The 230,686-nt window shown below is 71.1% G+C and carries 168 protein-coding genes, 4 pseudogenes and 2 riboswitches (1 of these 174 cut by a window edge); of the genes and pseudogenes, 75 read left to right on the plus strand and 97 right to left on the minus strand.

All coding sequences use genetic code 11. The features are described from left to right. The 10 genes from AC07FT_RS16665 to AC07FT_RS16710 form a co-directional block, all read left to right on the plus strand. On the plus strand, nt 1–8,169 hold an 8,169-nt coding region (locus tag AC07FT_RS16665; RefSeq protein ID WP_479176807.1), incomplete at its 5' end, for a type I polyketide synthase. Next, nucleotides 8,166–26,552 (plus strand): type I polyketide synthase, encoded by an 18,387-nt coding sequence (locus AC07FT_RS16670; protein WP_479176808.1) that lies wholly within the window; start codon nt 8,166–8,168, stop codon nt 26,550–26,552. The genes AC07FT_RS16665 and AC07FT_RS16670, both read left to right, overlap by 4 nt. A gap of 65 nt (nt 26,553–26,617) precedes the next feature. Further along, the gene (locus AC07FT_RS16675; RefSeq protein WP_479176809.1) at nt 26,618–27,868 is read left to right on the plus strand and encodes a cytochrome P450 family protein; all 1,251 of its coding nucleotides are present in this window, start codon (nt 26,618–26,620) and stop codon (nt 27,866–27,868) included. A gap of 38 nt (nt 27,869–27,906) precedes the next feature. Then, nucleotides 27,907–28,266, plus strand: a complete 360-nt coding sequence (locus tag AC07FT_RS16680) for a nuclear transport factor 2 family protein (RefSeq protein WP_479176810.1) — start codon at nt 27,907–27,909, stop codon at nt 28,264–28,266. A 28-nt stretch (nt 28,267–28,294) separates the two neighbouring features. Then, on the plus strand, nt 28,295–28,717 hold the full coding sequence (locus tag AC07FT_RS16685; RefSeq protein WP_471198297.1) for an allene oxide cyclase barrel-like domain-containing protein: 423 nt from the start codon (nt 28,295–28,297) through the stop codon (nt 28,715–28,717). A gap of 104 nt (nt 28,718–28,821) precedes the next feature. Continuing rightward, on the plus strand, nt 28,822–29,664 hold the full coding sequence (locus AC07FT_RS16690) for a mycofactocin-coupled SDR family oxidoreductase (protein ID WP_479176811.1): 843 nt from the start codon (nt 28,822–28,824) through the stop codon (nt 29,662–29,664). Nucleotides 29,665–29,760: 96 nt separating this feature from the next. Next, nucleotides 29,761–30,237, plus strand: coding sequence for a nuclear transport factor 2 family protein (locus AC07FT_RS16695; protein WP_471198291.1), 477 nt, complete (start codon nt 29,761–29,763; stop codon nt 30,235–30,237). A gap of 53 nt (nt 30,238–30,290) precedes the next feature. Further along, nucleotides 30,291–31,112, plus strand: coding sequence for a thioesterase II family protein (locus AC07FT_RS16700; protein WP_479176812.1), 822 nt, complete (start codon nt 30,291–30,293; stop codon nt 31,110–31,112). A gap of 57 nt (nt 31,113–31,169) precedes the next feature. Further along, nucleotides 31,170–31,361 (plus strand): hypothetical protein, encoded by a 192-nt coding sequence (locus AC07FT_RS16705; protein WP_479176813.1) that lies wholly within the window; start codon nt 31,170–31,172, stop codon nt 31,359–31,361. Further along, entirely contained in the window at nt 31,358–32,584 is a 1,227-nt protein-coding gene (locus tag AC07FT_RS16710; RefSeq protein WP_479176814.1) for a cytochrome P450, read from the plus strand. Before AC07FT_RS16705 ends, AC07FT_RS16710 begins: the two co-directional genes overlap by 4 nt. Nucleotides 32,585–32,762: 178 nt before the next feature. Here AC07FT_RS16710 and AC07FT_RS16715 read toward each other — a convergent pair. Beyond that, nucleotides 32,763–32,948: pseudogene (locus tag AC07FT_RS16715) on the minus strand (IS1380 family transposase); the annotation flags it as partial. Between the two features lie 601 nt (nt 32,949–33,549). On the opposite strand from AC07FT_RS16715, the gene AC07FT_RS16720 reads away from it, so the two are divergent. The 9 genes from AC07FT_RS16720 to AC07FT_RS16760 all read left to right on the plus strand — a co-directional run bounded on the left by AC07FT_RS16720 (nt 33,550) and on the right by AC07FT_RS16760 (nt 42,961). Then, the gene (locus AC07FT_RS16720; RefSeq protein ID WP_479176815.1) at nt 33,550–33,855 is read left to right on the plus strand and encodes a hypothetical protein; all 306 of its coding nucleotides are present in this window, start codon (nt 33,550–33,552) and stop codon (nt 33,853–33,855) included. Further along, complete coding sequence (locus AC07FT_RS16725; protein WP_479176816.1) at nt 33,852–35,033, plus strand: LLM class flavin-dependent oxidoreductase; 1,182 nt, start codon at nt 33,852–33,854, stop codon at nt 35,031–35,033. Before AC07FT_RS16720 ends, AC07FT_RS16725 begins: the two co-directional genes overlap by 4 nt. 192 nt (nt 35,034–35,225) lie before the next feature. Then, nucleotides 35,226–36,059 (plus strand): SDR family NAD(P)-dependent oxidoreductase, encoded by an 834-nt coding sequence (locus AC07FT_RS16730; RefSeq protein ID WP_479176817.1) that lies wholly within the window; start codon nt 35,226–35,228, stop codon nt 36,057–36,059. A gap of 251 nt (nt 36,060–36,310) precedes the next feature. Continuing rightward, nucleotides 36,311–36,859: a hypothetical protein gene (locus AC07FT_RS16735; RefSeq protein ID WP_479176818.1), complete on the plus strand. Its 549-nt coding sequence runs from the start codon at nt 36,311–36,313 to the stop codon at nt 36,857–36,859. 25 nt (nt 36,860–36,884) lie between these two features. Then, the gene (gene ccrA / locus AC07FT_RS16740; RefSeq protein WP_479176819.1) at nt 36,885–38,249 is read left to right on the plus strand and encodes a crotonyl-CoA carboxylase/reductase; all 1,365 of its coding nucleotides are present in this window, start codon (nt 36,885–36,887) and stop codon (nt 38,247–38,249) included. Between the two features lie 100 nt (nt 38,250–38,349). Beyond that, entirely contained in the window at nt 38,350–38,655 is a 306-nt protein-coding gene (locus AC07FT_RS16745) for a transposase (protein ID WP_479176820.1), read from the plus strand. A gap of 636 nt (nt 38,656–39,291) precedes the next feature. After that, nucleotides 39,292–42,021: an AAA family ATPase gene (locus AC07FT_RS16750; protein WP_479176821.1), complete on the plus strand. Its 2,730-nt coding sequence runs from the start codon at nt 39,292–39,294 to the stop codon at nt 42,019–42,021. 227 nt (nt 42,022–42,248) lie between these two features. Next, nucleotides 42,249–42,740 (plus strand): DUF2975 domain-containing protein, encoded by a 492-nt coding sequence (locus AC07FT_RS16755; RefSeq protein WP_479176822.1) that lies wholly within the window; start codon nt 42,249–42,251, stop codon nt 42,738–42,740. Continuing rightward, entirely contained in the window at nt 42,740–42,961 is a 222-nt protein-coding gene (locus AC07FT_RS16760; protein ID WP_413799107.1) for a helix-turn-helix domain-containing protein, read from the plus strand. The genes AC07FT_RS16755 and AC07FT_RS16760 overlap by 1 nt, the downstream gene beginning before the upstream one ends. A 142-nt stretch (nt 42,962–43,103) precedes the next feature. On the opposite strand, the gene AC07FT_RS16765 is transcribed toward AC07FT_RS16760, so the two are convergent. Both AC07FT_RS16765 and AC07FT_RS16770 read right to left on the minus strand, forming a co-directional pair. Next, the gene (locus tag AC07FT_RS16765) at nt 43,104–44,147 is read right to left on the minus strand and encodes a TerC family protein (protein ID WP_479176823.1); all 1,044 of its coding nucleotides are present in this window, start codon (nt 44,145–44,147) and stop codon (nt 43,104–43,106) included. Nucleotides 44,148–44,559: 412 nt separating this feature from the next. Continuing rightward, nucleotides 44,560–45,894 carry a GH1 family beta-glucosidase gene (locus AC07FT_RS16770; RefSeq protein WP_479176990.1) on the minus strand — a complete coding sequence of 445 codons (1,335 nt, stop codon included), beginning with the start codon at nt 45,892–45,894 and terminating at the stop codon, nt 44,560–44,562. A gap of 59 nt (nt 45,895–45,953) precedes the next feature. Between AC07FT_RS16770 and AC07FT_RS16775 the strand changes: the two genes are divergently transcribed. Further along, the gene (locus AC07FT_RS16775) at nt 45,954–46,601 is read left to right on the plus strand and encodes a TetR/AcrR family transcriptional regulator (protein ID WP_479176824.1); all 648 of its coding nucleotides are present in this window, start codon (nt 45,954–45,956) and stop codon (nt 46,599–46,601) included. Nucleotides 46,602–46,783: 182 nt separating this feature from the next. Here the strand turns inward: AC07FT_RS16775 and AC07FT_RS16780 are convergent, their stop codons facing one another. Then, entirely contained in the window at nt 46,784–48,850 is a 2,067-nt protein-coding gene (locus tag AC07FT_RS16780; protein ID WP_479176825.1) for a discoidin domain-containing protein, read from the minus strand. Between the two features lie 289 nt (nt 48,851–49,139). Here AC07FT_RS16780 and AC07FT_RS16785 point away from each other — a divergent pair, with 289 nt between their 5' ends. After that, complete coding sequence (locus tag AC07FT_RS16785) at nt 49,140–49,682, plus strand: class I SAM-dependent methyltransferase (protein WP_479176826.1); 543 nt, start codon at nt 49,140–49,142, stop codon at nt 49,680–49,682. A 26-nt stretch (nt 49,683–49,708) separates the two neighbouring features. On the opposite strand, the gene AC07FT_RS16790 is transcribed toward AC07FT_RS16785, so the two are convergent. After that, nucleotides 49,709–50,731 (minus strand): helix-turn-helix transcriptional regulator, encoded by a 1,023-nt coding sequence (locus AC07FT_RS16790; RefSeq protein ID WP_479176827.1) that lies wholly within the window; start codon nt 50,729–50,731, stop codon nt 49,709–49,711. Nucleotides 50,732–50,824: 93 nt separating this feature from the next. On the opposite strand from AC07FT_RS16790, the gene AC07FT_RS16795 reads away from it, so the two are divergent. After that, nucleotides 50,825–51,220, plus strand: a complete 396-nt coding sequence (locus AC07FT_RS16795; RefSeq protein WP_479176828.1) for a VOC family protein — start codon at nt 50,825–50,827, stop codon at nt 51,218–51,220. 23 nt (nt 51,221–51,243) lie between these two features. Here the strand turns inward: AC07FT_RS16795 and AC07FT_RS16800 are convergent, their stop codons facing one another. Next, complete coding sequence (locus AC07FT_RS16800) at nt 51,244–52,287, minus strand: saccharopine dehydrogenase family protein (RefSeq protein WP_479176829.1); 1,044 nt, start codon at nt 52,285–52,287, stop codon at nt 51,244–51,246. 127 nt (nt 52,288–52,414) lie between these two features. On the opposite strand from AC07FT_RS16800, the gene AC07FT_RS16805 reads away from it, so the two are divergent. From AC07FT_RS16805 to AC07FT_RS16830, 6 genes are all read left to right on the plus strand, one after another. Further along, on the plus strand, nt 52,415–53,350 hold the full coding sequence (locus AC07FT_RS16805) for a helix-turn-helix domain-containing protein (protein ID WP_479176830.1): 936 nt from the start codon (nt 52,415–52,417) through the stop codon (nt 53,348–53,350). A 425-nt stretch (nt 53,351–53,775) separates the two neighbouring features. After that, nucleotides 53,776–54,147: a hypothetical protein gene (locus tag AC07FT_RS16810; RefSeq protein ID WP_479176831.1), complete on the plus strand. Its 372-nt coding sequence runs from the start codon at nt 53,776–53,778 to the stop codon at nt 54,145–54,147. Between the two features lie 124 nt (nt 54,148–54,271). Next, a complete protein-coding gene (locus AC07FT_RS16815; RefSeq protein WP_478774040.1) occupies nt 54,272–54,748 on the plus strand; it encodes a 6-pyruvoyl trahydropterin synthase family protein in 477 nt (158 codons plus the stop codon). Between the two features lie 40 nt (nt 54,749–54,788). Beyond that, on the plus strand, nt 54,789–55,436 hold the full coding sequence (gene folE / locus AC07FT_RS16820; protein ID WP_479176832.1) for a GTP cyclohydrolase I FolE: 648 nt from the start codon (nt 54,789–54,791) through the stop codon (nt 55,434–55,436). Between the two features lies 1 nt (nt 55,437). Next, a complete protein-coding gene (locus tag AC07FT_RS16825) occupies nt 55,438–55,911 on the plus strand; it encodes a nucleoside deaminase (protein WP_479176833.1) in 474 nt (157 codons plus the stop codon). Between the two features lie 89 nt (nt 55,912–56,000). After that, the gene (locus tag AC07FT_RS16830; RefSeq protein ID WP_479176834.1) at nt 56,001–57,401 is read left to right on the plus strand and encodes an FAD-binding oxidoreductase; all 1,401 of its coding nucleotides are present in this window, start codon (nt 56,001–56,003) and stop codon (nt 57,399–57,401) included. A 36-nt stretch (nt 57,402–57,437) separates the two neighbouring features. Here AC07FT_RS16830 and AC07FT_RS16835 read toward each other — a convergent pair whose 3' ends face one another. The 3 genes and pseudogenes from AC07FT_RS16835 to AC07FT_RS16845 all read right to left on the minus strand — a co-directional run bounded on the left by AC07FT_RS16835 (nt 57,438) and on the right by AC07FT_RS16845 (nt 61,312). Next, a complete protein-coding gene (locus AC07FT_RS16835; protein WP_479176835.1) occupies nt 57,438–59,690 on the minus strand; it encodes a DUF6571 family protein in 2,253 nt (750 codons plus the stop codon). A 3-nt stretch (nt 59,691–59,693) separates the two neighbouring features. After that, nucleotides 59,694–60,167 carry a hypothetical protein gene (locus AC07FT_RS16840; protein WP_479176836.1) on the minus strand — a complete coding sequence of 158 codons (474 nt, stop codon included), beginning with the start codon at nt 60,165–60,167 and terminating at the stop codon, nt 59,694–59,696. Nucleotides 60,168–60,453: 286 nt separating this feature from the next. Beyond that, nucleotides 60,454–61,312, minus strand: a pseudogene (locus AC07FT_RS16845) (DUF6183 family protein). A 228-nt stretch (nt 61,313–61,540) separates the two neighbouring features. On the opposite strand from AC07FT_RS16845, the gene AC07FT_RS16850 reads away from it, so the two are divergent. Beyond that, a complete protein-coding gene (locus tag AC07FT_RS16850) occupies nt 61,541–62,167 on the plus strand; it encodes a phosphatase PAP2 family protein (protein WP_479176837.1) in 627 nt (208 codons plus the stop codon). 19 nt (nt 62,168–62,186) lie between these two features. On the opposite strand, the gene AC07FT_RS16855 is transcribed toward AC07FT_RS16850, so the two are convergent. The 21 genes from AC07FT_RS16855 to AC07FT_RS16955 form a co-directional block, all read right to left on the minus strand. Then, nucleotides 62,187–63,551, minus strand: a complete 1,365-nt coding sequence (locus AC07FT_RS16855; protein ID WP_479176991.1) for a glutamate-1-semialdehyde 2,1-aminomutase — start codon at nt 63,549–63,551, stop codon at nt 62,187–62,189. A gap of 7 nt (nt 63,552–63,558) precedes the next feature. After that, nucleotides 63,559–64,110 carry a dTDP-4-dehydrorhamnose 3,5-epimerase gene (rfbC, locus tag AC07FT_RS16860; RefSeq protein WP_471198215.1) on the minus strand — a complete coding sequence of 184 codons (552 nt, stop codon included), beginning with the start codon at nt 64,108–64,110 and terminating at the stop codon, nt 63,559–63,561. Then, nucleotides 64,107–65,333: a polysaccharide pyruvyl transferase family protein gene (locus tag AC07FT_RS16865; RefSeq protein WP_479176838.1), complete on the minus strand. Its 1,227-nt coding sequence runs from the start codon at nt 65,331–65,333 to the stop codon at nt 64,107–64,109. Before AC07FT_RS16865 ends, rfbC begins: the two co-directional genes overlap by 4 nt. Further along, complete coding sequence (locus tag AC07FT_RS16870; RefSeq protein ID WP_479176839.1) at nt 65,330–66,277, minus strand: glycosyltransferase family 2 protein; 948 nt, start codon at nt 66,275–66,277, stop codon at nt 65,330–65,332. Before AC07FT_RS16870 ends, AC07FT_RS16865 begins: the two co-directional genes overlap by 4 nt. After that, complete coding sequence (locus tag AC07FT_RS16875; protein WP_479176840.1) at nt 66,274–67,572, minus strand: hypothetical protein; 1,299 nt, start codon at nt 67,570–67,572, stop codon at nt 66,274–66,276. The genes AC07FT_RS16870 and AC07FT_RS16875 overlap by 4 nt, the downstream gene beginning before the upstream one ends. Beyond that, nucleotides 67,569–68,852: a DUF4910 domain-containing protein gene (locus AC07FT_RS16880; protein ID WP_479176841.1), complete on the minus strand. Its 1,284-nt coding sequence runs from the start codon at nt 68,850–68,852 to the stop codon at nt 67,569–67,571. Before AC07FT_RS16880 ends, AC07FT_RS16875 begins: the two co-directional genes overlap by 4 nt. Further along, nucleotides 68,840–69,865 (minus strand): NAD-dependent epimerase/dehydratase family protein, encoded by a 1,026-nt coding sequence (locus AC07FT_RS16885; protein ID WP_479176842.1) that lies wholly within the window; start codon nt 69,863–69,865, stop codon nt 68,840–68,842. The genes AC07FT_RS16880 and AC07FT_RS16885 overlap by 13 nt, the downstream gene beginning before the upstream one ends. Before the next feature lie 3 nt (nt 69,866–69,868). After that, on the minus strand, nt 69,869–70,516 hold the full coding sequence (locus tag AC07FT_RS16890) for a PIG-L deacetylase family protein (protein WP_479176843.1): 648 nt from the start codon (nt 70,514–70,516) through the stop codon (nt 69,869–69,871). Beyond that, nucleotides 70,513–71,307 carry a glycosyltransferase family protein gene (locus AC07FT_RS16895; protein ID WP_432589153.1) on the minus strand — a complete coding sequence of 265 codons (795 nt, stop codon included), beginning with the start codon at nt 71,305–71,307 and terminating at the stop codon, nt 70,513–70,515. Before AC07FT_RS16895 ends, AC07FT_RS16890 begins: the two co-directional genes overlap by 4 nt. Beyond that, nucleotides 71,304–72,539, minus strand: a complete 1,236-nt coding sequence (locus AC07FT_RS16900; RefSeq protein ID WP_479176844.1) for a class I SAM-dependent methyltransferase — start codon at nt 72,537–72,539, stop codon at nt 71,304–71,306. Before AC07FT_RS16900 ends, AC07FT_RS16895 begins: the two co-directional genes overlap by 4 nt. A 62-nt stretch (nt 72,540–72,601) precedes the next feature. After that, on the minus strand, nt 72,602–73,816 hold the full coding sequence (locus AC07FT_RS16905; RefSeq protein WP_479176845.1) for a glycosyltransferase: 1,215 nt from the start codon (nt 73,814–73,816) through the stop codon (nt 72,602–72,604). 2 nt (nt 73,817–73,818) lie between these two features. Then, on the minus strand, nt 73,819–75,060 hold the full coding sequence (locus AC07FT_RS16910) for an O-antigen ligase domain-containing protein (protein WP_479176846.1): 1,242 nt from the start codon (nt 75,058–75,060) through the stop codon (nt 73,819–73,821). A gap of 1 nt (nt 75,061) precedes the next feature. Continuing rightward, nucleotides 75,062–76,582 carry a right-handed parallel beta-helix repeat-containing protein gene (locus AC07FT_RS16915; RefSeq protein WP_479176847.1) on the minus strand — a complete coding sequence of 507 codons (1,521 nt, stop codon included), beginning with the start codon at nt 76,580–76,582 and terminating at the stop codon, nt 75,062–75,064. 8 nt (nt 76,583–76,590) lie between these two features. Beyond that, nucleotides 76,591–78,567, minus strand: coding sequence for an alginate lyase family protein (locus tag AC07FT_RS16920; protein ID WP_479176848.1), 1,977 nt, complete (start codon nt 78,565–78,567; stop codon nt 76,591–76,593). Beyond that, nucleotides 78,564–80,759, minus strand: a complete 2,196-nt coding sequence (locus AC07FT_RS16925) for a bi-domain-containing oxidoreductase (protein ID WP_479176849.1) — start codon at nt 80,757–80,759, stop codon at nt 78,564–78,566. Before AC07FT_RS16925 ends, AC07FT_RS16920 begins: the two co-directional genes overlap by 4 nt. Before the next feature lie 16 nt (nt 80,760–80,775). Then, a complete protein-coding gene (gene asnB / locus AC07FT_RS16930) occupies nt 80,776–82,710 on the minus strand; it encodes an asparagine synthase (glutamine-hydrolyzing) (RefSeq protein ID WP_479176850.1) in 1,935 nt (644 codons plus the stop codon). 3 nt (nt 82,711–82,713) lie between these two features. Further along, on the minus strand, nt 82,714–84,240 hold the full coding sequence (locus tag AC07FT_RS16935) for a Wzz/FepE/Etk N-terminal domain-containing protein (protein WP_479176851.1): 1,527 nt from the start codon (nt 84,238–84,240) through the stop codon (nt 82,714–82,716). Then, complete coding sequence (locus tag AC07FT_RS16940) at nt 84,237–85,634, minus strand: Wzz/FepE/Etk N-terminal domain-containing protein (protein WP_479176852.1); 1,398 nt, start codon at nt 85,632–85,634, stop codon at nt 84,237–84,239. Before AC07FT_RS16940 ends, AC07FT_RS16935 begins: the two co-directional genes overlap by 4 nt. After that, nucleotides 85,631–86,869 carry a glycosyltransferase family 4 protein gene (locus AC07FT_RS16945; protein WP_479176853.1) on the minus strand — a complete coding sequence of 413 codons (1,239 nt, stop codon included), beginning with the start codon at nt 86,867–86,869 and terminating at the stop codon, nt 85,631–85,633. Before AC07FT_RS16945 ends, AC07FT_RS16940 begins: the two co-directional genes overlap by 4 nt. Beyond that, complete coding sequence (locus tag AC07FT_RS16950; RefSeq protein WP_479176854.1) at nt 86,859–88,184, minus strand: nucleotide sugar dehydrogenase; 1,326 nt, start codon at nt 88,182–88,184, stop codon at nt 86,859–86,861. The genes AC07FT_RS16945 and AC07FT_RS16950 overlap by 11 nt, the downstream gene beginning before the upstream one ends. Before the next feature lie 73 nt (nt 88,185–88,257). Then, a complete protein-coding gene (locus AC07FT_RS16955) occupies nt 88,258–89,736 on the minus strand; it encodes a sugar transferase (RefSeq protein ID WP_471198170.1) in 1,479 nt (492 codons plus the stop codon). Nucleotides 89,737–90,816: 1,080 nt separating this feature from the next. Here AC07FT_RS16955 and AC07FT_RS16960 point away from each other — a divergent pair. Then, nucleotides 90,817–91,665, plus strand: a complete 849-nt coding sequence (locus tag AC07FT_RS16960; RefSeq protein ID WP_479176855.1) for a putative RNA methyltransferase — start codon at nt 90,817–90,819, stop codon at nt 91,663–91,665. A 65-nt stretch (nt 91,666–91,730) separates the two neighbouring features. Here AC07FT_RS16960 and AC07FT_RS16965 read toward each other — a convergent pair whose 3' ends face one another. Beyond that, nucleotides 91,731–92,921, minus strand: a complete 1,191-nt coding sequence (locus AC07FT_RS16965) for a hypothetical protein (protein WP_479176856.1) — start codon at nt 92,919–92,921, stop codon at nt 91,731–91,733. A 227-nt stretch (nt 92,922–93,148) separates the two neighbouring features. Here AC07FT_RS16965 and AC07FT_RS16970 point away from each other — a divergent pair, with 227 nt between their 5' ends. Then, nucleotides 93,149–96,949, plus strand: coding sequence for an nSTAND1 domain-containing NTPase (locus tag AC07FT_RS16970; protein WP_479176857.1), 3,801 nt, complete (start codon nt 93,149–93,151; stop codon nt 96,947–96,949). A gap of 43 nt (nt 96,950–96,992) precedes the next feature. On the opposite strand, the gene AC07FT_RS16975 is transcribed toward AC07FT_RS16970, so the two are convergent. Then, entirely contained in the window at nt 96,993–98,885 is a 1,893-nt protein-coding gene (locus tag AC07FT_RS16975; protein ID WP_479176858.1) for an SMI1/KNR4 family protein, read from the minus strand. A gap of 170 nt (nt 98,886–99,055) precedes the next feature. Between AC07FT_RS16975 and AC07FT_RS16980 the strand changes: the two genes are divergently transcribed. Further along, the gene (locus AC07FT_RS16980; protein WP_479176859.1) at nt 99,056–100,507 is read left to right on the plus strand and encodes an amidase; all 1,452 of its coding nucleotides are present in this window, start codon (nt 99,056–99,058) and stop codon (nt 100,505–100,507) included. A gap of 55 nt (nt 100,508–100,562) precedes the next feature. Here the strand turns inward: AC07FT_RS16980 and AC07FT_RS16985 are convergent, their stop codons facing one another. After that, nucleotides 100,563–101,105: an RNA 2'-phosphotransferase gene (locus AC07FT_RS16985; protein WP_479176860.1), complete on the minus strand. Its 543-nt coding sequence runs from the start codon at nt 101,103–101,105 to the stop codon at nt 100,563–100,565. A 226-nt stretch (nt 101,106–101,331) separates the two neighbouring features. On the opposite strand from AC07FT_RS16985, the gene AC07FT_RS16990 reads away from it, so the two are divergent. The 10 genes from AC07FT_RS16990 to AC07FT_RS17035 all read left to right on the plus strand — a co-directional run bounded on the left by AC07FT_RS16990 (nt 101,332) and on the right by AC07FT_RS17035 (nt 112,245). After that, nucleotides 101,332–101,889 (plus strand): WXG100 family type VII secretion target, encoded by a 558-nt coding sequence (locus AC07FT_RS16990; RefSeq protein WP_479176861.1) that lies wholly within the window; start codon nt 101,332–101,334, stop codon nt 101,887–101,889. Between the two features lie 11 nt (nt 101,890–101,900). Further along, nucleotides 101,901–104,249, plus strand: coding sequence for a PPE domain-containing protein (locus AC07FT_RS16995; protein WP_479176862.1), 2,349 nt, complete (start codon nt 101,901–101,903; stop codon nt 104,247–104,249). A 14-nt stretch (nt 104,250–104,263) separates the two neighbouring features. Next, complete coding sequence (locus AC07FT_RS17000) at nt 104,264–104,857, plus strand: hypothetical protein (RefSeq protein WP_479176863.1); 594 nt, start codon at nt 104,264–104,266, stop codon at nt 104,855–104,857. Between the two features lie 155 nt (nt 104,858–105,012). Continuing rightward, nucleotides 105,013–106,026: an ATP-binding cassette domain-containing protein gene (locus AC07FT_RS17005; protein ID WP_479176864.1), complete on the plus strand. Its 1,014-nt coding sequence runs from the start codon at nt 105,013–105,015 to the stop codon at nt 106,024–106,026. Next, the gene (locus AC07FT_RS17010; protein ID WP_479176865.1) at nt 106,023–106,841 is read left to right on the plus strand and encodes an ABC transporter permease; all 819 of its coding nucleotides are present in this window, start codon (nt 106,023–106,025) and stop codon (nt 106,839–106,841) included. Before AC07FT_RS17005 ends, AC07FT_RS17010 begins: the two co-directional genes overlap by 4 nt. Nucleotides 106,842–106,951: 110 nt before the next feature. Then, nucleotides 106,952–107,551, plus strand: coding sequence for an isochorismatase family protein (locus AC07FT_RS17015; protein WP_479176866.1), 600 nt, complete (start codon nt 106,952–106,954; stop codon nt 107,549–107,551). A 10-nt stretch (nt 107,552–107,561) separates the two neighbouring features. Beyond that, entirely contained in the window at nt 107,562–108,476 is a 915-nt protein-coding gene (locus AC07FT_RS17020) for a GlxA family transcriptional regulator (RefSeq protein ID WP_471198123.1), read from the plus strand. Between the two features lie 194 nt (nt 108,477–108,670). Then, nucleotides 108,671–110,455, plus strand: a complete 1,785-nt coding sequence (locus tag AC07FT_RS17025) for an FAD-binding dehydrogenase (protein WP_479176867.1) — start codon at nt 108,671–108,673, stop codon at nt 110,453–110,455. Nucleotides 110,456–110,698: 243 nt separating this feature from the next. Continuing rightward, nucleotides 110,699–111,517, plus strand: coding sequence for a S1 family peptidase (locus tag AC07FT_RS17030; RefSeq protein ID WP_479176868.1), 819 nt, complete (start codon nt 110,699–110,701; stop codon nt 111,515–111,517). Continuing rightward, on the plus strand, nt 111,517–112,245 hold the full coding sequence (locus tag AC07FT_RS17035) for a rhomboid-like protein (protein ID WP_479176869.1): 729 nt from the start codon (nt 111,517–111,519) through the stop codon (nt 112,243–112,245). Before AC07FT_RS17030 ends, AC07FT_RS17035 begins: the two co-directional genes overlap by 1 nt. A 92-nt stretch (nt 112,246–112,337) precedes the next feature. On the opposite strand, the gene AC07FT_RS17040 is transcribed toward AC07FT_RS17035, so the two are convergent. Next, complete coding sequence (locus AC07FT_RS17040; protein WP_479176870.1) at nt 112,338–112,763, minus strand: RNHCP domain-containing protein; 426 nt, start codon at nt 112,761–112,763, stop codon at nt 112,338–112,340. Nucleotides 112,764–113,317: 554 nt separating this feature from the next. Between AC07FT_RS17040 and AC07FT_RS17045 the strand changes: the two genes are divergently transcribed. Together AC07FT_RS17045 and AC07FT_RS17050 are read left to right on the plus strand one after the other, a co-directional pair. After that, nucleotides 113,318–115,420, plus strand: coding sequence for a PEP/pyruvate-binding domain-containing protein (locus AC07FT_RS17045; protein ID WP_479176871.1), 2,103 nt, complete (start codon nt 113,318–113,320; stop codon nt 115,418–115,420). Beyond that, a complete protein-coding gene (locus AC07FT_RS17050) occupies nt 115,417–116,325 on the plus strand; it encodes a hypothetical protein (protein ID WP_479176872.1) in 909 nt (302 codons plus the stop codon). Before AC07FT_RS17045 ends, AC07FT_RS17050 begins: the two co-directional genes overlap by 4 nt. Nucleotides 116,326–116,356: 31 nt before the next feature. Here AC07FT_RS17050 and AC07FT_RS17055 read toward each other — a convergent pair whose 3' ends face one another. From AC07FT_RS17055 to aceA, 5 genes are all read right to left on the minus strand, one after another. Continuing rightward, a complete protein-coding gene (locus AC07FT_RS17055) occupies nt 116,357–116,923 on the minus strand; it encodes a GNAT family N-acetyltransferase (protein ID WP_479176873.1) in 567 nt (188 codons plus the stop codon). Nucleotides 116,924–117,016: 93 nt separating this feature from the next. After that, nucleotides 117,017–119,335 (minus strand): 5-methyltetrahydropteroyltriglutamate--homocysteine S-methyltransferase, encoded by a 2,319-nt coding sequence (gene metE, locus AC07FT_RS17060; RefSeq protein ID WP_479176874.1) that lies wholly within the window; start codon nt 119,333–119,335, stop codon nt 117,017–117,019. Nucleotides 119,336–119,499: 164 nt separating this feature from the next. Further along, a riboswitch (cobalamin riboswitch) is annotated at nt 119,500–119,718 on the minus strand. Between the two features lie 117 nt (nt 119,719–119,835). Further along, nucleotides 119,836–120,705, minus strand: coding sequence for a 3-hydroxybutyryl-CoA dehydrogenase (locus tag AC07FT_RS17065; protein WP_479176875.1), 870 nt, complete (start codon nt 120,703–120,705; stop codon nt 119,836–119,838). Beyond that, nucleotides 120,702–122,300, minus strand: coding sequence for a malate synthase A (gene aceB / locus AC07FT_RS17070; protein WP_479176876.1), 1,599 nt, complete (start codon nt 122,298–122,300; stop codon nt 120,702–120,704). The genes AC07FT_RS17065 and aceB overlap by 4 nt, the downstream gene beginning before the upstream one ends. A 98-nt stretch (nt 122,301–122,398) precedes the next feature. Beyond that, nucleotides 122,399–123,682, minus strand: coding sequence for an isocitrate lyase (gene aceA / locus AC07FT_RS17075; RefSeq protein WP_479176877.1), 1,284 nt, complete (start codon nt 123,680–123,682; stop codon nt 122,399–122,401). A gap of 309 nt (nt 123,683–123,991) precedes the next feature. On the opposite strand from aceA, the gene AC07FT_RS17080 reads away from it, so the two are divergent. Together AC07FT_RS17080 and cobF are read left to right on the plus strand one after the other, a co-directional pair. Then, nucleotides 123,992–125,398: a short-chain fatty acyl-CoA regulator family protein gene (locus AC07FT_RS17080; RefSeq protein ID WP_479176878.1), complete on the plus strand. Its 1,407-nt coding sequence runs from the start codon at nt 123,992–123,994 to the stop codon at nt 125,396–125,398. Nucleotides 125,399–125,440: 42 nt separating this feature from the next. Then, entirely contained in the window at nt 125,441–126,253 is an 813-nt protein-coding gene (cobF, locus tag AC07FT_RS17085) for a precorrin-6A synthase (deacetylating) (protein WP_479176879.1), read from the plus strand. A gap of 45 nt (nt 126,254–126,298) precedes the next feature. Here cobF and AC07FT_RS17090 read toward each other — a convergent pair whose 3' ends face one another. The 3 genes from AC07FT_RS17090 to AC07FT_RS17100 form a co-directional block, all read right to left on the minus strand. Next, nucleotides 126,299–127,195, minus strand: coding sequence for a geranyl diphosphate 2-C-methyltransferase (locus AC07FT_RS17090; protein ID WP_479176880.1), 897 nt, complete (start codon nt 127,193–127,195; stop codon nt 126,299–126,301). A 17-nt stretch (nt 127,196–127,212) separates the two neighbouring features. Beyond that, nucleotides 127,213–128,472, minus strand: coding sequence for a family 2 encapsulin nanocompartment cargo protein terpene cyclase (locus tag AC07FT_RS17095; RefSeq protein ID WP_479176881.1), 1,260 nt, complete (start codon nt 128,470–128,472; stop codon nt 127,213–127,215). Between the two features lie 63 nt (nt 128,473–128,535). Then, a complete protein-coding gene (locus AC07FT_RS17100; RefSeq protein WP_479176882.1) occupies nt 128,536–129,948 on the minus strand; it encodes a family 2B encapsulin nanocompartment shell protein in 1,413 nt (470 codons plus the stop codon). Between the two features lie 221 nt (nt 129,949–130,169). Between AC07FT_RS17100 and AC07FT_RS17105 the strand changes: the two genes are divergently transcribed. The 4 genes from AC07FT_RS17105 (at nt 130,170) to AC07FT_RS17120 (ending at nt 133,266) form a co-directional block, all read left to right on the plus strand. Next, nucleotides 130,170–131,261 (plus strand): serine hydrolase domain-containing protein, encoded by a 1,092-nt coding sequence (locus AC07FT_RS17105; protein ID WP_479176883.1) that lies wholly within the window; start codon nt 130,170–130,172, stop codon nt 131,259–131,261. Continuing rightward, entirely contained in the window at nt 131,255–132,106 is an 852-nt protein-coding gene (locus AC07FT_RS17110) for an arylamine N-acetyltransferase family protein (RefSeq protein ID WP_479176884.1), read from the plus strand. The genes AC07FT_RS17105 and AC07FT_RS17110 overlap by 7 nt, the downstream gene beginning before the upstream one ends. A 203-nt stretch (nt 132,107–132,309) precedes the next feature. Further along, nucleotides 132,310–132,387, plus strand: a complete 78-nt coding sequence (locus tag AC07FT_RS17115; RefSeq protein ID WP_370443954.1) for a 50S ribosomal protein bL37 — start codon at nt 132,310–132,312, stop codon at nt 132,385–132,387. Between the two features lie 87 nt (nt 132,388–132,474). Next, complete coding sequence (locus tag AC07FT_RS17120) at nt 132,475–133,266, plus strand: inositol monophosphatase family protein (RefSeq protein WP_479176885.1); 792 nt, start codon at nt 132,475–132,477, stop codon at nt 133,264–133,266. A 107-nt stretch (nt 133,267–133,373) separates the two neighbouring features. On the opposite strand, the gene AC07FT_RS17125 is transcribed toward AC07FT_RS17120, so the two are convergent. From AC07FT_RS17125 to AC07FT_RS17135, 3 genes are read right to left on the minus strand one after another with little or no spacing between them, the layout of a single operon-like run. Continuing rightward, nucleotides 133,374–134,165, minus strand: coding sequence for an ABC transporter permease (locus AC07FT_RS17125; RefSeq protein WP_479176886.1), 792 nt, complete (start codon nt 134,163–134,165; stop codon nt 133,374–133,376). Next, complete coding sequence (locus tag AC07FT_RS17130) at nt 134,162–135,124, minus strand: ATP-binding cassette domain-containing protein (RefSeq protein ID WP_479176887.1); 963 nt, start codon at nt 135,122–135,124, stop codon at nt 134,162–134,164. Before AC07FT_RS17130 ends, AC07FT_RS17125 begins: the two co-directional genes overlap by 4 nt. Nucleotides 135,125–135,143: 19 nt before the next feature. Further along, complete coding sequence (locus AC07FT_RS17135; RefSeq protein ID WP_471198332.1) at nt 135,144–135,812, minus strand: DUF4097 family beta strand repeat-containing protein; 669 nt, start codon at nt 135,810–135,812, stop codon at nt 135,144–135,146. A gap of 243 nt (nt 135,813–136,055) precedes the next feature. Between AC07FT_RS17135 and AC07FT_RS17140 the strand changes: the two genes are divergently transcribed. Beyond that, nucleotides 136,056–136,808 (plus strand): helix-turn-helix domain-containing protein, encoded by a 753-nt coding sequence (locus AC07FT_RS17140; RefSeq protein WP_479176992.1) that lies wholly within the window; start codon nt 136,056–136,058, stop codon nt 136,806–136,808. Nucleotides 136,809–136,832: 24 nt separating this feature from the next. Here the strand turns inward: AC07FT_RS17140 and AC07FT_RS17145 are convergent, their stop codons facing one another. The 4 genes from AC07FT_RS17145 to AC07FT_RS17160 all read right to left on the minus strand — a co-directional run bounded on the left by AC07FT_RS17145 (nt 136,833) and on the right by AC07FT_RS17160 (nt 142,201). After that, nucleotides 136,833–138,068, minus strand: a complete 1,236-nt coding sequence (locus tag AC07FT_RS17145; protein ID WP_479176888.1) for a DUF1266 domain-containing protein — start codon at nt 138,066–138,068, stop codon at nt 136,833–136,835. Between the two features lie 68 nt (nt 138,069–138,136). Then, on the minus strand, nt 138,137–138,709 hold the full coding sequence (locus AC07FT_RS17150; protein ID WP_479176889.1) for a hypothetical protein: 573 nt from the start codon (nt 138,707–138,709) through the stop codon (nt 138,137–138,139). Nucleotides 138,710–138,857: 148 nt separating this feature from the next. After that, nucleotides 138,858–141,377, minus strand: a complete 2,520-nt coding sequence (locus AC07FT_RS17155; protein WP_479176890.1) for an ABC transporter permease — start codon at nt 141,375–141,377, stop codon at nt 138,858–138,860. A 38-nt stretch (nt 141,378–141,415) separates the two neighbouring features. Beyond that, nucleotides 141,416–142,201: an ABC transporter ATP-binding protein gene (locus AC07FT_RS17160; RefSeq protein WP_479176891.1), complete on the minus strand. Its 786-nt coding sequence runs from the start codon at nt 142,199–142,201 to the stop codon at nt 141,416–141,418. A gap of 194 nt (nt 142,202–142,395) precedes the next feature. On the opposite strand from AC07FT_RS17160, the gene AC07FT_RS17165 reads away from it, so the two are divergent. Further along, nucleotides 142,396–143,622 (plus strand): sensor histidine kinase, encoded by a 1,227-nt coding sequence (locus AC07FT_RS17165; protein WP_479176892.1) that lies wholly within the window; start codon nt 142,396–142,398, stop codon nt 143,620–143,622. 75 nt (nt 143,623–143,697) lie between these two features. Next, complete coding sequence (locus tag AC07FT_RS17170; protein WP_479176893.1) at nt 143,698–144,420, plus strand: response regulator; 723 nt, start codon at nt 143,698–143,700, stop codon at nt 144,418–144,420. On the opposite strand, the gene AC07FT_RS17175 is transcribed toward AC07FT_RS17170, so the two are convergent. Both AC07FT_RS17175 and AC07FT_RS17180 read right to left on the minus strand, forming a co-directional pair. Next, a complete protein-coding gene (locus AC07FT_RS17175) occupies nt 144,417–145,421 on the minus strand; it encodes an IS481 family transposase (RefSeq protein WP_479176894.1) in 1,005 nt (334 codons plus the stop codon). The two genes, AC07FT_RS17170 and AC07FT_RS17175, sit on opposite strands and share 4 nt — an antisense overlap. Beyond that, nucleotides 145,418–146,854, minus strand: coding sequence for an MFS transporter (locus AC07FT_RS17180; protein WP_479176895.1), 1,437 nt, complete (start codon nt 146,852–146,854; stop codon nt 145,418–145,420). The genes AC07FT_RS17175 and AC07FT_RS17180 overlap by 4 nt, the downstream gene beginning before the upstream one ends. A gap of 105 nt (nt 146,855–146,959) precedes the next feature. Here AC07FT_RS17180 and AC07FT_RS17185 point away from each other — a divergent pair, with 105 nt between their 5' ends. Continuing rightward, complete coding sequence (locus AC07FT_RS17185) at nt 146,960–147,967, plus strand: Lrp/AsnC family transcriptional regulator (RefSeq protein ID WP_479176896.1); 1,008 nt, start codon at nt 146,960–146,962, stop codon at nt 147,965–147,967. Here the strand turns inward: AC07FT_RS17185 and AC07FT_RS17190 are convergent. From AC07FT_RS17190 to AC07FT_RS17200, 3 genes are all read right to left on the minus strand, one after another. Further along, the gene (locus tag AC07FT_RS17190) at nt 147,964–148,878 is read right to left on the minus strand and encodes an MBL fold metallo-hydrolase (RefSeq protein ID WP_479176897.1); all 915 of its coding nucleotides are present in this window, start codon (nt 148,876–148,878) and stop codon (nt 147,964–147,966) included. The genes AC07FT_RS17185 and AC07FT_RS17190 overlap by 4 nt on opposite strands. 95 nt (nt 148,879–148,973) lie before the next feature. Continuing rightward, nucleotides 148,974–150,107, minus strand: a complete 1,134-nt coding sequence (locus AC07FT_RS17195) for an MFS transporter (RefSeq protein WP_479176898.1) — start codon at nt 150,105–150,107, stop codon at nt 148,974–148,976. 224 nt (nt 150,108–150,331) lie between these two features. Continuing rightward, nucleotides 150,332–150,892, minus strand: coding sequence for a TetR/AcrR family transcriptional regulator (locus AC07FT_RS17200; RefSeq protein ID WP_479176899.1), 561 nt, complete (start codon nt 150,890–150,892; stop codon nt 150,332–150,334). A gap of 297 nt (nt 150,893–151,189) precedes the next feature. On the opposite strand from AC07FT_RS17200, the gene AC07FT_RS17205 reads away from it, so the two are divergent. Both AC07FT_RS17205 and AC07FT_RS17210 read left to right on the plus strand, forming a co-directional pair. Beyond that, nucleotides 151,190–151,630 carry a PPOX class F420-dependent oxidoreductase gene (locus AC07FT_RS17205; RefSeq protein WP_254739147.1) on the plus strand — a complete coding sequence of 147 codons (441 nt, stop codon included), beginning with the start codon at nt 151,190–151,192 and terminating at the stop codon, nt 151,628–151,630. A gap of 305 nt (nt 151,631–151,935) precedes the next feature. After that, complete coding sequence (locus tag AC07FT_RS17210) at nt 151,936–153,282, plus strand: cytochrome P450 (RefSeq protein WP_479176993.1); 1,347 nt, start codon at nt 151,936–151,938, stop codon at nt 153,280–153,282. Here the strand turns inward: AC07FT_RS17210 and AC07FT_RS17215 are convergent. Next, nucleotides 153,220–156,753 carry a cytochrome b5 domain-containing protein gene (locus AC07FT_RS17215; protein ID WP_479176900.1) on the minus strand — a complete coding sequence of 1,178 codons (3,534 nt, stop codon included), beginning with the start codon at nt 156,751–156,753 and terminating at the stop codon, nt 153,220–153,222. The genes AC07FT_RS17210 and AC07FT_RS17215 overlap by 63 nt on opposite strands. 347 nt (nt 156,754–157,100) lie before the next feature. Here AC07FT_RS17215 and AC07FT_RS17220 point away from each other — a divergent pair, with 347 nt between their 5' ends. Further along, nucleotides 157,101–157,976: a GNAT family N-acetyltransferase gene (locus AC07FT_RS17220; protein ID WP_479176901.1), complete on the plus strand. Its 876-nt coding sequence runs from the start codon at nt 157,101–157,103 to the stop codon at nt 157,974–157,976. On the opposite strand, the gene AC07FT_RS17225 is transcribed toward AC07FT_RS17220, so the two are convergent. Continuing rightward, nucleotides 157,973–160,708 carry an FHA domain-containing protein gene (locus tag AC07FT_RS17225; protein WP_479176902.1) on the minus strand — a complete coding sequence of 912 codons (2,736 nt, stop codon included), beginning with the start codon at nt 160,706–160,708 and terminating at the stop codon, nt 157,973–157,975. The two genes, AC07FT_RS17220 and AC07FT_RS17225, sit on opposite strands and share 4 nt — an antisense overlap. Before the next feature lie 545 nt (nt 160,709–161,253). Here AC07FT_RS17225 and AC07FT_RS17230 point away from each other — a divergent pair. From AC07FT_RS17230 to AC07FT_RS17240, 3 genes are all read left to right on the plus strand, one after another. Continuing rightward, a complete protein-coding gene (locus AC07FT_RS17230) occupies nt 161,254–161,913 on the plus strand; it encodes a DUF4232 domain-containing protein (RefSeq protein WP_479176903.1) in 660 nt (219 codons plus the stop codon). Between the two features lie 467 nt (nt 161,914–162,380). Continuing rightward, complete coding sequence (locus tag AC07FT_RS17235) at nt 162,381–162,917, plus strand: hypothetical protein (protein WP_479176904.1); 537 nt, start codon at nt 162,381–162,383, stop codon at nt 162,915–162,917. A gap of 713 nt (nt 162,918–163,630) precedes the next feature. Continuing rightward, nucleotides 163,631–164,788 (plus strand): amidase domain-containing protein, encoded by a 1,158-nt coding sequence (locus tag AC07FT_RS17240; protein ID WP_479176905.1) that lies wholly within the window; start codon nt 163,631–163,633, stop codon nt 164,786–164,788. A gap of 65 nt (nt 164,789–164,853) precedes the next feature. Here AC07FT_RS17240 and AC07FT_RS17245 read toward each other — a convergent pair whose 3' ends face one another. Next, on the minus strand, nt 164,854–166,314 hold the full coding sequence (locus tag AC07FT_RS17245) for an FG-GAP-like repeat-containing protein (protein WP_479176906.1): 1,461 nt from the start codon (nt 166,312–166,314) through the stop codon (nt 164,854–164,856). A gap of 255 nt (nt 166,315–166,569) precedes the next feature. Beyond that, on the minus strand, nt 166,570–167,562 hold the full coding sequence (locus tag AC07FT_RS17250) for a trypsin-like serine peptidase (protein ID WP_479176907.1): 993 nt from the start codon (nt 167,560–167,562) through the stop codon (nt 166,570–166,572). Nucleotides 167,563–168,323: 761 nt separating this feature from the next. Between AC07FT_RS17250 and AC07FT_RS17255 the strand changes: the two genes are divergently transcribed. Then, nucleotides 168,324–168,692, plus strand: coding sequence for a hypothetical protein (locus AC07FT_RS17255; RefSeq protein WP_479176908.1), 369 nt, complete (start codon nt 168,324–168,326; stop codon nt 168,690–168,692). Continuing rightward, on the plus strand, nt 168,656–169,276 hold the full coding sequence (locus AC07FT_RS17260; protein WP_479176909.1) for a lanthionine synthetase LanC family protein: 621 nt from the start codon (nt 168,656–168,658) through the stop codon (nt 169,274–169,276). Before AC07FT_RS17255 ends, AC07FT_RS17260 begins: the two co-directional genes overlap by 37 nt. Nucleotides 169,277–169,302: 26 nt before the next feature. On the opposite strand, the gene tsaD is transcribed toward AC07FT_RS17260, so the two are convergent. Next, a complete protein-coding gene (tsaD, locus tag AC07FT_RS17265) occupies nt 169,303–170,394 on the minus strand; it encodes a tRNA (adenosine(37)-N6)-threonylcarbamoyltransferase complex transferase subunit TsaD (protein WP_479176910.1) in 1,092 nt (363 codons plus the stop codon). A 53-nt stretch (nt 170,395–170,447) separates the two neighbouring features. Between tsaD and AC07FT_RS17270 the strand changes: the two are divergent. Then, nucleotides 170,448–170,666, plus strand: a pseudogene (locus tag AC07FT_RS17270) (protein-arginine deiminase family protein); the annotation flags it as partial. A gap of 53 nt (nt 170,667–170,719) precedes the next feature. Here AC07FT_RS17270 and AC07FT_RS17275 read toward each other — a convergent pair. The 12 genes from AC07FT_RS17275 to AC07FT_RS17330 all read right to left on the minus strand — a co-directional run bounded on the left by AC07FT_RS17275 (nt 170,720) and on the right by AC07FT_RS17330 (nt 184,342). Continuing rightward, nucleotides 170,720–171,679 carry an L-tyrosine/L-tryptophan isonitrile synthase family protein gene (locus AC07FT_RS17275; protein ID WP_479176911.1) on the minus strand — a complete coding sequence of 320 codons (960 nt, stop codon included), beginning with the start codon at nt 171,677–171,679 and terminating at the stop codon, nt 170,720–170,722. A gap of 130 nt (nt 171,680–171,809) precedes the next feature. Further along, nucleotides 171,810–173,069 carry a cytochrome P450 family protein gene (locus AC07FT_RS17280; protein ID WP_479176912.1) on the minus strand — a complete coding sequence of 420 codons (1,260 nt, stop codon included), beginning with the start codon at nt 173,067–173,069 and terminating at the stop codon, nt 171,810–171,812. Between the two features lie 12 nt (nt 173,070–173,081). Continuing rightward, on the minus strand, nt 173,082–174,920 hold the full coding sequence (gene asnB / locus AC07FT_RS17285; protein ID WP_479176913.1) for an asparagine synthase (glutamine-hydrolyzing): 1,839 nt from the start codon (nt 174,918–174,920) through the stop codon (nt 173,082–173,084). A gap of 16 nt (nt 174,921–174,936) precedes the next feature. Then, on the minus strand, nt 174,937–176,241 hold the full coding sequence (locus tag AC07FT_RS17290) for an MFS transporter (RefSeq protein ID WP_479176914.1): 1,305 nt from the start codon (nt 176,239–176,241) through the stop codon (nt 174,937–174,939). A 250-nt stretch (nt 176,242–176,491) separates the two neighbouring features. Then, complete coding sequence (locus tag AC07FT_RS17295) at nt 176,492–177,304, minus strand: ABC transporter ATP-binding protein (protein ID WP_479176915.1); 813 nt, start codon at nt 177,302–177,304, stop codon at nt 176,492–176,494. Next, the gene (locus AC07FT_RS17300) at nt 177,301–178,380 is read right to left on the minus strand and encodes a FecCD family ABC transporter permease (protein ID WP_479176916.1); all 1,080 of its coding nucleotides are present in this window, start codon (nt 178,378–178,380) and stop codon (nt 177,301–177,303) included. Before AC07FT_RS17300 ends, AC07FT_RS17295 begins: the two co-directional genes overlap by 4 nt. Further along, nucleotides 178,377–179,438: an ABC transporter substrate-binding protein gene (locus AC07FT_RS17305; protein ID WP_479176917.1), complete on the minus strand. Its 1,062-nt coding sequence runs from the start codon at nt 179,436–179,438 to the stop codon at nt 178,377–178,379. Before AC07FT_RS17305 ends, AC07FT_RS17300 begins: the two co-directional genes overlap by 4 nt. 115 nt (nt 179,439–179,553) lie before the next feature. Next, nucleotides 179,554–180,054: a copper chaperone PCu(A)C gene (locus AC07FT_RS17310; protein WP_479176918.1), complete on the minus strand. Its 501-nt coding sequence runs from the start codon at nt 180,052–180,054 to the stop codon at nt 179,554–179,556. Further along, on the minus strand, nt 180,051–182,318 hold the full coding sequence (locus tag AC07FT_RS17315; protein ID WP_479176919.1) for a heavy metal translocating P-type ATPase: 2,268 nt from the start codon (nt 182,316–182,318) through the stop codon (nt 180,051–180,053). Before AC07FT_RS17315 ends, AC07FT_RS17310 begins: the two co-directional genes overlap by 4 nt. Beyond that, on the minus strand, nt 182,315–182,584 hold the full coding sequence (locus AC07FT_RS17320) for a hypothetical protein (RefSeq protein WP_479176920.1): 270 nt from the start codon (nt 182,582–182,584) through the stop codon (nt 182,315–182,317). The genes AC07FT_RS17315 and AC07FT_RS17320 overlap by 4 nt, the downstream gene beginning before the upstream one ends. Nucleotides 182,585–182,819: 235 nt before the next feature. Next, complete coding sequence (locus AC07FT_RS17325; RefSeq protein ID WP_479176921.1) at nt 182,820–183,461, minus strand: maleylpyruvate isomerase N-terminal domain-containing protein; 642 nt, start codon at nt 183,459–183,461, stop codon at nt 182,820–182,822. Then, the gene (locus AC07FT_RS17330; protein WP_471197966.1) at nt 183,458–184,342 is read right to left on the minus strand and encodes an NAD(P)-dependent oxidoreductase; all 885 of its coding nucleotides are present in this window, start codon (nt 184,340–184,342) and stop codon (nt 183,458–183,460) included. Before AC07FT_RS17330 ends, AC07FT_RS17325 begins: the two co-directional genes overlap by 4 nt. A 136-nt stretch (nt 184,343–184,478) precedes the next feature. Here AC07FT_RS17330 and AC07FT_RS17335 point away from each other — a divergent pair, with 136 nt between their 5' ends. Further along, complete coding sequence (locus AC07FT_RS17335; RefSeq protein ID WP_479176922.1) at nt 184,479–185,486, plus strand: GlxA family transcriptional regulator; 1,008 nt, start codon at nt 184,479–184,481, stop codon at nt 185,484–185,486. A gap of 44 nt (nt 185,487–185,530) precedes the next feature. On the opposite strand, the gene dacB is transcribed toward AC07FT_RS17335, so the two are convergent. Beyond that, on the minus strand, nt 185,531–186,871 hold the full coding sequence (gene dacB / locus AC07FT_RS17340) for a D-alanyl-D-alanine carboxypeptidase/D-alanyl-D-alanine endopeptidase (RefSeq protein WP_479176923.1): 1,341 nt from the start codon (nt 186,869–186,871) through the stop codon (nt 185,531–185,533). 372 nt (nt 186,872–187,243) lie between these two features. Here dacB and AC07FT_RS17345 point away from each other — a divergent pair, with 372 nt between their 5' ends. Next, the gene (locus AC07FT_RS17345) at nt 187,244–189,484 is read left to right on the plus strand and encodes an SMI1/KNR4 family protein (RefSeq protein ID WP_479176924.1); all 2,241 of its coding nucleotides are present in this window, start codon (nt 187,244–187,246) and stop codon (nt 189,482–189,484) included. A gap of 13 nt (nt 189,485–189,497) precedes the next feature. On the opposite strand, the gene AC07FT_RS17350 is transcribed toward AC07FT_RS17345, so the two are convergent. The 5 genes from AC07FT_RS17350 to AC07FT_RS17370 are packed head-to-tail and all read right to left on the minus strand — an operon-like array spanning nt 189,498 to nt 197,014. Continuing rightward, the gene (locus AC07FT_RS17350) at nt 189,498–192,086 is read right to left on the minus strand and encodes an acyl-CoA reductase (RefSeq protein ID WP_479176925.1); all 2,589 of its coding nucleotides are present in this window, start codon (nt 192,084–192,086) and stop codon (nt 189,498–189,500) included. Further along, nucleotides 192,083–193,249, minus strand: coding sequence for a LuxE/PaaK family acyltransferase (locus AC07FT_RS17355; RefSeq protein ID WP_479176926.1), 1,167 nt, complete (start codon nt 193,247–193,249; stop codon nt 192,083–192,085). Before AC07FT_RS17355 ends, AC07FT_RS17350 begins: the two co-directional genes overlap by 4 nt. Beyond that, nucleotides 193,246–194,412, minus strand: a complete 1,167-nt coding sequence (locus tag AC07FT_RS17360) for a GNAT family N-acetyltransferase (protein WP_479176927.1) — start codon at nt 194,410–194,412, stop codon at nt 193,246–193,248. The genes AC07FT_RS17355 and AC07FT_RS17360 overlap by 4 nt, the downstream gene beginning before the upstream one ends. Continuing rightward, entirely contained in the window at nt 194,409–195,755 is a 1,347-nt protein-coding gene (locus tag AC07FT_RS17365; RefSeq protein ID WP_479176928.1) for an MFS transporter, read from the minus strand. The genes AC07FT_RS17360 and AC07FT_RS17365 overlap by 4 nt, the downstream gene beginning before the upstream one ends. Beyond that, nucleotides 195,752–197,014 carry a phenylacetate--CoA ligase family protein gene (locus AC07FT_RS17370; RefSeq protein ID WP_479176929.1) on the minus strand — a complete coding sequence of 421 codons (1,263 nt, stop codon included), beginning with the start codon at nt 197,012–197,014 and terminating at the stop codon, nt 195,752–195,754. The genes AC07FT_RS17365 and AC07FT_RS17370 overlap by 4 nt, the downstream gene beginning before the upstream one ends. Before the next feature lie 648 nt (nt 197,015–197,662). Here AC07FT_RS17370 and AC07FT_RS17375 point away from each other — a divergent pair. After that, on the plus strand, nt 197,663–199,063 hold the full coding sequence (locus AC07FT_RS17375; protein ID WP_479176930.1) for a TerD family protein: 1,401 nt from the start codon (nt 197,663–197,665) through the stop codon (nt 199,061–199,063). A gap of 84 nt (nt 199,064–199,147) precedes the next feature. On the opposite strand, the gene AC07FT_RS17380 is transcribed toward AC07FT_RS17375, so the two are convergent. The 3 genes from AC07FT_RS17380 to AC07FT_RS17390 all read right to left on the minus strand — a co-directional run bounded on the left by AC07FT_RS17380 (nt 199,148) and on the right by AC07FT_RS17390 (nt 202,474). Beyond that, on the minus strand, nt 199,148–199,492 hold the full coding sequence (locus AC07FT_RS17380) for a hypothetical protein (RefSeq protein WP_471197938.1): 345 nt from the start codon (nt 199,490–199,492) through the stop codon (nt 199,148–199,150). A gap of 229 nt (nt 199,493–199,721) precedes the next feature. Then, complete coding sequence (locus AC07FT_RS17385) at nt 199,722–200,486, minus strand: YqjF family protein (RefSeq protein WP_479176931.1); 765 nt, start codon at nt 200,484–200,486, stop codon at nt 199,722–199,724. Nucleotides 200,487–200,593: 107 nt separating this feature from the next. After that, the gene (locus AC07FT_RS17390; RefSeq protein WP_479176932.1) at nt 200,594–202,474 is read right to left on the minus strand and encodes a propionyl-CoA synthetase; all 1,881 of its coding nucleotides are present in this window, start codon (nt 202,472–202,474) and stop codon (nt 200,594–200,596) included. A gap of 330 nt (nt 202,475–202,804) precedes the next feature. Here AC07FT_RS17390 and groEL point away from each other — a divergent pair, with 330 nt between their 5' ends. Then, a complete protein-coding gene (gene groEL / locus AC07FT_RS17395; RefSeq protein ID WP_479176933.1) occupies nt 202,805–204,427 on the plus strand; it encodes a chaperonin GroEL in 1,623 nt (540 codons plus the stop codon). A 115-nt stretch (nt 204,428–204,542) separates the two neighbouring features. Here groEL and AC07FT_RS17400 read toward each other — a convergent pair whose 3' ends face one another. The 7 genes from AC07FT_RS17400 to AC07FT_RS17430 all read right to left on the minus strand — a co-directional run bounded on the left by AC07FT_RS17400 (nt 204,543) and on the right by AC07FT_RS17430 (nt 213,283). Continuing rightward, nucleotides 204,543–205,640, minus strand: coding sequence for a hypothetical protein (locus AC07FT_RS17400; RefSeq protein ID WP_479176934.1), 1,098 nt, complete (start codon nt 205,638–205,640; stop codon nt 204,543–204,545). 377 nt (nt 205,641–206,017) lie between these two features. After that, nucleotides 206,018–206,956: a trypsin-like serine peptidase gene (locus tag AC07FT_RS17405; RefSeq protein ID WP_479176935.1), complete on the minus strand. Its 939-nt coding sequence runs from the start codon at nt 206,954–206,956 to the stop codon at nt 206,018–206,020. 419 nt (nt 206,957–207,375) lie between these two features. Then, nucleotides 207,376–208,068: a carbon-nitrogen hydrolase family protein gene (locus AC07FT_RS17410; protein ID WP_479176936.1), complete on the minus strand. Its 693-nt coding sequence runs from the start codon at nt 208,066–208,068 to the stop codon at nt 207,376–207,378. Nucleotides 208,069–208,157: 89 nt separating this feature from the next. Continuing rightward, nucleotides 208,158–209,390: a cytochrome P450 family protein gene (locus AC07FT_RS17415; protein ID WP_471197918.1), complete on the minus strand. Its 1,233-nt coding sequence runs from the start codon at nt 209,388–209,390 to the stop codon at nt 208,158–208,160. Nucleotides 209,391–209,691: 301 nt separating this feature from the next. Next, entirely contained in the window at nt 209,692–210,285 is a 594-nt protein-coding gene (locus AC07FT_RS17420; protein WP_479176994.1) for an O-methyltransferase, read from the minus strand. A gap of 90 nt (nt 210,286–210,375) precedes the next feature. Then, a complete protein-coding gene (locus AC07FT_RS17425; protein WP_479176937.1) occupies nt 210,376–212,460 on the minus strand; it encodes an FUSC family protein in 2,085 nt (694 codons plus the stop codon). A gap of 415 nt (nt 212,461–212,875) precedes the next feature. Next, on the minus strand, nt 212,876–213,283 hold the full coding sequence (locus AC07FT_RS17430; RefSeq protein WP_479176938.1) for a VOC family protein: 408 nt from the start codon (nt 213,281–213,283) through the stop codon (nt 212,876–212,878). Between the two features lie 288 nt (nt 213,284–213,571). On the opposite strand from AC07FT_RS17430, the gene AC07FT_RS17435 reads away from it, so the two are divergent. Next, the gene (locus AC07FT_RS17435) at nt 213,572–214,546 is read left to right on the plus strand and encodes a cation diffusion facilitator family transporter (RefSeq protein WP_479176939.1); all 975 of its coding nucleotides are present in this window, start codon (nt 213,572–213,574) and stop codon (nt 214,544–214,546) included. A 185-nt stretch (nt 214,547–214,731) separates the two neighbouring features. Here AC07FT_RS17435 and AC07FT_RS17440 read toward each other — a convergent pair whose 3' ends face one another. After that, nucleotides 214,732–214,866 carry a hypothetical protein gene (locus AC07FT_RS17440; protein ID WP_479176940.1) on the minus strand — a complete coding sequence of 45 codons (135 nt, stop codon included), beginning with the start codon at nt 214,864–214,866 and terminating at the stop codon, nt 214,732–214,734. After that, nucleotides 214,836–215,258 carry a hypothetical protein gene (locus tag AC07FT_RS17445; RefSeq protein ID WP_479176941.1) on the minus strand — a complete coding sequence of 141 codons (423 nt, stop codon included), beginning with the start codon at nt 215,256–215,258 and terminating at the stop codon, nt 214,836–214,838. Before AC07FT_RS17445 ends, AC07FT_RS17440 begins: the two co-directional genes overlap by 31 nt. Before the next feature lie 101 nt (nt 215,259–215,359). Between AC07FT_RS17445 and AC07FT_RS17450 the strand changes: the two genes are divergently transcribed. Next, the gene (locus AC07FT_RS17450; protein ID WP_479176942.1) at nt 215,360–216,037 is read left to right on the plus strand and encodes a KR domain-containing protein; all 678 of its coding nucleotides are present in this window, start codon (nt 215,360–215,362) and stop codon (nt 216,035–216,037) included. A 48-nt stretch (nt 216,038–216,085) separates the two neighbouring features. Continuing rightward, nucleotides 216,086–216,739, plus strand: coding sequence for a phosphopantetheine-binding protein (locus AC07FT_RS17455; RefSeq protein WP_479176943.1), 654 nt, complete (start codon nt 216,086–216,088; stop codon nt 216,737–216,739). On the opposite strand, the gene AC07FT_RS17460 is transcribed toward AC07FT_RS17455, so the two are convergent. Further along, entirely contained in the window at nt 216,654–217,139 is a 486-nt protein-coding gene (locus AC07FT_RS17460) for a carboxymuconolactone decarboxylase family protein (RefSeq protein ID WP_479176944.1), read from the minus strand. The genes AC07FT_RS17455 and AC07FT_RS17460 overlap by 86 nt on opposite strands. 173 nt (nt 217,140–217,312) lie before the next feature. Between AC07FT_RS17460 and AC07FT_RS17465 the strand changes: the two genes are divergently transcribed. Continuing rightward, the gene (locus AC07FT_RS17465) at nt 217,313–218,263 is read left to right on the plus strand and encodes an RNA polymerase sigma-70 factor (RefSeq protein WP_479176945.1); all 951 of its coding nucleotides are present in this window, start codon (nt 217,313–217,315) and stop codon (nt 218,261–218,263) included. 282 nt (nt 218,264–218,545) lie between these two features. On the opposite strand, the gene AC07FT_RS17470 is transcribed toward AC07FT_RS17465, so the two are convergent. From AC07FT_RS17470 to AC07FT_RS17495, 6 genes are all read right to left on the minus strand, one after another. Then, nucleotides 218,546–219,397, minus strand: coding sequence for an energy-coupling factor ABC transporter ATP-binding protein (locus tag AC07FT_RS17470; protein WP_479176946.1), 852 nt, complete (start codon nt 219,395–219,397; stop codon nt 218,546–218,548). Then, on the minus strand, nt 219,394–220,140 hold the full coding sequence (gene cbiQ / locus AC07FT_RS17475; RefSeq protein WP_471197851.1) for a cobalt ECF transporter T component CbiQ: 747 nt from the start codon (nt 220,138–220,140) through the stop codon (nt 219,394–219,396). The genes AC07FT_RS17470 and cbiQ overlap by 4 nt, the downstream gene beginning before the upstream one ends. Nucleotides 220,141–220,146: 6 nt before the next feature. Continuing rightward, entirely contained in the window at nt 220,147–220,515 is a 369-nt protein-coding gene (locus AC07FT_RS17480; RefSeq protein WP_479176947.1) for an energy-coupling factor ABC transporter substrate-binding protein, read from the minus strand. Further along, nucleotides 220,512–221,216 (minus strand): energy-coupling factor ABC transporter permease, encoded by a 705-nt coding sequence (locus AC07FT_RS17485; protein ID WP_432589346.1) that lies wholly within the window; start codon nt 221,214–221,216, stop codon nt 220,512–220,514. The genes AC07FT_RS17480 and AC07FT_RS17485 overlap by 4 nt, the downstream gene beginning before the upstream one ends. Before the next feature lie 30 nt (nt 221,217–221,246). After that, a riboswitch (cobalamin riboswitch) is annotated at nt 221,247–221,428 on the minus strand. A 132-nt stretch (nt 221,429–221,560) separates the two neighbouring features. Next, the gene (locus tag AC07FT_RS17490) at nt 221,561–222,193 is read right to left on the minus strand and encodes a response regulator (protein ID WP_479176948.1); all 633 of its coding nucleotides are present in this window, start codon (nt 222,191–222,193) and stop codon (nt 221,561–221,563) included. Beyond that, entirely contained in the window at nt 222,151–223,473 is a 1,323-nt protein-coding gene (locus tag AC07FT_RS17495; protein WP_479176995.1) for a sensor histidine kinase, read from the minus strand. Before AC07FT_RS17495 ends, AC07FT_RS17490 begins: the two co-directional genes overlap by 43 nt. Nucleotides 223,474–223,686: 213 nt before the next feature. Here AC07FT_RS17495 and AC07FT_RS17500 point away from each other — a divergent pair, with 213 nt between their 5' ends. Together AC07FT_RS17500 and AC07FT_RS17505 are read left to right on the plus strand one after the other, a co-directional pair. Then, complete coding sequence (locus AC07FT_RS17500) at nt 223,687–224,490, plus strand: ABC transporter ATP-binding protein (protein WP_479176949.1); 804 nt, start codon at nt 223,687–223,689, stop codon at nt 224,488–224,490. Then, nucleotides 224,484–226,943, plus strand: coding sequence for an ABC transporter permease (locus AC07FT_RS17505; RefSeq protein WP_479176950.1), 2,460 nt, complete (start codon nt 224,484–224,486; stop codon nt 226,941–226,943). The genes AC07FT_RS17500 and AC07FT_RS17505 overlap by 7 nt, the downstream gene beginning before the upstream one ends. Nucleotides 226,944–226,950: 7 nt before the next feature. Here AC07FT_RS17505 and AC07FT_RS17510 read toward each other — a convergent pair. Next, nucleotides 226,951–228,375: pseudogene (locus AC07FT_RS17510) on the minus strand (carotenoid oxygenase family protein). Between the two features lie 229 nt (nt 228,376–228,604). Between AC07FT_RS17510 and AC07FT_RS17515 the strand changes: the two are divergent. Next, on the plus strand, nt 228,605–229,828 hold the full coding sequence (locus AC07FT_RS17515) for a PP2C family protein-serine/threonine phosphatase (RefSeq protein WP_479176996.1): 1,224 nt from the start codon (nt 228,605–228,607) through the stop codon (nt 229,826–229,828). A 74-nt stretch (nt 229,829–229,902) separates the two neighbouring features. Beyond that, nucleotides 229,903–230,686, plus strand: partial view of a sensor histidine kinase gene (locus AC07FT_RS17520; protein ID WP_479176997.1) — the 5' portion only. Its footprint extends 764 nt past the window's final position; only the first 784 of its 1,548 coding nucleotides appear in the window; its start codon is at nt 229,903–229,905; the stop codon falls past the right edge of the window.

The raw sequence follows: 230,686 nt of genomic DNA on the forward strand, positions 1-230,686 counted from the left end.
TCGGGGGTGTTGTCGCTGGCGGATGCCTGTGTGTTGGTGACCGCGCGGGGTCGGTTGATGCAGGGGCTGGCGCCGGGTGGGGTGATGGTGGCGGTCGCCGCGGGTGAGGATGTGGTGGCGCCGGTGGTGGCTGAGTGGGGCGGCCGGGTGTCGATCGCCGCGGTGAACAGTCCGGCGTCGGTGGTGGTGTCGGGGGCCGGGTCCGCGGTCGAGCGGGTGGTGCAGCGGCTGTCGGAGCAGGGTTGCCGGACGAAACGGCTGGTGGTGAGTCATGCGTTTCATTCGCCGTTGATGGAGCCGATGCTGGACGATTTCCGTGCGGTGGTGGCTGGGTTGGCTTTTCAGCCGCCGCGTATCGCGACCGTGAATGGGGCGATGGCGGATCCGGAGTATTGGGTGCGGCATGTGCGGGAGACGGTGCGGTTCGCCGATACGGTCACGCAGTTGTATGAGCGGGGTGTGACGCGGTTTGTCGAGCTGGGTCCGGATGCGGTGCTGACCGGGTCGGTGCGGGAGTGCCTGGACGGCCAGGACGTCACGGCGGTGCCCAGTCTGCGCCGCGGTCATGGCGAGGTCGAGTCGGTGCTGGCGGGGCTGGGTGCGTTGTTCACCGCCGGGGTGGCGGTGAACTGGTCGGAGGTGTTCACCGGGACCGGCGCTCACCACACCGAACTGCCCACCTACGCCTTCCAACGCCAACACTACTGGCTGGAACCCTCCTCCCTCCCGGACACCGACCTCGCCGCCGTCGGCCTGGAGCCGGTCGATCACCCCTTCCTGCGCGCCGAGATGCCGCTGGGCGATGACGGCGCGCTCGTACTGACCGGCCGACTGTCCGTGAACCAGCAACCGTGGTTGGCCGACCACGTGGTGCTGGGCACTCCGATCCTTCCCGGAACCGGATTTCTGGCCCTGGCCCTGCACGCCGCACAGCGGACCGGCGCCGGCCCGGTGGAAGAGCTCGTCGTGCGCGCCCCCCTGGTCGTGCCGGAACACGGCGACACCCAGCTCCAGGTGGTGATCGATGCGCCGGACGGCACCGGTCGCCGTGCGCTGCGCGTGCTGTCCCGAGGGGGAGACACCGCCGGGAACGGCACCTGGACCCGGCACGCCGAAGGCACCGTTGCCCCACCTGCCGCGCTCTCGCCGGTCGGACCGGCGTCCGGAACCGGCTGGAACGGTGAGGCCGGTCCCGACGCACAGCCGATCGCCATCGCCACCGCATACGCGGAACTCACCCGCCGGGGGTACGACTACGGGCCGGCGTTCCGAGGGCTGCAAGCCGTCCGGCGCGGCGTCGGCGAGGTGTTCGCCGACATCGTCCTGGGCGAGGCGGAGGGACACAGCGGCCCGGTGTTCGACCTGCATCCCGCCCTTCTGGACGCCGCCATCCAGGCCGCGCTGGTAGGCCTGTTCGGGACCGCGGGCGAGACATTGGTGCCGTTCGCGTGGAGTGGTGTCACCGTGCACACCGCGGCCCCGCCGGCCTTGCGGGCCCGCATCGTGAGGACCGGCGCCGACTCGGTGGCCATGATGCTCACCGATCCCGAAGGCAACCCGGTCGCGTCGATCGACTCGCTGGTGCTGCGGCCCGCGCCCGACGCTCCACGCACTCCGCCGACGGATCAGAGCGAGGCGGCGCTGCTCCGGTTGTCGTGGCTGCCGAAGGAGGTCGGCGCCCACCCCGGCACCGGTCACTGGGCGATGGTGGGGGAGGACCCGCACGACCTCGGTGCCGAGCCGGCCGGTGACAGCTCACCGCTCGACCGGTACGCGGATCTCTCCGCGCTGCGGGCCGCGATGGCGGCGGGGGCCCCGACGCCGTCCACAGTGATCACCGTGGTTCCCCCGGCCGACGTCACGGACGCCGGCGGCGCGCACCGCATCCTGCGACTGGTACAGGACTGGCTGGCCGACGGGACGATGGCCGACGCGCCACTGGTCGTCGTCACCACCGGTGCCGTCGACACGGGGGGCAACGGGTGCATTGATCTCGGCAACGCGCCGGTCTGGGGTCTGCTGCGTGCCGCGCAGTCCGAACACCCCGGCCGCATCGTGCTCGTCGACGTGGCGCCGGGCAGTGAGGGGGCCCGACGGCTCGCCGCCGCGGTAGCCACGGGGGAGCCGCAGCTGGCTCTGTCCGCCGAGGGCGTTCGTGTCCCGCGTCTCACTCGCCTGCCCGTGGATCCCGGCTCGCACCCCGCCGCCGAGAAGCCGATACCCGAGCGCGGAACCGTGCTGCTGACCGGGGCGTTCGGCCGACTCGGCCGGCTGCTCGCGCGGCACCTGGCCACCGAGCACGGAGTGACGAGCATGCTGCTGGTCAGCAGGAGCGGCCCCGTCACGCCCGAGGCGCGCGCCTTGGTGGCCGAGCTGACCGCGCTGGGTCTGGACGTGCGAGCCGAAGCCTGCGATGTCGCCGACCGTGCCGAGCTCGCCGCGGTGCTCCGCGGGCTTCCTGCCGATCGACCCCTCACCGCTGTGGTCCACACGGCCGGCGTGCTCGACGACGGTGTGTTCACCGAGCTGAGTCCGCAGCGCCTCGACGCGGTCATGGGTCCGAAGGCGGTGGCGGCGAAGAACCTGCACGAGCTCACCGCAGACATGCCGCTGTCGGCGTTCGTGCTGTACTCCTCCATCTCGGGCCTGATCGGCGCAGCGGGCCAGGCCAACTACGCCGCCGCCAACACCTACCTCGACGCGCTCGCCCACCATCGCGCCCAGCTCGGACTCCCGGCGACGTCGCTGGCGTGGGGACTGTGGGATCAGCGGGGCGGTATGGCCGCGGCGCTCAGCGCCGGCGACCTCAACCGGATGGCGCGCTCCGGAATAGCGACGTTGTCCGAAACCGAGGGGCTCGCCCTCTTCGACACCGCACTTCGGCGGAGCGAGCCGCTGCTCGTGCCACTGCGGCTGGACACCGCCTCCGCCACGGACGCCGTGAACGTGCACCCGCTGCTCCGCGAACTGATCACGAGCGCGCCGCGCCCGGCTCGCCCAGCGGCCGTACCGGGCCGTCCGGACGGACCGCGCCGTGCCGGCGAGGACGTGACATCCCAGCCTGGGCGACTGATGGAGTTGGTGCGCGCGGAGGCGGGGCGAGTACTCGGCTACGACGGGCGGGACTCGATCGGTGTCGACCGCACCTTCAAGGAATTCGGACTCGACTCGCTCACCGCCGTCGAGCTGCGCAACCGGCTCAACGCGATCACGGGATCGCGCTTGGGGACCACGGCCGTGTTCGACTACCCGACCCCACGGGCCCTTGCCGACCACTTGTCCGGCGAGCTCGCCCCGAGCGGTGAGACAGCGGACACGACCAGTTCGCCGGCCGGCGATCCCGATGATCCTGTGGTGATTGTCGGGATGGCCTGCCGTTATCCGGGTGGGGTGGCTTCTCCGGAGGATCTGTGGTCGCTGGTGGTCGAGGGCAGGGAGGGGATCACTGGTTTTCCTCAGGCGCGTGGCTGGGATGTGGAGGGTCTGTATCACGCGGATCCGGATCATCCGGGGACGACGTATGCGCGTGGTGGCGGGTTCCTGCACGACGCGGGTGAGTTCGATGCCGGGTTCTTCGGGATCTCGCCCCGTGAGGCGACGGCGATGGATCCGCAGCAGCGGTTGTTGCTGGAGGTCGCCTGGGAGGCTTTCGAGCGCGCGGGTATCGACGCGGACTCACTGCGCGGCACCCAGACCGGGGTGTTCTCCGGTGTCATGTACCACGACTACGCGCCGGCAGTGGACCTGGTTCCGGACCACCTCAGCGGAGCGGTTCTGACCGGTAGCGCGGGCAGCGTGCTCTCGGGGCGGGTGGCGTACCAGTTCGGCCTGGAGGGGCCCGCCGTTTCGGTCGACACCGCGTGCTCGTCGTCACTGGTGGCACTCCATCTGGCCGCACAAGCACTGCGGTCGGGCGAGTGCTCGCTCGCGCTGGCCGGCGGGGTCACGGTGATGTCCACCCCGATGACATTCGTCGACCTGGGTCACCAGCGAGCCCTGTCCCCGGACGGCCGGTGCCGCGCGTTCGGCGCGGGCGCGGACGGCACCGGCTGGGCCGAGGGTGTCGGCCTCGTGGTGCTCGAGCGGTTGTCGGACGCACGCCGACAAGGCCACCAGGTACTCGCGGTGCTCAAGGGCTCTTCGGTGAACTCCGACGGCGCGTCGAACGGCCTGACCGCCCCGAACGGTCCCTCGCAGCAGCGGGTGATCCGCCAGGCGCTGGCCTCGGCCGGTCTGTCCACATCGAACGTCGATGTGGTCGAAGGGCACGGCACCGGCACGAAGCTCGGCGACCCGATCGAAGCCCAGGCGCTGCTGGCCACCTACGGCCAGGACCGCGAAACCCCGCTGTGGCTGGGTTCGCTGAAGTCGAACATCGGGCACACCCAGGCTGCCGCCGGGGTCGGCGGCGTCATCAAGATGGTCATGGCGATGCGTCACGGCGTCCTGCCGCAGACGTTGCACGCCGAGCAGCCCTCGCCGTTCATCGACTGGTCGCAGGGAGCCGTCGCTCTGCTCGACCGGAACCACGACTGGCCGAGGACCGGTCGGCCCCGCCGGGCCGGCGTTTCCTCGTTCGGTATCAGTGGCACGAACGCGCACGTCATCCTCGAGCAGGCGCCGGAGCAGCCGGCGGCCGGACGGTCGGACGCCGTGACGCGGCTCGGAGTCTCCGCCTTCCCGGTGTCAGGCCGCGGATCGGCGGCGTTGGCCGGCCAGGCAACCCGGTTGCGGGCCGCGCTGGCCGACTCACCGGACACCGACGTGGCCGGGTTCGGCGCGGCACTGACCAACGGCGGGGCCCCGCATTCCCACCGGGCTGTGGTGATCGCGGAGAACCGCCATGAGCTGCTGGCCGGCCTTGACGCGATCGCGGCGGGCCAGTCGGAGAACTCGGCCCTGGTGGTGGCGGGAGCCGGTGAAGCCGACCACGACGGCCCGGTCTTCGTGTTCCCCGGGCAGGGGGGCCAGTGGCTCGGGATGGGCATAGAGCTGTGGAAGAGCAGTCCGACGTTCGCGGAGCTGATGCGGACCTGCGACGAGGCGTTGGCGCCATGGGTCGACTGGGATGGATTCTCGTTGTGGGACGTGCTCGCCGGGGTGCCAGGTGCGCCGAGCCTCGACCGGGACGATGTCGTCCAGCCGGCGCTGTTCGCGGTCGGGGTCTCGCTGTCCCGGCTGTGGGCATCACTCGGCGTTCGCCCCTCGGCTGTCGTCGGGCACTCCCAGGGTGAGTTCGCCGCTGCCGTGGCGGCGGAGGCGTTGTCGCTGGCCGAAGGCGCGCGCGTGGTGTCTCTGCGATCCCGGGTGCTTCGGCGTCTGGCAACGCAAGGCGGCATGGGCTGGGTGAACCGATCGGCGGACGAGGTGCGCGAACGCCTGGCCGGTTGTCCCGCGCTCGGCGTCGCCGCGGTGAACGGACCGATGTCCACGGTTGTCTCCGGGGCCACCGCCGAGCTCGATCAACTCTTGTCGGTCTGGGAGTCGGAGGGAGCGCGGGTCCGGCGCGTACCGATCAACTACGGGTCGCATTCGGCGGAAGTAGAGGTCATCCGGGCTGAGCTGGCCGACACGCTGGGTGTGGTCGAGTGCTCGCCCGGCACGGTTCCGTTCCACTCGACGGTGACCGGCTCGTTGCTCGACGGCCGGAAGCTCGACGCCGACTACTGGTACCGGAACCTGCGCGAGATGGTGCGTTTCGCGGAGGTGGTCGACCAGCTGCTCAGCGACGGGCATCGATCGTTCCACGAAGTGGGCGCGCATCCGGTACTCGTCCATTCGGTACAGGAGCTCGCCGAGGCCAGGGGGACGACGGTCACGACGGTCGGAACGCTCCGTCGCGGCCACGGCGGCGCGCGGGAGTTCCTGCGCAACGCCGCCGAGGCGTTCGTGGGCGGCGTCGACGTGCGGTGGTCCGGCCTGTTCCCCTCGGGTCAGCAGCCGGTCCAGCTGCCCACCTATGCCTTCCAGCGCACCCATTACTGGATCGAGACGCCGCCCGGCCGCTCGTCTCGTGGCACCGAAGTCGACAGCCGGTTCTGGAAGATGGTCGACCAGGGCGACCTCGACGGACTGACCACGGCACTCGCCATCTCCGACGACGCCGGCCGATCCTCGCTGGGCACCGTGCTCCCGGCCCTGTCGTCATGGCGTGAGCGCAGCCGGCAGCAGGCGACGCTGGCCGGCTGGCAGTACCGCGTCACCTGGCGCCCCACCGAAGGATCGGACCGACCGCTCACCGGCCGTTGGCTGGTCATGGTGCCGGCGGACATCGCAGAGCCGACGTGGCTCGAGCAGGTCATCGCAGTGCTGAGCGCCCGAGGGGCTCAGATCAGCCGGGTCGATGTTCCCCGGGCGGTGGATGTCGAGGCGGTCCGTCACGAGCTCGTCAGGGCACTGGACGGCGAACCGGCCGGGAGCATCTTGTCGTTGTTGGCGATGGACACGGCCGAGGACACCGACGCCGTATCCGTGCCGGTCGGCCTGAGTGGCACGCTCGCGTTGGTGCGGGCGGTGAGTGCGCTCGGCTTGTCGACCCCGATCTGGTGCGTGACCCAGGACGCGGTCGCCGTCCGGCCGGGAGACACCGTCACCCAGCCACGGCAGGCCGCGCTGTGGGGGTTCGCCCGGCATGCGGGGTTGGAGCAACCCGTGTCGTGGGGTGGCGTCGTCGACCTGCCACGCGAGGTCGGCCAAGCGGACCTGGTGGCGCTGGCCGGGGCGCTCGGAGACGGCGAGAGTGAGCTGGCGGTGCGAGGCGGCGCGGTGTTCTGCCGCCGGCTGACCCGGGTCACCGCATCCGCGCTCCGGACGGATCAGCCGCTCGAGCGCAGCGCTCTGATCACCGGCGGCACGGGCGCTCTCGGGGCGGAGGCGGCGCGCTGGCTCGTCCGGCGCGGCGCGCGACACCTCGTGCTGGCCAGCCGTCGTGGCCCGGCCGCACCCGGCGCAGCCGAGCTGGTGGCCGAGCTGACCGAGCGGGGTGCCTCGGTGTCGGTGGTCGCCTGCGACGTGGCCGATCGGGCGCAGCTCGCCGACCTGCTGGCCAACTGGCCGGTCGAACATCCGCTGACCACCGTCGTGCACACCGCGGGTGTGCTCGACGACGGCGTCATCGACCGGCTCACCCCGGAACGCTTCGAGCGGGTGTTCCGCCCGAAGGTGGCCGCCGCATGGCACTTGCACGAGCTGACGAGAGACCGCGACCTCGTCGACTTCGTCCTGTTCTCGTCGTTCGTCGGCACCGTCGGCCCGGCCGGCCAGGCCAACTACGCCGCCGCGAACAGCTCGTTGGACGCACTGGCCGCGCACCGCAGGGCTCTCGGTCTGACCGGGACCTCCATCGCCTGGGGACTCTGGCAAGGCCCGGGGATCGCCGACCGCGACGGAGTGGAGCGCCGGCTGGCGGCCCGCGGCCTGCGCGCGATGAACCCCCGCGGCGCCGTCCAGGCCATGGGCCAGGTGATCGACCGCGATGAGACGGCCGTGGTCGTGGTGGACGTCGAGTGGTCCTCGTTCGCCACCGAACTCGTCGGCACTGGATCGATGTCGCTCCTCGCCGAGCTGCTCGAGGCGAGGGAGGACGACCCCGAAGGGCCGGCGGACGGAGCGGCCGACACCGGTGTGCGTGAGCGGCTCGCCGGCCTGCCCGCCACCGAGCGGACGTATGCGATCACCGACCTCGTCCGGGCCACGGTGGCGGCCGTGCTCGGCCACACCGACGTCAGCTCGGTCGAGTCAGGGCGCAGTTTCCAGGAAACCGGTTTCGACTCGCTCACCGCCTTGCGGCTCAGGAATCGGCTCGGCGTGGCGACCGGCTTGCAGCTGCCCGCCACGCTGATCTTCGATTACCCGACGCCCGCCTCGGTCGCGGAGCTGGTGTACGCCGAGCTGTTCGGCGAGGACACCGGGACCCACGGGAGCGAGACCGGTGAGGGCGTCGACGACGCCGGATTGAAGAAGATCATCGACCGCATTCCGATCGCCTCGCTGAGGCAGGCCGGGCTGGTGGACGCCTTGCTCCGGTTGGCTGAGACCGCTCCCGGGGGCGAGCCGGCCGACAGCGCCGGGTCCACGACCGCGATCGACTCGATGGACATGGCTGATCTCATACGCGCCGCATACGGCCGAGCCGACGCGAGCGACCGAGCGGAGGGGCCGACCTCATGACCACCCCGTCCATGAACGAGCTCGTTGACGCGCTGCGCAACGCACTCAAGGAGAACGAGCGAATCCGGCAGCGGCTCGGCGACGTCGAGGCGCAGAACCGGGAGCCGATCGCCATCGTCGGCATGGCCTGCCGCTACCCGGGCGACGCCGACAGTCCCGAAGCCCTGTGGCAGCTCGTGGCCGACGGTACCGACGCGGTGTCCGGCCTCCCGACGGACCGCGGCTGGAACCTGGACGAGCTCTACGACCCCGACCCCCGGAAGGTGGGCCGGACGTACTCCCGGGGCGGCGGTTTCCTGCGGTCGCCGGACCTGTTCGACCACGAGTTCTTCGCCATCCCCCCTCGGGAGGCGACCGTGATGGACCCGCATCAACGGCTGCTCCTGGAGACCTCGTGGGAGGCTTTGGAACGAGCCGGGATCAGCGCCGACGCGGTGCGAGGAAGCCAGACCGGCGTGTACGTCGGCGTCAGCTACCAGGACCACATCTCGCTGCGCACCGTGCCGTCGACCTACGAGGGCTACGTGCTGACCGGCAATATCGCCAGCGTCGTCTCCGGGCGGCTGTCCTATGCGTTCGGTCTGCAGGGGCCCGCGGTCACCGTGGACACGGCGTGCTCCTCCTCGCTGGTCGCGCTGCACCTGGCCGCCCAGGCGCTGCGCTCGCAGGAGTGCTCGCTCGCCCTGGTCGGCGGGGCGACGATCATGTCGGGCCCGGCTTCGCTGATCGAGTTCGCCCGGCAGCGCGGGATCGCCCCGGACGGCCGGTGCAAGGCCTTCGGCGACGAGGCCGATGGCATGGGCTGGGCGGAAGGCGTGGGCGTGCTCGTGGTCGAGCGGCTGTCCGACGCCCAGCGCAACGGCCACCAGGTGCTGGCCCTCGTGACAGGCTCCGCCCTCAACCAGGACGGCGCCTCCAACGGCCTCACCGCGCCGAACGGCGCGGCCCAGCGCCAGGTGATCCGGGCCGCGCTGGCCAACGCCGGTGTGTCCTCGACCGACATCGACGCGGTCGAGGCGCACGGCACCGGCACCAGGCTGGGCGACCCGATCGAGGCCCGGGCCCTGCTGGACACCTACGGCCGGGAGCGAACGGCGGACACGCCGTTGTGGATCGGATCGCTGAAGTCGAACATCGGACACCCGCAGGCGGCGGCCGGTGTCGGCGGCGTGATCAAGATGGTCATGGCCATGCGTCACGGGGAGTTGCCCAGGACGCTGCACGCCCAGCGGCCGACCTCCCACGTGGACTGGTCGGCGGGGGCCGTCCGGCTGCTCACCGACCAGCGGCAGTGGCCCGACCGGGGCCGTCCCCGGCGTGTCGGGGTGTCGTCGTTCGGGATCAGCGGGACCAACGCGCACGTCATCCTGGAGCAGGCTCCCGATGACCCGGCCGAGGCCACGTCGGTGCCGCCGACGGGGCGGGCCCGCACCGGTCCGTGGCCGTTCGTGGTGACCGGCCGGGGCGCCGCCGGGCTGCGCGGTCAGGCCGAGGAGCTGCGCTCCTTCGTCGAGCGCCACCCGGAGCTGGAACCGGCCGACGTCGGACGAAGCCTGGTCACCACCCGCGCCGTGCTGGCCGACCGTGCCGTGGTGGTCGCCGAGGACAGGGCGGCCCTGCTGGCCGGTCTGTCCGCACTGGCCGCCGGCACGGACAGTTCCGCGGTGCACGTCGACCGGGCGAGGGAAGGCCGCCTGGCGATGGTCTTCACCGGTCAGGGTGCCCAGCGCGCCGGAATGGGGCGAGAGCTGGCGGCGCGGTACCCGGTGTTCGACGCGGCGCTGGACGAGGTCTGCGCAGTGGTCGACGAGCTGCTGGGCCGATCGCTGCGTGAGCTGATGTGGGAGGGTGGTCCACCGCTGGACCGCACCGAATTCGCCCAGCCGGCGCTGTTCTGCTTCGAGGTCGCACTGTTCCGGCTCGTCCAGTCGTGGGGTATCCGGCCCGAGTTCGTCGCCGGTCACTCGATCGGCGAGATCAGTGCCGCGCACGTGGCCGGCGTGCTGTCCCTCGCCGACGCCGGTCGCATGGTCGTGGCGCGCGGCCGGTTGATGCAGGCGCTGCCCGACGGCGGTGCCATGGTCGCGGTGAACGCCGCCCCGGATGTGGTGGCCCCGCTGGTCGCGGCCGCGGACGGGGTGTCCGTGGCCGCGGTGAACAGTCCTGACTCGGTCGTGGTGTCCGGTGCGGAGGAACCGGTGGCCCAGGTCGTGGCCCAGTTGGCCGCGGCCGGGTACCGGACCCGTCGGCTCACGACCAGCCACGCGTTCCACTCGCCCCTGATGGACCCGGTGCTCGAGGACTTCCGGACCGTCGTCGCCGGACTCACCTTCGGCGCGCCCGACATCCCGGTGGTGTCCACGCTCACCGGTGCCCTGGCCGATGCGGCCACGCTCGGCGAGCCCGAGTACTGGGTCCGGCAGGCACGCGAGCAGGTGCGTTTCGCCGACGGGGTGGCCACCCTGCACGAGCGAGGCGTCACCCGCTTCCTGGAGCTGGGACCGGACGCGGTGCTCTCGGCCATGGTCCGGGAATGCCTGTCCACCGACCGGCGGGTGACGGCGGTGGCCGCGTCCCGCCGTGACCGGTCCGAGGCCGTTGCCCTGCTCGACGCGGTCGCCCGCCTCTTCACCGGCGGCGGCGAGGTGAGCTGGGCGGCGCTGTTCCCCGACGAGAGCCGGCGGGTCGACCTGCCGACCTACGCCTTCCAGAGGCATCGGCACTGGCTGCCGCGCGACGGCTCCGTCGCCCCGGCTCCCTCGGACCCGCCTTCGGCCGCCACGCCCGAGCCGAGCACCGACGCCCGGGTCACGGACGTGCTTGCCGTCGTGGACCAGCGTCGTGTCGTGAACGATCTGTTGCGGACCTCGGTCGCCTTGGTGCTGGGCCTCGACTCGCCGGCCGATGTCGACCTCGAGAGCACCTTCCAGGACCTGGGCTTCAGCTCGCTCGCGGCGGTGGAGCTGCGGGACCGGCTGAACGCGGCGCTCGATCTCGGGCTGGCCGGCACCGTGGCCTTCGACTACCCCACCCCCGCGGCCCTTGCGTCGTACCTGGTCGGACTGGTGACCAACACGGCCGACGAGGAACCCGGCACGGCCGTCCCCCGTGCCGCGTTCGCCGACGACCCGATCGTCGTGGTCGGCATGGCGTGCCGCTACCCGGGTGGCGTCGGCTCGCCGGAGCAGCTGTGGGAGCTGGTGGACGGCGGGCGGGACGCGGTGTCGGGTCTGCCGACCGACCGAGGCTGGGACCTCGACACCTTGCTGCACCCGGATTCGATGCGTCAGGGCGCCACCCACGTGCGCGGCGGTGGCTTCCTCGACGACGTGGCGCAGTTCGACGCCCGGTTCTTCGGGATCTCGCCGCGCGAGGCGGCGTCCATGGACCCGCAGCAGCGGCTGTTGCTGGAACTGACCTGGGAAGCGCTGGAGCGGGCCGGGATCGACCCGAAGTCGGTGCGGGGCAGCCAGACCGGTGTGTTCGCCGGCACCAGTGACCAGGACTACGCGGACCTGCTCCGCGGCAGCGCCGAGCTGGCCGACGGTTACCTGCTCACCGGGACGTCCGCCGCGGTGCTCGCCGGGCGGGTCTCCTATCAGTTCGGCCTGGAGGGGCTGGCGTTGACGGTCGACACGGCCTGCTCGTCCTCGCTGGTGGCGCTGCACCTGGCCGCGCAGGCGCTGCGTTCCGGGGAGTGCGCGCTGGCACTGGCCGGCGGGGCCACCGTCATGGCGACCCCGGTCGACCTGCAGGAGTTCGACAAGCAAGGGCTGTCCGCCGACGGTCGTTGCAAGGCGTTCGGCGCGGGCGCCGATGGGACCGGTTTCGCCGAGGGCGCCGGCCTGTTGGTGCTGGAGCGGCTCTCCGATGCCCGCCGGAACGGCCACTCCGTGCTGGCCGTGCTCCGCGGCTCGGCGATCAACCAGGACGGTGCCTCCAACGGCCTCACCGCGCCCAACGGCCTTGCCCAGCAGCGGGTCGTTCGACAGGCACTGGCCAACGCCGGCGTGCGCCCCGACGAGGTGGACACGGTGGACGGGCACGGCACCGGCACGGTGCTCGGCGACCCGATCGAGATCAAGGCGCTGCAGGTCGTGTACGGCCGGCACCGAGGGGAGGGTGAGCCCCTCTGGCTGGGCTCGCTCAAGTCCAACATCGGCCACTCCCAGGCAGCGGCCGGGGTCGGCAGCGTCATCAAGATGATCATGGCGATCCGGCACGGTGTGCTGCCGAAGACCCTGCACGTGGACCGGCCCTCGGAGCACGTCGACTGGGAGAGCGGAACGGTCCGGCTGCTCGGCGACGCCCGGCCGTGGCCGACGACCGGGCGTCCCCGACGGGCAGCGGTGTCGTCGTTCGGGGCGAGCGGGACCAACGCGCACGTCATCGTGGAACAGGCTCCGGACACTGAACCCGAGGCCGGACCGCGGGAGCGGTCCCACGCGCCGCAGGTGCTGCCGCTGCTGCTCAGCGGCCGCGGGGAAGCCGCGCTGCGCGGTCAGGCGGTGCGGCTGCGCGAGCACCTCCTGACACTCGGGGCCACCGGCCCGGCGGAGCTGGCCGACGTGGCGTTCTCACTGGCCGGCACCCGCTCCTCGCTGGATCACCGGGCCGTGGTGCTCGGCGCCGACCTCACCGAACTCCTGTCCGGGCTGGACGACCTGGTGGCAGCCACCACCCCGGTCACCGGACCCGTCGGCTCCGGCAACACCGATCCGGTGTTCGTGTTCCCGGGGCAGGGCGGGCAGTACGCCGGGATGGCCCTGCGGCTGTGGGACTCCTCGCCGGTCTTCGCCGCGTCCATGGCGGAGTGCGAGGCGGCGCTCGCGCCGTACGTGGATTGGCACGGCCACACCCTGCGCGATCTTCTGGCCGGCGCGGACGGCGTGGACGGCGTGGACCTCGAGCACGCCGAGCAGGTCCAGCCGATGCTGTTCGCGGTCATGGTCTCGCTCGCCCGGTTGTGGATCTCCCGAGGGGTGGTGCCCTCCGCGATCATCGCGCACTCCGTGGGAGAGGTCGCGGCCGCGCACATCGCCGGCATCCTCACCCTCGCCGACGCGGCCCGGGTCCTGACCGCGCGGGCGCGCGTGTCCGGCCAGGTGACCGGGTACGCCACGCTCTGGGTCGGGCTGCCGGTCGAGCAGGTGCGCGACCAGGTCGCACGGCTGACCGATGTGCACGTCAGCGCGATCAACGGTCCGCGATCGGTCGTCGTGACCGGTCCGCTCGACCGAGTCGCCGCGCTGCGGGCCGAGTACGAGGCCGCCGGTGTCCGCGCGCGTACCATCCCGATGGACTACCCGACGCACTCCCCGGACATGGCGGTGGTCGAGGACGAGCTCCTCGCGCTCCTGAGCGACATCCGCCCGGCCACCGCCTCGGTGCCGTACTACTCCACGACGTTCGCCCGCCGGGTGGAGGGCGACGAGCTCGACGGCCGGTACTGGTTCACCAACCTCGTGCAGCCGGTACGGTTCCACGACACCGCCGCCGTGCTGCTGGCCGACGGGTACCGCGTGCTGCTGGAGGTGGGCCCGCACCCGCTGCTGGCTCCCGCGATCGAGGAGACCGCCGAGGAGCGCGGCGTCGAGGCGACCGTGCTGACGACCCTCCGCCGCGGCGAGAGCGACCCGGAGATGTTCCTGCGATCGGTGGCTGCCGCGTGGCGGGCCGGGCTCACCGTGGACTGGTCCGCGGCCTTCGCCGGCACCGGGGCGCGGCGGGTCGACCTGCCGACCTACGCCTTCCAGCGGCAGCGTTACTGGCCGACCGCGTCGGCGTCCGCGCCCGGCGACCTGGCCGCCAGCGGTCTCGAACAGGTCGATCACCCTCTGCTCGGGGCGAAGATGACGCTGGCGGGTGACGCCGGCTTCCTGTTCACCAGCCGGCTCTCGCTGCACGCTCACCCGTGGCTCGTCGACCACGCGCTCTTCGATCGACCGCTGCTGCCCGGTACGGCGTTCCTCGAGCTGGCGATCCGCGCAGCCGATGAGGCGGGCCTCGGCCGGCTGGAGGAGCTGACCATCGAGGTGCCGCTGATCCTGCCGAGCCGGCACGACGTGCTGGTCCAGGTGCTCGTCGGGGCTCTCGACGGCGACGGCCGCCGCACCGTCGAGGTCTACTCCCAGCCGGCGGAACCCGGCGAGGCCGTGGGTGCCTCGTGGACGCGGCACGCGTGGGGGAGCGCGGTGCCCGGCGACAGTCCGGAGCCTGCGCCGTGGCCGGCAGACGTCACGTGGCCGCCGACCGGGGCAACCGAACTGGACGTCGCCGGATCGTATGAGCGGCTCAGCGCGCTCGGTTACCACTACGGCTCCGCCTTCACCGGGCTGCGCCGGGCCTGGCGGATGGGTGACCAGGTCTTCGCCGAGGCGGAGCTCCCCGAGGGACTCGCGGCCGACGCGGTGCGTTTCGGCCTGCACCCGGCCCTGATGGACACCGGTCAGCACAGCCTGGCGATGGACCAGCTCGACTCGCGGGGGGCTGACCCGGACAACCCCGGTGTGCGAGCGCCGTTCTTGTGGTCCGGGGTGCGGCTGCTCGCTTCGGGCGCCGCGGCACTGCGGCTCGTGTTCTCCCCGGCGGGGCCGTCCTCGTGGTCGGTGGACGGGTTCGACAGCACCGGTCGCCCGGTACTGAGGGTGGACTCACTGGTCGCCCGGGAGGTTTCCGCCGAGCAACTGCGCGATGTCGACACCGCACACCGCGACGCGCTGTTCGAGCTCGGCTGGGTGCAGTGCGGACCGGCCGAGGCCGGTCCGGGGGCGAGCGCCGAAGGACCGATCGGCTGGGTGGTGCCGTCCGATCCGGCGCGGACCGCGCCGTCGGAGGACGAGCACACGGTCGATGCGTGGTTCCACCCCGACCTGGCCGCGCTCGGCTCGGCGGTGGACGGTGGCGCGCCGCTGCCCGAGCTGGTGGTGCTGCGCGTTCCCGGCCGCCGGGCACCCGAGTCGACGGTCGACTCGGTGCACACCGCGGTGAACGGCACGTTGCGGGTGCTGCAGGACTGGCTCACCGATGCCCGGTGGGAGCGGTCGCGGCTGGTCGTGGTGACCGACGGCGGACTCGTGGGTGCGGCGGTCGGTGGTCTGGTGCGCTCCGCACAGTCGGAGAACCCGGAGCGGGTGGTTCTCGTCGAGCAGGCGTTCGACGATCCGGAGCCGGCCGGGGAGCGGTCGGTGGAGGCGCTCGCCCGCGCCGCGGTCGAATCGGGTGAGCCGGAGGTGTCGGTTCGCGACGGACGGCTGTGGTCGCCCCGCCTGAACAGGGTCGCCGCCGAGGCGCTCCCGGAGCCCGCCGGGCCGGCGCCGGACGAGCGGTCTTCGGCGTGGGGCACGGGGACCGTGCTGCTGACCGGGGCGTCCGGCGTGTTGGCCGGGTTGGTGGCCGAGCACCTCGTGGCCGAGTGCGGGGTGCGACGGCTGGTGCTGGTGTCGCGGCGGGGTCCGGCCGCTCCCGGTGCCGATGAACTGGTCGAGCGGCTGACCGAGGCGGGTGCCTCGGTGCGGATGGTCGCGTGTGACCTCGCCGTTCGTCACGAGGTGATGGACCTCGTCGGCTCGGTGCCGCCGGAGTTCCCGCTCAGCGCCGTGGTGCACTGCGCGGGTGTGCTCGACGACGCGACCGTGGGTTCACTGACCCCCGACCGGGTCGATGCGGTGCTGCGGCCCAAGGTGGACGGTGCCTGGCACCTGCACGAGGCCACCCAGGACGCCGGGCTGTCGGCGTTCGTGCTGTTCTCCTCGGCCGCGTCGGCGTTCGGCACCGCCGGCCAGGCGAACTACGCGGCGGCCAACGCGTTCTGCGACGAGCTGGCCGAGCACCGGCGGACACTCGGCCTGCCCGCGGTGTCGATCGCCTGGGGGTGGTGGGCCGAGGCCAGTGGGATGGGCAGCCACCTCGGAACCCAGGACCGGGCCCGGATGGCCCGCACCGGCATCCGCCCGGTGGACAACGACTTCGGTCTCACCCTGTTCGACGCGGCCGCCCGCCGACAGGGCCGGGTCATCGCCGCCCCGTTCGACCTCGCCGGCCTGTCCACCGCGGCCACGGTCCCGGGACTGCTGCGCGGGCTGGTGCGCCGTTCGGCGCGGCGGGTCGTCGAACCCCACCTGGCCGGTGGGGCCGGACCGCGCGAGCGCCTGGCGGCACTGGAGCCGGCCGAGCGCGACCAGGCCGTCGCCGAGCTGGTGCGCACCCATGCCGCGGCCGTGCTCGGGCACTCCGCGAGCAACGCCATCGACGACCGGCAGCCCTTCACCGCTCTGGGGTTCGACTCACTGACCGCGGTGGAGCTGCGCAACCGGCTCAACACGGCCACCGGGCTGCGGTTGCCGGCCACACTGATCTTCGACTACCCCTCCCCGGCCGCCCTGATCGAGTTCGTGCGGGGCGAGATCGGCGGCGAGGCGGTCGCCCCGGCCCGGCCGGCCGTCAGCGCGACCGCGGCCGGCACCGGAGACGACCCGATCGCGATCGTGGGCATGGCCTGCCGCTTCCCGGGTGGGGTGAGTTCGCCCGACGAGCTCTGGGACGTCGTCGCCGAGGGCCGGGACGTGATCGGCGCCTTCCCCACCGACCGGGGCTGGAACCTGGCCGAGCTCTACCACCCGGACCCCGATCACCCCGGGACCACCTACACCCGTGAGGGTGGCTTCCTGCACGACGCCGACCAGTTCGACCCCGAGTTCTTCGGGATCTCGCCGCGCGAGGCGATCACGATCGACCCGCAGCAGCGGCTGTTGCTGGAAACGGCCTGGGAGTCCCTCGAGAACGCGGGCATCGATCCCACCTCGCTGCGTGGCGGCCCGACCGGTGTGTTCGTCGGGCTGATGTACCACGACTACGGCTCGCGGCTGCACACCAAGCCCGAGGAGCTCGAGGGCTACCTGGGCAACGGCAGCGCCGGAAGCATCGCGTCGGGCCGGGTCGCCTACGAGCTCGGCTTCGAGGGCCCCGCTGTGACGGTGGACACGGCGTGCTCGTCATCGCTGGTCAGCATGCACTTGGCGGCACAGACGCTGCGGTCGGGGGAGTGCTCGCTCGCGCTGGCCGGCGGCGTGACGGTGATGGCGACGCCCGACCTGTACGTGGAGTACAGCCGGCTGCGCGCGAACGCCGCGGACGGCCGGTGCCGGGCGTACGGCGCGGACGCGGACGGCACCGGCTGGTCCGAAGGCGCGGGCCTGGTGGTGCTGGAGCGGCTGTCCGACGCGCGGCGCAACGGACACCAGGTGCTGGCACTGCTGGCCGGCTCGGCGCTGAACCAGGACGGCGCGTCGAACGGGCTGACCGCCCCCAACGGTCCGTCCCAGCAACGGGTGATCCGCCAGGCCCTGGCCAGCGCCGGGTTGTCCGCCTCCGACGTGGACGTCGTCGAGGGACACGGCACGGGGACCCGGCTGGGCGATCCGATCGAGGCCCAGGCGCTGCTGGCCACCTACGGCAGCGAGCACACCGAGGACGCGCCGCTCTGGCTGGGGTCGGTCAAGTCGAACATCGGTCACACGCAGGCGGCCGCGGGCATCGCCGGCACGATCAAGATGATCATGGCGATGCGGCACGGGATCATGCCCAAGACCCTGTTCGCGGAGACCCCGTCGACGCAGGTCGACTGGTCGTCGGGCGCGATCGCGCTGCTCGACCGGGCTCGGGAGTGGCCGGATCGTGGCCGACCCCGCCGGGTGGGGGTGTCCTCCTTCGGCGTCAGCGGGACCAACGCACACGTCATCCTGGAACAGCCCCCGGCCGAGTTCACCGCCCCGGCCCCGCCTCCCGCGGCGACCCTGCCGGTGTGGCCGCTCGTGCTGACGGCTCGCGGGCCTGCGGCCCTGCGGGGCCAGGCGGATCGACTGTGCTCCTCCCTGCGCGACCGCTCCGACGTGGCGTTGGCGGACGTCGCCTACTCCCTGGTGGCCGACCGGGCCGGCCACGACCACCGGGCGGTACTGCTCGCCTCCGACCGCGCGCAGGCCCTGGAGCGGTTGGCGGAGTACGCGCACGGGGGTGACGGAGCCGGGGTCGTCGCCGATGTGGCCCGGCGGGGCCCGCTGGCGATGGTGTTCACCGGTCAGGGCGCGCAGCACCCCGGCATGGGCTCGGAACTGCACCGGCAGTTCCCGGTCTTCGCGGCCGCGTTGGACCAGGCGTGCGATCAGCTGGATCCTGCCGTCCGGGCGGCCATCCTCGGCGACGGGGAGAACCGGCTCGACGCCACGGAGATCGCCCAACCGGCGCTCTTCGCGGTCGAGGTCGCGCTGTTCCGGCTGTTCGAGTCCTGGGGTGTCCGGCCGGACTTCCTCACCGGTCATTCGGTGGGCGAGATCGCGGCCGCGCACGTCGCCGGCGTGCTGTCGCTGCCGGATGCGTGCCGGCTGGTGTCGGAGCGTGGCCGGCTGATGGCGCGGCTCGACCCGGGCGGTGTGATGGTCTCGGTGACCGCCGGCGAGCAGGTGGTCGCCCCGCTGGTCGCGCAGTACGCCGAAGCGGTGTCGATCGCGGCGGTCAACACCCCCGGTTCGGTGGTGCTCTCGGGGCTCGAGCCGGCCGTCACCGAGATCGTGCGGCGCCTGACCGAGGACGGATACCGCACGAAACAGCTCGCCGTCAGTCATGCGTTCCATTCGCCGCTCATGGACCCGATGCTCGACGAGTTCCGCGCCCTGGTCCATGGCCTGGCATTCCAGCCGCCCCGCATTCCGATGGTGGGCGGCGAGGAGGTGACGGACCCGGAGTACTGGGTGCGGCACGTGCGGGACACGGTGCGGTTCGCCGACACGGTGTCCGCACTGCACGGCGCCGGCGTCGCCCGGTTCCTCGAGATCGGCCCCGACGCGCCGTTGACCGGCGCGATCCGCGAGTGTCTCGTCGAGGCGGACGTCGTCGCAGTCCCCAGCCTGCGTCGGCACCGCGACGAAGCCGCCACGGTGCTCACCGCACTCGGCACGTTGTTCGCCGCCGGAGTGGAGGTCGACTGGCCGGCCCTGTTCGACGGCACCGGAGCTCGGCACACCCCGCTTCCCACGTACGCGTTCCAGCACCAGCGGTACTGGCTCGACATCCCCGAGCCGCCGGCCGATCTCGCCGCGGTGGGCCTCGACCCGCTCGACCATCCACTGCTGTTGGCCGGAGTGGAGTTCGCCGGCGGCGAGGCCGTGCTGCTGACCGGCCGGCTGGCGCCGCAGGCCCAGCCGTGGCTGGGGGAGCATGTGCTGTTCGAGCAGGCCCTGCTACCCGGCACCGCCTTCGTGGACGTGGCGCTGCGGGCGGCCGAGCAGGTCGGCTGCACCGTGCTCGACGAGCTGACGATCGAGGCGCCCCTGCTGATCGCCGCGGCGGGTTCGGTCGCGCTGCAGATTCTGGTGGAAGCGGCGGACGAGGGGGGCCATCGGAAGATCACGATCTCCGCCCGCCCCGACGGCGACGCCGACACCCCCTGGGCACGGCACGCCACCGGAACGGTGTCCGGCACGGGGAGCCTGCCGGAACCCGATCCGCTCACCGAATGGCCGCCGCGGGGAGCCGAAGTCGTCGACGTCGACGGCGCGTACGACCTGTTCGCCGAGGCGGGCCACGACTACGGGCCGACGTTCCAGGGGCTGGTGGCCTGCTGGCGGCGCGGTGCGGAGCTCTACACCGAGGTGGCGTTGCCGCCGAGCGGGACCGACGCCGAGCGCTTCGGCGTTCACCCGGCGTTGCTGGATGCCGGTCTGCACGGCGGCGTGCTCCGGGCCCTCACCTCCGACACCCCCCAGGGTCTGGTGCCGTTCTCCTGGGCCGGAGCGCGGCTGTTCGCCTCGGGCGCCACCGCGCTGCGCATCCGGGTCCGACCGGTGGCCACCGGCACGGTCGCCCTGGACGCCTTCGACGACACCGGCGCTCCCGTTTTCAGTGTGGCGGCGCTGTCCTCACGCTCGGTGTCCGCCGACCAGCTCCGCGCCGCCGCGTCCCGCGACGACTCGCTGTTCGAGATGAGCTGGGTCGAGTGTGGCCGGGTCGACGACATCACGCCCCGCTCCGAGGCCACCGTGCTGGATGGCCCGCTCAAGCTCGCGGAGCTGATGTCCGGGCGGGACGAGGCAGCCGAGGTTCCGGCCCTCGTGGCGGTGTCGGTACCGGAAGAGGGGCTCGCCGTCACCGCCGACGTCCACGCGGCGGTGAACAGCGTGCTGCGCTCGGTGCAGACGTGGCTGGCCGATCCCGCCTGGGACTCCTCGCGGCTGGTGGTGGTGACGACCGACAGCCTGACCGGCGCGGCCGTGCGGGGCCTGCTGCGCTCGGCACAGTCGGAGAACCCCGACCGCATCGTCCTCGTCGAGGGTGGCGCCGACGCGACCACCACCGCGGCGCTGCACGCGGCCGTGGAATCGGGTGAGCCGGAGGTCTCGGTGCGCGGCGGCGTCCTCCGGGCCCCGCGGCTGGCCCGCCTGGGAACCACCGACCCCGTGCAGGCCACCTCGTGGTCGGCCGGAACCGTACTGATCACCGGTGCTTCGGGTGCGCTCGCGGGGCACGTGGCTCGATACCTCGTCACCGACCACCACGTACGACATGTGTTGCTGACCTCCCGACAGGGCGACAACTCGCCCCGGACCGTCCGGCTTGCTGCCGAGCTGGCGGAGCTCGGCGCCGCGGTGCGCGTCGTCGCCTGCGATGTCGCCGACGGCGAGCAGGTCGCGGCCCTGGTGCGCTCGGTGGAGTCCGAGTTCCCGCTCACCGCGGTGCTGCACTGCGCCGGAGTGCTGGACGACGGCGTGTTCGACTCCCTGACCACCGAACGGGTCGACGCGGTGCTGGCCCCCAAGGTCGACGGTGCCTGGCATCTGCACGAACTGACCCGGGAGCTGGACCTCTCCGCGTTCGTGCTGTTCTCCTCCTCCGCCACGGCCTTCGGAGGACCGGGCCAGGCCAACTACGCCGCCGCCAACGCCTTCCTCGACGCGCTGGCCGTCGAGCGACACCGGCAGGGCCTCCCCGCGGTCGCGATCAGCTGGGGCTGGTGGGGCGAGAGCAGCGGTATGACCGAGAACCTCAACGAGACCGACGTGGCTCGCCTGGGGCGGGGCGGGATGCTGCCGATGCCGACCGCCCAGGGCCTCGAGCTGCTGGGCAAAGCGGCCGATCTGGCTCGCCCGAACGTGATGGCCGCTCGCCTCGACCTGGCCGCTGTGCGGTCGGCCGGCACGGTGCCCGCCCTGCTGCGCGGCCTGGTGCGGCGTCCGGCCCGGCGCGCGGCGATATCGTCGGTGGCGGGACGGGAGGCGGTACGACTGGCCGGTTCCTCCGTGGCCGACCAGGTGAAGGCCATCGGCGCACTGGTGCGCGAGCAGGTCGCCGCCGTGCTCGGCCACCCGAGCGGCGCCTCGGTCGACATGACCCGCGCCTTCCACGACGTCGGGTTCGACTCGCTCACCGCGGTCGAACTGCGCAACCGGCTCAACACGGCCACCGGGCTGCGGCTGCCGGCGACGCTGGTGTTCGACCACCCCACCCCTGAGGCGCTGGCCGCATTCGTCAGGTCCGAGCTGGTGGGCGACGCGGTCGACACCGTCGACGTCACTCCGGCCGGGCCTGTCACCGCGATCGGTGACGACCCGATCGTGATCGTCGGCATGGCCTGCCGGTACCCGGGCGAGGCGAACTCGCCGGACGAACTGTGGAGGCTGGTGGCCGAGGGCCGCGACGGGATCACCGGCTTCCCGGTCGACCGCGGCTGGGACCTGGCCGGCCTCTACGACCCGGATCCCGACCAGGCCGGCACGACGTACTCCCAGGGGGGCGGGTTCCTCAACCACCTGGCCGAGTTCGACTCCGACTTCTTCGGCATCTCGCCGCGCGAGGCCATCGCCATCGACCCACAGCAGCGGTTGTTGCTGGAGACGGCCTGGGAGTCGTTCGAGAACGCCGGCATCGTCCCCTCCGTCCTGCGCGGCGGCCCGGTCGGGGTGTTCGTGGGTGCGAACGGGAGCGACTACCCGGCACTGCTGACCCGCGACTCCGGTGACTTCGGCGGCCGGGTGCTGACCGGCAACGCGGCCAGCATCATCTCCGGGCGGTTGTCCTACGAGTTCGGATTCGAGGGGCCGTCCGTCTCCATCGACACGGCGTGTTCGTCCTCGCTCGTGGCCATGCACCTGGCGGCCCAGGCGCTGCGCTCCGGCGAGTGCTCGCTGGCGCTGGCCGGCGGGGTCGCCACGATGGCCACCCCCGCCATGTTCGTGGAGATGGCGCGGCAGCGGGGCTTGTCCCCGGACGGTCGGTGCCGGGCCTTCGGTGCCGGAGCGGACGGCACCGGTTGGGCCGAGGGCGTGGGCCTGCTCGTGCTGGAGCGACTCTCCGAGGCCCGCCGCAACCACCATCGCGTGCTGGCTGTCCTGGCCGGCTCGGCGGTCAACCAGGACGGCGCCTCGAACGGCCTCACCGCGCCCAGCGGTCCGTCGCAGCAACGGGTCATCCGCGCCGCGCTGGCCAATGCCGGCCTGTCGGCGAGCGAGGTCGACGTGGTGGAGGGACACGGCACCGGGACCCGGCTCGGCGATCCCATCGAGGCGCAGGCCCTGTTGGCCACCTACGGACGCGACCGCGAGTCCGACACCCCGCTGTGGCTGGGTTCGATCAAGTCGAACATCGGGCATTCGCAGGCCGCCGCCGGCGCCGCCGGCACCATCAAGATGATCATGGCGATGCGGCACGGTCTGTTGCCCCGGACGCTCCACGCCGAGACCCCGTCCCCTGAGGTCGATTGGTCCTCCGGTGGGGTGGCACTGCTGGACCGGGCCCGTGACTGGCCCGAACAGGGCCATCCGCGGCGGGCGGGCGTGTCCGCGTTCAGCCTCAGTGGAACCAACGCACACATCATCCTGGAACAACCGCCGGAGGACCTCCCCACGCCGCCGACGGCGCCGGCCCCGGACGAGGGCTCCGCGAGCAGGCGGGTGCAGCCGGTGGTGTTGTCGGCCCGGGGGCCGGCAGCCCTGCGCGCCCAGGCGGCGCGCCTCCACGCCCACCTGACCGACCGGCCCGAACTGACACCGGCCGACATCGCGCGGTCGCTGGTGACCGACCGCGCGATACACGATCACAGGGCGGTGGCGCTCGCCGCCGACCGCGAGCAACTGCGCGAGCGACTCGCGGCGTTCGCCGACGACACCGCCGCACCTGGCGCGGAGGCCACCGGTGTGGCCGGCAGCGGTGGCCTGGCCGTTGTCTTCACCGGCCAGGGGTCACAACGAGGTGGGATGGGCCGGGAACTCCACCGCGATTTCCCGGCTTTCGCGGCCGCGTTCGACGAGGTGTGCGCGGCTTTGGACCCGTCGCTGCGGGACATGATCTTCGATGAGGACGACGCCCGGCTGAACAGCACCGAGTTCGCCCAGCCCGCGCTGTTCGCGATCGAAGTGGCCCTCTTCCGGCTGTTCGAGTCCTGGGGCATCCGGCCCGACTTCGTCACCGGCCATTCCGTCGGCGAGATCACCGCCGCCCATGTGTCGGGCGTGCTGTCGCTGACCGATGCCTGCGCGCTGGTCACCGCGCGGGCCCGGCTCATGCAGGGGCTCGCATCGGGCGGGATCATGATGTCCGTCGACGCCGGTGAGGACGTGGTGGCGCCGCTGGTGGCGGAGCAGGGCGCCGGGGTATCGATCGCCGCGGTCAACACTCCGGAGTCGGTGGTCGTCTCCGGCGCCGAGCTCGCCGTCAGCGAGGTCGGACAACGCCTCCGCGACGCCGGATACCGCACGAAGCAGCTGGCCGTCAGCCACGCGTTCCACTCCCCGCTCATGGACCCCATGCTCGCGAAATTCCGGGCCGCGCTCGACGGTCTGGAGTTCCAGCCACCGCGGATACCGATGACCGGCAGCGAAGTGGCCACCCCCGAGTACTGGGTCCAGCACGTCCGGAACGCGGTGCGGTTCGCCGACACGGTCTGCGAACTCCGGGCCGGCGGGGTGACCCGCTTCCTGGAGCTGGGGCCGGACGCGACCCTGACCGGACTGGTCCGCGCATGCGTGACCGGTGGGGATGTCGTCGCCGTGCCCGGCCTCCGGCGAGGCCGTCCCGAGACCGAATCCGTGCTCGCCGGACTGAGCACCCTGTTCGCCGCCGGGGTCGAGGTCGACTGGCCGGCCCTGTTCCCCGCGGCCGGCGCGGGACGGACCCCGCTGCCGACGTACGCGTTCCAACCCACGCGCTACTGGCCGGACACGCCGGAGACACCGGCCACGACAACAGCCGACCCGGACGCCGTGGACAGCCGGTTCTGGGGATGGGTGGAAAAGGGCGACCTCGACGCGCTGAGCGCCGAGCTGGACACCGAGGAACGGGACGGCCTCGGCGCCGTGCTGCCCGCACTGACCCGGTGGCGCCTCGGCCGGCGTGAGAAGTCGGTGGTGGACAGCTGGCGGTACCGGTTGAGCTGGCGGCCTGTGCCGACCCGGCCCGAGGCCACGCTCACCGGCACCTGGTTGCTGGTGGTGCCCGCCGGCCACCGCGACGATGCCTGGGTCCCGCCGATCGAAGCGGCGATGACCGCCGCCGGGGCCGAGGTCCGTGGCCTGGAGGTCGGCGAGCACCAGCTGGATCGGGCCGCGCTGGCGACCCGGCTCGACGAGCCGCCGCTCGCCGGGGTGGTCTCGTTGCTGGCGGTGGAGCAGTCCCGCGTCCCGGGACACCCGGGCGTGCCGGTCGGTCTGGCCGCCACGGTGAGCCTGGTCCAGGCGTTGGAGGACCGCGAGATCGACGTGCCCCTGTGGTGTCTCACCCAGGGCGCGGTGAACGTGGTCCCCGGCGACGGCCTCGACCATCCCGACCAAGCCCTGCTGTGGGGTTTCGGACGGACCCTCGCACTGGAACGCCCCGACCGCTGGGGCGGTCTGGTCGACCTGCCGGACACCCCCGACGATGCCTCGGCGGCCGGGCTGATCCGCCTGCTGGCTGACGGCGGCACCGGGGAGCAGGCAGCGCTGCGGGACGGTGCCGTTCTGGGCGGCCGGCTGGTCCGCGCCGACCCGGATGAGCCGCCGCGCCGGAACTGGCGACCGTCGGGCAGCGTTCTGGTCACCGGTGGCCTTACCGGCCTGGGCGCCCGCACCGCGCGCTGGCTGGCCGAGCAGGGCGCGCCTCACCTCGTGCTCACTTCCCGCCGGGGCCGTGAAGCGCCGGGCGCCATCGAGCTCGAAGCCGACCTCACCGCCCTGGGGTCCTCGGTGACCATCGCCGCCTGCGATGTCGCCGACCGGGGCGAGGTGAAGGCCCTGCTCGCGAACCTTCCCCACGACCTTCCGCTGACCGCCGTGTTCCACAGCGCGGGGGTGGCCAACGACGGCGTCATCACCGAGCTGACTCTCGACAGGCTGAACAACGTGCTACGGCCCAAGGTGGACGGAGCGTGGCACCTCCACGAGCTGACCCAGGACCTGGATCTCTCGGCCTTCGTGCTGTTCTCCTCGGCCGCCGGCCTCATCGGCTCACCCGGCCAGTCGCACTACGCGGCAGGGAACGCCTTCCTCAACGCCCTGGCCCACCACCGGCGGGCGCGCGGTCTGCCGGCCACGACGATCGGCTGGGGCCTGCTGGCCGGCGGAGGCATGGCCGACGACACCGGCGCGACCGACCGGGCGAGCCGTCGGGGCCTGCACCCGATGGATCCCGGTCAGTCGCTGGCCGGACTGCGGCGAGCACTGGACCACGACGAGACCTACATCGCCATGACGCACGTCGACTGGAACCGATTCATCAAGGCGACCGCAGGCACCGTCAAGTGCACGGTCATCAGCGACCTGCCCGAGTACCGGGCGGCGTTCCCGGTGGCCGCCGCGGGGGGCCGGCTCGCCGAGCCGAACGGCGGGTCCCGGTCCTGGGCGCGGCTGGACGCTCTGGACGGCGACGAACGTGACGCCGTGCTGCTGGAGTTGGTGCAGGCGCAGGTGGCCGAGGCGCTCGGTCACAGCTCGACCGAGGCCCTGTCGCCGACCAAGGCGTTCGTCGAACTCGGTTTCGACTCCCTCGCCGCGGTCGAGCTGCGCAACCGGCTCGTCGCGGCGACCGGGCTGACGCTGCCGGCGACGCTCACCTATGACCACCCGACCTTGCTGGCGCTCCGTGACCACCTGCGGACGGCGATGTTCGGCGCGGACGCCGACCGGGCCGAGTCCGCGCTGGCCGAGCTCGACCGGCTGGAGGAGATGCTCTCGGCAGTGACGGCAGACGACGGCATCGACGAGGCGGCCAGGAACCAGGTGCTGCGGCGAGTCCAGAAGATGGCCGCCGCGCTCGCCGATCAAGGCGGCCATTCCGAGCAGAGCCAGCTCATCGCGGACGCCGACGACAACGAACTGTTCGACTTCATCAATCGAGAACTGGGCGGTCCCAGCCAGTGAACCGAGACCAGTCCGGACCAGTTGATTCCCTCGTTTCGCCACTTGAGCACAAGGGACGCCCCCTCATGACTGACTCCACGAAGCCCTGCACCTCCGGCACCGAGACAGCCGAGGCCGACCTGTTGAGCTGGGACTTCATCCAGGACCCGTACCTGACCTACCGCGCGATGCGCGCCGGGAGGGGTCCTCAGCGGCTCGTCATCAAGACATTGAGCACAGGCCTGCGTTCGTGGCTGGTCACCGAATACAGCGATGTGCGTCGGCTGCTGGCCGATCCCCGACTCTCGAAGGCGGCCGGGGGTGCCGCACCGATCATCGCCAAGCACAGCACGGAGGATGTCTCGGGCGCGTCCATCACGTCGGAGAGCATGCTGTTCAGCGATCCGCCGCAACACTCCCGGCTGCGCCGGATGTTCAGCAGGGCGTTCACGATGCGCCGGACACTGAATCTGCGGCCGCGCATCGAGGAACTCACCGACGAGCTGCTTGATTCGATCCCGGCGGGAGCCGAGATCGACCTGGTGGAGTCGGTGGCGATGGCCATCCCCATCGCGGTGATCGGCGAGTTGCTCGGCGTACCTCGCACCGCCCACCACGATCTTCGTCGGTGGAACCGCGCGCTGACCAGTGTCGACTCGGAGCCGGCGGAGAAGTATCAGGCCTACATGGCGTCGCTCGACTACTTCCGGACTCTGGTTGCCCAGAAGGCGAGCAGTCATGACGGCGCAGACGACCTGATCAACGCGATGATCGATCCGGACAACGAGGAGCGGTTCGAGGAGTCCGAGCTGCTTTCCACCATCTTCCTGATGATGAACGCGGGGTACGAGACCACCGCGAACTTGATCAGCAGCTCGGTGTACGCCCTGCTGAAGCATCCCGAACAGCTGGCGCTGTTGCGCGGGGATGCCACCCTCATACCGAACGCAGTGGAAGAATTCCTGCGTTACGAAAGCCCGTTGAATCTTTCTACATTGCGATACACCACCGAACCGGTGGAGGTCGGCGGTACTGTCATCCCCGCCGGCGAGGTGGTGTTCCTGGCGCTGTCCTCGGGGAATCGGGACCCGGATCGGTTCGCGGAGCCGGACCGGCTGGACATTCGCCGTAATGCTGCTACGCATCTGGCCTTCGGCCACGGTATCCATCACTGTGTCGGCGCGCCGCTGGCACGACTCGAGGGCGAAATCGTGCTGGCCCGGCTGTTGGACAGGTTCCCGCGCTGGGAGGCGGCCGAGCCACTGGAACAACTCACCTGGCGTTACACCCTGCAGTTCCGTGGTCTGGAGCGGCTACCGGTCAGGTTGCACGCATGACCCATGAACACCGTCAACGACGAGAACGGAGCGGACCCATGTCAGCAGAAGTGATCGACCGATTCTTCACGAGCTCGGGTGCCGGCGACATCGAGACCGCCGTCGAATGTTTCGCCGATGACGGGCAGTGGATCACGCCCGACGGAGACGGACTCGGGACGGTCCACACCAAGGATCAGATCGGCGATCTGATCACCAGTCTGAACGCGATGCGCGAAAAGATGGTCGCCTCTGGGGTCGACGGGAAGTTCGAGTCGCCGATCATGTTCGGCGAGAACATGGGGCTGGTTCGGTGGACCGTGGAGACCGAGGACGGAAAGGTGGTCAATCGTGGTGTTGACCTCTTCATCCTGAGCGACGGAAAGATCGCGCTCAAAGACGTCTACCGCAAGGCCTGAAAAACTCAACAAAGAAGGAGTCGAAGCCGTGATCAACAGCTACGAGGAACTGGTCGAGACAACGATCAGCGCCACCACTGACATCGAGGACTTCCAGAACATCCAGGTCGGCCAGGGTGGTAGCTACGAGCACGCCCTGTTCACCAAGTCCGGTGAAAAAGTGGCCACCACCTCAGGTGGCTACAAGATTCACTATCAGCGAGAATCCGACCAGCAGTTCATGGCCTATCTGACCAATGAAGTCGTCTTCGAGGACGGATCCGGAACGATCCGGGTCGCCGGTTGGATCGATCTCGGGTCGCTCCTGTCAGGGGACTGGGCCTACTACCCGAGTGTGGGTACCAGTGGCCGGTACCTCGGCCAAACAGGTTTCATGGCTTGGCGCCCTTACGATCTCGGCAAGGTAGAAGGGGCCGACGTGAAACTGATCATGTTTGCCTCTGCTGAGTGAACGATCCCGCGGTGCCGTGATGAAGGGCACTCAAGTTTCAACATTCAGGGCATCTCTTTCGCCGTGAATTGGACACCCCTGTTTTCTGACGTGGAGGTTGAGGAATGGGCCGGGTCGCCGGGAAAGTCGCATTGGTTACTGGAGCTGCGCGTGGAATGGGACGTTCGCATGCGGTGCGACTTGCCCAAGAAGGGGCAGACATCGTAGCTGTTGACCTGTGCGCAGACCTCGAAACCGCGCCGTATCCAGGAGCGAACAGTCAGGATCTTGCCTCGACGACGCAACTGGTCGAACAGCTGGGCCGGCGGATCCTTGCACGCCGGGCGGATACGCGCAACTTCAACGAATTGCAGGGTGTCGTCGATGAGGCGATAGCCGAGTTCGGTCATATCGACGTCGTGTGTGCAAATGCTGGAATATCCAGCTTCGGGTTCTCATGGGAACTTACCGATGAAGCCTGGCAAGAAATTATCGACGTCAATCTCACAGGATCGTGGAAAACCGTCAAAGCGGTGATTCCCCATATGATCGAACGGAATGAAGGCGGATCACTGGTCTTCATCAGCTCGACAGCGGGGTTGATCGGCGTGCCGACCATGGCGCACTACACCGCATCCAAGCACGGCGTGGTCGGGTTGATGCGTGCCTTGGCAGCAGAGCTGGCACCACACAACATACGCGTGAATTCGGTCAATCCCGGAAATGTCGACACGCCGATGGTCAACAATGCTCCGATGCGAAAAATCTTCCTGCCCGAAGTCTCCGATCCGACACCGGAGGACGCAAACGAAGTGATGAAAGACATGAACGCGTTGCCCACCGGCTGGCTGGACTCGCAAGGGGTCAGCGACGCCGTGGTCTATCTGGCGTCGGAAGAGGCACGTCACACTACTGGAATCACTCTCCCCGTGGATGCTGGAATGATGCTTCCCAATAAAATCCGATAGGAGCCGGTGCCGATCCACGAATAAGACGTCGCTCATTGGCCAACCGAAATGCTGCCAGCGCCTCAGGCGCACGAACAAGTTACCGGAGGCTTTCTCATGATGACGGAGAACGCATTCTCTCTCGTGGTCGACCGACTCGATATCATTGAGTTGACGGCCAAATATGCCTATCGACTCGACACTCGCCAGTTCGATTCTTTGATGGAGCTGTGGAGCGACGACAGCCCGGTTTTCGACGAAGAAAGCTTCGGGCTGGGAAAGTTCACGGGGAAGGACGAGATCCGGCGTCACTTCGAAGTCGATATCTACGGACAGATGGAGAATCTTTGCCACATGACGGTCAACCATGTCATCAACGAGATTCTCGAATCCCGGGCGTCTGGTAACTGCCATGTCTTCGCCCAGGGTGATGTGCGGGCCGGCGGGACTTCTCGGGCTACCGCGTACTACCAGGACGAATACGTTCGCGAGGATGGGGTCTGGAAGTTCTCCAGTCGCAAAGTGATCCCGTTGACCAGGCCGGAGGTCGGTACCTTCGAATTTCCGGCAGGGCAGAGCCCATTCGATCAGTAGACCGGACGGCCACGGTCTGAGGCTGCCGTCGCGTGGCCTGAGAAAGAAGGAACGTGCACGCATCAACCACGAGTGGCGGATCCTGGATCAGGCCGCTGCGAAGCGCACCTCAGAGCGGTCAAGTACACCTCATCTGCTTTCCGTTCGCGGGCGGTTCCGCCGGGTATTTCCGCTCGCTGGCAAACTCGCTCGAACCGGATATATCGGTGCTCGGAGTCCAGTATCCAGGGCGACAGGACCGCCGTCACGAGCCTTTGATCGAGGACATCGGTCAGCTCGCCGATGAGATTTGTGAGGCGTTGATCCCGTGGGAAACGCAGCCACTCGCATTCTTCGGTCACAGCATGGGTTCGGTAGTAGCGTTCGAGGTAGCGCGTCGCTTCCAGCGAGATAATCGCCGCGCGCCGCTCGCATTGTTCGCGTCTGGGCGCCGCGCCCCATCGTGTCATCGTGATGAGGATTCTCATGCGGCCGATGATGACCGTATTATTGCCGACCTTCGATCGCTGGGTGGAACCGACCCGGCTCTTCTCGACGATGACGAGATGAGACGCGTGATCCTTCCCGTTATCCGTGGCGATTATCGGGCCGTCGAGTCTTATCGTGCGCCAACAACGGAGACGATGTTGAACGTGCCGATCATGGCAATAACCGGCGATCGCGATCCGAGCGTATCGCTCGAGGAAGCGAGTGCTTGGCGAGGACATGCAGCGAGATCCTTCGAGATAAAGGTCCTGGCCGGAGGGCATTTCTTCATCAGCGAGCACGTCGCCGAGATTGCCGACTGTGTGAGGCGTGTGCTCTTCGGCGTCCGTTCCGAACACACTCGACCGCTGCGCGTCGATGTGGCCTCCCAGAGTCGAGGTCATTCATGAGGCGTCACGGCGGAACGCCAGGGTCTGCTCGGCGACGGACCGGAAGGGGGTGCGGTCATGGACGTCGGACTTGAAGTGAGCTGCCCGATGTGCGGAGGCCTCATCGAGGCGACTGACAAAGATGAGCTCATCCGCTTGTCCCAGCTGCACACGATTGATGCCCACCGCTATAACGTTCCCGCTGAACACGTGTTGGCCGCAATGACGCCCGGTGATATCGATCCCGATCAGGGAGAGGACGCGCAATGAACTCTGCAGCGGCGGAATGTCCCACCGTGGACTTGAACATGCTTGACCCTGACTTCGTGCAGGACCCCTATGAGACCATGGCTGCATGGCGAGCCTTGGGGCCGGTTGTCTATAACTCTCATCACGATCAGTACATGATCACGTCGCATCACAACTGCGCGCGAGTGCTGGGTGACATCCGCCATTTCAACTCTGCAAACGTGCTCCCGGAGATGGAGAAGGCGTTCGGCGGACCGACTTTTCTCGGCACTGATGGTGCACGGCATCAGACGGTCCGGAGGATTTGGGAGCCAGGATTCGAGCGCAAGGCTGTCGAAGCTGACTGGGCGGCGCGGATACAGCGAGTTGTGGACGTATACGTGGATCAATTCGTTGAACGCCTTCGCTCCGGCGAATCTCTCGACGCTCTCGCGGAGATGACGCGGATCATCCCCACGGTTGTCACTGCCCAATTGCTGGGCGCCGAAGAAGATGTGTACGACGACCTCATCAAATGGAGTGACGCAACGGCGGCGGCTCTCGGCGCACGGCTGGACCCGACTCCAAGGGGTCAGGAGATCGTCGCCGACGGCGCTGCGGCAGCAGTTGCTCTGAACTCGTACATCGCCGGCCTCATCAAAAAGCACCGAACGCTGGGGGTGAGTGATGGATCGCTTATGGCCCAGATGGTGTTCGACGATTTCGCGCCGTCCATGCCTGATCGGGAGATATTGGCAAACGGGACGATGCTGACGGTTGCGGCGAATGAGAGTACGGCGCAGGTGATGGCGATGATGTTGTATGCGCTGGGACGCCATCCTGACCAGCGTCGCGCGCTGGTCGCCGACAGGTCGCTTGTTCCGGCCGCGCTCGAAGAGGTCCACCGCTGGTCGACTCTCACGCAGTCGGTGTTGCGCTTTGCCTGCAGCGACGAGTCGCAGGTCGAGGGTTTTACGATCCCCGAGGGTTCCGCAGTCGTGGCTCTTCTGGGCTGCGCGAATCGCGATCCCGCTCGCTGGGACAACCCACACTCCTTCGACATCTTCCGTCTCCGTAAAGCACATATGGGCTTTGGTTTCGGGCCTCATATTTGCCTTGGAATCCATATGGCTCGGATGGAGATGCGCGTCTGGTTGAATCGGCTGCTGGACAAGTTGCCGGAGTTCGAGATCGCGGGCGAAATCGAATTCGGCCCCGACTTCACGCTGCGGGGCCTTCGGGGGATCCCGATCAAAGCGGCATGATTGGCCTTCAGGGAGCGGCAATCTGTCTCATTGGTCGGTGAGGTGCACCTACTCCCAGTACTTCAGCCGTAGGTTTCCGCTTCACTTGCCCGCTGACCAGCTTTTCAGACGCCCTCCAGCCTCGATCTTGTATGGGAGTCCGTCAGCTTGCTGACGGACTCTCTCCGCTTGTCCAGAGCGGAGAGTTCCGCTCGCGGGCAGCCCGTGCGACGCGTATGCGGTCCTCGGCTCCGGCCCGCTGGCGGTGCCGCAGCTCCAGAGCCGCGGTGGCAACGGTGTTGGTGTGGGTGGCGAAGCAGGTCATCCGCATGCCGTCGGCATCGGTGAAGCGGAGTCGGGCGCCGGGGTGCGGCCGTTCCTTACGGGCGGTGCGCAGCGCGGCCAGGAACCGCTGTCCGCCGACGCCAGCTTGCTGATCAGCCGGGAGACCGGGGTCGGAGGCCACCGGCCCGAACACGGTCGGCTCGGCCCGCAACATGCCCACATCGGCCAGGCAGTCCCCACCCAGCGCCACCGCCAGACGCCAGGGCGGCATCCAGCAGGATCTTGTACTGCACGTGGCTTGCGCCACGGCGCCAACGCCGCCGATATCGCCACGTCCAGGCCGCTCTTGCGAGATGTCTCCACCAGCAGCACAGATCCGGCCTGCCCCACCATGCCACGGCCACCGCGCTCAACATGCAGGCAAGCCCCATCGTCCCAGGTCGGACGGTGCCATCTGGTCGAAGGACGAGCGCTTGCCCGATGCGGAGCCCGTGGACGCTGCAGACCAGCTCCGTCCACGTCGGGCCTGCCGGCCCCTGCCTGTCGAGTCCCGCTGCCAGGTCGGGCATGGGGAGGGTGACCCAGAGACCCCAGAGATGCCTAGTGACAACTAGGGGATGGTTCACCGGGAAAACTAGGGGATGGCTTGCCGAGTCGCAGAGCCTACCGTGGGGCGCACGCAGCTTTCCGGAGGCTAATTCATGGTTTTCGCCGACAAAGCGCCAGTCCTGACCGCTTTTCCGCCCGCGCCGTCACTCTTCCATCCCCCGCCGGAGCTGAACGAGCTGCAACGGGACCGTCCGGTCACCCGGTTCCGGCTCGCTGACGGCACGACCGGTTGGCTGGTCACGCGCTACGAGGACGTGCGCCAAGTGCCGACCGACCTGCCCGAGTACACCCGTCCGCTCCGGCTCATCGCCGGCGCATTCACCGCCCGTCGTGTGGAACCGCTGCGGCCGCGAGTGCGAGTGACTGATGTGAACGCCGACCTGGTGGAGAACTTGTGACTAGTCTGCGCTTCGGTGCGTTCCTGCCCCCGATCCACCCGCTGGGGGAGAGCCCCACGTGGTGGCTGCGCCACGACCTGGACTTCATGGCGCACCTCGACCGGCTGGGCTTCGACGAGGCGTGGATAGGGGAGCACCACTCGACCGGTCGGGACCTCATCGCCTCGCCCGAGATCTTCATCGCGGCGGCAGCGGAGCGCACCACCCGGATCCGCCTCGGGACCGGCATGACCTCGCTTCCGTACCACCATCCGCTGTGGGTGGCCGACCGGATGGTGATGCTCGACCACCTCACGCAGGGCCGGGTGATGCTCGGGGTCGGTCCCGGCTCCCTGCCCTCCGACGTCGCCATGATCGGCATGACCCCCACCGAGAGCCGCGAGCTCCTCGAGACCCATCTCGACGTCATCCAGCGGCTGCTGGCCGGTGAGTCGGTCACCACGACGGTCGGGAGCCACACGCTGGTCGACGCGACGCTGCAGCTGCGCCCGTTCACCGAGCCGTGCTTCGAGATCGCGGTGGCCGCGACGGCGTCGCCGACCGGCGCGCGGCTGGCCGGCAGCCGCGGTGCGAGCCTGATCTCGCTCGGGGCGACCATGAGCCAGGACGGATTCGACGCGCTGGCGTACCACTGGGGGATCGCCACCGAGCGCGCCGCCCACGCGGGACGTCCGGCGCCCGACCGCGCGACCTGGCGGCTGGTCACGAACGTGCACGTCGCCGAGACCCGGGAGCAGGCATACCGCGACGTCGAGTTCGGGCTGCAGGACTGGTTGAGGCACCTGAACGACAACGCGGCCACGCCTGGGCTCACGCTGCCCGACGGCAGCACGCGGGAGCTGATCGAGTTCGTCAACGAATCGGGCCTGGGCGCGATCGGCACGGCCGATGACGTCCGCCGCCAGATCCAGCGCATGGTCGACCAGTCCGGCGGGTTCGGCACCGTGCTGCTGCTGGCACACGATTGGGCCGGCCCGACGGCGAAGTGGCGCTCGTGGGAGCTCGTCGCCCGTCAGGTCGCCCCGCACTTCCAGGGATCGGGGAAGACCCACGCCCAGGCGTCCCACGACGCCCGGGCCCGGATTCTCGCGCGGCGCGAGGAGGCGAGCATCGCAGCCGGCGCGGCGCTCGAGCACATGAACCGCAAGTACGCCGACGAGGTGGCCGGAGCGTCCTGACCGTGCCGTCGTGACACGCCTGTCCGTGCTGTGGCATCGGCGCATCGCCACACGGTCTTGCGGGCCGCGGCGCCGGCCGGATAGTCACCGCCCACCGCGAGCGACACCGCCAGATCAAGAAGGAACTTCGCCGGGCCGTGGACCGCGGTCCGGCAGCGAGCACCGATGCCTGCAGAAGGAGACGTTTCCGTCATGGCGACATGGTTCATCACCGGAGCCGCCCGAGGGCTGGGCGTTGAGATAGTCCGGCACGCCCTGGAGGCGGGACACGACGTCGCCGTCGGCGCCCGGCGTGTCGACGCGTTGCCCGACGACCTGCGCAGCGCCGAGCGATGCCTTCCGGTCACCCTCGATGTCACCGACCAGGCCCAGATCGACCGTGCCGTCGCGCAGGTCGTCGATCGGTTCGCCACGATCGACGTGCTGGTCAACAATGCGGGCCGGGTGCTGGTGGGTGCACTGGAGGAGGTCACCGACGCCGAGGCCAGGTCGCTGTTCGACGTCAACGTCTTCGGCTTGATCAACGTGACGCGAGCGGTCCTGCCGACGATGCGTGCTGCCGGCAAGGGCAAGATCGTGCACATCGGCTCCCGGGCCGGGTTCGAGGGCGAGCCCGGGGTGAGCCTGTACAGCGCCTCGAAGTTCGCGGTCGCCGGCATCAGCGAAGCCCTCGCCGCCGAGCTGGGGCCGTTGGGGATCCAGAGCATGGTCGTCGAGCCCGGGGCGTTCCGCACCGACCTCCTCGACGCCAGCTCCATGTCGGTCTCCGGGGCGCGGCTGGCGGCCTACGACGGCACCCCCGCCCACCTCGTGCGCGACGGGGTCGACGCGGCCAACCACGCCCAGCCCGGGGATCCGGTCAAGGGGGCGGCGCTGATCGTCGAGGTGACCGACGGCGAGACCCTGCCCTCGCACCTGCTGGTGGGCAGCGACGCTTACGAGCGTCTCGAGGTCAAGAACGCGATGGTTGCGGAGCACATCGCCCCGTGGCGCAGCAAGGCGCTGGCCACCGCGTACCGCGACTGAGCCCGACCGTTTCGCATCGCGCCGCGGGGCCGGGCTCTGCTCGCCCCCACGGCGCGAACGTCCCCGGCCGTGCCGCCCGGGCCGGCGGGGTGGACGTGGTCGAGTCCGTGATCCAGAAGTCGGGCCTGTCAGCCCGTGAGCAGTGGCAATGGAGAGCGTGTGCACACTTTGGTTCTCAGCGCGCGAGATGTGGTCTCGGTGATGGAACGGCTGCCGGTCGGCACGATCCGGACCGGGGACCGGTGAAAGCCGTGGCCGACGCCCGCGCGGACGCTGAACTCGACGGGCTTCCCGTTGCGCTGCATGCGAAAGTCGCCGCCGCGCAGGCGGCGTGGGCGGTTGCTCGCTGCGCGCGGCACACGGTCGTCCCGGAACACCACTGGCCGCACGACACCGATCTCGCCGCGCTGCGCGCCGGACGGGCACTGACCGAGCTGGTCTCCCGCTACGTGGCGAGGGCCGTCGTGGCCGCGCGGGCCGAGGGGATCGGCTGGCGGGTCATCGGCGAGGCGCTCGGGGTCGCCGACCCGGAGGCCGTTTTCGGAACCGCCGTCGCCGGCTGGACCGAAGAGCTGGCGCGCGTCCGCGCGGGACAGGTGCACCTGGCGGACCAGCCGGCGCTCGACTGGGTCGTCGACACGCCTTGGTGGGCCGAAGCGCTGCGGGAGTGGCTCAGCAGGCCCGGTGACAACCACCTTGACTCCGCGGCCGGACGGCCGCCGGCGAACGGGAACGGCTGGTGGCACCCGGGTGGGCGTGCCGGCGAGGACGACGAGGCCGACGCGGGCCTCCTGGCGTGAACCGGACCAGCGAAGGAAGGAAGCCATGCCGAACACAGAGCTCACGGAGATCCAGCAGGCCGTCGTGACCGGGGACCCGGGCGCGCTGGCCGGGCTGCGGGTGCCGGAGAGCTACCGCGGCGTGACCGTGCACGCCGAGGAGACCTCGATGTTCGAGGGCATCCCCAGCGCGGACAAGGACCCGCGCAAGTCGCTGCACGTGGAGGAGATCCCGACACCGGAGCTCGGTCCCGGTGAGGCGCTGATCGCGGTGATGGCGAGCGCGATCAACTACAACACGGTCTGGACCTCGCTCTTCGAGCCCTTGCCGACCTTCAAGTTCCTCCGGCGCTACGGGAAGCTGTCCCCGCTGTCGAAGCGGCACGACCTGCCCCAGCACGTGGTCGGCTCGGACGCCGCGGGTGTCGTGCTGCGGACCGGCCCCGGGGTGCACCGCTGGAAGCCCGGCGACGAGGTCGTGGCGCACTGCCTCAGCGTCGAGCTGGAAGGGCCCGAGGGCCACGACGACACGATGCTCGACCCCGAGCAGCGGATCTGGGGTTTCGAGACCAACTTCGGTGGCCTCGCCGAGATCTCCCTGGTGAAGGCGAACCAGCTGATGCCCAAACCCGCGCACCTGACGTGGGAGGAGGCGGCAAGCCCCGGGCTGGTCAACTCGACCGCGTACCGGCAGCTGGTGTCGCGCAACGGCGCGAACATGAAGCAGGGCGACGTGGTCCTGATCTGGGGTGCCTCCGGCGGACTCGGCTCGTATGCCACGCAATACGTGCTCAACGGCGGCGGCATCCCGGTGTGCGTCGTGTCCAGTCCGGAGAAGGCGGAGATCTGCCACCGCCTCGGTGCGGAGCTGGTCATCGACCGCAGCGCCGAGGGGTACCGATTCTGGCGGGACGAGCACACCCAGGACCCGAAGGAGTGGCAGCGGTTCGGCGCCCGCATCAGGGAGCTGACCGGCGGCGACGACGCGGACATCGTGTTCGAGCACCCGGGCCGGGAGACGTTCGGGGCTTCGGTCTACGCGGCCCGCAAGGGCGGCACGATCGTGACCTGCGCGTCCACCTCGGGGTACATGCACCAGTTCGACAACCGGTACCTGTGGATGAACCTCAAGCGGATCATCGGATCGCACTTCGCGAACTACCGGGAGTCGTGGGAAGCCAACCGGCTGATCGACAAGGGGCTCATCCACCCGACGCTGTCGAAGTCCTACGCGCTGGAGGACACCGGCCAGGCCACGCTCGACGTGCACCGCAACGCGCACCACGGCAAGGTCGGCGTGCTGTGCCTCGCGCCGGAAGAGGGCCTCGGCGTACGGGACAAGGACAAGCGCGCCCGGCACCTCGGCAGCATCAACGCATTCCGCCAGGGCCACCGGAATTCCGGCCGGTGACGCGCGAGACTGTGGCGCGTTTCCTGATCGACGTGCCGGCCGCCGCAGGGTCGCGGAGGTCCGCGACGACCATCCGACTGAGACTGCCGCGCTGAACGCGGTGATGGAGAAACCCGGCATCGGTTCGCGCGAGACGCTGCGCAAGTGGATCCGCCAGGATCAGATCGACACCGGGCAGCGGCCGGGAATGACGACCGAGGAGGTCGCGCAGGTCAAGGCCCTGAAGAAGGAGATCGCCGAGCCGAAGCGGGCGAATGGGATCCACAAGGCGGCCTCGTCCTTTTCCGCGGCCGAGCTCGACCGGCCACACACGCGCTCGTCGTGTTCATGGCCGAGATTGCGGGACTGCTTCGGCTGCACCGTGCAGGCAGCACACGGCATCAGCATCGCCAGGAACTGTGCGTGACGAAGAACTCCAGGAACAGATCAAGGAAAACAGGTCAAGGAGGTCTAGCAGTCCAACTAGTTGCAGAACGTTCGTCATTGACGTAGCGACCCTCCTTGGACATTCTATTTGGTAATGAATGTTCTACTCTGTCGGTCTCGCGGGCCCGGCCAGAGTCTTGAAAGGTATGACCACATTGCGCAAGAACCTGCTGCGACTCGGAGTGACGGCGGCTGCCGCCCTCGGTCTGTCCCTCGACGCCGGCACCGCGTTCGCATGTCGAGCTCACCACCGCCGAGTGGGTCGACTGGTACAACCACCGTCGGCTCCACGGTGAGATAGGGCACATGCCGTCTGTGGCATACGAAGCCAACTACTACCGAGCAACCACGAACTCCCAGCTCACAGCCGCCAAGTGACATCGGATCAGGGGCAGTTCACCATTCTGCCCACAGGTTCAACGGCGTGATCGACTGGGGTGGACATGGGTGTGCCCATCCGTGTGGCCAATGTCGACCCTGCAGACGGTCGAACCAGTTTCGTGGCATTGATGTCTGGTCTTAATCAGTCGATTTCTGTATTTCCGATTCTTCTTCCGCGCGGTCTGTCGGTGCGTGCGATGTAGGAACCGCTCCATGAGGGAACAGGATATCGTGCATGATCGAGCGAGAGTCTGAGCTCGCTGAGCTGGCTGCAGCTTTTGCCGAGTCCGAGGCTGGGGGTGCGCGGGTTGTTGTGCTTCAGGGGGTTGTCGGGACCGGTAAGACAGCGTTAATCGAGGAGTTCGGCAGCCGGGCTCGAGGGGCGGGGGCGCGATTTCTCCGGGCGAGTGGGGCGCCGACCGAGTGCGCGCTTTCCTTGGGCATCGTGCGTCAGTTGCTTGCTGGTGAGGTTTTCGACCACGACAGGGCGGCGACCGTGCGTGGTTTGCTCGACCACCAGCTGATCGCCGATGCGGAGTGCGACGGGGTGAGTCGCTCTCGGGTGTTGGACGGGTTGGCGACGGCGGTTCTTGAGTTGGCCGAGCAGAGCTCGGTGGTGATCGCCATTGACGACACCCAGCATCTCGACGCGTTCTCCCAGGATTGGCTGATCTATCTGATCCGCCGTGCCGGGCTCGCCCGCATCTTAATCGTCCTTGGCTGGCGCGACAACGATGTCGAGATGCCCCCGAGCAATTCCCGGCTATTGTGCGCCGAACTCTACCAACAGGCCTACCTGCGGCGGCTGCTGCTGGCTCCACTGTCGTCGAGCGGCGTCGCGGAGCTCATGACCGAGCGACTCCTCGAGTCCGCTTCAACGGAACTGGCCGCGGGGGCATACCAGTTCACCGGTGGCAATCTGCTGCTGCTGCATGCGCTACTGGAGGACAGTCGGGCTGCCGTCCGCGGCGATGGCCCGCCGGCCGAGCTGAACACCGGGCCCGAGTTCGAGCGGGCGGTCCAGCGCGTCCTGCGCCGGTGCGATCCGGTGACGTTGCGGGTCGCGGGTGCGATCTCGGTGATCGGTGAGCCGTCGCGGTTCGCGTATCTCGACCGGCTGGTCGGCGTCGCGTCGGACCGGGTCGCCGTCGCCATGGAGGTACTGACCCGGACCGGTTTGGTGGAGGCCGGCCGGATGCGGCACCCGATCATGGCCAGCGCCGTGCTCAACGCCTTCTCGGCCGCGGATCGATCCGAGCTGAGCCGGCGTGCTGTGGATCTGCTCAAGGCGTGCGGTGCGGACTCCTTGACGATCGCGGAGCACTTCGTCGCCTCCGGCCGTCTCGACGACCCCTCGGCCGTGCTGAACCTGGTGGAGGGGGCGCAGCAGGCGCTGGAGGAGGGTCACTCGCGGCGGGCCACAGAGCTGCTGCGGCTGGCGTACCAGGTCGAAACCGACGATCGGCGTCGGGTGGAGATTCTGGCCTTGCTGCTGCGGGCGGAGTGGCGGGACGATCTGCGAGCCTCGGTCGGGCATCTGCCCGAGCTGACCGAGGCGATGCGCAGCGGTCGACTTCGGGGTCGGCACGCGACGATGCCGATCATCATGCTGCTGCTCCAGGGGCGGGTGGAGGATGCCTGCTCCGTGCTCTCCCGGCTGGCGGCCGATGTGCCGCCGGGCTCCCGGCCCTCATGGGAGTTCGAGATGGTACGGATGTGGCTGGCCGATATGTATCCGGGCATCTTTCGGCGCGTGGCCGGCGAGAGCAGGACGAACGGCACGCCGATCATGCCTCCGGGCGCTATCGGTTTTCGATTGCTCGAACACTTCCAGAGCTCCCACCACCAGGGGGCAACCGCGGAACGCTTGGTCCAAGCCGACGAGGCGCTGTGGCAACAGCCGCTGACCGAGGTCAATCTGTTGCCGCTCATTCTCGCGTTGCACACGATGGTCTGTGCCGAGCGATTGGAGGAAGCCGAGCAGCGGTGCCGGGAACTGATGCAGACCTGTCTCGACCTCCAGGCACCCACCTGGCGTGCGCTGTTCTGCACGATCGCGGCGGACATCGCCTTGCGCCGGGGCTCGCTCGGCGTCGCGGTCTCCCGGGCGACCGCCGCGCTCGAACTCATCCCGGTCGCCGAATGGGGCGTGCTGGCCGCTGAACCGTTGAGTACCCTGCTGACGGCGCAGACGCTGCAGGGCAAACACGACGAAGCGGCACGCACGCTCGCCCTGCGAGTGCCGGACGAGATGTTCGAGACGCCGTTCGGCCTGTCCTACCTGCTGGCGCGCGGCCGTCACTACGTCGAGCGCGGTCTCGCCCAGGTCGCCCTCGACGATTTCCAGGCCGTCGCTGACCTGCTCGACCAGTGGGGGATGGCCCAGACCGAGACACTGCCGTGGCGCACGGAGATGGCCGCCGCTCACCTGCAACTCGGGGACCACGAAATAGCCGCGCGCTACGCTCGCGAGCAGCTGCGCCGGATCGGCACGGACGGCCACATGCGGGTGCGCGGGCGCACCATGCGGCTGCTGGCGGCGACCCGCGAACTGCACCTCCGACCAGCTATGTTGTGCGAGGCTGTGGACGTGCTGCACCGAAGCGGGGATAAGTTCGAGTTGGCGAGTGCGCTCGCCGCCCTGCACGATGCATACACCCAACTCGGTGACGCTGGCCGGGCGCGGTCAGTGGCACGCAAGACCAACAGCATCAGGCAGGCGTGCTTCGCAGAACAACCCGCTCGGCGGGTCGGCGCGCCGGACGTGCTGGAGGAGTCGGAAGTCGACATGCTTGCCCTCAGCGATGCGGAGCGGAGGGTCGCCAAGGCCGCGGCAAAGGGCCTGACCAACCGGGAGATCGCCAGCAAGCTCTACCTCACGACCAGCACGGTGGAGCAGCACCTGACCCGGACCTACCGCAAACTGGGGGTCAGCTCACGAGTGCAGCTGCAGTCCCGCCTCTGACTCCACCCCCGGCTCTTCGGGACGCCTCCGCCCAGCTGATGGAGCGGGAACGGCCTTTGCCGTTCCGGAGTGGGGTGCTGGGAGCCATCTGGGAGCGCTCGTGCTCCCAACTCGGTCAATCTCGTCCGGGTTGTCGCCCACCCGATCCGCCCGCCCTTCGCCTCAACTCTTGATGCATCTATCGATACTCGATAGATTCCCATCGTGGGTCGATGGAAGGAGAGGGCATGGGACAGCTGGCAGTGCGTGCGCTTCGCGCCGTGCTCGTGGTGGTGCTCGTCGGCACCGTGTTCGTGCAGGCATTGATGGTGTGGGTGTTGGTCAGCGGGAGCGACCCGGAGGACGGGTCGCTCCCACTGACCCCACTGCGCGTGATCACGATCCTGGGCATGGGCTCGGCCCAGGTCGCCCTGGTCAGCGTGTGGCGACTGGTGACGATGGTGCGACGCGGAACCGTGTTCTCCCATGCCGCGTTCCGGTACGTGGACGCCGTGATCGGCGCGATCGTGGCGGCTGCCCTCCTGTGGTTCGCGGTCACGGCCCTCAATGCGCCGGGCCAGCGGGCCGACCCGGGCGTCACCGTCATCATGGGCGGGGTTGGCGTGGCCATCCTGGGGGTCGCACTCATCGTGCTCGTGCTGCGGATGCTGCTCGCCCAGGCCGTTGCGCGCGACGTCGAAGCGGCACAGATGCAGGCCGAGTTGGACGAGGTGATCTGATGCCGATCGTCGTCGACATCGACGTGATGCTGGCCAGGCGAAAGATGTCCGTGGGAGACCTCGCGGACCGCGTAGGGATCACGCCCGCCAACCTGGCGGTACTCAAGAACGGCCGCGCCAAGGCGGTGCGCTTCGCGACGCTCGCCGCCCTCTGTGAGGTGCTCAAGTGCCAGCCGGGCGACCTGCTGCGCTGGGAGGCCGAGGGCGCCGCGGGTGAATGACGTCCCCCGGCGGGCGTGTCAGCTCTGGAGGTGCGGGTGCCGAATCATGCGTCCCTCCTGGTCAGCCATTGTGTGTCCCTTGCCGGAGGGGGGAGAATCTTGTTTCTCGGGGCCAGGGTCAGGTGGTGTGCCGTCACGCGGTTCAGGGCGGGTCGTCGCGAGGATCCCGCTCCGCGCTCAGGGGGCTGTCCGGGCCGGAGCGCTTGGGGGCCGGATCTTCCTGTTCTTCTTCACCCCCGGGGGTCGGGTGGGCCGGGGCGGGGCGTAGCAGGCTGAGGGCGACGGATGCGGCCAGGACGACGACGATGACCGCGAGGCTGATCGGCGAGGGGATCTCCGGGATGCTGCTGCTGATCATCTTGTGGGACGCCTGGAGGATGAGCTTGACGCCGATGAAGCTGAGGATGATCGCGAGGCCCCTATTCAGGTAGTGGAAGCGGTCCAGCAGGCCCGCGAGCATGAAGTACAGGGCACGCAGGCCCAGGATCGCGAAAGCGTTGCTGGTGTAGACGATGAAGGCGTCGTCGCTGACGGCCAGGACGGCGGGCACACTGTCGACCGCGAAGATCAGGTCGGCGCCCTCGATCGCGGCGACCACCGCGAGGAGCGGGGTCGCCACGCGCTTACCGGCCTCCCTGACGAAGAACTTCATGCCCGCGTACTCGTCCCGCACGGGGACGATCTTGCGCAGCAGCCGCAGGACGAAGCTCTTGCCCGGGTCGAAGGTCTCCTCGTCGTCTTTGAGGAGCTTGTAGGTGCTGTAGAAGAGCACCGCGGCGAAGGCGAAGAGCACCGCGGTGAAGCGGCTGACGACGGCGACGCCGAGCGAGAGAAAGATCCCGCGGAAGATCAGGGCGCCCATCACGCCGAAGAACAGGACTCGGTGCTGGTAGGCACGGGGGACCTTGAAGTAGGCGAAGATCACTGCGAAGACGAAGAGGTTGTCCACCGACAGGCTCTTCTCCAGCAGCCACGCGGTGGTGTATTCGGTACCCGCCGTCGTGCCGAGGACGAGGAAGACGACACCGGCGAAGGCCAGGGCCAGGCCCACCCACAGACAGCTCCAGGCAGCAGCCTCCTTGAAGCCGATGACGTGGGCGGTGCGGTGGGCCAGCAGGTCTACCGCCAGCGACACCACCACTGTCGCGGCGAACGCTCCCCAGAGCCAGAGTGGGACCTCGAGCACGCCAGCCACCTTCTCCGTGGCCTGCCCTCTCGATCGCGCAGACCCTCATACAGGAGTTTGCGGCAATTCGCCGCACCAAGCGAGCGCAGCAATTCCCTCGGAATGAGAAGTTGAACAGGGAACCACTTTTTCACCCGGGGCGGCTATTATTAAAGAATGAGCAAAGTCAAGCAAAGGAGCGGCCCGCGGGAGACGCTTTCCTGTCCGGCCTGCAAGTGCGCCCTGGACACGGTCATCACGAAGCGGCACAAGACTCTCGGGATCTTCGTGCCCGTGTGGAGCCCCGGCCCGTGCCGCAACCCTGACTGTTCCGAGTATCGAGAAGAACCGGAGCACAAGGGTCTCTCCGGACACTGACCCCGCCCGCTGCGGCGGTTCGGCGAGGAAGCGCGGTACGGCCTGTTCTCGGAACTCAGCCGCGCTGCGCGCGGATGAGGTCGCGGTACCACGCGAAGGACGCCTTCGGGGTGCGCACCTGGGTGTCGTGGTCGACGTGGACGAGTCCGAAACGCTGATGGAAACCCTCGGCCCATTCGAAGTTGTCCAGCAGGGTCCAGGTGAAGTAGCCGCGCACATCCACACCCTGGGCCACGGCGGCGTCGATGGCCCGGAGGTGGGTGTCGAGGTAATCGATGCGGTCGAGGTCCACGACGGTGCCGTCCGCAGCGACGACGTCCTCGGCCGAGCAGCCGTTCTCCGTGATGTAGACCGGCGGGAGTGCCGGGTAGCGCTCCTTGAGGCCGACGAGCAGTTCCCGTAGGCCGTCGGGGACGACGGGCCAGTCGAAAGCGGTGCGGCGGTAGCCCTCGATGGGGGCCTCTTCGAACGGCAGCCCCTCGGCCGTCGGCGTCTGGATCCGGGTCGGGTTGTAGTAGTTGATACCGAGCGCGTCCAGGGGTGCCGAGATCAGTTCGAGATCGCCGTCCCGGACGGAGCCGCCGAGAGTGGCGTCCGAGCCGAATGCCGACAGGTCGGGGTAGGTGCCCGTGAGGATCGGATCGTTGAACAGGCGGTTGTGCAGGCTGTCATAGGCCCGCGCGGCGGCGCGGTCGGCGGGGGTGTCCGAGGCGGGCCGGACCGGGGTGCAGTTGTTGGAGATCATCACCTGGAGGCCGCGCGCCCGCAGTTCCCTCAGCGCCAGGCCATGGCCGAGCAGCTGGTGGTGGGCGACCGGCAGGCAGTCCAGGAACAGGGTGCGGCCCGGTGCGTGGGTGCCGAGGCCGTAGCCCCAGACCATGTGGATGAAGGGCTCGTTGAGCGTGATCCACTTCTGGACGCGGTCTCCCAGCTTGTCGGCCATGACGGCGGCGTACTCGGAGAAACGGTGCGCGGTGTCGCGGTTCAGCCAGCCGCCATCGTCCTCGAGGCCTTGTGGGAGGTCCCAGTGGAACAGGGTCGGGACGGGTTCGATGCCGTGTGCCAGCAGGCCGTCGACCAGCCGGTCATAGAAGTCCAGGCCCCGGAGGTTGACCTCGCCCTTGCCGGTCGGCTGGATCCGGGGCCACGCGATGGAGAAGCGGTAGCCGGTGAGGCCCGCCTCGGCCATCAGCGCGAGGTCCTCCTCGTACCGGTGGTAGTGGTCGCAGGCCACGTCACCGGTGTGCCCGTCGCGGATCGTACCGGGGCGGGCGGTGAAGGTGTCCCATACCGACGGTCCGCGACCGTCCTCCTCGGTGGCGCCCTCGATCTGATACGACGCCGTCGAGGCACCCCAGATGAAGTCCACGGGCAGATGGTCCAGTGTCACGTACACCCCCGAAACATGAGTGGCCCTCACGTTAATCGTACCGGTGGGATGATGGAAGCATGATTCAAGACCGCGCTGCGGGGACGCTGCGCCGGCTGCCGGTCCAGAAGCGCAGCGTCGAACGCTTCGAACGGCTGCTGGATGCCTGCGCCGAACTCCTGGACGAGGTCGGCTATGCCGCGCTGACCACCAAGGAGGTGGCGCGCAGAGCCGAGGTGCCCATCGGCACCCTCTACCAGTTCTTCTCCGACAGGGAGGGGCTGATCGGCGCGCTCGCCGCCCGCAATCTGGAATCCTTCCTGGCGCGGGTCGCGGACCGGCTGGAGCGCGAGGCGCCCGCCGGCATCTCGGGCATCGTGGAGGTGACCGTCGACGAGTACGTCGCCATGCGCCGGACGATCACCGGGTTCGGTGTGGCCGACTTCGGCGTGGTGGGACAGGACCACATCCTGGAGCCGAACCGGGACAACAACACCGCGGTCGCCGGATCGCTGCGCGCACTGACCGCCTCCCTGACGGGTGTCCAGGACAACGCCGAACTCGAGATCGCCGTGCGAGTGGCCCTTGAGTGCGCGGACGGCGTGCTGCAACTGGCTTTCCGTACCGATCCGCAGGGCGACCCCCAGCTGATCGCCGAGTGCAAACGGGTCCTCAACAGCTATCTGAACGATCGCATCCGGCTCCTGGCGACCGGTCGGCACGCCTAGGTCGTGTCTTGTGGATCACCTCGGGCCCGCGACGCCTGGCACGGCACCTCCCGGCTGCCGCTGGGAGGTGCCCCCTGCACCAGACGCAAGCGGGCTGATCCGGCAGCCGTCCGGGAAACGCGCAGCGGGAATCGTGGAACGCTCCACCGGGGCCGGGCCCTGGACACCGCCTCGTCAATGCCTCAGCCGGCGTAGACGCCGACCTCGCGAAGCGAGTAGCCCCACTGGGTGCCGCGCTCCAGTCCCTTGACGCGTACGTAGCGGGCCTGAGCTCCGGCGAAGCGGGCCGTGTCCAGGCCGCCGTCGCCGGAAGCCGTGGACCACACCGACTTCCAGTTCGTGCCGTCCTCCGACACCTCGACGCGGTACGACTTCGCGTACGCCCGCTCCCAGTCGAGGGTGACGCGCTCGACCCGCTGCGCGGATCCGAGATCGATCCGCAGCCACTGGTCGTCGCTCCACTCGCTGGCCCAGCGGGTGCCCGTGTCGCCGTCCACCGCCTTCCGGGGCTTGAAGCTGACAACCGGGTTCCACCACTCCGACGAGGACGCCGTCGCGGCCGCGCCCGCGGCGAGGTTCTTCCCCGCCTGGTACTTCTCGGAGCTCCCCCAGGTGCGGAGGTAGGACTCGGCTCCCGAGAAGAGGTCGTCGACGACCCCCTGGCCGCCGACGATCCGGATGTCCTCGATCCAGTCCGGGACCAAGCCGTAGTGCGCGCCGCCGGCGGTGTTGAAGTCCCATGTGCGTTCGCCGGTGGTCTGCTTGTCGATCACCGAACCGCCGTCCGTGCTGCGGAAGGGGTACTTCACCGGGTTCGGGGTGTCCCCGCCCCGTGGAGCCGGCCAGCCTCCGACACCGTTCATGTCGGTGCCGTAGCCGTAGCCGACGTTGTACTTCTCGCGCAGCGCGTCCGTGCGCTTGGCCTCCGCGCTGAAGGCCTCGGAGCCGCTCATGTACTGGGCGGCGAACCCGCCGAGCTTGTAGAGGCGTTCGGTCCAGCCCAGGTCCATCCAGCTGTGCGAGGAGATGGCGCCGGGGTACGACTCGGATTCGAGGATGTCGAAGGCCTGGTCGGCGGCCTTGACGCTCATATGATCAAGCTCCAGCATCATGTTGCGCTTCATCATGCCGCGCACCGCGTACGCGCCCAGGTCGGTCAGCCCGCGGGTGTTGCACTGCGCGCCCGAGGCGTACGAGGGGACGGCCACGCCCTTCGGGAGCCGCTTCTCCGCCTCCGGCGCCGCCGCGTTGCCGATGGGGTTGTCGTGCTGCGGGCCGCGGCAGGTCTCCGTCTTCCAGAACGTGCCGGTCGACAGGAACTGGCCCACGTTGATGGCCGTCCCGAGCGTGCCGGAGTCGAAGCGCACCCCGCACAGTGCGTTGTCGAACTTGTGGCACAGGAACATGCTGCTGACGCCCAGTTCCTTCAGCTCGTCCAGGCCCCGGTCGATGTCCCCCTCGCTGCACTGCGCGACGTCCAGGATCTGCTTGCAGCCGAACGGCTCCGAGGTCTCGACGCCCAGGACGACGGCCAGCTTGCCCTGCTCGATGACCTTTCGGGCCTGCGCGCTGTTCGTGACGATCCGGAACCAGCCCTTGCCCGGGCCGCCGTACATCGTGTCGACGAAGGCCTGCATGTCGTACGTCTTCTTGGCCTCAAGACGGATGGCGGTCATCTCATCACAGCCGCGGTCCTTGAAGAAGTAGACCGAGCAGATCACGCCGTTGGTCACCAGGTCATTGACCAGCACCCGCTGGCCGCCGCGCCATGCCCGCTCGATCCAGGCGTAGTAGTTCTGCTGGTGGGTCAGCGAGTCGTGGGCGGGCCAGTCCTTGAAGGTGGGCCACCCGTTGGGGTCGTGCTTGCCGTCGCCGCCCTTGGTGATCATGTCGAAGATGGCGAGCGAGCCGTCGGGGTAGTGCTCGGGGCAGTCCTTGAGCGCGTCGGCGACGCCCTGTTCCGAGAACGCCTCGCCGCAGATCAGCCGGCCGCCGAAGCCCTCGTTGGACATGATGTGGTCGTGGGCGTCGACGAAACCCCTGACGCGGCCCTGGGCGTCGGTGCCCTTGAAGGGCTCGCCCGTGACGTTGATCTGTGAGTCGGGTGCGGGCCTCGCGGACGGATCCCACCAGTTGGACTCCGCCGCGGAGCTGGGCACCGGACCGAGCACCAGGGCGGTCACAGCGAGAAGCAGCGACACGACCGCGAGCGACCTGAGTCCGCGGCGCAGAGGTTGAACGATGACCATCGCGTCAGTCCTTAAATGTGAGCGGTGCTCATATTCCGCTCTACGTTAGGGACGCGAGCCCGCAACGCCAACCCCCTGGAGGGGTTCACGTTCGGCGGTTCACGCGTCCTTGACCGCGGTTTGGCGGGAGTTCGTCCGCGCCGAGCCGGTCGGACACCCGTGACGGGTTCACTCGGTCACCGCATCATGTCGGCGACGCACGCGCTGCTTCCTCGGGCGGGACGGGAGCGGCCAGTGGCGTACGACGCCGGGGCGTCGTGCGCACCCCTGCGTATGACACGCTGGCCGCATGACGTGGAACGGTGACGAGTACCAGTCGCGGTTCGACCGCATCGCCGCCGAGGGTGGGGACATCCACGGTGAAGCCGCGCTGGTCCGCTCCTTCGGGCCCAGCACGGTCCTCGACGCGGGGTGCGGCACCGGGCGGGTGGCCATTGAGCTGGCCCGTCACGGGATCGAGGTGGTGGGCGTGGACACCGACGGGTCGATGCTCGCCACCGCCCGGCGGCTGGCGCCGGAGATCCGCTGGTACCAGCGGGATCTGATCGACCTCGATCTGGGGTTGTCGTTCGATGTCGTCGTGCTGGCCGGCAATGTCCCCCTGTTCACCCCGCCGGGAACGGAGCCGGCCCTGGTGGCCGGGGCGGCGGCCCATGTGCGTCCGGGCGGCCGTCTCGTCGCGGGTTTCGCCCTGGACCGCGGTTACACACTGGACGACCACGACGCGCACTGCCGTGCGGCGGGACTCACCCTGGAGGCCCGGTACGCGACGTGGTCCCGCGATCCTTACACCGACGGGAAGTACGCCGTTTCCGTGCACCGGAAGCCCTGAGTGCCCGATGCCACGGCTGTGGCATCTCAGAGGACGGGGCCTCCCTCCTGGTTGCCGCGCGCGCGGGCGCTGGCCGCGAGGCGGTCGGCGAGTGCGATGACGAGGTCGCGCAGTTCGTCGGGGCGCTCGATGACGAACGGCCGGTCGAGGGAAGCGAGGAGCGGGGGCAGCCAGTCGAGTCGCTCCGCCCGTAGTTCGACGCACCGCCAGCGCTCGGCCGCGGGGTCCTCGTCCGCCACGGACCCGGGCTCCGCCATGTTCGCGACGCCGGCGGGAAGCCGGGCGCGGATCTGCTCGACCGTTCCGTGGATCCGCAAGGTCACCTCGTGCCGGTAGGCCGCGGTGGCGAATCCGGACAGGACACGGTGCGCCGGGTCCACTCCGGCGGGCGCCTCGAACGACCCGGGAAGGGCCCTGGCGTCCGTGACGCGGTCGAGCCGGAAGGTGCGGTCCTCGTCCTCCCCGATCCCGGGATCCGCACCGGTGACGTACCACCGGCCCGCGTGGGCCACGAGCCCGTACGGGTGCAGGGTGCGGTCGCTGCGCCGGCCATCGCGGTCGGTGTACCTGATCGAGACCGGTCGGCGGTGACGCACCGCATCGGCGACGGTGAGCAGGACCCCGGCGTCAGGGGTGGCGAACTCGCCGGACGGTGCGGTGAAGGCGAGGGATTCCAGGACCGTGGCGAGCCGGCGGGCCAGGCGCTCGGGCAGCACCCGCCGGATCTTGGCCGCCGCCGTCTCGCTCGCGGTCGCTGTCGTCGTCATCAACCCCGTTCGGCGGCCGGCGACCAGCCCGAGCAGTACGGCGAGCGCCTCGTCGTCGCTGAGCATGAGCGGAGGTACGCGGTAGCCGGGGGCGAGGCGGTAGCCGCCGTAGCGGCCGCGCACCGCCTCGACGGGTACGTCGAGGTCGATCAGCTGGTCCACGTACCGCCGCACGGTGCGTCCGTCCACGCCGAGCCGGTCGGCGAGTTCGGCCATCGTCCGGGTGCCGCCCGACTGCAGCAGTTCCAGGAGCGTGAGCACGCGGCCGGTGGGTCGGGACATGTACCGAGGCTAGCGTGAATACTGGACGGACTCTGTCCAGTATGTGTTCTAGCGTCCGAGGTGCAAGGGCTCCACGACTCCAGGGAGAACACCATGGACTTCGTCTCGATCCGGGTCATCACCGGTGACGTCGCACGCCTCGTCGCGTTCTACGAGAAGGCCACCGGGGTACCGGCGACCTGGGCCACCGAGGACTTCGCCGAACTCAGCACGCCCGGTGCCACCCTCGCCATCGCGAGCACACGTACCGTCCCTCTGTTCGCGCCGGGCTCCTCCCGCCCGGCCGACAACCACAGCGTGATCATCGAGTTCCTGGTCGATGACGTGGACCGTGTGTACGAGAACCTGACCGGCGTCGTGTCCGACTTCGTCAACGAGCCGACCACGATGCCCTGGGGCAACCGGTCGCTGCTCTTCCGCGACCCTGACGGCAACCTCGTCAACTTCTTCACCCCGGTCACTCCGGCGGCCGCCGAGAAGTTCGCATAGGCACGCTGCCGCAGCGGGTGGGGTCAGGCGTTCTGCTGCTGCGGGTGCAGATCGAGGGCGATGTGCGGAGCGAGCGCGTGAAGGAAGTCGGGGGCATCGAAGATCTCGCCCGCGGAGACGACTCCGACGGCCTTGGTGCGGCCGGTCAGGACGCGCTCGAGGGCCTCGGTGACGAGGGGTGCGGTGACGGCGTAGATGTCCTGGCCGGCGGCCGTGGCCCGGCGTTCGGCTCCACCGGAGCGCACGACCACGTCGACGAGGAAGGTCTGGTCGGAGCGTCCGCTCTCATCGGCGGCGGTCGGGGCCGGTGTGTGGGGAGCGGCGATGTCGCGGACCGCCTCGACGCTCATGTAGGTGGTCACCTCAGGGATGGACAGGTGCTGGGGAACGGTGACGACGTCCGCCATCGTGAACTCCCCGATCACCTGCCGGGGTCCCATCGGTTCCGGGAAGGTCCACTCCAGGGTGGGCGCGGCGTCGGTGCGGTGCTCCCACCGTCCGCCGGTGTAGCGCAGGCGGTGGTCTCCGCGCCGCTCGCGGGAGACCGCGCCCGAGAGCCGGGTGCCGGCGGTGGGGTGCCAGCTGCTGAGCCCGTAGGCGATATGGGCCTCATCGGCCTCGGTCCACTCGCCCATCGCCGCGGTGGCCAGCAGGTCGCCGAGGCCGCCGAAGAAGGCCATGGCCGGGACGATCAACGCTCCGGCCTCCCGGGCCCGCTCGCGGTAGTGGGCGAAGGTGTCGAGGTTGGCCTCGAGCTCGGCTGCCACGTCCAGGTAGGGGATCCCCGCGCGGAGCGCGGCCTCGATGACGGGGCCGGTGGTCGAGGCGAAGGGGCCGGCGCAGTTGATGACCGCCGCCGTGCCCGCCAGGGCCCGGTCCAGCGAAGCCGGGTCCTCGGCCGACGCCACCCGGGCCTTCAGCCGGTGCTCGCGGGCCAGTTCCTCCAAGGGCCGCGCGTTGCGCCCGGACAGCACCGGGACGAACCCACGTGCGACAAGCTCCGCCACCACGAACCGTCCGGTGTGACCGTACGCGCCGAACACCGCCACCAGCTGACCTGACCCCATGAGACTCTCCTGTGCACTCGAACGCCCGCCGCGCTGTCGAATCGCCGCGGTCTGACACTCACATCCTGTCCGCGCGGCGGCACCCCGCACGAGTGTCGGAAACGACATGGCACGTACAGTTTCGGACATGGCTGCTGTCGCCCTGGCCGTCACCGACGGCATGCTCCACTACGAACTGTCCGTGGCCGTCGAGATCTTCGGATCCGACCTGACCCACATCGTGGATCCCTGGTACGACTTCACCCTCTGCGGAAGCGGTCCGGTGCACGCCGGCCGTTTCCGTCTCGAACCCGACCACGGACTCGACCACCTCGCGCACGCGGACACGGTGATCGTCCCCGGCTGGGCCGACACCGACCGCGAACCGCCCGCCGAGCTGGTCGAGGCGGTACGTGCCGCCCACGAGGCCGGCGCCCGCGTGGCCTCCCTGTGCACAGGTGCCTTCGTGCTGGGGGCGGCGGGACTGCTGGACGGCAGGCGGGCCACCACACACTGGGCGCACACCCAGGAGCTGGCCCGGCGCCATCCGGCGGCCACCGTCGATCCGGACGTCCTCTACGTCGACAACGGCGACGTCCTCACCTCCGCGGGCAAGGCCGCCGCCATGGACCTGTGCCTGCATCTGGTCCGCCTCGACCACGGCTCGGCCGACGCCAACAAGATCGCCCGCCGTCTGGTCATCCCACCCCACCGCGACGGCGGCCAGGCCCAGTTCATCGCGACCCCGCTCCCCGCCCCCGGCAACCACCCGCTGGACGAGCTCTTCCCCTGGGCACTGGAGCGGCTGGACCAACCGCTCACCGTGGAGGATCTGGCCCGCCGGGCCCGTATGAGCTCCCGCCACCTCGGCCGCCACTTCAAGCACCTCACCGGCACCACACCACTGCAATGGCTCCACGCCCAGCGCATCCGCCGCGCCCAGGAACTCCTGGAGACCACCAACGCCACCGTGGACACCGTCGCCGCCGCCACCGGCATGGGCACCGCCACCACCCTGCGCCGCCACTTCCACCGCAGCGTCGGCGTCCCGCCCGACGCCTACCGCCGCACCTTCCGCCCCTGAGGAGTGCCCTCAGGAGTGGTCCGCAAGGCTCCCCAAGGCCCCACCGGAGAGGGGGCCTTCTGCTTCCGGTGGCGGTAAATCCTAGAAAGAACCCCACTGTTCAAGCACCCGTCACGCGTGCCACCGACGCCCCGTAAGACGCTGTCCGGAGTGTCCGTGGTGGCGGGCCGGCCATGTGGCATGACGATGCGGAATCCCGCGACTCCGCAGGTCACGGCGGCGACGCAGGTTCGGATCGCGGTGGATATGGGGCGTCATCACGCTGCGGGACGCCGTCGTGTGTACCTGATGAGCCGCGCCGGGTCACTGGGGCGAAAGGTGAACCGATGGGAATCAGTCACCATCATCCAGTTCGGCTCGCAGCTCGATGGCGAGGAATCGACCCTTCCGCGACACACGTCGCACGGCTGATTGGGGAATTGGCGATGACCGATGCACTGCCGGATCGCGCCGTGAGGTCGTCGGTGTGGGTGGAGGAACGTCTGCCCGGCTACCACCGCTACCCGGCCGCACCGCCCGCGCGCTCCCATCTCGCCAGCCGGCATCGGCATGTCTTCCGTGTGCGCGCGGACGTCCTGGTCCGTCATGACGACCGTGACATCGAGTTCATGGATCTGGCGGAGCAGTTGCGGCAGTGGTGGGGCCCCGGGGAGCGGGAGTTGGACTCGGCGTCATGCGAGGCCGTGGCGCGGGAGCTCGGCAACCACCTGATCGGCAAGGGACTCCCCGTGCTGGAGACCGCTGTGGCGGTGGTCGACGAGGGCGGAGCCAGGGTCACCTGGAGCGTCGCCGACTGAGTCGCGGTGCCCGCGCGACGGGTCGAGTACCGGTGGGCTCCCGTCGGCGTCGGTCCCGGCGCACCGTGCGCACCCCCACCACATCGCGGCCTCGCCGGCCGACTGACACCGTACGGAGGTGCGTATGACGCACTCGGTAACCGTTCGCCACAACTTCGAGACAGCTCACCGACTGCCCCATCTCGGCGGGAAGTGCACGAACCTCCACGGTCATTCCTGGTGGTGCGAGGTCACGGTATCCGCACCGCGGACCGACCGCGGCACCGTGGCCGAGTTCGGCGACTTCAAAGCCGGGATCAGGACGTGGATCGACACATGGCTCGATCACGGCACCATGCTGGGTGCCACCGACCCCCTCGTCGGCGCACTCGGCGAGGAGAAGTGCAAGATCTTCCGGTTCGGAGCGCAGGACGATCCCACCGATGCCGAGAAGCTGGCGGCGGATCTGACGGCTCCCACCGTGGAGAACGTCGCCGAGCTGGTGTTCCGCGTGGCTCGGGCAACCCTGGAATCGATCTCCCATGCCAGCGGTGCGTCGATCACCCAGGTCAAGGTGTCCGAAACACACGTCAACGCCGCGTCCTACCGACCCGTTCCGTAGCACGCGGCATGGACTTCGCATTCCATCCGAGGAGGGCACGATGACATCAGTCGCCAACGACCCAGTGGTGCAGCTGGGTGCGGAGAGCGGGCTGTCGAACGGTTTCGACCACGGGAACCGGCAGATCGAGACACTCGTACATCAGCTGATCGGCTTGATCGGCGAGGATGTGGAAAGGGAGGGTCTGCGAAAGACTCCTGAACGGGTGCGCAAGGCGATGCGGTTCCTCACGGAGGGGTACGGCATCAAGGTTTCCGACGTCATCGGGGACGCGATATTCGAGGAGGACACCCACAACCTGGTGGTCGTCCGCGACATCGAGTTCTACTCGCAGTGCGAGCACCACATGCTGCCGTTCTTCGGCCGCGCCCACATCGCCTACCTCCCGACCGGAAGGGTCGTCGGGCTCTCCAAGCTCCCGCGGCTGGTCGACATGTTCGCCCATCGCCTCCAGGTCCAGGAGCGCCTCACCGAACAGATCGCGGACGCGCTCGACGTGGCCCTCGCCCCGGCCGGTGTCGGAGTCGTCGTGGTCGCATCCCATATGTGCATGATGATGCGGGGCGTGGAGAAGCAGTGCGCGTCGACCTACACCTCCTCCTTCCGCGGGCTGCTGGAGACCGGCCCCGCACGCTCGGAATTCCTGCAACTGGTCGCTCCGGCCGGCGCACGATATGAGCGGAGTTGAGATGTCGTATTCCGATGAGGACACCAGGCTCATGCGCGTCGCACTCGAGCAGGCACGCGGCGCCATCCGGGCCGGCCAGCTGCCGTTCGGGGCCTGCGTCGTCGTGGCGGGTCAGGTCATCTCCGCCGCGCACAACACGGTGTTCGCCGATCAGGACGTCACACGGCACGCCGAAGTCAACGCGCTGCGGGAAGCCTGTCGAGCGCTCGACCGGATCGACCTGACCGGCGCGACGGTCTTCACCTCCTGTGAACCGTGCCCGATGTGCCTGGCGGCGTGTTTCTGGGCCGGTGTGTCCCGGATCGTGTACGCGGCACGGGTGGCCGACGCCCACGCCTGCGGCATCCGCCAATTGGCCAACGCTCCCGACCATCTGACCGCACTCGCCGAAGCCGGGATCGACATCATCGGCGACGTGCTGCGGGACGAGGGACGGGCTGTCTTCGCCGAACTGGAGACGGTTCCCATCTGCTGAGGTCCGGACCGGGCAGGAACGGTGACAGACACAAGAACATCACGCGCATGCTGACATGCTGAGGAGATCCCGTGCGCTATGAGCAGCATATGAGCAGCACACTCCTTCCCACAGGCAGCCGCGGCCGGGAACTGCGGTGCGGCGAGGCGGACTACGAGACCGCACGGCGTGACGCGGTGTGGAATGCCCGGAAGCCCGACCGCGGCCCGGACCTCATCGTGCAGGCCGCATCGGAGCAGGACGTCATCGCCGCGATGGACTACGCCCGCGGCCGGGGGATGAAGGTCGCGGTCCGGGCAGGTGGCCACAGCTTGTGGGGCTCGGCCTTGCGGGAGGGCGGGTTGCTCATCGACCTCTCACGGATGCGTGAGGTCTCGATCGACCCGCGACAGCGCACGGCCACCCTGGAGCCCGGCGTCACCGCGCTGGACCTTGCCACGGCGCTGGCCGAGCACGGGCTGGCCTTTCCCGTGGGGCACTGCGCCACCGTGGCCCTCAGTGGGTATCTGCTCGCCGGCGGGCTGGGATGGAATCTCGGCACCTGGGGCCCCGCCTGTGCCAGTCTGGAGTCACTGGAACTCATCACCGCCCAGGGTGAGTCGGTCACTGCCGACGCCCGCCGCCACACCGATCTGTTCTGGGCGGCCCGGGGGTCGGGAACCGGCTTCTTCGGTGTCGCGACGCGGTTCACGGTGCGGCTGTATCCCGCACCACCGGCCATCCGGACCAGCTCCATGGTCCATCCGCTGACAGCGGCCCCGGCTGTGGGTACCTGGCTCGACCGGGTCGCACCGGCCCTCCCGGACTCGGTGGAGCTGCGGGTGCTGATACGCGCGAACGCCCCTGCCACCGGCTCCCTCGGCGGCACCGGCGGCCTGGAGGTCGGCGCCATCGCGTTCGGCGACTCGGCCGGCGAGGCCGACCACTCACTCCACCAGGTCTTCCATCAGCTGATGTCCGAGACCGGGGCGGCCAGGGCCCCCGACACGACGACCACACTGCCCGGACTGCTCGAGGCGAGTCCGCCACTCCTGCCGGAAGGCCGACGCTACAGCGGAGACGCGCTGTGGTCCGACGCACCCGTACGGGATCTCCTCCACCACCTCGCCCGGGCGGCAGCCGACGCACCATCCGATGAGTCGGTCATCCTCGTCTGCCCCTCGCCACCGCCCCTCCGTGGCGGTCGCCTGCCCGACGCCGCCTTCTCGATGACCGGGAAGACACTCGTCCTGCCGTATGCGATCTGGGCCGACGAGACCGCCGACCAGCGGAACCGGGAGTGGCTGAGCGCCCTCACCACCAGCCTCGGACCACTCGTCCACGGCCACTACGTGGGTGAGGCGGATCTCGCTCACGACCCGTCGCGCAGCGTCCGCTCCTTCGCGCCGGCGAACTGGGAGAGGCTCCGGGCCCTCCGCGCCGTACACGACCCGCGGGGCATCTTCCACTCGTTCCCCGGATCGGACGGGCAGCCCCGGCCACAGGGGTGAAACAGCCCTGTGGCCGGAGGCCGGCCGAGTGTGCCGTCACCCGCCGGGGCGACCCAGGTTGATCAATGCCTGCTCCCGTCCGTCACCGTACGTGCCCTGCCCCTGGTGCTGGATCACTCCGATCTCGGGGGCGGGTCTGCCCGATTCGATGCCGGGGTCGCCTCCTTGGGCTTCCACCCACTTCACGACGAGCGCGTCCATCTGTTTGTGGCCGGTGTTGAAGGTCTTGGCCGCCTCTTCTCCTCCGACCCTGCTCGCGTCCGCGATGGCTTCCTTGGTCCAGTCGTACATACCGAAGTCCAGGATGCGGCCGGTGATGTCGATGCCCGGGGCGACGAACGCGGCGGCCTTCGGGTGCACGAAGTCCACCGCCGCGTTCGCGGTGGTGACGTGGTGGTTGACGTCTCGTGCCCATTGGATCGCGGCATCCTTCCTGTCCAGGGCCAGGTCCGTCATCACACCGTCGTAATGGCCCCAGACGTTGCCGACCGCCATGATGGCGTTGTTCCGCCGGTCGATGTCCTCGGTGCCGCCGTTGATGGGGTTCTCGACCAGTCTGTCGGCCGAGTACTGCCGCTCGGCGTTGTACATGTCCGCGAACGCCGCCGGATCGTCGGCCACGCCGCGCATCAACGTGTCGAGGACCTGCGAGTCCAGGGCGACCCGGACGTTCCCCCGCTCGTCCTTGAAGACCCCCGAAGCGAGGTGCTTCTCGTTCTCGTAGGCGGGATTCGCCTGGGTGAGGATCTCGTGCGTGTCCGGGGTGTAGTCGGTCAGGATGTGGCCCATCGGCGACCTGAGGTTCGGGGACATCCTGGTATCGAGATGCGTGGCGGCGTATTGCATCACGCGCGCCTCGGCCTCCGAATGGCCGCCCAGCGGATGCTTCGTCCCGGGCACCTCACCGGTGGCCGCCGCCTCCAGCGCCTGGCCGAAACCGATCTTGTTGGTCACCTCGGCGAGGTCCTTGTTGTCGACGGGCGGTCCGTAACCGCCGTTGAGAAGGTAACCGGGCCAGTCCCGGTCCTCGAGCAGGTACTGGAGGCGGTCGCCGCCCTTCGGATCGAGATAGGTGGTGGAGGCCTCGGGGTCCTTGCTCATCATTCCCAGTACGCCGTCCAGGGGGTCGTACTCGACGCCCTTCTGCCCGGGCTTGCCGTTCCACTGATCCCACAGCCCACGGCCCTTCTCGGCCTTCTCGGTTTCCATGATGTCGTCGCCGAGGGTCTGGAGGAAGGAGCTGTCGTACGTCCCTCCTTTCTTCATCAGGGTGACGAACTCCTGATAGCCGTGGACACGCTCGGTGTTGCTGCCGAAGTTCGCCGTGCCGACCTTTTTGAGACCGGCGAGGAACTCCTTGTTGAATCTGCCGTCGGGGCTGTTGAGCCAGTCCTGATAACGCCTGGAGGTCACCGGGAGCTTTTCGATGTCCTCGGGGACATCGGTGGCGGTGGCGATGGTGGTGCTGACCGTCTTCTCCAGCCAGTCACCGTCCTTGCCCATCCCACGCAGCTCATGGCCGAGCTTGAGGATGTTCTCGGCGCTCAGGCCCTGGACGAACGTCCGGCTGAAGACCTTGTCGTCCTTGTTGCCGTCGAGGAGCGTACGCAGTTCCCTCTTCTCCTCGTCGCCGAGGTCGTGGCCGTGGGCGACCTTCTCGGCCAGTTCCTCGGCGCGCCGGGCCTCGTACTTCTCCGGGTCGCCCGAGGCGTGGGAATTGAACCCGCCGGCGACACCCTTGCCGTCGATGTCCTTGGTGACGCGCTCCAGGGCGGTGCGGTAGCCGAAGTCGGCCTTGTCGATCTCCTTGACCTGGTCCATGAGCAGATCGGTCCGGTACTGCTCGCTCGCGGCGATGCCTTCTGGATCGTTCTTGTACGCACGCAGTTCCTGCGGCGTCATGTCCTGGAAGTGCTTGGTGTCGTAGTCGGTGGTGACCTGGCCCGTCACGGAGTCGACCTGGTAGCCGTCCGTACGCGCCTGCTCGACCAGATCCTTCAGCGCGGACTTGAGCCGGGTCAGCTCGGTATGGGCCTCGGAGAGCTGCTCGGCGACGGCATGGGCCTCCTTCATGGCCCCCCACAGCTCGTGCGCCGTGATACCACCGCTCCTGGCCGCGGCGTTGTAGCCCTGGCCGACCCAGCTCCCGTTGTCGAGGGCACCTCGCACATGGGTGTCGTAGTTCGTCTTGAGGGTCTTGAACTTGTCTCCCATCGCCTTCCACTCCTCGGAGGCGGTCTGGAGTGTGGACAAGTCCGTGGTCATCACGTCCTGAAAGGTCAGGGCCATGGGTCACTCCGAGGTGGGCGAGGGATTGGGCAGCAGCAGAGGGCCGTTGGGGTCGGTGGAGGGATCGGACGGCGGCTTGGGAGCAGCGATCAAGGACGGTGTGTCCCTGGTGACACCGTTGCCCGGCTCTCCCAGCGGAATGAGGCCGTTGAACTGCGAGCCATGGAACTGATCGATGTCGATGTAGAACGTGTTCGCGGCACGCAGCGCTCCCATCTCCCCGTTGAGGCGGGCCAGCAGGTTGTTCACCTGCTGTCCCCAGTGCCCCATCGCAGCGTTGAGACCGCCCTTGATCTCCCACCGGGCGAGCTCGCCCGGTCCACCCCACACGACGGTGTCCACCCGACCGGCCGGTGACAGACCGGTGACGGATTGCGTAGCGCCCCCGGCGTGCTGCCCCGCCTTGACCGCGTCCGGAAGCAGGTCCGTTTCCAGGTACGCGGCGGCCTTCTTCTTACCGGTGGCGGAGGTGGCCATGTATTCACCCCCTGTGAAAGGGGCGCCCCCGCTGCTATGGCTGTTCAGCTGCGTCTTTGTCCGCGCTGCCGCTGCGGATTTGTGTTGAGCCCACTCTTCGTCGAACGACATGGCGCACTCCCCCTGAGTGAATCAAGTCATGTGCTGTGCACTTACGTTCATCCCCGGAGGGGGACCATACAGCGAAGCCGAGCCGAATTCGATCAGGCTCATTGGCCTTTCGAGCGGCGACCTCACGGAGACGCAGCGGTTGGCGCGGGCGGCCTTCCCCCAGGGACGGGACGGTTCAGCCGGTGTCCGTCGCGGCGAGTACGGCGATACGGCGGCCGTCGGGGGAGAGGGCCACGATGCCGTAGTCGCTCAGATCGTTGTGGAACCATTCGGTGCCGGCCTCGAAGCGGTACCAGCTACAGGCCCGGGCCAGCTCTTCGACTTCGGCAGCGCTTGCCTCGGGGAACTCGGCCCCGCAGAGCCCCGAGAGGGAGAGCCACGCGTGGAAACGCCCCCAGGCGCCGTGGACGCCCGGGCGACCGAGTGCGCCGGTGGAGGCGCTCATGAACAACATCAGCCAGATGGACTCGAGTGCTCCGGGGTGACGGGCTCGTCCAGAACGAAGACCCGTGCTTCATGGTCGACCCAGAAGACCCGTGCTTCATGGTCGACCCATTGGCCCTCTTTGGCCGGCCGGGCGATCAGGCCGCCCAGATGCGCGGGCGTGGCCTCCCGGACGCGGTGCGCCACGCCGGCCCGACGTACCGCTGCCACATCGACAGACTTTGGCGATGTCATCGACGGGGGGAACCCGGAGGCGCCTCCTTGATAGCTACGGCTCGGGAACCACCTCGGGTCCAGCCTCTCCATCTCCGAGAGCCGGGCAGGCAACCAGGTGAGGCCGCTCCTGTAGAGCGTGTGGTGGTCGGGGCGCCGGATGGGTCCGGGGACCAGTGCGTCGGGGTATGCCCCGCGCAGGAGCACTCGTGCAAGAGGCAGGCCTGTAGCTGGTGGTGCTTGTCGCCGTCCGGGTGGTGGAGGACGTACAGCGCGTCATCGAGGGACTGCGCCTCCGCGATCAGTGACGCGAGCAGGCGGTCGTCGCTCGCACGCGAATACCGGACCTGATGGCTCAGGGTCAGAAGTCGTTCCATGAACGGTCGCCCCGGAGTGAGCGCCAGGGCTCGCTGTATGAAAGTGAGGTCGCGATTCCCACCGAACGGCGGCCTGCCGCGACCGCTCGTTGGCTAGGGTGGCGGGCAGCCTGGAGCAGGGGAACAGGAAGGCGCTGATGCATGGCTGCCCACCGGTCGGCTGAGAAGCCGCACCCTCATCCGGAACACCAACGGCCGACCGGAGGCGGCGGGCGGTCGGCGTCCGCTGTGCTGCCCCCCGCGCCGCGCGCGTGGCTCGGGCTGATCGCGGCCCTCGCCGCGCTGGTGGTCGTCGTGCTCGGGGTGCTGTTCGCCGGGCGCAGCGAGCCCGGCACGGTGGACCGGTGGATCGTCGAGCCGACGGCGGACAGTGTGCGCGGGCCGTGGCGGAACGTCGCGCTGGCCATGGACTTCTGGGGGGAGCCCGCCGGAGCGGCGATGTTGGTCGTGACCGCCGTGGCGGGCTGTCTGCTGCTGCGGCGCCCTCGCGCGGCGGTGCTCACCGCCGGCGGCGCCGGGATGGCCGTGGGGGCGGCCACACTGCTCAAACACCTGGTGGGGCGCACCATCCACGGCGATGACAACCTGTCCTACCCGAGCGGGCACACCGCCTTCCTCACGGCGCTCGCCCTCGTGGTGGCGCTGCTCGCGGCCGGCCGGTTCGGCCTCGGCAGGGCGACCGGCACATCACTGGTGCTCGCCGCCGCGCTGGTGGCCGGTGCCGCGATGGGATGGGCGCAGGTCGCCCTGGGGGCGCACTACCCGACCGACGTCCTCGGCGGCTGGTGCACCGCGCTGGCGGTGGTACCGGCGACCGCGTGGCTGGTCGACCGGATCGCCGACGACGGCCGGTGAGAAGGCCGCTGACGTCACCTCAGGCCCGGCGCCGGAACACCGGCTTAACGGGGCGTCCGCCCACCCAGGGAGTGGGATCGGCGGCGTCCAGCGCCTTCCGGTACACCGCACACGCCTGGGCCACCACATCGACGGTGTGATCGATGTCGGCGTCGTCGAGCGCGCTGCTCACCACGAACGACGGGGCCAGCACCCCGCCCGCGAGGAGTTGTCGCAGGAACAGGGTGCGGTACTGCTGTGACGGCCGCCGGTTCTCGTCGAGGGTCGCGAAGACCAGGTTGCTGGCCCGGCCCCGGACGACGATGTGGTCGCCGACGCCCATACTGGCCGCGGCGTCGCGGACACCGGTGGCCAGCCGTTCGCCGAGAGTGTGCAGCCGCGCGGTGACACCCTCCTCGACATAGGCGGTCTGCACGGCCATCGCGGCGGCCAGCGAGTGCGTCTCCGCGCCGTGTGTGGTGGACAGCAGGAACACCCGGTCGCCGGAGTGGCGCAGTCCGCCCCGCTCCATCAGGGCGCGGCGCCCGGCCAGCGCGGAGACGGCGAATCCGTTGCCCAGCGCCTTGCCGAACGTGGAGAGGTCGGGGACGACGCCGTACAGGCCCTGGGCGCCCGCCTCGGACCAGCGGAAGCCGGTGATCATCTCATCGAAGATCAGTACGCAGCCGTGCCGGTCGGCCAGCTCGCGCAGGCCCGTGAGGTACCCGGGAGTGGGGTCTCCCCTGCTCGAACGGAGTTGAGAGCTTGGGGCAGGCTCGGTGTGGGTGGCGGGTTCGAGGATCAGGCAGGCGATCTCCCCGGCGTACCGGGTGAGCAGTTCCTCCGTTGCGGTCAGGTCCCCGTAGGGGAACGTCACGGTGAGTTCGCCGGTCGCCGCCGGAATGCCCGCGGACATCGGTGTGGTGCCGATGAACCAGTCGTCTACGGAGAAGAACGGATGGTCGGCGCAGAGGGCCACCCGCGGGCGCCCGGTGGCGGCGCGGGCGAGACGCACCGCGGCGGTGGTGGCGTCGGAGCCGTTCTTCGCGAACTTCACCATCTCGGCGGTCGGCACCGTGGCCAGGAAGCGCTCCGCGGCTTCGACCTCCATGACGGACGGCCGGACGAAGTTGCTGCCGCGGTCGAGTTCCCGCCGCACCGCCTCGGTCACGCGTGGGTGGGCGTGGCCGAGACTGACCGACCGCAGGCCGGAGCCGTACTCGATGTAGCGGTTGCCGTCGATGTCCCACACATGGGCACCGCGGCCGTGGCTGATGACGGGGGCGAGGTTCTCCGGGTACTGGTCGTCGCCCTTGGCGTAGGTGTGCGCGCCCCCGGGGATCAGGGCGTGCAGCCGCTCGTTGGCCGCCCTCGACCGGGGCAGCCCGAACTCTTCGGTTTCCACGCTCACTTCAGCTCTCTTTCTGCTTCAGGGCCTCGGCGAGGCGAGGGGCCTCCCGGTCCCGCTGTGACATCGAGACGGCCGGCAACGGCCACGCGATGGCGAGTTCCGGGTCGTCGAAGGCGATCGTCACGTCCTCGGCCGGATCGTGCGGACGGTCGATCCGGTACGAGGTGTCGGCGGTGTCGGTCAGCGCCTGGAAGCCGTGTGCGCAGCCCGCCGGGATGTACAGGGTCTGCTGTGTCTCACCGGACAGTTCGAAGGTCGCGACATTGCGGTACGTCGCTGAGTCCGGCCGCAGATCGACGACGACGTCGAAGATCTGTCCGTACGAGCAGCGCACCAGCTTGGCCTCACCCGCGCCGGAGCGCAGATGCAGACCGCGCAGCACGCCCCGGACCGAGCGCGACACGCTGTCCTGGACGAAGGCGTCCGGGTCCAGGCCCACCGAGCGGATCACGTCGGCGTCGAAGGTGCGGCAGAAGAAGCCGCGTTCGTCGGCGTACGGCGTCGGTTCGAACAGGTACGCGCCGGAGATCTCGGGGACCGCGGTCGCTTTCATGATGTCTCCTGCCGGGCGGGTGCCTGTGCGTGGGTGGCCTTCGGGAACAGTGCCTCGGTCAAGGCGGTGAAGTGGTGCTCGAGTTGGCGCGCGACGGCCTGGTTCCGCTCGGTGAGGGTCCGCCGCAGCTCGGCCGATCGCTGCTCCAGCGCCCTGAATTGCTCCAGCAGCCGGTCGGCGTCGACCTCGCGAGCCGGGTGGCAGTAGGTGTCCAGCCCCATCCGGGCCATGACCGCGTCGCTCTTCGCCGCGTAGGTGAGGGCGAGCGTCGGTGTGCCCGTCTTCAGGGCACAGATCAGGTTGTGGTACCGGGTCGCCACCACGGTGTCCGCTGCCGCCATCTCCTTCATCAGCTCGGCCAGCGAGGCCGCCTCGGCGGCGGTGACCAGCGGCGAGTCCACCGCGTCGAGGATCGCGGCGACGACCGGCGCATCGCACGCGTCACCGGTGAGCAGCCGGACCGGCCGTCCCTCCTCGGTCAGCGCGCGGACGAACCGGATCGTGCCGTCGAGATAGCGGCGGTGGATCTCCTCGGCACGGGCGCGGTCGTCGTTGCCGCCGTGGAAGTCCATGACACCGACGCACACCAGGCCCGGCGGGCCCGAGCGCGCCCCCGCCGGTGGCGTCGGCAGGGCGAACGCGAGGTCCGGGTGGACCTCGTCGCGCGTGGTGTCCACGCCCATCTCCCGCATCGCGTCACGGGACAGGGTGTCCCGGTACGACCGGTACGCGGCCAGCCGTGCGGACCGGCGCACCAGGGCCCGGGTCGCCCGGTCGCGGATCGCGGCGGCACCGACACCGACCAGGGCGACCTTCGTGCCGAACAGCCGGCCGGACGCGCAGAGCAGGAACAGCGCGTACGGAAAGCCCCACGGCCGCAGCGGCAGCGTGGCCTCCAGGACACCCATGCCCGGCACGATCACCACATCGTGCTTGCGCACCCAGGCGGCGGTGCGGACCGCGTCGACCAGCTTGCCCAGTCCCTTCCCCGCGATGGAGCCCGCACGGAACGCGGTCCGGTACTCCCCGCGGTACCAGTGCAGCCGTGTCGCGGGGATCCCGTACCGGGCCGCCACCACCTCGGGTCCGCCGCAGAGCGCGTCCACGACCGCGTCCGGGTGCTCGGCGCGCAGATACCCGAGCACGGCTTCCAGCGATCCGTCGTTGCCGAGGTTGCCGGAGCCGAGCAGGCCGAACACCCCGACGCGTACGGGGGGTCTCATGTCCGCCGCCCCTCGCGTCCCGCGACGAGGTCGTCGACGGAGACGGTGAGCTTGGCCGGGTCGACCGGGGCGCGGTCCTCGACCCGCTCGCCGGCGCCCGGCCGGACCCGGCTCGTCATCCACTCGCCCAGGTGGCGGAAGCACGCGCGCCGGTCGGCCGGGGACAACGGCGCTCGCCGGATCGCCGAGACGAAGCCCAGGACGTACTCGGCGAGCAGCCGGGGCGTCGGATGCAGCGCGCCCGCCCGGCGCGGGTCCAGATTGACGCACCGGGAACGCTTGCCCGGGTTCGCCCGCTCGGCGCGGGTGGGGTGGTCGCGGCGGAAGTACAGCAGCTCCGGCACCTGATGGAAGGGCCCCTGGAGGACGAGCTGGGCGACGAACGTGCGGTCCGCGTGGTGGTAGCTGTCGTGCGGCCGCACCCGGCGCAGCATGTCGGCACGCATCACCCCGTAGAAGTCGTCGCCACCGGGCTCGAACAGGAAACTGCGGAAGCGCTCCGCGGCGTCGGGCGAGGCGGTGGCGAGCCCGTACGCGTAGGGGACCTTCACCTGTCCTTCGCCGTCGATGACCGCCTGGTCGGAGTGGGCGAGAACGACGTCCGGCCGTTCGTCCAGCGCCTCCACACAGCGGCGCAGCAGGTCCCGGGCGTACAGGTCGTCGTGCGAGGCCCACTTGAACAACTCGCCGCGGCACCGGGTGAACACGTGGTTGTGGTTCGGCGCGGCGCCGATGTTCCGGGGCAGCCGGAGATACCGGACGCGCGAGTCCTGCGCGAGGTACATGCGGCAGATCTCCTCGGTCCCGTCGGTCGAGGCGTTGTCGGAGATGACCAGCTCGAAGTCCTCGTAGGTCTGCCCGAGGAGGGCGTCGAGCGACTCGGCGAGGTACTCCTCGCCGTTGTACACGGGCAGGCCGATGCTCAGCCTGGGTCGGGCGGTCATGGCGTCCTCACTTCGGGAATGGAGTCCTGGTGGTGCTCGCGCAGGGCGGAGCGCAGCTGGAGCCACCACACGGCGGAGGCGGCGAGGGTCGCGGTGGCGACGCCCCAGGCCGAGCCGACCGTGCCGGCCAGGGCCGCACCGCCGAGCCCGCCCGCCACGTAGCAGGTGGACGCGAACAGCTGGCAGCGCAGGCTGCGCCGGGCCGCGGCGAGCGCGCGCAGCCCGGCCGCCGCGCCGGTGCCGAGGCCGGCGCCCGCGACACCGAGGGTGACCGGCATGATGAGCTGTGCGGCGGAGTGCCAGACGTCGCCGAGCACGAGCTCGCCGAGCCGGTCCGGCATCAGCAGCAGCGCCCCGCCCCAGCACAGCGCGGCGACGGCCTGCCCGCCTCCCAGCAGGAGGCAGAACCTGCCCAGGCGGTCCGGGGCCTGCCGCAGCACCCGTGCCGCCTCCGCGACGGTGACCAGCGACAGGCCCATCAGCACGGCGAGGAACGGGCCGAGCAGCAGCTCGGCGCCCCGGACCGCACCCACCGCGCCGACCCCGGCGATCGCGCCGAGCCCGTACGCACGCAGCTGGCTCGCGCCGCTGAGGCTGACGTTCTCGACGAGGTACCGGTAGCCGAGGTCGCGCTGCTCGCGGAGCCATGCGCGGGCCTGGGCCGTGCGGGGCGGGATGCCGGACTGGACGTAGCCGCACCCCGCGGCCACCGTGGCGGACGCGCCCCAGGCGAGCACGAAGGCGGCCACGCTGCCCACCCGGGCCGCCACCACCATGGCCGGGACGAGCGCGACGCCCCACACGAGGTCGTTGACGAACGCCTTCTTCCCGGTGCCCGCGGCGAAGAACGCGTACCGCCAGGCGTCCTGGAGCAGCAGCCCCGGCAGCATGACGCCGAGACAGGCGAACGCGGGCCCCACCTGGCCGCCGAGAGCGAGGCCGGCCACCAGACACCCCGCACCGATCGCGGCACCGACACCGAGCGCGGTGCCCGAGGACCGGGCCACCGCCCCGCGCCAGGCCGTGTCCGACACGCCGCTGAACCGCACCACGAGCGGGTCGGTGGCCAGGCCCCGGGAGACGTTGAGCACGACGCCGTAGGTCACCCAGGCGAGGCTGAACACGCCGAACGCGGTCACCCCCAGCGAGCGGGCCACGTAGATCCCCACCGCGAAGTTGCTGATGCTGGAGGCCGCCTGGTCGGCCAGGCCCCAGGACAGCCGGCCGGCGAAGGCCCGCCGGGTGGACCCCGCCGGTGCCGTCGCCTTCTCCTCCTCGGTGGTCATCCGCGTCATGCCTTGATCAGACCGGCGCCGCGCAGGGCGTCGGCCGCGGCGGCGACGGTGTCGAACGGCAGCCCGGACCGCTCGGCGACGTCCAGCAGACCGTGCTCGCCGTCGGAGAGGCTGAGCACCCAGAGCATGGCCATCTGGGCCTGCTTCGCGTCACTGCGGCCGCCGAGCGAGTCGTACAACCCGCGCCGCCCCAGCTGTGGTTCGCCGTAGGGGCTGAGATTGATGTACCGCCGGTTGCGGTCGAGCACCGCGAACGCCTCGCGGCAGACGGCGAGCGTGTCCGCCATCGCCTCCGGGGAGACGAAGTCCGGGTTGTCCGCCGAGGTGTGGTACTCGGGGTACCCGGCGTACGGGGTCCGGCTGAGCGAGCCCACTCCGAGGTCGAACCCGGGGGAGCAGTACTGCCGCTCGTCGTAGCCGTACGGGGTGAACTCGTCGACCCGGTACGGGCGTTCGGACGCGGCGAGCACATACCGCATCACCCGGTCGATCTCCGCGTCGCCGCGCCTGCTCTGCTTGTACGTCAGCGAGCCCGAGTCGCCGGCGCAGGCCAGCACCAGCCCGTGCTTGACCCGGTCCACCCGCTCGGCGTTGCGGGCCAGCCAGGTGATCGCCCCGATGGTGCCGGGCGCGTAGATGAACCGGTAGGTGTGGTACGGCGTCTCCCGCGCCAGCTCCCGGGCCAGGAACGTCGCCACCGCGATACCGGCCAGGTTGTCGTTGGCCAGCGACGGGTGGCAGACATGGCAGGAGACGATCACCTCGTCGGGGACCCGGCCGGGTATCACATGCTCGGCGTAGGTGAGGTGGCCATCGGCGAGCGTGGAGTCGATCCGCACCTCGTACTCGCCGTCCGGCAGCGCGTCCAGGGTCTCCTGGGCCAGGCAGAACCCCCACTCCGGTGTGTAGTAGCTGGTGCGGTACGGCACCAGCGACGGCTGGTCCGGAAGGGTGTGCAGATGTGCGCGCAGCTCGGTCAGCGGCATGGTCCGCGCCACCGGCACGCTGTAGCCGAGCACATGCAGGCTGGACGCGGCGAAGTCGACGACCCGGTGGCCGGTGGAGTCGGCGATGTACGCGTCCCGGATGTTCCACTCCTGCGGGACCGTCCAGTCGAGCACCTGGGTCCCGGTCGGCACCTCGTGCATCCGCAGCGGGACATACTCGCCGACGATCTCCAGGGTGGCGCGCACCCCGTCGCCGGTGATGCTCCGGCAGAGCGGGTACAGCCGCTCCACCAGTGCGTGCATCTCCTCGCCGACCGCCGTCACCGGCGCCACCGCAGGGTGTCGTCGACGGCGCCGGTCCCGGACGCCGCGCGCAGCACGGCCAGCCGGGTGAAGCGTTGCTCGAAGTCCTCCCGCGTCAGCCCGAACTTCCGGTAGGCGTCGGCGAGTTCGAGCGCGCCCCGCTTCACCGTCCACTCGCAGTCGAACCCGGGTATCGCGGCGCGGAACCGGGAGAAGTCCACCCGGTACGAGCGCGGATCGGCACCGGTCTCCCCGGTGATCACCACCTTCGCGCCGGACACCGCCGCGGCGACCTGCCCGGCGATCTCGGCGACCGTGACGTTGTTGGTCTCGCTGCCGATGTTGAACGCCCGGTCGTGGACGGCTTCCCGCGGAGCGGTCAGCGCGGCCGTGAAGGCCCGGGCGATATCGGCGGCGTGCACCAGCGGACGCCAGGGGGTGCCGTCGGAGAGCACCAGCACCTCGCCCGACAGCAGCGCGTGGCCCACCAGGTTGTTCAGCACGATGTCCGCGCGCAGCCTGGGGGAGTGGCCGAAGGCGGTGGCGTTGCGCATGTACACCGGGGTGAAGTCACCGTCGGCCAGTGCGTGCAGATCGTCCTCCACCCGCACCTTGGACTCCGCGTACGGCGTCACCGGGCGCAGCGGGGCGTCCTCGGCCACCAGGTCGTCGCCGCCGGCGGCGCCGTACACCGAGCAGGTCGACGCGTACAGGAAGCGCCGCACCCCGGTGTCGCGGGCGAGCCGGGCCAGCCGTACGGACGCCCGGTGGTTGATGTCGTAGGTGAGCTCCGGGGCCAGCGATCCCAGCGGGTCGTTGGAGAGCGCGGCCAGGTGGATCACGGCGTCCACCCCGGCCACGTGGTCGGCCGTGACATCACGCAGGTCAACCCGGTGCCCGGAGGGGTCCGCGGGTGCGGGGCCGAGCACGCAGTCGGCGAACAGACCGGCGTCGAGACCGACGACCTCGTGTCCGGCGGCGCTGAGGACCGGGGCCATCACGGTGCCCAGATAGCCCTGGTGTCCGGTGAGCAGTACGCGCAAGGTTCAATCCCCCAGGTCGAGAGTGAGTTTGGTGACGGCGAACGCCTCGGCGTAGCGCTCATGGCATTCGATACCGCGGATACGTGCGAGACCGAGGAAGGCTTCCCGGTCGTACCAGGGCCGGTGCCGCTGCGAGGGGTAGTGCTCCTGCAGCAACCGCACCTTCTCCTCCGCGGTCTCCGGTGAGAGCGGCTGGTAGGCGACCGGACGGCCGAGATCGCCGTCCCACTTGACGATCTCGTAGCCGAGCACCAGGTGGTCGCGGAACGCGGTGGGCAGCAGCCGCGCCAGGCCGCGGTGGTCCTGGTGGGCGTCATCGGTGCGCGGGGCGAGGATCAGATCCGGTTCGGTCCGCCCGCGCAGCTCCTCGACCGCGGCCTTGGCCTCCTCCCAGTGCGCGGGGATCCGGCCGTCCGGCAGCTTGAGGACGGTCAGCCGCAGGTCGGCACCCGGGCAGAAGGCGGTGAGCGCGGCCCGCTCCTCCTGCTCCCGCTCGCCGCCGCCGCCGGAGAGCACCAGCGCGTCGATGCGGATCCCCGGCCGTGCGCGGCACAGCGTCAGCAGGGTGCCCCCGGAGCCGATGGCGATGTCGTCGCAGTGCGCGCCCACGGCGACGATCCGGTCCGGGCGCCCGGCGCCGAGCCGGATCACGCCCGCGCTCCGGCGGTGTCCCGCTCCCACACGGCCCACGGGCGGTCGCCCCGGGCGTAGGCGTGGTCGAGCGCGGCCCGTTCCTTCACGGTGTCGGTCGGCTTCCAGAAGCCGCGGTGCTGATGCGCCACCAGCCGCCCCTGCTTGGCCAGTCCACCGCATCCGTCGGCGACCAGGTCCCCGTTCTCCGGTATGTGGTCGAAGACCTCCTGGCGGAGCACGAAGTAGCCGCCGTTCTCCCACAGCGGCAGTTCGCTCACCGCGGTGATGCCCCCCACCAGGCCGTCCTCGCCCAGCTCCACGCAGTGGAACGAGGACTGCGGCGGCACCACCATCATCGACGCCCCGGCGTCGCGCCGGGCGAACCGGTCGATCATCTCCGGCAGCGGGGCGTCGGTGAGCACATCGGCGTAGTTGGCGAGGAACATCTCGTCACCGTCCAGGTGGTGCCGCACCCGGCGCAGCCGCTCCCCGATCGGTGACTCGATGCCGGTCTGCGCGAACGTGATCGTCCAGTCCGAGATGTCGGTGGACAGCAGCTCGGTCCGCCCGCCGCGCAGCACGAAGTCGTTGGAGGTCGTCTCCTCGTAGTGGAGGAAGAAGTCCTTGATGTGATGGGCCCCGTACCCGAGGCACAGGATGAACTCGGTGTGCCCGAAGTGCGCGTAGTAGCGCATGACGTGCCAGATCAGCGGCCGCGGACCGACCATCGCCATCGGCTTGGGCACATCGTCCGCGGCACCGCTGCGCATCCGCATCCCGTAACCGCCGCAGAACAGTACGACCTTCATCGCTCGACCTCGACAATGCTCAGTTCCGGGATGGGGAAGACCAGCCGGCCGCCCCACTCGTGGACGAAGGACAGCTGCTCGACCAGCTCGTCCCGCAGGTTCCAGGGGAGGACGAGGACGTAGTCCGGCCGGTCGGCGGCTATCCGCTCGGGCGGCAGGATCGGGACGCGGGTGCCCGGGGTGAACCTGCCGTGCTTGTAGGGGTTGCGGTCGACCGTGTACCGGAGCAGATCGGGCCGGATACCGCAGTGGTTGAGCAGGGTGTTGCCCTTGCCCGGGGCGCCGTAGCCGACGACCGTCTCGCCGCGCTCGGCCGCCGTGATGAGGAACTTCAGCAGGTTCCGGCGCACCGTGGCCACCCGGGCGGAGAACTCGGTGTACCCGGACAGCTCCTGGAGCCCGGCGGCCTTCTCCCGGGCCAGCACATCGGCCACCGCTCGCGTCGGCTCACCGGCCACCTCGGCCGGCCGGGCCCACAGCCGGAGGGAACCGCCGTGCGTGGGCAGCAGCTCGACGTCCACGAGCGTGAGCCCGCCGCTCGCCAGCGCCCGGATCGCGGACGCGACCGTGTAGTACTGGAAGTGCTCGTGGTAGATCGTGTCGTACTGGTTCTCCTCGATCAGGGTCAGCAGGTGCTGCACCTCGATGGAGACCCAGCCGTCGTCGGCGACCAGGGCGCGCAGCCCCCGGGTGAACCCGACCACATCGGGGATGTGCGCGTACACGTTGTTGGCCACGACCAGGTCCGCCGGGCCGTGCTCGGCGCGTACGGCCGAGCCGGTGGCCGGGTCCAGGAACTCCGTGAGCGTGGGCACACCCGCGTCCCGCGCCGCGGCGCCGACGTTCACCGACGGCTCGATGCCGAGACAGCGGATCCCCCGGTCCACCACATGCCTCAGCAGATACCCGTCGTTGCTCGCGACCTCGACCACGAAGGCGTCGGGGCCCAGACCCACCCGCGTTACGGCGCCGGCGACGAACGTGCGCGCGTGCTCCACCCAGGAGGTCGAGTACGAGGAGAAGTACGCGTACTCCTTGAACGTCTCCTCCGGCGTGATCAGCGGCGGGATCTGCGCCAGCCAGCAGTCGGTGCACACCCGCAGGTGCAGCGGGTACGCGGGCTCCGGCTGGTCGAGCTGGTCCGCGGCGAGAAAGCTCTCACACGGCGGCGTCGCCCCCAGATCGACGACGCTGGTCATCGCTTCCGAGCCGCAGAGTCGGCATCGTGTCATCTACTGTCCCCATCCCCCCGCCCGCGCGGGTGTCCCCGCCGCGGGCCAGTGTGTGTCGTCCCCTACCGGCGGCGGGCTGTCCCCGCCTCGCCGGACCGCCCCGCGATCGCGGTGCGGTACCCCTCCACCAGGTGCTCCAGCCCGACGGCCGGGCTGAAGCCCTGCTCGTACCGGCGCCGGGCCGCCCGGCCCATCTCCCGGTTGCGGTCCTCTTCGACCGCGATCCGGCGTATGCAGGACGCGAGCGAGGCGGCCTCGCCCGGCCGGTGCAGCAGCCCGGTCCTCCCGTCCTCGACGAGTTCGGTGAAGGCACCGTGACCGGCGGCGACGGACGGGACCCCGGCCGCCATCGCCTCCACGACCACCAGGCCGAACGCCTCCAGCCACGTCGAGGGAGCCACCACGGCCACCGACCTGGCGATGGCCTTCCGGGTCTCCGCCGTGTCGTACAGGCCGGCGTAGCGCACATCGTCCCGGCCCGCCGCCCAGGCGGTCACCTCCCGCTCCAGCGGCCCCGCCCCGGCGATCACGAGCGGCACCCCCACACCGCCGTTCGCCGCGATCTCGTCCCACGCGGCCATGAGCAGCCGCACCCCTTTGGCCTCCGCGAGCCGGCCCAGATAGAGCAGATGCTCACCGGCGCCCGTGCGGCGGTCATCCGGGTCCGGCACGAAGTTGTGCTTCACCGTCAGCCGCTCGGGTGGCATACCGGACCGCACCAGGACATCGCGCTGCGCCGCGGAGATGCAGAAGAACCGGTCCACACCGGACCACCACCGCCGCCGGTTGACCGACAGGCTGACCGCGAGCGGCACGGTCGCGAGGCGGGAGCTCCGGTAGCAGCCGTGCCGGACGGCGGGCAGCGGCGCCCGTCCGACGCACTCGGTGCACGGCCGGCCGTCGCGCTGCAGTGTGCCGGGCGGGCAGACCTGGGTGTAGTTGTGCAGGGTGGCGACGGCGGGCACACCGGCGTCGGCGCAGGCGGCCAGCACCGCGGGCGACAGCAGCGGGAAGACGTTGTGCACATGGACCACGTCCGGCCGCTCGGTGCGCAGCCGGGCGGTGAGCTCCGCGCGGACCGCCGGGTTCCATGGCACCAGCAGTGGTACCGCGACCTTGCCCGGCAGGGACCGGGCGCCGATGTCGTCGCTGCGCCGCTCGAACACCTCGACCCGGTGGCCGGCGCGGCGCAGCAGCGCCACCTCCTGGTCGACGACCTTGTTCTCACCGCTCGGCTGCGCCGAGGCGTACCGGTTGTGCACCACGAGGACATGCATGCTCAGATCACCTCCGGTCTGCGGGCCCACTTGGGGACGCGTGGTCGGGGAACGCCGGGCGTCGAGGGGGGAGTTGCCGGGGCGGGCGCCGCGAGCAGCGAGGCGGCCACGGCCAGATGCAGCAGATACGGCGAGGCGTCGCCCAGGCCGGCCTCGGTGTACGACGCGATCGCGCAGTAGCTGATCAGGAAGATCGCGCAGGCCCTCGACAGTGACGGGGGCCGTAGCAGCGCGACCCCGCCGAGCACGATGATGATTCCCGCCACCAGGACGACGCCGGTCATGCCCTGCTCGTTGTAGACGGCCAGCCAGCTGTTGTCGATCGGCAGCCCGCCGAACGACTTGTCGCCCAGGCCCATGCCGAACAGGTACTCCGTGGTCGTCCGGGGGGCTGCCAGCAGGGCGTCCCAGACCTTGGCCCGGCCGGTGAGGCTGGTGAAGTTCTCCTGGCTCTGTCCGCGCAGGAACCACGCCCGCAGCGCGGAGGCGAATCCCACCGCGGCCACGGCGGCGCACACCACCGCCCAGACGAAGAACCGGCGGGCGGCCGCGCTGGTCAGGACGAGCGAGCCGATCGCCAGCGTCAGCCCGATGAACAGTCCGAGCGTGGCCGTCCGGGTGTGGGTCAGCGCGAGCAGGACGAGTGACGGCACGATGACCACCACCGCGCTGTTCCGGTCGGTCCGGCGGCCCAGGACGAGCAGTACGGTGAGCCCGATGATCACCGCGGCGTACTGTCCGATCTGCGGCGGGGTGAGTGGCCACAACGCGCCGACCAGCCGCCCGCCGTAGAGCTCCGGCATGGCGGCGCCCGGTGAGATGACCGCGCCCGCGGCCACCGAGCCGAGGACCACGAAGTACATCCGGATGTGGTGCCGGACGAATGTCAGGCTCCCGTCCCACCAGCGGCTGAGCAGCCACAGTGTGGCGATGAAGAGAGCCAGCCGGCCGCAGCGGAACAGCGCCCCGAAGCCGGACTCCAGGTTCGCGCTGGAGATCAGGCTCGGCACCAGCAGCAGGGTGAGCAGGAGCACGTAGGCGCTGGCCCGGATGCGCAGCCGGAGATTGACCGCGAGCGCCAGCGCGAACGCGGCGACCAGCGCGCCCATGGTGGCCATCTGGATGAGGGAGCGGGGGAGGGGGATGATGGTCTCCGCCCCGGCGGAGCCGAGCGTGTTGAGGATCAGCAGCCCCCAGGCCGTTCCGACGATCTTCGACGGGTGGTCGGCGGTGCCCGGGCCCATCTCAACCACCGCCCTGTGCGCGGAAGGTGCTGCCGGTGTCCTGCTGGTACGGGGTGCCCTGCCACTGCCCGGAGTCGAGGATCCGGCTCGGGTCATGGGCCACGAAGTTCCACGGTCCGAGGTAGACGTTGTCGTGCCACTGGTTGTGCTGCTTGCGGGTGATCGCCTCGGCCACCCGCTCGCCCTGGTACGGCGACCAGTCCGGATAGGTGCCGTAGTTGGCCAGCAGCGCCATGCGGTCGCACTTCACCGTGCAGTCGACGACGGACTTGTCCAGGACGAAGCGGTTGCCGTGGATGTCCACCCGCTGGGTCTTCCACCGGCAGTCGGCGTAGAGCGGTGCGGTGGCGATCGCCCGCCCCGCGCAGCGGTCGGTGTCCTTCACCAGCAGTGTGCAGTCACCGGAGGAGGTGTTGGCCGGGCTGTTGCAGAACCGGTCGGCGTTTTCCCACAGGGTGATCCCGGACCAGTTGTTCTCCAGTACGTTCCGGTAGATCTCGATCTTGTCCGTGCGGGCCCGGATCCGTGGTTCGCCACCGGACTCGGACAGGTAGATGGTCCCGAACGGGAAGCTGTCGCCGCGGTCGGCCGCCTTACGGCCCTCGACCCAGTTGTTCCGCCGGATCGTGTTCTTCCGGATGACCGCGTTGTAGCTGGTCTCGTAGATCAGCGCGGCACCGTCGTTGGCCTCGAGTGCATTGCCCTCGATGCGGAAGTCGTTGTTGTTGGTGTCCGCCCACAACCCGGCTCCACGGTTGTCGTGCACCCAGTTGCCGCGTACGTCGGCGCCGTCGACGGCCCAGAACTTGATGCCTCCGGTGCAGCCGCAGCCCTTCCGCCGCCGCTCCCAGTCGCCGGTGTTGTTGCCCACGATCTCGTTGCCCTCGACCACCAGACCGCTGATCCGGCCGGTGGCCTTGTACGCGTTCATGCCGTACTGGCCGTTGTCGCGGAGGCAGTTGGCGCGGACCCGCTGGCGGGCACCGGCCATCAGCCCGGCACCGGAGTTGTTCCGGATCGTCGTGTGCTCGATCACCCATCCGTCGGCCGAGTCATGGTTGACCACGCCCTCGTCATGCGGCGCCACGAAACCCCGCACGGTGAGGTACCGGATGGTGACGTCGCGGGCGGTGCCGCCGAACGCGTACTGGTTGGTCTTCCGGCCGTCGAGCACCGCGCCCGGCGCGCCGAGGTAGCGGTTCCCCTTCTTGGGGATGACCTGGGCATAGCGGTCGGGGTCCAGCCGGTGCCTGCCCGGCCGGAGCCAGAACGTGGTGTCCGGGGGGCTGCTCTTGGTCTTCGCGGCCAGGTCACCGGTGACCGCGGGGTCGACGGTCACCGCGCCCGCCGGGGCCCTGGCCGGTCCGGCCGCGGGCTTGGCGCACACCCGGGCCACGGATGTGGAGGGCGTGGCGGCCGGCTTCGGCCGCGCGTCCGGCGTGCTCTCACAGCCGGTCGCCGCCAGCAGGGCCAGCGCCAGCGGTGCGGCCGGCAACGCCCAGTGCCGCCACTTGATCCCCACACGTCCTCCTAACCGTGGAACCTGAGTACGGTGGTGAATTCCGCCGACGGCGCGGCGCCGTCGGCGAAGCCGGTGCCGACCAGCGTGGTGGCGGGTTCCTTGCGCCCGAAGCCCGCGGAGTACCAGCCCAGCGGCGGGTCGGTCTCACCGCGGTGCGCCCGCCAGGACAGTTCCCCGGGCAGGTCGAGCACCGCGGAGCGGTCCTCGCCGTCCCGGGTCCAGGTGAGCGCCGCCCGGCTCCCCACCAGGTCCGCGGTGATGGCCGGGCCGAGGTGGAACGCCAGCCGCACCTCCCGGCGATCGCCGCGCACCTCGTCGATCACCCGCAACTCCTGGTCCGCGGAGCTCAGTTCCACCCGGCGGCGGTGCACGGAGCCCTGGTAGCCGTCGTGTTCGGCGCACCAGCGGGACGTCCCACCGGCCGAGGCTCCGGGCGTGTCCACGGCCAGGACGCGGCTGCGGGCATGCCGGGTCCACAGGAACGGGCCGCCGGAGACGGACTGGTCGGCGCCGTCGATCTGGAGGGTGTTGTGGCCGAGGGTCGACCGGAAGTACTGCCGCCACGCGGGCTGCCCGTGGTAGCAGTACGTCCCCGGGTCGGCGAGCACATCGACCCCGTCGTGCCGGACCTCCACGGACAGCGCGTCCGCGTGGGCATGTGCGGCGATGGACAGGAACCCGTGCGGACCGCCGTCGCAGCGGCACCAGATCTCGCCCGGACCCCGCAGGATGGTGAGCCCCGCGTCGGCGAAGTGGGCCGGGCGGTCTGCCGGACGGGTCACGGCCGGTGCGGTTCCCGGTGTCGGGTAGGGCCGGATGAGGGCGGCGAGCAGCGGGGTGCGGACGTCGCTGCCGGTCACCGCGGGCCACCAGGCGAGCCGGCCGAACACGGCGTCCCCGGTGGCCAGCAGCGAGCCCCAGCGGTCCGTGCCCGCGCCGTCCACGACCAGACCGTGCCCGTCGTCCGCGTCCCCCTGGCGCGGCGGCCGCAGCCGGCTGTCCACGACGGCCGCGAGCGCGTCGGTCATCCGCAGCAGCACCTGCCGGATCGACGCGGGGACCGGTACGCCCGCGGTATCCGCCTCGGCCACCGCGGCCAGGCCCAGCTCCAGCACCAGTCCGTGGTACTCGGTGGCCAGCTCGCGGTTGAGGCCGGAGCCGAAGGTGTTGTTCCGTAACTGCCGCTCCAGCGACCGCAGCGCGCCGGTCCGCCAGTGCGCCGAAGCGGGGAACCAGTCGAACGCGCAGGCCGCGGCGAACTGCCCGGCGGCCTCGGCGATGATGTGGTTGTTCGCCGAGGACCCCCGGCTGGGGAAGGCGGCCAGCCAGCGCTGGTGGTGCCAGATCTGGTTCAGCGCCACCGGGTTGTCCTCGAACAGCCCGGCCGCGCCCGGCCAGCCGTCGAGCAGCCGGCGGATCCACACCCAGGACAGCAGCCGGATCCCCAGCTCGATCCCGCTGGTCCAGTGCACCCCGCGCAGTGGCGCGTTGGCCGCCCACCACCGCCGCAGGTGTCCGGCCACGCGCTCGGCGTACCGCTCGTCCCCGGTGACCGCGTAGGCGGCGGCCAGCACGGTGAGGTACTGGTGCCGGGACAGCTCCCAGATCTGCTTGATGTCCCCGACCGCGTCCTCGTCCCGGTACGGCACGTCGAAGGCATAGCCCCCCGGAGCCCGGCGTCCGGTCTTCGGGTCGTACCACCAGTCCGGGTCGGCCAGGTCGTCGCGGACCACCCCGAAGTACTCGGCGTGTCCGGCCATGAGCCGGTCCGCCTCGGCGATGAGGCGCTTCGCGGCGTCCGGTGGCACCGCGGCGGCCGTCCCGGCGGGCAGGACCGCGGTGAACCGGGCGCCGGTCACGTCCGGGCAGTCCGGCGGCGACGACCTCCACCGGCGCCTGCGCACCGTGTCGCCCATCCGGCCGCCGACCTCCCGCGGTCCCATCCGGGACAACCGCCGCAGGTACCAGCCCGCGCTCATGCTCACAGCGCCCTCGCCAACGTCACCGGCACGCCGCCCGCCAGGCCGGTCCGTACGGCGAGGGTGGCCGATGTGGTGGCGACCAGCGACTCCAGCGGCACCGGCATCGGCCCACCGGTCCGCACGGCCTTGACGAACGCGGCCAGTTCGGCCGACTGGCCCTTGTCCCGGGCCTTGGGCAGCCGTGAACTGACCCATCGCCTGCGGCGGCCGTCGTACACCGAGGCACGGACGAAGTCGTCGAGCTGGAGCACCTTGCCGTCCGCCACCAGGTCCAGCGTCTCCTTGGGGAAGGCGGCCGCGCCGGTGGTGACGTAGGCGATGGTCGCGGTGGAGTCGTCCGGGTAGCGCAGCACGATCTGCAGGTCCTCGTTGCCGGACGCGGCGACCGCGTACACCGAGACCGGGTCGGCACCGAGCAGCCAGCTCGCCGTGTCGATGAAGTGCCCGCCCTCGCCGGTGAACCGTGAGCCCTCACTGCCCTGCTGGAGGTACCAGCTGCCGTGTTCCAGGCGGCCCGCGTTGACCAGATAGCGCAGGTTCGCCGGACCGGTCCGGGCGCCGAACCGCTTCCCGGCCTCCTGCAGCAGTGGCGAGAACCGGCGGTTGAAGCCCACCTGCAGCCGGTCGTTGCCGGACTCCTCCACCGCCGCGAGCACATCGGCGAGTTCGCCCTCGGTGAGGGCCAGGGGCTTCTCGACGAACACCGCCTTGCCGGCGAGCAGCGCCTTGCGGGTCAGTGCGGCGTGCGAGCTGTGCCGGGTGACCACGAACACCGCGTCGATGGACGGGTCGCCGAGCACCGCGTCGAGGTCGGTGGTCGCCCCGGCGAAGCCGAAGGTGCGCTGGGCGTTGGCCGCGGACAGCGCCGTCGTGGTGACGACCGCCGACAGCCGCACCCCGTCGCGCTGGGCCAGATGCGGCAGCAGCATCGACGACGCGTAGTTGCCCGCGCCGACGAACGCCAGCCGCACCGGGCCCGTGGGCTTACGGGCCGGGGTGGCCACCGCACCACTCCGCCGCACCGGGGGCACGGCCACCTCGGGGGCCGGTACCTCCTCCACGTGGCCGGAGCCGTCGGGGTAACGGAACAGTACGGCCACGGCCTTGAGATCGCCGTCCTTCAGGCTCCGGTAGGTCCCGACGGCATCGTCGAAGTCCGCGACATGGGAGATCAAGGGCTCCACATCGACACGGCCACGGGCCATGAGATCGAGGAAGCACGCCAGGTTGCGGCGCTCGGTCCAGCGCACATAGCCGATCGGGTAGTCCCGCCCCTGGAGTTCGTACTCCGGGTCGTAGCGCCCGGGGCCGTAGCTGCGGGAGAACCGGACGTCGAGCTCCTTCTCGTAGTACGCGTTCCACGGCAGGTCCAGACGGCACTTGCCGATGTCGACGACCCGGCCGCGGTCCCGGCTCAGCCGGGCGGCCAGCTCGACGGGCTGGTTGTCGGCGCCTCCGGCGGCCAGGTACACCTGGTCCACGCCGTGGCCGCCGGTGAGCTCGGCCACGGACGCCTCCACGGCCGCGGACCCGGGATCACCGCAGGCCACGGCGCCCAGCCGCTCGGCGAGTTCACAGCGCACCGGATCGGGGTCGACGCCGACGACACGGACTCCCGAGGCGGTGAGGAGCTGCACCACCAGCTGACCGATCAGCCCGAGGCCGATGACCAGGGCCACCTCGCCGAGCTGCGGCTCGCCCTGGCGGACACCCTGCAACGCGATCGACCCGACGGTGCCGAAGGCCGCGTGGCGCGGCGCGAGGCCGTCCGGCACCGGGGTGTAGAGGTTCTTCGGCACCCAGTTCAGCTCGGCGTGCAGCGCGTGCTCATTGCCGGCGCAGGCCACGAGGTCGCCGGCCTTCACATCGTCGATCCCGGCGCCGACCTGCTCGACCACCCCGCACAGCGAGTAGCCCAGCGGTGTGTAGGAGTCCAGCTTGCCCATCACCTTGCGGTAGGTGGCGGGCACCCCGTTGGTGGCCACGCTCTGCATGACCTTGGCCACCTGGTCCGGCCGGGAGCGGGCCTTGCCCAGCATCGACATGCCGGCCTCGGAGACCTTCATCAGCTCGGTCCCGGTGGATATCAGTGAGAAGGCGGTCCTGACCAGCACACCGCCCGGCTTGCACCCCGGTACCGGGACGTCGAGCAGCGCCAGTTCGCCGCTCTTGTAGTTCTGTACAACCTGTTTCACCCGAACTCCTGTTGTTCTACGCCGTCAACTGAGTGCTCCGGCCGGAGCCGGAGGTCGCGCCGCGGTACCAGTACTCGAGGGTCAGCACATGCCACAGATGCTTGGAGAAGTCCCGCTGCCCGGCGGCGTCCTCGGCGACCATGCGCGCCAGCGCGTCGCGGCGCAGGAAGCCGGAGTTGACGAGCACACCGTCGTGCACCACCTCGCGCACCAGCGGTGCCAGGTCCCGGCTCATCCAGGCGCGCAGCGGGGCGCTGAACAGGCCCTTGGGCCGGTACACGATCTCCCGGGGCAGGATCGAGGTGGCCGCCTCCTTGAGGACGGCCTTGCCCTGCCGTCCGGTGATCTTGCGGTCGCCGGGGACGGCGAACGCGGCCCTGACCACCTCGACGTCCACGTACGGCACCCGCACCTCGGTCGACGCCGCCATGCTCGACCGGTCCGTGTACGCGAGGTTCAGGCCCGGCAGGAACATCCGGGCGTCGCCCAGGCACATGCGGTTGACGAAGTCGTCCAGGTCGTTGTCCTGGTACACATCCGCGTGCTCGGTCAGCACATCGTCGACCGTCCCCGCCAGGTCCGGATCGACCAGGGCGAGCAGCTCGTCCCGGTCGTACATGGTGTAGCTGCGCCGGAACGCGGTCTCCTCCGGCAGATCGGCGAAGGAGAGGAACCGCTTCGCGAACCGCACCGACCGGTACCCCCGGCGGGCCGTCGCGACCGGCAGCCGGTCCACGGCCCGGGACAGGCCGCGCCGCAGGGGCCGCGGGACGCGCTGGTAGCGCAGCGCGAGCAGGTTGGCCAGGTGCTTGCGGTAACCGGCGAACAGCTCATCGGCGCCCATCCCCGAGAGCATCACCTTGACCCCCGCCTCCCGGGCGGCCGAGCAGATCAGGAAGGTGTTGATCGCGGCGGGGTCGCCGATCGGCTCGTCCAGGTGGTACGTCATCCGCGGCAGCAGGTCGAGCACGTCCGGAGCGATCTCGATCTCCCGCAGATCGACACCGAACCGTCCGGCCACCTGCCGGGCGTAGCGCAGGTCGTCCGGCATCGCCTCGAACCTGGCGTCCTCGGCGCGGAATCCGATCGTGTAGGCGGCGATCCCGGGCTGGTGGCGGGCCGCGAGCGCGGTCAGCCAGCTGGAGTCGAGACCGCCGGAGAGGAAGGTCGCCACGGGCACGTCGGAGAGCAGGTGCCGGCGGGTCGACTCCTCGACGATGGCGGCCAGATCGGGCCGCTCGCCGCCACGGGCCCGCTCCCGGCCCTCGGCGGCGACGTCCTTGAGGTTCCAGTACCGGCCACGCCGCACGCTGCCGTCCGGCCGGATCCGCAGCCAGCTCCCCGGCGGCAGCTTCTCCGCCTCGCGGAAGGCGCAGCGCGAGTCCGGCACCCAGTAGTACAGCAGCGAGGCGACCAGCGTCGCATGGTCCACCTCCAGCGATCCGCCGGTGGCGGCGGCGAGCGCCTTGAGCTCGGAGGCGAACACCAGCCCTCCGCCGCGCCGGAGCAGGAACAGCGGCTTGATGCCGAGCTGGTCGCGGGCGAGCACCAGCTCACCGGTGCGCTCGTCGAAGATCCCGAACGCGAACATGCCGCGCAGCCGGGGCAGGCAGTCCGTGCCCCAGCGCCGCCAGGCCTCCAGCAGCACCTCGGTGTCGGAGGTACCGCGGAAGCGCACCCCGGCGGCCGTCAGCTCGGCACGCAGCTCGGGCGCGTTGTACAGCTCGCCGTTGTAGGTCAGGGCGAGGCCGCCCGAGACCATCGGCTGGGCGCCGGCCTCGGACAGGTCGATGATGGCCAGCCGACGGTGCCCGAGCTGCACTTCGCCGTCACCGGCGGGGTGGCCGTACCGGCCCGCCCCGTCCGGACCGCGGTGGGCGAGGGTATCGGTGAGCCGGTCGGTCACGGCCTTCCCGTCCGGCCATCGGTATGTCCCTGCGATGCCACACATGTCCTACCGCGCCTCCTGGTCGTTGGCCGGGACCCGGGCGGCCCACATCGGCCGCTCGGTCCGCAGCTGGCCCATCTCGTTCTGCCGGGCCAGCCGCTCGCTCTGGCCCCGCAGCGCGATATGCAGCCCGTCCCACAGCGTGCCGTCGGTCCGGTCCCGCGGATCGGGATCGATCAGCACCACACCGAGCACCGGAATGCGCTGGTCGGCGAGTTGCCGCGCCACGGTGTGCAGCCAAGCGGCGCTGCCGTGCCCGGCACGCACGACCAGCACGGTCTGGCCGCCGAGGTACCGCAGATCGGTCCACGCCGTACCGGGCGCCACCGAGCCGACGCCGAGCTTGCGCGCCTGACGCGGTACGGTCGCGGCACCCTCGCCGCTGACCACGGCCGGGTCTCCCGGCTTCCGGCGGCAGTCGGCGAGCTGCGGACCCGGCAGACCGTCGACGATGACCACCGGACCGTCCGCCGCCAGTGCCCCGGCGAGGTCCACGGCGATCAGACTCGTACGGCGCGCACAGCCCAGTTCCAGCAGCGACACCGTTTCCGCGGAGCCGCGCACGGTCCGGGCCAGGGTCGTGATGAGTCGCTCGTGTGTCGCCCGGGTCCGCCGGCGCTGCCACGGTCTGCCCGGCCGGCGGGGCACCCGGCGCAGCTCCGCGATGACCGAGGCGCCCAGGTTCGCCGCGATCTCCCGGCGTAGCACGGGGCGGTCCGCCACCACCGCGCCGACCGCGGCCACCGCGAGTCCGAGGACCAGTCCGAGGACCAGCCCGATCACGGCGTCGGTGACCGCGGCCTTGGGCAGGGAGTGCCGCACCGCGTGCGGGGCGTCCACGATCTGGGTGCCGGCGACCAGCTTGGGCGTACCGATGCGCGCCTCCTCGGCGCGCTGGTCGAAGTCGGCTATCCGCGAGTTGAGCTCGGCCCGGCGGGCGTAGAGCGACTCGATGCTCGCCGACGCCTTCGGGCCGCTCTCCGGCGATCGGTCCCCGATCGCCTTGTTGATCTTGGCGAGCTCGTTCCGCATCCGGTCACGCTGGTCGAGCAGGGCCTTGGCCTCGGCCTTCGCGGTTTCCCGCATCCGCTTCACATGGTCGGCGACGAATGTGTCGGCCAGCGCCTCGGCGCGGGCCACCGCTTCCGCGTCGCTGTCACCCGTCACATCGATCTGCAGCAGGTTGTTGGTCAGGCCGGTACCCCGGTAGTCCTGCATGAAGTCTTCGGGGTTCTCGGGGGAACCGAGGGCCTGAAGGGCCTTGCCGGCGATCCGTGTGGTCCCCAGCAGCTCGACATCGGTGCGGATCAGCGTTCCGGTGTCGTTCGGCTGGTCCTCCTGGTGCGAGACCAGCACCTTGGTCACCGCGGTCGGCGCCGGCGGCATCAGGACCGCCATCGCCGCGCCGACGAGCAGCCCCAGCAGCGCCATGGAGCACCACAGACGGCGGCGCCTGCGCACCGCCACCACCAGTGCCTGCAGATCCAGCAGCGGAGCGGCGGCCGGCGACTCCGAAGTCGTACGTGTGGTCACCCTGAACCTCCCGTCGCGCCGTCGCCCACCGCGAGTGCCGGAGCGGCGGCCCCCCGGCGGTGTCCGCCGGACCGCAGGGGGCGGGCCCGGACCGTACCGGCGAGGACGATGCCGACGACCTCGTGCTTGGCGTCCGCACACGCCTCGGCGACACCGGCGAGCTCCCCCGCGGTCCAGCTGCCGGCGCTGAGCACGACCAGGGCACCGGACTCCTCGTCACGGTCCGGCACCATCGGCTGGGACACCGAGACCCCCACCATCCGCAGTACGGGGAATCCCCCGCCCGAAGCGGCCGGGGAAGCGTCGGTCCCGGCTTCGGCGACGAGCTGCCCGGCGGCCCGGCGGGCGATCTCGTCGCCGTCCGGGACGACGACCAGCAGCCGCCGGGGGGTGGGCAGTCGGTCCCGGAGCCGGGCGCACACCCGCCGGTAGCGGATCTGCCGGTCGGCCTCGTCGCCGGAGGTCTGCGGGGTCGGCAGGTCCCACCGGACATCGGTGCCCAGCAGCCGGCGGATCCGGGCCCGTGCGCCACGGCCTTCCGGCCGGTACGCGCGCCGTTCACCGGGTACGTCGACGGTACCCAGCAGCGTCGAGCCCAGGGCCGCGGCGATCTCCGGTTCGGTGCGCAGCCGGCGGCTGGCCCGTGCGGCGGCGAGGTGGCCGATGACCGCGAACACGAAGAACAACAGCGCCCCGCCGATGATGAGTTGTGTCCTGGTCGGCGGTGCTTCGCCGTCCGGCGGGGCCGCCGGTCCCATGACGACCAGGCTCGCCCTGTCGGCCGCCGGGTCGGCGTCGTCCAGTTTCTTCATGGCTTCCTGGAGCGCGGTGCGCAGCTTCTCGAGCTCGGTGCGGGCCTGCACCCCCTCCACGGTCCGCCCCGGATCGGCGGCGTCGGCCAGCTCGGTGATGCGGCGGCTGGTCTTCACCACCATCTGCCGCAGTGCCTCGGGCCCGGTCGCCGCGTCGGCGTCGGTGTCGTCCCCCACGATCCGCGCGGCGAAGCCGACGAACTGCTGGACCACCTGGTCGGAGAGGCGCTGTGCGCGTTCCGGGGTCTCGGCCGTGCCCGAGATCTTGATGATGTTCCCCTCGGCGGCCCGGGCGCTCACCCGGTCCCGCAGATCGCCGCCGCCGACCCCGCTCCAGCCGAGCGAGGCGGCAGCGCGGTCGAGCACCACCGAACTGGTCGCGATCTCCGCCTGGGTCAGCAGCTCGCGCTCTTCCCACGCCCCCGGCAGCAGTACCGACGCCGACGTGGTGTAGCGCGGCGGAAACAGCAAGGAGGTGCCGTAGCCGACGAGCGCGCCCAGCAGGGCGAGGATGGTCAGCAGCCGCCACCGCCGACGGATGATCCGCCCGATCGTGACCAGGCGTATTGCGTCCTCACTCAACTGCGCTGCCTCTTCCCTGAACGGTAGGGGCCGCAGGCGGCGGCGTAGGCGGCGAGCAGCGACGCCTGCGAGTTACGCCAGGAGAGCTGACCGCCGATCCGCTCCTGGCCGATCTTGCCCATCCGGGCCCGCTTCTCCGGATCGTCGAGCAGCCCGGCGATGAGCCCGGCGAACTCGGCCTCGTCGTCGGCGGCCGCGTAGACGGCGGCCTCACCCGCCGAGACACGCGCTTCCCGGAGGTCGAACGAGACGATCGGCCGGCCCATCGCCATGTACTCCAGGACCTTGTTCATGGTCGACACGTCGTTGAGCGGATTGCGCGGGTCGGGGGAGAGGCAGACGTCCGCGGTCGACAGGTAGCGCACCAGGTCGGCGTCCGGAACGCGCCCGGTGAACTGCACCTGCTCCGAGAGCCCGAGCCGCCGCGACAGCGCCACCATCGCGTCGAAGGCGTCGCCGGAGCCGACGAACACCGCGTGCCAGTCGGTCCGCCCGAGCTCGTCGCGCAGCTTCGCGAGGGCCCGCAAGGCGTAGTCGACACCATCCTGAGGGCCCATGACGCCGAGGTAGCACAGCAGATGGGGCTTCCCGTGCTTCAACTCCTCCTCGGGCGGCACCGGTTGGAACCGTTCGATCGCGGGTGCGCTGCGCACCACGAACACGTCCTCCGGCCGCTTTCCGCCACGGCGCACCGCGACGTCCCGGTAGCTCTCGTTCGTGGCCAGCACGATGTCCGCGGCCCGGTAGGTCCGCCGCTCCAGCGCGCACACGGCGCGGTAGAGCAGGTCCTTGCCGCGGTCGAACCGGGAGAGGTACAGCTCGGGTACCAGGTCGTGCTGGTCGAAGATGAACCGCGCGCCGCGCTGCCTGAGCCACCGGGCCGCCAGGAACAGCAGGTCGGGCGGGTTGCAGGCATGGACCACATGGACCGGGCCGACCCTGCGGGCCAGCCGGGCCGTGTGCCACAGCGCCGATCCGTACTCCCGCAGGTAGCCGGCCGGTCCTCCGGTGGCCGCGCGCAACGGGTAGCGGTGGATCCGCACCCCGTCGATCAGCGCCTCCGGTTCCGTGTCCCGCTTCTCGCCCCGGGGACAGATGACGTGGACCTCCCAGCCCGCGTCGCGCAGTGTCGTGCACTCCTGCCACACCCGCCGGTCGAACGGCACCGACAGGTTCTCCACCAGGATCAGCGCGCGTCGGCCCGACCCGTCACCGCTGACTGCGTTACCAAGCAAGGCCCATGTACCCCGGTTCGGCCCGGCGCGCCTCGGCGTCGGGAAGGCGGATGAGATCGACGACCACCGGGTTCCCGCCATGGGGCAGCGCCGACAGCACGGCCTGATCCCTGGTCCCGACCAGGCACACCTCGGCGTGCTCGAGCACCTCGTCGACGGAGTCCGCGAGCAGGTGCCCGAGGTGCGGCAGCCGGGTCTCGATGTACTCGCGGTTCGCGCCGAGCAGCCGGGAGAGGCTCACATTGGCGTCGTAGATCCGCAGGTCGTACCCCTTGCCGAAGAGTCTCTCGGCCAGTTCGACGAGCGGGCTCTCACGGAGGTCATCGGTCCCGGGTTTGAACGACAGCCCGAACAGCCCCACCCGGCGCTTCCCGGTGCGCTCGACCAGCTCCACCGCGCGCTGCAGATGGTCGGCGTTGGAGGGCAGCACATGGGCGAGGATGGGCACCGAGACATCGGCCCGCCGCGCCGCGTGGACCAGGCTGCGTAAGTCCTTGGGCAGGCAGGAGCCGCCGAAGGCGAAACCGGGCCGCAGATAGGCGGGGCTGATGTTCAGCTTGCGGTCGGCCAGGAACACATCCATGACCTGGTGCGAGTCCACCCCGAGCGCCTGACACACCGCGCCCAGCTCATTCGCGAAGCCGATCTTGAGGCCGTGGAACGCGTTGTCCGCGTACTTGATCGCCTCGGCCGTCGGGATCGGCACCCGGAACACCTCGCCGGGCAAGCCGTCGTACAGCGCCGCCACCACGTCGCCGCTGGCCGGGTCGAGCTCGCCGATGACGGTCTTGGGCGGGTCGAAGAAGTCCAGCACGCTCGTGCCCTCGCGCAGGAACTCCGGGTTGACCGCGACCCCGATGTCCACCCCGGCCGTACCGCCGATGTACTTCTCCAGGATCGGTACCAGCAGGTTCAGACAGGTGCCCGGGAGCATGGTGCTGCGGAAGACGAGGGTGTGCCGGCCTCCTTGCCCGGCCCTCTCGGCCAGTGCGGCGCCGATCTCCTCGGTGACCCGCTCCAAGTACGTGGTGCACAGGCTGCCGTTGGGCTCCGAGGGTGTGCCCACGCACACCAGCGACACCTCGCTGCCCATGATGGCCTCGCGGACGTCGACGGTGGCGCGCAACGCCCCGGCCCGTACGACCTCGGCGGTGAGCTCGCCGATCCGGTCCTCGACCACCGGGGCCTTGCCGTCGTTGACCAGGTCGACCTTCACCTGGTTGACGTCCACCCCGATGACCTCGTGCCCCATACTGGCCAGACACGCGGCCGATACGCAGCCCACGTAGCCGAGCCCGAAAACGCTGATCCTCATGACGCGTTCCTCCCCCACGGCAGACCCTTGTGGCCTGCGGTCCCCGCGTCGGCCGGACGACGGCCTCCGCGCATCAGTACGCCCCCTGTCCGTGGAGCACCGCACGCAGCGTCTTCCACAAGATCACTGTGTCCAGGGCGAGCGACCAGTCCTCCACGTACCGCAGGTCGAGGCGGACCGCCTCCTCCCACGGCAGGTCGCTGCGTCCGCTGATCTGCCACAGGCCGGTGAGCCCGGGTTTGACCAGCAGCCGCCGCCGGATGTCCGGGCCGTAGGCGGCGGACTCCTCCGGCAGCGGAGGCCGTGGGCCGACGAGCGACATCGATCCGGTGAGCACGTTGAAGAGCTGCGGGAGCTCGTCGAGCGAGTACCGGCGCAGCACCGCTCCCACCCGGGTCACCCGTGGATCCCGCCGGACCTTGAACAGCAGCCCCGCGCCCTCGTTGAGGCCGGCCAGTTCGCCACGTGCGTCGTGGGCCCCGGTGACCATGGTGCGGAACTTGAGAATGGTGAACTCGCGGCCGTCCTTGCCGACCCTGCGCTGCCGGTAGAACGCCCCGCCCCGGCTGTCCATCAGCACGAGCAGCCCGACGAGCACCATCAGCGGCGCGAACAGCATCAGCAGGATCGCCGCGCCGACCCGGTCGACGACCCCCTTGACCGCCCGGCGGCCCCCGGTGAAGGTGGGCATGCTGACCCGCAGCAGCGGGATCCCGAGCACCGCGTCGATGTGCAGCCGCGGGCCGGCCACTTCCATCAGCACGGGGGCCACGACCATCTCGGCCTCGCTGCCCTCGAGGTTCCAGGCGAGCCGTTGCAGCCGGTCCGGTGACCAGTGCGGATCCGGGGTGACCGCGACGACCCGGTAGCCGTTGCGGCGGACGTGGCCCGCGACGTCCGCCAGTCGGCCGACGACCGGCACACCGTCCAGACGGTCACCGTCGGGCCCGAGACCGTCCGTCGTGCATACCGCGTCCACGCGCCAGCCGAGATGCGGGAACTTACGGGTCCGGGTGATCAGATCGCGCACGGTGGCCACGCTCCCGGCGGCGAGCACCGGTCGCAGACACTGGCCTTCCTTCCGCTGTTTGTGCAGCCACAGGCGCAGCAGATACCGCGCGGTCATGGTGACGAGTGCGATCGCGGGGATCGCGACGAAGATCCAGAGCTTGATGTTGCGCGAGGTCAGGGCGATACCGCCGAGTGCCAGTACGACGGTCGCCGTGAACAGTGAGCGTCCGAGCCGGCGGAACTCCTCCGCGCCCTGGCCGAGTACGGCCGGAGCCCAGGACCGGCTCACCGCAAGCGCCCCCAGCACCAGCAGTTCGGTGCCGAACGCGAGGATTCCCCACTTCTCATGCCAGTTGGCCGCGTCCCGGGCCCCGAAGAAGTTGCCGATCGCCGCCACCACGATGGCGGTGGCCACGGTGTCGCTGGTGATCACGGTACGGCGGTACCGATGCTCCCAGTCGATCGCGGGCTGGCTGATTGCCCCGTCCGCCGGACGCCCGCGCGCCGGCGGAAACGGGCTGACTAATCCCCCTCGCCGCACAGAACCCCCCAGGTCCCCAGTGGTTCGACGTGTTCGCCTAACACTGTTCCTCCCCCCGGGAGGCCCCCGCCTCCCGACTGTTCCTCCCCTCGGGAGGCCCCCGCCCCCCGCGCACTGTTCCTCTCGCCGGGAGGCCCCCGCCTCCCGCGCATGACGTACCGGCTATCGCAGTGCTGATGTGAACAACCCACCCTGGCGGCAGCCGTGCGCATGCCCTGCCAGGCTCTCGAGGTACGCGGGAACCCGTCTCTGCCCCAGGTGCTCCCCACACCCGGGGCCCCCTCTCGGGCCCCAAGAACTGATCACCCCCACGCCGGGCGCGGAGGGTGCGATTGCTGTCTTGCCGTGGTGCCGGACGTACAGATCATTACTGGTCGCCTCGTGCCCGAACAGCTGAAGCACGGTCAATCTAGACCATCGGGGCCAGTATGAAGAGAGGATGTGTGTAATTTGTGGTCAAACATTGAAACTGCATTTTTTGATCGACGACCGCATCGCTTGAGTCCGGCTCGAGCTCCCGCCTCGCCCGGCCCTCCCGGGCGCGACCAGGCCAGGCTTCCTGGCCGGTGGCGGCGAGGACGATCTCGCGGATGGTGACGTTCCGCGGCTGCCGGCAGGCGTAGCCGGTCGCCTCCGCCACGGCCCGCGGGTCCAGGGCGCCGCCCGCGGACTCCTTCCACGCCTCGTAATCCGTCCGGATCTGCTCGTTGCCCGGTGTGGGAGAGCGGCTCGGTCACCACGGCGCCGGGGGTGGTGGTCACCAACCACGCGCACCGGTGGGCGAGTTGTCCTCACAGGACGAGGACTTCCGCCAGTGGTGGGCCGGCCAGGACGTGTTCGCGTCGCCTTGTAAAGTCGTGGCGTGGACTTCATGAGCACTCCGCACTGCTGCTTCCACTGATCGGGAGGCTGTGAGGGCGATGCCGGACGGCATCGCCCTCCTCGGTGTGCCTGCCGCACGATCCACGTTCCGGCGCTGCCCCTATCGAGGGCCGACGCCGATCCGTTCCTCCGGGAACGGCCACCTTCTGAGCGCGCGCAGGCACGGTCCCTTCCTTTCACCGTCGCCAGGAGTGTCTTGTGCCCGTCTCGCTTCCCCCTGCCCTCGCATCGTTCCTCGATCTCCTGCGCTGTCCCCTGTGCGGGGCCCCTCTCCACCCCGACCGCGGCGCCCTGCGCTGCCCGGCGGGCCACACCTTCGACATCTCCCGGTACGGCTATGTCAGCCTCCTGACGGGCACCCGCGCCACCAGCGGCGACGACGCGGCCATGGCCCGGGCCCGGGACCGGTTCCTGGCCACCGGCAGCTACGCGCCGATCCGCCGGACCGTGGCGGAACTGGCGGCCGACGCCGCGCCGGAGCGGAACACCGTGGTGGACGTGGGATGCGGTACGGGCTACTACCTGGCCGGTGTCCTCGACCGGCTGCCCGACGCCCGCGGTCTGGGCCTGGACACCTCGGTGCGCGCCCTGCGCGCCACGGCCCGCGCCCATGCGCGGGCGGCTGCCGCGACCTGGGACGTCTTCCGTCGCCTCCCGCTGGCCGACGGGATGGCCGATGTCGTGCTGGACGTGTTCGCCCCGCGCAACCCGTCCGGGTTCCACCGGGTGCTGCGCCCGGGCGGCCGGCTGGTCGTCGTCCGTCCGACCGCGCGGCACCTGCGCGAACTGCGCGGCCGGGTGCCCGGGTTGGTGGCGATCGACCCGGCCAAGGAACACCGTCTGCACACGGCGCTGGCCCCCTTCTTCGAGGCCGTGGATACCGAACCGGTCGAGTACGTCACGCCCCTGACCCGGCCCGAGGCCCTCGATCTGGTGGGGATGACACCGAGCGCACGCCATCTGAACGGTGCGGACCTGGCCGATCGCGGTCTCCTGCCCGACCAGGTCACCGTCTCCGTACTGGCCACCGCCTACCGGCCCCGCTGACACGAGCGGGCCCGGACCAACGGAAGGGGATGGACCGGCACCGGCCCATCCCCTCCCGCCCACCGCTACTGGCGCGTGGTCAGCAGCGAGCCGGGACCCACCTCCTGGGTGGCCGTGCCCGGGCGGTCGCCGACGACGTCGATGGTCCGGCCCGAGACGGAGATGTCCATTGCCGAGTACGGCTGGGCGCCGCCGGCGGGCAGTTTCATCGACACCCACTTTCCGCCGGAGTAGCGGAGCACGGCGCTGGTGTCCTCCGCCGTCTCCTCCAGGACGACGGGGTCCCCCTGGCTGATCGCGACCGAGGTCAGCGCCCCGGTTCCCTTCGGCACCGGGACGTTGGTCCACTTCTTGCCGTCGTAGTGCAGTGCCAGCCCCTGCCAGGACTTGTCAGGCGCTTGGGTTTGCCCCACGACCCACACGTGCCCGTCCGGTCCGGCGACGGCCTCCCTCAGCTCTGTGCGCGTGGTACCGACCTCGGGAACGGCGACCTTGTTCCAGCGTGTGCCGTCGTAGTGCAGCAGCACCGGCTCCGAGGCCTTTCTGCTCGACGTGTTGCCGACCGCCCACACATCGTCGGCGGCGAGGGCGGTGACGTCCGACAGCTGCCACCAGACGTCCGTGTCCCCTTCGGCGATGTCCGGCAGCTTCTCCTCCTTCCACCGAGTGCCGTCCCAGTGCTGGAGCAATCCGACCATGCTGGAGCCGCCTTCGGTGCGCAGGTACGCATAGCCCGCTCCCCAGGCATCACGGGAGGCGCGGGTGTCGACGGAGACCAACCCGGCGTCCCTCACTCCGTGGGGCACCGGAGCGACAGCGGGCTTCCACACATTGCCGTTCCAGCGCTGCGTCGCCATGCCACCGAGTCGTCTGACGTAGTCACCGACCACCAGGCCGTTGCGCGGCGAAGAGGCATCGACGTCATTGAACCGGACGTCGTCACCCCGGGGCACAGGCGCCGTCTTCACCCGCTTCCAGCCCGAGCCCTTGCGTTCGTCGCGCTCCCACAGGGTGGGCACGAGCTCGTAGCTGTCGTCTCCCGTGGGAACGAACCGAGTGCCGGCCACCCAGGTGGTCCCCGCTTCGGGTCGTGTGGAGGCGAAGAGGGCGGCGTCGCTCCGGGTCACTCTCGACTCGCTCCACCCGGTGGAGTGCGGTGAGGCCGCGAACACCGGCACCGTGCTCGCCGCCAGGGTCAGCGCGGCACACGCCACCATCGCCCCGCGGATTCCGCGGGTACTGATCAACTCTTTCACGTTGCTGTCTCTCCTCATCGACGTCAGCGGACGGCCGGTGCGGCGCTCCCTGCGAGGGGCCCGGGGCCGACCGCTCCGCCATTCCAGCGGCTGTACGGTTGTTCGGCAGCCCCCGTCCGAAGGACCGAACAATCGCGAATGTGCCGGTAGTTGGGTCGACCGAGCGAGCGGGACAGCACAGCGGGGGACCGGGGGAGGGGGAACGGGTGGGGCGTCGTGAGAGGCCGGTGGACCCGAGCGCGGGTCCGGTCGAGCGCTTCGCCTACGAGCTGCGCAAGCTCCGTCAGGAGGCCGGTGGGCCGACCTACCGGGCGATGGCGCAGCGGGCGCGGTACTCGGTCACGACCCTGTCGCAGGCGGCGGCGGGCGAGCAGTTGCCCTCGCTGCCGGTGGCGCTGGCCTACGCCGAGGTCTGTGGCGGGGACCGGGCGGAGTGGGAGGAGCGCTGGCGGGAAGCGGCCGCGGAGGCGGCGGAGGCGGCGGCCGTGGAGCGGGCCGAGGAGGACGGCGCCGACCCGCCCTATCGCGGCCTGGCCCGCTTCGAACCGGGGGACCACGAGCGCTTCTTCGGCCGGGACCGGCTGGCCGCCGATGTCGTGGAGCTGGCGCGGAGCAATCGGTTCACCGCCGTCTTCGGCCCCTCCGGAAGCGGCAAGTCCTCGCTCCTGCGCGCGGGCCTGATCCCCGCCCTCCGGGACCCCGGGACCGGCGGTGGCGCCCGGCCGGCGGCACAGCCGCCGGCCGTGATCCGGCTTCTGACCCCGGGTGAGCACCCGGCCCGTACCCACCGCGCGGCGCCGGCCGCGAAGGCGGGGGGCGGTGACACCTGGCTGATCGTCGACCAGTTCGAGGAGGTGTTCACGCTCTGTCAGGAATCTTCGGAGCGCCAGGAGTTCATCGACGCGCTGCTCGCCGCCTGCGATCCGGAGAGCCGGCTGCGCGTCGTCATCGCCGTACGGGCCGACTTCTTCGGCCACTGCGCCGCACACCACCGGCTGACGGCCGCACTGCGCGATGCCACGCTGCTCGTCGGCCCGATGGCACCGGCCGAGCTGCGCGAGGCGATCGTGAAACCGGCCGCCGCGGCGGGCCTGATCGTGGAGCGGTCGCTGACCGCCCGGATCGTGGCCGAGGCCGCCGATGAACCGGGCGGTCTGCCGCTGATGTCCCACGCCCTGCTGGAGACCTGGCGGCGGCGGCGCGGACGGACGCTGACGGAGGAGGCGTACGAGTCCGTGGGCGGGGTCCACGGCGCGATCGCCGCTACGGCGGAGCGGGTCCACGGTGAACTGTCCACGCGCCAGGCGGAGCTGGCCCGCCGGATCCTGCTGCGGCTGATCACCCCGGGCGAGGGCGCGCAGGACACCAGACGCCCGGTGGACCGGGCCGAGCTGGAGGGGGACGGCACACCGGAGGACGCGTCGGACGACACCGCGGTGGTGCTGGAACGTCTGGTCCGGGCCCGCCTGGTGACCGTCGACGACGGGGTGGTGGACCTTGCCCATGAGGCGCTGATCACCGCCTGGCCGCGGCTGCGGGGCTGGATCGAGGAGGACCGCGGACGGCTGCGCGTCCACCGGAAGCTGACGGAGGCGGCGCGGGCGTGGCAGGGGCTGCACCGGGATCCCGGCGCGCTGTACCGCGGGACACGGCTGGCGGAGGCGGAGGAGGCGTTCGCCCCGGACCGGGAGCGGGCCGCCCTCACCTCCCTGGAGCGGGCGTTCCTCACGGCGAGCAGCGCCGGGCGGCGGCGCGAGCGCCGCAGGGTCCGTGCGGTGGTCGGCACGCTGTCCCTGCTGCTCGTCCTGGCGATGGTGGCGGGAGTGGTGGCCTGGCAGCAGAACCGCGAGGGCGACCGGCGCCGTGCGGAGGCCACCTCCCGCCGTGTCGCGTCGATCGCGGAGACCATGCGCTCCGCCGACCCGGTGACGGCACTGCGGCTGAGCGCCGCCGCGTGGCGGATCAGCCATACCGACGAGGCCCGGGCGGCGCTGCTGGGGGCCGTGACGCAGCAGGAGCAGGACTCCTTCACCGTTCCCGGCGCGGTGGCCGACGGGGACGAGTACGTCAGCGCGGACGGGCGGACGCTGGTGCACGTCGTGGCCGGCCGGGCACAGCGCTGGGATGTGGCCGGACACCGCCGGACCGGCGAACTCCGCCTGGCCGGCGGTGAGCAGGTGAAGGATCTGTCCCCGGACGGACGGCGGCTGCTGGTGGCGGCGGGCGGCCGGTTGACCGCGCGTGACCTCACCACCGGGAAGCGGGTCGGCCCGCGCCCCGCTCCCCTCACCGAGGAGATGGACGCCCAGTACGCCCCGAGCGGGCGCACGGTGCTCCTGTCCGACGGACACTCGGCCGGACTGTGGGAGGTACGGCGCGGACGCCGGGTGTTCCAGCGCGAGGGCAAGGGCGTCTACCCGGTCGACGTGAGTCCGGACGACCGGCTCATGGCGCTGTGCGCGGGGCATTCCCTGGAGCTCTGGGACATCACCGCGCGGCGTCGGGTGCGCGCGCCCCGCGCGGCGGCGCTGTCGAGCGCCGTCTGCGGCACCGCCAAGAGCCCCAGCAGCGGTAGGGGCTGGGAGTTCGATGCGCAGGGCCGCAGGCTGGCGGTCGGTCGTGAAAAGCCGGTCATCTGGGACCTGAGGTCCGGGAAGACGGTGCGGATCCCGTACGAGGGCGACAAGCCGGAGGGCGTCCGCTTCAGCCGCGACGGGCGGTTCGTCTCCACGGTGGGCGACCGGAAGATCACACTGTGGCGGATCTCCGCGGACTCCGCCGAGGCGGTCTACTCGCACCGGCTGGTCGACGAGTACGTCTTGGATCACTGGCTCGATCCCGACCGGGGCGTGATCCGGTACCAGGAGGGGACCGGCGACAGCACCGGTGCCGTGCGCACCTTGTTCCTGGGCGATGCCATCGCCTCCCCCCGGCGGGGGGAACCGGCCCAGAAGGCCGCGTTCGGTCCCGACGGGCGGATGGTCGTCACCGCCCGCCGCCACCGGGAGCGGATGCGGTTCCAGATACGGCCCACCGACCGCGGCGGCCGGGCGACCCCGCTGCCGCCGGTCGACTGCGGCACGGTCGACCGTACGCGGGCGAAGAGCGAACAGTGCTGGGCCCACCTGGCGTTCAGCGGCGACGGGCGGACGCTGGCCTACGGGGTCGGTGCCCCAGAGGTACGCGACGCATCGGAGACGACCGGAGGGCGCCCGGAGCGGATCACGGTCTGGGATCTGCGGAACCACCGCCGGCGGGCGGAGCTGGTGCTCGCGACGGGCGGCAAGAGGAGGGAGAGCGCCGATGCCATCGCGCTGAGCCCGGACGGCTCCTCCCTCTTCGCCCTCCGGCCGGATCCCGTACTGGAGAAGTGGGACGCACGGCGCCGCACAGAAGTCCCGGAGCACACCGAGAAGGCCCGTGGCGGACCAAGCACCTGGTCGGCTCCTCCGGCCGGCGCCATGGCGGTGCGCCCCGACGGGCGACACCTCGCCACCACGCACGGGATCGGCTTCACCCTGCCCTCGGCCCGTCAGGCATCGGGCGTGGCCGAGCAGCTGTACGCCCTGGCGCTCGCCTACAGTCCCGACGGCGAACGGCTTGCCCTGGGCGGCCCCTCCGGCCGGGTGAACGTGTACGACGACGACGGGATGCGCGCCCTGGGCTCCCTCTCCGGAACGTACTCGGACCAGGCCCGGAAGGGGGAGCCGGTGACCGCCCTCGCCTACGCCCACGACGGCGCGACCCTGGCCGTGGCGGGCGCGAACGGCACGGTACGGCTGTGGGACACCGCCTCGGGGCGACCGCTGGGGACCACGTTCACCAGCGGCGCCGACCCCGTTCTGGCGGTCGCGTTCGGCCCCGGCGACCGGACCCTGTTCGTGACCGGGGCCCGTACCCCCCTCCGGGCCTATCCCGTCGACCCCGTCCACGCCACCGCGGCCGTCTGCGACCGCGCGGGCGGCGGTCTGTCCCGCGCCGACTGGTCCACGTACATCCCGGACGTCCCGTACCGCGACAGCTGCTGAACCCGGCCGCGGGGCGGCGCTGACATCCCAGGGACGCGTGCTGTCACATCACCTGGATCACCGCGTACGTCTCGCCGTCCTCCGGCGGCCGTGTCCAGGAGCGGGTGGTGAACGTGTGCAGCCGTCCGTTCTCGATGGCGTGACGGGGCAGACACACGCCGAACTCCCCGGACACCGCTTCCAGCAGCGACCGTTCCACCGCGGTGATGTCCTCCGGATCGCCGAAGAACCGGGCCGGGTCGAGCGCCCGCGGTATCTCCCCGTGGGAGCGGACCTCTCCGTCCGCGTAGGTGAACGCGTACTGCTCGGCACCGTCTCGCGCCACCGAGAGGTGGAAGAACGGTTCCCCGCGCCATTCCCGCAGACCGCTCCACACCACCACCGTGCGGGCGCCCCCGCCGGCCGCCGCGGCCGGGGAGACGAACCGCCGCCGGTCGAACGGGGCAGGGTCATCGTCGAAGGCGAAGCTCCAGCCGGTGCCGGCCCGGCCGACCGCCATGAGCGCCCTGTCGTCATAGGAGGAGAACTCCCTCCGGCCGTCCCGCGACCGCCGGCGTGCCTCCCAGAGGGACAGGGGCTCGTCCAGCACGGCGCCGTCCCCGTCCGCGAGACGTCCGGGCAACTCCTCCGGCTCCGCACCCTCCACCAGGACGAACCGGTAGGACGCGCGGCTGTTGGTGGGGTCCGGCTCCGCGAGCCACGCCAGGCCACCCGGGTCGAGCCCCGCCGCGGGCCCCCGCGCCTCACCCGCCTGCCCGCCCCGGGGAGCGGACAGCAGCTCACGGCCCCGCTCCGGGGTCAGCAGCGGACCGAGCAGAGGGTCGGCCACCCACCCCAGCGGTACGAGGTGGTCCGGTCCCAGCGGCTCCCACCGGGGCAGAGCGCCGATGAGCGTCCGCCACGCCTCGTCGGTGTCCCCCCATCGCGCCAGCTCGCGCGCCCGCTCGACCGCTTCCCCGAACGGTCCGGCCGCCATGTACCGGTACGTGCCGTTCCGCACCTGGTCCAGTGTCGCGTAGGCCAGCGCCATCACGTCCTCGCCGGCACCCGGCAGCGAGAACGTCAGCGTGGAGTCGTCGCGGTACGAGTGGTCCGCGTGTTCGGCGACCAGCGGGGGCAACAGCTCGGGTGCGTAGCGCGGATCGGTCACCAGGGACTCGAAGTGGACCGCGGTGGTCTGCCCGAGCAGACGGCGTATCTGGTCGCCCAGTCCGGCGGCCCGCGGCCTGCCGTACTCCCTGGCCTCGTCCAGCGTCTTCACGGCCCCTTCCCAGCCGCCGCGCAGTGCCTCCAGCCGGGCCTCCTCCATCAGGGCGTCCAGATCCCGTGTCGTGTCGTTGACGAACTCCGGCTCCCCGTCACGCCCGTTCGCCCGCAGGCTGTGGAACTCCCGGTACATCTCCCTCATGAACTCGATGAAGTTCGCGTGCCGTTCGGGTGGCGCGGCCCGCCAGCTCGCCCAGGTGTACACGGCCCACTCGCCGGCCTCGTCCACGTCCTCGGGATCCATCAGGACGTGGGTGATGTCGGACTCGACGTCGAGTTGCAGTCCGCGGCGCCAGATGTCCGCCTCCAGCCGCTCCTCCGGCCCGGCGTCCTCGTCCAGGTACTCCTCGAACAGCTCCGCGAGCCCCGACTCGTTGTCGTGCCAGCGCGCGCCCTCGGTCCCCGCCAGCAGCCACACGAACCCGCCAGCGTGCCGCCACCCGTCACTGACCTTGAGGAACTCCCGGTACGACGGGGGCATCCGCCGGCCGATCCGCTTCTCCATGGCCGCGATCCGCTCCTCCGACGCGGGCGGGAACCCGAGCCACCGCGCGCGTCGCGCGGCCTCGTCGCCCTCGTCCCGGGTCTCGTCGTCCGGCTGCGCATCCGCCCACTCCCCGGACCACTTGAGGAGGAAGGGCCGCCAGTCGAATGCCATGGTCTTCGTCATGCGCCGATGCTGCCACCCGCCACCGACAACGCAGGTGGCCCGATGGTCATGTGCCGCGTCCGGCCGGCCGGTCACCGGTCATCAGGCCGTGGTGGTCGGGCAAGGCCACGGCGACGCTTGCGTGACACAGCGTTATATGCCCTGGCCCAGGGGCCGTTACGGTCATTTTCATGGAGTGGAGTTTTGAAACGGCCGAAGGCCTCACCGCTGCCCTGCGCACCGGTGAAGTGACATCGGCGGAACTGACCGACGAGGCCATCGCCCGTATCGAGCGGGACGACGAGGCGATCAACGCGATCTGTGTGCCGGACTACGACCGTGCCCGAGCCGCCGCGCGCGCCGCCGACCAGGCGCGCGCCCGCGGTGAGGACCGGCCGCTGCTCGGCGTCCCGGTGACGGTCAAGGAGTCCTACGACATCGCCGGGCTGCCCACGACCTGGGGCATACCGCAGCACCGGGACCATATGCCCGCCGAGGACGCGGTACAGGTGTCACGGCTCAAGGCCGCGGGTGCGGTGGTACTCGGCAAGACCAATGTGCCGTTGGGGCTGCACGACATCCAGAGCTTCAACGAGATCCACGGCACCACCAACAACCCCTGGGATCACGGTCGTACGGCCGGTGGATCCTCCGGCGGATCGGCCGCGGCCCTGGCGTCCGGCTTCGGCGCGCTGTCCATCGGATCCGACATCGGCGGCTCGCTGCGCACCCCCGCACACTTCTGTGGTGTCTACGCGCACAAACCGACACTCGGGCTTGCGGCGCCCCGCGGTATGGCTCCTCCGGCAACACCGGTACTGCCGACCGACCATGACCTCGCCGTCGTGGGGCCGATGGCGCGCACGGCCCGCGACCTCACGCTTCTGCTCGATGTCATGGCCGGACCTGACCCGCTGACGCACGGTGTGGCGTATGGCCTGTCACTGCCGCCCGCGCGCCATGAGCGACTGCGCGACTTCCGGGTCCTGGTGCTCGACGAGCATCCGCTCATCCCGACCGGGTCCGCTGTGCGGGCGGGTGTGAACCGGGTGGCGGAGGCGCTTGCCGACAGCGGAGCCCGCGTCGAACGGCACAGCCCGCTGCTGCCCGATCTGACCGAGGCGGCAGTGGTCTATATGCAGTTGTTCTTCTCCGGGGCCGTCGCCCGCTTTCCCGTCGAGGCGTACGAGGAGCTTCGTACCCACGCCGCCGGACTGAGCGCGGACGACCGGAGTCTCGGCGCGATGCGGCTGCGCGGCATGGTGTTCAGCCACCGTGAATGGATCGAGGCGAACGGTCGCCGCGAACTCCACCGCCACGGCTGGCGACGGCTCTTCACCGAGTTCGACGCCGTGGTGTGTCCCATCACGCCCACTCCGGCGTTCCCGCACGACCACATCCCCGACCCCAGGGAGCGCCGGATCGATATCGACGGCGTCGACTACCCGTACCTCGACCAGCTCGTCTGGGCCGGCTTGGCCACCATGCCCGGTCTGCCCGCCACCGCCGTGCCCGCGGGCCGGTCACCCGAGGGGTTGCCGGTGGGAGTGCAGCTCATCGGCCCGATGTCCGAGGACCGTACCCCGCTGCGGCTGGCCGAGCTGCTGGAGCGGAGGATCGGCGGCTTCCAGGTGCCGCGGTAGCGCGTGGCCCGGGCGGAACCGGCCCGCACCCCGGATGCCTCGCCGCCCCGGTCGTTCAGCCCGGGAAGCGCAGGAACGGGGCCGGGACGGCAGCGGTGAGCCAGACGCCGTTGGCGCTGACCTGGAAGACATGACCGGCCTGGTGCATCGCCCCCGCGTCCACGCTCAGGACCACCGGCGTGCCGCGGCGGGCGCCCACCCGGGTGGCGGTGGCGCGGTCCGCCGAGAGGTGGACGGCGTGCCGTGTCATGGGACGCAGCCCTTCGCTCCGGATGGCGGCGAGGCTGCGGGCCACCGTTCCGTGGAAGAGAAACGCGGGCGGCACGGCCGGTGGCAGCGCGAGGTCCACCGGGACCGAGTGGCCCTGGTTGGCGCGGATCCGGTCGCCCTCGATGGTGTAGCGCTGTTTGTCATTGGCGGCCACCACGGCACCCAACTCCGCACGGGAGAAGGGGAATCCGTGGTGCGCCGCCGCGGCCATCAGCTCGGCCACGGGGACCCAGCCCTGGGCGTCCAGGGTGATCCCGATGCGTTCCGGAGCGTGCCGCAGATGCCTGGCGAGGTACTTCGAGAGGCGTACGGATCGCTGGTGGTTCATGGCTCCAGGGTGCCGCAGGGGTGTGAGGGGCGACACCTGAATTTCCGGCCGGGCGGACGGTGCGGCGATTCCGGAGCGGGCGCATACGGAGGTATGAGGAGGTGCCGGGCGCGGCCCTCGCGTCGGTCACATGATCTTGACTCCTGGGACAGGACACCTCCTCCCGTCCTCTTGTAGATTCGTGGGCCATGGATTGATGTGGACTGGCAACACGGGGGAGGAACTTGTGTCTTTCGAGCATGAATGGGCGGGCCTGATCAGCGAGGCGCGCTCCCAGCAGAGCACTTCCATGCAGCTCAACGGAGCGGGTGACGGCGGGTCAAAGGGCGACGGAGCGGGCGACGGGAAGGTCCTCAAGGTGTCTCCGCAGGGCCTGCGCGCCTACGCGGGTCGGGCCGACAAGGTGAGCGACGACTTCGCGAAGACGGACAACGAGACGATGCGGGAGACCGAACAGGTGCCCGGCTCGATGAAGGGCTTCGCGAGCGACGAGGCGTTCGCGGACTTCCAGAAGACCTGGCGTGCGCAGATGAAGTACCTGGACGGCCTCTACACCGGGGTCGCCCATGCGCTCCGCTCCGCCGCCACGAGCTTCAAGGAGACGGACGTCCGGCGCAAGGTGGACATGGGCAAGGTGTACGGGCCGTACCTGCCCCAGGACGGCGGCTCACAGGGCACGTACGGGCCGTACCTGCCCCAGGGCGGCACCTCTCAGAGCACTGACAAGCCTCTGTACGGCCCCTATGTGCCGACGCTCCCGTCCACCAACGACCCGAAGTCCTAGGGAGGGCACCGATGACCACCCCTGAACTCACCTACACGGCGGTGCGCGAGGTCGACCTCGAACCACTCCGGGAGGCGGTGAAGACGTGGAAGGCGCTCCCGGGCAAGATCGACACTGTCACCAAGACCTTCACCAGCACCGTTTCGTCCCAGCTGGAGACGTCCGGCTGGTACGGCGAGACGGCGGAGTCCGCGTTCACCAAGTTCCGCGGCATCCGGCACCAGATGTCGGAGGCATCCGGCCAGGCCGAGAAGATCGGCGCCGTGATGTCCGAGGCGCTCAAGGCGTTCGAGGCCGCGAAGAAGATCCTCGTGGCCGTCGAGACCGCGGTGAGCACCCCGCCGGAGGGCGGGGACGGAAAGACCTATCTGAAGGTCAACAAGAAGGACGGCGTCGTCTATCTGGACCCGCCGCCCGACGTGGAGAACACCGCGGCGCTTCAGAAGGCGTACCACGAGTCGATCGTCCACTACAACAACAAGATCAGTGAGGCCATCCGCAGCGCGAGCGACGCGGACCACGACCTGACGACGGCTCTTCAGATCGACCCGCCGGGCCAGGGCTTCAACGACGACATCGCGGCACATCTCAAGGACGTCGACGCCGAGTCCAAGAAGGATGTCGACCGCCTGATGGAACTGGCGGGCAAGGACGACTTCAAGAAGGACCCCAAGGCCCTGGCCGAGTTCAACGGCCTCCTCGCGAAGAACGCCCGGAACGACGACTTCGCCGAGCAGTTCGCCACCCGCAAGGGAGCGAAGGGGATCATGGAGCTCTGGTACGACGCGGCCAAGCCGGAGTACGAGGACGGCCCGCTGGGCAAGGCCAAGGACCGCCCGGACGCGGTGACGAAGCAGCTCGCGGCGCTCCAGGACAACCTGGGCATCACCCTGGGCCTCGCCAGCCACTCCGACTCGCCGGAGATGACGAAGTGGAAGAAGGACGTCATCGACCTCGGCTACCAGCGCATGCCCGGTGCGCACCAGACCTACTACGCCGATCCCCCGTACGGCTTCCAGGTGATGAGCAATCTGATGCGCACCGGGAAGTGGGACCGGGAGTTCCTGAACGAGTACGGCGACAAGCTCGTCGAGGTGGACAAGAAGCCCTTCGACGCGCCCGGCGGACGCGAGGACGAGCAGACGCACCGGAAGTGGCTCGCCTACGGCCAGCACCCGCCGGACTTCCTCAACTTCGGCGGGAAGAACGACAAGGGCGAGGACCCGTTCACCGGATACTTCGAGGCGCTGGGCCACAACGGCGACGCGTCCACGGACTTCTTCAAGGACAAGGAGCACTTCGACTACGTGCTGCGGGAGCGCACCTGGCTGCCGGACAGCGGCGGCGCCGACCTCGGTGACAAGGTGCCCACCGGCCCCCGGGTGGCCCTCGGCCACGCGCTGGGCTCGGCGACCACCGGTCATGACTGGGACGCGCCGGCGAATGTCCCGGCGGAGCACACCAAGGACCAGGCGGACCTCATGTCCAAGCTCATCAAGGGCATGGGGACGGTCGACGAAGGCGGGAAGGCGGATATCTCACTGGCCCTGGGCATGCAGCAGGGCCTGGGGAACGCCGCGTCCGAGTACGTACCGGACTTCTTCCGCTCCATGACGGACGGTGCGGGCGACGACAAGCTGTTCCCCGTGTCCGGGGCGCAGGCCGATCTGGAACATCGTGATGTGACGCGGTTCCTCGTGCAGATGGGGCAGGATCCCGACGCGAACGCGGCCATCACCGCCGGGCAGAAGCTCTACGCCGCCCAGGTGCTCGACCACCACCTCGGCGGGGACGTCCCGGCGGACCAGAAGTACGGCGCACCCCCGCAGGACATCGTCCACGAGGTCCTCAAGGCGTCCGGAGAGACCGCGGGCACGCTGGCCACCGGCGCCCAGGAAGGCATCATCGGTCCGGCGGTGCGGGAGGAGAAGGAGTACGACGGTGCCACCCTCAGCAACCGCCTGTGGGGCAACACCGCGTTCGGCAGCGTGGCGACGGGTGTCAGCGTGCTGAAGCCCTTCGCCGCGCATCCCATCGGGGCCGCGGTCACCGCGAGCCTGATCATCGGGGCCGAGGGCGCCGCCCTCAGCGACCACGACGCCAGCAGCTGGGAGATGAACAAGTCCGCCCCGGCGGCGGACAAGGCCGGCGCGATCTACGACGAGATGGCCGGACGGGACGTACAGCAGAACCAGGCGATGCTGAAGGCCATCGGGAAGGAACACGGCCTCGACATCTCGGAAAGCTGGGCGAAGCTGTACTCGGCCGAGGGCTTCAGCCAGGGATACTCCCGGGTCGGGTCCACCGCGCCCTACCTCACGTCCATCGAGCAGGTGAAGCAGATGGCCATAGACCATTGATGGAACGCGTACGGATGAACCGCCCCCTCCGCATCACCCTGCTCACCGTCCTCGCCGTGGCCCTGGCCGCGGCGGGGGCGCTGGGCGGCGTCCTCGCCGGCCGAGGGGACGGCGAGGACCCGGAGAAGTTCTCCGAAGTGCTGGGAGACACCTGCCCCACGGTCCTGCGGGGAGTGCCCTCGTCGCTTCTGGACCGGGTCGTCCCCGCCTCCCGTCACGCGGGCGGCGAGCAGCGGATGACCTACCGGAAACTCCAAGTCAATGCCCATTGCCGGGTCACCGTGGACGGCAAGGAGGCGCTCCGGGTCGACGTCGCGCAGCACAACTCGGTGCACGACCCCGGCCGGGTGGGCACGGGCCCGGGGCACGGCAGGACCATGAGCGTCCCCGGCTACGAGAAGAGCTGGTCCTCCCAGGACGTCGTCAGTCTCACCGTCCCCTGCACCAAGGACACGGGCAACGACAACGCCACCAACGTGTACGTCAGGACGCAGGCGTGGCGGGGGCAGTACGGGGGCCTGCGCGAGGATCTGGTGCGCATCGCCAAGCGGGCGGCCAAGACCGGTCGCGCCCTGGCGTGTTCGGCCACCCCGCCGGTGGCCGACTGACCCGTTCGGACGGCTTGCACCTGCCTGCGCGCGCTTGTTAGCGTCTGGCTGCGACATCTCACCGTAGGGTTCCGCCCTCGCCATTCAGCCTCCTCGTGTCCGGTGACACCAGGAAGGTGGGAGTCACACCGGACAGTGACAAGGGTGTGCGTGCGATGGCTGCGGTTCGGCGAGCGCAGACGGCTCTGGAAGCCGTCGATCTGGTCAAGACCTATTCGGCAGGCAGGAACAACCCACCGGTCCGCGCGTTGCGGGGACTGAGCTTCTCCGCCGCGAAGGGGACCGTCTTCGGGCTGCTCGGCCCGAACGGGGCGGGCAAGTCCACCACGGTGAAGATTCTCTCCACGCTCTCGGTGGCCGACTCGGGGTCGGCATACGTCGCCGGTGTCGATGTCGCGGCGAAACCGCATCGGGTGCGCCGGGCGATCGGGTTCGTGGCTCAGAAACCCGGTACGGACCCGATGGCGACCGCGACCGAGAACCTGGTGCTCGCGGGTCGCCTCCACGGGATGTCCCGCCATGACGCCACCGCGCGGGCCCGTGAGCTCATCGACCGGTTCGGTCTGGCCGAGGCCGCGAACCGGCTGGTGAACACGTACTCCGGTGGTATGGCGCGCAAGCTGGACGTCGCACTGGGGCTGATGCACCGCCCGCAGGTGCTCTTCCTCGATGAGCCGACCACCGGTCTCGACCCCCAGGCCCGGAGCGAGATGTGGCACGAGATCGCCAGGATGGCCGCTGACGAGCAGATGACGGTGCTGCTCACCACCCACTACCTCGACGAGGCCGACCACTTGGCCGACCGGCTCGCGATCGTCGATCACGGCACGGTGGTCGTCACGGGCACCCCCGAGGAGCTCAAGAGCGATCTGCGCGGTGACGCGGTGCAGATCGAGCTGGCCGAAGCCGACGGCAGGGCAGCCTCGGTGCTGCGACGGGTGCGGGGACTGCGCGAGATCACCATGGACGGGTGCACGGTCCGTGGCCGTACCGACGACGGCGCCCGGGCGCTGCCGCCCGCGTTGGCCGCATTCGACGAGGCGGGAATCACCGTGGCCTCGGCGACGCTCGCCCGCCCCTCGCTCGATGACGTCTACCTCCGGCACACCGGCCACGCCCTCAAGGCCCCCGGTGGCGAGGAACTGAAGGCACTGGAGGCGGCGAAGTGACCACAGCACACACGGAGTCCACCGGTACGCGGCCCATGACCCTGATCGCGCACTCCACGTTCCTCACCGGCCGCCTGATGCGCACCCTGTGGCGGACACCCACCTTCCTCATCGTCGGGCTCGTACAGCCGGTGATCTGGCTGCTGTTGTTCAGCCGGCTCTTCCGGTCGGTCGTGGACCTGCCCGGCTTCACCCACGGCGACGGCGGGTTCCTGCGGTTCCTCACCCCCGGTGTGGTGATGATGACCGCGCTGTTCGCCAGCGCATGGGCGGGGACGACCTATCTGCAGGACATCGACCGCGGTGTGATGGACCGGCTGCTGACCTCTCCCGCCAGCCGGGCCGCCATGATGTGCGCGACCATGGCCCACCAGGCGATCCAGACCGTCATCCAGAGCCTGATCATCGTGGTCATCGCGCTGATCGCGGGTGCCACCTTCCCCGGTGGCCCCGCCGGTGTCGCCCTCACCGTGCTGGCCGCGGCGCTGCTGACACTGATCTTCTCGGCTCTGTCCAACGCCGTTGCCCTGCTGACCCGTCAGCAGGCCACGCTGATCGCGATCTCCCAGTTCACCACGTTGCCGCTGATGTTCCTGAGCTCTGCCGTGATGGACCTTCAGCTCGCTCCGGGCTGGGTGCGGAACGTCGCCGCGTACAACCCCGTGGAGTGGGCGGTCGTGGCGGCGCGAGAGGCGATGGTCGCGCACACCGACTGGAGCGCGGTCTGGACACGTCTGGGCCTCCTCGCGGCGGCCGTCCTCGTGATGGGCTTCCTCGCCACACGGGCCTTCCGGGCCTACCGGAAGTCGACGTAGCAGAGCCGGCCCTCCGGTCACGGCCGCAGCCGCGGCCGTGACCGGATCGGTCCGCCTCCCGACCCGATGCGGCCTGTCGCCACCCCGGCCGCGCCGGACAGGCTGGGGACATGACCCGAGCACTCATCGTCATCGACGTCCAGGAATCCTTCCGCGCACGGCCGCTGTGGGAGACCATCTCCGACCCGAAGATCGCCGACCGGGTGGACCGGCTGGTCGGGCTCGCCCGGCAGGCCGGGGACCTGGTGGTGTGGGTACTGCACACCGAGCCCGGCAGCGGCGATGTCTTCGACCCGGCCCTGGGCCATGTCCGGCTGCTGGAGGAGCTGCGGCGCCAGGACGGGGAGCCGCTGCTCCACAAGACCTCGCACAACGCCTTCACCACCACCCACCTGCAGCAACTCCTCACCGAGCGCGGTATCCGCGAGCTCACGGTCTGCGGTATCCGCACCGAGCAGTGCGTGGAGACCACCACCCGGCTGGCGAGCGACCTCGGCTACGCGGTCACCTTCGTCGTCGACGCCACCGCGACCAACCCCATCCCGCACCGTGACGCTCCCGCCGGCCAGAGCGTCGAGGAGCTCGTCTCCGACCCCCGCACCCTGAGCGCCGAGGAGATCATCAGGCGTACCGAGTTCGCCCTCGCCGGACGCTTCGCCACCATCGCCACCGTCGCGGAACTGGAAGCCGCGGCCGGCTCTCGGGCATGATGACCGGATCGTGAGCCACGTCGTCTTCCTCCTGGTGCCCGGTGTCCATCTGCTGGACCTGGCGGGTCCCGCGCAGGCCTTCTCCACGGCCGCGGACCTCGGGCACCCCTACACGCTCACCTATGTCGCCGAGCGGCCGCTGGTCGAGACCGCTCAGGGCCTGCCCCTGGTGGCCCGGCTCGACTGGCCCGCACTCGGCCCCGAGGACCTGATCGTGGTGCCCGGCTGGCGAGCGCCCACCCTGGCCGACAGCCCGGCCATCGGCCCGGACCCCCTGCGCGCCCTCCGGGACCACCACGCCGGGGGCGGGACCGTCGCCAGCGTCTGCGCCGGAGCCGAGGCGCTCGGCCGGGCGGGCATGCTCGACGGCCGCCGCTGTACGACACACCATGATGTGCAGGACGAGCTCGCCCGCCGCTACCCCAGGGCGATGGTCATCCGCGATGTGCTGTACACCGCCGACGACCGGGTGGTCACCTCGGCCGGTATCGCCAGTGGCATCGACCTGGCCCTGCACCTCGTCGCCACCCGGCACGGCCCCGCAGTCGCCGCCCAGGTGGCCCGGGACATGGTCGTCTACGCGCGGCGCAACGGCCATGAACCGCAGGCCAGCGCCATGCTCCGGTACCGGTCCCACCTCGATGACACCGTGCACCGCGCCCAGGACCTGCTCGATGCCCGCTTCGACCAGCCCTTGCCGCTGTCCGCCCTGGCCACCGCCGTGGGCGTGAGCGAGCGTACCCTCACCCGCCTCTTCACCCGTGCCACCGGCGGCCTCACCCCGCTGCGCTATCAGCAGGCGCTCCGTCTCGAACGCGCCGAACACCTGATGAGCCACGGCGCCACGGTCGATGCCGCCGCCCGCGCGGTCGGTTTCGAGGACCCGCGTATGCTGCGCCGGCTGCGGGCCCGCGAGGTGGTCTGACCGGTGGCCGCGTTCCGGCCGCGGCCGGAAGGTACGCCCCCCGGCAACGTCCTTACCCCGGGGCCGGTTCATCGCGCAGCACTCTGGTCGCGATGAGCCACCTGGGCTACCGTCGGTAACACCCTGCCGTCGCAGGGGCTCCACGCGCCTCCCCGTCCCTCCGCATGCCCCCATGTCCCGGAAGGCGAGCCCCCATGCAGAACACGTCAGTCCCGGCCGGTATGACCCGCCGCCACGCCCTGACCGTGACCGGCGGAGCCCTCGCCGCCGCGACCCTCGCCCAGGCCGCGCCCGCCTTCGCCGCCGGATCGCAGGACGCCGACGCGATCGTCGTCGGCCATGGGCTCGCCGGGCTGGTGGCCGCGTCCGAACTGGCGGCGGCCGGACGCAAAGTGCTGCTGCTGGACCAGGAACCGGAGAGCAACCTGGGAGGGCAGGCGTTCTGGTCGTTCGGCGGTCTGTTCCTCGTGGACTCCGACGAACAGCGGCTGATGGGCATCAAGGATTCCCGTGAGCTGGCCTGGCAGGACTGGCTGGGCACAGCAGGGTTCGACCGTGGTGTCGGAGACCCCTCGGGACAGGACCACTGGGCGTACAAATGGGCCGAGGCGTATGTGGACTTCGCCTCCGGTGAGAAGCGGTCCTGGCTCGCCGGGCTCGATGTGAAGTGGTTTCCGATCGTCGGCTGGGCCGAGCGCGGTGGCGGGCTGGCGGACGGACACGGCAACTCGGTGCCGCGCTTCCACGTCACCTGGGGCACCGGCCCCGCCGTCGTCGAACCGTTCGAGAAGAAGGTGCGGGCCGCGCAGGCGGAGGGCAGGATCACCTTCAAGTTCCGGCACCGGGTGGATGACATCGTGACCACGGACGGCCGTGTCACCGGTGTACGCGGCGCGGTCCTGGAGCCGAGCAACGCGCAGCGCGGCAAGCCCAGTTCCCGCAAGGTGGTCGGGGAGTTCGAACTCCGCGCCCCGGTCACGATCGTCACCTCCGGCGGTATCGGAGCCGACCACGACCTCGTCCGGCGCAACTGGCCCGCCCGGCTGGGCACCCCGCCGAAGTTCATGGTCACCGGGGTCCCGGCCTATGTGGACGGGCGGATGCTCGCGATCACGGAGAAGGCGGGCGGGCGGATCGTCAACCCCGACCGGATGTGGCACTACACCGAGGGCCTGCGCAACTACGACCCGATCTGGCCCGGCCACGGCATCCGCATCCTGCCCGGCCCGTCGTCCCTGTGGTTCGACGCCACCGGCAAACGCTTCGACTCGCCCGACATCCCCGGCTACGACACCCTGCACACCCTGAAGTCGATCACCGGCACCGGGTACGACTACTCGTGGTTCGTCACCACCCACAAGATCCTCGCGAAGGAGTTCGCCCTCTCCGGGTCCGAGCAGAACCCGGACCTCACGGAGAAGAACATCTGGAAGCTGCTCTCCCGCATCTGGCAGACCCCCGAACCGATCGAGAAGTTCACCAAGCAGGGTGTGGACTTCATCGTCGCGACGACCCTGTCGGAGCTCGTCCGGGGAATGAACAAGCTCACCGGCGACAACCTGATCAAGCTGGATGACCTCACCCGCCAGATCGAGGCCCGGGACCGGGAGATCGCCAATCCCTACACCAAGGACGTGCAGGTCATGGGTATCCGCAACGCCCTGGCCTACCCCGGGGACGCGATCAGCCGTACGGCCTCTGCCCACCGGATCCTGGACTCCGGCGCCGGGCCGCTGGTCGCCGTCCGCCTCAACATCCTCACCCGCAAGACCCTCGGCGGCCTCCAGACCGATCTCTCCGGCCGTGTCCTGAACGCCTCCGGCCAGCCGGTCCCCGGACTGTACGCGGCCGGGGAGGTCGCGGGCTTCGGCGGGGGCGGTGTCCACGGCTACCGCTCCCTGGAGGGCACCTTCCTCGGCGGCTGTCTGTTCTCCGGCCGCCAGGCGGGCCGGGCGGCGGCGGCCGCCACCGCCACCTGAGCCTCCGGCTCAACGCCGATGCGCCACAGAGGGTGACCGTTTCCGTTGGCAAGGAAAACTGTACAAACGCCCAGAGTTGGACGGTTGGCGCGGGCTATGGACGATGTTGCCCGGCCGGTGCCTTACATACTTCGGTGCGGCCCTTTCCCGAGCAGACCCGTGCAGACCTGAGCAGGTCTGTTCAGGTCTGCTCAGAAGGGCCGCGCGAACGAAGAACGTGAGTGCACGCAAGGAGAGTCTGTCGTGAGGATCACCGCCCTACGGAAGCGCGCCGTCACCGCCCTTTCCGCCACGGCCCTGGTGTACGCCGCGCTGTTCAGCGCCGCCGGTCCCGCCGTGGCGGTGCAGGGCGGACAGCCGGCGCGCGCGGCGGATCACCCGTGGGCCGTCGCGCTCAAGCCCGCGGTGGTCCCGTTCTCCTTCTGCGGGGGCACACTGATCGCCCCGACCAAGGTCCTCACCGCGGGGCACTGCGTCGACGCCTTCCTGAAGGTCCCGGGCCTGCTTCGGGCGGTCTCCGGCCGGAACACCATGGTGTCCCCGGGCGGCACTTCAGTGAGCGTCGCCCGTATCTGGCGCCATCCGGACTACGCCACCTTCACCCACCAGGGCGAGACCGGCTACCGCAATGACGTCGCCGTGCTCACCCTCAAGTCCCCGATCGACGCCCCGACCCTGCCCATCGCCGCCCCGGACGCGCGCGACCTCTACCAGCCGGGACGGAGCGCCCGGATCCTCGGCTGGGGCACCACCTCCTCCGGTGGCCTCGACGGCGGTGTCCTGCGCACCGCGACCGTCCCGGTGACCGCCGACTCCTCCTGCGCGAGCGCCGCTTCCTACGGCGACGCGTACGACTCCCGCCAGTACACCTGCGCGGGCGACTTCGCCCGTGGCGGTGTGGACACCTGTGACTACGACAGCGGCACTCCGCTGGTGGTCGACGGAGTCGTCGCCGGAATCACCTCCTGGGGCATCGGCTGCGGCAAGGCGGGCCACCCCGGCCTCTACACCCGTGTCAGCACCTTCTCCTCGGAGATCACCGCTCAGCTCGGCACCAAGTGATGCGCGGAAGCCCGCTCGGCGCGGTCCTGGCCCTGCCCCGACGCTCGCCGGTCACCTTCGGATACGTCTGCCTGTTGCTGCTGACCCATGCGTGGGTCACCCGGGGCCTGACGGAGGACCGCGCCCAGACCGTGCTGCTCGACGTCAGTACCAACCTCGACAACCTGACGGACCGTCCGCTGGCCGCGCTGCTCGGCAGTGCGCTGTTCTTCGACGGCACACTGACCGACGTCACCTCGCTGCTGTTCCCGGCCACCGTCATCACGCTGGGACTCGGCATCTGCTGGTGCCTGGCCCGTGCCGAGCGGCGGTGGGGGCCGCTACGGGCGTTCGCGGTGTTCCTCACCGGGCACATCGGCGCCACGCTGCTCACCGCGGGCCTCATCGCCGTGGCTCTGCGGCAGGGCTGGTATCCCGACGAGGTCCGCGGCACGCTCGACTTCGGCATCAGCTACGGCGCCCAGGCCGTCATGGCCGCCACCACGGCGATGATGCCGCGCCGCGCCCGGCTTCCGTGGGCGGCCTTCGTGATCGGCTGGCCCATCGCGGGCGTGGAGTGGGTCGGGTCACTGCCCGACTTCACGAGTGTGGGACATGTGCTGGCGGCCGCCATCGGTTTCCTCTTCCTGCTGCCACCCGTTGCGCGCCGGTTCAGCCGGGGTATCCCGCCGTCGCCGGACCATCGGGGGGAGCGGTCGGAGACCGGCGCGTGGGAGAACGACAGCTGACCACCGTGACGGCGGCACCACGCGCTCCGCGTGAAACGAATGTGAGGTGCCCGGCCGGCGGACCGCCGGCCGGGCACCTGTCGTTCAGCGGGTCACCGGAGCGGCTCCCGCCGGGGGCGCCGATGGGTTGTCCGGCGCCGGTGTGCGGCTTCATGGCCGCCGACGGCCGAGTGCATCAGGGCGAGGACCGTGTCGAGGTCATCGCCGTGGTACGGGTCGTCCGCCATGCGGTTGCGTCCACGGGTGCCGCAGCCGGTGCACTGGTGGACGATCATGTACCCCTTGGCGGAGTGGTGCTCGACGGTGACCGGGCGCATCAGCGCGCGGCAGTCGTTGGCACGGTCTCCGGGGGAGATGTCCACGTGCAGCGAGTGCAGACAGTACGGACAGTGGTTGCGGTAGCCGCCGTTGGCCAGTGCCACCACCGCCCTGCCGCAGTACGCGCAGGTGAAGCCGGTGTTCTCGGTTGTTCTTCTGCTGATGGTGCTGCTCCTCGGCGAGTCGAAGGGGGTCTTCAACTCGGAGGCGCAGGGTTCCGTTCGCTCTTCCCCCGCCGGGGCGGGGTGCGCAGGCTCGACCGGGGAGTGACGCGGTTCACCGCCCCTGTGTGCGGGCGATTACTTCCGGCTCCAGCTTCACCGGAGTGGGCGGGCCACCCCGGATCCGGACCACGACCGGGTTTGTGTGTTTGTCCCGGTCACTGTCACGCGGGTGTGCCACGTGCCGCCGGTAGGTGTCCGTCCGGTCTCACTGCCGTCGGCGTCGTCCCCCGTCAGACAGCGTCAGCAGCGGCATGGGTCATCGTGATCACGCCACCTCCCTCTCCTCGGTCCCGTGTCTCTCCGCGTCGGCGGGGATCGCGGAGACGCTTCCAGCCTAGGCGGGGACGAAGGCCGGCCGGGGGATGACGGGAAATAGTGTGCCAAGCGACTATCGATCCACCCTCGGATGTACTCGGGCGTAACCCTCTCTCAACCTCCCGTACGTGATCAGGCGTCTGTATCTGGCAGGGGCTATCGCACGCGTCCACGGGCCGGCCCCGGCCCGTGCGCGTGCGGAGAAGGAGGGGGACGTGGGAATAGATGCGGATCTGCTGGCGGTGGTTCCGCTGGACACCGAACGCGCGAAGGACTCCGCCGTCACCGGTGCCAAGGCCGCTCATCTGGCCCGCGCCGCCGTGGAGGGGCTGCCGGTACTCCCCGGCTTCGCCCTCGTACCGGCCGGGCGGGCGAAGGGCGCCCCCACCGGGCTGGAGGCGCTGCGCCGGGCCTGGTCCGAGCTGACCGGTGACGGCGGGCGGCCGTTGGTCGTGCGGTCCTCCTCGGCGCACGAGGACACCGAGGACTCCTCGATGGCGGGCCGCTTCGAGTCCGTGCTCGACGTGGGGGGCTGGGAGGAGTTCACCGACGCGGTGCGGACGGTCCTGGACTCGGCCCGCCGTGTGCAGGTGCTCCACCCTCCGGAGGGGCGGAACACGGATCCGCTGGACGGAATGGCGGTCCTGGTGCAGCCGATGCTGCGGGCGGTCACCGGCGGAGTGATGTTCGGCGCGGACCCGGTGGAGGGCCGGGAGGACCGCATCCTGGTCAGCGCCGTCAGCGGCGGCCCCGACCGGCTGGTGGACGGCAGCACCCAGGGAGTGCGCTACCAACTGTCCCGCTCGGGCAGACGGTTAGGGTCCGAACCGGCGGAACCCCGCTCCGCACGGCTGCTCGGCCGGCGCGAGACCACCTCGCTGGCCCGGCTGGCCAGGAGGACCCAGCGGGTGTTCGGCCGCCCCCAGGACATGGAGTTCGGCTTCGACGCGGAAGGCCGTCTGTGGCTGTTCCAGGCGCGGCCGATCACCGCGATGGCCGCCCGGCCGCCGCGCGGCGCGCGGCTGCTGGGGCCCGGCCCGGTCGCCGAGACCTTCCCCGGGGTGCTCCAGCCGCTGGAGGAGGACCTGTGGGTGGCTCCCATGTCCCACGGGCTCACCCTCGCCCTCGATATCGCGGGGGCCGCCCCGCGGCGCAAGCTGCGCACCCTGCCGGTGGTCAGCACCGTCGGCGGGCGGGCCGCCGCCGATCTGCGGCTTCTCGGGGCGGTGCGATCCGCCCACCCTCTGCGGGACTTCATCAATCCGGCCCCCGGTGCCCGTCGTGTCATGGCGGCCTGGCGGGTGGGACGGCTGCGCTCCGCGCTGCCGCTGCTCGCGCTGGACCTCATGGCGGACGTCGACCGCCACCTCGCCGACTTCCCCGCCCCGCGGCAGATGCTCGGCGGTCAGCTCCTGGACGCGGTCGCCTGGGGGCGTACCGTTCTGTCCTCCCTGCATGCCCAGGAGTCCCTGGCCGGGGCGCTGCTTCCGTCGGGCGCCGGGGCCACCGGAGCCGGTGAGGCGCTGGCCGTGCTGGCCGAGGGCCGGACGCAGGGCCTGGGTGACGGTCAACTGCTCGTGCGCCACCCCGTTCTGCTGTCCCTGCTGCCTCCCACGCTCGGTGACCGCGGTGCCCTGCCGGAGACCACGGTGGCGGCGGGGGTTCCGCACGGCGTGGGAGCGCTCCCGGTCCGTGAGGGCCTGCGGTTGCGTATCCGCTGGGTGCAGGAGATGCAGGTGGGGATGGTGCGTGAACTCGGTGCCAGGCTGCGGGTCGATGACGGTGCGGTGGGCATGTCCCGTCTCCTGCTGCTGCGGTGGAGCGAGCTGACCGAGGCCGCGGACGGCGGCGGGCTGCCGCCCGATCTGGCCGAGCGCCTGCCGCGGCCGGACGCCCCGGCCCTGCCCGCAGCCTTCCAACTGGCCGACGGCCACCCGGTGGCGCGGATCGTGGACGGGCGCGGCCGTACCGGTGCGGGTCAGGGCGCCGGGGGAGGCATCGGTACCGGTGTCGCCTGGGACGGCCACGGTGACCGGCCCGAGCGCGCGGTGCTGGTCGTCCCCGCGCTCGATCCCGCGCTGGCCCCGTTGCTCCCCGGGCTCGCGGGCCTGGTCGCCGAGACCGGCAGCGTCCTGTCCCATCTCGCCGTACTGGCCCGTGAGTACCGGGTGCCGACCGCCGTCGGTGTACCCGACGCCCCGGACCGTTTCCCGCCCGGCACCGAGCTGTGGGTGGACGGCGGTACCGGAGCGGTGGAGAAGTCCGGTGACCACTGCGCGCCGGAGACTCCGGCGAGCCGGAAGGGAGCGGCGGCATGAAGTACGTGGGCTTTCTCTTCGGCGGTCTTTCGGCCACCTACGCGGGCTACTACCTGGTGCTGTACCTGTACCGGTGGGAGTGGCAGCGCGCGCTGATCTCCGGTGTCCTGCTGCTGGTGATCGAGGGGTTCCTGGCCTGTCTGGTCCTGCTGTCCCGGCTGTCGCGGCTGGAGCGGCGCCTGGTGGAGTACGACGCCCGTGTCGAGGAGGTGCGGCGGCGGCTGGAGCAGTCCCGGGAGGCAGCGCCGGACCGCCGGTTCCGCTGGATCGGCTCGGAGGAGCTGAACGGCACCCAGCGGACGTTCGTCTTCGTACCCGTCCTGATGGTGGCCGGAGCGGCTCTGTCCGGTGTCGCGTTCATCATCCAGAAGGTCGCCGGGGTCACCACCCGCCCCGGTGCCGAACGCCGGCTGGCCGGACGGCTGGCGGGCCTCACCGCCCCTCCCGGCGCGGGCGCGCGCTCACCGCGGCTGGAGGACCGGCCCGCCGTACCGCCGTCCCGCGCCGGGCGGAAGGTGGCGGCCCTGGCCGCCGCCGTGGCCTCCGTGGCACTCCTGGTGGTGATGCGGGGCAGTCTGGCGGACGCCACCCAGACCCGGCCGGAAGCCGCCCCGGACGCGGCGGCCACCACCGTGGTGTTCCAGGTCGACATGCGTGGTGAGGTGGCGGCGGAGGCCCGGCAACTCGCCGCGCACGACCTGTGGCAGACCTGCCGCCGCTCCACCGCGGCCCTGAACGACCGGGCTTCGCTGCACCGTCTGGAGGAGAAGGTGTACGCCGGGGTGATCCGGCCCGCCCTTCCCCCGCACGATGTGATGCGGCTGCGGGGCTGTATCGAGGACGCCTCGACGAACCGTGCCACGGCGAGTGTCCTCGGTGAGGGTCAGGCCGGGCCCCGGCACTGAGGGAGCCGGCGTGGCGGAACCGTCGCCCCGGTCAGGTGCGGGGCGCGGTTTCCGGCGGTGCGGGGCGGTCCAGGCGCCAGATCACGTCGACACCGCTGCCCGAGGGTGCCGCGGGTGGCGGCGCCTGGTCACGCCGGACTTCGGTGAATCCCAGTCGGCGCGGGACGCCACTGCTGGGGGTGTTGGCCAGGTCGTGCGTGATCTCCAGGTAGGCCACGTCCGGCCGGGCGAACATCTCGGCCATCATGGCGGCCGTCGCGCGGGTGGCGATGCCCTCGCCGACGGCGGCGGGATGCAGCCAGTAGCCCAGCCGCCATCCCTGGGGTTCGGCCCCGGGGTAGACCTGGCACATGCCGATGAGCGTGCCGTCCCTGGCGATGGCGTAGTTGTAGGACTCGCCGCTCTCCCACTTGGCCACGTACTTCGACAGCAGCTCCCGGGTGTGCTGTTCGCTGTGGTCGGCGACCCAGGGCATCCACGGGCGCAGATGTTCCAGGGACTCCTCGATCAGTGCGCACGCGGGAGCGACATCGCGCTCGCCCCGCCAGCGTCGCAGGACGACGTCCCCGCACTCGATGCTCTCACTCGGCCGTTCCATGACAGCCATGATCGATCCGTGGGCGGTGCACCGCAACGGGATGGGGGCCGGGACCCCTTGGTCGGGCGTCCCGGCCCCCGCCGCCGGTAGCCGTCAGGAGGAGGGCAGTTCACCCCGGACCGTACGGGCCGCGGTAACCAGGTTCTCCAGCGAGTCACGCGTCTCCGGCCAGCCGCGGGTCTTCAGACCGCAGTCGGGGTTGACCCACAGCCGCTCGGCCGGGATGGCCCGCAGACCGGTCCGCAGGAGTCCGGCCGCTTCCTCCGCGCTCGGCACGCGCGGGGAGTGGATGTCGTACACACCGGGTCCGGCCTCACGCGGATAGCCGTGGGCGGCCAGTTCGCGGGCGACCTGCATATGGGAGCGGGCCGCCTCCAGGCTGATGACATCGGCGTCGAGGTCGTCGATCGCCTGGACGATGTCGCCGAACTCGGCGTAGCACATATGGGTGTGGATCTGGGTGTCCGGACGCACCCCGGAGGTGGTGAGCCGGAACGCCTCGGTGGCCCAGGCCAGATAGCCGGGGCGGTCGGCGGCGCGCAGCGGCAGCGTCTCGCGCAGCGCGGGTTCGTCGACCTGGATGACGGAGGACCCGGTGGCCTCCAGGTCGTTCACCTCGTCCCGCAGGGCGAGCGCCACCTGGCGGGCCGTCTCCGCGACCGGCTGGTCGTCGCGGACGAAGGACCAGGCCAGCATGGTCACCGGTCCGGTGAGCATGCCCTTGACCGGGCGGTCGGTGAGGGACTGGGCGTAGGTCGTCCAGCGCACCGTCATCGGTTCGGGGCGGGAGATGTCCCCGGCCAGCAGCGGCGGGCGGACGTAGCGGGTCCCGTAGGACTGGACCCAGCCGTGCTGGGTGGCGAGGTAGCCGGTGAGCTGCTCGGCGAAGTACTGCACCATGTCGTTGCGCTCGGCCTCGCCGTGCACCAGGACGTCCAGTCCGGCCTTCTCCTGGAAGGAGATCACCGCCTGGATCTCCGCCGTGATCCGCTCCTCGTACCCGGCGGTGTCGATCCGGCCCGCGCGGAGGTCGGCCCGCGCGGTGCGCAGCTCATCGGTCTGCGGGAACGAGCCGATGGTCGTGGTGGGCAGCAGCGGCAGGCCCAGATGGGCGCGCTGGGCGGCGGACCGCTCGGCGTACGGCTGGGACCGGCGGGCGTCGGCCCCGGTGGTGGCGGCAGCGCGCGCCCGGACGGCCGGGTCATGGGTGATCGGCGAACCCGCGCGGGAGGCCAGATCGGCGCGGTTCGCGGAGAGTTCGGCGGCGATCGTGTGGGTTCCCCGGGCGAGGCCCTTGGCGAGGGTGACGATCTCCCGTGTCTTCTGCCGTGCGAAGGAGAGCCAGCGCAGGATCTGCGGCGCGATGTCGCGCTCCACGGCGGCGTCCAGCGGGACGTGCAGAAGCGAGCAGGACGCGGACACATCGACCTGGCCCGCCAGCCCCAGCAGGGTGCCGAGCGTCGAGAGTGCGGCCGACAGGTCGTTCACCCAGATGTTGCGGCCGTTGACGACCCCGGCGACCAGGCGCTTGCCGGGCAGACCGCCGACAGCCGCGAGATCCTCGAGGTTGGCGGCGGCGGCCTCGGTGAAGTCCAGGGCCAGACCCTCGACCGGGGCCTTGGCCAGGACGGGCAGGGCGTCGCCCAGACGGTCGAAGTAGGAGGCGATGAGCAGCTTGGGGCGGTCGGGAAGGGCGCCGAGGTCGCGGTAGGCCCGGGCCGCGGCGTTGAGCTCGGCCGGGGTGCGGTCCTGGACGAGGGCGGGTTCGTCCAGCTGTACCCACTCCGCCCCGGCGGCCCGCAGATCGGCCAGGACCTCCGCGTACACCGGCAGCAGCCGGTCCAGGAGGGTGAGCGGGTCGAAGTCCGCGGCCACCCCGGGCGCGGGCTTGGCCAGCAGCAGATAGGTGACCGGGCCGACCAGGACCGGACGGGCCGTCAGCCCCTGGGTCAGCGCCTCCGTCAGCTCGGCGACCTGCTTGGCGGAGTCGGCCGTGAAGACCGTGTCCGGCCCCAGCTCGGGGACCAGATAGTGGTAGTTGGTGTCGAACCACTTGGTCATCTCCAGCGGCGCCACGTCCTGGGTGCCGCGCGCCATCGCGAAGTAGCCGTCGAGCGGATCGGCCGCGACGGCGTCCCGGTGGCGGTCGGGGATCGCACCCACCATGACGGTGGTGTCCAGGACGTGGTCGTAGTAGGAGAAGTCACCGGTGGGCACCTCGTGGATGCCCGCTCCGGCCAGCTGCCGCCAGTTCGTCCGGCGCAGTTCCGCGGCGGTGTCGCGGAGGGCGTCGGCGGTGACGCGGCCCTTCCAGTAGCCCTCGATCGCCTTCTTCAGTTCCCGGTTCTGGCCCTGACGGGGGTAGCCGTACACGGTGGCCCGTGCTGCCGCGGCTGCGGGCTTGGTGGTCACGGAGATCTCCTTCGCGAGATGAATCCCTGAGATCCCGGGGACGGGACGAGAGCGCGAAGGGGTGACGTACCGGGACGGTCGACCTCGCGCGCAACGGCGCGGTCGTCCACCTGGTATGTTCGCCGACCCGCCCTCGAGGTCACCGGATGTCCGGGTACGCGTCGTACGCACCCGGGCAGTTGGCAGGTCTTCGGACTCACGGGCACGTCCTCAAGGGGAGGACACCTACTGGCCGTCGCTTCCCAGGCCCTCCTCGGGCCCAGTGCGTATGACGGCGGTCGTTCCCGCTCACCGCTGCGGGGCAGTCCCGGATTCCCACCGGGTTCCCTCTTGCGACGCCTCCCGCCTGGCGGACGGGGCGAACCAGCTGCACCGGCCACCCTAAGGGGCCGCCCGCCGATGTGGTGGGACCCGTCCAGCATGCTGAGGGTGAGCTGAGACACCCCATCGGTGCGCGGGGGCCCGGCGGGCGGGCCCCTCGGCCCGGTCCGCCGGGTCGCTCACCCCTGGCCGTACGCATGGAACCCGCGGCCGGTCTTGCGGCCCAGCAGCCGTGCCTCCACCATCCGCTGGAGCAGTGGGGGAGGCGCGTAGAGGGGTTCCTTGAACTCGTCGTACAGCGAGCCGGCGATCGAGGCGAGCGTGTCGAGCCCGATCAGGTCCGCGAGCTTGAGCGGGCCCATGGGGTGGGCGCAGCCCAGCTCCATGCCCGCGTCGATGTCGGCGGCGGTGGCGAAGCCGGACTCCGCCATCCGGACGGCCGAGAGCAGATAGGGGATCAGCAGGGCGTTGACGACGAAGCCCGCCCGGTCCCGGGAGCGGATGACCGTCTTGCCCAGAGTGCGCGAGGCGAATTCCTCGACCGCGGTGACCGTCTCCGGGGCGGTGTGCAGCGAGGTCACCACCTCCACCAGGGGCAGCACCGGGACGGGGTTGAAGAAGTGCAGTCCGACGACCCGGTCGGCGCGGCTGGTGGCCATGCCCAGGCGCATCACGGGGATCGAGGAGGTGTTGGTGGCCAGAACGGCCGCCGGATCCTCGACGGTCTTGTCGAGCGCGGCGAACACCTCGGCCTTGGCGTCGGCGTTCTCGATCACCGCCTCGATGACGAGCTGCCGGTCGGACAGATCCTCCAGACTGCCGGTGAAGACCAGGCGGGACAGGGCGTCCCGGGCCGCGGTCCGCTCCAGCCCGCCCCGCCGCACCGCCCGGTCCAGCGAGGCGGTGACGCGCTCCCGGGCGGTACGCGCGGCCGTGGCGTCGGCCTCACAGACCACCGTGTCCAGCCCGGCCCGTGCGCACACCTCGGCGATGCCCGCGCCCATCTGACCGCCGCCGACCACTCCCACGCGCCGGATGTCCCCGCTCATGCCCGTACCTCCGCACGGCGCACGAGGTGGGCGGCGTAGGCGTCCGGGGTGAAGAACAGCGGCAACTCGCCGCACAGCGCGGTGCGTTCGAAGAGTGCCCGCACCTCGTCGCACGGTGCCCATGGATACGCGGCACCGAGCGCGGCGACTTCGTCATCGAGCAGGCGCAGCACCGTCGCCCGGTCGATGACCCGGTGCCGCAGCCATTGCCAGATCTGCACCCGGGCGATCTCGGCGGTGGCCGCGTCCTCCATCAGACCGTCGAGGGCGACGGCGCCCTGGCCGCGCAGCCAGGCGGCGTAGTAGCGCAGCGCGACCGAGACGTTGGTGCGCACGCCCTCCGGTGTGGGCGGTCCGCTGATCCGGCGCACCGACAGCAGGTCCACCGCCGTCACCTCCACGTCGTCGCGCGTCCGGTCGAGCTGATGGGGCCGGTCGCCCAGCACTCCGTCGAACACCTCGCGGCACACCGGCACCAGTCCGGGATGGGCGACCCAGGAGCCGTCGAATCCGTCCTCGGCCTCGCGCTCCTTGTCCAGCCGCACCGTGGCGAGCGCCGCCTCGTGCGCGGCCGGGTCCTTGCCCGGCACCTGCGCGGCCATTCCGCCGATGGCGTGGGCACTCCGCTTGTGGCAGGTGCGCACCAGCAGTTCGGTGCAGGCCCGCAGGAAGGGTGCCGCCATCGTCACCTTCGCGCGGTCCGGCAGCAGGAAGTCGGTGCGGTGGCCGAAGGTCTTGATCAGGCTGAACAGATAGTCCCAGCGGCCCGCGTTGAGACCGGAGCTGTGCTCGCGCAGCTCGTAGAGGATCTCCTCCATCTCGAAGGCGGCAGTGATCGTCTCGATGAGGACGGTGGCGCGGACGGTGCCCCGGGGAATGCCCAGCAGATCCTGCGCGGTACGGAAGATGTCGTTCCAGAGCCGGGCCTCGTAGCGGTTCTCCAGCTTCGGCAGGTAGAAGTACGGTCCGTGTCCGGCGTCGATCTGCCGCTGGGCGCAGTGGAAGAAGTACAGACCGAAGTCGACGAGCGCGGCGGGCACCGGTTCGCCGTCGGCCTCCAGATGCGCCTCGTCCAGGTGCCAGCCGCGCGGCCGGACCACGATGGTGGCCAGCTGATCGCGCGCGGCGAGCCGGTACTCCTTGCCGTCCGCGGTGGTGAAGTCGATGCGCCGCTCGATGGCGTCCAGCAGCGTCAGCTGGCCGCCGATCACATTGTCCCAGGTGGGTGCGGTGGCATCCTCGAAGTCGGCCATCCACACCCGGGCACCGGAGTTGAGGGCGTTGACCGCCATCCGCCGGTCCGGCGGGCCGGTGATCTCCACCCGGCGGTCGGTCAGCCCGGGGGCGGGCGGTGCCACGCGCCAGGACGGATCGTCGCGGACGGCGGCGGTGACCAGGGGGAAGTCCAGCGGGGAGCCGCTGGCCAGGCGCAGCACCTGGCGGCGGCGTTCTCTCAGGAGCTCCTGGCGGCGCGCGCCGAACATCGCGGCCAGCGTGCCGACGAAGTCCAGTGCGGCGGGGGTGAGGATCTCGTCATGGCGGTCGCCCGGAGCCGCGAGGACGTGGACACGACGGGTCGGTGCGCTGAGGGACATCGGGTTCTCCTGGAGGAGGGCGGGAGCGGGGGTCGGACGGGGAAGGCCGTACGACCCCCGCTCGGCAGGGGCTGAGCGAACGGCGCCCGGGGACGGGCCTAGTGGAACTGCTCCTCCTCGGTGGAGCCGGACAGCGCGGTGGTGGAGGAGGCGGGGTTGACCGCGGTGGAGACCAGGTCGAAGTAGCCCGTGCCGACCTCCCGCTGGTGCTTCACCGCCGTGAAGCCGTGCTTCTGCGCGGCGAACTCGCGCTCCTGGAGGTCGACATAGGCGGTCATCCCGTGCTCCGCGTAGCCACGGGCCAGGTCGAACATCCCGTGGTTGAGCGAGTGGAACCCGGCGAGGGTGATGAACTGGAAGCGGTAGCCCATCGCCCCCAGCTCCCGCTGGAACTTGGCGATCCGGTCATCGTCCAGGGCCGCCTTCCAGTTGAACGAGGGCGAGCAGTTGTACGCCAGCATCTGGTCCGGGTACCGCGCGTGGATCGCCTCGGCGAACTCCCGGGCCTGGGCCAGGTCGGGGGTGCCGGTCTCGACCCACAGCAGATCCGCGTAGGGGGCGTAGGCCAGACCGCGGGCGATGACCGGGGCCATACCGTTGCGCACCCGGTAGAAGCCCTCCGCGGTGCGTTCCCCGGTGACGAACTCGGCGTCCCGCTCATCGACGTCGCTGGTGAGCAGGCTGGCCGCGAGCGCGTCGGTCCGGGCGACGATGACGGTGGGGACATCGGCGATATCGGCGGCGAGCCGGGCGGCGTTCAGGGTGCGGATGTGCTGCGAGGTCGGGACGAGGACCTTGCCGCCGAGGTGGCCGCACTTCTTCTCCGAGGCCAGCTGGTCCTCGTAGTGGACACCGGCCGCACCGGCCGCGATCATCGCCTTGGTCAGCTCGAACGCGTTGAGCGGGCCGCCGAACCCGGCCTCGGCGTCGGCCACGACCGGGGCCAGCCAGTCGGTGGTGTCCCCCGCGCCCTCGGCGGTGGCGATCTGGTCGGCGCGCAGCAGCGCGTTGTTGATCCGGCGTACCACCTGGGGCACCGAGTTGGCCGGGTACAGGCTCTGGTCGGGGTAGGTGTGCCCGGCCTGGTTGGCGTCGGCGGCGACCTGCCATCCGGACAGGTAGATCGCCTGGAGGCCGGCCTTCACCTGCTGCACGGCCTGCCCGCCGGTGAGCGCGCCCAGCGCGTGCACATAGTCCCGCTCGTGCAGTTGGCGCCACAGGCGTTCGGCACCGCGCCGGGCCAGGGTGTGCTCCTCACGGACACTGCCGGACAGCCGGACCACGTCCTCGGCGGTGTGGGTGCGCTCCACGCCCCGCCACCGGGGGTCGGTGGCCCAGCGCCGCGCCAGTTCCTCGGCCGCCCGCGTCCTCGCCTCTGCCATGACTGTCACCGTCTCCTCGGTTTGTGCTGACTGCCAAGCTCCCGCCTCACAGGAGAGGGAGATGGCACTGCGTGTCGTACGGCTGCTCCACGGCCCACCGTCACACCGGGAAGGAGCTGAGCAGTGGTGTCGCTGTCGTCGGGATCCGGCGGGCCGTGCGGAAGACTCTGGCACTGGCACCGAGTGCCATCAATGATGGACGTCTGCCAACTTCCGCAAATCTTTCGCTTATCGTTTGCCAACGTTGCGAAGGCCCTCGACCGGCTGGATGGCCTAGGCTGAGCGGACCCGGACCCGGAGGATCACACGGTGAGCAAGACGTACGCGGGGGCGCGCCTGCGACGGCTGCGTGAGGAGCGCCGGATGAGCCAGGCGGAGCTGGCCCGTGTCCTGGCCATCTCACCGAGCTATCTGAACCAGATGGAGCATGACTCCCGACCGCTCACCGTGCCGGTCCTGCTGCGCCTGACCGAAGCCTTCGGTATCGACCCGGGCTTCTTCTCCGAACGTGACACGACCCGGCTGGTGGCGGACCTCCGCGAGGCGCTGGCCGGTGAGCTGGCCGACTCCCGGGTGTCCGCCACGGACCTCACCGAACTCGCGACCCGGATGCCCGAGGTCGCCCAGGTGCTGCTCGGCCTCGGCCGCCGCAACCAGCTCCTGGCCGAACGGCTCGCCGGGGCCACCGAAGGCCGCGGTGCGGACCAGGAGGAACCCCGCTCAGCCCATGAGGAGATCCGGGACTTCTTCTACCGCCGCCGGAACTACCTCCATGACACCGACCTCGCGGCCGAGCGGCTGGCCCAGGAGACCGGGATCCGGCCGGGTGAAGTGCTCCCCGCCCTGACGGCCCGCCTCGCCGACCGCCACGGGGTCCGGCTGGCCCCCGAGACCGGGGACCGACTGCACCACTACGACGAACCGGCCCGCACCCTGCGGCTGTCCACCCGGATGCGCCCCGGGCAGCGCGCCTTCCGGATGGCGACCCAGCTCGCCCTGCTCGAATACGGCGATGAGATCGACCGGCAGGCGGTCGAGGACTTCCCGTCCGGTTCCCCCGCCCACGCCCTGGCCCGCATCGGCATCGCCAACTACTTCGCGGCCGCGCTGATCCTGCCCTACCGCGCCTTCCACACCGCGGCCGAGGAGGTGCGCTACGACATCGAACGGCTCAGCGACCGCTACGGCCTCGGCTACGAGACCGTCTGCCACCGGCTGAGCACCCTCCAGCGCCCCCGGCTGCGCGGAGTGCCCTTCTCCTTCGTCCGTGTCGACCGGGCGGGCAACATGTCCAAGCGGCAGTCCGCCACCGGCTTCCACTTCTCCCGGGCGGGTGGCACCTGCCCGCTGTGGAACGTCTACGAGGCGTTCGCCGCCCCCGGCCGCATCCACGTCCAGATCGCCGAAATGCCCGACGGCCAGCGCTACTTGTGGACGGCCCGCGCGGTCACCCGGCACCGGGGTGGCTGGGGCGAACCCGGCAAGACCTTCGCCATCGGGCTGGGTTGCGAGATCCGGCATGCCCACCGCGTCGTCTACTCCGACGGCCTCGACCTCGACAACGCCTCCGCCGCCACTCCCATCGGCATGGGCTGCCGCGTCTGCGAACGCCTCGACTGCCCCCAGCGCGCCGCTCCGCCCCTCGGCCACTCGCTCCGGATCGACCAGCACAGCAGCACCTTCGTGCCGTATCCGGTGACGCGGCCCGTGGAGTGAGGGCCCGCACCCCTACCGTCGCCCGGAAAGGCCACATCACCCATGACCACGGACCAACGCCACCTCCTCGTCATCGGCATCGGAGCCGGTGACCCGGACCATCTGACCCTCGCGGCGGTGAAGGCCATCCGCCGCGCCGATGTCTTCTTCCTCCTCGGCAAGGGACAGGACAAGTCCGCCCTCACCGATCTGCGGCGCCGCATGCTCGACGAACACGCGCGGGCGTCCTACCGCCTCGTGGAGGCGGAGGACCCGTGGCGCGACCGGACGCGGGAGGGCCGCGGTGAGTACACCGCGGCGGTCCACGACTGGCGGGCCCGGCGCGCCGATGTCTATGAAGGGCTCATCCGGGACGAGCTGGCCCCGGGGGAGACCGGCGCGTTCCTCGTATGGGGCGACCCGGCCCTGTACGACAGCACCCTGGGGATCCTGTCCGAGATCGAGGCGCGGGGCACGGTCGCCTTCGGCATCGAGGTGTTCCCCGGTATCAGCAGTGTCTCCGCGCTGGCCGCACGGCACGGCATCACCCTGAACCAGGTCGGACGCCCCGTGCACATCACCCCCGGGCGCCGGCTCCCGGAGGTGTGCGCCGACGACGACGGCGACATCGTGGTGATGCTCGACGCCCATGAGTCGTTCACCCGGTTCGAGGGCGACGACGTGTGGATCTACTGGGGCGCCTATATCGGCACACCCGATGAACTCCTCGTCTCCGGACGGCTGTCGGAGGTCGCGGAGCGCATCAGCCGGATCCGTGCCGAAGCACGTGCCCGGCACGGCTGGATCATGGACACCTACCTGCTGCGCGTCGTCCACGACCGGGAGGACGACGGCGGCACACCGACGGCCTGCTGAAAGGGCCCGGCCCTTTCAGCAGGCGTGCGGTCGGCGGGTGTGCGATCAGACGCGGTCGGCCGCGATCAGCAGGTACTGGAACGAGCCGTCCTTGTAGGAGTTGATGAACGCGTCCTCGATACCGGTGACCAGTGAGGACGTGGCCCGCAACTCCCAGTAGGGCAGGGTCGCCGGGGTGAGGTCGATGACGGCCTGCGGTACGAGGCGGTTGCCGGCCATGGCGCGCAGATACTCCCGGCGGGAGTGGATGTTGCACTCGAAGTGCGCGTTGATCTGCGAGACGTACTTCGAGGGCTGCCCGTAACGCGGGTTCCAGCAGCCGGTGATGGTCACGTAGCGGCCGCCGACCTCGAGGATGCGGGAGTGTTCGGCGAAGAGGTCGTCCAGGTCGACGTACATGCTCGACTCGTTGTTCCACGAGGCCGCGGCCTGCCCGGTCTCGAAGGGTGTGCCGAGCATGTTGCAGACGCGGGCGCGGACACGGTCGTCGATACCGAGTTCGCGGGCGCGCTGGTTGGCGAAGTCGGCCTGCTTGGCCGAGAGCGTGACGCCCTCGACCCCGCACCCGAAGCGCTGGTGGGCCATGACCATCGAGCCGCCGCGGCCGCACCCCGCGTCCACGAGCGTGTCCTCGCGCCCGATGGGACCGAGGTGGTCCAGGAGGAGTTCGGCCTGTGCCGACTCCAGGCGGTGCAACTCGGCGATCAGCTTCTTCTCGTAGGTGCTGTCCTCGGGGTCGCCGAGGGCGGTGTGGTCGACGCCGCCGATGCCGTAGTGGTGGTGGTAGAGGCCGTCGACATCGCCGAGGCGGAGGTTCACGGGCCTGGCCTCGCGGTCCCAGTAGCGGGCGATGTCGCCCTGGTAGGGCGTCGCCGGGGACGGGATGAACACGGAGGCGCCGCCTGCGGCGGTGACATCGGTGGTGAGCTCGGTGCTGGTCACGGATGAGTCCAATCTTCTTACCAGAAATCGGGCAGGCTGTAGCGGAAGGTGTTGGTCTGGTGCCAGTAGTGGTTGCCGTCGACCCACACGGCCACGCCCCGCAGGAAGCGCTGCACGCTCGGGACGGGCCAGGCGGCGGCCACGGCCGCGGCCTCGGCCTCGAAGGTGTGCATGAGGTCGTTGTGGACCTCGACCGCCTTCAGATAGGCGTCGCGTTCACCGAGGCCCTCACGTTCGGCGATCACCACGGGCAGGTTCAGATGGCGGCCGGGGCTCGCGAGTTCCTTGGTGTACGAGTACAGGTCGTTCACGATGGTGGTGGCGTTTCCCGCGAGCGCGATGACCCGCTGCATGGCGGGCTGGGCATGCAGATCGGCCGGGAGTTCATAGCCGCCGACGGAGTCGGTGATGGTGGGGCACGGGCGGAAGTTGTTGAACTGGCGCATCGCCAGGTACTCCCACACCTCGGGGACGTGGTCCGCCTGCGCCCAGGCGGCCTCGGCGAGGTATCCCATGTGCAGACGGGCCATATCGTGGCGGAACCGGTCGGCCTGGGAGGGGGTGGCCAGGTGGGAGAAGTACTCCATGGCGGAGCGATAGGCGCGGCGGGGCGCGTCCGAGTGGAGCGACTCCGCCCACGGCGGCTGGTACTCCTCGGTCGTGTGCAGGGGGTCGAGCGCGGTGTGCGCCAGCAGCAGGCGCTGACCGAGTCCGACCGGCGAGCCTCCGTGGTCCTCGCAGTAGCAGTCGTCCACCGCGTTCTCGGCCACCATCAGACGTGTGGCGAGCATCAGGTGGTCGACGGTGGGCGCGTCCGGATGGCAGGCGACCATGTAACGCCCGACGGAGAAGCCGTCGAACTGGTCCTCCCAGTCATCGGGGTAGAGGTCGACCTCGTCCAGCGCCCAGGACTTGATCCGGCGGCTGACCTCCGCCACCCGCACGGGGTCGGGATCCGGCACCGGGTGGTGGTACAGGCCCGGGATCGGGTGGCCTTCCGCCGGAGTGGCGGGCAGCGCCGGCGGCTCCGGTGGCCCCGGTGCGACCGGTGGCGTCGGCGGCTCACCGGGCCGGGCCAGGTGCAGACCCGCAGTGCCCAGACCGCTGGGCCCGCGCAGCAGCCGTCGCAGATCGGCGTCGGGTTTCCGCACCTCCGCGGCGGGGGAAACCGCTGGAGGCCGCGCGCCGGTGGTGGCCTTGATGTCGCGGGCGCGGGCCGCGGCCCTGGTGAGGATGTGCGCCCCGGAGGGCGGAGGGGAAGGCTCAGGGGAGGGCATCCATGGCTCCTCGATGGGGTGGGTGGCTGTCCCGGGGACAGGGCGTGCTCGGCAGGAGAGGGCCTAGTCCTGGCTGCGGGCGATCTGCACGTTCTCCAGCACGCCGAGCGCGTCCGGGACCAGGATCGCGGCGGAGTAGTAGGTGGAGACGAGGTAGGAGATGATCGACCTCTCGTCGATGCCCATGAAGCGCACCGAAAGACCCGGTTCGTACTCCTCCGGCAGACCGGTCCGGTGCAGCCCGATGACGCCCTGGTTGTCCTCGCCCGTGCGCATGACGAGGATGGAACTGGTGTTCTCCTTGCTGATCGGGATCTTGTTGCACGGCAGGATCGGGACCCCGCGCCAGGCCGGGACCTGCTGTCCGCCGAGATCGACGTGGTTCGGGTACAGACCGCGGGAGTTGAACTCACGTCCGATCGCCGCGATCGTCCTCGGATGGGCGAGGAAGAACTTGGAGCCGCGGCGGCGGCAGAGCAGTTCGTCGAGGTCGTCCGGGGTGGGCGGACCGGAGTGGGTCTGGATGCGCTGCTTGAAGTCGGCGTTGTGGAGCAGACCGAACTCCCGGTTGTTGACCAGCTCGTGCTCCTGGCGCTCGCGCAGCGCCTCGATGATGAGCCTGAGCTGCTCCTCGGTCTGGTTCATCGGTTCGTTGTAGAGGTCGGCGACCCTGGTGTGGATCCGCAGAACGGTCTGCGCGACGGAGAGTTCGTACTCACGTGGCTTCAGCTCGTAGTCCACGAATGTGCCGGGCAGCGGGGGTTCGCCGGTGTGTCCGGCGGACAGGGCGATCTCGGCCTCGCCCCGGTGGTTCTGCCGTTGGCCGCGCGATGAGGTGAACCGCTCGACATGGGCCCGCAGGCCCGGCGCCCCGGACAGCACGGAGGCGAAGTCGGCGCGGGACAGGGTGAGCAGGGTGCCGGAGGTCTCGGCGGTGGCGGTGCAGTCCCACCGGGCGTCATCGTCCAGCAGGACGCTCTCCCCGAACCGGTCGCCGTCCGCCAGTACGGCCACGGACGTCTTGTCACCGTACTTGCCGACGGAGGTCTGGCTGACCCGGCCGTGGGCGATCAGGTGGAAGTGCTCGGCGGGCGCGCCGCGTTCGGCCAGCGTCTCACCGGCACGGAAGTCGCGCTGGACGCACCGGTCGGCGATCGCGGTCAGCACCTCCACGTCCTCGAAGCCGCGCAGCAGGGCCAGTTCACCGAGTTCGCGGGGGATCACCCGGACGCTCGAGCCGTCCTGGACGAACTCGATCCGACCGTCGCCGACGGTGTAGCTCAGCCGACGGTTCACCCGGTAGGTGCCGCCCTTGACCTCCACCCAGGGGAGTGTCCGCAGCAGCCAGCGAGAGGTGATCCCCTGCATCTGCGGGGCGGACTTGGTCGTGGTGGCGAGGTTGCGGGCAGCCGCCGTGCTCAGACTGGACTGCCGGTGCGGCTCCGGCTGTGCTTCCGGACTGGTATCAACGGTCATCGGGCGAGCTCTCCTTCGTAAGGGCGGTGGCAGGTGGGCATGCCGGTCACCGGGCAAGAGAAGAGGAGGGGGCAAACATCCAGGAATCCATCCAGATCCTCCGGAACCCTAGCGGCCGGTGCGCCCGGTCGGCGCAGAGAAGCCAGGGGTATTAACTCGATAAGATGATCTTGCGCCACGCGATGTTTGTCCGAGGAGCCGCGGCGCGGGGGAGGCGGGGAATGGTCGGGACGCTTGTGGACCCGGATGAGAGGGATGGTTCCGGGGACCCCTGGGACGGCGTGGACGCGGAGGCCGTGGCCGAAGCGGCCCGGCAGCAGGCCGCACGCCCGGTGCCGGGTGTCGGGGACATGGCGTCCTATCTCGCCGCCCAGGTGGCCGACGACTCCCACCGGGACGTCATCGGCCCGCTGCTGCACGGCGGTGGCGCGAGCGGCACCATCGTGCGGCGCGGCACGGTGATCGCGTCCTGGGGGGACCCGACGCGTGCGGAGATGGCCTACAGCGCGACGAAGAGCGTGCTGGCACTGGTGGCCGGTATCGCCCACGACGACGGGGAGTTGATCCTCGACGAGCCGGTCTCCGTCCGCGTCGGAGTGCCCCAGTTCGCCGACGCCCACGGGCGGGCGGTCACCTGGCGCCATCTGCTGGACCAGACGAGCCAGTGGGAGGGCGAGCTGTGGGGCAAGCCGACGTCGGCCGACGCGCAGAGCACCCGTGAGGGCACCGAGTCGGCGGGCGGGCCGCCCGGTGAGGGCTGGGCGTACAACGACGTCCGCGTGAACCTCACCGCCCTCGCACTCACTGCCCTGTTCCGCCGCCCGCTGCCGGATGTGCTGCGGGACCGCGTGATGACCCCGATCGGGGCGTCCTCCTCCTGGTCCTGGCACGGCTACGCCACGTCCTTCGTGGACATCGACGGCACCGAGGTGCCGGTGGTCTCCGGTGGCGCGCACTGGGGCGGCGGGCTGTGGATCGACGCACTCGACCTGGCCCGCATCGGACATCTGTGCCTGAGCGGCGGGCGGTGGGGTGACACCCGCGTCGTCTCCGCCCGCTGGATCGAACAGATGTGGACACCGTGCCCGGTCAAGCCCGACTACGGCCTGTCCTGGTGGCTCAACGACCACCACACGGTATGGCCGAGTGCCCCGGCCACCGGCCGCTGCGCCCGCGGCAACGGCGGCCGCCATCTGCTGTGGGTCGACCCCGCCCGCGACCTGGTCATCAGCTCCCGCTGGGGCACCGAGGTCGAGACCCTGCTCACCGCGGTGTCCCAGGCGATCACGTCGCGTAGTGTTCCACCATGCTGAGCGGCGCGACGACCCTTCGCTACCTCGAGCGTCTGCGGGTACCTCGCCCCGGGCGCCCGACCACCACGGCCTTGTTCGCCCTGCACCGGGCGCATGTGGAGAGAGTCCCGTACGAGACGCTGGAAATCCAGCTGGGCCGGCCGACGTCCATCGATCCGGGGGAGTCGGTGACACGCATACTCGGCGGCAGGGGTGGCTACTGCTACCACCTCAACGGGGCGTTCGCCGCGCTGCTGTCCAGCCTGGGCTACCGGGTCACCTGGCATCTGGCCGGTGTCCAGGCGGGGCCGGACTCACCGGCGGGCGCGAAGGGCAACCACCTCGCACTGACCGTCGTATGTGAGGGCCGCACCTGGTTCGCGGATGTCGGCCTCGCCGACGCGCTGTACACCCCCATGCCACTCCGCGAAGGAACGTACTCCCAGGCCGGCATGACGTTCGGCCTCCGCGCCTCGGAGGCCGCACCCGGAGGATGGCGCTTCGACCATGACCCCCAAGGGTCGTTTCCCGGTATGGACTTCCGGGCCGGGCCCGCGTCACCGGCCGACTTCATGGCGCAGCATGAGTATCTGTCCACCTCTCCGGAGTCCCCCTTCGCCGCCACGGCCTGTGTCTTCCGGCGCGATGCCCACGGAGTCGACGTACTGCGCGGCTGCGTGCTGACGCGGATCGACGGCGAGGGCCGGCGCAAGCATGAGCTGACCACCGACGAGGCGTGGTTCGCGGTGCTCCGCGCCCGTTTCGGTCTGGCCCTCGACGATCTGAGCGGGAGCGAACGCCACGGTCTGTGGAACAGGGTCCGTGAGGTTCACCTGGCCCGGGAAGCCATGAGCCGGATGTCCTAGACCCGGGCCACCGGCCCGCGGCGCCGGCTACTCCGCGTGTTCCCGCGGTATCCCGTGCCCGTCGGCGGAGTGCCTCCACGGCGTGAGGTGATTCACGATCCAGGATGACCTGTGGCGGACTGGGTACGCGCGACATGATCACCCCATCAGAGGGCGATGTGATCGTGCGGATCCGGCGAACACATCCCTGGAAAGGAGACGACATGTCGTCGAAGCGACGTCGCAAGAAGAAGGCCAGGCGCAAGAACGGCGCCAACCACGGAAGCCGCCCCCAGTCCTGAGCTGAGGGTGACCGAGAGGAGAGGGCCCGATCCCCGATGCCCGGGGAGGGCCCTCTCTCCGGTTGTCGGTTCGCTACCCTCCGCGGTATGACCAACTCATATGCGGGCCTTGACGATTCCGAGGTCGCGATAGCCGCGGCACGTACCGGGGCGGATGTGGCGCGCGGGATGTACGGTCGGCCGCTCTCCCGTATCGACAAGGGCGCGGGGGACTTCGCCACCGCCGCCGATGTGGCCGCCGAGAAGGCCATCCTCGAGGTCATCCGCGCGGCCCGGCCCGATGACACGGTGCTCGGTGAGGAGGGCGGACGGCAGGGTGCCGCCGCCGGCGGGCGCGAGTGGCTGGTGGATCCCCTGTGCGGCACCCTGAACTACGCCGTCGGCAACATGCTGGTGGCCGTGAACGTGGCGCTGCGTGACGGGGCGGCGGCGGTGGCCGACCCGTTCAGCGGTGAGGTCTTCTTCACGGAGGGTGAGACCGCCTGGATGCGGTACGAGGGGGCCGACGTAGCGCTGGCGCCCACGTCCGCCACCCGGCTGGTGGACGTCAACCTGGATCCGCCGTTTCCCGGCGCACCCGGATTCCGGGCCGTGGAGATGCTGGCCGACCCGCGGTTCATCGAGGGGTTCCGGCCGCGGGTGGTGTCCACGACACTGGCGTTGGCCTGGGTCGCGGCCGGTCGGCGCGCCGCGTACGTCACCGATGGCGGTGACCTCTCCGGAAGTGTGCACTTCGCCGCCGGTATCGCCGTGTGCCGGGCGGCCGGCTGTGTCGTCACGGGGATCGACGGTGGCCCGGTCGGTCGGGAGGGCCGCGGGCTCGTGGTGGCCGCCGACGCCGGGACCCACGATCTGCTGATGTCGATGATCCGGCCCTGAGCGTCCGTCCGTCGTACGCGAACGGGGCGGCGCACATCGACGGGGTGTCGGTGTGCGCCGCCCTCGGGTGGACGCGTTGCGGGAGGTGGCCCGCGCCGTCATGACGGTTACTTCGGGTCGTCGTCGAACTTCGAGGTCGACCAGAGGTAGCCGAGCACCGCCAGGCCCAGGCACCAGGCCACGGCGAGCCATCCGTTGTGGCCGATCCCGGTGCCGAGCAGCAGCCCGCGCAGGGTCTCGATGGCGGGTGTGAACGGCTGGTACTCGGCGACGGGCTGGAACCAGCCCGGCATCGCGTCGATGGGGACGAAGGCGCTGGACAGGAGCGGCAGCAGGATCAGGGGCATCGCGTTGTTGCTGGCGGCCTCGGCGTTCGGGCTGATCAGCCCCATGCCCACCGCGATCCAGGTGAGCGCCGTGGCGAAGAGCACGAGCAGTCCGAACGCCGCGAGCCATTCCAGGACGGTGGCATCGGTGGAGCGGAACCCTATGGCCACGGCGACGCCGCCGACGAGCACCACGCTGATGACCGACTGCAGCACACTGCCGATGACGTGTCCCAGGATCACCGAACCGCGGTGGATCGCCATCGTGCGGAAGCGGGCGATGATGCCTTCGGTCATGTCGTTGGAGACGGAGACCGCGGTGCCGACCACGGTGCTCCCGATCGTCATCAGCAACAGGCCCGGAACGATGTAGGCGATGTACTCCGAGCGGTCCGGACCGTCGCCGCCGATGCCCGCGCTCATGGTGTCGCCGAAGACGTAGACGAAGAGCAGCAACAGCATGATCGGGGTGAGCAGCAGGTTCAGGGTGAGCGACGGATAGCGCCGGGCGTGCAGGAGGTTGCGGCGCAGCATGGTGGCGGAGTCGCGTACGGCGAGGGTGAGCGGGCTCATCGGACAGCCTCCTCGGGCTGGTGGGGGATGCCGGTGCCGCCGGTCAGGGCGAAGAAGACATCGTCGAGGTCGGGGGTGCGCACGGTCAGTTCGTCGGCCTCGACACCGGCCGAGTCCAGCCAGTCGAGGAGGGAGCGCAGTTCGCGCTGGCTGCCGTCGCTGGGGATCTGCAGCGCGAGGGATTCGTCGTCGCGGGATGCCTCGCCCAGGGCGGAGGCGGCATTCTGGTACGCGGCCGGATCGGTGAATCGGAGCCGGACGTGTCCGCCGGGGACGAGACGCTTCAGCTCCTCGGCGGTGCCCTCGGCGGCGATCCTGCCGTCGTGGAGCACGGCGATGCGGTCGGCGAGTTCGTCGGCCTCCTCCAGGTACTGCGTGGTGAGGAAGACGGTGACCCCGTCGGAGACCAACTCGCGGATGATCCGCCACATGTTGTGCCGGGAGCGCGGGTCGAGGCCGGTGGTCGGCTCGTCGAGGAAGATGATCCGAGGGTTGCCGACCAGGGTCATGGCGATGTCGAGGCGGCGCTTCATACCGCCGGAGTAGGTGGAGGCGGGCTTCCTCGCCGCCTCGGTGAGGTCGAAGCGCTCCAGCAACTCGGCGGTGACGCGCAGCCGTTCGTGTCTGGCCAGGTGGTGCAGATCCGCCATGAGGAGCATGTTCTCCTCGCCGGTGATCAGCCCGTCGACGGCGGAGAACTGTCCGGTGACACCGATCGCGGCGCGTACGGACTGCGGATCGGTGGCGAGGTCGTGGCCGCCGACCTGGATCCGGCCACTGGCGGGGCCGGGGGAGACGAGGGTGGAGAGGATCTTGACGGCGGTGGTCTTGCCCGCGCCGTTCGGGCCGAGCAGGGAGAAGATCGTGCCTTCCGGTACGGCCAGGTCGATTCCGTCGAGGACGGTCTTGTCACCGTAGGACTTGCGCAGCCCGTTCGCCGCGATGGCCGGGTTGGTCATGAGAGGAGCTCCTTGTTCCTTACAGGCTGCGGGCGGTGATGTCGCCGTAGGCGGTGGTCGCGTGGATGTTCAGGCCGGGAGCGCCGTCGGCGTTCCTGAAGGTGTTGTCGATCCGGCCGTAGGAGGTGCCCGCGTCCAGGGAGGCGGAGACTCCGGCGGCGGCGCCGACCGAGATGTCCCCGTGTGCGGTGCGCAGGGTCACCGTGCCGCGCACGGCCTCGGCGATGTGCAGATCGCCCTTCTGGGTGCTGATGTCACCGGGGCCGCCCAGCCGGCCGACCGAGATGTCGCCCGCGAGGAGGGCGAGCCGGGTGCTTCCGGTCTCGTCGAGCTTGACCGAGCCCTGGGCGCCCTCGAAGGTGACATCGCCGAGCCGTCCGACGCCGCGGAGTTCCGCGCCGGCCGCCTTCGCCTCTATGTGCGAGCCGGTGGGCAACTGGACCGTCACCTCGACGGATCCGGTGGCGCCGAGGATCCGGTTCTTCGCCGCGGCGGCCTCGATCCGCAGCACACCCTCGGCGTAGACGACCTCGGTCTGCTCCGCCGCCTTCACATCGCGGCTCTTGGAGGAGTCGGCGGGGAGGATCTCGACGGTGGTGTCGGCGCGGTCGGCGGCGATGAACCGGATGTGTCCCGCGGGGATGTCGAGGAGGGCCGAGACCGGGGTGGGGGTGTCGAACTTCTGCATCGTCTTCTCCTGCTTCCGCCGCTTCCGCGTGGCGTCGTCCGGTGTTTCTGACATTGGAAAAGCTACGTTGCATTCGCGGAAGCGGCAACGATGTCGTTGCACTCAAGAGGCATGTATGCAGCTCAGCGACGAGAATTCGTTGCAATGGTTTTAAATCTAACGCAACGAACACCTCTGCTTCGTTGCAATGAGCTGACGGTGAACGCTATGCTGGAGGCATCACCGACCATGAAGGGGGCCCGGATGCCCGGCGGCAGGCTCACCCAGCAGGAGCGCCAGCGGATCGCGCTGGGGCTGGCCGACGGCCTCGCCTATGCGGAGATCGCCAGAAGTCTCGATCGTCCGACCTCGACCATCACGCGCGAGGTGATGCGCAACGGTGGCCCCGCCGGCTACCGCGCCGACCTCGCGCACCGGGCCACCGAACAGCGCGCCCACCGCCGCAGGCAGACCGCGACCCGGGAACGGAAGGCATCGCAACAGGCCCACGGACGCGACACCGAGGCGGTGCGCGCGTACGAGGAGATGTTCACCACCGTCCTCATGCAATCGGGCCTGTCCAAGATGATGTCCCGGGTGCTGGTCTGCCTCTACACCACCGACGCGGGCAGCCTCACCGCGTCCGAACTCGTCCAGCGCCTCGAGGTCAGCCCGGCGACCATCTCCAAGTCGATCGCGTTCCTGGAGAGTCAGGGCCTGGTCCGCAGGGAGCGTGCCGAAGGCCGCCGTGAGCGCTATATCGTCGACGACGATGTGTGGTACCAGTCGATGATCGCCAGTGCCCGGTCCATCATCGAACTCGGCGATGTCGCACGGCAGGGCGTCGGTATCCTCGGCCACGGCTCCCCGGCCGCCATCCGCCTGGAGAACATCGCGCGCTTCGTCGACTTCGTCTCCGAGAGCATCACCCGCGCCGCGGAGCAGGCCCGTGAGGTCCTCTACACCAAAGCCGAAACGCCTCGGGGCGGCGCTGCCGAGCCGCCCCCGGACCGCTGACCGCGGTGTACCGCCGGACTCGTCTCAGCTCCAGGGGACGGTCTTCCAGGGGCTCTTCGGATCGGACATGAGGATGCGGTGCGCCTCGTACATATCGGTGTACCAGTGGCCGAACTCCTCCTCGTCGAAGTGGAGACAGCGGCCGAGGATGAAGGCCGCGGCGAAGTCCTCCCACGAGCGGTAGGCGATCCGGCTGACCCGGCCGGCGCGGACGAGGGCCCGCTCGGCCTCCTGCTGGTCGCAGTAGCGTGCCGCGAGGCCCCAGCGGGCCATGGCCGCGGCCCGGCCGTGGTCCCACGCCTCCACGGAGGTGATGAACTTCTCGCTCTCCAGAACTCCGTCCGCACGGAACCGTTCCTCGTAGCGGACGATGCGGCCGATGATCCGCCGCACGGCCGCCACGCGGGCCGACACCTCGGCATCGTCCCCGGCGTCCTGCCGCACCACGCGCTCGGCCGCCTGCCGCCAGTGGGTCACCTCGACCCGGCCGCCGAAGTCCAGGGCCAGGGTGCGGCGGACACCGAGGACGAAGTCCCCGGCGGTGCCGTCCACCATGTCTGCGGTGAGCAGTCGTTCCTGTGACCGCTGCCATTCCGCGCGACTGGTGATGCCCCACCACTCCTCGAGGCGGTTCTTCTGATCGGAGTAGCCGTCGCCGTGGTACGCCACGTTGTTCCACAGCTCGCCGTTGTTCACCATCATCAGTGCGGCCAGTGCCAGGCCGTGGGCCACCGGCCCCGACGCCACTCCGCCCACCTCGAGTGCCCTGAGCCGCAAGCGGTGGTGGGAAGGGCCGCGGTCCTTGTTCACCCGCTCGACGTGCCGGCGCCACAGGGCGCGATGGTGCGGGGTGACGGGGAAGAACACCTCGCAGGGGCTGCCAGGGTTGATCACCACCCAGGGCGAGTCGTCGTGGTTCCGCCAGGTGTCGGCCAGCCAGCCGAGGCTCGCGCGCTCGAAGACGGTGTCCGGGTCGGGAGGGGGCAGCATGCCCTCGGTGAGGAGCGGGAGGCAGTTCGCCCGGATCGCGGAGTACCAGTAGGGGGTGGTCCCGATGGTCCCCGGATCGGACCGGATCCGGGCCGCGGAGTCGGCGACGAAGAGATCGGCACCGGCCAGCACGTCGAAGAACGCGGACCAGTCGCCATGTGTCCTGGCCTCGTGGAGCTCGCGTTCCACCACGCTCGGAGCGCGCCACGGCGCCGATGACTCCGTCTGGCTCCCGGCCGGACCATTCGCGGTGCTCTCCCCGATGACCATGAGCAACGATCCTATCGAGCACGTCGGTTCGTCTCCCGCGGGGCTCGATCCCTCGTGGGTCGCGGGCGTTACGAGGTGCGCACGATGTCGACGGCGAGCAGGACGAGAAAACACAGCACACCCAGCGCGGGCATGAGCCCGATGAGTGCCATCGGACGGCGCAGCAGGGGCTTGCCGGGGGACAACCTGGTTCCGGACAGGTCGTCCCCGGGCTCGGACAGGCTGTTGAGAGTGGCGCGGACCCGCAGATTCAGAAGGAGCGTGAGGGGGTTGAAAAGCAGCGCGGACAGCGGGTTCCACCAGCCCTGCCACAGCGTCCTGGTCATTCCCTGGCGGAGCACCGCGGTGCCGCAGACCTGGCAGAAGCGGCCTGCCCGTTTCCGGAACAGCACGAAGACGATGAGCCCCTGGTGGTGCCGGACCGCCATCCTGGCGGCGGGTGCTCCCGCGCACACCTGGCAGACGGGTTGCTGGGGCGCCGCATACGGGAAGGCACCGCCGGGCTCGTCCGTCGACACCGGGGAGGGACGCGGCCGGAGGGGGTAGCCGGGCAACGGCTGGACGGACGCGGGATGCGCCGCTCCGTTCCCCGGACCGGGTATCGCGCCATAAGGGTTGCCGGTCGACGTCTGCCACGACATGGCCTCACCTTATGCCGCCCAGCCCCGTGGGACGAACGCGGTGAGTCCCGGCCGACGGTCCGATCGGTTGCCCATGCGGTGCACGAGGGCCGGGTACGGCGCGGGAACCGCGCCGTACCCGGCCCTGGTGTCGCTTCCTGTGCCGTTCCTACTCCGTGTCCGTGCCCATCGCCTTCAGCATCGGGACCGCCATCGCCTGCCGTCCCGGCCACAACGAGGCGAGGACACCGATCGCGGCCGTCGCGGCGAAGCACAGGGCCGCCCGGTCCCAGGGGATGACCAGTGGGACGCTGGGCTGGGTGAGGACGGCGGCCGCTCCGATCGCAGCGCCCGCCATGAGCCCGAGCGCCGATCCGAGCAGGGAGATGGTCACCGACTCGATGCGCAGGATGGAGGCGAGCCGCTTGCGGTCGAGTCCGAGGGCGCGCAACATGCCGATCTCCCGGACGCGTTCGGAGACGGCCATGCCCATGGTGTTGACCACGCCCAGGGCACCGATCAGGACGGTGACGCTGAGCATGGCGTACATGATGTTCAGGAACTCGGCCGTGTCGTCGCTCGCCGCCTTCCGCACCTCGGCACGGTCCTGCACCAGCAGCGCGGGATTGTCGAGCGTGTGCCGGATGTCGCGCTGGAGGGCCGCGGTACGGCCGGGGTCGGCGTCGGCCATGACCTCGGCGATACGCGCCTGGTCACCGTCGGTGGCGTGCGGTGGCAGCCGCGTAGCCGAGACGAGCGCGGAGGCGAAGTCCTCCCCCTCGTAGATGGCGACGACCGGGAGGGAGGACTTCCGGTCGGTACCGGCGAGAGTGCCCGTGACACGGCTCCCGAGCGTCAAATGGCGTGCCGTCGCGGTCTGTTCCTCGACGGCGATACCGCGGTCGAGCCGCTCCAGCGAACCCTTGCGGAGCGTGATGGGGGCCAGGCGCTCCACCGTGCCGGGGGACACGGCCGTCACGGGGAGCATGTCCTCGTCGGAGATGTGCAGATCGGTGTTGACGACGGCGCTGACGGCCGCGGCGTCCGGGAGGTGTGCCACACGGTCGGCGACATCGGCCCCGACCTGCCCGAAGGCCACGGCCGTGATCCGCAGATCCGAGGCCATGGCCGCGTCGGCCTCCTCCTCGTCCATCCGGCTGATCGACGCCACGGCGACCGTGACCGCGGTGACCATCGCGAGACCGATCATGAGGGTCGCGGCGGTGGCCGCCGTACGCCGCGGATTGCGGCGGGCGTTCTCCACCGCCAGCTTGCCGCGGATACCCGCCAGCCGCCGCAGCGGTGCGCGGAGCAGACCGGTGACACCGAGGGCGATGAGCGGGCTGAGGACGATCAGGCCGATGAGGAGCACCGGTGCGGCGGTGTAGAGCAGGTTCTCGTCCCCGCCGGCCGCCCAGAGCAGAACCACACCGAGCCCGGTGACGGTCGCGCCGATGATGCCGCGGCGACGAAGTGACGCGGGTGTGGGCGGGCGGCTCGTGCGCAGCGCCGCCACGGGGGAGACGGCGGCCGCCCGACGGGCCGGCACATAGGCCGCGAGCAGGGTGATGGCGATGCCGACGCCGAACGCCGCCAGTACGGGAGTGAGCTGGACGATCCGCAAGGGGGCGGTGGTGCCGCTCGTCGCCCCGAACAGGGTGTTGAGCAGTGCCGCGACACCGATGCCCAGGGCATAGCCCACGACCGACGCGACCGCCCCGACGATCGCCGCCTCGGTCAGCACCTGGCGCATCACATACCGGCGGGTGGCCCCGACGGCACGGAGCAGGGCGTGTTCACGGGCACGGGCGGCGCTCAGCATGGTGAAGGTGTTGGCGACGAGGAAGGTGGAGACGAACAGGGCGATACCGGCGAAGCTCAGCAGCACGTCGGTGAGTTTGTCGTCGGAGCCGGCCGTGGCCTCGTCGCGCAGTTGCGCGGCCGTGACGGCCTCGATCCCGTCCGGTAGCACCTTCCGTACCTGCTGGGCGAGTTGGGCTTCCGAGGTGCCCTCGGCGGCGGTCAGCGTGATCGATGTGTAGCCGCCCTGGTCGGGGGCGAACTGCCGCAGCGCGGTGGCGCCGTCGAACGCGGTGAGCGTACCGCCGGAGGCGAGACGGCTGTCCTCGGCGGTGAGGACACCGACGACACGGGCGTCGCGGGCCGTACCGTCGACGACGATCCGGACCCTGTCGCCGACCTGCTTTCCGGCGCGCTCGGCCGCCGCCTCGTCGATGGCGATCTCCCCGGTGGCGCGCGGACCGCGTCCGGCGGTGAGGGGGTAGCGCGGATCCTCGCCCCCCGGGCCCGGGACGTAGTTGACACCCGCGGACTCGTACAGATCACCGATGAGTTCGCCGTCCGATCCCGCCAGGAACGACCGGCCCTCGGCCGTGCCACGCGCCGAGACGGCTCCCGGCACACCACGGAGCCGCTTCAGCAGCGCCGCGTCGAGACGGGGTGGTGCGGCGGAGGAATCCTGTGCGGACTGCAAGGTGGCATCCGTGGGCCGCACCGCGACGGACACATCCGGCTGGGAGCGGGCCCGGGCCTCGGCGACGGCGGAGGAGACGGAGTCGCCGTAGATCAGGGAACCGGTGACGAAGGCGACACCGAGCACCACGGCGAGTGCGGGCAGTGCGAACCGGAGGCGATGCGAGCGCAGGGTGCGCAGGGCGGTACGGAGCATGGCGAACCTCCGGGACGAGGGATGGGTGCGGCCGCCGCTCATCGGGCTGCCTGCTGCCCGGCGTCGAACGCCTTCATCTGCTCCAGCACCCCGGCCGCGCTGGGGTGCGCCATCTCGTGCACGAGCCGTCCGTCGGCCAGGAAGAGCGCCCGGCCGGCGTAGGCGGCCGCGACCGGGTCATGGGTGACCATCACGACCGTCTGCCCGAACACCGTCGCGGACATCTGCAGGAACGACAGGACCTGTGCGCCCGCCCGGGAGTCGAGATTGCCGGTGGGTTCGTCGGCGAAGACGACCGCGGGTCGCGACGCGAGCGCCCGGGCGCAGGCCACCCGCTGCTGCTGGCCTCCGGAGAGCTGGTCCGGACGGTGTCCGAGCCGGTCGGCCAGGCCCAGGGTGCCGACGAGTTCCCGCAGCCACGCCGGGTCGGGGGTGATCCCGGCCAGGTCGCAGGGGAGGGTGATGTTCTCCAGCGCCGTGAGCGTGGGCATCAGGTTGAACGACTGGAAGACGAAACCGATCCGCTCACGCCGCAGCCTGGTGAGCCGGGACTCGTTGAGCGAGCCGAGATCGGTGTCGCCGATCCGCGCACTGCCGGACGTGGGGGTGTCGAGTCCGGCGAGGCAGTGCATGAACGTGGACTTGCCCGAGCCCGAAGGGCCCATGATCGCGGTGAACTCGCCGGAGACGAACCGGGCCGATACACCGGCGAGCGCCGTCACCGCGGTGTCGCCCTCGCCGTAGACCTTGGTCAGGTGGCGGCCCTCGGCGACCACCGTGCCGATCGTGGGGGAGGACGCGGGGGCGTCCCATCGCTGGCTCATCGCACATCGCTCCTGCGTGACATCGGTTTCTCGGGATGGTTCTCGGGAGGGTCCGCGGCCGTCCCCTCGGACCGGTTCCGATGCTGCCGGGCCGCGGCCCTCCCCCGGATCCACCGGAAAGCCGAAGGGCGAGCCGCCCGCCTCGGCCGAACGGCCGAGGTGTGAAAGGAACCGACTGCCGTAGCGTGACCTGCATGATTGCCGCGTTCCGGGCACGCTCCCTCATCCAGCGAGCCCTTATCTGCCTGGTCGGTGCGGGACTGTTCGCCCTCGTGGTGATGGAGGGCCGCAACGCGCCCCACCCCGCCGTGGCGGCGGCGACGGTCGTCACCGGGGCGCTGTCGCTCCTCGCGCTCTTCGCGCCCAAGCGCTGGTTCCGGCAGTACGCCCTGGCCGCCGTCGTGGCGTCCTGCGCTCTGTCGATCACCCAGACCCAGCTCACGCAACGCCCCGAGAACACACCCGGGATGGTGGAACTGGGTGTGCTGCTGCTGGTGGTCACCCGTGCGGTGCGCCGCAGCAGGCCCCTGGAGGCCATCGGACTGTCGGCGGCGGCCTCCTGCGCGGCGGTGATCCTTCCGCTGCGTATCGAGGCCTGGGACGACCACCTCTATCTGTTCATCTCGCTCATCGCCGTCTGTGTCGTGCCGTTCATGGTGGTCCTCGGACTGGCGCTGCGTCTGCGCGACACCGTGCGGGCGCGCGAGATCGACACGGTCCGCCAGGCCCAACGCCTGGAGTACGCACGGGAACTGCACGACTTCGTCGCCCACCACGTCACGGCGATCGTCGCCCAGACCAAGGCCGCGCGCTTCACGGCGGACGCCGGCCACACCCAGAGCCCGGAGGACCTGGACCGGATGCTGGCCCAGATCGAGCAGGCCGGGGCCCAGGCGCTGGGATCGATGCGCGCGATGGTCTCCGTCCTGCGGGATCCCGTGGCTCCCACGGCCCCCGCGGCGACCCGCCCGGCGGGACACCTGGGCGGGCTGCGCACGCTCACGGAGAAGTTCTCCGTGGCGGGGCCGCCCGCGACGCTGACCGTCGACCCCTCCCTGACCGACCGGCCGGTGCCACCCGAGGTCGCCGCCACGGTCTACAGCGTCGTACAGGAGTCGTTGACCAACGCGCGCAAGCACGCGGCGGGGATGTCATGCGTCGAGGTGCGGGTCGTGCCGCACCCCGAGCGGCCGGACCGTCTGGAGGTGTCCGTGACGGACGACGGCCGCCACGGGGGCCAGGGCACGCATCCGGGGCAGCCGGCGGCGCGTGGCGAGGGCGCGGTCGGCGGGGGATACGGTCTCGTCGGTCTCGCCGAGCGGGTCGAGGGGATCGGCGGGCGGATCAGCGCGGGGGCGCGGCCGGGTGGTGGCTGGTGCGTCCACGCGGTCCTTCCGCTGGACACCCTGCCCTCGTACTGACCTCGGCCTCGTAACGGACTGCGGCCCCGCACGGGCCGCGCCCCTGTACTGACCGCGGGGCGTTCCCTTGGGATCATGTCCTCCATGACGATTCGTGTCCTCATCGCCGACGACCAGCCCATGCTCCGCGCCGCCTTCCGCATGATCCTGGGCTCCCAGCCGGACATCGAGGTCGTGGCGGAGACCGCCGACGGGGCGGCGGCCGTCGAGGAGGCGCGGCGTCTGCGACCCGATGTCTGCCTGGTCGACATCCGGATGCCGAAGCTGGACGGCCTCGAGGTCACCCGTCAGCTCGCGGGCCCCGGTGTGCCGGATCCGATGAACGTGCTGATCGCCACCACCTTCGACCTCGACGAGTACGTCTACACCGCGCTGCGCAACGGCGCCTGCGGATTCCTCCTCAAGGACGGGGCGCCCGGGCTGCTGACGGAGGCCGTGCGGGCCGCGGCCACCGGCAACTCCCTGATCTCACCGTCGATCACCGTCCGGCTGCTCTCGCACATGGCCCCGTCCCGTGAGCGGCCCGCCGGACCCCCGGCGCGCGGTGCGGTCGGCGCCGGTGCGGGTTCCGGTCCGGCCCGGCCCGCGGAGCCGCTGACCCAGCGCGAACGGGATGTCGTCCGTCTCGTCGCCCGCGGCCGTACCAATGAGGAAGCGGCCGCGGAGCTCTACGTGACGCTGTCCACGGTCAAGACCCACCTCGCCAACGTCCAGCGGAAGCTGGCGGCGCGCAACCGCGTCGAGATCGCCGCCTGGGCGTGGGAGACGGGGCTCTGCGGAGGCGGGGGGCGGGCCTAGGTGTATGAGGGCCGGACGTTGGTGACGCCGGTCTTGTGGCGAGACGCTGGAGGGCGACCGCCTGCGGTGCCATGTGGACGGTGATAGTTGTAGTGGATGTTCCAAACTCTGATCGCGGCTGAGCGTTCTTCCTCGTTGGCGAATTCACGGGCGTAGAGCAGCTCTTCGGCCAGGATGCGCTGGTAGCGCTCCACCTTCCCGTTATGACGTGGGGTGTAGGGCTTGGTCCTCTTATGGCGAGATCGATCGCCGACGACGCGGGCAAAGTCGCCGGAGCGATAACACGCTCCGTTGTCAGTGACGACGCGGTGGATGTGGCTGATGCCGTGGGCAGCGAGCCAGACCTTGGCACGGGCCAGGAACGCAGCTGCGGTCCCGCCCTTCTCGTCGTTGAGCGGCTCGGTATAGGCAAGTCGGGAGAAACCGTCGACGATCGAGTGCAGGTAGACATAGCCGCGGTTGGCGCCGACGCTCTTGGCGCGGTCGACGGTCTTCACCTGGTCGCAGCCGCGGCCGTGGACGCGCCATCCGCCGCCGTCGGGGATCCGTCCGACCTTCTTCACATCGAGGTGCACCATGTGGCCCGGCCAACGGGCAGTAATCTTGCGAATTTCCCGGTTGGACTCGCCGGACGGGTCGAGGTCCCGGCGGTGACTCAGTCCGAGCCGTGCCAGGTGCCGGGTCACGGTGCGGCGGTTGATGCTGAATCCGGCCGCGGCCAACTCGTGGGTGATCCGCTGGGCGGACCACTTGTGCCCGCGGCGCCAGGCCTCTATCTCAGCGATGATCTCGGGCGGGGTCGCGTTCGGGCTTGCGTGCGGAGTCGAGGACCGGTCCAGCAGGCCGATTTCGCCGTGCCGCCGCCACCGGTTGACCCATTTCGACGCGCATGCGCGTGAGATCCCCATCTCCGCGGCAACATGTGCGATCGGGCGAGTCTGGCAGCGCTCCACCAGTCGTCGCCTGCCCTGGACCGTCAGCGGTGCATTGGGGTGCGTCATCGGGCAGCTCCCCCAGGCTTGGCGCGCAGCATGCCTGTCACGGTGAGAACGAGGAGGAGCGCCTGGCCGAGGCAGGCGGTGAAGACGAGGGCGAGCGCACGGCCCGGGCTGCTGCCGTGGTTCAGGTATGTCGTGCCGAGCAGAGCCACGCCAAGTGTTCCGCCCAGTTGCTGGACGCTGTTGAGCAGGCCGGCGGCCGATCCGGTCTCATGCGGTTCGACGCGTGAGAGGGCCGTGGTGAAGAACGGCACGGTGAGGAGTCCGCCGCCGAGTCCGGCCACGGCCAGTGAGGCCGGGACCCACACGGAGGCCACCGCGGATTCGGGGGCAACGCCGCAGGCGAAGACCCCGCTCAAGCAACCGAGTGCCAGGAGACCGATGCCGGGGAACATGAGTGTGGGCCCCGTCCTGGGCAGCAGTTTCTGACCTGCGATCAGAGAGGAGATGGCAAGTCCGACGGAGAACGGCAGCACGGTCAGGCTCGCCATCAGCACCGAGCCGTGCAGGCCGTTTTGCACGTAGAGGACCACCGTGAACACCAACCCGGTGGAGGCGGCGAAGTACACGGTGCTCGTCGCGAGCGCGGACGGGAACCCTCGGTCGCGGAAGAGGCTGGGTTCGATGACGGGGTCTCGCCCTTTCTTGCCCAGCCGTCGCACATGGGCGATCAACGCGACTCCTCCACCGAGACCTGCGCCGGCGAAGAGTGTGGTCAGCCACCGAGGCATCGAGTCGTTGATCGTGGGCACGGTGATCGCGGCAGCGACGGCCGCGCTCAGCAAGACTCCCGCGAGGTCGAGTCCGGGCCTGCGTGCAGCCCGGTCCTCGACAAGGAAGCAGGCGCTGGCCAGCACAATTGCGCCAAGCGGCACGTTGATCAGGAAGACGGCACGCCATGACAGACCGGCGAGATCGGCATGGGTCAGCATCCCACCGAGCACTGGCCCGGCCACCGCAGTCAAGCCCATCACGGGGCCCACCAGGCCCAGAGCCTTGCCGAGTGCCGGGCCGCGGAATGCCGCTTTGATGAGACCGATGGTCTGGGGAATGACAAGCCCGGCGGACACGCCCTGGACACCACGTGCCAACAGCAGCACGAACATGCTCGGCGCGGCGGCGCATATGAGGGACGAGGCGAGGAAGCCGAGCATGCCGGCCACGAGCACCCGGCGGCGGCCGAGGATGTCACCCAGACGGCCACCGGGGATCAAGGCAATGGCGAAGGGGAGCGTGTAGGCCGCAGCAATCCATTGAACGCTCGCCGGTGATCCGCCGAGGTCTGCACGGATTACTGGCGCAGTGACGGTCGTGATACTCGCATCCAGCAGGTTCATCGCCTCGGCGAGCAGAAGCCCGCCCAGGGCGATCCGTCGTTTCCATGCTTCGGGTTCGGCACGGGCCGGAATCCACGCGGCATCGCTGTCAGTAGTCATGCGCCCAGGTTCGATGGGCTCCGGGCAGTATGGTCGGCTTCTCGGCTCAGCCCGAGCGGAACTAGCACCAGTAGGCGTGTACTGCGTAAAGATGTTCAAAGGGGCATGTCTGTGGATCGGCTCGACCACCAGGTTCTGCACGCTCTCGGTGTGAACGGGCGGATCGCGCTTCGCCAGCTCGCCACCCCCCTGGGGGCCAGCGAGCACACCGTCGCGCGGCGTTATCGAGCCTTGGTCGAACGCGGAGTCGTCCGAGTGGTGGCCATGCCGGCACCACGTGAGGACGACAAGGGTCAACTGCTGAGACTGAACGTTCGACCCGGGGCCGGCCCCCGCCTCGCCGACGCGCTCGCCCGACGCGACGACGTCGCCTGGATCAGGACCGCAGGGGCCGGCGGGGAGGTTCTCTGCGGAGTACGCGCCGCTTCCACACCGCAACGCAACCACCTGTTGCTCGAACAGCTTCCCCAGTCGGGACGAGTCACCGCCGTCACGGCTTACGAGGTGCTCCACCACTTCCGCACGCCAGGCCATGCCGACTGGGAGGGCTTCCCCAACCAGCTCACTGACGAGCAGCGCAAGGGGATCCGTGCCGGTGCGCCGCACGAGGACGAACCATGCAGGAGCACCCCTCGGCTGAAGGGTGAGGACCATGCCCTGCTCACCGTGCTCAGCCAGGATGCGAGGCAGTCCTCCGCCCGCCTCGCCGCTGCGACGGGACAGGCCGAATCGACGGTACGACGACGCCTCGATGCCCTGTTGTCCTCCGGTGCGATCCGTCTTGACCGCGACCTTGATCCAGTCCAGCTGGGCTACCCCATCGGCGCGACGCTGTACCTGGACGTCAGCCCCAGGCACCTCCACAACGCCGGAGAAGAACTAGCTCAGCACGAACCAACCACGTTCGTCGCCGCTGTCACCGGGCCGACCAACCTCTACGCGGCAGTTGCCGCCAGGACGGTCCACGACCTGTACACCTATGTGCGCTCCACACTGGCCGACGTCGAAGGCGTACTGCACATCGAAACCAGTCTCACCGGCCCCTACGTCAAACACGCCCGCGCTATCCGGACCTCCGACGGCGTCAACAAGGTCCTGCCCCGCAACACCTAGGACACAGTGGTGGGGGGTTCGGGCAGCAGGCGGAAGCGTCCGTCGTGGGCGTGGACACGTCCCGCGGTGGGGTGCGGGAAGTGGGTGCCGAGCAGCAGTCCGTCCGTACCGGCGAGGCCGGACAGCAGATCGTGGCGGGTGCGCACCGCCTGGCGGGGGTCGATGTCCACGCAGCTGGTCACCTGGGGGTGGGCCAGCTGAACGGGGTGGTGGACGCTGTCACCGGTGATCACGGCTGAGCGGTCGGTACCGCGCAGTTCCACGGTGATCTGTCCGGGGGTGTGACCGGGAGCGGGACGCAGCCGGATGCCATCGGCCACCTCGTGTCCCCGGCCGGTGACGTCGACCAGGCCGTACTGCCCGTTGTCGCGGACGGGGTGGACGGAGTCGCGGAACATCTGGGCGCGCGCCTCGTCCATCTCGACGGAGGCCCAGTAATCCCATTCGGTGCGGCTGACGAGGTAGCGGGCGCGCGGGAAGGCGGGCTCCCAACTGCCGTCGTTCAGACGGGTGTTCCAGCCGACGTGGTCGGTGTGCAGATGGGTGGTGATCACCATGTCCACGGAGTCCGGCGCGAAGCCGATGGCGGTGAGGCGCTCCAGGAAGTCGGTGTCCAGGCCGTTCCAGGCGGGGTTGGCGCGGACCTTGTCGTTGCCGATCCCGGTGTCGACGACGATGCGCGTCCCGCCGGCCTCGACGGCGAAGGCGTGGCTGGCCAGCCGTGGTACGTCGGCGTCGGCGAACGCGGGCCGCAGCCAGGGCGCCTCGTCCATGAGCTCCCCGGTGGCCTCGGGAAGCAGCCACGGACCGGTCTGCCGGGGCAGCTCGATCTCGTCGACGCGGTGCACCTCGATGCCGCCGAGGCTCCACGACGGGGTGGTGGCGGTGTGGGTGGCGGCGGTCGCGTTCATGGGCGGGGCCTTTCTCGTCCGGTGAGCGGTCGGGTGAGCGGTCGGTGGCCGGGGCGGGCCGGGCAGGAAGGGGATGGGGCGGGGCCCGGCGGGTGTCAGCGGGTGGCGGGGCTCCGGGTGCCGGCGGTGAGGAGGGTGGCGACGGCGGTCAGGGCCAGGAGGACAGCGGTGCCGGTGTAGAGGGATACGGCCATCCGGAGGCCGTAGTGGTTGGTCAGCAGCCCGGCGATGACCGCGGGCACGCTCATGGCCAGGTAGCTGAGGACGTAGTACGCGGTGAGGGTTCCGGCCCGCTCGCCGGGGGCGGCCGGGGGCAGCAGCAGCCGCAGGGCGCCCTGGGCGACGGCACCGAAGGCGGCGCCCGCCAGGACGGTGCCGGTGAACAGCGCGGACAGACTGTGCAGATACGGGGCGCTCAGCGTCAGCAGGGCCGCGGGGACCAGGGCCGCCGCACCCGCGACGCTCACCGCCCGGGCGGGCAGGGCCCGTACGGCGACGATGGCGACGGCGGCGCCCGCGGTCAGGGCGAAGAAGACCAGACCGGCGGTGGAACGTGAGAGCTGCGGGGAGACCAGGCGCGCCAGAGAGGGGCCGAGCGAGGAGTAGAAACCGCCGAGCGCCCAGGCGGCGATGACACCGGGTGCGGTGACCAGGAAGGCCCGGCGGGAGGCCGCCGCGACGACGACGCGGGGGCGCAGCGAGCGCCATGCGCCCGGGCGCGGCCCGGCGGTCTCGGCGGTGCGGGTGACGGCGGCGGCCTGCACGACGAACAGCAGGAGCAGCAGGACGTAGACGGTGTGCGTGGGGGCGGGGAACCACCGCACGAGCGCCGTCGCGGCCAGTACCCCGGCCGCCATACCGGAGACGGGGGTGAGGCTGTTGGCGAGTGCGGCCCTGCCGGGGTGGCCGGGGTCCTCGAAGTCGAGCAGGGCGGCTCCCGCGGCGCCGGTGGCCACACCCGTGGCCAGCCCCTGGAGGACACGGGCCGCTATGAGCGCCGCCGATCCCTGTGCGGTGGCGAGCGCGGCCATGGCGGCGGCCTCGGCGAGCAGCGCCCCGGCGAGCACCGGGCGGCGGCCGAGGTGGTCCGAGAGCGTCCCGGCCGTCAGCAGCGCCATGAGCAGGGCGAGCGCGTAGGCGCTGAAGACGACGGTGACGGTGAGGGCGGACAACTGCCATGCGGCCTGGTAGAGGGCGTACAGCGGGGTCGGTGCGCTGGAGGCGGCCAACAGGCCGACGAGAACGGACGCGTGGAGGGCGAAGGCGGCACTCCGGCCGAGGGGCCGGCGGGCGCGGGGGTGCGGGTGGGAGTGAGGACGGGGGCAGGACGGCCGGGCTGCGGCAAGAGACATGGCACTTCCGAAGGCTTAAGGCTAAGTGTTTGCCATAAGCACCATAGCCCGGCCGTAGCCGCTAAAGCAAACGATTCGCTTTTAGGGATCGCGGAGGTGCGTCAGGGCCGGTCGAGCGCCGCCCGCACCAGACGGTCGGTGTAGGCGGCCGACAGATCCGAGGGGCGGAACAGGATGCGGTACATCAACGGCGCCACGACGACGTCCAGCAGTGTTTCCACCTCGGGAACCGCCTCACCCCGTCCGGCGGCGCGAACGCCGATGGCCTTCAGCTGCTCCACCGCGTAGTCCGAACAGCGGGCGGCGTTGCCCTGCTCCGGGTCGCCCAACAGCGCGTCGCGGATGTAGACGCGCCCCACCGGCGAGGACATCTCCTCCGCGAACTGCTCGGTCCACGCCTCGAGATCCGCCCGCAGACTTCCGTGATCGGCCGGCGGAGTGTCGGGGCGCAGCCGTTCCACGGCCACGTCGGACAGCAGCTCCCGCAGATCGCCCCAGCGCCGGTAGATCGTGGACGGGGTGACTCCCGCGCGGGCGGCGATCAGCGGCACGGTGAGCGCCTCACGGCCCTGCTCGGCCTCCAGGTCGCGCACGGCCTGGTGCACGGACTGCTGGACACGGGCGCTGCGCCCACCGGGGCGCGCGGTGGCTCGAGGACTCATCTATCCAGCCTAACGCAAACGAATTGCGACCGGAGGTCTGGCGTGAGCCAGGGTCCCGGCGTCCCCTTCGGGCCCCGAGGCAGGCGGAACCGGTCCCGGCCGAAGGGGGCCGGCAGGGCGCGGAGGCGTTGTGCCTCGTGGCCGCCGCACGACCCGAACAGCGCGGCAGCACCGTGGCTTTATCGCCAAACCAGCAGGTCGCATAGGGTGACCACGTCCTGGATCACACAGGGTCCGGGATGCCGGAAACGGTCTGTGCGTTGGACCGTTGGGCCCACGAATGAGGAGCGCGACCCCATGGCTGCCACACTGGACGAGACCACCCGAGCCTGGCTCGACGAACCGAGGTTCTGGCAGGTGGCCACCCTGAATCCGGACGGGTCACCGCAGTTGACACCGATGTGGGCCGAGCTTGACGACGGTCTGATAGTGATCAACACCTCGGCCGGCCGGGTCAAGGAGGAGAACCTGCGGCGTGACCCCCGGGTGTCCCTGTGCTGTATGGACACCGAGAACCCGTATCACCGGGTGGAGATCCGGGGACACGCCGTCCGCTTCGTCGAGGGAGAGCCGGCCGTGCGTGTCATGGACCGTCTCGCGCAGAAGTACCTCGGCACCGAGACGTTCCCCTGGCTGATCCCCGGTGAGGTACGGGTGGCGGTCTACATCGAGCCGCGCCACGTCCACCGTGTCGTCGGCGTCGAGAAGTTCCGCCCCGGAGTGCTGCCGGAGGAGTGAGGGTGCCGGACCCGGAACCGCGGAATGCGCGTGCCGGGCAGCACACGCACCGGCGTACGCCCCCGGTTCCGGGTCCGTGGGGCTCAACTCGTGGCGCGGCGCGGTTCTTACGGCGGGTGGGTAGTAGCTTGCCGGGGAAGCCGGGCGGAACGTCCTCGGACGTCCGAGGACATCCTCGACCGAGGTCCGCTCGTCCCATGCAGTGTCCCGTGTTCGCGCACGCAGCCATCGAGCAGGAGAGCGCATTGGCCACCACAGCCCCGCAAGGCGTCCCCGTCCCGTCATCCGGGCCCGGTGCCGTGCCGCTGCCCCCGGAGCTCGATCCGGCGGCCCTCGCCCGGTGGCGCGCGTCCTCGGGGGCCGTGGTCGACCTGCTGGCCCTGGCGCGTGAGCTCGGCGGGGTCAGTGCGGTACGACTCGGGCCGCGCCCCACGGTGCTGGTCACCGACCCGGGGGCGGTCCAGCACGTTCTGGCCCTCCACCCCGACCGTTACGTCAAGCGTTCCCACCGGGCCCGCGTACTCGTCGGGGACGGTGTGCTCGCGGCCACCGGGGAACCGTGGAAGCGCCAGCGGCGCCTGCTGCAGGCCGAGTTCACCGGGGCCGGGATCCGCCGCTACGAGCAGCGGATCGTCGGCGCGGCGCGCCGCACCGCCGACCGCTGGGCGGAGTGCGCCCGCACCGGCACGCCGACCGACGTCGGTGCGGACATGCGCTTCTTCGCCCTGGACACCATCTGGCGCTCCCTCACCGGCCATCCCCTCGACGAGGCCACGAACCGTGAACTCGGCGCCGTCCACGCGGTGGGAGCCGCCCTTCCGGCCACCCCTTCGGCATCGGCCGACGTGGCGGAACTGCGCGCCACCGTGGCCGCGGACCTCGCCAGGATCGACGCCGTCGCCGAACACGCCATCGCCGCCGCCCGCCGGGGAGAGGCGGGCCCGGAGGGCCCCGCTCTGCTGCGTGTGCTGGTGGAGGCGGGGGAGACCCGGCCCGAATACACCGATCAGCTGATCCGCGATGAGCTGGTCACCCTGCTCGCCGCCGGTCATGAGACCACGGCCAACACCCTGTCGTGGCTGTATCTGCTGCTCGACCGCCACCCCGAGGCCCGCCGCCGGGCGCTGGACGCGGGAGCCGCCGGCTCGCCCGGACGCGAGACGGCCTTGCGGTCTCTGGCCTCGGAGACCCTGCGGCTGTATCCGCCCGCGTGGCTGATCCCCCGTCACGCCACCGAGGACGACACCCTCGCCGGCTACCGTGTCGAGGCCGGTACCGACATCTTCGTCTGCCCGTACCTCACCCACCGCGACCCGGAGCTGTGGCCCGAGCCCGAGCGCTTCGACCCCGAGCGGTTCACCGCCGCCGACGAAGGCCGCCGCGTGTCCCGGCACGGCGCGTACTACCCGTACGGCATCGGTGCGCGGGCCTGCCTGGGCGCGCAGTTCGCCGTGCGGGAGATGGCCGTGCTCCTGGAACACCTGCTGCCCGCCTTCGTCCCCTCCTTCCACGCCGCGCCGACCTCCCCCGTCTTCGGCCTCACGGTCCGCCCCGACGGTCCGATGCGCGCCACCATCACGGCCGCGTCGTCAGGCTCCGGTGGCTCCGCCCGGCGGGACGGGCCAGACCGGGGTCAGGGCCCCGAGCAGTGACTTGTGGTGGAAGCGTACGAGGCCGGGTATCGCGTCGAGGACGGCGATCAGCCGCTCGCCGCCGACGGTGGCCGCGTGGGACTCCAGCTCCTCGAAGACCATGACGCCGTCGCGGATCGCCCCGCGCAACTCCTCGAGGAACGCCAGGTCCTGCGTCCGCACCTCCTCGCAGACCGTTCGCAGTGCCGACCAGGTGGACTCGTCCACGGCGGCGGGGTCGCCGTCGACGGACCGGTAGGCGGTCCGGAAGTCCTCCGCGAAACGGGCCGCCGCGAGGGCGTCGGGCTCGGACATGGTCCGGGTGAGCACGTCGCCGAGGTCGCGGTCGAGACCCCGCGGCGCGGCGAGGGCGGTGGTCAGCGCCCACAGCGTGGGCAGTTCCTCCGTCAGCACGGCCTGGTAGTAGCTGCCCAGGAAGCGCTGGTGGGCGTTGGAGGCGTACTGCACCTTCAGCGCGTTGAGCCCTTCCGGGTCGTCCCCGCGGGTCATCGCCCGCGTCAGGAAACCCCAGTCGTTGGCGAGGGCGTTGGACATCGCGGTGAGCAGGTGCAGCAGACGGACCCAGCAGCGGTAGAGCTCGTCCAGCGACACCTCGACGGGGCCGTGGCCCGGGGGTACGGCGGTGCCGCGCTGGTCGCCGAGGCGCGGGCGGCGGACGGTGCCGATGCGGTACATCGCGAGCATCGCCTCGATCTCGCTGTTCTCGTGGTGCAGTACGGCCCGGTACTCGGTGGTGGCGTCCAGGCCGATGTTCTCGGTGAGGATGCGCGGCCCGCCGGGGTGCAGATGGAGGAACTCCGTCAGGTCGTAGACCGCGTCGTCGATGATCAACCACTGCCCGGTCCCGGGGGTGGTGTGCCGCGCCACCTCCGAGATGTCGTACACCGCGCCGTCGGCCGCGGACGGGGTCCACGAGCTGAACACGTCCTGGAGGTAGCGGCCTTCGGCCACCAGACGGCGCAGTACGTTCTCCGGCTGCTCACCGGGGCCGGAGAAGCGGGCGGCGACCTGGTTGAGCGCCGTCATGACGCTCCCGGCGAACTCTGCGCGCCCGCAGACGTAGAAGTGTGCCCCCTGCCCGCCGTCCTCCTCGCTGCGCATCAGGTCCCACAGGGTCCGCTGGGCCTCCGGGTCGTCGGCGAGGACCTCGTGCAGGCGTCCGGCGGGGGTCTCGACCGTGCGGACCGGCTCACCGAATCCCGCGCGCACACCGCCGTCCTCGGCGGAGAAGGCGGCGTAGAGGGCGAGTGAGCCCTCCGCCACCGCCGAGCGGATCTCGGGCTCACCGTAGATGTGGCGATGCGTACGGGTGCCGAGGAACAGCCAGTTGGGCCCGGCCGCCGGGTCGGTCCGGCGGTGTGCGAGGAAGCTCAGGAAGGGGGAGACGCCCACCCCGGCGGCGAACATCACAACGGGGCGGGAGGCATCGCGCGGCAGACCGAACCGGCTGGGCCGCACCAGTCGTAGTGGGACCTCCTCGGTTTCCGGCCCCACCGCCGGTCCAGCCGATTCGGTGTCTCCGGAGATGAGGGAGCCCGAGGTGAGGTAGCCGGAGGCGGTCCCCAGGAGTTCGGCCTCCGGGCCGCGCGGGCTGTCGTCGTCCGACCGGTGGCTCAGCCGCGCGACGGTCAGCCGGACCTCGTCGGACATCTCCCCGGTGCCATCGGTGCCATGTGCCGGGGCCGAGGAGACCGAGTACATACGGAAGTCCTCCGGTGGCACGATCCGGGCCAGTGCCCACTCGTCCCGGACGTCCGCGGTCAGCAGCCGGTGGAGGGGGTGGCCTTCCTCGCACAGCACGGCCAGCGCGTCGGACAGCTCCCACCGGTCCAGCCCCCGGCTCCCGATGACGGCCCGCAGGGCCTGGGATCCGGTGATCTCCAGCAGTGCCCCGGCCAGACCGGCGGTCAGCGGACGGAGTCTGGCGTACGACAGGAAGGTCCGCAGCGGCAGGGTGTCCGTGGCCAGCGGATGCCGGGCGCGGTAACGGACCGCCTCCCGCCACGCGGTGGTCAGCGGTACCTCCTCCTCGCCGGTGGCGCCCAGTGCCTCCAGGGTGGCCCGGACGCTCTCCGGCCGGTTGGTGGGCAGTACGCCGCACCGGTCACCGGGACGGTAGAGGGCACCGGTCCCGGAGGCGTCCAGCACCACGTGGGTGACATCACCCTCCTCGGCGGCCGGTGTCCGGCTGCTGATGCGCGCGTGCTGAACGTGCGGCGGCAGCTCCCGGTAGCGTTCCAGCCGGGTCTCCTCCAGGATCTCGTCGAGCGTCTTCCACTGCTGCTCCTTGAAGCCGCCGACGATGCCCGTGATGGTCTTGGCCCGGCCGACCTTGAACGCCAGTTCCAGGAAGCCGTAGACCTTCATCCGGTGGGTGCCGAGGTAGCCCTTCTTACCGGCGTAGGCGTCGAACAGCGTGGAGAAGAGGTTCTGCAGACGCCGGTCACCGCTCGCGGCGACGAAGTCGCGCACCGAGACCTCCTCCACGGCCTCGATGAAGGCGATGTGGTGGGGCGGGAACCACGTCCGCAGCTCCGCCACCTCCTTGCCGAGGCGGGACTCCTTGTGCTTCCGGCCGAGGAAGGCGTCCATGAGGTGGAAGACCGGGGACGCCTCGCCGCCCGGCCCCGCCGTGCCGTCCTTGATCGGCACGGCCAGCGGGGCGACGGTGTAAGCCCACACCACCTGGTCGACGTAGGTCGCCGACAGCGGGTTGGGGTCCACCTTCCGGAACGACAGCTCGGTGATGTCGCGCCAGATCCGCAGCATCAGCGTCAGTTCGGCGGTGAGGGCGTCACGGTCGTCGCTCGCCACGGCCTCCTGGGCGCGCACCACCGAGGCGATGAGGGGGGCCGACCGGGCGAGGATCTCGACCTGTGCCAGGTAAAAACGTTTCTCCTCGCGGTTGTCCACACTCGGTACGAGCAAGTCCATGTTCTCGACCCGATGGGGGTCCGGCAGACTGTCGTCGCGCAGCGCGTGGTTGTAGATGATGAGGTCGTTGTACGACATATGTGGTTCGCGACGGTCGAGACGTTCACTGATCTGCGCCCAGGGCACGGCGATCGAGGGCGGCAGCCCGCCGTCGGGCAGCACCTCCACACGCACGAACGCGTGGGCGAAGACGCTCATCGCCACCGATGCCCGCCAGACGAACGCGTCGGGCAGGTCGTCGGGACCGGCGCCGAGTACCGGCATATCACGGAGCGTCTGGCGGAGCGTCACCGTACTCCAGAGCTCCGGCATACGTGCGATCACCTCGTCCCACGCCCGGTGGCTCGCCGGGAAGGAGCGCACGGTGGGGAGTTTGGGCACGAAGCCGGACGAGACGGAGAGGAAGCCCTTCAACTCGTGGCCGTGTGCCGCGTTGTACTCCTCGGCGGACTCCAGCACCCGCCTGCTCGGCACCACGGGGTCGCCGGTGGCGCGGATGCTCTCGGACGGCGTCGGGTGGATACGGGAATCGGTCATCGTGCGACTACTCTCCGGTGGCGTGCCGAGGGGCGGTACGGATCGGGACATGGGCCACCCACGCACCATGGGGGCGAGAAGGCGGCCGGATCGGTCCGTCCGGCGGCTTCGAGGGCCTTCATGGAGAAGAGAGCGGCGCTCCCCCCGGCCGGTTGTCCGCAGGGTGGAGAACCAGGATTCGCCCCGAATCGGCGGTGCGGGGGCAACCGGCACGACGCGGTTGCCCTCGCCCCCGGCCGGGCCGTCGGCGGGGGTGACTCACCGGTGACAACCGGACGGTGGCCGGGCCGGGTTGGTACTCGGAAACCAGGTGCGGACGGTCGGCGCGGTGGTGTGTGATCGGCGGTATGGCGATGGAGTTGGGCACGCCGGGAGCCGACGCGCTGAGCGAGGCCGTGGGCGTGCTGCGGGAGTGGCAGTACGACGGAGCGCCGACGCAGTTGCATCCGGGGGACCTGGGCTGGTTCTGGCGGTCGGGCGCGGAGGCCACCTCCGCGGCGGTCAGGACGTGGAGCCGGCGCGGACGGACGCTCGCCGTGGGACTGCTGGACGGTCCCGGGCTGTTGCGGCTGGCGATGGCGCCCGGCGCCCAGCGGGACGAGGAACTGGCACTTCAGGTGGTCCAGGACGTGATCGACCCGGAGCGCGGTGTACTGCCCCGGGGGAAGGCGAACGTCGAGGCGCCGATGGGCTCGCTGGTCCACGATCTGCTGTGCGAGGCCGGCTGGGGCGCCGACGAGCCGTGGACGCCGCTGCGCCGTGACCTCACGGAGCCGGTGCCGGACCCGGGTGTGCGGATCGAGGTGGCCGGGCCGGAACGGGCGCATGTGTTCGCCGCCGTCCACCGGGCGGCGTTCGACGGATCGAGGTTCACCGACGAGGGATGGCACACGATGGCGGCCGGAGTGCCGTTCGCCGACGCCCGGTGTCTGGTCGCGTATGACGACCAGGACACCCCGGTGGCCACGGTGGCGGTGTGGTCGGCCGGTCCCGGCAGACCCGGGTTGCTCGAACCGATGGGCGTGCACCGGGACCATCGCCGTCGCGGCCACGGCGAGGCGATCTCCGTGGCCGCGGCGGCCGCGCTCCGGGAGCTGGGCTCGTCGAGCGCGATGGTCTGCACCCCGAGCTCCAACGTCGGTGCCGTCGCCACCTATGAGGCAGCGGGGTTCCAGCGGTGCCCCGAGACCCGGGACCGGTACCGGGACGCCCGGAGGGCCTAGTCGCGCATCACTTCCGGTTCGTGCCGACGCAGCAGTCGGGTCACGGCGAAGCCGCAGAGCAGGCCGAGTGCCAGGAGTATCCCGAGGTCGACGGCCCACTGGGTGACGGTGTGGGCCCACAGCGGGTCGATGTCATCCGGCTTGTCGAGGTTCCAGGGCGGCATGGTGTGCCCGAGGTCGAGGGTGGTTCCGGCGCCCGCTACCGCCCAGCGGGCGGGCATCAGCCAGCCGAGCTGCTCGATACCGGGGGAGTTGAACAGTTTGAAGAGGACACCGGTGAAGACCACCTGGACGACGGCGAACATCACCAGCAGCGGCATGGTCTTCTCGGGGGTCCGCACCAGCGCGGAGATGACCAGGCCGAACATCATGCAGGTGAAGCCCAGTGCGCAGACCGTCGCACAGACCTCGACGGCCGTGGGCATGAGCAGCCCCCGGGCGGGGAGCTGGTGGACGGAGAAGCCGATCGCGCAGATGACGACGCCCTGCACGGCGGTGATCAGACCGAGGACGATCACCTTCGACATCAGATAGGCGGACCGGGACAGACCCGTGGCCCGTTCCCGTTCGTAGATCACCCGTTCTTTGATCAATTCACGGACGGAGTTGGCCGCGCCGGAGAAGCACATCCCGACGACGAGCACCAGCAGGATGGTCCCCGCCTCCTGGTTGTAGCGGAACCTGCTGTCGGGCGGTGGCGGGGCGAGACCGTACATGGCCGGGATCAGACAGCTCACCCCGCCCAGTACGGCCGGGACCAGCATCATCAGCGCCATGAAGCCCTTGTCGGAGGCGATCACCGACAGATAGCGGCGGATCAACGTCCACAACTGGCCGCTCCAGCGCTGTGGTTTGGGCTGCCGGATCCGTGCGGCCGGCTGGGCCGGGCGGGCGCCCGGCTGCTGCGCCGGTACGGCCGCGTCGATCTCGGCGACGCACCGGTCGTACTGACGGGAGGTGCGCCAGCGCCCGCCCCAGTCGTCCTCGCGGTGGTTCTCGAAGGCGGAGAAGACATCCGCCCAGCTGTCGTGGCCGAAGAAGTCCAGCGCGTCCGCCGGGGGGCCGAAGTACGCCACGGAGCCGCCGGGCGCCATGACCAGCACCCGGTCGCAGAGGGACAGTTCGGCGACGGAGTGGGTCACCACCAGCACGGTGCGGCCGTCGTCGGCGAGCCCCCGGAGCAGCTGCATGACATCGCGGTCCAGGCCCGGGTCGAGACCGGAGGTGGGCTCGTCGAGGAAGAGCAGCGAGGGCTTGGTCAGCAGCTCCAGCGCGACGGACACCCGCTTGCGCTGGCCACCCGAGAGCGAGGCGACCTTCTTGTCCCGGTGGACGTCGAGTTTCAGCTCCTGGAGCACCTCGTCGATCCGGGCGCTGCGCTCGGCGGCCTTGGTGTCCCCGGGGAAGCGGAGCCGCGCGGCATACTTCAGGGCGGTGTCGACGGTCAGTTCCTTGTGCAGGATGTCGTCCTGCGGAACGAGGCCGATCCGGCGGCGCAACTCGGCGAACTGCGTGTAGAGGTCGCGGTGGTCGTAGAGGACGTTGCCGCGGTCGGCGGGCCGGTAGCCGGTGAGCGCGCGCAGGAGCGTGGACTTCCCGGAGCCCGACGGCCCGATCACCGCCACCAGCGACTTCTCCGGGACGCCGAAGGAGACGTCGTCCAGGATGGTCTTGCCGCGCCCGACGGTCACCGTCAGGCTCCGGGCGGCGAAGGAGACCTCACCGGTGTCGACGAACTCCTCCAGCCGGTCCCCGACGAGACGGAAGGTGGAGTGGCCGACACCGACGATGTCGTCCGGGCCGATGACCTGGCGGGACACGGGTTGCCCGTTGACGTAGGTGCCGTTGTGGCTGCCGAGGTCGACGATCTCGTAGCGCCCGCCGGGCAGGGGCTGGAACTCCGCGTGGTGGCGGGAGACATACGGACCCTCGACCACGAGTTCGTTCTCCGGGGCGCGGCCGATGCGCAGCCGCTGTCCCAGGGAGAGCCGGTGGACGCCGGAGGGGTCCCGGTCGAAGGAGAGGGCCGCGGCGGCACCACGGGGGCCGTGCGCGTCCCCGTCGGGCCGGTGGGGGGCCTGGGCGCCGGCCGTGCCCGCGAGGGCCCCGACGAACGCGGCACTGGTGAGGTCGGCCGCGTGGGGGTGGGGGACCGGCCGGAACAGGCCGTCGCCGGGGGCCGCCTCGTGCTCGTGCTCGGGCCCGGGACCGGTAGCCGCGGCGGGCCACGGCTCGCGCGGCGGCCGCGTGCCGGAGGCCGCCGGGGCTGGGCCCGGCGCCGGGGCCCTGCGGGTGGCTGCCGGTCCTGGCGCGGGGGTCCGCGGACCGGAGGCCGAGGGGCCGGACGGGGCGGAGGGGTCCGAGGCACGCGGGCCGGTGGCGGGGGCGGCCTCGCCCTGGTGCGCCGCCGCGCGGCCCTGGCCGCCGTTCACCGCCGACGGGGCCCCGGTGAAGTCCAGCCGCGTACCGGTGGTGACGTCTCCCAGCCGGACGATCGAACCGTGGCCGATCTCGATCCGCTGGATACGGCGTCCCTCGGCGAACGTGCCGTTCGCACTGCCGAGGTCCTCGATGACCCATGTCCCGGCGTCGCAGCGGATCGTCACGTGCCGCCGGGAGACCCGGCGGTCGATGAACGAGATGTCGGCCTGGTGGTCGCGCCCGATGGTGTAACTCCGGGCCGCGTCCAGGGTCCAGGTGCGTCCATTGGCATGCAGTTCGAGTTCCGGCACGTCTGCCCCCAGTCGATCGTGTGCACCGAGGCCGGCCGCGCGAGGAGCGACGACGGCCCGGACGGGTCCTGCGGTTCCGGCCTGGGCCCGGACGGCCCCGGGGCCGGCGGACGTCATGTGGTGTTCCGTGCGCGGTCCACGGCCCGGACGGCAGGGGCAGCCTCGGCCGTGTTCCCCCGGCGAACGGACGGGGTTGCGCGCCGGCGGCCGGTGCGATCGTCGGGCCTGCGGTGGACGTGTTCGTCGGGGGTCACGGCGGTGTGTCCTCGTGGGGTCGGTCAGCCGGGGTGCGGCCCTGACCGGGTGCGCCGGTGCGCACGGTCATGGCCGGACTGGAAGAGGGTGTGGGACGTGCGGAGGTTGCGTGTGCGGGCGTCCGGTCGGAGATCGCCGGTCCGCAGGCGCGGCGCGTTAGTGAGGCGTTAGCGGTGCGGCAGCGGTACGGCAGCCGAACGCCAGCGGGGCCGGACAGTCTTGAGACGTACCGCAGGACGACCGCACGACCACCGCAGCACCGCCCATACGACCCGCAGGGGGAACCACCGATGTCGAACTCCACCGTCAACGCCCGCACCGTCCGTACCGCCGTCGCCAGTGTGACGCTGATGGCCGCCGCCCTGACCCTCGCGGCGTGCAACAACGACGACGGGGGTGGCGTCAAGCGCTCCGGCTCCGCCGAGAGTTCGGCCGCCGCCGACACCGGTTCCGACTCCAAGGGTGGCGACAAGCAGGACACGACGGCCGGGGGCGGCGCCGACGCCGGTGCCCAGGAGGGCGGCAAGAGCGGCTCCGGTGGCAAGATCGGCACCTGTGATCCCAGCAAGGTGACGATGACGGCCTCCAAGGTCTCCCGGCCGATCAACCACCTGCTGCTCGAAGCCACCAACAACTCCGGCGTCACCTGCAACCTTCCGGGCTTCCCCGCGCTGCGGTTCGATGACGCGCAGGCGGCCACTCCGGTCATCGAGGAGAGCAAGCCGCAGGCGGTGGTCTCCCTCGCGCCGGGCAAGTCGGGCTACGCGGGCATCCTCACCTCCAGCGCCGACGGTTCGGGCAGCGAGGGTACGAAGGTCAGTGAGCTGAGCGTGTACCTCGAGGGCGAGGACTCCGCCACGTCCGTCTCGCTGCCCGGCGGCTCGGTGTACATCGACAGCAGCGCGAAGGTCACCTACTGGCAGAGCGAGAGCGCCAACGCCCTCGACTGATGAGCCACGGGCGGCATCCGCCCGTCCCGCGGACCCGGGCAGCCGACTCCCCTGCGGCTGCCCGCTGACCGACGGCCCCCGGCACCCCCGCGGGGGCCGTCCCGTCATGTCACCCCCTGACGGCCGTGGCACACCGGGCCGTGACCGGCCATCGGCCGCCGACCGCCCCGCTCACCGCGCCAGATCGGCGGCCCTGCCGGAGCTGCTCGCCGAAGTCGGCACCGTGACCACGACGGAAGCCGCGGCCCGGCTGGGCCACAGCTCCGGCCTCTGCTCCCCCGGCCCGAGGGGGCCCGGCCGGCAGCCCTCATCACGCGGCTGTTCCCTCTGCTTCCCGACTCCGCGGACGGCCCGGACCGGCACTGAACGCCGTGCCACCGGAACACCCGCGTCAGGCCCCCGCGGTGAGCTGGTCGCCGAGGGCGCTGCGCCGGTAGAGGACCTGCCCCCTGCTCAGCCTGCGGGTGTTGCAGGATCCCGGGCTGTCCGCGCTGCACCTCCCCTGGCGCAGATCCGTCCTGGGCGGGCTCGGCGCTCTCGACACGGAACTGCTGATGTCCCTGGTGGCGCAGCGGCGCACCCTCCAGGACTTCCTGACGTCCCATCCCGGCCGGTTTCGCACCGGACTTCGAGGAACAGCTCGCCGTCGTCCGCCGGACACCGCCCGCCCCCTGTCTGGCGTTCCTGCTGTCCGGTCCGGCCTACGGGCTGAGCCCCGGGCCGTCGGAGCGCTGGCCCTGGTCGGCGCGGCGACCATGCTCTGCACCCCGTTCGCCGGCCGCCTGGTGGACCGCCACGGGCCCGACCCGGTGAACCTCGTCTGTCTGCTCGGTGTCCGGGCCTGGGGCCGGACCGGCTGGGCGGGGGTGTGCGCGCTCGTCGCGCTGTTGGCCGCGGTCGCGCTGATCCGCCACCTCCTGGCGCCGCGCCGCCGGACGCACCGGCCGGGAAGCGACCGCCTCGGCAGCGGGAACAGCGCGGACGTCATAGCTTCACCGCGATGAGCATGGCGAGGAAGAGGAGGATCTCTGCGAACAGTCCAGCGAGCAGACCCAGACGGAGCATTTCGGGTAGACCACCGTTCCTGTGAGGGGTCGGCGAGTGTTCGCCGCGGCCTCGGGGCCCATGAGAAGGGCCTGTGCGTTCAGCGTAGGAAGAGGGAGAGAGGGTGGGCATCAGGGGTTCTCCCTAACCGGCTGCCCGATCATCGAACGGATGCGGCCGCGCCGATGACTCTGTGCCCGGAGTGTGTCACTCCCCGTGGCGCCCGGAGCCCCCTGGCTCCCCGGCGGGCCGTCCGGGACTGGGGCGGCGCGAACGCGGTGATGACGACCGGGGCGGAAGGAGAGAAGGCGGCCAGGCGCGGGCCCTCCTGGGGCACGGACACCGTGGTCCGCCGCGCGGACCCGGACGAGCCGCCGGTGGAACGCGAGCCCCCGGTGGCCGAGTTGGTTTTGGGGCGATGTGATCCGCCTCGGCCCAGGCGACCTGGTGCCCGCCGATGTGCGTCTGCCGCGGTCGCATGGGCTGTCCGTGCACCAGGCCCCGCTCACCCGCTGAGGCGGGCTCGCGAACGCCTATGGTGACGGTCGGGTAACTCCCGCACGGCTAGGGGGGCTCCCCCTTCACGCCAGCCACACAGAGCGTGCAAGATTCCTCCTATCTCGGTATACCTGCGCCGGGGCAAAGAGGAGAATCTTCAGTGAAGTCAAGAAAATTGAGCCGGACGCGGAGCCGGGTCACGATACTCACGGCGGCGGCCGCCTCGGTCGTCGCGGGGGCGGCGCTGCTGCCCAGCTGGAGCGCGGGCGCGTCCACCACGAACGAGCCCGAGGTGGACGCCAAGACCAAGGCCACCTTCCAGCGCCTGGCCGACGCGGTCTTCACCGACCGCACCAACGCGCTGCTCGACAAGCCGGGCCAGAAGAAGGGTCCGCTGACGGACGGCTTCTCGGGCAAGGTCGCGCTCTCCTCCGGGAGCGCCCGCACCGAGGGCAGCGCCCTGGGCCGGCTCGGCGACCGCAAGGACCGTCTCGCGAAGTACGGCGAGAAGTACAGCTCCGGCGGCACCACCGTCACGCTGGACCGCACCCGGGTCAAGGGCGCCAAGGCCGTCGTCACGGTGACGGAGACCACGAAGCTGGAGTACAAGAAGGTCCGCGGCGATGAGCCGAAGACGACCGGCTTCCAGGCGCACCATAAGCTGACCTTCCGGGCCAACGAGGACGGCGAGTGGCGGCTGACCGCCATCCGCGAGACCGACGACAGCTACCTGGCCGTCAACCAGACGGTCAAGCCGAAGGTGGCCACCGTCGCGGCCGACGGCGACATGCCGTCGGCCCCGCGCGCCGCGACCACCCGGCCGGCGCCCGCCAAGCCGAAGAACCTCAGCTCCGGTACGTACAACTACAAGGCGATGGCCACGTACGCGGAGAAGTACTGGAGCAACTACAACCCGGCCTACCCGAACTTCAACGGGCACGGCGCCGGTGGTGACTGCACCAACTTCGTCAGCCAGTCCCTCAAGGCGGGCGGCTGGAAGCACAAGCCCGGCTACGTGTACGACTACACCAAGTGGTTCGGCAACGCCGACATCCAGTCGGACTCGTTCGTCGGTGTCAACGAGTGGTCGTGGTTCGCGCTGAACTCCAAGCGCGTCACCAGCCTCGCCAACGTCTACCAGATGGACGTCGGCGATGTGCTCCAGGTGGACTTCGACAAGGACGGGTCCAAGGACCACACCATGATCGTCACGTACCGCAGCCCGCAGGGCGTGCCGTACCTGACGTACCACTCGACCAACACCTACCGCCGGTCGGTGGCGAGCGTCATCGCGTCGTACCCGAACGCCGCGTACTACGCCTACCGCACCTGATCCGCGTCATCCGCACGACCCACCGCCCGGAACCACTGGTCCGGGCGGCGGGCCCGCGCCACGGCCTAGCGGCCGAGCACCGCTCCGTAGGCCGGCGGGTCGGCGGAGGCGGGCAGCCCGAGGGAATTCGGGGTGACGACCGAGCCGCCCGCCGCCGCGCCGGGCAGGTCCCAGACACCGCCCGCGGCGGAGTTCTCGCCGGGTGCGGCGACGGACAGGTCCGGTACGCCGTCCCCGTTGTGATCGCCCGTGGCGAGCGCCGCGCCGAAGGTGTCACCCGCTTGTGCGATGCCCAGGATGCCGGGCGAGTTCTGCTGGTACGCGACCGCGTCGGCGGCGCCCCGCGCGTCCAGGATGCCCTTCGCTCCGCCCTTGAGGACGGTGACGCCGCCCGCCCGCGCCGCGGTGCCGATGGCCTCGCCGGGAGCGCCCGCGATGAGGTCGTCCTTGCCGTCACCGTCGACGTCCGCGGCGGTGAGGGCGCTGCCGAAGTCATCGCCGGTCTCGGCGGCACCGGGGACGCCCGGGGTGTCCTGGTTGAGCGTCTGCCCCTCCCATACGGGCTCGCGGCCGTCCCCGTAGTGGATATGGATGCCGCCACCCCTGGCGAGCTCCTCCGGGCCGCACGGGTCGTCGATGTTCTCGTCGGCGATCTCGCGGCAGTTGCCGAGGGCGAGGTCGTCGTGGCCGTCCCCGTTGAAGTCGCCCGCGGCGAGGGCGTCGGCGGCGCTGTTGTCACTGCTCCAGCTCAGGCCGAACCTGTGCTCCTCCGTGCGGTAGTGGAAGAGCTGCACATGGGACTGGGTGTAGGGCTGGTTCCGGGTGTAGAAGGTGACGGCGAGCTCGGGGCGGCCGTCGGAGTCGAAGTCGCCGGTCGTCATGACCGGGGCGCGGCCGCCCATGTGGTCGCCCATGAGGGGCTCGGTCCGGTCGGCGAGCGGGTTGTAGTTGGCGACGACCCGGTCCTTGCCGCCGATCGCCAGGTCGACATCGGTGTCACGGGTGAAGTCGGCCGCGGCGAGGGCGTTTCCGTAGGCGGCCCGGGACGTCTCCCCGCGGGCCGCGGTGTTGGCCTCGCCGAAGCCGTCGGGGCCGCCGTACAGGACCGTGACGGACCCGGCGTCCGTCGCGGCGCCGATGTCCTCGCCGGGAGCACCGATCACGAGGTCGGCGTAGGCGTCGTCGTCGATGTGCGCGGAGACGACGGAGCCCCCGAAGCGGTCACCGGCCTCCGGAGTGCCCGGCACCTCGGCGGCGGACTGCGTGATACGCGCGGTGCCGTGCGGCCCGGGGCCGCCTGCGCCGCCGAACACGACGCTCACATATCCGGCCTTCGCCTTGCCGCCGACGGTGGCGCTGGGCACGCCGACGGCCAGGTCGGCGTAGCCGTCGCCGTTGAAGTCACTGGTGGCCGGCGCGTCGGCGGGGGCCGCTGCCGCGGTCGCCGCGAACGGAAGGGTGAGGCCGGTGGCGGCCAGGACGGTCGCGGTGGCGGCGACGGCGAGGGTGCGTGCGCGGAGGGGCAAGGGAGCTCCAACTCGTCAGGTGGGCGGCGGGAGTCCAGGTGTCCGCCGCGCTGATTCACCTGTGTGACACCTGGACCCGGACAGTGGTTGCCCCGCCTTCCGCCTTCCGCCTTCCGTCTTCCGCGTGACCGGGTTGACCGGGAGTGGTCAGCGGTCCGGTGTGAGCCGTCGGGGTCGCGGCCGGCCGCATGCGCGACACGGATCGCGACCCCCCGGCACCTGAGAGCGCCCTCGCGGCCGGAGCCGCGTCGGCCGTCAGGAGGTCTGTGTCTTCTCGTAGAGGGCCTTGGCGACGTCACCGAAGTACGGGCCGAACATCTGGTTCGGCCAGAACACATAGCCGAAGCTGTTCACGGAGACCTGCACCCCGGTACCGGTGGACTCGTTGAAGCCGGTGAGCCAGGGGCCGCCGCTGGAGCCGCCCGTCATATTGCAGCCGAGCCCGTGGTCCTGGGTGAACAGGAAGTCCTTGGTGCTGTTGCCGCTGCAGTAGATGAGCTTCGTGCCGTCATACGGGGCGGCGGCCGGGAAGCCGAAGGAGTACATCTGCTTGTTGTAGCCGCCGTTGAACTGGATCCCCTGGGCGCCGACGACCGAGGTGAGCTTCTGGCCGTTGAGCGGGGCGACGACCGCCGCGCCGATGTCGTTGTTGATGTCCTCCGTCGCTTCCCACTGCGGGGTGGTGAGCGTCTTGGCCGCCGCCCACTGGCCGTGCGGCGCGTTGCCGTTGTTGTAGGCGGGCACGAAGACCCAGTTGGTGTGCCAGCTGCCCTGGTACTTCACACAGTGTCCGGCGGTGATGACGGTGCTGGCGTTCTGACTCGTCACGGCGTTGCCGGTACAGGAGGCGGTACGTCCCTGGAAGGTGAAGAAGACCCGGCCCGAGGTGGTGACGACGCTTCCGCCGCCGGTCCAGGGGCCACCGGCCTGCGGGAAGGCGGTGGGTGCGGCGGTGGGGGCGACGGTCGTCGACCGTCCGCCGGTCTCGGGGGTCTTGAGGCGGGTGGTGGCCCGTGAGCTCAGCAGCAGATCGAGCGGGGTGGCCGAGCGCATCCGCTCGGGGGTCCAGAAGGCGCGGGCCTTCTGCTGTTCGGCGGACGAGGCGGTGTGGGCCGCCGCCGAGGGCCCGGAGGCCGGTCCGGCCGGTCCGGAGGATGCCGCGGTGGCCGCGGTCGAACTGAGGAGGCCGCCGGTGAGCAGGGCTCCGACGGCCAGCAGAACTCCCGTGGCGGTGCGATGGCGTCTCACGCATGACTCCTTCTGCCGTGCCGGGACGGATGGGGTCCGGGCAGGGTGGGGGAACGAAGAGCGGTGCGGACAGACCTGCGTGGGCAGGGTGCCACGGGAATCTTGACTTGTCAGGGGCGGGTCAACACCTTTCTTGGTCCGGTCGCCGTCGGTGCGGTGGGCGGCGGCCACCCGGGGGCCGCGGTGGGCGCCCGCGCGGCGCCGGTGCGAGCCGAGCGGCGGTGCCGGGAATTCGGAAAGGCCGTGGGTTCCTGCCGTTCCGCGGTCGAGCCGTGTCCGGGAAATGACAGAGCGCGGTGACATCACAGAAAAAGCACCGGCCGCAAACCGGGCCTTTTCAATCCGGCTGGAAGAACGGTCGAGGGCGACTCCGGGATTTCCCTCCGCCCTCGGGCGCCGTTCCCGTCATTCCTCCTCGCCACCGTCCCCGCGGTGCCTGCTGTGGGCGTGCAACCGCCCCCGCCAAGAGCACAACTCGCCCGCACCTCAATTCTCACCTGGGGATTCTTCGAGATCGCGGTCCGGTCGCGCGCTGGAGGACTCAGGGGGAACAAGGGTGTGATCTCCCGCGCACCCGACTGCGCGGAGCGCGCTCCCGGCCGACGATACGAGGAATGGCAGGGCGGTATTAACTTCCTTTGGCCGGGGGGAAGTTCCGAACTGCCGACGCACTTCCGGCTGATTACCCGTCATATCCAAGAACCCTGTGGGGAGGGATGAGATGCTGTCCGTCTTCGATTTACTGAGGGATTGTTCCGACGATGCGCGAGACGGTTCTCTGGGCACTGTTTCCGTTCTCCGGGACGGGGCCCGGATACCCCGCCGCCCGGCGGACGTTCCTCGCGGCCGGTCTGGCGGCCCTGCCGGACGACCGGCCCGGATCGGGGTGGGTGCAGTGCAACATCCCCTGTGGTGCGGACGGCCGGGCCGGGCTCTACCGGCGACTCGCGGACGTGGCGCCCTCGTTGCTCGTCTCGGGCGCGGCCGTCAACTTCTTCTTCATGCACAAGCCGCCGGGCCTGCGGGTCTGCGGGTCGCCGGATACGCCGGCCATCCTCGACCGGGCTGGCTCGAAGGCCGGATCAACACCGGTATGGGACACGGTGTGGCGGGCCTCACCGCCGCGCTGACCGCCCTGGTCCGTACGGTGGGCCCGGAGCCCGCGACCGTCCGCGCGCTGCGGCAACACCACCCGGTGGCTGATCGGTCAGTCCTTCGACGACGCCCGGGCCGTCCGCAGTTGGGACGACGTGGAACGGCACGGCCCCCCCCGCCGCCGGGGGCCCGCGCCCGGCAGGCATGGTGTTACGGCAACCCCGGGGTGTCCTGGGCGGTCTGGGACGCCGCCGACGCGCTCGGCGACCGGCGGTCGGCCGTCTGGGCGGCCGACGCGTTCACCACCCTGGCCGACCACTACGACCCGGAGTTCCATCTCCACGGCGAGGATCCGTCCGATCTGCTGGGCCTCTGCCATGGTGCGGGAGGTGTTCTCGCCGTGGCCGACGCCTTCGCCCGGCACGCCGGGCTCCCGGCCGCCGCCACCCTCCGCGACGGGCTCAGCGTCCGGCTGCGGCAGCGATTGCCCCGGCTGCGCGCACTCGGCATCCGGCCCGCGGGACCACTGGCGGACGCCACCGGCCCGCTGTTGGCCCTGCTGAGCGCCGCCCACCCCGACGTCCCACGGCTCTGGCAGCCCTGCTTCGGACTGCGGTGAACCTGACCTCGGGAGCGTCGGGGGAGTCATCCCGCCACGGCGAGGTGCCGGGGCCGGGTGGCCGGAGGACGGGCGACCGGGTGGAGGGCGGCGTACTCCAGGGGTGCCGAGGGGTCGATGGAGACGTCCAGCGGCGCGGGTTCGGCCCCGGCCCGGACCAGGAGGTCGCCGACGGCGGCGATCATCGCGCCGTTGTCGGTGCACAGTTTCAGCGGTGGTACCCGCAGGGTGATCCCGGCGGTGGCGCAGCGTTCCTCGGCCAGTGTCCGTACGCGGGAGTTGGCGGCCACGCCGCCGACGACGACGAGTGTGTCCACGTCGTGTGCGGTGCAGGCGGCGACGGCCTTGCGGGTGAGGACGTCGGCGATGGCTTCCTGGAGGGCGGCGGCGCCGTCGGCGACCGGGAGTTGTCGGTCCCGGTGTGCCTCGGCCCAGCGGGCGGCGGCGGTCTTGAGGCCGGAGAAGGAGAAGGCGTACGGGTCGTCGCGCGGTCCGGTCAGCGGGCGGGGGAAGGCCACGGCGTGCGGGTCGCCCCGGCGGGCGGTGCGGTCGATGGCCGGGCCGCCGGGGTAGGGGAGGCCGAAGACCCGGGCGACCTTGTCGAAGCATTCCCCTGCCGCGTCGTCGAGGGTGTCGCCGAGGTGGATGATCGGGTCCCGGGCCAGGTCCCGGACGAGCAGCAGTGAGGTGTGGCCGCCGGAGACGATGAGGACCACGCAGGGGTCCGGCAGCGGTCCGTGTTCGAGGGTGTCGGCGGCGACGTGTCCGGCCAGGTGGTGCACCCCGTACAGGGGTATGTCCAGGGCGTAGGCCAGGCTCTTGGCTCCGGCGAGGCCGACCTGGAGGGCGCCCGACAGGCCCGGTCCGGTGGTCACCGCGACGGCGCCGATGTCGGACAGGGTCAGTCCGGCCTCGTCGAGGGCGGTGCGGACCACCGGGGTGAAGGCGTGCACATGGGCGCGGGCCGCGATCTCGGGCACCACACCGCCGAAGCGGGCGTGCTCGTCCATGCTGGAGGCGACCGCGTGCCCCAGCAGACGGCCCTCGCGGACCAGACCGGCGCCGGTCTCGTCGCACGACGACTCGATCCCCAGTACCACCAGCGGGGATGCGCTCATCCCACCACCTCTCTTATTGCACATAACTTGCAATTGAAGAGTACTGGCAGTTCCTGCTCAGCCCGACGCGCTGCCTCGTGCCCCAGCAGTGGGGCCCGGTCATCGGCGGCCGGGACATCTTCACCAAGGCCGTGAACTCCGTGTACGCGAAGGCGGGCTTCACCACCTCCTACATCGACGACTGGTACACGTACCACATCGGCATGGGCGAGGTGCACTGCGGCACCAACACACTGCGGGACGCCACCGCGCCGTGGTGGCCCACGGCGTAGGGCCTCACCCCGGGACTCCGGCGCGCCGCCACGGGCGGAGATGCCGGTGGCGCCTACCGTTCCGGGCGCGGTCCCACGGGGCGGTCCTGGACGAAGTGGCTCGGTCTGCCGTCCCGTGAGACCAGTCGCCCCTGTTGCGCCGCTCTGGCACGTGGCATGAGGGTCCAGGTGCCATCGGCGCGGCGCAGGGCGGACGCGTGCCACGGGGTGGTCCAGGCATCGGGCGCGTCGAGGAGGCGGATGCCGAATTTGGCGGCGCCGACCGGCTGCGGATGGATGGACAGGCGTACGGCGCCGGGATGGTGGTCGGCGATGAGATCACCCCACGCGCGGCTGCGCTGGATGACGCCGTACGCCCGCTGCCGGCACTCGCGCTGGAGGGCCGAGCGGGTGCCCGGGTAGTCGGCGGTGTCCTCGACGAGGAAGCGGGTGATGCCGCGGTAGAGCGCGAGGGTGTTCCCGTCCGCACGGACCTCGGCACGCAGCGCTTCCACGGAGGGGGCGTACGCCGCGTCGACGTGGGCGCGTTTGGCGTCGTGCGGGAGGTCGCCCAGGACGTCCCGCAGGTCGAAGACGGACAGCCGCTCCAGACCCAGTCGGCGGATGAGGGCGCGGAGTTCGTCCGCGTAGGCGTCGATGTGCTCGTCGGTGACGCCGATGAGGTCGCCGAAGACATGGCCGTCGGAGCAGATGACCATGTGTGCGCCGGGCGGATGGACCCTCTCGATCTCGGCGCACAGGGCATCGAGGAAGGTGAGGGAGACGCGCTCGCCCATATCGGGGAGGTGACCGAGGACCTTCGCGGGGTTGGGGGACTTACAGGGGAATCCGGGGAGGGTCAAGGTGATGGGCGCCCCCTCGCAGACGTGTTCGCTGATCTGGCGGAGCTGGTGCGGAAACGCCTCGGCAGAGGTGCGGACCGGCTCGGTCGTGCGGTGGTGCGGCAGGAGCAGGTCCAGGATCGCGGCGCTGGTCTCCGTGGCGAGGTTCTCCGGCGCGGTCGTGAACGGCATGGTCGTTCCTCCTGGTGCGTGGGGGCATGACGGCATGGCGCCGCGGCGGACGCGACCGGGCGGCGTGGGACGGCTGGGGGGGGCGGTCGGCGGAAGCGGGCCGGACGGCGCGGCTGGCCCGCTTCCGGCGTCAGAGGCGCTGGTCGTAGCCGACGGGCAGGCGGAGGGTGCCCCGGCCGAGGACCGCCGGGGTCCACTCCAGTTCCCCGTCGTCGACGGCCAGATGCAGACCGGGGAGACGGTCGAGGAGGGTACGGAGCGCGATCTGGAGCTCAGCGCGGGCGAGTGCGGCACCGGGGCAGAAGTGGACCCCGTGGCCGAAGGCGAGATGGGGGTTGGGCGACCGTTCGAGGTCGAGGGTGTCGGGATCGCTGAAGCGCCGCGGGTCCCGGTTGGCGGCGCACAAGGAGATGATCACCGAGTCCCCTGCCGGTACCCCGCGACCGTGCAGATCGCTGTCCTTGTCGAAGAAGCGCCAGGTCGTGAGCTCGAAGGCGCTGTCGTAGCGCAGGAGTTCATCCACCGCGCGGGGTATGAGCTCCGGGGTGTCGCGTAGCCGTGCCAGCTCCCCGGGGTGGCGGAAGAGGGTGACCAGGGCGGTGGTGATCTGGTTGGTGACCGGCTCCTGCCCCGCCACCAGCAGCTGGAAGATCATCGAGTCCAGTTCCTCCTGGGACAGCTCACGGCGGTCCCGCGCCACGACCAGGCGGCTGAGAAGGTCGTCCTCCCCGTGGTCGCGCTTGTGGGCGACGACATCGGCGATATAGCCCTGCAAGCCGTGCAGTCTCGCCTCGTACACCGGACGGCCCGGGTCCGTGGGCCCGACCGGCTGGACGACCTTGCCCCAGTCCCGCTCGAAGCGCGCCGCCAGCTCCGCGGGCAGCCCGATCACCTCGGCGAGCACCTGGAACGGGAAGTGCGCGGCGAAGCCCGCCACCAGGTCGGCGGGGCCCGCCGCGGGCAGCTCGTCGATGAGGGCGTCGGCCAGTTCCTGGAAGCGGGGTCGCAGACCTTCGACACGGCGAGGGGTGAACGCGTCGGTGACGAAGCGCCGCATCCGGGTGTGCTCGGGCGGATCCTGGTGCAGGAGGTGGACCTGGAGCTGGGAGTGCTGTGGCTCGGGCATGATCGAAGCACGGGCGCGCCAGCGCTCGTTGCCACGGTCGTGGTTCTTGCCGAGCCGGTCGTCGTTGAGCGCGGCGTGAGCCGCCTCGTAGCCGGTGACCAGCCACGCTTGCACGCCGCTGGGAAACAGGACGCGGTGGACCGGACCGGCCTCGCGCATCCGTTCGTACAGCGGATAGGGGTCGGCCTTGTACGGGCAGCCCATCAGCGGCACCGGCTCGGGCATGGTGGCGCCGGTGGCCGTCCGCGGTTCCTGGAGTGTCATGAGCGGGGCTCCTCAGAGGGCGAGTTCGGGCTGGTGGTGATCAAGCCACAGGGCGAGGTCCACGACGCGTTCCAGACGCAGCCGGTGGCCCCACTGGAGCTGGTCAGGAGGCGTGTCGAGGCAGGGCTTGACGAGCGTTTCGTCGGCCAGGGAGCGAACCGTCCCATCGGCCAGGGCGTCACGGGCCATGTTCTGCAGGCCACGGTTGTAGTCGGGGTGGTGGGTGGCCGGGTAGTGGTTCTTGGGCCGGCGGAGCACCGACTCGGGGGCGAGACCGGTGCCCACAGCGCGCAGCAGGCTCTTCTCGCGGCCGTCGAAGCTCTTCAGTGCCCAGGGGGTGGAGAAGGCATACTCCACGAGCCGGTGGTCGCAGTAGGGGACGCGCACCTCCAGGCCCCGCGCCATGCTCAGCCGGTCCTTACGGTGCAGCAGCTGGCGCAGCCAGCGGGTCAGGGACAGATGCTGCATCTCACGCTGCCGGTGCTCGGTGGGTGTCTCGTCATCCAGATGCGGTACGGCGGCCAGCGCGTCCCGGTAGGTGTCGTCGCGGAACTCGCCGATGCGCAGGTCGAGTTCGGGATTGAGCGGCATCGCGGCCTCGTCCCCGGTCACCAGCAGCCAGGGGAAGGTCCGCGCGGCCAGCGCCTTGGGGCTGTGGAACCAGGGGTAGCCGCCGAAGACCTCGTCGGCCGCCTCGCCGGACAGGGCGACGGTGGAGTGCTCGCGGATCCTTCCGAACAGCAGGTAGAGCGAGGTGTCCATATCACCGACACCGATGGGCGAGTCACGGGCCGCCACGACCGCCTTGCGGTGCTCGGGATCCAGCAGGGCACGCGGATCGAGGACGACGGTGCTGTGGTCGGTGCCGATGAAGGCACCCGCCTCGGTGGCGAACGGGGTGTCATGGCCGGTCCGCAGGACGTCCCCGGTGAACTCCTCGGCCTGGTCGCTGTAGTCGACGGCGTAGGAGCGGATCCGGCCCGACGGCCCCTCCCGCAGCCGAAGTTCATCGGCGAGCAGGGCCGTCAGAACGGTGGAGTCGATACCGCCGGACAGCAGGGAGCACAGCGGTACGTCGGCCTCCAGCTGTCCGCGGGTCGCTCCGCCGACCAGCTCGCCGAACCGCTCGACCGTCTCGTCCCGGCCGTCGCCGTGGGCGCGGGCCTCCAGCTCCCAGTAGCGGCGTTCGCGGATACCGCCCCGGTCCAGAACCAGCAGTCCGCCGGGCTCGACCTCCCGTATCCCGGACCACACCGTCGGGCCGGTGTTGAACAGCAGGCTGTACGCCTCCCGCAGTCCGTCGGCGTCCACTCGCGGGCGGATCTCCGGGTGCGCGAACAGCGCCTTGGGCTCGGAGGCGAAGGCCAGACCGCCGTCGACGGCCGCCCAGTACAGCGGTTTGACGCCCAGCCGGTCCCGCACCAGCAGCAGGCGCTCCGCCCGCGCGTCCCACACCGCGAAGGCGAACATGCCCTCCAGGTGGTCCGCGACGTCCTCGCCCCACTCGGCGTAGGCGCGCAGCACCACCTCGGTGTCGCTGCGAGTGCGGAAGTCATGGCCACGGGAGCGCAGTTCGGCCCGCAGCCGATGGTGGTTGTACACCTCGCCGCTGTAACTGAGCACCAGGGTGGGGCTGTCGGCCCGGTCGGTCATCGGCTGTGTGCCGCCGGTGAGGTCGATGACGGCCAGCCGGCGGTGGCCGATCGCGGCGTGTTCGCCGAGCCAGACTCCACCGGCGTCCGGGCCGCGTGGGGTGAGGGTGGCGGTCATGGCCTCGATGACCGAGGCGCGGGCGGTGGCGCCGTGGCCGCCGGGCGGTCGGAACGACGCCCAGCCGGTGATTCCGCACATACGGATGACTCCCAGGTCAGTTGTGCGCGGCGGGCGCCGCATCGGTGGTCTTCTCGGGAAGAGGGCCCGGCCTGCCGCCGGACCACGCGAGCAGCGGGACGCCGAGGCACGCGGACGCGGCGGCGAGGGCGAGTGCCGCGCCCGCACCGTCGGTCATCCCCCAGGCGGCCGTCGCCAGGGCCGGGCCGAGGGTGAAACCGAGGCTGCGGGCGAGCTGCACGGTGGAGCCGACGGTCGCGGCCCGGTCCGGCGGCGCGGCGCCCATGACCAGGGCCTGGGTGGGGCCACCGTTCAGCCCCATCCCCATGCCCGCCAGCGCCAGCCGCCAGGCCACCTGTGGCGTGGACCAGTCCTCGCCCAGCGGAACCAGCAGCAGCAGTCCGGCGGCGGTGATCGCGGCTCCGGCGATCGCGACCGGCCGGGGCGAGAACCGGTCGGCGAGGCGTCCGCCCAGCGGACCGGCCAGCCCCATGCCCAGGGGGAAGGCCAGGACGGTCAGTCCGGTGGCGGTGGCGCTCAACCCGTCGTCACGCTGGAGATGCAGGGCGACGACGTAGTGCATGGCCGCGAACCCCGCCGCGAGGGCCAGCACCGCGCCATGGGCCTGGAGCAGCCCGCCCGTGCGCAGGGCGCCTGTGACGGGCCGGCCCCCGGGGCCGCGCAGCCACCACCACAGCGGCGGAACCGCGACCGCCACCAGCGACAGCCAGGGGAGGCCGCTCGACGCCAGGGTCAGCGCCAGCAACAGGCCCGCGACACCGGTGGCCACCAGCACGGCGTCGGCGACCGAACGGCGGTCGGGAGCGCGCAGCCCCCCGCCCCTGGGCATCGCCCGCCAGGCGATGACGAGGGCCAACACACAGAAGGGGATCTTGACCAGCAGAACGGACCGCCAGCCGAAGTGGTCGATCAGCAGTCCGCCCAGCGCCGGTCCGGTCACCGCGCCCAGCGGGCCCAGGGTCGCCGGTATGCTCATCGCCCGGCCACGGGCCTCCGGCCGGACCGATCCGATGGCCAGTACCGGCATCAGCACGAACAGCACCGCCCCGAACACGCCCTGCGCGAGGCGGGCGGCGATGAGCCAGCCGGCCCAGGGCGCGACGGCGGCCAGGGCACTGCACCCGGCGAAGCCGGTGGTCGCGGTCAGCAGCGCGGACCGGGCCCCGACCCGGTCCAGCCAGCGCCCGACCGGCAACAACAGGGATACGACGGAGATCTGATAGCCCAGAGCCGCCCACTGGGCGGTCCGCGCCGAGACATCCAGGCTGTCGGCGATGTCCGCCAGAGCCACGTTGACGATGTTCATGTCGAGCATCGCCACAAACGCCAGTACGCCCGCCACCGCCACCAGGGCCCAGCGGTCCCGCTCCGCGGAAACCGTGGAACCCGCAGACTTCGCCGGACCTCCCGTGTCGCCGGATATGGCTCCAGGCCGTTCCGCACCGCGATGTGGCCGTCTCACCCTCGTGCCCCTCACCGTCTCGGCACGGCTGTCGGACGACAGCCTCATCTCAACAGTCGGAAGGCAGGCGGGGTGAGTTCCCGGCCCGTGGCGGGAATCCAGTGCCCCGTCACGCGCCGATACGCGCCCGCGGAGTCGTCGGCGCGCCGTCGGCCGTCGTCCGGTGGTCGAAGGCGATGAGCGGATCCCCGGTCAGGGGATGGTCCACGACGGCCGCCCGCACCCCGAACGCCTCCGCCATCAACTCCGGGGTGAGCACCTCGCGCGGCAGTCCGGACGCGATCACGGCACCCGCGCGCAGAACGTGCAGCCGGTCGCAGACCGAGGCCGCCGCGTTGAGGTCGTGCAGGGACACCAGCGTCGTACGGGCCTGTGCGCGCAGCAGGGCCAGCAGCTCCACCTGGTGCCGGACGTCGAGGTGGTTGGTCGGCTCGTCCAGCACCAGGACGTCGGGGTCCTGGGCGAACGCACGGGCCAGCAGCACACGCTGGCGCTCCCCGCCGGACAGCGCCGTGAAGCGCCGCCCGGCCTGTTCTGCCATGCCCACATGCGCGAGCGACCGGGCGACGATGTCCCGGTCCTCCAGGTCCTCCCCGGCGAAGGCCCGCTTGTACGGGGTGCGGCCCATCGCCACCACCTCGCGGACCGTCAGTTCGAAGTCGGCGCCCCGCTCCTGGGGGAGCGCGGCGACATGCCGTGCCGACTGCTGGGGGGTCATCCGGCGGAGGTCCGCACCATCGAGGAGTACCCGTCCGGCACTGGGCTTCAGATGCCGGTAGACCGTGCGCAGAAGAGTGGATTTGCCACTGCCGTTCGGTCCGACCAGGCCGGTGATCTCGCCCTCGGCCGCGATCAGATGGGCGTCCGCCACGACCGTGCGTCCCGCGTACGCCACCCGCAGGCCCTCGATCTCGATCCTCAACTGTCGCTCCCCAGCCGTCGGTCCAGCAGGTACAGCAGCGCGGGGGCCCCGATCAGCGAGGTGACCACGCCCACCGGAAGCTCCTGGGTGTCCATCGCGGTACGGCAGACGATGTCCACCACCACCAGCAGCAGCGCGCCGAACAGCGCCGAGACCGGCAGCAGTCGACGGTGGTCGCCGCCGATCACCAGACGGCAGGCGTGCGGGACCATGAGGGCGACGAACGCGATGGCGCCGGAAACGGCGACCAGCACCCCGGTCAGCAGACTGGTGAGTGTGAACAGTTCCCGGCGGAGCCGGGCGGGATCGACGCCGAGCCCGGCCGCGGTCTCGTCCCCCATGGTCAGGGCGTTCAGCGCGCGGGCGCGGGCCTGGAGCCACAGCATGGTGGCGGGTACGGCCACGGCGGGCGCGGCGAGCAGCGGCCAGGTCGCCCCGCTCAGACTGCCCATGAGCCAGAACAGCACACTGTGGGTCTGCTGTTCGTCCCCGGCCTGGAGGACGAGGTAGCTGGTGAAGCCGGACAGGAACTGTCCGATCGCCACCCCGGCCAGTACCAGCCGCAGCGGTGCGAACCCTCCCCGGCGCTGGGCCACCGCCCAGACCAGGGCGAAGGTGGCCAGCGCCCCGGCGAAGGCCGCCCCCGACAGACCGAGCCCCAGAGCCCCGCCCGTGCCGAGCCCGAGCACGATCGCGGCGACCGCCCCCAGGGAGGCACCGTTGGAGATCCCGAGGAAGAAGGGATCGGCCAGCGGATTGCGCACCAGGGCCTGCATCGCCGTTCCGACCAGGCCGAGTCCGGCGCCCACCAGGGCCGCCAACAGGGCGCGCGGAAGACGGAGCTGCCACACGATCAGATGGTCCGTGCCCGGTCGCGGGGGCTCCCCCGACAGCCGTCGCCACACCACCCCCCACACCTCACCGGGCGGGATGGAGGTCGAGCCCCAGGCCACCGCCGCCGTCAGCGCCGCGAGCAGCGCCAGCCCGAGGGCGATGGCCAGTGGACCGGTGCGCGGGCCGCGGGAGGTGGCGGCGGTCTCCTTCCCGGTGCCACCGCGCTCCAGGAGTGACGTCACGATGCGCCGATCTTGCCCGGGTGGAGCGTCTTGGCGATCTGCTCGATCGTGTCAGCGTTCCGGACACCGGCGATGGTGGTCCGCTCGGAGCCGATGCGCAGGAGGTGTCCCTTCTTCACCGCTTTCAGGCCCTTGGTCGCGGCATTGGACTTCAGCCACTTCTCGGCCTCGTCGAACGCCTTCTCGTTCGCCGCCCCGCTGCCCCGGTCGCGTACCCCGAGCTGGATCCAGTCGGGATTCTTCGCGATGACGTCCTCCCAGCCGACCTGCTTGTAATCTCCGTCGCAGCCCGCGAAGACGTTGCGGGCCCCGGCCAGGGTGATCACCGCGTTGGCGACCTGCCGGTTGCAGACGGCTGTGGGCTGCTTGGTCCCGGCGTCGTAGTCGAAGAAGAAGTAGGTCGGCCGCTTGTTCTCCGGGGTGCCGCCGACCGCCTTCTGGACGGCGGCCACCTTCTTCTTCATCCCGGTGACGAGTTCCTCTGCCTTCGCGCTGGTGCCGGTGACCGCTCCGAGGGAGGTGATGTCCGCCTCGACGGCAGACAGATCGGTCACCGGGCCCTTGCGCTGGGCGGCGCAGGCGGTGGACTTCAGATAGATGTGCTTGATCCCGGCGGCCTTGAACTCCTCGGGGGTCGGCGCGTCACCCATGCCGCCGCCCATGTCCATCGACGCGAAGGTGTCGATGTAGAGATCGGCGCCGGAACCCAGCAGCTTCTCCTTCGGGATGACGTTCTCGCTGAGCACCTTCACCTTGGACGCTTGCGCGTCCAGCGCGCCGGGCATCGTGCCCTTCCCGGGCGGGAATCCGGTGCCGATCACCTTGTCCCCGGCGCCGAGCCGCAGCAACAGCTCCAGACTGGAGGCGTTACTGGTGACGATCTTCTCCGCAGGGCCGGAGAAGGTGGTCTCGGAGCCCGAGCAGTCGGTGACGGTGACGCTCGAGCCATCCTTCCCGGACCCCTCGTCCGCCGTGTCCTTCCCCCCGCCGCCGCAGCCCGCCGTCAGCAGTCCGCCGAGTACGACGGCCGCCGTACCGCCCCACACACGAGAACGCATCGAAACTCTCCAGCTCTCACTCAGCAACGGGGCGAACCTTCGTCACCCGGTCTAGAAGTCGGAGCGAACAGGCCGTGAGTTCCCGCCGATCGGCAATTCACCATGAGTGGGCGGATCATCTCACCACCGCGACGGCCTCGACCGCCCCGCTGCGCTCGAAGTGCAGGGTGAACGGCACGGTGTCGCCGACGCGCCACCCCGCCGCGGACGTCAGGGTCACATCCAGGCCCTCCGGCGACATGGACAGCACACCACCGGCCGGAACGGTGGCCGATGTGACCTCGGGGGTGGAGGTGGCCCGGCTGCCGGCCGGGGGAGGACGCCGCAGGGTGATCTTCCCGCCGGTGGCCGGGGACGTCACCTTGAGCAGCCGGTCGTCCGCGCCACCGCGGTTGGTGACCACGAAGAGGGCCGCGGTCTCCGCGCCGGGGTCATAGGGCAGGAAGACCCGTCCGCTGGACACGGAGATCCGGGCCGGGCTGCCCGCCTTCCCGGCCGTGACCCAGATCGTCAGCGCGCTCAGGGCGACGGTGCACACGGCCACCAGGACCAGCGCGGGGAACAGGGCGCCGAGCACCCGGCCGCGGGTCGGCCGCCAGGGGGACTGCTCCGTCATCGGGTGGACCTCCGGGCGGGTGAGGGCTGCCAGCCACGCAGCCGCAGGCTGTTGCCGACCACCACCAGTGAGCTGACCGACATCGCGGCGGCGGCGAGCATCGGGTTGAGCAGGCCGACCATGGCCAGCGGCACGGTGACCACGTTGTAGCCGAACGCCCACACGAGATTGGCGCGGATGGTGCCCAGCGCGCGCCGGGCCAGCCGTACCGCGTCCGCCAGTACCTCGATCTCCCCGCGCACCAGGGTCACATCGGCCGCGCCGATGGCCACGTCGGTGCCGCACCCCATGGCGATGCCGAGATCGGCACCGGCCAGCGCCGCGGCATCGTTCACCCCGTCGCCGATGACCGCCACCCGGTGGCCCCGTTCGCGCAGGTCCCGTACCAGGTCGGCCTTGTCCTCGGGGGAACAACGGGCGTGCACCTCGTCGATGCCCAGCTCCCGGGCGACGGCCCGGGCGGGTGCCTCCCGGTCGCCCGTGGCCAGCACCGGCCGGACACCCAGGCGCCGCAGCCGGTCGAGGGCCCGGTAGCTGCCGGACCGTACGGCGTCCCCGACCTCGATCACCGCCGAGGCCACCCCGTCCACCCGGACCAGGACCGAGCTGTGCGCGGCCTGTTCCGCCGCGTCCACGGCCTCCGTGAGGACGGCGGGCAACTCGCCCTCCGGGGACGCGATCTCCACCGAACGTCCTTCGACCCGACCGCGCACCCCCCGCCCCGGTACCGCCTGGAAGTCGTTCACCTCCGGCAACGGCGCCTCGGGCAGGCTCCGCCGGACAAACGCGGCGATCGCCCGGCCCAGCGGATGCTCCGAGCCCTGCTCGACCGCACCGGCCAGCCGCAGCACCGCCTCCTCGCCCGGTTCCCCGGGGGCGGCCGTGACCCGGGTGACGCTCATATGGCCGGAGGTGAGCGTGCCGGTCTTGTCGACCACGATCACGTCCAGGTGCCGCAGCCCCTCCAGCGCCCGCGGACCGCTGACGAGGACGCCCAGTTGCGCCCCGCGGCCGGTCGCGGCCATCAGCGCGGTCGGTGTCGCCAGGCCCAGGGCGCACGGACAGGCCACGACCAGGACGGCGACGCACGCGGTGATCGCGGCCTGCGGATCTGCCCCGGCACCGAGCCAGAAGCCGAGCACCGTGACCGCCAGCGTCAGCACGACCGGCACGAAGACACCGGCGACCGCGTCGGCCAGCCGCTGCGCCTTGGCCTTCCCGGCCTGCGCCTCGGTGACCAGCCGGGTGATCCGGGCGAGCCGGGTGTCCGCCCCGACCGCCGTGGCGCGGACGAGCAGCAGCCCGCCGGCGTTCACGGCACCGCCGACCACCGCCGACTCCGGCCCCACCTCGACCGGTTCGCTCTCCCCGGTGACCAGGGACAGATCGACGGCCGAACTGCCCCGCACCACCTGTCCGTCGGTGGCCACCCGCTCCCCGGGACGGACCACGAAGACCTGACCGGCCCGCAACTCCTCGATCGGGACCAGCCGTTCGGACCCGTCGTCCTCGCGGACCGAGACCTCCTTGGCGGCGAGTTCGGCCAGCGACCGCAGTGCCGCCCCCGTCCCCCGCCGGGCCCTCGCCTCCAGATACCGCCCCGCCAGCACGAAGAGCGGTACGCCCACCGCCGCTTCGAGATAGATATGCGGTACGCCGTCCGACACCGAGGGCACCAGGCTGAACGGCATCCGCATCCCGGGATCCCCCGCGCCGCCGAGGAAGAGCGCGTACGCCGACCAGGAGAACGATGCCAGGACGCCCAGCGACACCAGGGTGTCCATGGTGGCCGCGGAGTGCCGCAGCCCGCGCGCCGCCCGCAGGTGGAACGGCCACGCCCCCCATACGGCGACCGGCGCGGCCAGCACGAAGCACAGCCACTGCCAGTTGCGGAACTGCCATCCGGGCACCATCGACAGGACGAGGACGGGCACCGAGAGCAGCGCCGTGATCAGCAGCCGCTCACGTTCCCTGCGCGCCTCCCCGGCCTCCGGCGCACCGGCGCCCTCGTCGTGGCGCCGCCGTTCCGGCGGCTCGGGCAGTGCGGCCGTGTACCCGGCCTTCTCGACCTCCGCGACGAGTTCCGCGGCGCGGATCCCCGGCGGATGACTCACCCGGGCCCGGCCGGTGGCCAGGTTGACGCTCGCCGTCACCCCGTCCAGCCGGCCGAGCTTCTTCTCCACGCGCTTCACACAGGCCGCGCAGGTCATCCCGCCGACGGTGAGGTCGGTCGTCACCGGTTCGGTCACCGCGTCGGCGCTCATCGGCCGTCCCCTCCGTGCATACCGCCCATACCGCCCCCGCCGCCGTCGTCGTCCCCACCACCGCTCGTGCCGGTGCTGTGCATCCCGGGCGCGACGGGACCCGCGGAGGCCCCGACGGCGTAGGACCCCACGAACACCAGGGCCAGCAGCAGGAGGAAGCCGCAGAGCGCGGGCGGGGGAACCAGCTTCCGCGGCGGCGCGCCCGCGCCGGAGGGGGATTCTCGGGAGTCGTCCATCACCGGTCTCCAGATCGCGTCGTACGGCATCGGTCGGATCATGCCGTACCGCAACAGGAGTCGTATCGGACATGGACGGAGTTCCCGGGGCGTCCTATGGCGCGGATCACAGCGCGTCCCACGCCTCCCCGGAAAAGCCGACGGCCGGCACCCCAGGGGGGTGGGTGCCGACCGCCGGGTCTCCGCGGTGGAGGGTCGGCGACATGGACCACTCACACCTGTGGGGTGTCCACTCCCGCCCGCGTGCTCCCCCGGCTCTCCGGGGTCAGCGCACGGTTCCGTTCCACTGCCAGGCCGTGAGCCGGGGCAGCCCGGGAAGCGCGGTGCGTCCCGTGCACCACAGCAGGGTGGCGAACGGCTCATGGCCTGACGGCGCGTCGGGGAAGAGGCGCCGCACGGCCGCCGCGCAGACTTCGCCGGGCGGGGACCAGGGAATGCCGAGGGCCCGGGTGATGTCGTCGGTGTGGAGGACGAGTTCGGTGATCCCCATGGCGGCGAAGCCACCGGCGTCGGAGTGGCCCCAGGGGTGCCAGGCGCGTACGTCGGGCGGTGTGTCCCGGACGGTGGAGGTGAGGAGGGTGGCGGCGATGCGCAGTCCCTCCACACAGTCCGCGACGGGGGCCTGGGGGTCGAGCGAGGCGAAGAGGGTGATGTAGCGGTCGTCGGGGCGGGAGACGAGCAGACCGGTGTAGCCGGTCAGACCGAGGGCGAGGTGGTCCAGGGTCTGGCGGCAGCTCCAGTCGAGGCCGTGCGCCGGATGTGACCAGTCCCGGTCCGCGCCCTCGAGGAGCGCGGCCAGACAGGTGTCGGTGGCGGCCGTCAGCAGGTCCGTCCACCGCGCCGGGGGAGGTGCGTCCACCGGGGCCGCCGCGGCCGGGGAGGGGGCCGGAGCCGTTGTGGCGGTCACTTCTCGCCCTCCCGGCTCTTCAGGACCTCGATGACGCTGGCGAAGCTGTCCTGGCCGTGGCCCGCGGACTTGGCCTTCACCATGGCCGCCTTCAGCAGCTCGGGGAGGGCGTTGTCGACGCCCCGGGACGCCCCGGCGTGGATGAGGTGGTCGATGGCCGCGATCTGCACGTCGACCGTGGCGTCGTCGCCCGGGTAGTGACCGGCGTCCACCTGGGGCGCGTACGTGGTCAGGAATCCCTGGACCGCGGTCAGCCAGCGGAGCGCGACGGGGGTGAAGTCCGTCGCGGGCGTCTTGTCCGTGCCCACCAGCGCGGTGCCGTGCAGCCACCCGGTCATGGTGGCCCACATCAGACCGAGCAGCGCCGCGTCGTAGAGGGAGGCGGTACCCGGCTCGGTGCCCAGGTGCAGCGGGTCGGCCAGGGCCGCCAGGGTGTCCCGGTGGTCCTCGAAGACGGTGTGCGAGCCGCTGTACAGGATCATCATCTCCGGGCTGCCGATCCCCGGCGGAGTGGTCATGATGGCGCCGTCCAGGTAGTCGGCGCCGTGCGAACGGGCCCACTCGGCCGCCTGGTCGGCGTGGTCCGGGGTGCCGGAGGTGAAGTTCACCAGCGACCGGCCCGCCAGGGCGTCGGCCACCGGGTCGAACGCGGTGCGTACGGCTTCGTGGTCCAGCAGGCAGACGAGGGTGAGCGGGCCGGCCGCGATCGCCTCCCGGAGCGTCCCGGCCAGTCGGGCGCCCTTGTCGACCAGCGGCTGTGCCTTGTGCGCGGACCGGTTCCACACGGTGGTCGGATGTCCTCGCTCCAGCAGCGCGGCGGCCAGAGCCGAGCCCATCGAGCCCAGTCCGACGACCGTGACGGCCTGGCGTCCTGCCTTCATGCCCATAACTCCTCGCAGCGTTGGGTCCGTACGTGATGTGTTCTCACGTACGGCCCCCACGTTCGCAGCGTGTGGCGGACGGAAGAAGTGACACCGATGACAGCCGTCACCAAATTCCTGCCATACGCTTCGGGGCATGGGTGCCGGTTCTGTCGCTGTGGTCGTCGTGGGAGATGTCGAGGTTCCCTCGTGGGACCTGTACGAACTGAGCATCCCCTGCACCGTCTTCGGGAAGCAGCAGTCCGATCTGGCCGACCCCTGGTACGACCTGCGGCTGTGCGGAACCGGAGGACCGGAGCGGGAGGACACGGCGGCCAGTGGCTTCGCGTGGCGGACGCCCCGCGGACTCGACGATCTCGCCGACGCCGACACGGTCATCGTGCCCTCGGTGCCCGACCCCTGCGTCGAGGAGGGCAGACCACTGCCGCCGGAGCTCATCACGGCCCTGCGGCGTGCCTACGACGCGGGAGCCCGCATGGTCTCGCTGTGCACCGGGGCCTTCGCGCTCGCCGAGGCGGGGCTGCTCGACGGGCGCCGCGCCACGGCCCACTGGATGCACACCGGTCAACTGGCCGAGCGCTACCCCAAGGTGGACGTCGACCCCTCGGTGCTGTACGTCGACGACGGCGACGTGCTCACCAGCGCCGGGCTGACCGCGGGTCTGGACCTGTGTCTGCACCTGGTGCGCCGTGACCTCGGTGCGCAGGTGGCCAATCAGCTGGCCCGCCGGATGGTGGTGCCCGCCCACCGGCCCGGCGGCCAGGCGCAGTTCATCGACGTGTCCGTGCCCACCAGCGACGACGAGGGGCTGAGTACGGTCCTGGACTGGGCCCGTGCCCATCTCGACCGGCCCCTGACCGTCACGGAGCTGGCCCGGCGCGCGGCGATGAGCCCGCGCACCTTCTACCGGCGGCTCCAGGCGGCCACCGGGGCCACCCCGCTCCAATGGCTTCTCCACCAGCGTCTGGGCCGGGCCCGGACCCTGCTGGAGGCGACGGACTTCTCCGTGGAGAAGATCGGGGAACTGAGCGGACTCGGCACCGCCAACAACCTGCGCCACCACTTCCTGAAGCAGCTCGGCACCACGCCGAGCGACTACCGCAGGGCCTTCCCCGGGGCGGTCCGGGGTGACGGTCCAGGGTGATGGGGTGTCGCGCCGCCCGCACGGGGCGCGGGCGGCGCGCGGAACTACGCCCAGCAGCCGTTGACGGTCGCCGCGAGACCGTCCAAGGCGTCCTTGGTGTCGTTCTGCTCGGCGGTGGCGCCGTTCTCGATGAACGAGAACACCTTCCACCGTCCGTCCTGGGCCTTGGTGAAGCCGCTCAGGGCGATGGCGCCGCTGAGGGTGCCGGTCTTGGCCATGACCTTGCCGACCGCACACTTGGAGTCCGGGGTGTCGAACCGGCCGAACTGGGGCCCCAGGCTGGCGCCCTCCTCGCCCGCCACGGGCAGGCCGTCCTTGATGGACTTCAGGGTGCGGTGGTGGCGCGGGTCCACGGTCAGATCGAGGATGTCCGCCAGGGTCTGCGCCGGGATGCGGGTGGCGCGGGAGAGTCCGCTGCCGTCGTGCATCTGGAAGTTGTCCAGCGACACACCGTAGTTCCGGCTGAGCACGTCCCGGACGACCGCCGCCCCGTCCTCGAACGTGGCCGGCCGTCCCGCACCGAGCGCGGTCATCCGCAGCAGCGACTCGGCGATGTTGTTGTCGCTCACCTTGAGCATGTGCTTGACGATCGCGGACAGCTTCGCGGAGGAGTGCTGGGCCACCGGGACGTCGCCCTTGCCGGCCACGCCGCGCGTGACCTCACCGTCGACCGTGATGCCCCGGTCGGCGATGCGCTTGGCGAAGACCTTCCCGGCGTCCAGCGCGGTGTCCGAGAGGCTGCGCCCGTCCACCACCAGGGGCCGCACCGGCGCGACCGTGTCCGGGTAGTAGCCCTCGTTCCAGCCGGTGGCGAGGGTGGGTTCGGGGAAGAGGCTGTCGTCGATACGGATCTTCACCTTGGTGAGGCCCGCGCTCTTCAGCCCGTCGACGGCGGTCTTCGCGAGGGCCTCGACATCGGGGATGGTGAGGGTGCGGTCACCGCCGCCGACGAGGGTGAGCGTGCCGTCGCCGTAGACGACCTTGGTGGTGAACGTGTGGTCGGGGCCCAGGACCGTCAGCGCGGCGGTGGCGGTGGCGAGTTTGGTGTTGGAGGCGGGCATCAGCGCGTTCTCCGCGCCATGACTCCAGACAACGTTGTCCGACCCGGAGTCGATCACCACACCGCTGAAGGTGTCGCCCAGCCGGGGGTCCTGGACACGGGCGTTGAGCTTCTCCGCGATCTGCTGCTCGGCCGGGTCCAGCTCCGGGGTGCCGTAGGTCTTCGCGGTGTCCTTCCCGGCGGCGAAGGCGGAGGGGGCGGTCAGGAACGTTCCGGCGATGGGTGCGGCTGCCGCGATCACGATCGCGCGGCGGGCCGCCGGACTCAGCGGTCTCGGCTTGCGGTGGCGTCCGCGGCCACGGGCGGAGGAGACGGTGGGGGGCATGGTGGTCCTTGTTCGTGGATCGTGGGTGTCGGAACCGACTGCAAATTAACCACTGAACAGGTCCGGTCCTTTCAAGCGAGGAGCCGGAACACCAAGGATCTCCCCAGTTTGTGGCGGGGAAAGTGGTGATCGGCCGGCTGAGCGGCCATCGCGCGCGAGGCCGGGCCGCATATCCGGCCGGTGAACCGCCCGCCGAAAGGGGGAAGACGGTTCCCGGGTGGCAGGCGTTGCCATGTCTCCCGAAGTCCACGGGTTACTTCTAGAGGTCCACCGGCGAGCGCCGGACGTTCTCCCCCGGCCTCGTAGGGTGCGACTCCCGCATGGGGGCTGTGGTGCCCTCGTTCGTCCGCGGGAAGCGTGAGGAGAGCACCAGTGCCACCGACTGACGGGGAGAGGGTCCACGTCTTCCGCACCGAACGGCGCCGGGACGGCGCCGAGACGTGGGAACCGGGCCCGCGGCTGCGGGTCGCCGTCGAGGCGGGCGAGCCGTCACCGTTCGAGCCCGGACTCGGACCGGGACTGGGACTGGGGCCGGGGTTCGAACTGGAGCCCGCGCTCGAACTGGAGCGGCTCGGCTGGCGCACCTGCGACGGGGCGGAAGCGGCGATCGGCTTCCGGGCGGCCATGGACGGCTTCCACGGCTACTACCGCTGCGCCGGGGGTGCCTCGGCGGAGTACCGCGGCACACGGGAGCGCTGCGAGACCGCCGGGGAGAGCACAACCCACCGCTTCCGCACGGAGGAGAGCCACGGCACCGGGTGGCACACCGCGGGGGATCTGTCGCTGCTGCTCGAGGACGGCGACGCCCATGTGGTGCACATGGACTGGCACGGCGAGGCGATCGGATCCGGTGCGGTGGCGCTGCGGACCGCCGCCACCGGGCCCGACCCCGGCAGTGAGGTCACCGGCCTGGTGGGCGCCGTGCGGGCGCACGACGAGTACGAGGCGGCGGGCGAGGTCGCGAAGAACCTGATGGACTGCTCCGCCGGGAAGTGGCTGGGCGACGGAACGGGCAGCGCATGGCTGGAGTTCGACTGCGTCCGGCCGGTCGTCGTCCGGCACTACGCACTGGTCTCGGCGAACGACTGTCCCGACCGCGACCCGGTGGACTGGACGCTCCAGGGGTCGTCCGACGGGCGGCACTGGGCCGTGCTCGACTCCCGTAGCCATCAGGTCTTCACCCGGCGGCACCAGTCGCGCGGTTTCACCGTGTCGGCCGGGACCGGTGTGGCCTACCGCCACTACCGCCTCGAGATCACCGCCAACGCCGGATCGGACTCCGTCCAGCTCCGCCAGGTCCGGTTCTTCGAGACCGCTCCCGTCGCCGCCTACGAGGGCTTCTTCGGCTACCGCCAGCCGACGGGCGGTGAGCCGACGGGGTTCCGGGGGACGGTGCGGACACCCGCCCGGGAAGAACCCGGCCCCCGCACCGTCGAGGAGTGGCGCGACTATCTGGCCGACTACGGCGCCGACATCATCCGCCTGTCCGAGGAAGGCGAGCTGTCGGAGGTGAGCGAAGCCCAGCGGGCCGCGGGCTGGCTGGGCTTCGACGGCGCGGACGAGGCACGGCTCACGGCCCTGGAGGAACGGCTCGGCACCCGGCTCCCGCCCAGCTACCGCTCGTTCCTCGGCGCCTCCGACGGCTGGCTGTACCTCAGCGACTTCATGTGGGAGATGCGCACCACCGGCACCGTGGACTGGCTCACCGAGGCGGACCTGGCCCTCGCCGACGCCCTCATGCTCGGCGACGACCCCGAACAGGACGCCGTCTTCCAGCGCTCACTGCTCATCTCCCAGGAGGGTGACGCGCAGTACTGGCTGCTCGACCCCGGTGATGTGTCCGAGGACGGGGAGTGGGCCGCGTACATCTGGGCGAGCTGGTACCCCGGACTGGGCGAGCGGCACGGGTCGTTCGCCGAGCTGGTCCGGGCGGAGCGCGCCGGTTTCGAGCAGCTCAGGGGCCATGAGGGACGCGGTGTGGACCCCCGGAAGGCCGGTGAACTGCTCGCCCGGGGCCGGGAGCAGGCACTGCGCGGAGAGGCGGAACAGGCGCTCGCGACCTTCGAGCGCGCCGCGGAGAAGGGTTCGAGTACCGGTCTGTACCTCATGACCATCCTGACGGCCTTCCTCGACCCCCGCTCCGTCCACCACGAGATCCGTGACAACGTCCTCGGCCGGGACCGCGTCATCGCGGCGGTCGGCGAGGACCGGGTCCGGGCCGAGGTGGTCCCCCTCTACCTGCGCCGTACGGTGGAGGACCACCGGCCGGACGGCGGGCTGCCACGGCCGGAGGCGCTCGGCCGGATGGTCCCCGAACTGGCCTTCCAGGCCGAGCTGTCCGACGACGCCTGGATCGCCCGCGCCGCCGCCCACGTACCGCCCCGTCTGCCCGAGGCCCCGGCCTTCGAACAGGCCCTGGACCTCGCCCGTACGCTGGCCACGCAGGGCGATGACGAGGGGGCGTGGACCGTCGTGGTGGCCGCGCTGCGGCACTGGCACTCCGACGACCCGGACCGCATCGCCCCCGTCGTCCTGCTCACCGACCCCGTGCTCCGTGATGTGATCACCCCGCACCGGGCCCGGCTGGTGGTGACGCTTCCCCGCGGGCGGTAGCCCGCGGCCGGGGTCAGCCCATCGTCCGCCGGTCCACGAACGCGCGGAGTTTCCCGCTGGTCGCCGCCCGTTCGAAGGACGCCACATCGGTGATCTCGACGGAGAGGGTCAGCGTGCCCTCGTCCTCGACCGAGGAGCGCAACTCCGGGATCGCCGTCAGGAAGGCGGCACGGGCCTCCTCGGCCGACGGGGCGTACGCCCCGTCGAGGCGCACCATGAGCCCTTCGCGGTCGGTCCCGCCGGTCAGGACCACCTGGAGTTCACCGCGGTAGCCCACCTGCGTCCGGGCGGCGTCCACGAAGCGCCGGTAGTGGTAGGAGTACGTGCCCACGCGGACCACGTCGCCGTGGCGGCCCAGGAGTTCGACGCGCGGGGTACGGCTGCCGCAGGGGCAGTCGCCCGCCAGCGCGCGGCCGAGATCGCCGATCTGGTAGCGGTCCAGCCGCTGTCCGGCCCTGGCCCGGCTGGTGAAGACCAGACGGCCCGGTTCCCCGGCCGGCACCGGCCGGTCGCTCTCGGTGTCGAGGACCTCCAGGGTGTGCAGATCGGTGAGGATGTGGTGGACCGAGCCCTCGGCGCGTTCGCACTGGTAGCCCAGCGGGCCGAGATCGGTGCTGCCGTAGGCGGCGGAGCGGATCACCTCGACGCCGAAGTCCTCCTCCAGGACACGGCGTTGCTCACCGGTGAAGTGCTCACCCCCGTAGTACACCTTGCGCACACCGCCCCAGGCGCGCAGGGTTTCGCGCTGGGTGTGGAACAGCTGCCACAGGTAGGACGGCATACCGAAGAGGGTGTCGGCCCGGTAGGCCACCAGCGCCTCGGCCACGGCGGCGAGGTCGTCACCGGCGGCCAGCGGGATCTGTGTGGCGTTGAGCCGCTCCAGGATGGAGAAGAAGCTGATGAAGCTCCCGTACATACCGCCGCAGTAGAACAGGTTGGCCGCGCGGTCACGGGCCGGGTCGAAGCCGGAGTCGAGCAGTCCGTGCGCGGCGGCGCGCATCTGGGTGTCGTAGTCGGCGTTGGTGAACACCGACAGGGCGGGTGCGCCGGTGGTGCCACCGCTGCGGAAGTACAGATGCGCGTGCTCGGGCGCCAGATGGCGCAACTGCTCCTGCACACCCGCCTTGTCGAGCAGCGGTCCGGTGGGCGGGGCGGGCAGCAGCGGTGCGGCGACGAGGTCGTCCAGGCAGGAGGTGGCGGTGAACCGCTCGTCCGCGCGTACGGCGACCCGCCTGCTGTAGCGCTGCAACGCGTAGACACCGTCGTGGGGTTCACCGTCGTAGGCGTCCAGCATGGCTCCCACCGGTGTGACCCGGGTGACACCGGCGCCGAGCAGCGTGCGGGAGAGCGCGGCGACATCACCGCGGTCACCGCCGACCGCCGCGGTCTGGAGGTAGCGGCGCATCGGACGCAGCGTGGCGGTGACATCGCGGCGGGGCAGTGGCTTGACCCATACGCTGCGGTGGAGCGGCGAGGCGGTGAGGGCCGGGCGGGTGTCGGCGAGGACCCGCCAGGAGCCGTCGTCGGCCGCGATGACACGGGTGAGACCGAGGTGCTGTTCCAGCCGTGCGACCAGCTCGGTGTTGGTGATCTCCGCGTGTTCGGCCAGGCCCAGCTCCGGACGGGGCAGCTTGTCGGAGACCAGAGCCAGCTGTGCGGCCAGGTCACCGGCGACGGCGAACACCTCGTCCGCGTCGTCGGTGTCGAGGTAGACGACCTGCGGGCTGGAACACGCCTGCTGCTCCAGGCGGCAGACATCGGCGGCGAGCGCGGCGAGGACGGCCGGATCGGACCACGAGCCGCGGCACAGATAGGCGAAGGAGATCTTGTGTCCCCACTCGACGACCCGGCAGCCGGGCGGGGCCAGTTCGGTGACACCCGCCACGGCGTCCTCACCGCCCCAGACGGCGATGGCGTCGGCCGCCGCGCACAGGGGCTCCAGCCACGCGCGCCGTCCGGAGGGGAAGCTCAGTACGACGATCCGGCGGGCGAGGGTGCCGGTCGGATCGGCGGCGGCCAGTTCGGCGAGCAGCAGCCGGGCGAGCGCGGTGTCGGAGCTGCTGGTCTTGAGGACGTTGAGATTGCCGGACAGCAGGCCCTCGACGACGCTCAGCGGGGCCACCCCGGTGGCGTTGCCGGGCGCGATGTGCACCAGCAGACCCACCGGCGCCCACGCCTCGTAGACGGTCTCGCGCGCGTCGGGCCGGATGAGCCGCTCGGGGTGGGGGCCGCCCAGTTCCCGGCGGAGTTTGCGCTCCAGCGCGGGACGGCTGAGGGCGGCGGCGAGGTCGGCGAGCAGTGCCGCCGCCTCCTCGGCCTCGGTGCCCTCGTCGGTGAGGCACCGGATGAGCCGGGTGTGCACGGGGCCGCCGGGGGTGCCCAGCGCGCCGGAGAGCCGGTCGCAGGCGGCGAGGACGATCTCGGTGGGCAGCTGCTCGCCCAGGGCCCGGTCGGTGAGGGCGGGGAGGTCCGCGAGGCGTGCGGTGACCTCCGCGTCGCCGATGAACGCGCCCTGCCACCAGTGGTGTTCGCCGCCGGGTGTGCCGGAGGCCGGGGCCGCGTCCGCCGTGGCGGCCGTCCCGGACATCGGTGCGCTGGTCATGACGTTCCCTTCAGGAGTTCGGCGGCGGCCACCGCGCAGCTGCGGTTGCGGCTGATCCCGGCCCGGCCGTGCACGGTGAACCACTCGGTCGGCTGGGCGCAGCCGCATTCCTCGCCCGGGTGCAGGGACGCGAGGTCGCCCATGAGCACGCTCTGGGCGGGGACGGAGGTGATGTACGGCGAGACGAGGTGCAGATAGCCGCGCTCGCCGTAGGGGAGCGGCTCCAGGGTGGCGGTGTCGCGCACGGCGGCGCGCGACCACACGGGGATGTGCAGCCGGTGCCGTTCGCACTCGACGTAGGGCACGCAGTGCTCGACGGATCCGAAGGTGTCGCGGATCCTCTCGGAGGGGATGCCCAGTTGTTCCTCGACCCCGGCGTAGAAGGTGTCCTTGGCGATGGCCCGGTCGGCGTGCCCCTTCCAGCCCCCGCCGAGGACCACGAGCGATCCGGCGGGCAGCCGCACCGGGGGGACGCCGAGCGAGCGCATCCGCTCCAGGGTGAAGTGGAGGAAGGCCGGGAAGCCCAGGATGCGCACGGGCAGGCCCTCGTCGGCGTAGCGCTGGAGGGCTTCGATACAGCCGCGCGCGTCGAACTCGTGGCCGTCCCCGGTGTGCCGCAGGGCGTGGGTGGTGTCCCGGGCCGGGGCGAAGTCGCAGAGGTAGTTGTCGGTGAAGGAGGTGCCGAGTTTGAGCGAGGGCGCCGGTTCGTAGCTGTAGAGCAGGTAGTTCACCGGCTGGTCCGGGGTGATCCAGCCGTAGTGGTCGAAGATCCGGGCCACCATGCGCTGGGCGGCACGGATGGTCCACTCGTCGAAGAACATCTGTGACTTCTGACCGGTGGTCCCGGAGGAGGTGAGGTGGAGGTGGACCTCCTCCCGGGGGATGGAGAGCACTTCGTGCCGCTTGAAGAAGTTGGCGTGCACCAGCGGGGTGCGGACGTCCCGGCCGACACCGGGCGCGGGCGTGGCGGGCTCGTCCTCCAGCAACGAACGGAAGAACGGGGAGCGTTCGGCGTGCCAGGCGTTGGCCTCGGCCATGGCGGCCGCGAAGAGGGCGTCGGCCTCGGGACCCCGCTCATACGGTGCGGTCAGGTCGCACAGCCGCTGGACGTGTGACAGGGCACCGGGGTCGGGGACCTCGACGGGGAGCAGATGGGGGTTCATGAGACAACCTCGTGAAGGGGAAGGTAGGTCGCGGTCCAGGCCCGTACGTACGCGCTCAGATACGGCCGCACCAGCGGGCTGACGGCGGCGGTGCGGAAGTCGATCTGGCGGTTGGTCCGGGACAGCACCACGTGGTCGTGGAAGCGGTCGCCGACGCGGCGCATGGCCGGGTAGAGCGCGCTGGGCACGAAGCCCGCGGCGAGGAACGCGCCGAGCCCGGTGGTGTCGGACAGCGGCAGCAGCGTCTCGACGTAGTCCGCGCCGGTGCGCCTCACCACGGCCATCAGCGGTTCCAGCGCGTGTGCCATGGCCGCCGGATGCGGGTGCACGGCGATCAGCGAGCAGCTCCGGGCGGCCGGGTCGAGATCCGCGTACACCTCGAACGCGCCGTCCTCCGGGGTGAGGATCGCGTTGGGGGAGTGCAGCGGGAAGAAGCGGTCGGCGGGGTCGGGGAACCGTTCGAGGAAGCGGCGCCGGACGAAGGAGCGGGCGGCGACGATCTCCATCGCGGTGGTGGCCGGAGTGGCCGGTCCGGGGACCGGGGCGGCGTCCGCGGTCCCGACGGGCCGCGCCCCCGCGTAGCCGACCTCCGGGTAGCCCACCTCCGCCACCGCCTCGGCGGCGGCGAGGAGCGGGGCGAGTGGTTCGGGCACCCGGGTCACGGCCTCGCGCCGCTCCAGCACCCCGTCGGCGTAGCGCACGAACAGGGCCAGGCTCTCGCAGCCGGCGACCTCGACGGCGTTGGGCATGAGGCCCAGCGGCCGGAATCCGTTGCGCACCACGACGTGCTGGGGGCCCTCGGTGACCACGCGGACGGTGGCGTAGACCGAGTCGACCGTGCCGGTGGCCAGCGCGTCGGCGCACCCCGCGCCGGTGAGCCGGCCCGCGAGCCCGCCGTGGCGGTGGGAGGGGTGGACGGCGAGGCCGACCAGTTTGCCGATACGGGTACCGGGGTCGGTCTGCACCACCACCGAACCGGTCGGCTCGTCGTTGCCCGCGCGGCGGGCCACCAGCCAGTGGGTGTGCGGATCGGTGATGAGGCGTCGCATCTCGGCCGGGTCGCTGCCCAGCGGGACCGGATAGCCGTGGCCGTAGACGTCGAAGTACAACTGCCGCAGGTCCGCGATGTCCTGGAGGACGGCGGGGGTGATGGTGACGCTCATCGTGCTCCTCCTCCGGTGGTGGCGGTGATGGTGTCGTCGGCGGCCGTGCCGGTGTCGCCCGGGGCGTCGCCCCGCGTGCCCGTCCACCACAGGGCGACGGCCACCGGCACCAGGCCCGCGGCCTGGACCAGGCACAGCGTGCGCGGCGAGATCTGGTCCCCGAGCGCCCCGAACAGCAGGGAGGCGACGGGGAACGTGGCCCCGAGGAGCGACTGCATCACGGCGAAGAAGCCGGGCTTGTCCGCCGTGGGCACCATCCGCTGGAACAGGGCGACGAACCGTACGCCGATGGTGCCCACGCACCAGCCCGCGACGGCCATGGCGGCGGCGTACGCGGCGCGGTCCGTGACGAGGCCCGGTACGGCGAGCGCGGCCGCCATCAGGCCGAGGCAGACGGTGCCGGTGGTCACCGGACGGCCCGGCAGCCGCCCGCCGGTGAACGATCCGGCCAGTGTGCCCGCACCCAGCGCCGCTTCCAGCAGCGCGACGGTCGAACCGTCCTGGTGCAGTACCAGGGCGGTGTACATCGGCATGACGACGAAGACCGCGGTGGTGACCACGTTCGCCGCGGTGAAGCAGAGCAGCACCCGGCGGATGAACGGCAGGTCCGCGAGGATGCGGCGCAGTGTGCGGCGCGGGGCGGCGGGCGTTCCGTCGGCCGGGTCCGGCGCCGCGGGGGCGCCGGTGTCCCCGGCGGCCGGGAATCGGGTCACAGCGATCAGCGCGGCCGCGAGGAGGTACGCCCCGGCGCATCCGGCGACGACACCCGGGAGTTGCCAGGCATCGATCACCAGCGGTCCGAGGAGCCCACCGGCCAGCCCGGCGAGGGACTGCGTGGCCAGTTCGAAGCCGGTGGCCGCCTCGATATCGGCGTCGTCGACGAGGACGGGCAGCGAAGTGGTCAGACACGGGTCGAACAGCGCCTGACAGCCCGCCAGCAGCAGTGCGGCGCCGTAGGCGAGGCCCATCGGCAGCGGGGTCGCGTACGCCCATGTGGCCGTCGCGGCGGCCACCAGCCCGGCCCCGGCGGCGGCCGCGGCCATGACGGTCCGGTACGGGTGGCGGGCGATGACACCGGCGACCACGGGGGCGAGCGCCACCGCGGGCAGGGTGCTCACGGCCAGGAACGCACCGGAGGCCAGGCCCCGTTCGGATCCCGCGGACCACTGGATGAGCCACCACACGATGCCGACCTGGAACATCCGGGCGGACGCCTGGGTGAGCACCTGGGCGACCCAGACGGCACCGAAGGCCGGGTTGCGCAGGACGACCGGCAGTCGGGAGGCGGATCGTTTCGGCAGCGGTGTGGCCGCGGGCGCTCCGGGGAGGATCGGCGCGGTCACGCGTGCGGCCTTTCGTCGAGCACGCGGATCAGCTTCCCGGAGCGGGCGTTGACGGCCAGATCGGCGTGGCGCGACCAGACGAGGGCGACGGGGTGCACATGCCCGGCCGCGGCCGACTGCGCGTACATCGGACGGGCGGCGTGGAACGCCTTCTCCACGGCCGCGGCGAGTTCCGACAGATCCTCGGACGGGTCGTCGCACGCCAGGCGCAGCAGCAGGCCGTCCCGGTCCTCCCAGCGGCGCACCACGAGTTGCACACCACTGATCCGGCCCGCCACGTCGGCGGCCCGCACCAGGTCGTGCACGTCCTGCGTGTGCAGGGCCACCGGGCCCACGCGCACGCCTTCCTCGGCGCGGCCGAGGACACGGAAGAGTCCGGCGGCGGGATCGGTCCACTCCGCACGGTCGCCCACCGGGTAGCGCAGCACGGGCATCAGCCGGCGCCGCAGATCGGTGACGACGACCCGGCCGGGGACGCCCGCACGGGTGACCGGCTCCCCGGTGTGCTCGTCGAGGATCTCGACGACCGTGTACGGGGCCGGGACCCGGTGCAGCCGCGGATCGTCGCCGGGCTCCGGAAGGCCCACCAGCCCGGCGTCCACGGCCGCGTAGCCGATGGAGGCCACGCGGGCGGCGGGGAACGCGCCGGACAGCAGCCGCCGCTGGTCGCTGAAGATGCTCTCGCCACCGAAGAACAGGGTGGTGACTCCGGGCAGGACGCGTCCTTCGGCCCTCAGGTGTTCGGCCAGGGAGCACAGGGTGGTCGGGGTGCCCGCGATGACGTCCACGCCGAACTGCTCGAGTGTGGCGACGGTCGACGCCGGCGGTGTGGCGCCGCCGATCGGGAGCCGGACGTTGGCCACCGGGGAGTGCGCCAGACTGTCCAGGATGAAGGTGTAACTGGCGTACAGGTCACCCGCGTAGAACAGATCGGCGACCCGCTGGCCCGGCCGGAGCCCGGCCCCGACCAGTCCGGCCCCGAAAGCGGTGGTGAATTCCCACCACTCCTCCCGGGTGTAGAAGGAGAACTTCGGTGCCCCGGTCGTCCCGCCGCTTTTGAATACCACGGCTTCCTGTAGCGGGCCGGTCAGGAGGGTGTTGTGGTGGGGAGTGTTGGCCTGCCAGAACTCGGATTGGGGTATGACCGGCAGTGCGGTCAGCTCCGAGACGTCCTCGGGTAACCCGGAGTAGAGCGCCGAGTAGAACCCCGAGTTACGGCGGGCGAAGTGAATGAGTTCCGCTGGTGATTGAACGGGCATCAATTCCTGCTTTTGGGCATGCGAAGGAGGACGGCGTCCCGGAAGCGCGAACACCGCTATGAGGTGGTCTGGTTCAACTGCTGGTCAGGCAGATACGGCGGTGCGTGCACGGCTGGTCCGGAGGTCTCACGGGTAGCCGAGATACGGCCCCGGGCACAGGGATGGAAATACCTGCTCCGACATGGCCGATCTGGTCTGTTGCTTACCGTATGGTGCTTGCTCGACCACAACGATATCAGCCGGTGAGGGGTCCTGATTACCCGCTGTGCGACAGAGCGGAGATATGGGACTCGACGGTGGCGGAAACGCCATGGGAAGAGGCGCGGGGACCGGCCCCGGGTGTGCGTCAGAAGCAGCCCGGCGCGGTTCTCGGGGGGCATACGCCCCGGGTCTAGTCGACGATCGGTGTCCCCTGGAACTACTCCCATTCCGGGCCGGTTCCGAGACCGGTGGAGAATCCCCCGGCCGCGGTGCGGCGACATGGTTTCCTACGGCTCGGAGGGCCGCCTACCGTTGCCGGCGGCCGCGTGGCTGGCCGGATCCCCCGGGGGTGATCCGCACTTTCACGCCGTCCTCGCGCTCGGCCGTCCGGCCCGTGTGACAGGGTGCTCGGGAAAGTCGAGGACACAGGTTCGGGGGCGTACGGGTATGAAAGAGCTCGGCAAGGGCGGGAACACGGCCATGGCCGAGGGGCGCGTCACCGTCGCGTTGCGTGCGGTGGGTGAACCGGTCGATCTGAGCGCGCTCCTGGTGGCGGCGGACGGCAAGGTCAGGTCCGACGACGACATGGTGTTCTACAACCAGCCGTCCGCCGAGTCCGGTGCGGTCCGTCACCTCGCCGCCGACGCCGACGGCCCCGAGCGGATCGAGGTGGACCCGGAGTCCCTGCCCGCCGACGTGGACCGCGTGGTGCTCGTCGGCAGCTGCGACCCCGATGACGCGATGAGCACCTTCCGCGCGGTGCGGCAGGTGGTGATCGGCGTAGGGCAAGTCGGCGCCGAGCCGGTCGAGTTCCGCCAGCCGGAGCTGGTCGACGGCGAACGCGCGGTTCTCCTGGCCGAGCTGTACCGCCGGGGGAGCACATGGAAGCTGCGGGCTATCGGCCAGGGCTATGCCGAGGGACTCGCCGGTCTCGCCACCGACTTCGGGGTGCGGGTCGAAGAGCCCGTGGAACCGGAAGAGCCCGAAGGGCCCGAGGAGCGCTCCGTGGCTGAGCGGCCCGAGCCGGTGCCCGCCGCGCCCGTGCCCGCGGACCCCCCTCCCGCGCCCCGTACCAGACTGGTCAAACCGCCGCTCGGCACGATCAGCCTGGACAAGGGCGGCCAGGTCTCGATGGGCCTGGACAAGGGGGACCGCGGACTGGTGGTCGCCGCCTCGCTGGAGTGGGACGGCGGCAGTGAACGGCGGCGCCGGATGGGGGCCGACCTGGATCTGTACGCCCTGTTCGTGCCCGCCGCCAAGGCGCTGCGGGGGACGGACGCACCCGGCACCCTCGTCAAGTCCGGCCATGTTCCGCAGGGTGAACCGCTGCTGCCGCCGGGATCGTCCGGCGCGGGGGACACCGGGCGGGCGGCCGATCCCGCGAAGAAGGGATCCGCGAAGAAGGAGAAAAAGGGGAAGGAACAGCAGGCTGATGTCGTCTATTACAGGCGCCGCGGCTCGCTGAACAACCGGCCCTTCATCAAGCTCGACGGTGATTCACGGGTGCCCGGACGTGAATCCATCAGAATCGTCCGCCCTGCCGAGCAGGGATACGTACTGCTCTGCGCGTACTCCGCACTCAGCAACGGTTTCGGATCCTTCCGCAGTTTCGGCGCGAAGGTCGTCGTCACCGATGGCCGCGGTTCCACCGTCACCGTCCCGCTCTTCGAGAACACCCGGACCCGCTACTGGGTCGCCATCGCCCTCGTGGACTTCACCGCTCCCGACGGAGCGGCCATCCACCACGTCGAGGCGTACAGCGCCCGGATGACCGAACGGCGCCCGGTCCTCCACACGGACGGCACCATCGAGATGAACGGGGGTCCGGTGGAGTTCAAGAGGCGGTGACACGGCAGCGGCCCTGGGACCGGGGGTCCCAGGGCCGCCATCCCGCAAGGGGACGTTCCGCGTGCTGATCAGTGGTGGAACGTATCAGTCCTCAACGGCGATGTTGGCGCACTTGGAGCCGATGTTGACGTCGCCGGTCGGAGCGGCGGCGCCGACCGGGGCGATCACACCGGTCGAGGTCTCGCACTCGTTGCTCTGCAGGGCGGCACCGCGGTTGGTGAAGTTGATGCAGTCGGAACCGACATTCACGTCACCGGTGGGGGCGAGCCCGCCGACCGTGGCGACATCGCCGACGGCCGTGTCGCAGTGGTTGGACTGGGCGACCCAGCCACTGTTGGTGTTGCCCAGAGCCATGGCGCCGGCCGCACCGCTGACGACCAGAGAGCCAGCCGCTGCGGTCAGGAAAAAGGCCTTCTTGCCGATGTTCACTCGAAATCCTCCGTCTGAGACTGTCCGTGAATTCATGGACGCCTGACACAACGAAGCTCATCGGGGAAGGACTCGGGTTCGGCGCAGCTTCACTCGTCCAGCACAACGGAGCCCTTTAATCGTCAGATATCCAAGCGCGCAGGGCAGTTGCCGGTCTGTGTAGAGTGCGCTTCGGGTGGGCCGCTGCCGGGCCATCCTCCGTCCCGGCGGCGGCCTTGACCCGGGCACGTCAGGGAGTGGGGACTCCGCCGGGCCGTGCGGGACGGCCGAAGCGCACGGGCACTCCCGGGGAGTACAGCAGGCTCACCGGTGGCCCGGTGGGCGTGGACAGGCCCGCCGCCCGTATCAGGTCCTCGTCGCACTCCAGCAGTTCGGCACGGTGCAGGGGCCAGCGCGGGTGGGTGTTCGGCAGGAACACCGAACGCGCGAAGAAGGCGTTGTGCATCCCCCAGCGCGCCGTCAGGAAGTGCTCGAGTTCGCTCGGTTCGGTCACGCGCTCACCCACGCGTATCGCGATCCGGCTGCCCGCCCCGCGGGGCCCCGGCCAGCGCCGCGCGCTGGTGTAGGTGAGGGTGTCGCCGTCGCGTTCGACGGCCATCCGGGACCACAGGTAGGGCAGTCGGAAAGCCGCGCGGGCCACCGCCACCGGGATCAGCCGGGAGGCGTCGAGCGAGCGGAAGACCACACCGCGGCGGCCGTGTTCGTCGACCGAGTACAGACGGACATTGGTCTCGGGGAAGCTGCCCAGGTAGGGGATGCCGGGGAGCCGGAACCAGCCCACCCGGTGCATCCGGAAGGCGACGAGCCCGACGTAGGTGACCCCGTCCAGGGTGTCGGGAACCGTGCCGGCCGGGAGGAGCGCCGCCACCTCGTCCGGGTCGGCGGCCCAGTGGAGGAACGCGAGATCCAGCCAGGACTGGGTGAGGAAGGGGCGGGGGGTCTCGCCGGGCGGGTCCGGGGTGATGGCTTCCGGCGCACGAGGGGTGAGCGTCACGGGGGCAGTGTCTCAGGGCTCCCGGACGGCCCCGACGGCCGGTCCCCGGCGCGGGAGGGAGCCGGTCCGCACGGTGCCCTCCCGGCCGGTGTGCGTTCGACGGGGACTCAGCGCTCGGGGCGCAGAACGGGCCGCAGAGCGTCCAGCACCGCCGGGTCCTCGATCGTCGACGGCACCGGCTCGTCGCGTCCGTCGGCGATCCCGCGCATCGTCTTGCGGAGGATCTTCCCCGACCGCGTCTTGGGCAGCGCGTCCACCACCGAGACGGCCCGGAACGCGGCGACCGGACCGATCTCCCGGCGCACCGCCGCGACCAGTTCCTGGTGGAGGTCCTCAGGCCTGATCTCGACACCCGCCTTGAGGACCACGAAGCCCCGGGGCAGCTGGCCCTTGAGCTCGTCGTGCACCCCGATGACCGCGCATTCGGCCACCGCGGGGTGTGCCGCGAGCACCGCTTCCATCGCACCGGTCGACAGACGGTGCCCGGCTACGTTGATCACGTCGTCCGTGCGGCCCATGACGAACAGATAGCCGTCCGCGTCGCGGTACCCGGAGTCACCGGTCAGGTAGTAGCCGTCGTACTGGGACAGATACGCCTCGACGAAGCGCCGGTCGTCCCCCCACAGGGTGGGAAGCGCGCCGGGGGGCAGCGGGAGCCGGATGGCGATCACGCCTTCCCGGCCCGCGGGCAGTTCGGTGCCGTCCTGGTCGAGGATGCGCACGTCCCAGCCGGGCACCGGAACCGTGGCCGACCCGGGCTTGACCGGCATCGGCTCCAGCCCGTGCAGGTTGGCGGCGATCGGCCAGCCGGTCTCGGTCTGCCACCAGTGGTCGATCACCGGTGTGCCGAGGCTCTGATGGGCCCAGTGGTAGGTCTCGGGGTCCAGCCGCTCCCCGGCCAGGAAGAGCGTGCGGAACGACGACAGGTCGTACTTCTCCAGCTCGGTGGCCTCCGCGTCGACCCTCTTGATCGCCCGCAGTGCCGTGGGGGCGGTGAACAGTGCCTTCACACCGTGGTCGCCGATCACCCGCCAGAACGCCCCGGCGTCCGGGGTGCCGACCGGCTTGCCCTCGTACAGCACGGTCGTGGCACCGATCAGCAGCGGCGCGTACACGATGTAGGAGTGGCCGACCACCCAGCCGACGTCGGACGCGGTCCACCACACATCGCCCGGACCGATGTCGTAGACGGCGGACATCGACCACGCCAGCGCGACCGCGTGGCCGCCGTTGTCGCGGACCACGCCCTTGGGCCTGCCGGTGGTACCCGAGGTGTACAGCACGTACAGCGGATCGGTCGCCGCCACCGGAACCGGATCGGCGGGCCGGGCCCCGGCGACGAGCTCCGCCCAGTCCAGGTAGCGTCCGCCGAGTTCGGCCCGCGCCCTGTCGCGCTGGAGGACCACGACGTGGTCGGGCTGGTGCGCGGTCAGGCCGAGCGCCGCATCGAGGATGGGCTGGTACTCCACGACCCGTGTCGGCTCGATCCCGCAGGACGCGGCGACGATCACCTTCGGTGCGGCGTCCTCGACACGGGCAGCCAACTCCTTGGGCGCGAAGCCGCCGAAGACCACCGAGTGCACCGCGCCGATCCTGGCGCAGGCCAGCATGGCCACGACCGCCTCGGGCACCATCGGCATGTAGACGATGACCCGGTCGCCCTTGGTGACACCCAGCGAGCGCAGGGCCCCGGCGAAGACCGCGACCTCGTCACGGAGCTCGGCGTAGCTGAACCGCCGGACGGTACCGGTCACCGGGGAGTCGTGGATCAGCGCGGTCTGGTCGCCCCGGCCGCTCTCGACATGCCGGTCCAGCGCGTTGTACGAGGTGTTGAGCTCACCGTCGGGGAACCACCGCCAGAGCGGGGCGCGGGAGTCGTCCAGGGCCCGGGTCGGTGACCGGGTCCAGTCGATCGCCCCCGCCGCGTCCAGCCAGAACCCTTCGACATCCTCGAGGCTTCGGTGGTAAGTCTCCTCATACGCGCCCATCAGGGACCTTTCACATCGTTCGGCCTGGAAACTGTGAGCAGTCTGGCCCATCGTCCGGACGGCGACCAGCCCCGTCGGTGTGATGGGTGTCGCCTCGTACGCATGCGCGGTCACCGGCCGGACCCTCCCGGTGGCGGAGGGTGGAGACCGCCCGGATACCCCGCGCCCCGACGGTGCGTGTGAGTATCGACTACTCACCTTCTGCCCGCGCTGACCTGGGAGGATCACAGCGGCAGGCACAACTCCCGTGCCGCCGTGCCCTCACCGCCTCGCTGATCCCAGCTGCCACCGGGGGAGGCGGTCCCCACACGAGAAAGTGTGCGTCGACTGGTGTCCAGGACCCTGCTGTTTGATGAAGCCGCGCGCCGTTCGCTCCAGCGGGGCGTGAACTCCCTCGCGGACGTCGCCAAGGTGACGATCGGACCTCTGGGCCGCAATGTTGTCATCGGAAACGTCGAGGTCGGGCCCGACGGCGGCGCGTTCAAGAACGTGCAGGGCGGCGGGCTGACCGTCACCAATGACGGCCTCCTCATCGCCCGGCAGACCGCACCGGCCGACCCCGTCGAGAACCTCGGTGTCCGGCTCGTCACCGAGGCGGCCGTACGGACCAAGCGGACGGCGGGCAAGGGAGCGACCACGACCCTCGTGCTCGCGCAGGCGATGCTCCGCGAGGGCCTGCGCAATGTCGCGGCCGGTGCCGACCCGGTGGCGATGCGGAAGGGCATCGAGGCGGCCGTACGCACCGTTTCCGAGTACCTCGCGTCCGTCACCCGCGGCCTCGACGGTCCGGGGGAGATGGCCGCCGTGGCCGCGTTGGCGGCGAAGGACCGCGAAGTCGGCGACCTGATGGTCGAAACGATGGCGAAGGGCGGCATCGTCACGGTGGAGAAGGGCCATGCTCTAGGTCTTCACCTGGAGTTCGACGAAGGGGTGAAGCTGGCCGGGGGATATCTGTCGCCGGAGATGGCCACCGACCGGGTCAGCGGGCGATCCGTTCTGCACCGCCCCCTCGTGCTGGTCCACCGGGGCGCGATCACGTCCCTCGACGCGCTGCGGCCCCTGCTGGAGAGGATGCTCGAGAAGGACTCCGGCCGACCGCTGTTGATCGTCGCCGAGGACGTCCGGGGCACCGCCCTGTCGGCCCTGCTCGCCAACAACGAGCAGGGCGTCGTCACGACGGTGGCCGTGAAGGCTCCGGGAACGGGTGCACACCGCGATGCGCTCCTCGGGGACATCGCCACGGTGACCGGTGGGACCGTGGTGGCCGATGAAGCCGGGCCCACCCTCGAGAAGGCCGGCCTGGGTGTGCTGGGCGGTGCCCACCAGGTGACGGTCACCCGCCGGGGCACGACGATCGTCGGAGGCGAGGGCTCGGCACCAAAGATCGCGCTCCGGAGCGATCACATCAAGGCCGAGGCGGCGCGCCGGACCGCGCCCCATGAGCGCGTCGACCAGGAGAAGTTGCTCGCGCGGGCGGCCAATCTGGCCGGCGGATCCTGTGTCATCAAGGTCGGTGCCGCCACCCGGGCGGAGCTCGACGAGCGCCTGGCGAGGGTCGAGAACGCGGTGTGGGCCACCCGTGCCGCCCTCGAGGGGGGAGTCGTGCCCGGTGGCGGCGCATGCCTCGCGCAGGCGGCCACGGTGCTCGACAGCCCTCCGGGCACACCGGACGGCCAGTCCGTGGGTATCGGGGTGGTCCGGCGTGCCCTCGCCGAACCGCTGCGGTGGATCGCGGAGAACGCGGGCCACGACGGGGCCGTGGTGGCCTCCGAGGTGGCCGGGCTCGAGACGGGTGAGGGTTTCGACGTGCTCGCGGGGCGCCGGGCGAACCTGCTCGAAGCCGGTGTCATCGATCCCGCTCAGGCCGTGCGGGCCGCGCTCACCCATGCCGCGTCGGTCGTGTCCCTGCTGCTCACCACCGAGGTCGTGATCGTGGACGGCCGACCGGAGTAGCCGGTGGGCACGACGGCGCGGCGGGACCGGGCGGACGGCCGAAAAGGTGTCCGCCCGGTCCCGCCGCGGTGGCCGGAACGGGCGCCCGGCTCGGTGCCGGGCGCCACTGCTCCGATCAGGGTGCCTGGTGGGCCGGCATGTCGTAGTGCTTGATCCAGACGTTGTCCTGCCGTCCGGTGAAGCTGTTCTGGTCGAGTACCACCATGCTGACCTTGGAGCGGTGCCCCTGGCCGTCGTTCCACTCGACCGGGGCGTAGCAGAGGCCCTCGATCTCCGTGGCACCGTCGACCACGTCGTCGGTCTCGGTGACGGTGTAGGTGCCTTCGATCACCATGGGATCGAGGTCGTGGATGCTCGTGCTGGGGTTCTCGCGACCGAACTTGAAGCAGATGATCTGGCCGGGGTCTCCTTCACGGGAGACATAGAGCCGTCCGCCCTTGACGAATCCACCCGCGATATTCACCAGTCCGTGCGGCATCCTGGACGCGCGCATCGCCTGCAATTGCCCGAACTTCGGCGGCGCGCCACCGGGGTACGCGGAGTTGTACTTGTACCCGTACACCGTGTCGGTGTCATCGTTGGAGCTGTAGAGGTATCCGCCGTGGGGAATCAGCACCGAGCCCGACGGTACGACGTGACGGGGGTCGTCCAGGTCGGTGGAGCACCACGGGGCGCTCGTCTGGTACCGGCCGGAGCCCGCGATGCCCAGGTAGTACATCTGCCCCGGGGTCTTGTCCGCGGCGCCGAACGGCTTCGTGATCCAGACGCGCGGTGTCCCGTGCTCGACCGGAACGTACAGCCGTCCCGTGTACTTGCCCGAGACGATGTGGTCGTTCGCGTGGATGGCGCCGACGTGGTCCTTGTTGTCCCCCTCGGGCCACCAGTTCTCGTCATAGGCGAGGAAGTCCACGCGCTCCCAGCGGAAGTTGAGCTTGTGGATGCCCCGCCACTCCGGCAGTTCCTCCGTCGAGCAGCAGACGACCCACCACCAGTCCTCGGCACCGTACCTCGCCCGGGAAAGCCCCTGGCACTCATCGGTCCAGGCGAAACGGTCCTCACTCTCCAGGTAGTCCTCCCGGGAGCGGTACCACTGGGAAAGGCGGCCGTCGCTCGCGGCCGCCGCCGGCTGGGCGCCGCCGACCGCGGCGGCCCCGCCGAGGGCCAGAACACCGGCCGCTCCAGCGGTGCCTCGCAGAAAGTTCCTTCTGTCCATTGAGCCTGCTCCCGTAGGTGAGGGAAATGCCAACTATCTGGAATGGAGCCCGTGCGCGAGAACATGTCCGAGGGAATGACGCCGATGAATGACGTTCCTCAATGTGCCGACATATACGGCGAGTTCAGCGCGCGCTCACGGTATCCCCGGCGGGAATGCGCACCAGAGAGTAGTTCTTACTCAGGCGTGGATACTGGTGAAATTCGGGATATGGCGCCGATGGCGCGCCATGCATGAGGGTGGCTCGCCATTCACCACAGGAGTGAGCTCGGGGACGTCCCGAGGGGCCGTAGGGGGCCGCCGGACCGGCTGACCCCCTACGGCTGTCCGCACCAGCGCGCTGTCATCGGGCGGCGGTGCGGAACGGCGGCGTGTGATCAGCCGCGCTGTGCCTGGTCGTACACCTTCTTGGCGGTGCCGCCCAGCACCGCGCCGAACATCTTCTCGGTGTCCTGCAGCCCCTCACCGTGGCTGTTGACCGAGACCAGAACGCCCTTGCCCGTGGTGGTGTCGAAGTCCGCCAGCCACGGACCACCGCTCGAACCGCCCGCCATACCGCAGGGGATGACCTGCTCACCGGCCTGTGGCGCCTTCTTCGCCTTGCCCGTGCAGTGCTGGAGTTCCTCCCCGAGCGACGGACGCGACGCGGGGTAGCCGAAGGCCCGGATCGTGCCGCCGACCGGGCGGTCGAAGGCGATGGCCTGGCCACCGACGACGTCCGTGAGCTTGCGGCCCTGCTTGTCGGCGTCCACGACGAGGGCGGCCACGTCGTTGCTGGACTCCTCCGCCCAGGTGCGCGGGGTGAGGGTGGCGCGGACCGGGAAGGCGCCGTACGGCTGCTTGCCCTGGTGGTACCCGGGGACGAAGACCATCTCGGTGTAGGTGAAGTCGGGTGCGGCACCCCGGCGCACACAGTGGCCCGCGGCCATGACCACCGAGCGGTTGGCGCTGGTGACGGCGGTGGCCGTGCACCAGGAGTCCTCACCGTCGCCGTTCATGAAGAAGAGCCGTCCGACGGTCTTCATCTCGGTGCCCTTCCAGGGCTTGACGTTCGGGGGCGTCGGCCCGAGGTCGGTGGACTCCCCGACGGCCTTGATCCGGGCGGGCGTCCAGTAGGCGAGGGCGTCACGGCGCTCCTTCACCGTGTACGACGCGGTGGAGACGACCGGGGCGGCGGCCCTCTCCGCGGCGGGGGCCGAGGACCCGCCGCCCGGGGCGGCGACGGCTGACACGGGGGCGATGAGGGCGAGGGCGGCGCCCGCGCCGACGAGGGCGGCGAGTGCGGTGTTCCGGCGGCGGGGGGAGTGAGCGGTCATCTGCGGAGTTCTCCTCGGCAAGGTGGTCGGCAATGCCTCGTGGGTACGGGGCTCGTGGGTACGGGCCCCGTGGGTACGGACCGTTGGTCCGCACGCGAAGATGACGAGTCGCCGGTCCGGGTTTCACCGAATGAGTGGTCTCCTCCGCGATTCCGCCGTACGTTGCGGTGCCGGGAGGGAATGTCCTCCGCGGGTCCGTCGTCGCGTCCGGTGGGACAGGAGCCGATGCGTTGACAGAAGTTCCCCCCGTTCAGGGCCGTGCCCCGGCCCTCGGCCTGCTTCTCGGCCTCGTCCGCCGCGCCCTTGGTGTCGAAGACGGCGATGCCGGCGGTGACTGCGCCCCCGTCCCGGGTGGAGGCCGCTCGGACGCCCCCCGGGGGGGCACGGACAGCCGGTGCCGTGATCGGGCCCCGGCCGGCTCATCCGCGGAAGACCGCCCGCGCGTGGTCATCCGGGGCGGTGCCCGCCTCGGCGATCAGCTCTCCACCGGCGGACCAGAGCCCCGAACGGCCGGACGTACGGGTGAAGCCACCGCCGGTGGGACCGGCGAAGGCCGCCGTGGCGACCCAGACACCGTGCTCCGCCGCGACCCGGCGGGCGCGCTCCCCGTGCACCCCGGCCTCGTCCTCGCCGTGGACGACACCGGACACATAGCCGTCGATGCCCAGCGCCGCAGTCCGCGCGGCGTGTTCGGGGATCCCGGTGTCGCGGCAGATGGCGAGCCCCAGCCGCCACCCGTCCACATCGATCACGGCATGCTCACCGGGCATGAAGTGGACGCCCTCGTCGCCGTGCAGATGGACCTTCCGGTAGACCACCCGCGCACCGTCCCCCGTCACCGCCAGGATGCCGATATGCGGACCCGGTACCGGCGCCCCGACCAGGGCGAGCGCTCCGGTCCCGGCGCACGCGGCGACGATCGGCGCGAGCCGCTCGTCCTCCGGGGAGACCGGCGCGGCGTCCAGCTCGTACCCCGTCAGCGACATCTCGGGGAACACCACCACCCGCGCGTCCGCCGCCCGCACGGCCTCCGCGTGGGCCACCGCGTTGGCCGCCACCTCATGGGCCGCGCACCTCGGCTGTGCCACGGCGACGCTCAGCGGCTGCCGCACCGGGAACTCCCCTCGTCGATTGGTACGAGCACCCTGACCGCGGGCCGCGTTTCCGGGGGCGGACTCCCGTGCCCGGCAGCCGGTCCGGGTCAGCGGGGGAGTGGGCGCAGGCGAACGGGGAGGGTCTGGTGGCCGTTGCTGATCAGGGAGGGCAGTGGTGTCAACTCCTTCACCGGGACGGCGAGTTCCATCTCCGGGAACCGTTCGAAGAGCAGTCGCAGGGCGATGGCGACCTCGAAGCGGGCGAGCGGGGCACCGAGACAGAAGTGCACACCGTGGCCGAAGGCCATGTGGTCCTTGGCGGGCCGGGTGAGGTCGAAGACATCGGCCGACGCGCCGTGCCAGTCGGGGTGGCGGTTGGCGGCGGCGTAGGAGGCGAGGATCGCCTCGCCCTTGCGGATCGTCTGTCCTCCGGGCAGAGGGATGTCCGCGCGGGCGAAGCGCAGGGGCAGGTGCTTCACCGCGGGTTCGTGCCGAAGAGTCTCCTCCACGACGTCGTCCCAACTGCCGCGGCCCGCACGGACGTGGGCGAGCTGCTCGGGGTCGGTCAGCAGGGTCGTGATGGCCTGGTCGATCACATTGCCCGTGGTCTCGTACCCGGCGTTGATCATCAGCGCCAGGGTGTCGCGCAGTTCGTCGTGGGTGAAGCCCCTGCCGTCGCCCTCGTCGTCGTGGGCGGCGATGAGCAACGACGTCATATCGTCGCCGGGCTCCTTGCGCTTGGCCGCGATCACCTGGTCGAGCGCCTGGTAGAGGGCGACCGTGTTCGCCGCGGCCTGTTCGGCGGTCAGTGTGGTGGCGAACACCCCGTCGACCAGAGCCCGGAACCCGTCGCGCCGGTCCTCGGGGACCCCCATGAGCTGTCCGATGACCGCGATCGGCAGCGGGTAGGCGAGCCGGTCGCGCAGATCGACGACCTCCCCGGCCGGGAGGGTGTCGAGGTCGTCGACGAGCGCGGTGGCGATCGCCTCGACGGCGGGCCGCAGGGCCTGGATACGACGGGCGCTGAAGGCCGGTGCGACCATGCGGCGGAGCCTGCGGTGGTCGCTCCCGTAGGCGGTGAACATGTTCGCGACCGAGACCCAGAGGGCGAGGGGCCAGTCGGCGACGGCGGTGTCGAACTCGGGCCAGTGGGCGCGGGCGTCCTTGGAGACGTGCGAGCCGGTGAGGAGCTGCTTGAGGAGGGCGGGGTCGCTGACGGACCAGGCGGTCACACCCAGGATGTCCACCCGGGTGGCCGGGCCGCGGGCGCGCAGGGCCCGGTGCTCGGCGTGGTGGTCGGAGCCGGTGGGGTCGAGGATGAGCTTCGGCTGCTCGGACACGTGACTCCTTCGGAAGGGCTTCGGTGACCGCGGTGTGGGTCACTGCGCCGTGGGGCGTGCGGTGTCACCGGCGGTACGGCGTCCCCGGTCTCGCGGCGGCGCCGTACGGGGTGGGCTCCCTCGCCCTGCCGCATCTGCTCCGCCTCCTCGCCGGGAAGGGTCAACCCCGCTGGTTCCGGGGGTAATTGTCAGGGCCATGAGCGATGTGCCACAAGACGGTGCGGGCATCACACCGGTGCGCGCGGCGGACGGCCCGGGGCGGACATGCCCAGGCCGTCCGCCCCTCCATGCCCCGGGTCCCTCAGACAGTGACCTCCACCCGGCTGGGACGGCGGGCCGCGACCACCGCGGATGTGGTCGGTGTGGTGAGGACCTCCGTCGCGTCCAGGTCCGGATGGGTGAGGTAGAACAGGCGCAGCTCGTCCACCTCGCCCTCGAACCGTGGAGGCCAGTGGGGCGACGGGGTGAAGTCGTCCAGGACGAGAACGCCGCCGGGAGCGAGGAGTTCGACGACCTGCTCGGGGGCGTCACGCTTCCCTCCGCCGTCGCAGAAGAAGACGTCGAACGGAGCGTGGCGCTCCAACAGCCGCCAGTCCCCGGTGAGCACGCTGACGCGGTCGTCGTCCGCGAAGATGCCGGCCGCTCGGCGGGCCAGCTCCTCCTCGCGCTCGACGGTGACCAGGCGGGCAGCGGCGCCGAGGCCACTGTGCAGCCACGCGGTGCCCACCCCCGAGCCGGTGCCGCTCTCGGCGATGACCCCACCGGGCTTCGCCGTGGCGGTCAGCCGGAGCAGTCTGCCCACGTCGGGAAGACAGCTCTTGGTGAACCCCATCTCGGTGGCGGCCCGTTCCGCGAGCGCCACCCGGGGCGGTACCGCACGTTCTGCCATGAATATGAACCCCCTTCGGAATGACCATGACGCTATCCGGCGGCGGAGGCGTCCGCAGGAAGTTCCACCACCGGGCGGACGCGGCGGTCGCATGCCTCAGCCGCCGGTGCCGGTCTCGAGGTCCGTGGCGAGCGCGCGCAGCCAGACCTCCACGTCGACCAGGAGGGGCAGGGCCCGCGCGGGGGTCCGTGCCGCGATGTCCGCCGGCAGCTGGGCGAGCCGGATCCGGATGCCCTCCGCCGGGAGGTCCGCCGCCCGGAGGGTCACCGCCTCCAGCTCCCCGGCGGCGTCGCGGGCCCAGCGCAGGGCGGCGGGCGGGAAGGTCCGCGGGCCCTCCGACCGCGGCAGCCAGTAGGCCCCGACCAGCACCCGGCTACCGAAGTTGAGGGCGGCGAGCCAGTCGGAACCGGTTTCGTCGCCATGGCGCGGCGCGGGTTCCGCGCGGTACTGCGCATACGCGGCCTGCGCCATACGGAGCCGGTGATGGGTCGCCCACAGCGCCCGGTCGGCGATCTCCCGCACCCGTCCGGGGCCGTCAGGGCCGGTCGTGGCCACGACGGTGGCGGGCACCAGTGGCGCGGTGGCCCGGAGGAGGGCGGCGACACCCCGCCGGATCTCGGCGCGCGCCCCGGAGGGCCAGGCGACGAGACCACACACCAGACCGACCGCGCTCCCGGTCAGCACATCGAGGAAACGGGCCTCCGCGAGCCGCCAGGAGACGGCCGCGATCTGGGCGAACGCGGTGGAGACGACCAGGGTGAACAGCCCCTGCGCCCAGGCCGGTCCGCCGACCGGCCCCACCGTGAAGGCCAGCAGCATCATCGGCACCAGGAGGTAGGCGTACACCTCGGTCACGTCCCCCGCGCCGATGATGAGCGCACCGGCCGCGAGCGCCCCCAGCAGGGTCCCGGCGGCGGCCGAGCGGGCGGCGGACCAGGTGGCGCCCGCCGTGGTGCGGCCCAGGGTGAGGACGGCCAGCAGGACCCAGAAGCCGTGCGAGAGGTCCAGCGATCCGGCCACCAGGCGGGCGAGGGCGAGACCCAGAGCCATACGGACGGCGTTCTGGAAGACCACGGAACGCCGGGTGAGGTTACCCCTGATCCGGAAGTACCACAGCCGGACCGTGCCGGTGTCGGCGTACCAGAACTGCTCGTGGGGCAGCCCGTACACCGGGCGGCGGCCACCGGTCGTCAGGGCGACGGCCGTGCACACGGTCACCGCCGACACCGCGGCCGTCAGGGCCGTCGACTGCCGGAGCAACAGCGCGTGCGAGGGGGTGGCGCGCGGTTCCGGGGCGGTGCCGCGCGCGGCCATGAACTCCTCGATCATCTCCTCGAGCAGTTCGGGCCCGGTGGCGGGGCGCGACCGGCGCAGGGCGCCGGCCGTCCGGGCACACATCACCGCGGTGCCGTGCAGGAGGGTCTCGGAGGCCACGTCCGCGGGCGTGGCGGGGAGCCCGGCGAGGGCGGCGAGCTGGTCCAGCAGCCGACGGGTCGCGGATCCCGCCTGGGCCAGCGCGTGGTCCCTCCGGCCCGCCCCGGTGGGGCGGGTCCCGGCCGGTTGCCGGGAGAAGCGCAGCCCCCGGCCGGCCGCCCGCAGCCGCGCGGCCAGACCGGGATCGGGGGCCCCGGCCCGTATCGCACGGCCCGCGAGGTCCAGCGCGTCGGCGACCCGGTCGCGGTAGGACGGCTGCCGGGGCTCGGGGAGGAGCACCAGCTCACACAGGCTCAGCAGCACCGTGCCGGTGACCAGTCCGGCCAGCCGGAGGGTCAGGGTGTCGGGGGCGTACGGGGGGAAGCAGGCGAGGATGTAGAAGAGTTGGAGACCGGGGGCGGTGCCCGCGAGCCGCGGACCGCACGCCGCGCCGAAGGGGAGGACGAACCCCACGAGCAGCATGCCCGCCACGGCGGGCCACGTCCCCACGGCGAGGACCGTACCGAGGACGACCAGCGCCGCGGCGGTGGGCAGGGCGCGCAGCACGGTGCCCGCCCGCTGCCGTCCGCACCCCGGCAGCGGGGAGAGGACGCCGAACGCGACGGGGGCGAACAGGGTGTAGATCGCGGCGGCCGGCTGGTCCAGCAGATGCACCGCCGGGTAGAACCCGGCCGCCGCGGCCACCGTGACGCGCAGCGCCCGCCGTCCGGCGTCGACGGACGCGGAGAGCGACGGCCGCTGCGGCATGCGCGCTCCTCTCCCGGCGTCCGCGCCGGTCCCGTCCCGCCGCCTTCGTCCCAGTGTGGCGCGGCGGTGGTGAGGCCGCGTGGCGGCGCCCCGCGGCGGCGGCCGGTTCGACGCGGCCGCTCAAGCCCGGCGTGGCGGGCACATGGGAGACATGCGTCTGCACCGTGCGGGGGGAGATATGGGTACGGCGGGCGATGCCGGGGCCGAAGAGGCCCGCCCGCACCTGCTCCGCCCCCTGTGCCTCCGTCGGAGTGAGCGCTTCCCACCCGATGGCCGGACGCACCCGTCCGGCCGCGGCGGACCCGGGTGACCGACCCGTACCCCGCGGGCGCCGTAGCCGCCGCCCGGCCCCGCTCCGGCCGCCCGCCGGGCCGCGCGGTGACCGGAGCGGGGCCGGAGGGGTGTCCCGGGCGGCTCAGCCCTGGATGGCCGCCGGGTCCATCCACGCCACTTCCCAGGTGTGACCGTCGGGGTCCTGGAAGGACCGGCCGTACATGAAGCCGTGGTCCTGGGTCTCGCCCGCGGGCGACCCGCCCACGGCCAGCGCCTTGTCCACCAGCTCGTCGACCTTGGCACGGCTCTCGGCGCTCAGGCAGAGCAGCACCTCCGAGGTCGTGGTGGAGTCCGCGATCTCCTTGCTGGTGAAGTCCTGGTAGCGCTGTCTGGTGAGCAGCATGGCGACGATCGTGTCGCTGATGACCACACAGGCGCACTCATCCGTGGTGAATTGCGGGTTGATCGCGTAGCCGAGCTCGGTGAAGAACTTCTTCGAGGTCTCCAGGTCGTTCGTCGCGAGGTTTACGAAGATCATCTGCTGGTACACGGGCCGTCTCCTTCGTGTGTGGCCTTCCACAGGGGTGGACTGCGCGGCCCCGCGGAACTCATCGCCCGGCGGGCGTGAACTTCTGGACCGCTCCACCGCGCGCCGGGCCGGGACAAGGCTCCGGCCGTCGCTCCGGGCCCGGCCCCCGGCTCCGCCCGCGGTGCGGCGGGCTCGTGGTTTTCGGCCATCTGCGACGTCATCAGGGCTCAAAAATGCGTAACGAATTCCTGAGCGGTCCTCTCAAATAGGCTTTAGTAAGGCGTTCCGGGCCATTGAAAATCGTCTCCATTGCACCATCAGGGACACGGCGGGCACAGCCATCATGTGGACAAGGACGCCGACTGGCGCTGGTTATCGATATCGCTGGGACTCATAGTCGCCTATATGACGGTGGAAGTCGTTGTCGCTTTTGCCGCCGAATCGATGGCGCTGCTTTCCGACGCGGCCCACATGCTTTCCGACGCCGCCGCCATCGCGCTGGCCCTCGTGGCCATGAGGCTGGCGGCCCGGCCGGTCCACGGGCGGTACACCTACGGGTTGAAGCGGGCGGAAATCCTCTCGGCGCAGGCCAATGGCCTCACCCTGCTCCTGCTGTCGGTCTGGCTCACCTACGAGAGCGTGGAACGGCTGGTGGACCCGCCGGAGGTCGGCGGGACGATGGTGCTGGTGACCGCTCTCGCGGGTGTGGTGGTGAACGTCATCGCCGCCTGGTGCATGTCCAAGGCCAATCGCTCCTCACTGAACGTGGAGGGCGCCTTCCAGCACATCCTCACCGACCTGTACGGCTTCATCGCCACGGCAGTGGCCGGCGCGGTCGTCATGCTGACCGGATTCGCCAGGGCGGACGCCATCGCCTCGCTCGTGGTGGTGGTGCTGATGGTGAGGTCCGGGGTGTCGCTGGTGCGCGACTCCGGACGGATCTTCCTGGAGGGGGCGCCCCCCGGTGTGGAGCCGGATGACGTGAGCGGACGGATGGTGCGGTACGACACCGTGGTCGAGGTGCACGACCTGCACATCTGGGAGATCACCTCGGGTGAGGTCGTCCTGTCCGCCCACGTCCTGGTCGAGCCCGGCGGGGACTGTCACGCCGTGCGCAAGGCGCTCCAGACGGGACTGCGCGAGGAGTACGGGATCCGGCACGCGACCCTGGAAGTGGACCACGCCCCGGAGCACCTGGTGGGCGTCGGTCCGGGCGAGGAGGCCGGGGCGCACTGCGAGGACCCGCACGGGACGGTCCGCCGCAACGAGACCTCCGTCCACTGAGACCACCTGACCGGGACTGGGCCGGCCCCCGTACGGCCGTCCTGCCCCGAGCCCTGTGAGCCGGTCCACCCGGCTCACAGGGCTCAGGGGGCCACGCGGTCCCCGTCGGCGCGGCGGGCGGTGGTCCGTTGCGTCCCGCCGCTCCGCGGCGGACGGCCCGATCCCAGGCGGCGGGTGACCGGACGCTAGATGAGGGCGTACGTCGCCCACGCCGTCAGGAGCGCGGCGGCGAAGAGGAGGACGACCGACCCCGCGCGCACGGTCCGGGACGCGTCGTGATTCTCGTCGATCAGCCGGTAGCCGTACTGGAGCACCAGCATGTGCACCATGTAGAAGGCGAACGAGACGTCCCCCAGCCACACCATCGGCCGGGTGCGCACCCAGGAGCGGGACCCCCGGATGTCGGCACCCGCGCCCGCGAGGACCAGCAGGGCCTGGGGACGACCAGCACGGCGCTGATCGCGTAGAGGAACGGCACCTGGACCGCCAGCGGGTATCCGAGGGCCAGCGCGGGCAGCGCGTGGCGGAACCGGACCACCACCCGCACCCCTTCGAGTACGGCCCTGGCCAGCAGCATGCCGAGTACGAACTCCAGCAGCCGGGTGAGCGGGAAGGTGTAGACGAACCAGTACTGGTGGAGGCTGACCGGGAAGGCGAAGAACCGCGGCTCCGAGGCGAACGCGGCCGTGGTCGCCAGGGGGAGCAGAATCACCGCGCGGCCGGTGGACCGTCCCCGGGGACACCGCCGCTCTGATCCATCTGCTCCAGGCCATCACCGCCCGGCGCGCCGGAGGACGGATCACCCTCCGGGTGGTGGGCCGCCACACCCAGCGGGTCGTCCCCGGCGATGTGCTGGACTGTGACCGCGCGGCGCGGCTCGCCCTGCTGCTGAGCCTCGCCCAGGAGGTGTCCTGGCTGCACTGCTCCCATCTGGATCTGCCGGAGGCGCCGGTGGACGCGCAACTCCCGCATGTGCTGGCCGAGTCGGGGGCGCGGCGGGGTGAGCCGGAGGCCGCCGTACGGGACGGTGAGCGACGGGTGCCACGGCTGGCCACCGTACGTGCCGGGTCGCCCACCACGGCCGCTCCGTTCCACCGCGGGGGGCTGTACGCCGTCACCGGCGGGCTCGGCGGGATCGGCGTGGAGATCTGCGCCCATCTGCTCGACGCGTATGACGCGCGGCTGCTCGTCCTCGGCCGTACCCCGCTGCCACCGGAGGAGGGGTGGGCGGACCGCATCGCGAGCGGCGATGCCACCGGCCGCCGTCTGGAGGTGTACCGCGCGCTGCGCGCCCGCAGCGAGCATGTGCTCTACGCCGCGGCCGACGTCTGCCGCGAGGACGAGGTGCGGGCCGCGCTGCGGCGGGCGGAGGACCGCTGGTCCCTCTCCCCGTCCGGGGTGGTCCACCTCGCCGGAACGCTGCGGCAGCGCGCCCCAGGCCGTGGATCCGCGGGCGCCTCGAGGCGCCCGTCCGTCCCGTCGAGCGGCTGACCGCCTACACCGAGTCCGGTGGCGGTTCCGCCGCGGAGGCGCCCCCCCGTGCTGCCCGACCGCTACGGGGTCCCCGCCACCTGTCACCGGGCGGAGCTGGCCGCGCTGCCGCGGACGGCCGACGGGGCCGTGGACCGGGGGGCCCTGCGCCACGCCGCCCGGCCGCGTGACGCGGCCGAAGTGGCCGGGCCCACCCAGCGGTTGGTCGCCCGGATCTGGTGCGAGGTGCTGGGCCTGGACCGGGTCGGCCCGCAGGAGAACTTCTTCGACCTGGGCGGCCACTCCTTGCAGCTCTCCCGGGTGCACGGCCTGCTGGAGGCCGCGCTGGAGCGGGAGTTCTCGATGGTCGATCTCTTCCGCCATCCGACGGTCGGCGCCCTGTCGGCGTTCCTCGACGACGCGTCGGGCACCGTCCGGGACGCCTCCGACGCCTCCCTGGGGCGGAGCCGCGACAAGGGCCAGGACCGTGCCCCCCCGCCGGTCGTCGGCGGCCCGCAGGCGGCCCCGCCGGGGCTGACGGGCCGCCACTTCGGCCGTGGCCTCCTGCTCCCGTGGCGTCATGGCCCGGCCCGCGTCCGAGGACGCGGGCCGGGCCGCTGGTGTCCGCCCCTCGGCCTCAGCCGAGCGCGGCGGCGAACATGCCCGCCTCGTAGGAACCGCCCCGCTGGTGCACGGTCACGGCGAGCCGGTTGGCCGCGTTGATCAGCGCGACCAGACAGACCAGCGCGGCGGTCTGGTCATCGTCGTAGTGCTCGCGCACCCGGGCCCAGGTCTCGTCCGACACACCGGAGTGGGTGTCGGCGAGCCGGGTGCCCTCCTCGGCGAACGCCAGCGCGGCCCGCTCGGCGTCGGTGAACACGGTGGACTCCCGCCAGGCGGCCACCAGGTGGAGCCGTACCGCGCTCTCACCGGCGGCCGCCGCCTCCTTGGTGTGCATATCGATGCACCAGCCGCAGCCGTTGATCTGGCTGGCGCGCAAGGACACCAGTTCCTGGGTCGACGCGGGCAGCGATGACTGGTGGAGCACCATGCCGGCGTTGGCGAACCGCTTCATGAACTTGTCGGCGAACGCGTTGTCGAACAGGTTGAATCGGGCGTCCATGGCCTCGTCCTCACATGTGGTGGTGCGGTGGATGAACACGAGACGCCGGTGCGCCGCCCGGTGTGACGCCCTGCCGGTGTGACGTGTGCCACCGGCCGTGGATGTCACACGGCGGTGGCGAGCGGCGTCTTGTGCGCGTGACGGCATCGGGAGCGGACAGGCGGGGGTACGTGATGAAGAGCCAGGACGGCGAGTACGGCGCGGGCGCGGAGGACACGGCCGGGCGGTCCGCCGGTGACGGAGGCACCGACCCCGCCACCGAGGCGTTCGTCGTCCACCGCAATCTGCTCTTCACCGTCGCCTACGAGATGCTCGGCTCGGCCGCCGACGCGGAGGACGTCCTCCAGGAGACCTGGTTGCGGTGGGCGGGTGTCGACCTCGGCACGGTACGGGACCAGCGGGCGTACCTGGTCCGGATCACCACCCGCCAGGCCCTGACCAGACTGCGTGCGCTCGGTCGCCGCAAGGAGTCCTACGTCGGCCCCTGGCTGCCCGAGCCCTTGCTGACCACCCCGGACGTGGCCGAGGACGTCGAGCTGGCCGACAGCGTCTCGATGGCGATGCTGCTGGTGCTGGAGACGCTCACGCCCACCGAGCGGGCGGTGTTCGTCCTGCGCGAGGTGTTCGACCTCGGGTACGACGAGATCGCCGAAGCCGTCGACAAGAGCCCGGCCGCGGTCCGCCAGATCGCCCACCGCGCCCGCTCCCATGTCGCGGCCCGCCGCCCCCGCGGGCCCGTCTCCCGTGGAGAGGCGAAGGACGCGCTCGACGCGTTCCAGCGGGCCGCCGAGACCGGCGACATCCAGGGCCTGCTCGACATCCTCGCCCCGGACGTCGTCTTCCTCGGCGACGGCGGCGGAATCAAGAGGGCCGTCCCGCGCCCCGTCGTCGGAGCCGACAAGGTGGCCCGCCTCCTCGCCGCCGGACTCACCCGGATCTCCGCCGAGGGCTCACTGCGACCGGCCCAGGTCAACGGCTACCCGGCCCTGATCCTCCACCTCCACGGCGCGATCGACACCGTCCTCGCGCTACGCGTCGACGACGGCCTCATCACCGGCTTCTACGCCGTACGCAACCCCGAGAAACTCTCCCACATGCACCACGAAACCCCCCTCCGCCGCTGAGCCGCCCCCTCACGGGCGGTCCTCCGGACAGAACGTGCTTCACGGAGCGCGGGTGCGGGCGCCGGGGTGCGCCGGGGGTCGGCTGGGGGAGTGGGGGACGGGGGTGGTGCCGTGCGCTGGGGCAACGGGGTGATGTCCCGTCGGAACGCTTGTCACGCGATCACCCGGCTGCGTCACTTGGGGAGCACGCAGAAGCCGGGGCCGCTTCCTCCTCAGAGGCCCCGGCAGGGTTTCCGGGTCCGGCCGTCCGGCGCCCCGGGATCCGCGTCGTGTCGCCGCGGCTCAGCCGTCGGTGGGCACCCCCGCGGCGAGGGCGGCGAGTTCGTCCGGGGTGCGCGGTCCGGGCTCGGTGTCGGTCAGCAGCCCCCGCGCCCGCAGCAGTCCGGCGGTGGCCACCCCCCACGGCAGGCGCAGTCCCGCCTGCCGGAGCAGGTCGGTGCGGGACAGCGCGGTGGCCGCGGGGCCGGTGTGCGCACCGGACGGGGTGAGCAGCGCCGCGTCATCGGCCCAGCGCAGCGCGAGATCCACGTCGTGGGTGGCCATGACCACGGTGGTGCCGCTCTCGCGCAGCCCGCCGAGGGTGGTGAGCAGCCTCTCCTGCCCGTCCGGGTCGAGCCCGGCGGTCGGTTCGTCGAGGATCAGGACGCGCGGGCGCATCGCCACGGCGCCGGCGATGGCGGTCCGCTTGCGCTGGCCGTACGACAGCAGATGGGTGGGGCGGTCGGCCAGGGCCGCGATGTCCAGGGCGGTGAGCGCCTCGGCGACCCGCGCCCTGACCTCCGGATGCGGCAGGCCCAGGTTCAGCGGGCCGAACGACACGTCCTGTTCGACGGAGGCGGCGAAGAGCTGATCGTCCGGATCCTGCACCACCAGCTGGACCGTCGTCCGCAGCCGGGTCAGCCCCTTGCGGTCGTAGGTGGCCGGCACGCCTTCGACCGTCAACTGCCCGGTATGCGGCCGCAGTCCACCGCTGAGCAGCCGCATCAGCGTGGTCTTGCCGCTGCCGTTGCGGCCCAACAGCGCCAGCGCACGGCCCTCGCGCACCTCGAAGTCGAGACCGTCCAGCACGGTCGGGCCGTCCTCGTAGGCGAACGACGCGCCCCGGAGGGCGACCAGGGGCACCGGCTCGCTCATGACAGCGGACCTTCCAGTACGAGGGTGACGGTGATCAGTGCGGCCAGCAGCGCGGCGCTCGCCGTGGTGAAGCGGACGGAGACCCGGGCCTCGGGCACCAGGACCCGCAGGGTGCCGTCGTAACCGCGCCCGGCCAGCCCGTTCTGGAGCCGCGCCGCCCGGTCGAAGGCCCGGACGAACGCCGTGGCGCCGAGCCCGGCGAGCGAGCGCCAGGCGGCGGCCCGGGTGGTGTGTCCCAGCCGGGCCGCCTGCGCCTGCCGCACGCTGCGCACGGAGTCCAGCAGCAGGAAGCTCATCCGGTACGTCACGAGGGCGACGTCCACCACCGGCGCGGGCACTCCGGCCCGCACCAGCCGCGGCAGCAGATCGGACATCGGGGTGGTGAACGCGAACAGCAGCACCCCGAGGGACGCGGCGGAGGTGCGCAGCAGCAGCTCTCCCGCGCGTTCCGGGCCCCCGTCGGCGAGGCCCACGAAGCCGTCGCCGCCGACCCGCACCAGCAGGGTGGCCGCCCCGGTCACACAGAAGCCCAGCGGAACGCGGTAGGCGCGCCACAGCCGCCGCCCCGGCACACCCGCCGGGCCGAGCAGTACGGTCAGCGCCGTCACCATCACCAGGGCCGCGCCGGGCCAGGGCGGCAACGAGATCGCGAGTACGGTCAGGCCGAGTCCGAGCACGGCCTTGTCCACGGGATGACGGCGGCGCCAGCGACTGCTGTGCGCCGCCTCGTCGATCGGCAGCACGGGGGCTCAGACGCTCTCGTCGTCCGGCTCCCGGGCGGCCACGGACGCGCTCTCGGCCTCCTGCCGCTCCTGGGCGCGCTGCTCGCCCTGGCGCCGTCCCCGGCGCAGACCGAAGTAGTAGGCGAGGACGCCGGCGCCCAGGGCCGCCTGAAGGGCGAACAGGGCCGACTCGATCTCCCCCGACGGCGGTTCGTAGAGCGGTGAGAACCACGGCTCGTAGTCGGGCTTCAGCTCGGTGATCGCGGTCTCCGCCTCGGCGTCGGAGCCTGTGAAGGGCTCCTCCTTGTGGTCGCCGAGCCCCAGGGCCAGTGGCACGATCGCGAGCGCCGCCACCGCGAGCAGCAGCAGGGCGTTGATCTTCGTGTTACGGCTCATCGGGCCACCGCCTCGGTCGTCTCGGTCCGCTTCCGCTCATCGGCCGGGAACACGCCCAGCCGGGTCAGCTCACCCTTGCTGGACTGCGCGAGCAGGCGCATCACGAGCACCGTGAGGAATCCCTCACTGACCGCGAGCGGGATCTGGGTGACGGCGAAGATGGAGCCGAACTTGCCGAGCGCGCCCAGGAACCCGCTGCTCGGGTCCGGGAAGGCGAGGGCGAGCTGCACGCTGGTGACGCAGTAGGTGGACAGATCGGCCACGAACGCGGCGAAGAACACGGTGACCATCAGCGGTACCCCGGCCCGCCGCAGCAGCCGGTACACCGCGTAACCGGCCCACGGCCCGACGATCGCCATCGAGAAGACGTTGGCGCCGAGCGTGGTCAGCCCGCCGTGCGCGAGCAGCAGCGCCTGGAAGAGCAGGGTGATCGTGCCCAGTACCGCCATGATCGGCGGGCGGAACAGGATGGCACCCAGCCCGGTGCCGGTCGGATGGGAACAGCTCCCGGTCACCGAGGGCAGTTTGAGGGCCGACAGAACGAAGGTGAAGGCTCCGGAGGCGCCGAGGAGCAGGGTGCTCTCCGGATGCTCCTTGACCTCACGGGTGAGTGACCGTACTCCGTGGACGACGAAAGGCGCGGACGCGACGCCCCAGGCGATCGCGTGCGCCGGAGGCAGGAAACCCTCGGCTATGTGCATGGTTCAGCAGACCCTCTCCAGCACCTCGTGGATGGACGACGCGCCTCGGCCGGTCTCCTGGCTTACGGGTACCACCGCCCGTGCTCCGCCTTCCCGGGTCCGAGGACCCAGTGGCTGCCCGCGAGGGCCGGAGCCGGACTTCCCGATCACAGTGGCGAGGGCCGCACCGGCATCACACCGATTTCCCGTTCACCAAGGCGTGGTGACAGTAATGCCCGGATCGGGGTGGTGACAAGCGCGCTCGGGGGCGCGCGGTCGCACGCCGGTCGCGCGGTACGGCCGGGTTCGGGTGGGTTCGGAACCACCCGCTCCGCTCGTCCTCACGCCCGTGGGGCGGCTCGTCCTCAGGCCCGTAGATACGCCAGCACGGCGAGCACCCGGCGGTGGGTGTCCTCGCCCGGCGGGAGGTCCAGTTTGGTGAGGATGCCGCTGATGTGCTTGCCCACGGCCGCGTCGGACACCACCAGCGCACGGGCGATCGCGGCGTTGGACCGGCCTTCCGCGATCAGGGCGAGGACCTCCCGTTCGCGCGGGGTGAGCCGCTCCAGCGGATCGCGGCGCCGGCGCAGCAGTTGGCGCACCACCTCGGGGTCGACCACGGTGCCGCCGTCGGCGACCGCGCCCAGGGCGTCCATGAACTCCTCGACCTGCCCCACCCGGTCCTTCAGCAGATAGCCGACGCCGGTGCCGTCACCGGAGTCCAGCAGGTCCGAGGCATACGCCCGCTGCACGTACTGACTGAGCACCAGGACGGGCAGGGCGGGCCGCCGCTCACGCAGCCGCACCGCCGCGTGCAGTCCCTCGTCCTGGAACCCCGGCGGCATCCGGACATCGGTCACCACGATGTCCGGCGCGTGCTCCTCGACGGCGGCCACCAGCGCCGGGGCGTCACCGACGGCCGCGACCACCGTATGTCCGCACCGGCCGAGCAGCTCTACGAGCCCTTCCCGCAGCAGCACACCGTCCTCGGCGAGCACGACGCGCAGAGGCCGGCCGGAGGATCGCTGTCGGTCGGTTCGCAAGGAAACTCCACACACACCAGGGTCGGCCCGCCCGGCGGGCTGGACAGGGAGAGTCTGCCATCGAGCACCGACACCCGGTCCGCGAGTCCGGTCAGCCCGCTGCCCGCACCCGGGTCGGCGCCACCCCCGCCGTCGTCGCGCACCCGCAGGACCAGCCGTCCGTCCCGGTGCCCGCCGCTCACCTCCGCCCGGCTCGCCCCGCTGTGCCTGGCCGTGTTGACGAGGGCCTCGCGGACCACGAAGTACGCGGCCGCCTCCACCGCCCGCGGCAGCCGTCCCGGCAGGTCCAGGTCCACGTCCACCGGGACCGGGGAGCGGTCCGCGGCATCGGCCACCGCCGCCCCGAGGCCGAAGTCCGTGAGGACCTGGGGATGGATGCCGTGGATGAGCTCGCGCAGCTCCGCCAGTGCCGCTCCCGCCTCCTGATGGGCCTTGGCGAGCCGGTCGGCGAGGGGGCCCGGCGGGGTGTCGAGGCGGGCCAGACCGAGCGTCATCGTCAGCGCCACCAGCCGCTGCTGCGCACCGTCGTGCAGATCACGCTCGATACGGCGCCGTTCGGCCTCGAACGCGTTCACCAACCGGACACGGGAGCGGGCCAGTTCGACGACCCGCGCGCCGAGGGCCGCCTCACGCGGGGCGACCAGGAGCCGCGCCAGCGCGGCCCTGGCACCGGCCGCGGCCCCCAGGACATAGCCGCCCAGGGCCAGGAGGACCAGACCGAGCAGGGCGACCGCGCACGCGGTCGGCCAGGCGGTGACGGTCCACAGCTTCACCACCTTGGCCTCCTGGCCGCCCCCGACCGTGGCCATCAGCAGCGGTGTCGCCACCACGGACAGCGGGAGCAGCAGCGCGCCCATGACCACGAGGGCGTCGACCGGCCACAGCAGGACGGCCAACAGCAGCACGTAGCCGAGCTCCCGCCGGGTGGCCTGCTCCCGCAGACGGGTCGTCAGCCAGGACCGCAGACCGTGCGCATCGGGGACGAGGTGCGGGTCGGGGGCCGGCTCCCGGTCGATCAGCCGCAGCCGGTACCGCTCCACCCGGCCCACCGGGAGTCCGGCGAGGGCGGCGAGGACCAGCAGCGGCAGCCCCACGAGCACGAGCGCGAGCACACTGCCCAGCGCCACCAGTGCCGTGACGCCCACGAGCGTGACGGCACCGGTCACCGCGCCGGTGAGCAGATAACCGGCCGCGCGCCACGGCCATGAGGACAGCAGGAAGCCCCGTGCGGACATGGCCCGCCACACGTTCCGGGGGGCCACGGAGGTCACCGGGTGCATGGGCGTCACCGTAGAAGGCCCGCTCGGGCCACCGCCATCGCCCCAGGGGGAGTGCGGAGGGTAGGGCAGGCCCTACCCCCGCTCTCGATCCCGCCGTACTGCGGTGGACGGCCCCCGCGCGGTTTCGTTGGACCGCCGATGGAACCAGGGACAGGGAGGCGGCACCCGATGACGCTGTGGGGCACGGGCCGGCGCGGACGGCAGACGGACGGGCGGGCACGGACGGACGGACAGGAACGGGCCGACGCCGTCCGGCTGCGTTCGGTCAGCAGACACCACCGGTCGGGCCCGGAGGAGGTGCGGGCGCTCGACCAGGTCTCCATCACCTTCCCCCGCGGCACCTTCACCGCCGTCATGGGCCCCTCCGGCTCGGGCAAGTCGACACTGTTGCAGTGCGCCGCCGGGCTGGACCGCCCCACCTCGGGCACGGTCACCGTATGCGGGACGGAGCTGACGGGGCTCGGCGAGACCCGGCTGACCCTGCTGCGCCGCGCGCATATCGGGTTCGTCTTCCAGGCGTTCAACCTGCTGCCGTCGCTGACCGCGGAGCAGAACGTGGGACTGCCGCTGCGGCTCGCCGGGCGCCGCCCCTCCCCGGCCCGGGTGCGCGAGGCGCTCCGTCAGGTCGGTCTCGCGGACCGGGCGCGGCACCGTCCGGCGGAGCTCTCCGGCGGGCAGCAGCAACGGGTCGCCCTGGCCCGCGCCCTGATCACCCGCCCCGATGTGCTCTTCGGCGACGAGCCCACCGGTGCGCTGGACTCGCGGACCGGCCGTGAGGTGCTCGGTCTGCTGCGCGCCACGGTCGACGGGGACGGCCGGACGGTCGTCATGGTCACGCACGACCCGGTCGCCGCCGCGTTCGCCGACCGGGTGGTGTTCCTGGCCGACGGACGGGTGAGCGGTGAACTGGCCGGGGCACGGGCCGAGGACATCGCCGCCCGGATGACCCGTCTGGAGGCCGCCCCGTGCTGAGTGTCGCCTTCCACACCGTGCGCACCCGCTGGACCACCTTCGCCGGCAGTTTCGTCGCACTCGCCCTGGGGGTCGCGCTGGTCGCCGTGATGGGCCTGGCCCTCGCCTCGTCGCTGGACCCGCCCGACCGCGGACCCGAGCGGTTCGCGGGCGCGCCGGTCGTGGTGCGGGGCGCGGACACCCTCCGCGTCCCCACGGCCGCCGGGCAGCGGGTCCATCCGCTCACGCAGCCGCGCCCCGTGCCCGTGGCCACTGTGGCGGAACTGCGCGGGCTGGGCACCGTCGTCGAGGACCGGTCGTTCGGGGTGCGGGCCCGGGGCGCGCCCGGTGACCTGGTGGGCCACCCCTGGTCCACGGCCCCGTTCGGCCGGTACGCGATCGAGGCGGGGCGTGCGCCCCGCACCGGCGACGAGGTCGTCGTCAGCGGCGGGTGGGCCCGGCCCGGTGAGCGCGTGCGCACCGACCGCGGCACCGTCCGCGTCGTCGGCACCGTCACCGGTGGCGGGTTCGAACACGCCGTCTTCTTCACCGACCGGCGCGCCGCCGCGCTGTCCCCGCGCAGTGTGCAGCTCGTCGTGCGCGCCGACGCCGCCGCCGTGCGCGCGGCGGTACGCGGCAGCGAGGGTGTCCGGGTGCTGACGGGGGACGCGCGCCGGGCGGCCGACCCCCGCCCGGACCGCGACAAGGAGGCGCTGACGGCGATGAACGCCCTGTTCGGCACGGCTGGTGGCGTCACCGCCTTCGTGTCCGCCTTCGTGGTGGCGTCCACCTTCGCGTTCGGGGTCGCCCAGCGGCGCCGGGAGTTCGGACTGCTGCGCTCGGCCGGGGCGACACCGGGACAGCTCCGCCGGATGGTGCTGACCGAGGCCCTGCTGATCGGGGCGCTCGCCTCGGCCACCGGCTGTGCGCTCGGCGCGTACGGCGCTCCGCTGCTGGCCGATTGGACGGCCGACCGCGGACTGGCGCCGGACTGGTTCACCATCGGCCACCACATCTGGCCGTACCACCTGGCCTTCTGGACCGGCCTCCTGTTCGCGCTGTGCGGTGTGGTGGCCGCGTCCTGGCGGGCGGGACGCACCCGCCCCACCGAAGCGCTGCGCGAGGCGTCCGTGGACACCGCGACGCTGACCCGGGGCCGACTGCTGGCCGGACTCGGTCTGCTGGTGACGGCCGCGGTGACCCTGGGAATCGCGCTGTCCGGCGACCCGGGGGAGCTGTTGCGCCGGAAGAGCTATGTGAGCCGGCCGATGTTGCTGATCACCGCGGTGGCGCTGCTCACCCCCGCCGTGGTGCGTCCGCTGACCCGGCTGCTCGGCTGGCTCCCCGCCCGGCTGCCGGGCGCCGGGGGGACGCTGGTGCGGGAGAACGCCGCCGCCGGTGTCCGGCGCACCGCCGCCGTCGCGGCGCCGGTGCTGGTCACGGTCGCCCTCGCCGGTTCGCTGCTCGGCGCCACCGGCACGCTGAACGCGGCCGGGGCCGCGGAGGCGCGCGCCCGGACCGCGGCCGACCTCGTGGTGGTCCCGGCGGCGCGCGGCGGGAGTCTCGGCGCGGCGACCGTGCGCGGGCTGCGGGCGGTGCCCGGTGCGCAGGTGTCCGCGACCTCCGCCGGCGCGGTCCACGTCCTGGAGGACGGGGTGGCCCTCATCGCCTCCGAGGCCCGCGCCGCCGAACCAGGGCCCCTCGCCCGGACCACCCGGCTGCCGGTCGTGGCGGGCCGGGTGAGTGACCTCGACGACGACTCGATCATCGTCAACGAGGAGTGGCAGCGGCATACCGTCGGACAGCGGGTGCGGGTGTGGCTCGGCGACGGCAGTGAACGGTCCCTGCGGATCGCCGCGGTGATGGCCACCGGCACCGGTGACAACGGGGTCTACCTGACACCGCGCAACGCCCCGGGCGCGGCCGTCGACCGCGTCGACATCACCGTCGAGGACGGGGCCGACGCGCATGCCGTGGCCGCCGGGGTGCGCGCGGCGCTGCACGGGGCGAGTGGCCAGGTGCTCACCCGGGACCAGTGGCTGAGCTCCACCCGGCCGGGGACGGACGAGAAGACCAGGACCGGCTTCCTGCTGGTCCTCGGCATCGCCCTGCTCTACACCGCCATCTCCCTGGTCAACACCATGGTCATGGCCACCTCCGACCGGATACCCGACCTCGTGGCGTTGCGCCTTGCCGGGGCGACCACGGGACAGGCGCTGCGGCTGGTGGGCGCCGAGGCGGTGATGGTGGTCGCGGTCGGCGGGGTGCTGGGGCTCCTGGTCGCCGGGCTCAATGTGGCCGGACTGTGGGCCGCCCTGTGCCTGCTGTCGGTGCCGACCGCGCCCGCGCTCCCGTGGACGGCCATCGGCGGGGCGGTCGGGGCCTGCGCGGTGCTCGCCGTGGCGGCGTCCGTCGTCCCCGCCGCACTGACCCTGCGCCGCTCCGCGCCGGGCGCGGCCGGAACGCCCCGGTGAGCCGGTCTCATTCCCCGCTGGGCAGCCAGATCCCGTGCAGGCCGAGGGGGACCCGGACGGGAATGCGGACCCGGGCCACCGGGCCTCCGGCCGGATCCTCGGAGGGGATGACGAGGAGCCGGCTGGTGCCGTCGGTACGGTCGGTGGCGAAGGTGAGCCAGTGGCCGCGCCGGTCGTCGTTCGAGCCCGGGGCGGGCGCGAAGACGGGTTCGCCGACGGAGAGGTCGCCCGCGTCCCAGCCCAGCGTCATCAGCCCGCTCTCGTCCACGTCGTACCAGCGCAGGGCGTCGTACTCACCGGGGAGCAGACCGGTGGTCCGCCCGCTGCCCGCCGCCACCGCGATACGCCGGTGCGGGCGCCCGATGGAGCGGTCGTCGATCCGGGGCAGTTCGACCCGTGTGTCGTCCAGCTGGACCCGCCGGACCGCACCGGCCACCGGATCGATGTCGGCACGGGTCAGACCGTGGTGCGCGGTCCCCCCGGTCACGGCGCTCCCGAGGGTGAGGGCGGGCCATTGGACGTAGTCGAGGACGACATGCCCCTCGGCGGTGTCATGGGCGTTGACGGTGTGCCAGAGCCAGAACGCCTCGTCCTCCGCCCAGCGGACCGGGCCGCCGTCCCGGGGGATCAGCGCGAAGCGGGTGCCTCGCTCGGGCCGCCAGGCCAGGAACGATCCGCCGCTCATGGCCGCGGCGAGGTCGAAGAAGGCCGGGGCGAGAACCAGGACCAGCTAGCGGCCGGTGAGGGCCATGTCATGGATCATCGACGGCTCGGTCACCCCCGCCACGGGGGTGGGGCCGCCGCTCACCGCGCCGTCCGGGCCGATGACCGCCCACGTCAGAAATGGGGGTTCGAGGGCGTAGGTGAAGACCACCAGGTCACCGGTGGTCGGATCGATCTTGGGGTGGGCGGTGATACCGGCGGGCAGCAGACCGCCGAACGTCTCCTTCCCGAGCGTCTCAAGGCCGGGGCCCACACGGAACGGGCAGTCGGACTCCGCGAGAGCCAGCAGCCGTCCCGCGTGCTCGATGACGTTGATGTCCGGCAGTGGCTTGAAGGTGCCGGACAGCGCGTCCCCGACCTCCTCGGGGCCCGGGGTGATCATGGACTCCAGACCGCCCCACAGAGCCCGTCCCGCCGCCTCCTCGGCGCGCATGGCCGGGGTGCGGACGAAGCGGTTGCGGTAGCGGGCGCGTCCCCCTGACATCCAGACGCCGTGGAGCATGCCGTCGCCGTCGATCGGATAGAGGTAGGAGCCGATCGGGGTGAACCGCGGGTTGGGGCCGTTGCGCAGATAGACCCCGTCCAGCTCCGCCGGCAGTTCACCGACGATCTCCAGGTCCGCCGCGTCGACCTCCTCGGTGACCGGGGCGAACCGTCCGCCCAGATGCGCCACCCGGGACGGGTCGAAGTCCGCGGCATGTGCGGTCATGGGGTCCTCCTGCGTCCGGAGCTCCGTCACCACGATCCAGTCAAATGCCATAGCGGGAGGAACACCAATGAAGGGGGGGCGAACCCCTGTGGGGGACCGGTGAAGGTTCGGCCACCGTCCTGGGTATCCTCGAGCGTTGCCTGTCGGCAACGTCCGACGGTATGCGGTGCATACGGGGTGGGAAGGCGGGACCGTCATGGCGGCGTCGCAGGCGGAGACAGCCGATGTGATGTCAGTGGCCCGGGCCGGCGCGGCGGCGTGGGAGCGGGGGGAGCCTTCGGTCCTCCTGGTGGAGGACGACCCGGGTGACGCGCTGCTGGTGGAGGAACTGGTCGCCGACAGCGCCCTGAAGATGCGGCTGCGCTGGGTCCGCTCGATGACCGAGGTCACCGCGGCGCTCGCGGCCGAGATGCCGGACTGTGTACTCCTCGATCTGAACCTGCCGGACGCCCAGGGGCTCGAGGCCGTCTCCCTGGTCCTCGCCCACACCGACCAGGTGGCCGTCGTGGTGCTCACCGGGCTCGCCGAGGAGCAGACCGGGCTGGCGGCGGTCGCCGCCGGCGCACAGGACTACCTGGTCAAGGGCCGGGTCGAACCCGAGCTCTTCGGCAGGGCGGTGCGCTACGCGATCCAGCGCAAACAGGCCGAGCAGGCGGCGGTGGCCCTCCAGGCCAGCCTGATGCAGGCACAGGAGAACGCCCGGCTGGAGCGGGGCCTCCTGCCCCGCCCGCTGCTGCGCGCCGAGGGCGTGGAGGTCGTGGCCCGCTACCGGCCCGGCCGGGCGCAGGCCCTGCTCGGCGGCGATTTCTACGATGTCGTCCAGAGCGCCGACGGCACGGTGCACGCCCTGGTCGGAGATGTCTCGGGGCACGGACCCGACGAGGCGGCCCTGGGCGTGGCCCTGCGGATCGCCTGGCGCACCCTGGTCCTCAGCGGGGTCACCGGCGCCGAGCAGGTGGCCCGGCTCGAGGAACTCCTGATCGCCGAGCGCGTCCGGGACGAGGTGTTCGCCACCCTCGTCAGCCTGGCCGCGGCCCCGGGCGAACAGCGGGCCCACATCGTGCGGGCGGGCCACCCCGGTCTGCTCCACCGGACCGGCGGGGCCGTGGAGTGGGTGGAGGTGCCCGGCGGGCCCGCGCTGGGCATGGTCCCCGGCGGTGCGCACTGGCCGACCGCGGAGCTGCCGATTCCGGAGGGCGCGTCGATCGTGCTCTTCACCGACGGGCTCTTCGAAGGCCATGTGAGCCGCGGTCCCCAGCGCCTGGGCGAGGAGGGCCTGCTGGCCATGGCCCGGGAGGCGGCCGGTCTCCCGGCCGAGGCGTTCGTGGACCGGCTGATCAAGAGGGCCGAGGGACTGGCCGAGGCCCGCGGCGGACTCGCCGACGACGTCGCCGTGGTCCATCTGAGCTGGAACCGCGCGGCCGGTGCGCGCGGTGTGGGGAGCGGACGGTGACGGACGGAAGAGGCCGGGCGGGGATCGGGCGCCGGCTGACGGTACAGAGCTGGTTCTACCTGGTGCTGGCGCTGATGACACTGGTGGTGGTCGTCGGCACGGTGATCGGGGCGACGCTGCTGGGCCGGACCGCCGAGGTGACCGATCGCCTCATCCAGCGCGTCCAGCCCGCCCAGACCGAGGCGTACCGGCTCCAGGCCGCCCTGGTCAACCAGGAGACGGGTATCCGTGGCTACGCGATCGCCGCCGACCGCCAGTTCCTCGCCCCCTACGCCCAGGGCCAACGGGACCAGGCGAACGCGGCCGCCCGGCTCCGCACCCTCATCGGCGACCAGCCCGAACTGCTCGCGGACCTGCGGGCCGTCGAGCGGCAGGCGGCCGACTGGCGGCACGACTACGCCGAGCCCCTGACCGCCTCCGTGACCCCCGGTGAGCCGAAGACGGTCGACCGGCGGACGGCCGAGCGGGGCAAGAAGGCGTTCGACAGGCTGCGCACCGCGTGGTCCGAGCAGAACACCGGCCTGGCGGAGACGCTCCGGGAGGGGAAGGCCCGCCTCGACCGCGAGCGCACGGTGCGCAACACGATGCTGGCGGGCATGGTGGCGGCCTTCCTGCTGACCGGCGTGGCGCTCACCGTCCTGGTCCGGCTGCTGGTGGCCCGCCCGCTGGGGGAGCTGCGCACGGCGTCCCGGCGGGTGGCGGGCGGTGAGTTCGGCCACGTGATCGAGGTCGCCGGCCCGGCCGACCTGACCGCGGTGGCCGATGACGTCGAAGGTATGCGCAGGCGGATCGTGACCGAGCTCGCGGCCTCCCGCGACCAGCAGGAGGAGCTGACCCGGCAGGCCGCCCACCTGGACG

It is taken from the genome of Streptomyces sp. NPDC045899, from assembly GCF_056431485.1.

Coding starts and splice junctions, on each gene's coding strand:
- AC07FT_RS16670 (WP_479176808.1), top strand. CDS start 8,166: ATGACCACCCCGTCCATGAACGAGCTCGTTGACGCGCTGCGCAACGCA.
- AC07FT_RS16675 (WP_479176809.1), top strand. CDS start 26,618: ATGACTGACTCCACGAAGCCCTGCACCTCCGGCACCGAGACAGCCGAG.
- AC07FT_RS16680 (WP_479176810.1), top strand. CDS start 27,907: ATGTCAGCAGAAGTGATCGACCGATTCTTCACGAGCTCGGGTGCCGGC.
- AC07FT_RS16690 (WP_479176811.1), top strand. CDS start 28,822: ATGGGCCGGGTCGCCGGGAAAGTCGCATTGGTTACTGGAGCTGCGCGT.
- AC07FT_RS16695 (WP_471198291.1), top strand. CDS start 29,761: ATGATGACGGAGAACGCATTCTCTCTCGTGGTCGACCGACTCGATATC.
- AC07FT_RS16705 (WP_479176813.1), top strand. CDS start 31,170: ATGGACGTCGGACTTGAAGTGAGCTGCCCGATGTGCGGAGGCCTCATC.
- AC07FT_RS16710 (WP_479176814.1), top strand. CDS start 31,358: ATGAACTCTGCAGCGGCGGAATGTCCCACCGTGGACTTGAACATGCTT.
- AC07FT_RS16720 (WP_479176815.1), top strand. CDS start 33,550: ATGGTTTTCGCCGACAAAGCGCCAGTCCTGACCGCTTTTCCGCCCGCG.
- AC07FT_RS16730 (WP_479176817.1), top strand. CDS start 35,226: ATGGCGACATGGTTCATCACCGGAGCCGCCCGAGGGCTGGGCGTTGAG.
- ccrA (WP_479176819.1), top strand. CDS start 36,885: ATGCCGAACACAGAGCTCACGGAGATCCAGCAGGCCGTCGTGACCGGG.
- AC07FT_RS16750 (WP_479176821.1), top strand. CDS start 39,292: ATGATCGAGCGAGAGTCTGAGCTCGCTGAGCTGGCTGCAGCTTTTGCC.
- AC07FT_RS16755 (WP_479176822.1), top strand. CDS start 42,249: ATGGGACAGCTGGCAGTGCGTGCGCTTCGCGCCGTGCTCGTGGTGGTG.
- AC07FT_RS16760 (WP_413799107.1), top strand. CDS start 42,740: ATGCCGATCGTCGTCGACATCGACGTGATGCTGGCCAGGCGAAAGATG.
- AC07FT_RS16775 (WP_479176824.1), top strand. CDS start 45,954: ATGATTCAAGACCGCGCTGCGGGGACGCTGCGCCGGCTGCCGGTCCAG.
- AC07FT_RS16780 (WP_479176825.1), bottom strand. CDS start 48,850: ATGGTCATCGTTCAACCTCTGCGCCGCGGACTCAGGTCGCTCGCGGTC.
- AC07FT_RS16785 (WP_479176826.1), top strand. CDS start 49,140: ATGACGTGGAACGGTGACGAGTACCAGTCGCGGTTCGACCGCATCGCC.
- AC07FT_RS16790 (WP_479176827.1), bottom strand. CDS start 50,731: ATGTCCCGACCCACCGGCCGCGTGCTCACGCTCCTGGAACTGCTGCAG.
- AC07FT_RS16795 (WP_479176828.1), top strand. CDS start 50,825: ATGGACTTCGTCTCGATCCGGGTCATCACCGGTGACGTCGCACGCCTC.
- AC07FT_RS16800 (WP_479176829.1), bottom strand. CDS start 52,287: ATGGGGTCAGGTCAGCTGGTGGCGGTGTTCGGCGCGTACGGTCACACC.
- AC07FT_RS16805 (WP_479176830.1), top strand. CDS start 52,415: ATGGCTGCTGTCGCCCTGGCCGTCACCGACGGCATGCTCCACTACGAA.
- AC07FT_RS16810 (WP_479176831.1), top strand. CDS start 53,776: ATGACCGATGCACTGCCGGATCGCGCCGTGAGGTCGTCGGTGTGGGTG.
- AC07FT_RS16815 (WP_478774040.1), top strand. CDS start 54,272: ATGACGCACTCGGTAACCGTTCGCCACAACTTCGAGACAGCTCACCGA.
- folE (WP_479176832.1), top strand. CDS start 54,789: ATGACATCAGTCGCCAACGACCCAGTGGTGCAGCTGGGTGCGGAGAGC.
- AC07FT_RS16825 (WP_479176833.1), top strand. CDS start 55,438: ATGTCGTATTCCGATGAGGACACCAGGCTCATGCGCGTCGCACTCGAG.
- AC07FT_RS16830 (WP_479176834.1), top strand. CDS start 56,001: ATGAGCAGCACACTCCTTCCCACAGGCAGCCGCGGCCGGGAACTGCGG.
- AC07FT_RS16835 (WP_479176835.1), bottom strand. CDS start 59,690: ATGGCCCTGACCTTTCAGGACGTGATGACCACGGACTTGTCCACACTC.
- AC07FT_RS16840 (WP_479176836.1), bottom strand. CDS start 60,167: ATGGCCACCTCCGCCACCGGTAAGAAGAAGGCCGCCGCGTACCTGGAA.
- rfbC (WP_471198215.1), bottom strand. CDS start 64,110: ATGAAAGCGACCGCGGTCCCCGAGATCTCCGGCGCGTACCTGTTCGAA.
- AC07FT_RS16865 (WP_479176838.1), bottom strand. CDS start 65,333: ATGAGACCCCCCGTACGCGTCGGGGTGTTCGGCCTGCTCGGCTCCGGC.
- AC07FT_RS16870 (WP_479176839.1), bottom strand. CDS start 66,277: ATGACCGCCCGACCCAGGCTGAGCATCGGCCTGCCCGTGTACAACGGC.
- AC07FT_RS16875 (WP_479176840.1), bottom strand. CDS start 67,572: ATGACGCGGATGACCACCGAGGAGGAGAAGGCGACGGCACCGGCGGGG.
- AC07FT_RS16895 (WP_432589153.1), bottom strand. CDS start 71,307: ATGAAGGTCGTACTGTTCTGCGGCGGTTACGGGATGCGGATGCGCAGC.
- AC07FT_RS16900 (WP_479176844.1), bottom strand. CDS start 72,539: ATGACACGATGCCGACTCTGCGGCTCGGAAGCGATGACCAGCGTCGTC.
- AC07FT_RS16905 (WP_479176845.1), bottom strand. CDS start 73,816: ATGCATGTCCTCGTGGTGCACAACCGGTACGCCTCGGCGCAGCCGAGC.
- AC07FT_RS16910 (WP_479176846.1), bottom strand. CDS start 75,060: ATGGGCCCGGGCACCGCCGACCACCCGTCGAAGATCGTCGGAACGGCC.
- asnB (WP_479176850.1), bottom strand. CDS start 82,710: ATGTGTGGCATCGCAGGGACATACCGATGGCCGGACGGGAAGGCCGTG.
- AC07FT_RS16950 (WP_479176854.1), bottom strand. CDS start 88,184: ATGAGGATCAGCGTTTTCGGGCTCGGCTACGTGGGCTGCGTATCGGCC.
- AC07FT_RS16975 (WP_479176858.1), bottom strand. CDS start 98,885: ATGACGAAGACCATGGCATTCGACTGGCGGCCCTTCCTCCTCAAGTGG.
- AC07FT_RS16980 (WP_479176859.1), top strand. CDS start 99,056: ATGGAGTGGAGTTTTGAAACGGCCGAAGGCCTCACCGCTGCCCTGCGC.
- AC07FT_RS16985 (WP_479176860.1), bottom strand. CDS start 101,105: ATGAACCACCAGCGATCCGTACGCCTCTCGAAGTACCTCGCCAGGCAT.
- AC07FT_RS16995 (WP_479176862.1), top strand. CDS start 101,901: ATGACCACCCCTGAACTCACCTACACGGCGGTGCGCGAGGTCGACCTC.
- AC07FT_RS17000 (WP_479176863.1), top strand. CDS start 104,264: ATGAACCGCCCCCTCCGCATCACCCTGCTCACCGTCCTCGCCGTGGCC.
- AC07FT_RS17005 (WP_479176864.1), top strand. CDS start 105,013: ATGGCTGCGGTTCGGCGAGCGCAGACGGCTCTGGAAGCCGTCGATCTG.
- AC07FT_RS17015 (WP_479176866.1), top strand. CDS start 106,952: ATGACCCGAGCACTCATCGTCATCGACGTCCAGGAATCCTTCCGCGCA.
- AC07FT_RS17025 (WP_479176867.1), top strand. CDS start 108,671: ATGCAGAACACGTCAGTCCCGGCCGGTATGACCCGCCGCCACGCCCTG.
- AC07FT_RS17035 (WP_479176869.1), top strand. CDS start 111,517: ATGCGCGGAAGCCCGCTCGGCGCGGTCCTGGCCCTGCCCCGACGCTCG.
- AC07FT_RS17050 (WP_479176872.1), top strand. CDS start 115,417: ATGAAGTACGTGGGCTTTCTCTTCGGCGGTCTTTCGGCCACCTACGCG.
- AC07FT_RS17055 (WP_479176873.1), bottom strand. CDS start 116,923: ATGGAACGGCCGAGTGAGAGCATCGAGTGCGGGGACGTCGTCCTGCGA.
- AC07FT_RS17065 (WP_479176875.1), bottom strand. CDS start 120,705: ATGAGCGGGGACATCCGGCGCGTGGGAGTGGTCGGCGGCGGTCAGATG.
- aceB (WP_479176876.1), bottom strand. CDS start 122,300: ATGTCCCTCAGCGCACCGACCCGTCGTGTCCACGTCCTCGCGGCTCCG.
- aceA (WP_479176877.1), bottom strand. CDS start 123,682: ATGGCAGAGGCGAGGACGCGGGCGGCCGAGGAACTGGCGCGGCGCTGG.
- cobF (WP_479176879.1), top strand. CDS start 125,441: ATGACCACGGACCAACGCCACCTCCTCGTCATCGGCATCGGAGCCGGT.
- AC07FT_RS17095 (WP_479176881.1), bottom strand. CDS start 128,472: ATGCCCTCCCCTGAGCCTTCCCCTCCGCCCTCCGGGGCGCACATCCTC.
- AC07FT_RS17100 (WP_479176882.1), bottom strand. CDS start 129,948: ATGACCGTTGATACCAGTCCGGAAGCACAGCCGGAGCCGCACCGGCAG.
- AC07FT_RS17105 (WP_479176883.1), top strand. CDS start 130,170: ATGGTCGGGACGCTTGTGGACCCGGATGAGAGGGATGGTTCCGGGGAC.
- AC07FT_RS17110 (WP_479176884.1), top strand. CDS start 131,255: ATGCTGAGCGGCGCGACGACCCTTCGCTACCTCGAGCGTCTGCGGGTA.
- AC07FT_RS17115 (WP_370443954.1), top strand. CDS start 132,310: ATGTCGTCGAAGCGACGTCGCAAGAAGAAGGCCAGGCGCAAGAACGGC.
- AC07FT_RS17120 (WP_479176885.1), top strand. CDS start 132,475: ATGACCAACTCATATGCGGGCCTTGACGATTCCGAGGTCGCGATAGCC.
- AC07FT_RS17125 (WP_479176886.1), bottom strand. CDS start 134,165: ATGAGCCCGCTCACCCTCGCCGTACGCGACTCCGCCACCATGCTGCGC.
- AC07FT_RS17130 (WP_479176887.1), bottom strand. CDS start 135,124: ATGACCAACCCGGCCATCGCGGCGAACGGGCTGCGCAAGTCCTACGGT.
- AC07FT_RS17135 (WP_471198332.1), bottom strand. CDS start 135,812: ATGCAGAAGTTCGACACCCCCACCCCGGTCTCGGCCCTCCTCGACATC.
- AC07FT_RS17140 (WP_479176992.1), top strand. CDS start 136,056: ATGCCCGGCGGCAGGCTCACCCAGCAGGAGCGCCAGCGGATCGCGCTG.
- AC07FT_RS17145 (WP_479176888.1), bottom strand. CDS start 138,068: ATGGTCATCGGGGAGAGCACCGCGAATGGTCCGGCCGGGAGCCAGACG.
- AC07FT_RS17150 (WP_479176889.1), bottom strand. CDS start 138,709: ATGTCGTGGCAGACGTCGACCGGCAACCCTTATGGCGCGATACCCGGT.
- AC07FT_RS17155 (WP_479176890.1), bottom strand. CDS start 141,377: ATGCTCCGTACCGCCCTGCGCACCCTGCGCTCGCATCGCCTCCGGTTC.
- AC07FT_RS17160 (WP_479176891.1), bottom strand. CDS start 142,201: ATGAGCCAGCGATGGGACGCCCCCGCGTCCTCCCCCACGATCGGCACG.
- AC07FT_RS17165 (WP_479176892.1), top strand. CDS start 142,396: ATGATTGCCGCGTTCCGGGCACGCTCCCTCATCCAGCGAGCCCTTATC.
- AC07FT_RS17170 (WP_479176893.1), top strand. CDS start 143,698: ATGTCCTCCATGACGATTCGTGTCCTCATCGCCGACGACCAGCCCATG.
- AC07FT_RS17175 (WP_479176894.1), bottom strand. CDS start 145,421: ATGACGCACCCCAATGCACCGCTGACGGTCCAGGGCAGGCGACGACTG.
- AC07FT_RS17180 (WP_479176895.1), bottom strand. CDS start 146,854: ATGACTACTGACAGCGATGCCGCGTGGATTCCGGCCCGTGCCGAACCC.
- AC07FT_RS17185 (WP_479176896.1), top strand. CDS start 146,960: ATGTCTGTGGATCGGCTCGACCACCAGGTTCTGCACGCTCTCGGTGTG.
- AC07FT_RS17190 (WP_479176897.1), bottom strand. CDS start 148,878: ATGAACGCGACCGCCGCCACCCACACCGCCACCACCCCGTCGTGGAGC.
- AC07FT_RS17200 (WP_479176899.1), bottom strand. CDS start 150,892: ATGAGTCCTCGAGCCACCGCGCGCCCCGGTGGGCGCAGCGCCCGTGTC.
- AC07FT_RS17205 (WP_254739147.1), top strand. CDS start 151,190: ATGGCTGCCACACTGGACGAGACCACCCGAGCCTGGCTCGACGAACCG.
- AC07FT_RS17215 (WP_479176900.1), bottom strand. CDS start 156,753: ATGACCGATTCCCGTATCCACCCGACGCCGTCCGAGAGCATCCGCGCC.
- AC07FT_RS17220 (WP_479176901.1), top strand. CDS start 157,101: ATGGCGATGGAGTTGGGCACGCCGGGAGCCGACGCGCTGAGCGAGGCC.
- AC07FT_RS17230 (WP_479176903.1), top strand. CDS start 161,254: ATGTCGAACTCCACCGTCAACGCCCGCACCGTCCGTACCGCCGTCGCC.
- AC07FT_RS17255 (WP_479176908.1), top strand. CDS start 168,324: ATGCGCGAGACGGTTCTCTGGGCACTGTTTCCGTTCTCCGGGACGGGG.
- AC07FT_RS17260 (WP_479176909.1), top strand. CDS start 168,656: ATGGGACACGGTGTGGCGGGCCTCACCGCCGCGCTGACCGCCCTGGTC.
- tsaD (WP_479176910.1), bottom strand. CDS start 170,394: ATGAGCGCATCCCCGCTGGTGGTACTGGGGATCGAGTCGTCGTGCGAC.
- AC07FT_RS17275 (WP_479176911.1), bottom strand. CDS start 171,679: ATGCCGTTCACGACCGCGCCGGAGAACCTCGCCACGGAGACCAGCGCC.
- AC07FT_RS17280 (WP_479176912.1), bottom strand. CDS start 173,069: ATGACACTCCAGGAACCGCGGACGGCCACCGGCGCCACCATGCCCGAG.
- asnB (WP_479176913.1), bottom strand. CDS start 174,920: ATGTGCGGAATCACCGGCTGGGCGTCGTTCCGACCGCCCGGCGGCCAC.
- AC07FT_RS17305 (WP_479176917.1), bottom strand. CDS start 179,438: ATGCGTTCTCGTGTGTGGGGCGGTACGGCGGCCGTCGTACTCGGCGGA.
- AC07FT_RS17310 (WP_479176918.1), bottom strand. CDS start 180,054: ATGACGGAGCAGTCCCCCTGGCGGCCGACCCGCGGCCGGGTGCTCGGC.
- AC07FT_RS17315 (WP_479176919.1), bottom strand. CDS start 182,318: ATGAGCGCCGACGCGGTGACCGAACCGGTGACGACCGACCTCACCGTC.
- AC07FT_RS17320 (WP_479176920.1), bottom strand. CDS start 182,584: ATGCCGTACGACGCGATCTGGAGACCGGTGATGGACGACTCCCGAGAA.
- AC07FT_RS17330 (WP_471197966.1), bottom strand. CDS start 184,342: ATGAAGGCAGGACGCCAGGCCGTCACGGTCGTCGGACTGGGCTCGATG.
- AC07FT_RS17335 (WP_479176922.1), top strand. CDS start 184,479: ATGGGTGCCGGTTCTGTCGCTGTGGTCGTCGTGGGAGATGTCGAGGTT.
- dacB (WP_479176923.1), bottom strand. CDS start 186,871: ATGCCCCCCACCGTCTCCTCCGCCCGTGGCCGCGGACGCCACCGCAAG.
- AC07FT_RS17350 (WP_479176925.1), bottom strand. CDS start 192,086: ATGACCAGCGCACCGATGTCCGGGACGGCCGCCACGGCGGACGCGGCC.
- AC07FT_RS17355 (WP_479176926.1), bottom strand. CDS start 193,249: ATGAACCCCCATCTGCTCCCCGTCGAGGTCCCCGACCCCGGTGCCCTG.
- AC07FT_RS17360 (WP_479176927.1), bottom strand. CDS start 194,412: ATGAGCGTCACCATCACCCCCGCCGTCCTCCAGGACATCGCGGACCTG.
- AC07FT_RS17370 (WP_479176929.1), bottom strand. CDS start 197,014: ATGCCCGTTCAATCACCAGCGGAACTCATTCACTTCGCCCGCCGTAAC.
- AC07FT_RS17375 (WP_479176930.1), top strand. CDS start 197,663: ATGAAAGAGCTCGGCAAGGGCGGGAACACGGCCATGGCCGAGGGGCGC.
- AC07FT_RS17390 (WP_479176932.1), bottom strand. CDS start 202,474: ATGGGCGCGTATGAGGAGACTTACCACCGAAGCCTCGAGGATGTCGAA.
- AC07FT_RS17400 (WP_479176934.1), bottom strand. CDS start 205,640: ATGGACAGAAGGAACTTTCTGCGAGGCACCGCTGGAGCGGCCGGTGTT.
- AC07FT_RS17405 (WP_479176935.1), bottom strand. CDS start 206,956: ATGACCGCTCACTCCCCCCGCCGCCGGAACACCGCACTCGCCGCCCTC.
- AC07FT_RS17425 (WP_479176937.1), bottom strand. CDS start 212,460: ATGCCGCAGCGGCCGTCGCTCTCCGCGTCCGTCGACGCCGGACGGCGG.
- AC07FT_RS17440 (WP_479176940.1), bottom strand. CDS start 214,866: ATGCTGGTGCTCCAGTACGGCTACCGGCTGATCGACGAGAATCACGAC.
- AC07FT_RS17460 (WP_479176944.1), bottom strand. CDS start 217,139: ATGGACGCCCGATTCAACCTGTTCGACAACGCGTTCGCCGACAAGTTC.
- AC07FT_RS17465 (WP_479176945.1), top strand. CDS start 217,313: ATGAAGAGCCAGGACGGCGAGTACGGCGCGGGCGCGGAGGACACGGCC.
- AC07FT_RS17470 (WP_479176946.1), bottom strand. CDS start 219,397: ATGAGCGAGCCGGTGCCCCTGGTCGCCCTCCGGGGCGCGTCGTTCGCC.
- AC07FT_RS17480 (WP_479176947.1), bottom strand. CDS start 220,515: ATGAGCCGTAACACGAAGATCAACGCCCTGCTGCTGCTCGCGGTGGCG.
- AC07FT_RS17485 (WP_432589346.1), bottom strand. CDS start 221,216: ATGCACATAGCCGAGGGTTTCCTGCCTCCGGCGCACGCGATCGCCTGG.
- AC07FT_RS17495 (WP_479176995.1), bottom strand. CDS start 223,473: ATGTCCGCACGGGGCTTCCTGCTGTCCTCATGGCCGTGGCGCGCGGCC.
- AC07FT_RS17500 (WP_479176949.1), top strand. CDS start 223,687: ATGACGCTGTGGGGCACGGGCCGGCGCGGACGGCAGACGGACGGGCGG.
- AC07FT_RS17515 (WP_479176996.1), top strand. CDS start 228,605: ATGTCAGTGGCCCGGGCCGGCGCGGCGGCGTGGGAGCGGGGGGAGCCT.